Here is a 230686-nt window from a genome sequence, read left to right on the forward strand (position 1 = left end):
GAGTGAATAAGTTTTCATACTCCTGATCTACAAACGAGTAGGAGAAGGGACTTCTGGATGTAAATGAAGTCCATTTGGCTTGCAAGTCGGACAGCAGGGCCTGTACTTCTTCACCTGTCATGGAATCATTCACGTCAATGACTAGTTTGGTTTGAGGATTCCTGAAGATAGGGGCTTTATGATCAAGTATGGCTACTGGATACAAGGTGCTGGACAGGTTGGTGTTGAAGTTGTCCATTACTCCTATGATCTTGAAGGTAGTGTTTCCATAGTTGATCTGCTCGCCTATGGCACTCTCCGGAGAGTCAAACCCAAAGGCTTGAGTAAAGTATTGATTGACCACCAGGTTGGTAGAGTCATTGAAGCCTTTTTGCAGCCCTCTACCATGAAGTAGTTCTAGTCCGAAGACGTCCATAAAATGTTCGTCTGCTGTGAGGTAGTTTACCGACAGATTAAAGTTGGACACTCCCCTGCGCTCGAAATTGTCAAAGTCGAAGATAAGTGGCGGGGTGTCTGATGTAATCGAAGCATTTTTGATTTTTGAATTGGTCATCAAACTATTTCGGAATGATTCCGTCTGATTCCCAAGCCGATTGACATGTTCGATGACAATCTTGTTATTCCGATCAAATCCCAGATCATAATTGGTCCAATACTGCACCTGATCATGCACGATTAGGGTACAAGCAATGAGCGTTATGCTAATCGTAAACTGGACAGCCACCAGTACGTTCCTTACGCTTCCACCTTTGAGACCCTGTGCCAGCTTTCCTTTGAGCACTCGTGCCGGCTGGAAAGAAGAAAGATAAAATGCCGGGTAGGCACCTCCCAATATACCAATTAGAACGGTGCTTAGGACAATCACTACAATGGCAATAGGGTTGACCAGCAGCCTGGTGTCAAGACTTGTGGACGCCAGTGTATTGAAGAATGGCAATACCATTTCGCTCAAAAAGAAAGCAATCAAAACTGATGAGAGCACATATAAGAATGACTCGGTGATAAACTGGTAAATCAATTGCCAACGACTGGAGCCAATCACCTTTCTGATTCCTACCTCTCTGGCTCTGGAGGCAGATCGTGCTGTGGATAGATTAATGAAATTGATCAGGGAAAGCCCCAATATCAATGCACCTATTACCCAAAGTATGTAGATGTTTTGAATGTCACCTGTTTGATTCAACCTGGAGTAGACATTCGATGATCTTAGGTGGATGTCCAGCAAGGGCTGGATGTAAAGGTCCCATTCTTCACCTGATTCGATAAACTCCTTGTAGCTGATACCTCGGTATTTTTGAAGGAACGCTTCAAGGTATTTACCAGGTACGGCTGCTACTTTCTCTGCTACCAGCTCAGGATCAGCATCTGGTCGAAGTAGACCGAAGGTGACGAAGGTGGTCCACATCCAGGAATCTCGACGATTGGCCACTTCAGGAAGTGAAGACATAGACATCAGTGCATCGAACTGGATATGGGAGTTGTCAGGTACATTCGCAACGATTCCCGTCACCCTATAAGACTTTTTATCGGCGCCTTCACCAATCTCCAGGGTTTGGCCTAGCGCCTCTTCTTCGGCATAGTATTTCTCAGCCATTTCTTCGGTAAGCACTATGGAGTTGGGTTGGCTCAGTGCTGTTGATTGGTCTCCTAAGATCAGTGGAAATGTAAAGAGCTCCAGAAAATTGGCGTCCACAGCCAGGATGGCATTTTCTTCGAAGAAAATCTGCTCTTTGCGATTGGCGGTACTCACTATCTGTGTGCTGATAGGATGTGCACGGGTCAGGTCTTCAAACTCTGGCACTTCCTCCTTTATAGCATGGATGACGGCAGGTCCAGTGGAACCGAAAAGTGCATCGTCATCTCCCCAAATAAAGGTTTGGTTAATCCGATACAGATTTTTGGCATTGGAATGAAACTGATCATAGCTCAGCTCATTGGAAGTATACAATGCTATAATGATGCATACCATCATACCTAATGAAAGTCCGATGAGGTGAATGATAGCAAAAAATCGTTGACGACTGATGCTTCTAATAGCGACTGTAAGCAGGTTTGAAAACATAGGTAATTGATTTGTCTATTTTGGTTGCTAATTCTTTGCCAACTATGCTAAGTAGTTGGTAAAGAGTGATATAGCTATTTACTAGCTAGAAATAAATGACCGAATATGAACACATCCGTTCGATATTATCCATCAACATGGAACGTTTAAGGGTGCCTTACGTGATTCACGTAAAATTGGTATTTACGGGATACCCTCTTATATAGGATTGGTATTGTTTCCACTTTTGCATTGTAGATATACAAAACCGACTAACAATGACAAGCACGACAACAAGTAACACCGCACCGACTACTTCTCACTTTGTAAATTATTTCAATTCTATGAAAGATTTCGCCAGTCAATCTCAGGATTTACTACTAGAAGCTACTGGTAGTACTCCATATATCAAATACAGTAAGGGCCAGCGAAAACTAACTCTGAAAGGTAAAGCTACCGCTTCAAATGCACGGGAGTTGATCGAGCCAGTAGTGTCCATGCTCAAAAAAGATACCATCGCCAGCAGATCGGTCAGTGTAGACATCTGTCTGAGTGATGCCAACATGAATACAATGAAGGTATTGTTTGATTTATTCAAATACCTCAATCTAAAAAAATTAACAGGTGGAGATGTGGAGGTGATATGGAGAGCGGCATCCACCCATCCAGAGATGATTGATACAGGTCTGAATTTCTCAGACTTGTACGATCTGGATGTGCAAATGATTACAATATAGGTTAGAGTTAGTTGTTAGTTAGGTTTACGTAATAGGGGGCACTTTTGAGTGTCCTCTTTTTTTTGCCTGTTCAAAAGTGAATTTTACTGATAGGTAATTGAATTTCACCTAAATCGAGCATGGCATTGATCAGGCTGATTGATTGAAATTGCTGTAGATCTCTGATGGTCACTTTCTTTTTACGAAGAATGTGTTGGTCAATAAGTGACTGTCTTTTCACTCCGGGCAGCAGGCAAGATTCTGGTGTGATCCATTCTAGTCCATCAAACAACGCAATGTTGGCATAATAGCTATCTGTGACCTGATCGTTTTTCACAATGATGATGTCATCGCATTGCTTGCGCTGTTGGAAAATAGAGGTAAGTTCATCGCGATCAGCATATTTATATCCATATGCTATGGCATCATGCGTCACCAGCTGAATAGAATGGATAGGTCGCGGCTGGTACAAGGCATATGCTACATCAAGTGTATTTTCTCCATACACCACACGGACTTTGCATCGGTCATCATATGACAGGGCTGGTAGTATTTCCTCCAAATTCAAGGGTGATTTCTCCGGGAAAAACTGTTGAAAAGTGCGGTTGACACGCTGCTGATGATAGGAGAGCAAGTGATAGGTACCTCCCTGAAAACGAATGGATTCTATGAATTTCTTGTCAGTTCTCATTATTTTGAGTGAATATAACCAAACCACCGCCAGATGAGAAAGTTTCTCCTGGACACTGTGCTGTGCTCATTATTCATATTTGGAATCATGGGTCTTTTTTCCAGTGTCACCTACTTCAAAATTTTTGATTTGTTTGATCCGATTGGGGACATGTTCGCTGATTTTGAAATGAGTGATCTGGTCATGTCCAAACTGCGCGATGCACCTCCTGCCAGTGAGGACATTGTGGTAGTGAATATTGCGCATGCCAATAGAGAAGAAATTGGCTACATGATCCAGATTCTGGAGAAGTACCAGCCTTCGGTGATTGGGGTAGATGTAACTTTTGCTTCACCCAAGCCCTATGCGGAGGATAGCGTTTTTGAACAGACATTAGCTATGTATGACAATGTGGTCATCGGCAGTGAATTGCGATTACCAGTGCTGGAGACAGAGCATGTCAATTATGGGTTTGACACGCTGGTGGTGCCAGAAGAGCGTTTGGCACAGCATGCGGATTTTGGCTTTGTGAATCTATTGACCAACGCCGAGAATCAAGAGGATGTTAAATTTTGTCGAGAATTGGTGTTGCGGGCCAGAATTAGAAATATGGAGGAAGAGCAGTTGGCTTTTGCCGTGAAACTGGCGCAATACAAAGATCCAGAGGCCACACAGGTTTTCCTCAATCGTGGAAATGTGATCGAAACAGTCAATTATAAAGGAAATGTGATAGGTGCACAATCTACATTGGGCACTCGGTACTTCGCTTTGGATATTCATGAAGTGTTCAATGAAGCCTTTACACCAGATCTCCTAAAAGACAAAGTAGTGATCATGTGTTTTTTGGGAGCTTACATCGGTGATTTAAATACTCGGCAGGATTTGTACTTCACTCCGCTGAATAAGAACTATGTAGGTAAAGCGGAACCAGATATGTTTGGAGGAGTGATTCATGCCAACACGGTTTCCATGATTTTGGAGGGAGACTACATTGACAGTATGTCACAAAATACGGGGATTGTATTAGCGATTCTTACCTGTCTGGTGATTGTATTTTGCTTCAAATGGGTCTATGGAGCCTTGCCCAAATGGTATGATGGCATTACCAAAATTGTTCAGCTGGTTTTAGTGATTGGGATTTCCATATTGATGATGGTCTTGTTTAACTGGTACAACTACAAAGCTGAGCTATCCCTGGTGATCATCGTTATAGCTCTGTCCGGTGATTCTATAGAAGTTTACCATGGAGTAGTCAAGAACCTGTTTTCGAAAAGAGAACGTGCACAACTATTCAAGATCAATCGTAAATTCTGGAAGGAATAATGACCTGATTCAGCTCGAAAAAATCATCGGCAAATCTCTTAATGCGGTACGAGTAAATCCCTTAAGATAAGGCAACGGAATACACTCGGTTGATCTTCGTAATTCTTTTCAGACATCACCTGATTTTTGAAGTTGGGTGATACGCTCTTATATAGGGCTGTATTGTATGGCACTTTTGTATTGTCAATAAAAACAAAAGAGCCATGAAAAATTTAATTACACTTATCTTATTTAGTTTAGTTACCACTGCCACCTGGGGACAAGATCTGCTGGTAAACAGCTATGTGGAACAAACCAATGTTGGACCCAAAGTAGGTACTTCCATTGGAGTCGGTACCAATTTCAAATTTGAGTTTGGAGGGTTTTACCAAAAGGCAGTAGATGTCAACGCTCCGGAGACTACACCTTCCTGGACGATCGAACAGGAATTTTACGGTGCGTATTTCAACTACGCCATCGCAGAAAGCAATCACTTTGGTTTACAGTTTAACGTGAGGACTGGAGTGTCCAACGGGCAAAACTTCGTCATCACCCCGAGTTTACTGGGATCAGTGAGCCCTATCAAAACGGTAAAATTAGGTGCCGGCTTGGGAGTGCGCGCTTTTCAGCCAACACTGATGGGTAGCATCTCTATTCGTCTGGGCAATAACAAAGGCACTGGATACATCGCTTCCAAATAATATTCATCAACCAATAACAAAAAACGCCATGATTCTTCAAACATATAACACCAAGCATATAAACCCATGGGCGGGTTACCTGGCAGATGAGGAAATAGAGCCAACTGCAACCACCCCCTATGTAAAGTTCAACCGGTTTGCCAATACCCTCAACATCAAAGGGACTTCAACAAGAGTGGAAATGGACAAATTCTACGCCAGTAACGTGAGTAAATTCATGACCAACCTGAGAGACAAGAAATACGGAATGCTTAACCTCAATTTTAAGACATTCAATACCAGCACTGCCAAGGTACTCTTTGACTTATTCAAGTTCATCCGTGAACAGAAGTCTGCTGGAGCCATTGTCAAGATCAAGTGGGAGATTTTTGCTACCGAGATGGATATGTATGATACGGCTAAAGACTATGCAGAACTGTTCGACCTGGACATAGTGATAAAATAACATTAAGCGGTGGTTTTTAATGGCGATTACGGCTGGCCCCTTGGGTCAGTCGTTTTTTATTTTGGCAGATACACCTTATCGATGATCTCCTGGTATTCGCTTTTTGCCTTGCTGAAAGAGGTGATCCCGCCACCACTCTTGTAAACCAGTTGTCCATTCTGATTTTCAATGAATCGGATCATCACTCCAGAGTCCAGATTTTTGCCATCGAATACACCACATATCCCAGTATAAAATCCCCTTTCATAGTTTTCTGCTTCCTGAATGATGCGCACGGTTTCTTTCTTAGGTGCACCGGAGATGCTGCCCGCCGGCAATAGTTGGAAAAGCATGGTGCCAAGGCTTGCCTGGTAATCTTCTGGTAAGTCTCCGCGAATCTCCGAACTCACCTGAAGCAGTGTTTTCTCGTGCGTATGAACTTCTGAAACAAATCGAAACTTAGGCACAGACACCTTTTTGGCGATTTGACTCAGGTCATTTCGTATCAGGTCTACGATGGTCACGTGCTCAGCTATTTCCTTCGGGTCATTCATGAGGACGTTTTCTGCATTAGACAAGGAGGCATCTATGGTGCCTTTCATGGGGTAGGAAAAGATCTGACCGTTCTTGATTTTGACAAAAGTTTCTGGTGAAAACACGACAAACTGGTCAGCAAAGCACACTTTGTATTGGGCGGAACTTCTCTCATAGATTTCTTTCAGAGACAAGTTGGTCTTAATCGGTGTTTCGAAGGTCAGGTTGACCAGGTAGGAATTGCCATAATTGATTTGATCTACCACGTACTGGAAAGGAGGTAAAAACGCTTCATAGCTGATGGGAGATTTTGTAAAAGTGAAGTCTGAAGTGATTTCAGTGGATTTTTGTTCAAAATCAAATGCAACCTCGCTCAGGTCAAGTTCTCCTAACTGGCGAACGAAGGCTTTGGTACCTAGGAAATCTGTGAAAAAGAAAAAGGGGAGGCCTTCAGAGCCCAATTGGTTCATTTGATCAATGGCCTCTGCTCGCTCAAGCATCATTTTTCTTGCCGGTCATTCGGTTCCACATGCGCTTTTCAAACTGCCAGAAGAAGTTGAATTGGCCGAAAATGAATCCGTAGAAAAGCAAAATGACATTGTAGATGGGGAGGATCAGGATGTAGTAGATGATGGTAAACCAGATATTCTGGTCTCCATCAGCGGTGAAGAAGTTAACAACTGGCCGTTTCAGAAAAAGAACCGTAAACCCAGTACAGGCAAATACCACCAGTACGATGATCACTTGCCAGCCGTTTTTAAGGTTCCATCTGTTTTGCAGTTTATCGATCCAGCTCATTGATTATGGATTTGAATTCCTGCCATGGTGGAAGGCAAGTGAAGGTGACTTCCTCTTTTCTGACAGGGTGCACAAAACTAATCTGAAAGGCGTGCAAATGAATGCTTTTGTCTGGATTTGGTTCTGGATATCCATACTTTAAATCTCCTTTGATGCTGCATGTCATGGAGGCTAGCTGTACTCTTATCTGGTGTGACCTCCCAGTTTTTGGCATTACCTTGATGAGTGAATGACCCTTATCGTTGGCTAGCAGTTCATAATCCAACTCAGCCTGCTTGGCATTGCCTTTTGGTTTAGAATATGCTTTGACCAGATTTTTGGAACCATCCTTGTCCAGCCAGTGAATGAGCTTGCCCATGGGATTGGTAGGCTTGCCTGAAGTGACCGCCAGATACGTTTTCTTGATTTTATCATCCCGAAAGAGTTTGTTCATGCGCTCCAGAGCCTTACTCGTTCGGGCGAAAACAGTGATGCCACTGACCGGTCGGTCCAGACGATGAGTAGGGTGTAGGAATACGTCGCCTGGCTTGTCATACTTTTCTTTGATGTAGGCTCGCCCCCAGTCGGTAAGGGTTTCATCACCAGTCTTATCTCCTTGCACCAGCCAACCGGCAGGTTTGTTTAATACTAATAAGTGATTGTCTTCGTATAGTACCTGGAGATCTTTCACACGCGCCACTTTGAAAAAAGCAAAAGTACTTACTATACTCTTTAGAGATTTTATTGTTTACCAGAACATTTTCAATCTAGCCTCAGCCTATACGCTGATGAACTATGGTGCCTATAGTTTCCCCTACATTTTTTGGATCAAGGTGCTGGGGTATGGTGTTTTAGGTTTGTGGTATTACCAAAGTCGACAGCATCGACTTTACTTTTATCACAACCTCGGTTGGTCAATGAGAAAGCTTATTGTCGCTGCACTGGTGATTGACCTATTCACTTTATCACTTCTCCTAATACTCACCAATGTCCTTACTTGAAATCGATAGTGTGAATTTTAGCTATGGCGAGCAAGTCATACTCAGCAATATCTATCTCCGTGTTGAACAAGGTGAAGTTGTTGGATTCTTAGGAAGAAATGGATGTGGGAAGTCTACTCTGCTCAAGGTGATTTTTGGCACTTTACGAGGAGATAGTCAGTCCGTCAGGATTGGTGGGAGTTACCTGCCCAGAGCGTATCAATCGGGGAAAGTAAAATTCCTACCACAGGAAGGGCTGTTCCCTGGGTTTCTCCAAGCAAAAGAAGCTGCACAGTTGTACCAGGCTGATCTGGATCAACTACTGGCTGATGAACAGGTGTCAGAATATTTTCAATTCCGATTTGATCAGATGTCGAGTGGTCTAGCGAAATATATAGAGACGTTGATTATCCTTTACAGCCCGGCAGAGTTCATCTTGTTAGATGAGCCATTTTCTTTTGTAGCACCTGTTTTGGTGGAAAAACTCATCCCGATTATTCGAACGGTGGCGCACTCAAAAGGAGTCCTGATGACAGATCATCAATACCAGTCCATTTTGAACGGATCGGACAGACTCTATTTGCTGCGAAATCAGTGTCTTTATCCTATCTCTGGTGAGGAGACGCTCAAAGACATGGGTTATATCAATTGATCACAGCCACCCAAACTGGCAGATTCATCGGGGTTGCCAAATGCAAGTTTCCATGATTAATGTTCTGGATAAACTGCACACTTGGATTCCAGAAAGCGAGCTCATCCACCAGGTCTGTTTGACAGAACAAATAGGCTCCACCAATGACCAGGTTCACATTTTTAGAGTCTAGTTCCTTAAAAGGGGAAACAGGATCTTTATGATGTGCTGTGAGCTTTATATCGTCAGTTTGATATGCTTGATGTTCCAGCCAGGTTTTGTTGCTTCTAATGTTGGATGTTGTATAAACCTTATCGGCAAATTTTCTCCCGGCTGCATGATCATTTTCTCCGGTAATTATTAAGAGGTGTGTTGCATCGGTGATGTGATGATAAGTGTCATAACCACCTAGTTTTAGGTATTTAAATCCTGGTTGACAAAGAATCATCCCCGACACAGAAAAGCCATTTCGTTCGTGATCGTTGGTGATGTTAGCAGCAATCACGCCCCCAATCGAATGACCAACCATGATTAACGATTTCACATCAACATGGAGCGATTTCTTCAGGAGTTTTTTAGCATCTGCAATCACATGTTCTGTTCTCCTCTGAAATGCTTTGGTTCTAGGCAGGAAAGTCCCAATCTGAAATTTGGGGAAGAGTACTGTATTACCTTTTTTGGTGATTGATTGAATCCAGCCACCATAGCAGCCGGGATTAGAAGCACCATAGCCATGTAGAAAAACCACTAGATGATCATTGACTGGTTGGCTGTCATCATAAATGAGCCAGTATTCATGGACACCTTTTCCATGTGTGGTCATGACTAGTTCGGCACGTGAAGTAACTAGGCTGAGAGTGAACAAAAGAAAGAGGTAGCCATGAAGTTTCATGCTACCTCTTACGTCATTTCCTTATGTCTGGTTATTTAGAACTCACTAATGAAGTGGAAGTTGATGTCCGGGAAGTTGTCCTGAACCATTTGCAACCAGGCACTGGACTCAGCCATAAATACCAGTTTACCTTCTTTGTCTTTAGCAATGTGACGGTACTTGTCTTTCACAAATGCGTCTAGTTTAGCCGGATCCTCTGCGCTAATCCAGCAAGCTTTGTGAATGTTCACCGCATCGAATCGAGCCTTGGCATTGTACTCATTGAGCAGTCGGTGCTGAAGTACCTCAAACTGCAGGGCACCTACCGTACCCACCACTTTTCTGGCCCCCATTTCGAAAGTAAATAACTGAGCTACACCTTCGTCCATGAGCTGATTCAGTCCTTTTTCCAGCTGCTTGGATTTCATCGCATCCAAATTAATAACCTCACGGAAGAGCTCCGGTGAAAACGATGGAATGCCTTTGTAGAGTCCCTTTTCTCCCTCGGTCAGGGTATCTCCGATTTTCAGGTTTCCAGTATCATAGAGTCCAACAATATCTCCCGGAAATGCTTCGTCCACCGTTTCTTTTTGCTGAGCCATGAAAGCGGTCGCATTCGAGAATCGGAAAGGTTTATCTTGTCTCACATGATAATAGTTGCTCCCTCTTTTGAATGTACCTGAGCAGATTCTAGCAAATGCGATTCGGTTGCGGTGCTTGGGGTCCATGTTCGCATGGATCTTGAAAATGAAGCCTGAAAACTTCTTTTCATTAGGCTCAATGATTCGTTCTTCTGTCTCTCTTGCTTTTGGCGGAGGAGCGATCTGTATGAAGCAATCCAGTAGTTCGCGCACACCGAAGTTGTTGACCGCACTGCCAAAAAATACTGGAGCTACTTCCCCATTGAGGTAGGCATTCACATCTAATGGGTCGTAAACACCATTCACCAGCTCGATTTCTTCCCGAAGGGTGCTCACCATGGAGGCCGGCAGTTTTTCATCCAGCTTTGGGTCATCCACACCTTTGATCTCCACCACGTCTGTGACTTTTTTGGTCTTGTTCGGTTCGTAGAGATTGAGGTTGTTTTCATAGATATTGTAAACGCCGCGCAGCGATTTACCCATGCCAATCGGCCAGCTCATCGGGCGAACTTTGATGCCGAGTTTTTCTTCGATCTCGTCTAGCAGGTCAAACGCATCTCGGCCTTCACGGTCCAGCTTGTTGATAAAGCACAGGACAGGCGTATTTCGCATGCGGCAGACTTCCATGAGTTTTTCGGTCTGGCGCTCCACACCTTTCACACAGTCGATCACCATGATGACGGAGTCCACTGCAGTTAGTGTGCGATAGGTATCTTCGGCAAAATCTTCGTGACCAGGTGTGTCCAGAATGTTGATCTTAAGGTCTTTGTAGTCAAAACCCATCACAGAAGTGGCAACCGAGATGCCTCTCTGTTTCTCTATGTCCATCCAGTCAGAGCGGGTGCCCATGTCGATCTTGTTGGACTTAACTGCTCCTGCTGTCTGTATGGCTCCACCAAATAGGAGGAGTTTTTCAGTCAAAGTGGTCTTACCGGCATCAGGGTGAGCAATGATGCCAAAGGTGCGTCGCTTTTGTATTTCCTGTTCTAGAGTCATTCCCTGCTATACTATTCAGCGCGCAAAGTTAATCGAATATCCTACAATCTGGAATGTGTCGTGGGGCTTACCCATTGAGAATCTTACTCTTCACCTCCGGCTGGTAGTTTCGCCCAATTGGGAGATACTTGCCGCCGATCTCTACCTGATTGCCATCGATGGCTTTGATTTTTTCCAAAGACACCGTGTAGCTGCGGTGAATTCGCATAAAAGTTTCGGGTAGCAGCTCGGTAAATGACTGGAGGTTGTGATGGACGATCAGGTCCTCATTGATGGTGTGGACCATGACATAGTCTTTTAGCGATTCTACATAGAGGATATCCTTTAGGAAGACTTTGACCATTTTCTTATCCACTTTCAGGAAGAGGTGATCTTGCTTCGGGTCACTGGCTGTGGTGGCTTGTGGAGTAGGTGTTGGTTTGATTTTGAGTCGGCTCATGACTTTTTGAACCATTCTGAAAAACCGGGGAAATTCGATCGGTTTCACCAAATAGTCTACTACATCATAGTCATAGCTTTCCACGGCATATTCTCGATAGGCGGTGGTGATCACTACTAGTGGTGGATCTTTGAGCGTTTGTAGCAGCTCCATGCCAGTGAGTTTGGGCATGTTGATGTCTAGAAAGAGCAAATCCACCTCTTTTTCCTGTAGCACCTTCAGTGCCTCCATGGCATTCTCGCATTTACCTATGCATTCCAACTCGTCTACCTCGTCCACATACTTTTCAATGACCTTGATGGCCAGTGGTTCGTCATCTATGATCAAACACTTTATTTGCATCGGTTACTCGTTCAATGGTAAGACCAAATGTACCAGGTACTTTTGATTGTCTTCAGAGATGTTTAGCTGGTACTGATTTTTATAAAGAAGCTTTAGTCGACGGATGGTGTTTTCCAAACCAATTCCCTCACCGTTTAATCGCTCATTTTCTTTCGAATCCTGGTAGTCTTTTAGCCAGTTTTCCACTTCAAAGATCACCTGATTTTCCTGTACATGCAGTCGTATATCAATATCAATTGTCCCCTCAGGAGAAATCCCACCATGTTTGATGCTATTTTCCACAAAAGGAGAGAGGATCAGCGGTGGTATTTTGCCATCCAGTTCACCACTGATCTCAAAGTCCACATTGAGCTTAGATCCAAATCGGATTTTTTCCAATTCGATGAAGTTCTTCATGTGGGTGACCGTTTCCATCAGGCTTACCACATCGGCTTTAGCCCGATAAATCACAAAGCTCATTAAGTTGGACAACTTCAAAATCGTATTCGGTGCTAGTTCTGATTTTTCGAGCGTCAGTGCATAGAGACTGTTGAGTGTATTGAAGAAGAAGTGGGGTTGGATCTGGCTTTTGAGATAGGCTAGTTCTGTTTCCAGGCTATTTTTCTCCAGTTCTCGCTGGGCATCTCTTTCCCGTACCCGATCGATGGTCAGCTTGATGGCGGCCGTCACCCCAACGATATAAAGTTCTCCTACAAAGACGGAAATGATGTAGCTCAAGCCAAACAGGTTGGTTTCTTCAAATGCGGATTCTGGCCAGATATTGGTAGTAACCAGCAGGTAATTCAGCACAATCCGCACCAAAGACATGAATAGCACTGAAAATATCAATGCAAAAACATAAAGAGCAAATCGCTTCTTCGACAGTATTCTAGGTACCAGCCAGTACAGGTTGAAGTAGCAAAGGAAGATATGGATAGGGAACTCCACCAGGTTGGATTTGATAGAGTAAGCATAGTCTCCGAAGTAATGACCCCAGCGGATACTATTGAATGAAAAGTAACCCACCCAAAAAATGATGTGACCGATGACTTCCCTATGTTGCTTGATTCTGTTCAATCGATTTTATTCCTGTTGATACTCCTGATCGTGTAATCAGAATATAAGGGTAGCTCTTTTTTAACTATTTTGCCCCGAATCCCGCTTATTTTATCTAAACAGCTGATTTTTAGTGCTTAACAGCATGTTTGCGGTTCATAGTAATTCGCATGTCATTCAGCGATAGAACTCTGTCATACTGCGAATAAATTTTTTGGAATTCTTAACACTAAGTTAATTAGTTGTCGAGGCTGCTAGAAACAGTCGCCTAACCACAATAAAACTTAAAGTTATTCTTATGAGGAAATTACTACCATTTTTTATGATGATGCTGATGAGCATGGCAGCTCTGGCGCAGAGCACTGTGTCAGGTACTGTCAAAGATGCTCAGACAGGCGAGCCCATTCCAGGGGCCACCGTGCTGGTAAAAGGAACGAGCAATGGAACAACCACAGACCTTGATGGAAATTATAAGGTAGAGGCTGGCGCAGATGCCGTACTGGTTTTTTCATTTATAGGCTATGCCAATGTGGAAGAGAACGTTGGTAGCCGTACGGTTGTCAACGTAGGCATGAAGACCGACCTTACTGAGTTGAGTGAGGTAGTGGTAACAGCCCTGGGCATAGAGAAAGAATCTAAAACACTCGGGTATTCTGTTTCACGGGTAAGTGGTGAGAAGTTTACAAAAGCGCGAGAGATCAGCGTGGCAAATAACCTGGTAGGTAGAGTGGCTGGTGTCAACAGCTCAGCTCCAGCTACTGGTCCGGGTGGATCATCTAGGGTCACCATTCGTGGTAACTCCTCACTTTCAGGAAGTAACCAGCCACTATATGTTGTCAATGGCATACAGATTCAAAACTCCAACCTGGGTAATGCTGGTAAATGGGACGGAGCTGACTATGGTGACGCTATCACGGCCATCAATCCAGATGATATCGAAGATATCACCGTACTGAAAGGTGGTGCCGCAGCGGCTCTTTATGGTCAGCGTGGACGAAATGGCGTGATCCTAATCACTACCAAGTCTGGTAAGTACAATCAAGGATTGGGCATTGACTTCAATAGTAATGTTGCCATAGATCGAATCAACGACTTTAGAGACTTTCAAAATCAATATGGACAAGGTACACTCGGTGCAGCTCCCGTAGATCAGCAGTCGGCGCTTAATACTGGTCTATCTTCATGGGGTGCTAAACTAAATGGGGCTCAGGTAACCTTATTTGATGGACAGCAGCACCCATACTCAGCCGTGAGTGGGGATAACCTTGACAAGTTCTACGAAACGGGCGTCACGTTTACCAATTCCCTTGCTATCTCAGGAGGTGGAGAAACAGGTAATGTGCGTTTGTCGATGGGTGATCTAAGAAACAACTCCATTTATCCCAATGCAGACTATACCAGAAATACATTCAATCTGGATGCATCATATAAGCTTTCGCAAAAGTGGACAGCTAGTGCCAATGTGAACTACACCAAGGATAAAGCGAACAGAACCAAAGTAAATGATGCTCCAGGTAATGGGAATTATGGGATCATGTTTTTGCCTCCCAATGTGGATGCCGACTATCTGGATCCGGGATATGATGACATGAAGAATGAAATCCTATTCGGGCCTAATGCCTTCACAACTAACCCTTATTTTGCTGCGAATCGATTCATCACAGAGACTGCTAAAGACCGGGTGATGAGTGTAGCAAGCATTAAATATGCACCTACCGATTGGATGTATATCCGTGCGAGAGTGGCCAATGATTTTTATGCCTTCAACGCTACGCAGATCACTCCCACTGGAACTGCATACCGTCCTACAGGGAGTCTGGATGTGCAGAGAACACTCAATCACAACGAGACCAATTCGGATCTATTGATTGGTATCAATAAGGACTTAAGTTCAGACTTTTCACTGGGAGTGACACTTGGTGGAAATATTTTGAAAATGAAGCAGAAGCAGGTGGATGTGAATGCCAACGGCTTTGCCTTTCCATTCTTGTACAATCCGGGAACTGCTGCGACCAACAGTGCTAGCGTAAGTGAACCTCAGAAGGAAATTCACTCGCTCTACGGCTCTGTGGAGCTGGGATATAAAGACATGCTCTACCTCAACGTGACTGATCGTAATGACTGGTCTAGCACCCTGCCTTCAGCCAACAATTCCTACAATTATCCCTCTGTAAATCTTTCTTACATCTTCTCAGAATCTCTGAACATAGCATGGATGGATCTGGGTAAGATCAGAGCAGGTTATGCTCGAGTAGGTGGTGATGCAGATGTATTCTCTACCAGCTTATATTATGGTACCCTTGGTGCGGCCATTAATGGTCAGGCATTGGGTAATGTAGATAACAACGTGCCAAATCCGAATATTGAGCCGCTACAGGTGACCGAGATGGAGTTTGGTGCAGAGTTTGAGCTGTTCGGTGGCAGAGTATTCACTGATTTTGCCGTGTATAATAAGCAAACACTTAATGACATTGTGCCTGTGGGTATCTCCAGAGCGTCTGGTTATCAGAATGCCGTGGTGAACGTTGGTAAGATCGAAAACAAAGGATTTGAGTTCTTACTTGGAGGTGTGCCAGTAGCCGCTGGAGATTTTCGATGGACCTCTACTTTCAACTATACCATCAACAACAACAAAGTGGTGGAGCTAGCCGAAGGACAAGAAATACTTCCTGCTGGTGAATCCAGAACGGGACGAGCATTTGTGCAGCATATCGTAGGGAAGCCATTTGCTCAGGTAGTTGCTTATGATTACATGAGAGATGATGCCGGTAACTTGGTACTGACACCAACAGGACTGCCACAAGCTGCTGCTGAGCCTACTGCTCAGGGTACTGGAGTTCACCCGATCACAGGTGGTTGGAGCAATGACATTACGTATAAGAATGTATCCTTGTCTTTCTTGATTGACTTCAAATATGGCGCGGTGATCTACTCTGGTACGAACAGCACGGCTTATGCTAACGGTCTTCACAAGGAAACGCTTAAAGGTCGTGAGGAAGGTATTCAAATGTCTGGAGTGGATGTAGATGGCAATCCGATCAACACTACAGTAACGGCGCAAAACTATTACGGGGCTGTTTCCAATATTTCTGTGGAGCAGGTTTATGATGCGGACTTTATCAAATTCAGGTCATTGAGTTTGACGTATCAGTTCCCACAAATCGGAAAAGTAAGAGAACTAAGCCTTTCGCTGGTAGGCAGAAACTTGTTTTACATCAGCAAGGCCACACCAAACATCGATCCGGAGTCCAACTACAACAACAGCAATGGATTTCAGGGGCTTGAGTATTTGGGTCTGCCAACTACCAGAACATTCGGTCTCAACCTAAGTGCCAAGTTTTAATCACCTAAAAATTTAAGACATGAAGAATTTATCATACATCATTCTTACGGCTGCACTACTGGTTTTTTCCGGCTGCACGTCAGATTTTGAAGAAATTAACACCGATAAAAACCGGGTAACTGAAGGAAGCTATGTTCCTGTTTATTCCTTAACCCGGGCACAACTTGAATACTCTGGAAACAGCGATTTTAGCTATGACACCTGGAGAGTAAATATCATCTATGCGGCCATGATGACCCAGCAGCTGGCCAATGCTACCTGGTACGCCGGAGACAAATACGTACAGGATGATGCCTGGGCTGCGGCATCATTTGATGTGGCTTATAATGACCAGGTAAAATACATCGTGGATCTGATGAAGTTGACAGAAAATGATCCTCTGAATGCCAACCTGTACCAGATTGCACGGATTAATCGTGTGATGATTTTTCACAGACTGACAGATCTGTATGGAGATATTCCATACTCGGAGGCCGGCCTTGCATTTCATGAAGGCAACTACACGCCAGTTTATGACTCCCAGCAGGATATCTACATGGACATGCTCAACGAGCTCAATGAGGCAGCTCAGGCGTTAGATCCGGCTGGAGATGTGCCGGGTTCTGGAGATTTGATTTATGGAGCTGCGGCTGATCCAATCATGCAGTGGAAGAAGTTTGCCTACTCGATGATGCTTCGCCTGGCAATGCGTATGTCTGAAGTGGATGACGCTTCAGCTAAGACCTGGGTAGAGCGAGCTGTGGCTGGTGGCGTGTTTGGAAGCAATGCGGATAATGCCTTTATCAATCACGATGCGAACGGTGGCAGAACGACGGTCAATAGAAACAGCAATATCCTGGGTGGTGAGTGGAATGCCACCAACACTGGAGAGGTGTTTCTGAGCAAAACCTTCGTGGACTTTTTGCAGGATAACAATGACCCAAGGCTCGGCGTGTTCTCCAGAGTCCTTTCATCAGGAGATACTGATCCGGCAAATCAGATTGGACTGCCAAACGGACTGGATCAGAATGGTGGGGAGTTTGACGTCACTACTGATCCGAATTTTCCTGGTGACATCACCAATTATTCTACCATCAGAGAGGATGTATTTTTGAGTCTTTCTGGCCCTACTTTTGTGCTGAATTATGCGCAAGTAGAACTGTTATTGGCCGAGGCTGCAGCCAAAGGGTATAATGTAGGGGGTACTGCCGCTTCACATTACAATGCTGGCGTCACAGCTGCTATGGAGTTTCTGGCACAATACAATGCTGCCGGCGCAATACCCACTGCGGATATTACAGCTTATCTTACGGCTCACCCATATGATCCGGCCAATGGTGAAGCAATGATCGGAGAGCAGTACTGGGTGGCTTCATTCCTGGACTGGTATGAGGTGTGGTCCAACTGGCGAAGAACTGGATATCCAGCTTTGACACCTGTCAACTACCCGAGCGGTGCTACCGGTGGAGTGATCCCCCGTAGAATGTTGTATCCTTCTCACGAAGCATCCAATAACCCAACGAATTTTGCCGAGGCAATCGACCGTCAGGGACCAAATACCTTCCTGACCAAGGTCTGGTGGGATGCCAAATAAAGAAACATTGTGTTTATAAGTTGAGCGAATAAAAAGCCTCCATTTTGGGGGCTTTCGCTTTTTATGGGCTAAGCAACATTTATCCGTCGCTAAACAGCAATCCTGCGGTTTGGAGGGGCATAAATGTCGTTTAGCGATGAATCAGGTCCATACTGCTAATAAATTTTCTGAAGTGTCTGGTGAACGCTTATTTAGACATTGAACAGTAATAACAAATCACCACATGGACATCAAAGGCAACACAGGCGAGGTTACATTGACAGGCACTAGTCAACCCAGCAAAACCAACCATGGGGCCATAGCACTGATGGTTTCGCTGTTCTTCATTTTCGGCATCATCACTGTGTTTAACGATGTGCTAATTCCACACCTCAAGTCCGTTTTTGACCTCAGTTACATTCAAGCCATACTCATCCAGTTTACATTTTTTAGTGCCTATTTTCTGATGGCCATGCCTGCGGCTAAAGTGATTGAGCGGAAGGGATACAAGCAGGCTATCGTCATTGGTTTGCTCACGGTAATGGTCGGATGCCTGATGTTTTATCCTGCTGCGTCGATGGTTTTTTATCCCTTGTTTCTGCTAGCACTATTTGTCATGGCATCAGGAATTACCTTACTTCAGGTTTCAGCCAATCCTTACCTGTCTGCTTTGGGACCTTCGGAAACTGCTTCAGCAAGACTGAATCTGGCGGGTGGATTTAATTCGTTGGCTACTGTCATTGGCCCATTGATTGGGGCTCATTTCATTCTCAGCAGTAGTGAGGCACAGCGCGGTGCTGAGGCAGTCCAGGTGCCTTACCTGACACTTGCTTTTTTTGTTCTCCTGGTTGCGGGCATTATCTATTTCTATCAGCTACCAGTCCTGTCCATCGAGTCCACTGCATCGAAAAAGAAAGGAGCATGGAAATTCAGGAATTTACGATTAGGAGTACTGGCGATCTTTCTCTATGTAGGAGCTGAAGTAACCGTTGGGAGTTTCCTTATCAATTATTTGGCATTGGAGGACATTGCCGGATTGAGTGAGCAGTCTGCCGCCAGGTACGTATCCATGTATTGGGGTGGAGCCATGATCGGGAGGTTTATTGGAGTCGCCTTTTTAAATAGGGTGAAAGTTACCAACGCGCTTACAGTCGTTTCCACAGTTGCATTTTTTCTGGTGACTATCTCCATCCTCTCGTCTGGTTCACTGGCAGTTTGGACCATTGTGGCTGTTGGGTTGTTTAACTCAGTCATGTGGCCATGTATTTTCCCACTAGGCATCAAAGGTCTGGGTGAATATACCAGTGAGGGGTCTGGACTGATGATCATGGGTGTGGTAGGAGGAGCCGTTATTCCTCTTTTGCAAGGGGTTCTTGCCGATTACTGGTCTTTGCAGTATTCCTTTTGCATTGCGCTGGTTTGCTACGCATACATTGCGTATTTTGGATATATCAATGGTAAAATGACTCAAAAATGAAAGCAGCCATTGGTATAGATATCGGCGGCACCAATATTCAAGTGGGATTAACACTTGAGCTGGGGGAGGTGTTGCATCAAACTAGCCTCCGAGTAGTTCATTATCAGCAGAATCAGATATTTCTTAACGTGTTGACAGATGTGGTTCAGGAGTTCACAGCTTTGAGCAACGATTTGGAGATAATTGGAATAGGAATAGGGTCACCCGGAGCCAATATCTTAAGTGGGACGATACAAAATGCCTCGAACTTGCCCTGGGACAACCTTCCGATCGTTGGTCATCTGAAAACCGAAACTGCACTTCCCGTTTACCTGACGAATGATGCCAACCTGTTTGCTATTGCCGAAAAAGTTTTTGGTCAGGCCAAAGAAATGCAAGACTTCATATCCCTTACTCTGGGAACAGGTGTAGGTGCAGGCATTTATACCTCCGGCGAGTTATTAACTGGAAGAGATGGCTTGGCAGGAGAGGTTGGTCATTTAGTCTATAATCGAGGAGGCAGACCCTGTAAGTGTGGTCGAAATGGTTGTCTGGAGCGCTATGTGTCTGCTTCAGGTGTGGTGGAAACTACAAGACAATTGATCCGTGAAGCCAGACTGGAGAGTGAGTTGATAGGAATCCCAGAATCGTATATCACAGCGGAAGCTGTAGCAGAAGCTGCTAAGAATGACGACCTTTTGGCAATACGCGTCTTTGAAGTAACCGGACAGATTTTGGGTGAATCACTCGCCGACCTGACGGCTACTTTTAATCCCGAGACCATTTTTATTTCAGGTGGATTGGCCAATGCCAATGAGGTGTTGTTTGCTCCATTGAGATCCAGTTTTGAAAAGAGTTTACTGGCCATTTACCCTACAGAAATACCTGTATTAAAATCATCAATTCCAGATCGGAATGCGGGAGTGCTCGGGGCATCTGCATTGGTTTGGGAACAATCAAAAATAGCTACTGAATCGACTTTAACAGCATATGACTGACAATATGAAGATTGCACAATTTGACCGAAAGAAGTGGGAACTTTCTGCCTTTACGCAGAAAGAAAAAATCCATACGGCGATATTCAATCAGCCAGAACAAGCTTCCGAACTGATCGCATTAGAGATCGCTGATTTGATCAGGGAAAAAACTGGCAGGGGTGAAAAGACGGTGCTTGGATTGGCCACAGGCTCATCTCCGAAAGGGGTTTACAAAGAGCTTATTAGGTTGCACAAAGAGGAGGGCCTGTCATTCAAGAGTGTGTTTACATTCAATCTGGATGAATACTTTCCTATGAATCCTGATGAACTTCAGAGCTATGTGAAGTTCATGAATGAAAACCTGTTTGACCACATAGATATTCCCAAAGAGCAGGTACATATACCAGATGGTACTTTGGAGCAAGAAGAAGTAGCTGCTTATTGCCAGGATTACGAGGAGAAGATTGATGCTTTGGGCGGTTTGGACCTGCAGCTTCTAGGAATAGGACGAACAGGTCATGTTGGATTCAATGAACCAGGATCTACGGTACACTCTAAGACCCGTCTCGTGAATCTGGATAATATCACCCGAATAGATGCAGCTTCTGACTTTTTTGGTGAAGAGCATGTGCCTCGAAAAGCCATTACCATGGGTGTTGGGACTATTATGAGTGCCAAACGCATCATTATCATGGCCTGGGGGGAAGGCAAGGCCCCAATTGTTCGAAAGGCAATCGAAGGCCCGATGGTAGAGCAAGTGCCAGCGACATTTCTCCAGACTCATTCTAACACCGTTTTTGTTTTGGATGAAGCTGCTGGAGCTGAGTTGACACGTCAGAAGACCCCATGGCTTCTGGGTACAGTGGATTGGACTCCTGAGTTGACCAAAAGAGCCGTGATCTGGTTAGCACAAAAATTGGAAAAACCAGTACTGAAACTCACGGATAGAGAGTATTCAGATCATGGAATGAGCGACCTCATTCTGCAAGAAGGACCAGCTTACAGTATCAATATCAAAATATTTAACCTACTCCAACACACCATTACCGGTTGGCCTGGAGGCAAACCAAATGTAGATGACACGAATAGACCAGAGCGTGCCAATCCGGCTAAGAAGCGAGTGTTGATCTTTAGTCCACATCCCGATGATGACGTGATCTCTATGGGTGGTACCTTCTTGCGCCTGGTAGATCAGGGACATGAAGTGCACGTAGCCTATCAGACTTCTGGGAATATCGCGGTATTTGATGACGACGTGATTCAGTATGCAGACTTCTTTGGGGATCTAAACAAAGAATTCCATCCAGAGCATCAGGAACAATCGATCTATGATCGGGTGGTGGAGCAAATCAAGAATAAAAAAGCGGGAGATCAGGACTCCTATGAGGTGCAGAAAATCAAAGGACTGATCCGAAGAAGTGAGGCCAAAGCAGGAGCCAGATATGTGGGCGTGCCGATGGAACGGATTCATTTCATGGATATGCCATTCTACGAGACTGGTCAGGTGAAGAAAAATCCTTTGGGTCCAGAAGACATCAAGATTACCGCTGATCTGATCAAAAGAATCAAGCCGCATCAAATCTATGCCGCCGGAGACTTATCCGATCCGCATGGTACGCATCGGGTGTGTCTTTCCGCCATTTTTCAGGCAGTGGAGAGTATCAAGTCAGAGGAATTCATGAATGACTGCTGGGTATGGCTCTATCGGGGTGCTTGGCAGGAGTGGTCTGTGGAGGATATTGAGATGGCTGTTCCCATCAGTCCAGATGAGCTGATGCGTAAGCGAAGAGCCATTTTTAAGCATCAATCACAAAAGGACTCGGCAGTATTTCCGGGCAGTGATAAGCGTGAATTCTGGCAAAGGGCTGAGGACCGAAACCGTGATACAGCTCGAATATATGATCTGCTTGGTTTGGCAGAATATGAAGCCATGGAAGGGTTTAAACGCTACCATTTTTAAAGAGGCCTCTTCATATCATAATTGATTGTTCATAGGGAGGGCTCTAGTGCCCTCCCTCAACTTACCGTTTGCTGATGAAAGTTTTGAAAAATAGATACCGCCAATTTTTGTACAGTTGCTTCTTGAGTATTGCTACCATTACTCTGGCACAAGCTGAGCTGCCTTTGATGCCATATCCAAGAAGCATCGAAGTGACTGATGGCAAATACTATCTGGATCAATCCTTTCAGATCAACTTAGGAGAAGTTATGACCAACCGGTTAAATGAGGAATCCTCGTTGTTCATCAAACAGCTGGTAGAACAAACTGGTCTGTTTTTGAACTACCGTCAGGTAAATTCTGCAGTAGATGTGGCAGACCTGACCATCAAAGTGGACCGATTCGGAATAGTCAAAATGGGCGAGGATGAAAGTTATCAGCTTACTGTCAATGAATCAGGAATAGCTTTGAACGCAACCACTGACATAGGAGCGTCCAGAGGATTGATGACTCTATTGCAATTGATTGATGGAGATGAAAACGGCTATTATGTTCCCCATGTAGCCATCAAAGATGCTCCACGCTTCCAATGGCGTGGTTTGATGCTGGATGTGGCCAGACACTATTTGCCACTTGAGACTCTTTACCGAAATATTGATGCCATGGCAGCTGTAAAGTTGAATGTGCTTCACCTACATCTGTCGGATGATCAGGGATTTCGGTTTGAATCGAAACTGTTTCCAGATCTTAACATCAAGGGCACTGACGGCAATTACTATACCCAGGGAGAATTAAAAGATCTCATTGCTTATGCAGACCAGCGAGGAATCATGATCATCCCGGAGATTGATGTACCAGGCCATGCCACAGCAATTTTGACTGCTTTTCCGGAGTTTGGCAGCAAGGATACCACCTATGTGCTGGAGCGATTCGCTGGTATTTTTGATCCGACCCTGGATCCAACCAATGAGGAGGTTTATGCATTTCTGGATAAGCTGTTTGGAGAAATTATAGAAGTATTTCCAGCTCCTTATTTCCACATTGGTGGTGATGAGAATTTGGGAAAGCACTGGGATCAGAATGCAGACATTCAGGCATTTATGAGATCAAAGGGACTTGAGACGAATCATGAGTTACAATCCTATTTCAACCTCAGGCTACAAAGGATATTGAATAAGTATGATCGAAGAATGATGGGTTGGGAAGAGATCCAAACCAACGAACTTGAGGAATCAGCTGTGATCCATAGCTGGCGCGGAGCGTGGGAAGGTGCTGAACCCCGGGCTTCACTGTATCACGCAGCCTCGGAGGGATATGAAACCATCCTGTCCAATGGCTATTACCTCGACCTGATTTTTACTGCAGAGGATAGTTATCGAGTGGATCCGGCACCTTCCTCGGCTGATATCAGCGATGAGGAGCGTAGCAAAATCCTGGGTGGAGAAGTCTGTATGTGGAGTGAGTTGGTGGTTCCACAAACCATCGATAGCAGGTTGTGGCCCAGAGCGGCAGCTATAGCCGAGCGATTCTGGTCCCCAGAGGCCATCAAGGATGTGGATGACATGTATGCACGAATGGAGGTGATTAGTCTGTGGCTAGAGAATTTTGGGCTCAAACATATCAGCAGTCCAAATAGAATACTTCGCAAACTAGCAGCAGGCCATGATACCGCGCCTTTGGAGCGACTGCTCGCATTAGTAGAGCCCATGAAAGGATACACCAGAAACCCTGGTGGTACCATGTACAACACTTTCTCACCCTATACTAAATGGGCAGATGCTGCAACGGCAGATGCCTTGGGTGCGCGGAGATTAAATAATCAGATCGAATGCTACCTCAATGGTAAAATGGGCTGTGGACAGATCAAAGACGATCTTGAAGAGTTGGCAGATAATCATGGTCAGGTACAGCTGATTATTCAGGATTCACCAAGTCTTCGGGAAATAGAGCAGCTTTCAGCCAATACCTCCAAAGTGGCCGTATTGGCCATCGAAGCAATGAATTTCATGGAAACCAATGCCAAACCCAATCCGAAATGGTTTGCAGAAGCAAAGGAACTATTAACAGCAGCTTCCCAGCAAGGAGGGCGAACGGAGCTCCAGATAGTGACCTCAATAACCAATCTTGTAGCTGCCCTGGAAGGTGAGGTGAAGTGATTTGAGTTAACTTTGGGTGATGAACAAATCAACCCGAGCCGTTTTTTATTTGCTTCTGGGAGCAGCAATCTACTTCATCATTGATGCAGACGACAATCCCCATCTGCTGGATGAGTTTCACACGTATGCACCCTTTGTAATATTGATTGTTTTCGTGCTGTTATTGGTGGTGCGGAGCATTCGAAAAAGAAGAGATGATCAGGAAGACTGAAAAGAGAAAAGCCCGATCTTCGTTTAGACCGGGCTAATCCTTTGGTTGATGAGCGCCGAAGTATCGGAGCTCAATTGCTCACTTTGAAACTATCTATCATTATGTCATCTGTGGATGAATATGACATAGCTAAGTACCACTATTTCTATGATGATCGTAATGACGACTGTCAGTTCTGTGTATGATAAATGTCAGATAAAAAATTAGGGGCCGGTAAAAACCAACCCCTAAGGCCTACAGGTGAATGATGTTGACGATCTGGCCTAGATATCACACACTTTGTTCTTCCTTCAGCTCTTGCTTTAGCTCTTTGGATCTTTCCAGGTTAGGAAGCTTAGCTTCTATGGTCTGATGATGACCACAGTAGGAACAACTGTAGTGTTTTTTCAAGACACCTTCGTTTTGGGCGGTAGGTGCTTGTACTACCTCCTCGTCTTTTTCTACGAGTGTTCTGAAATTACACTCCTCACAGATCAGCGTGTGAAAGTGTGTATCGTATTTCTCAATGATCTTCTCTCCGGTGAGTTCGTCTATCCAAACATCATAATCTGCACTGAACTCATTTTCCTCTTCGATCATTTCAGCCGTTAGGTGGATATCTTCTTCGTTTTCATTGAGTAATTTCATCTCTCTACCTGAGACAGAGTGTCTTGGTTTAAAGCGTATTTTGTTTAGGCGTTTTTCCAGGGTAAACGGGTAGTAGTAGTCCAGATATACTTTGATAGCATACCCCACAGCCATACCTATGATAGCAGATATGAAGACTACAAAGAAGTACTCATACGTTTCAATGCTGGTTCCGAGTGCTTTACCTATAAGCCCAAGAGCGATAAAGCCAACGGCAAACCCCAACATTCTGGCAGCCTTCTCGTAGAATTTGATTTCTTTTTCAGAAGCAAACTTGTATTGCTCGGTGCGTCGCTTCAGCGTCTGTAATTGGTAATGGTAACCAATCAAAATCAACGCTGAATATCCTAAAAAGAACCAACCCAACATGATGGATAAGTTCAGCCAATTTTCAATGACATTTTCCATAATTGTTGATTTTAGTGTACGTATTCTAAATACTAACAGAAGTAAGCAAGAAATAATTTGTTTTGGAATGATGGAATGCGCTTCAAAAATTGATTAATGTCAACTCCTGACAATATTGGGCTTATTGGGATACTAAACCGGACATTCTGTAAAAGGATGAAAAGGATTTCTGACAATCTGTCACAATTCCCCTGACATAACACTCACTCAGGCGTATTGGCACAACCATTGATTAATAGAGATTCGAAGGCAAGAAATTTCAAAGAATCTAAAATAAATAAACACACAATGGGAAAAATAATAGGTATAGACTTAGGTACTACCAACTCCTGCGTGGCGGTAATGGAAGGGAACGAACCTGTAGTTATTCAAAACAGTGAAGGACGCAGGACAACCCCATCTATCGTAGCGTTTTTGGACAATGGTAACGGAGAGCGAAAAGTAGGTGATCCAGCAAAACGTCAAGCGATCACAAACCCTCAAAACACGATCAGCTCAGTGAAGAGATTCATGGGTAAGAAGTTTGGTGAGGTAGCAGAAGAAAGAAAAAATGTCTCTTACGCGCTAGAGTCTGGCTCTAATGATGTGGTAAGAGTAAAAATAGGAGATAGAAATTATACTCCACAGGAGCTTTCAGCAATGATCCTTCAGAAAATGAAGTCAACAGCTGAAGATTTCCTTGGACAAGAAGTAACCGAAGCGGTAATCACCGTTCCAGCATATTTCAACGATGCGGAGCGTCAGGCTACCAAAGAAGCCGGACAGATTGCTGGTCTTGAGGTAAAAAGAATCATCAACGAGCCTACTGCTGCGGCTTTGGCTTACGGTCTGGACAAGAAAAATGCAGACATGAAAATCGCTGTGTATGACCTTGGTGGTGGTACATTCGATATTTCAATCCTTGAGCTAGGTGATGGCGTATTCGAAGTAAAATCTACTAACGGTGACGTGCACCTGGGTGGTGATGACTTTGACTCTGTGATCATCAACTGGCTGGCAGATGAGTTTAAAAACGACGAAGGTCTGGATCTGAGAAAAGATCCAATGGCGCTTCAGCGTTTGAAAGAAGCTGCTGAAAAAGCGAAAATTGAGCTTTCATCATCATCTTCTACAGAAATCAACTTGCCATACATCATGCCAGTGGATGGAGTGCCAAAGCACTTGGTAAGATCACTTTCCAGAAGCAAATTCGAGCAGCTGAGCGAAGATTTGGTGAGAAGATCTATGGAGCCATGTAAGAAAGCGCTTCAGGATGCTGGCCTTTCTGCTTCTGAAATCGATGAAGTAATTCTAGTTGGAGGTTCTACTCGTATTCCAAAGATTCAGGAAGAAGTAGAGAAATTCTTCGGTAAGAAGCCTTCTAAAGGTGTAAACCCGGATGAAGTGGTAGCAATCGGTGCTGCGATACAGGGTGGTGTGTTGACTGGAGAGGTAAAAGATGTGTTGCTTCTTGATGTGACCCCACTTTCACTTGGTATCGAGACCATGGGTGGTGTGATGACTAAATTGATTGAGTCAAATACGACCATTCCTACCAAGAAGTCTGAGACCTTCTCAACTGCTGCTGATAATCAGCCGTCTGTAGAGATCCACGTACTTCAAGGTGAGCGTCCGATGGCGAAAGACAACAGGTCGATCGGTAGATTCCACCTGGATGGAATTCCACCTGCACCAAGAGGAGTTCCTCAGATCGAAGTAACATTTGACCTGGATGCGAATGGTATCATCCACGTGTCTGCTAAAGATAAAGGCACAAACAAAGAGCAGAAAATCAGAATCGAGGCTTCTTCAGGATTGACTGATGCAGAAATCGAGAAAATGAAGCAAGAAGCTCAAGCCAACGCTGAGTCTGATAAGCAGGCGAAAGAAAAAGTGGAGAAAATCAACCAGGCAGATTCATTGATCTTCCAAACAGAGAAGCAGCTGAAAGAATTTGGTGATAAGCTTTCTGATGGCAACAAATCAGCTATCGAAGGTGCATTAGCCAAGTTGAAAGAAGCACACGGCTCTCAGGACTTAGCAGCTATCGATGCGGCTATGGAAGGCATGAACAAAGCATGGGAAGCTGCTTCTCAGGAAATCTACGCAGCGCAGCAAGCGGCTGGTGGAGCTGAGCAAGCGCAGAGCACCGATGCTGATGGTGGAGCGAATGCTTCTGGTGATGCTGACTCAGATGTTTCAGACGTAGAGTTTGAAGAGGTAGACGAAGAGAAGAAATAAGTCCCTATCGGGACAGGAAAACAGTCTGTTTTTAGCTGTTTTCTATTTCCGGCCTTTTTTAGGAGTAATCCGGGCCCCTGTTAATGATCTGTGCTAATTGAAAACGTTAGTGCGTTTTAGCAGCGTTCTTGTAGTCACCCTACAGAGATAGATTAAGACCCTGACCGTAGCGTCAGGGTTTTTTGTTTTTTATCCAATTGAGTAAACAATCGTATATTTACCTATTATGAAAGTGCTACTGGATATCAAAGACGACAAATTTGATTTTGTAATGGAGCTTCTAGGAAATCTGAAATATGTGAAAACGGAAACGATTACTCCTGAGAAAGCAGAACTCATTTCTGAAATTAAAGAAGCAGTTTCTAATCTGAACGAAGCTAAGAAAGGTAAGCTTAAACTTAAGTCTGCCCAAGAGTTACTAGATGAGCTTTAAGGTTTTAACGATCCCCCCGTTTGATAAACAAATCAAAAAGCTAGCGAAGAAGTACCCATCAATCAAAGAGGACTTTGCCTCTAAGGGCTTTGCAAGAAAGGCCTCATCAAGGGACTCTTCTCGGTAAAAACTGCTACAAAATAAGAATGGCCATTTAATCAAAAGGAAAGGGCAAATCTGGAGGATGTCGAGTAATCACTCATTTGGTGATTGATTATCAGGCTATTTACCTACTTAGTATTTATGATAAGCTGTAAGCTTCCCTAAAAATAGGACTGTTTGAAAGGCGACAAAAATTGTACATTTAAACAGTCAAGATGAAAAAGCGAAGAATATCAGAGGCGCAGATAGTCAAAGCGCTCAAGGAACATGAATCAGGCAGAGATCAAGAGAGCATCTGCCGTGAATATGGCATCCATAAGTCTACCCTCTATAACTGGAAAAAGAAATACGGAGGTATGGAAGCCAATGAGTTAAAGAAACTCAAGGAGTTGGAAGAGGAAAACAGACGCTTGAAACAGATGTTTGCCGACTTAAGTTTGGACCATCAAATACTGAAAGACGTACTGTCGGGAAAGATCTAAAGCCCTGCATTAAAAGGGAGAAGGCTGACATCATCAGAGAACGTTTTACTGTTGGTGTTGGCAGGGCTTGTAGGATACTGAGCCTATCCAAATCAATGTATTATTATCAGAGCAGAAAGGATGATCATGAGGTGATTGATGTCCTTAATCGATTAGCTGACAAACACCCTACAGAAGGGTTTTGGCAGCTGTTCGACAGGCTTAGGAAACAAGGTCACCCCTGGAATCACAAACGTGTATATCGAGTCTATAAATCGATCGGAATGAACTTGAAGCGAAAGCGTAAAAGAAGGCTTCCAGCGAGAGTTAAGCAACCATTGGAAGTTCCTGCATCACCTAACCATACATGGTCAGCAGATTTCGTTTCCGATAGCTTGATTACTGGACGGAAGTTTAGAGCTTTTAATCTCATTGATGATTTTAACCGTGAAATACTGGCCATTGAAATCGATACTTCTTTACCTGCTGAAAGGATCATTAGAGTCCTTGAAAAGACTATTTTCTGGAGAGGTAAACCACAACGAATCCGAACAGATAATGGCCCTGAGTTCATTTCCAACACACTGAAGAATTGGTGTCAGGAAAAGCATATTGAATTAGCTTATATCCAGCCTGGAAAACCGATGCAGAACAGCTATATAGAAAGGTTTAATGGAACTTACAGAAGAGATATACTGGATGCTTATTTATTTGATTCACTTGAATCGGTAAGGAAGAAGACCAGTGAATTTGCTGAAGACTATAACCTAGTCAGAGGGCATGATTCCCTGAGCAAACTATCTCCCGTTCAGTATCTGAAATACCAAACTAAGAATGAAAACTACCAGAATGAATTTTGTAAATATTTAGAGAATTAGTCTATTTGATCCCAGTCCTAATAATGGGGAGGTTACAAAGCCTTGATAAGGTTTCTTTGACCGATTCTGAGTTGAAGGACTTACTCAGTTGGATTGAATGGTAGGTTAAGAATTAGTCTAATTGTAAAGAAGGGTTTTTTTATGCCATATTCCAGCTTGTCTGCAGAAAGAACAGACCAGATTTCGTTGGTTTATATATGTTGTATGAGCTTGATTGCGATTCTTTTAGCTCAATAAAACCTCCTTTAATTAGTTCGGCTATTTCGTCATTGTAATCATCAACATTTATAGAAGATCCATTCAAACTTCGACTTAAAACATAATCGATATCTTCATTTCCAAAATTCTTATATATCAAATCAAGTTTCGATTCTAATTGCTTGGACAATTCTTCCAATTCTTTTTTTGTTGATTGAGTAGACGTGCTTTCTTGCGAATTTGAACCTAAACCAGAATTGCCAATGATTGAAGTAGAAATTAATTCTTGCACTTTGCTTTCAAGAGATTCTACTTCACTTCTAGCTTTCAGCTTTTCATCTCTTTCCTGTTCTAACCTTTTTTCTAATTCAGTTACTTTTTTGAGTTCCTCCTGATACATTTCACTAGATACTATTCTTTTTGGGGCGCTGAGTTCATTCACTCTTGGGGTAACCCTGTTTTCAAAGATGTTGGTAATGTATCGAGTAGCATTGATGAGAATATATGTGATAAAAAGTAGGCCAACTGACCAGAGGACATTCAGTCCAAGCTCGCCTAAGATTTGCCAGAAGTCATTGTATCTTAGATGGTCACTGATGTACTCTACCTTAGATTCGATAGTTCTATTCTCCTCGAATGCAAACACAGCATAGATTGCTTCCCAGTTTCGAGCAAACCAGACAAGAGCGAATGTGCCAAGAAAAGGGTTTTTGGATTTGTGAGCGATGTTGTTCCAGATTGATGAAAGTGGATTGTCCATTGTTATTCAAAATAGCGGTGTGTGAAAGTTAGTGAATTTTTCTTTGAGCCTTCTGTCATCCTGATGCATATCAGGATCTAGAAGGCGAGCAGGATAAATGTCGAAGAAGATGCTGAAATAAACCTGCCTGTCGGCATACAGGTTCAGCATGACACCATGGAAGGCGAGTAGGGTAAGTGTTACGAAGATCCCGAAACTAGTTCGGGATGACGTCACAGATTGGTGATGGTTTTCGCATCTTTCTGTCATGCCGAACTTGTTTCGGTATCTGAAAGATGCTTTACGAAATGTCAAAAGAGAGGCCACCCTGAGCCTTGGTCCGCCTGGAAGATCTAGGTCTTTATAAATGGTCAGGAAATTGACTTTCAGATCCTGAAATTCTTCAGGATGACGAAAGTCAAAAAGAACTCTGTTTAGTATTCATCATTAATCTCATCGAATAGATCCTTCAGCTCAGGATTCATTTCCTTGATCAAATTCCATTTCCATTCACGGTGCCAATTTTTAAGTTGCTTTTCTCTATCTATCGCATCGGGGATTCGTTGAAAGTATTCCCAATAAATCAGATCATAGCACTTGTATTTGGAAGTGAAGTGAGTTTCATTGGCTCGGTGCTCGAGTACTCTGGCGGCAAGGTTATTCGTCATTCCTATGTATAGAACTGTTCTGTTCTTATTTGACATGATGTAGACATAACCTGGCTTCATAGCGGTATGTGAAAGTTAGCGAATTTTTCTTTGAGCCTTCTGTCATCCTGAGCTTGTTCCGCTCGGCGAGTCAGGACTAGATGGCGAGTAGCGTAAAGAAGGTATAAGATCCGACCTTCCACAAAAGACTCGATTAATCGAAAAACCATTTCCAACCTTGGTCTGGAAGGGAGGAATCGCTAGTTTGTCTATCCCAATTTTTTTCAGCTTCAATGGAACGACTGTATACAGATGATAAGGCTCTGGAGGAAATCCAGAACAAGATTGTTAATCAAATTCTGGTACTTATATGTCTACTGGGGTCTTTGGTTGTTTTGCTATCATTTGCTCGAACAGAACAGGGAGCCTTTAGATTGAATTCATACGTTCACGCCACAGTACTCCTGATATTTACCCTGGTTACCGTAATCAGAAAGAAACTGAGTGCCAGGTCCAAGATTCTGGTTATCCTCACCACTCTTGGGGTAGATATCTTCTTTAGCATCTACAGTGGTGGCTACTTGGCATCAGCCAAAATTCTACTGGCAGTCATTCCGGTATTCATATCCTTCATCTTCCCATTTAGAAAAGCCGTCTACTCGCTCTTCATACTTCTCGTCATCTATGCCATCATGGGCTACTTTTTTATCTCTGGCGTGTTTTTATCAGAGTTTGATGCCGAACGCTACTCGGTGGATAGCTTTGCCTGGGCATTTGATTGTGCCGTGATTCTCTTCTCATCTTATGGGCTCTTATATATCGGTAAGGAATACAACAATACGCTTTTGGAAAACACCCTGTTGATCAAGTCACAAAGCACAGAAATTCTAGATCGAGAGAAGAAATATGAAACACTTTTTCATAGCTCAAATGACGCCATACTCTTATTTCAGGACCAGGTGTTTGTGGATTGCAATGTGAAGTCTCTGGAGCTTTTTGGATGTGATCGGGAAGACCTGATTGGGAAAAACCCGGTGGAATTCAGTCCTCAACACCAGCCAGATGGACAGGAGTCTGCAGTCAAAGCGAAACGCTTACTACAAGCCACATACCAGGGGAGTCCGCAGCAGTTTGAATGGGTTCATTCCAGATTGGATGGCCAACCATTTGATGCTTTGATCTCGTTGAGTCAGGTGGTGCTTGATAATACCACTTATGTACAAGCCGTGATCAGGGACATCACCAGACAAAAACAAATAGAGCGCGAGCTGCTGGCTCATCAGGAGCATTTGGAAAAACTGGTAGAAGAGAGGACTACATCACTTGAGCGGACCAATAAGCAATTATTATCAGCCAATAGTGAACTTCAGTCGACACTGGATGAGTTGCAAAAGACTCAAGCGCAACTAATAGAAAGTGAAAAGCTAGCGTCTATTGGAGTACTGACAGCTGGTGTGGGTCATGAGATCAACAACCCTCTTAACTTCATATATGGAGGGCTTTATAAATTGAAAGACACCTTTGAGTATTCACATGAATATGACGCGGCAGAACGTGAAGAACTCCGTAAAGAGTCGATTCGGGTTATCGATACTGGGGTGAGCCGGATTCGAGATATTGTCAAAAGCCTTAACCATTTTAACCGAACAAATGATCAGGCCCTGGAACCATGCAATGTGCACGTGGTTCTGGATAACTGCATTAACATTCTCAATCATGAATTGAAGGATCTGGAGGTAAAAAAGTCTTATGTAGATGATGGATTGTTTGTGTTGGGAAATGAAGGGAAACTACATCAGGTATTCTTAAACCTCATTCATAATGCTAGCCAGTCTATCCAGGGAGCAGGAAGTGTGGAGATCATCACGGGTATTAGGTCATCTGATGATGTTGGGTATGTGACCATCAAGGATACTGGGGCAGGAATTCCATCAAGTGAAATCTCTAAAGTGTTTGATCCATTTTACACCACCAAGCCACCCGGAGAGGGAGTGGGTCTGGGGCTGTTTATTGTGTACCAGATCATCAAAGAACTAAACGGTAAAATTAAGATCGAATCCAAAGAAGGGAGCGGTACACTTATTACGGTGAGTTTTCAGAGTGTTTAACTCACCTCATGCTTTCCAGCCAATCAAATAACCGCTCTGTCCAGGAGCCGGTATACCCTTTTTCGTAGCCCAGTCCAAAACCATGTCCTCCATTTGGGTAAATGTGCATTTCGGCTGCAACACCATTTTTGATGAGGCCTTTGTAGAAAGTCAGGCTGTTATCTACCAGTACCGACTTATCATCCGATGCATGAATCAAAAAAGTAGGTGGAGTATTTGCTGTAACCTGCTTTTCATTGGAGTAGTAGTCAATCAGATCTTGCGAGGGATTTTCACCAAGCAAGTTATTTCTCGACCCCATGTGGGTAATTCCTTCCTGCATGGAAATCACAGGATAAATCAATACCATGAAATTTGGACGGCTGTCTTCATCAAAATGAGTGCCTAGTGTTGAGGCCAAATGGCCACCTGCTGAGAAGCCCATGACTCCCACTTTGTCTGGGTCAAGATTCCATTTGGAGGCATTCATTCGCACCACCTTCATCGCTTGTTGAGCATCCATTAAAGGCGATTTATGAGGTTCCAGATTGCTATCATTGTCGGGTAGACGGTACTTTAGCACGATCCCAGCAATGCCTTGTGCATTGAGTAGTTTGGCTATGTCAGTACCTTCCCAGTCATAAGCCAGGTATTTATATCCACCTCCGGGACAAATCACAACGGACTGACCAGTGGTATTTCTTTTAGAGGGTAAATACACTTCTATGGTGGGATTCTGCACATGAGAGATTCTCACAATATTGCTGGAATCAGCAAATTCCACTTCAGCGGATGGTTTTGCATTGGGGATGTCATTTTGCCAAAGAGGAAGTACATAATTCTGAGAGAAGACCGTGGATGAGCATGTGATCAAAAAGCCGAGAATGTAATAGCGCATATATTTTATTGATTAACTCTATAAAGTTAATGGACTTCTGTTTTTGACTTTATATTTAGCGACTTATGATCTACCGCAGAAGGGAACCATCCAGAAAACTCGCCAGTCTCATTGAATGCTTCTGGGTAGTTGATAGTGAAGGCGACGCTAGTGTTTTTCCACAAAAGATCATTCCAGATGGATTTCCTGAGTTGATTTTTCATTATGGTGATCCTTATAAAATCAACATTGCAGGAAATTGGGAGATGCAGTCAAGGAATCTGTTGGCTGGACAATTGACCAAGTATTTTTACCTGGAAAATACGGGTGTTTCAGGGATGATAGGAGTGAAAATGAAGCCTTGTGCTCTTTATAACCTATTCGGTCTGAATATGTCCGAGTTAGTAGACAAGGTATTGTCTGTGGAGGAAGCTCTTCCACAACTAGAAGTCCCGGAGGCTAGCTTGGATGGGTTCGACTCATTTTGTCATAAAATGGAGGAAATCGTCCTGGATGTCAATACCATGCAATCCAAGGCTGAAAGGGCTGCTGAGCTCATTGTGGATAAACACGGCCTACTAGACCTGTCGACAATTACCGACCACTTGGATATTGGGGCAAGGCAATTGGAGAGGCTTTTTAAAACTCAAATTGGTCTGAGCCCAAAATTTTATTCAAGAGTAGTTAGGCTGAGCTATATATTCCAGCAAGTGCAGGAGGGTGATTACAGTTGGGCTCGTTTGGCATATCTGGCAGGGTTTACAGATCAGAGCCATTTCATTAAGAATTTCAAGGAGTTTACAGGTGAAGATCCTTCGAAGTATCGTTTTGATCATCCAGACATGGCAAATTTCTTTCTCAAAAAGTGATGTCGTTTTTTTACAAGATCAAGAGATGAGCCTACATTTTCTTTGATTCAAAAAAAGATGAAATCATTAATGACTATTATGGGTTTGGTGTTGCTTCAGGTGTGCACCGCCCAATCAAACTATTCCATCAGCCAACTCTCCTGGATGGAAGGTAAATGGGAACGAACGGATATAAAGCCAGGTAAGCAAGGCTTTGAAATTTGGAGCATGACGAGTTCTGGTTTGAGTGGCTCGGGGATTACCATGACCGGCAGTGATACTTCTTTCGTTGAGAAACTGAAAGTGGCATTCATAGATGGAGAACTTCATTATGTAGCAGAGGTGCCTCAAAATCCGAAACCTACTCTTTTCAAGGTGACCGAATTGCGGAGTGGATACTTGAAATGTGAAAACCCAAATCACGATTTTCCTAAGGAGATTACTTACGAAAGGAATAACGATCAGCTCAAGGCAGTCATAGCCGGAAATGGACAATCCATGTCCTTTTTATTTAGGAAAATGCAATAAGAGTGTAATAGTTAGGTGAGTTTAGCTACTAACTTTCTAAATTGAAATCATGGATATACTCTTCGGCGTTATTTTGGAGGTGCTCTTTTTGGGCTGGTTCAAACGTGCACACAATCCATTTCACAAAGTATTTGTGGTGCTGGCATGCTTGTTATTTGCCGTTGTTCTGGCGGTTATTGCCTATGCCATGGTCGCAAGTTTTACATAAAAAAGGGGCTTAAAGCCCCCTTTATCATTTTTTATTACCATCCGTTTTCGGTGGGTCAATTTTTTTTGGAGGCTTAGGTTTCGACTCTTTTTCTTCATTCTTGGCTTTTACCTCTTCGGCCATTTCCTGTATCTCTTCTGTTGATTTGCCTTTTAAGTAATCAGGCAGCTCCATCCCGGCCATGCCAAACATCTCCTGTAGTGGAGGTACTGATTTATATAGCCCGGATATAAAATTAGCTGTAGACGACTTGTCGCCGGCACCGTTTCCACTGTCCCATACAGTCACCTTATCAATCTTGATATTCTTGATAGCTTCTGTTTGAAGTTTAACTAGCTCGTTGAGTTTATCAGCGACAATCAATAGCACCGCATCTCTAGAGTTGTTACCAGCGGCGTTCACGATTTGCTTGAACCCTTCCGCCTGTTTGGTCAGTACTTCATAGATACCTTTTGCCTCCGCCTCTTTCATAAAGAGAATTGCATCGGCCTCACCACGTGCTTTTCTTCTGATTCGCTCAGCCTCTGCTTCTGCGGCTATCTCCACTTTTTCCTTATCGATTTGAGCGGGGATCACAATATCAGCCGTTTGACTTGCTTTGTCTCTTCTTGCTCTGGCGTTTTCAGCTTCCTGCTCTGCTGCGTAGGCTTCTTCCAGTGCTTTCGCGGATTGCACTTTTTCAGCTGCAATGGCTATTTTCTGAGCTTCTGCTTCTTTTTCACGTCTTGCTGCATCTGACTGAGCAATTTTGATCTTCGCTGTGTTTTCACCTTCTACGGCAAGTGCATCTGCAGATGCTACTTGTACCCGTTGGTCCTGATGGGCGTTTGCTTCACCTACTGATCCATCTCTGTCTTTTTCTGCCACGCTTTTTCTCGCATCGTTGATTGCTTTGGCGGCAGCTTCCTTACCAAGTGCTTCGATGTAACCTGACTCGTCTTTGATGTCGGTTACGTTCACGTTGATAAGCTTCAGACCGATTTTTTTCAATTCAGCCTCTACGTTTGAAGCCACGTTGGCCAGGAATTTATCCCGGTTGCTGTTGATCTCTTCAATGTCCATGGTAGCCACTACCAAACGAAGCTGACCGAAGATGATGTCTTTAGCCAGATCGTGAATGTTTTCTTGAGACAAGCCAAGTAAACGCTCAGCCGCATTGGTCATGATGCCTTCTTCGGTGGAAATACCCACTGTAAATCGTGAAGGCACATCCACACGGATATTTTGTCTGGAGAGTGCGTTAGTGAGCATTACCTCTATAGAGATTGGGGTCAGATCCAGAAATTCATAATCCTGAATGATTGGCCAAATGAATGCCGCTCCACCATGAATACATTTGGCTGAGCGGCCTAGATCGTCAGATCCTTTGCCTACCTTACCATAAACCACCAGGATGCGGTCCGATGGGCAACGCTTGTACCTGTTGAACAAGCCTATCAGCAGTACAAATACGAATATGACTACTGCGACAATGATGAATAAAAAAGTGCTTGACATTTACTTTGATTTAGTGACTATTAGTGTACCATTAGGCGTAATTTCTATGACCGTAACCACCGCTCCAGTCGGTAGGTCTTTCTTGTCGTCGGTGATCGCATCCAGTTCCCGCAGAGAACCTTGCACTTTGATGCTGATCTTCCCAATATTATCTCTGGAGGCCCTTATGGGTAAATAGACTTCACCAATACCTCCGATCGCATTTTTCACAGACATATTGCCTGAGTCAGATAGTTTGCTGAAGTAGTAGAAGATAGCAGCCATTAGTACCATCATGCCCACGCCTGCAGAAAAAGACCAGATCATAGATTGGCTAACAGACATGCCAGAATCCAGGCAAGCGATACCCGTCCAGGAGAAGAGTGTGAAAAACCCAACGAAGTTTTTAATGGTGAAAAACTGGAAACCAGCGCCATCGTCGGTTTCTACATCAAAATCTGCAGAGCCGTCGTGATCTAATTCACCTCCGATAAATGTCATCACTGTCTGGATCAGAAAGATCAGGGTAAATGGAATAGCCAATCCCCAGTAAACCTGTTTGATTGTAGAAAGTGAATCCCACCAGTCGGAAAAGTTAAAATCCATAATTAGCGGTTTAGTTGTGACCTAAATTATGCATTTTTTGTAATTATTGGTTCAATCCGTTCTGGAAAGAAATTTTTATTTATCTGTCAAAACACATCTGTTGTAAAACTCATTTATTTAAAATAATCTTTCGTCAATTTTCAAAATACCTGGTGTTTCTCCTACCTTCGTAGCTTATTTTTTGGAAGGTATGCGACAGAAATTACTGAGAGACGGAGCAAGTGAGCTATCATACGAGATCAGAGGAATAGTGAAAAAAGCGGAGCAGCTAGAGCAGCTTGGCTATGAGATTCTTTGGGAGAATATTGGGGACCCCATTCAAAAGAATCACAAGCTGCCCGAATGGATGAAAGACATTATAGCCGGGCTGCTGTATGAAGACAATACTTATGGCTATAGTCACTCAAAAGGCGTTTTATCTACCCGGCAGTTTCTGGCAGATCTCAATAATCAGCGCGGTGGAGCGCAGATTGGTGCTCAGGACATTACCTTTTTTAACGGTCTCGGGGATGCTATACAGAAGATCTATCAGTACTTGCTGCCTACTTCTCGCGTCATTGGACCATCACCTGCATACTCTACGCATTCCTCAGCGGAGGCAGCTCATGCTAATCACCATCCGATCACGTATAAACTGGATCCGGACAATTCCTGGTATCCGGACATGGATGATCTGTATTACAAGGTAAAATACAATCCGAGTATTGTGGGTATTTTGATCATCAATCCGGATAATCCTACGGGGATGGTCTACCCCAAAGAGATCCTGCAGCGAATGGTAGATATTGCCAAGGAGTTTAACCTCTTCCTGATCTGCGATGAAATCTACATGAACATCATCTACAATGGTGCTACCACCTGTACACTGGCAGAAGTAGTTGGTGATGTGCCGGCTATTTCTTTGAAAGGGATTTCGAAAGAGTTTCCCTGGCCGGGAGCGCGATGTGGCTGGGCGGAGTATTACAATCGAACCAATGATACGGAGTTTGCCCGTCTCTGTGAAACCATCGATAATGCCAAGATGATTGAGGTAAGCTCCACCAAACTTCCACAATTGTCGATTCCCAGAATCATGCAGGATGATCGTTATCCAGCCTTTATCGAGCAGGTAAAGGATAAGATAGGAAGCCGGAGCACTTACCTCAATGAGGTGTTCAGTGATGTACCCTATGTGAAGTTCAACCAAACAAACGGAGCTTTTTACAACACCATGATTTTCGAGCCAGGAGTGCTCAAGCCTAATCAAAAGCTAAAGATCGAGGACCCTAAAGTCCAGGAGCTGCTGGATAGCTGGCTGGGGAGTAGTAGCATGACCATGGACAAGCGATTTGTGTATTACTTGCTGGCGGCCAAGCAGGTGTGTATCGTTCCTATTTCATCTTTCGCCTCTGATTTACTTGGGTTCAGATTGACCTTGTTGGAGGAAAATGAGGAGTTGATTGCTAAGACTTTCGAACGAATTAAAGAGGGAGTGATTGAGTATTGTGAGTCGGTTTAATCAAAAATCACCGTCTTGTTATTGTGAACCAGGGCCTTACGCTGTAGGTGAATCCAAATGGCTCTGGATAATACAATCTTCTCCAGGTCTTTGCCTTTACGAATCAAATCCTCTACCGTGTCTTTATGGGTAATTTTGGTTACATCCTGCTCCAGGATAGGGCCTGCATCCAAATCAGCGGTCACATAGTGACTGGTCGCGCCAATGATTTTAACCCCTCGTTCATAGGCTCTATGGTAGGGCTTTGCTCCTGCAAATGCAGGCAGGAAACTGTGATGGATATTGATGATCTTGTTTGGGAAAGACTGGATAAACTCATCACTCAGTATCTGCATGTAACGAGCTAGAATCAGGAAATCAATGTCCAATTCGGTCAGCAAGGTCATCTGAGCCGCTTCGATCTCGGACTTATTTTCTTTATTGATTTCAAAATAGTAAAAGGGAATATCATATCGTTTGGCTACTTCCTCATGCATGCGATGATTTGAAATGATCGCTGGTATTTCTACTTGCCATTCACCCGAATAGTGCCGGGATAGGATGTCATAGAGACAATGAGATGCTTTGGATACAAACACGGCCATTCGTGGTTTTTTATCTGTAAAGTGTAGCTGCCATTGCATCTCATACTCATTGGCGATCTGTTTGGCAAACGAATCCCTTATTTGCTCCTTAGGAATGTCAAACCCATCCAGCTCCCATTGCACACGCATAAAGAAAATCCCTTCGGACTTTTCCACGTGTTCATCCAAATCTATGATGTTGCCATTGTGTTCAAACAGGAAATGCGTAATGGTGCTGATCAGTCCTTTGCGGTCTGTACAGTGTATCAATAAGATGGCATGATTTTTTAAACCCATAGTCTTCAAATTAATAAAAATGGGGTTGACTATTCTTGGGATGGTAAATCTATGATTCCTTTCAGGAAAAATCTGGTAGTTTCCAGTGGTATTTCACAGCCAACACCCGAAAAATAACAATGAAGCTTGCCGTCACGATTACATTGACCACTTGATCAATACCGAGAAAATCCATCATCACGTAAACCATGCCTCCGGCAATGCAGGTTAAAGCATAAATCTCTTGTCGAAAGATTAAGGGAATTTCATTGCAGACAATATCTCGAATTACTCCACCAAATACGGCAGATACCATACCCATCATGATGGCAATGACCGGATGTACTCCAAGCGTTAGCGCCTTTTGCAATCCCAAAACGGTAAAAACGGCAATCCCGACCGTATCAAACATGAAAAAGGTGCGGCGTAGCTTGAGGACAGCTCGACTAAAAAACATGGAGATAACCACTCCCGAACCGATCATGATCAGGTAAATCAGGTCATTCATCCAGCCAACGGGGGTACTGCCAAGTAAAACATCACGCACTGTACCACCACCAATAGCCGTAATGAACCCCACTGCAGCAATGCCGAAGATGTCCAGCTTCTTGTCACGGCCGGCAAGCGCTCCACTAATGGCAAAGACCATAGTGCCGACAATATCGATGAAGTAGAGGATGTTCACGCCACGAAGGTAGCAGTTCAGTCTTTCTTTTTGATAAATTCCAAATTCCTTTTCAGTCCGGAGTATTTGGTGCGCTTAACCGCTGACTTTTTAAAGACTTTTCGAAAGACTTCTTCAGTCATTTCTTCCCAGTCGCTTTTGGTAAACTCTTGCCATCCCTGAGGTTGGAAGAGTGGTTCCTGATGCGGTTTGGAGAAGCGGTTCCAGGGGCACACATCCTGGCAGATGTCACAGCCAAATGCCCAGCCTTCCATCTTATTCTTAAACTCAGCAGGGATTTCTTCTTTTAATTCTATGGTGAGGTAGGAGATACACTTGCTTCCATCTACCACATAGGGTTCTGGAATGGCATCAGTGGGGCATGCATCCTGACAAGCTGTGCAGGTGCCACAATAGTCTTTCATTGGTCCGTCAGCTTCCAGCTCCAGATCGATGATCAGTTCAGCCAGGAAGAAAAAGCTGCCCATCTGTCGGTTGAGGAGCAGGGAGTTTTTCCCAACCCAGCCAAGGCCTGATTTTGCTGCCCAGGCGCGTTCATGAACAGGTGCCGAATCTACAAATACCCGACCCTCTACAGCGCCAATGGATTCTTCCAGACGATGCATGAACTCTTTGAGTTTGTCTTTGATGACGAAGTGGTAATCCTGGCCATAGGCATACTTCGCAATTTTGGGTTTTTCTTCCGATTGACGGGTTTTTTGTGGGTAGTAATTATATATCAGTGACACCACTGATTTAGCTCCCGGCACCAGCTTCCTGGGGTCCAGTCGCTTGTCAAAATGGTTTTCCAGGTAGCTCATTTTCCCTTGATAGCCTCTTTTGAGCCACTCTTCCAGTTTGGGGGCTTCTTCTGCCAGAAATTCGGCTTTGGAGATTCCACAAAAGGAGAAGCCCAATTCAGAGGCTATTTTCTTAACCAGTTGTGTTGACTTAATCGTATTCAAAGGATTTTAATAACTCCCGTGTTTTGTAGTCGATTGATTCTTCTCGAAGCATTTGAATTCACTTTTGGGAATTTCAAAGTAGATAGAAAGGAAGTTAACAGTTTTTTTATCCAGAGTCTTACTTTTAATGGAAGCATCAATAATCTCTTCACTGGAATAAAGCCGATTCAGCAATTTCCAGTCCTCCAGCGTACCCATGCTAACCACACGCTGAATAACATGAGATCTATGTCGTCTAAAGTCTAGTGCATTTGGGTCTGTATCCCAAAATAGCCAATTTGAAAATTCTTGATTACCCACAGCGTAAAGTTATTTTTTATCTGAGTGTCCCAGACTCTTTTGCGGGGCTATTTTGTCTCGCACTAGTTGCTTGAGTTCTGTTATCTCTGGATGCCTTCCAGCATCTTTCCTTGAAAAAACGAGATGGCCATTCACATACACATTGAAGTTTCCGCCTGTGCCTTGCCTGAGTGTGACTTCATCCAGTTCTTCTGAAAAAGTAGTGAGCAGCTCCTGAGCCATCCAGGTTGCACGAAGCATCCATCTACAGAGTTTGCAATATTCTATGGTGACATTTGACATGGACTAAAGTTACCAATGTATAGGCAACCCAATGGGTGCCTCTTTGATAATTCTTATCTTTTCGGAAATTTTCTATCTATGCGATTCACGGAAGATATTACGTCTATTCTTATTGGTGCTTTTATCCTACTCCTTGGCTCCATCGTATTTCTCATTTTGCCTTTGATGGATATCTATTCATTTGAGGCGATGGAGGTAATGAATGCGCTGGCTGTAAAACTGGATAAGTGGGCTGTGAATCCGTGGGAGGCACTTCGGGTGAGGTGGCTGAGCTTGATTCTTCTCGCTATTTTTTTGATGTCAATATTGGCAGTAGGTGTGAAGCTATTGGGTGAGCACAGCACTTCGTTTATCAAAGGATTCATGATTGTATTCCTGATTGGTATACTAGCCAACCTGCTGGGTAGTCAGGCTGATTTCAAAAGTGTAGGTCTAGGTTATGCACTTTGGGCGATCATTCTAGGTATGGTGATCAGTAATGTGTTTGGTATTCCAGATTGGCTAAAAGCCGGCCTGAAACATGAGTTGTTCATTAAATCTGGTTTGGTGCTGCTTGGAGCTGAAGTGCTGTTTGGAAAGATCCTGGCCATTGGTGTTCCTGGATTGTTTGTGGCCTGGGTGGTTACTCCCATTGTGTTGGTCACCACCTTTTGGTTTGGCCAACGCATATTGAAAATCGGTTCGAAAAGCCTCAATATCACCATCAGTGCAGACATGTCCGTGTGTGGGGTCTCGGCGGCAATCGCTACTGCTGCTGCATCAAAAGCTAAAAAGGAAGAATTGACCACTGCAATAGGTCTGTCCATGGTATTTACCTCTATTATGATGGTTGCTCTGCCTGCGTTAATCAAGGCTCTGGAAATGCCGGAAGTTCTCGGTGGAGCGTGGATAGGAGGTACAGTGGATGCCACCGGAGCGGTGGTCGCCGCGGGAGCATTCCTGGGGGAGAAGGCCCTCAATGTGGCGGCTACTATCAAAATGATTCAGAACATACTGATTGGGGTAATTGCCTTTGCTGTGGCAGTCTACTGGTCGGCTAAAGTAGAAAAAACTGAAGGGCAACAAGTCTCCTCAAAGGAGATTTGGACCCGATTTCCGAAGTTTATCCTGGGATTTGTTGGAGCGTCCATCTTGTTCTCATTGATTCAACAAGCTTTGCCGCCGGATGATGCTGTTTCCATGATTGAAAAAGGCGTATTCTCTTTTTCTAAATCAATGCGTGGATGGTTGTTTTGCCTCGCTTTCGTGAGTATCGGTCTCTCCACCAATTTCAAAGAATTGAGAGAACAATTTTCAGGTGGTAAGCCACTGATTTTGTACCTGTGTGGACAGCTGCTTAATCTAGGCTTGACTCTCTTGATGGCATGGCTGATGTTTTACAAAGTATTCCCGGAGATCACTGAGGCACTATGAGAAGGGTTGCCAAAATTCTAGTCTTCCTCCTGGCCTTGATAGCGCTCCAACAGCTCATTAGCACGATCAGTCACATTCTGCTCAAGGAGCAACGACAAATCATTGAAACGAGAGATTTGGATCCAGCGATATTTTTCTACACTGATAGCGAAGAAGCCTTACGAGCTGAAAAACAGGTAAGGCAATCAATTAGTGAACAATGAGTTTTTGGGTACTTACGATTTGATTGGTTTCTATTGAAATGATGTAAGTGCCGCTGGAGAGTGAATGTATTTCTACTTCACTACCATTAAACGTTATCAGCACCTTACCAGAGAGGCTTAGGATTTGTCCCTTCACATCTTCTCCAGCAGCATCGACTATTGAAATAATTTCTGTAGCCGGATTTGGATAGATTTCAACTAGATTTCTTTGAGTGCTGAGCACTTCCTCTTCACCTTCTGTCCAGAACTGTGTCTGATAGGTATGGTCCAGAGCTCCTGATAAGTAAACCAGTGGAGCGTTCCAGTTAATGGTGATTTCATTGGTGGAATAGCTGCACCAGTCATCGACGTAGCATTGCGCCGCATTGGTGGTAGGGTAGGCGCTTTGGCCACAGTCATCGGTATTTTGTGGATTGGGGCCACCAGCTAGAAATCCAGGAACCGGATCCACGATGTTATCGGCTTCAGATTGGCGGTGGTGGATGTTCATGGGTGTATGATCACCAAATCCCGTCACAAAGCTATAGCCAGTTGCATTTCTGCCAAGCAAATAATCTAAAGCACTTAGGGCGGCATTGAAGTAGTCCATTTCTTTCGTAAGTTCATAAGCTTGCATGAGTAGCATGCCGTGATTGCCTGGAATCGCATTGCTGCCCCAGTAAAAGTTATTGTTTGGTATGGCGTATGGCGAGCTATTTTTCTGGTAGCTCACTAGCGAATTAGTGATACCAAAGAGCTTTTCTTTCACCATTGTTGTATCTACCTGATTTGCAACAGCTTTTCTGTGTGTAATAAGAGACAAGATTCCTAACATCTCCACATTTGGCCAGCCTGGCCACCCAAAATTTCGAGAAAAGTTCAATTCATCAAAGTAGGAGCTTTCACCAGTAGAGATGGCCAATTCACTCGCAGCCCAGAAAAACTCATCACTGAAGTCACCGTCACCATAACCACCGGTATTAACCGCAGGATAGCCATCCTGAGCAGATGGATTGTTATAAGCGATATTTGGATTGTTCTTGGCCCACATCCATGCATTTTTCGCCTGTTCCAGCCACTCAGCTGATTGTTCAGGAAGTATCTCTGCATACACTCTGGAAGCCATGGCCATTACAGCGGCGAAATCCAATGTGGCTGCTGTTCCTTTGGCTACTACATAGCGTGCCGCCGTTGCTTTGTCTGGCATGACTGCTCCCTGGAAGTTAGCATGTGTGGTTTTATTGTAAACTCCTCCATCTTCATCTTGCATGGTAGCCATCCATTCAAGGTTCCAAAGGACTTCATCCAGTATGTCTGGTACATTATCCCCACTCTCTGGAATGTTCAATTCCAACTCATCATAATAGTCTGGATAGTTTTCATAGGCAGAAAGGAGTGTAAATACACTGATCCCAGAGTTAACTATGTACTTGTTGTAGTCCCCAGCGTCGTACCATCCTTTAGGTGTGGAAATGATGGTGCCAGCAGGGCGGTTTTCACTCGCTGCGGATGGGTGAACATACACATTATTGTCTGGATGTCCGGCAGGTCTGGCATGCTCGCCAGCATATGTTTCTTCCAGGGCTGTAGAGGCCCTGTTGTAGTAATACGCCTTGATGGAGCCTTTGCTCAGCGGTTGAATTACATCATCAGAGATACGAAAAGAATAGGACAGTTCGCCACTGGGTAGTTTGAGCTGGTAGGTGCCTCGTGTATCCAGTGCTGAAAAGTCAGCAATTCGTACATTCTCTTTTGATTGTGTCCAGTAATTACTCTCGGATAGAGCGCCTTCAAAGACCACTTGCCCAGCTCGTATGATCTGGAATGTGGCTACATCGGTAGCTATAATGGCAGCCAGTTTTTGTGAGTTCGGGAAGTAGCCAAGTTGGTTGAGGCGAATATTGTCTTGTGCATAAGCACTCAGGTGGAACAGCCAAGCTGTGAGGTAAAGTAATTTCTTCATCATTTTTCAGGGTACTATACCCTTAAATGTATGGACGTTTTACCCAATCAGAATGGTTTGGGTACATATCGGACCCAAAGTATGTACAAAGTTGTCTGTTGTGGTTGTTTATAGTTTGACAATTCTTTTAGTTACTACTTTGTTTAGGCCATGAAAAGCAATGAAAAATGTCCCACTTTTCGAAGACAGAGTTTGATTGATAAGGCTTTCTGCTTCCTGACCAATTCGGTTGGGCTCATGTCGGATAACTTCTCCTTGAATGGAATACATAGTAAAACCAGTATAGCCTGTTCCAAGCACACTCACAGCACCGCTGGTTGGATTAGGATGAAGGGAGATGTTTAATTCGTCTAAAAATGCCTTTGGGAGCACAACTGGGCCAAATGTTTCACGCTGACCATCAAAATCAACCTGGGTAATTTGATAATAGGAATCTTTAGTGAACCAATCGTCTGTGAATTGGTAATTTGATAGTTTGGTTGTTGTGCCTTTGCCGTTTACTTGACCTATTTCTACAAACTCCTGCTGCCCATGTTCCATCTTTGAAATGATGAAATAATCATTGTCCAGCTCTTGGGCAGTTGTCCAGTTTAGTTGTGCAGTTCCATTGATTTCAAATACTTGAAAATCAATCAATACTACAGGAAGTGCACTGCAGCCACTACCGCAGCATCCATCCTCACAGTCAGTTGGGTCGGAGACCCCATCTATCGTGACACTACCTCCCTGGTCATCGAAGGTACCGGATTGTAAAGTGCCAGAGTTAGAAACAGTTGTAGTACCTCCATCATTATTGGTATAGGTTCCGGAGACGGACATGTTGCCATCCACGTTAGTGGTGCCTTGTGCGGCGGTTCCAGGGATGCCTAGAATATTCTCAGTACCGTTTGTGTAATTTCCATTTACATTGAAGTTTCCATTTGACCCCACATAAACGGTACTTACTCCTCCTACTGAATTGGCCGTGACATTGCCATTAACGATTAGTGTGCCCAACACCCGCACCTGGTCGTAGATGGTGAAGTTTCCATTAATTGTGAGAGAGGCCCCCTCTGCTATGATTAAGACATAACTATCTAAGTTAAAGCCTTGATTTACCTGTGCGGCCGTCACACTACAGTTGGTTCCAGTGACTGTGTAATTGCTGCCGTTAATTTGGGTGGTAGTGGGACACTGCGCACTGGCTGTGAAGGCGTACAAGAAGCCACCCACTAAAATAAATCTCAATAGTTTCATGGCGAAAAAAGTTTAAGTGCTCGCCGCTGGATAGATGCCTAATGAAAATATAGAAAACCGGCATGTATAAAAAGTATTTGCTTATATAAAACGGTTTATATGTGAAAAATAGGCGGAATACGTAAGTGAAAAACTGATAATTTGAACTAAAACAAACGACCCATCTGCTCAGGAGGGATCTTACCCAGGTGCTGGTAGGCACGTTCTGTAGCTTGTCGCCCACGGGTGGTTCGTTTGATATAGCCTTCCATAATTAGGAAAGGTTCATAGACTTCCTCTATCGTTTCGGCCTCTTCTCCACAGGCGGTGGCTATAGTGGATAAGCCGACTGGTCCTCCTTTGAATTTATCAATGATTGTGGCCAGTATGCGGTTGTCCATTTCATCTAGTCCATGATCGTCTACATCCAAAGCACGCAAAGCTATCTGAGCAATATCCAAAGTGATTGCCCCATCTCCTTTGATCTGGGCAAAGTCTCGGGTTCGTCTCAGTAAGTTGTTACAAATACGCGGAGTTCCTCTGCTGCGACGAGCTATTTCATAAGCCGCTTCTTCATCTATTGGAGTACCCAGAATATCTGCTGATCTTCCTACAATAGTTGTTAGAAGTTTCGCATCATAATACTCCAGTCTGGAATTGATACCAAACCGAGCCCTTAGTGGAGATGTCAATAAACCAGAACGGGTAGTTGCTCCAATCAGAGTGAAAGGTTCCAGACCAATTTGTACAGATCGGGCATTCGGACCACTATCCAGCATGATATCAATTCGGTAGTCCTCCATGGCAGAGTAGAGGTACTCTTCCACTACTGGGTTTAACCGATGAATTTCATCAATAAACAAAACGTCATGAGGCTCCAGGTTGGTCAGAAGGCCAGCCAGCTCACTGGCTTTATCCAGCACTGGTCCGGATGTAACTTTTATTCCAGTGCCCAGTTCATTGGCAATAATGTGCGAAAGAGTAGTCTTGCCTAAGCCGGGAGGTCCATGGAGAAGGACATGATCTAGCGGTTCAGATCGAAGCTTTGCTGCTTCTACGAAGATACGTAGGTTTTCTACCACCTTGTCTTGACCGCTAAAGTCTTCAAAAGAGAGCGGTCGGAGCGCTTTTTCAAACTCCTTTTCAGATGAGTCCATCTCATCACCATCACCTCTTAAGTAGTCTTCTCGCATAGATTCTATCTGATCTCGGACAAAGATAACAGTAATGACCTTTAGTAAAATGCTATGGGTTAATTTTGCCTAAAATATCCAGTAATGAGCAGGAAGTTAATATTTCGTGGTATTGTGTTGGTAGTGGTACTTGGGGCGGCTTACCGGATGTTCATGAGTCAGCCGGAGTACAGTTTGAATCATGTCACGGGACAAACTATGGGCACCATTCAGTACAATGTTAAATACCTGGGTGAGGATGTTCCAAATTACAAAAGAGCAATTGACTCGATACTTATTGCATTTAACCAATCCCTTTCTACTTATATTCCAAATTCAGAGATTTCCAGACTCAATACGACGGGTTCATTGGTCAATCCATCAGAGACGTTTATGGACGTCCTCAATCAAAGCAAATTCATTTATGAAGCCACAGATGGGGCGTTTGATCCTACAGTAGGTCCACTGGTCTCTGCATGGGGTTTTGGAGCAGATAGGAAGCCTACTATACCGGATAGTCTTGCCGTGGACTCCTTGAGGCAGATTGTAGGATTCAATAAAATGGTGATAGAAAGCAATGTGAGCATGGACTCCTCCATGTATCTAGATTTCAGTGCTATTGCCAAAGGCTATGCAGTGGATTTAGTTGCTGAGTTTTTGGAAGGTAAGGGATTTGAGAACTACATGGTGGAGATTGGTGGAGAAGTACGAGCCAAAGGTCAGAATGATCAAAACGAAATCTGGAAAATCGGGATAGAAGATCCACTGGTGGCTATTGACGAGCAACGTCTTTTGGCGATCGTTCAGCTGAAAGATCGCGCTATGGCTACATCAGGTAATTATCGCAATTATTATCAAGTAGGTGAACGAACCATCGCACATACCATCGATCCTAGAACAGGGTACAACACCACGCATAATTTACTAAGTGCTTCAGTATTTGCTTATGACTGCATGACTGCAGACGCCTATGCCACTGCATTCATGGTTTTAGGTGTAGAAGGTGCGAAGGAGGTTGCTGCCAACTCCAACCTGGATATATTCCTAACCTACACTGACCAAAAGGGTGACCTTAGAAGTTTTGTTTCCGAAGGTGTCCAACCTTATCTCGAAATGAATAAATTGTCAGCTGATTGAATTTTTTGGGAGCGAAAAGCATTCTTCTTTAATATCTTGATCTACCTAATCATCATTATCACCTGAGCATGCTTGTTGTTATTCTGGTTTTATTTGCCTCGGCTCTCCTGGGAGGCTTGGTGGAGCGGTTCATTCCCCAGTCCTCTTCAGGAGTCAAACATTCTTTGATTTTTGCTGGGTCTTTCCTGTTTTCAATCACCATCATTCATATTCTGCCTGAGGTATTTAGTTTGGCGGAGGATCCGATGAAACTGGGATTGTATATCCTGCTCGGGTTCTTTTTTCAGCAGCTGCTGGAATACTTCACTTCAGGTATCGAACATGGGCATGCGCATGTTCATGAGCACGTTAATGGTGCATCCCGGTTCGGATTGGTGATTGCATTGATGATTCACTCTTTTTTGGAAGGGGCACTTCTGACTCATGATTCTCCTTTTCATGAAAAACATGAGTCCTATTCGTTACTCATCGGCATTGTTTTGCACAAGCTACCTGCGGCTTTTGCGCTGGTGGCCACCCTGAAAAGCGGTCAGAAGTTATCTGCTCAGGTATGGATTATTCTCTTATTGTTTGCCGTTGCTTCTCCGATAGGACTCTTGCTAAGTCAGCATGTGTTGGCGCTTTCGTCAGATCATTTGCTTGCTCTATTTGCTTTCGTTTCTGGTGGTTTTCTGCATATTTCTACCACCATATTTGTAGAGTCAAGTCCTAATCATCATTTCGGAATCAAAAAGTTTGTTGTGAGTCTAACAGGGGCTATAGTTGCAATACTTACAGAATATATTTTATAACAGACAAAATTCTGTTTACCGAAAGAATATTTCAAATGTTGCAAAGTAAGGGTTCTTTTGGATTGTAAAGTTGAATGAACTCAAAAGTTCATATATCTTGGTGGTGATTTTTTCAATAACCATCAAATATGATCCATGAGTAAATCCAGCATGACAGCCTATTGGCATAAAAACCTCAAATATCTTCTAATCCTACTCTGCATTTGGTTTCTAGTCTCCTATGGCGCAGGTATCTTTCTGGTAGATGAACTAAATGCTATCAGACTTGGAGGATTCAAGCTTGGTTTTTGGTTTGCACAGCAAGGTTCCATATACGTTTTTGTAATCCTGATTTTTGTATATGTACGTCTGATGAACAAGTTGGACAGAGAGTTTGACGTAGACGAGAAATAAGATGGATGTACAAAACTGGACGTTTCTCATAGTAGGAATCACCTTCTTAATTTATATCGGTATAGCCATTTGGTCGAGGGCATCTTCTACCAAAGACTTTTATGTAGCAGGTGGAGGCGTGTCTCCACTAGCCAATGGCATGGCGACAGCAGCCGACTGGATGTCAGCTGCCTCCTTCATTTCAATGGCTGGACTTATTTCCTTCATGGGCTATGATGGTGCAGTCTACCTCATGGGCTGGACTGGTGGATATGTGTTATTGGCCTTATTGCTCGCTCCTTACTTAAGGAAGTTTGGCAAGTTCACCGTGCCTGATTTTATTGGTGATCGGTATTATTCCAATATCGCCAGAACTGTCGCCGTGATCTGCGCGATCATCGTTTCTTTTACTTATGTCGCAGGTCAAATGCGAGGAGTTGGAGTAGTCTTCAGCCGGTTCCTGGAAGTACCGGTGGAGCGTGGAGTTTACATCGGCATGGGGCTGGTATTTTTCTATGCCGTGCTCGGAGGAATGAAAGGGATTACCTACACTCAGGTAGCGCAATATTGTGTACTCATATTTGCTTTCATGGTTCCGGCATTTTTTATTTCTATCCAAATGACCGGAAACGTCATTCCACAGTTTGGATTTGGCGGTCAACTAGCTGATGGGACTTACCTGTTGGATAAACTGGATGGCTTGCATCGGGAGTTGGGGTTTGCAGAATATACTTCAGGCACTAAATCCACGATTGATGTTTTTGCAATTACGCTGGCTCTGATGGTGGGAACGGCGGGACTGCCACACGTCATTGTGAGGTTCTTTACGGTTCCTAAAGTAAAGGATGCCAGAATTTCTGCCGGGTGGGCACTTATTTTTATTGCCATTTTGTACACCACGGCGCCAGCTATTTCGGCTTTTGCGCGTACCAATTTGATCGAGACCGTTTCTAATGCAGAGTATCAAAACATGCCCGAATGGTTCAGTAATTGGGAAACTACCGGGTTAATCCAGTTTGAGGATAAAAATGGAGACGGTAAAATTCAGTATGTAGCTGGTGAGGCGAATGAGCTTACCATCGATAGAGATATTATGGTTCTGGCCAATCCAGAAATTGCCAATCTTCCAAACTGGGTGATTGCTCTGGTTGCAGCAGGGGGGCTTGCTGCGGCATTGTCCACAGCAGCAGGACTATTGCTGGTTATTTCCGCCAGTATATCTCATGATTTGATTAAAAAGCAGATAAAACCAAACCTTTCGGATCGTGAAGAGCTTATATGGGCACGGATCGGTGCGTTGATTGCGGTGATTGTGGCTGGATACTTTGGGATCAACCCTCCTGGTTTTGTGGCTGCCGTAGTAGCGTTGGCGTTTGGTCTGGCTGCAGCCTCCTTTTTCCCAGCAATCATTCTGGGCATATTTGACAAGCGTATGAACAAAGAAGGAGCTGTTGCGGGGATGGTCGTAGGCATGCTGTTGATGCTCTTTTACATGATCAAGTTCAAACTAGGAGGATTTGGTGGCGGTACTGCGGATGATTGGTGGTTTGGAATATCTCCTGAAGGTTTTGGCACCATCGCCATGTCAGTCAATTTCATAACGTCGTTGGTTATCTCCCGCGTTTATCCAAAACCACCGGCTGACGTGGAGGAAATGGTGGAGTCCATTCGTTATCCAAGGGGAGCTGGAGCTGCCACAGAACATTGATAAATAGAAAAAAACAATAGATACAGCTTGATATGAGTCATAAAATACAAACCCTGAGCGGGTACATTCACGAATACCAAAAGAGTGTATTACAGCCAGAAGTATTCTGGGGACAGATTGCCGATTCATTCCATTGGAAGAAGCGATTTGACAAGGTGCTGGAATGGGATTTTGAGGGTCCAGATGTAAAATGGTTTGTCAACGGCAAAATGAATATTACCGAGAATATTCTGGACCGCCATTTGTTCATTATGGGAGATCGACCTGCGATTATTTGGGAACCAAATGAGCCGGGTGATGACACCATTACGCTGACTTATAGAGAGCTCTACGAAAAGGTATGCGAATTCTCCAACGCCATGAAAGCACAGGGAATTAAAAAGGGTGATCGAGTAATCATTTATATGCCAATGGTGCCTGAAGCAGCAGTGGCGATGTTGGCTTGTGCCAGAATTGGAGCAGTTCACTCAGTGGTTTTTGCAGGGTTTTCTTCCAGCTCACTCGCTGATCGAATCAATGACTGTGAAGCGAAGATGGTTCTCACCTCTGATGGAAACTACCGTGGAGCTAAATCCATTGATGTGAAGGGTGTAGTGGACGAAGCACTCGAAAGCTGCACCTCGGTAGAAAGAGTAATCGTGGTACAACGTACCAAAACCGATGTGACCATGAAGGATGGTCGGGACATCTGGTGGCATGATGCAATCAAAGGTCAGTCCAAAGAATGCCCGGCAGAAGTCATGGACTCAGAAGACATGCTATTCATTTTGTACACTTCGGGTTCCACTGGAAAGCCAAAAGGAGTGGTGCATACTTGTGGTGGGTACATGGTTTATACTTACTATTCCTTCATCAATGTATTCCAGTACCATCCGGGAGATATCTACTGGTGTACAGCAGATGTTGGTTGGATTACTGGACACTCATACATCGTTTATGGTCCATTGTTGGCTGGTGCTACTTCTGTGATGTTTGAAGGAGTGCCTACTTACCCACATGCTGGACGGTTTTGGGAGATTTGTGATAAGTATGAGGTCAATCAATTCTACACCGCACCAACGGCTATCAGAGCCTTGCAGGCTCACGGTCTGGAGCCGATAGAACCATTCAAACTGGATTCTCTAAAAGTAATTGGGTCTGTAGGAGAGCCGATCAACGAGGAAGCGTGGCACTGGTATCATGATCATATAGGTAAAGGGAATTGTCCACTGGTAGATACCTGGTGGCAGACCGAAACGGGAGGAATTATGATTTCTTCGCTCGCCGGCGTAGTGCCGAATAAACCGGCTCATGCCGGTATGCCATTGCCTGGAGTACAACCAGTCATTGTGGATCCTGATGGCAATGAACTCAAAGGAAACAATGTGCAAGGTAACCTGTGCATAAAATTTCCATGGCCATCAATGTTGAGGACTACTTATGGCGATCATGAGCGTTGTAAGCAGACCTATTTCTCCACTTACAAGAACATGTACTTTACTGGAGATGGTGCCAAAAGGGATCACGATGGGTATCTGAGAATTTTAGGTAGAGTAGATGACGTGATCAATGTTTCTGGCCACCGCATGGGAACCGCTGAGGTGGAGAATGCCATCAACGAACATCCAAAAGTAGTGGAGTCTGCTGTTGTGGGCTATCCGCATGAAGTGAAAGGTCAGGGAATCTATGCCTATGTGATTTGTGATATGGAAGGCAGAACGGAAGAGAACCTGAAAAATGAAATTCGTCAGACCGTAAGTAAGATTATCGGTCCAATTGCAAAGCCAGATAAAGTACAGATAGTGCCTGGTTTACCCAAGACCAGATCTGGTAAAATCATGCGACGTATATTGAGAAAAGTGGCTTCAGGAGAAGCAGATCAGCTTGGTGATACGTCTACATTGCTCAACCCTGAAGTGGTCGAAGAGATTATTAAAGGAGCGGAAGTGTAATAAATAGTAAAAAACCCTGACGATCCGCTACACGCGGATGTCAGGGTTTATCGAATATAGAAACTCAGAACATGGCTTTCTCAAGCCAATACCTTGATCTCTTACTTAAAACTGGGCAGTTTCCGTGCTTCCAGCCATAGCCACCGTTGAGGCTTTGCCTTGCTGTACGGTATTTTGAACCGCATCGAAGTACCCCGTGCCCACAAACGCCTGATGCTTGATCGCCTTGAAGCCATGATCAACCAGCGCAAACTCTCTTTCCTGCAACTCCGAGTATCCAGCCATTCCTCGTTCCTTGTAAGCTTTGGATAGTTCAAACATGGAAGTATTCAATGCATGGAAGCCAGCTAGCGTAATGAACTGGAATTTGTATCCCATATCAGCCAGGTTTTCCCTAAAGGTCAGCATCTCCGATTTGGTGAGGTGTGCTGCCCAGTTGAAAGATGGCGAGCAATTGTAGGCCAGCATCTGATCTGGAAACTCATTTTTAATCCCCTGAGCAAACTCTCTGGCCAATCCCAGGTCTGGATTCGATGTTTCCATCCACAGCAAGTCCGCATGAGGAGCATAAGCCAGCCCTCTGGCAATACCAGCTTCTATTCCATTGCTCACTTCAAAGAATCCTTCATTTGTACGTTTTCCATTGATAAAGCGATGGTCTCTTGGGTCTATGTCAGAAGTAATCAAAGTGGCTGCATCAGCATCCGTTCGAGCGATAAGTAACGTGGGAGTGTCCATGACGTCTGCAGCCAGCCTTGCCGCAACTAGTTTATTAATAGCTTCCTGGGTTGGTACTAACACTTTTCCACCCAAGTGGCCGCATTTTTTTGCAGAACTGAGCTGATCTTCGAAGTGTACACCAGCCGCACCTGCTTCAATCATGGCTTTCATCAGCTCGAAAGCGTTTAGGTTGCCACCAAAACCTGCTTCCGCATCGGCTACAATCGGCGCCAGCCAATCTATGCTGGTATCTCCATTCAATGATTCCACCTGGTCTCTCCGGAGCAGGGCATTGTTGATTTTTTTCACCACACTCGGAACCGAATCGGCTGGATATAGTGACTGGTCTGGATACATGGCCCCAGCGAGGTTGGCATCTGCTGCGACTTGCCAGCCACTTAGGTAAATGGCTTCTAGCCCTGCAGCGACCTCCTGAATGGCCTGGTTGCCAGTAAGCGCCCCTAATCCCGCGACAAAAGACTTGTTGTTCAGTTTATCCCAGAGTTTCTGTGCGGTCAGTTTGGCAATCGTGTGCTCTATAGTGACCGATCCCTGTAGGTTAACAACTTCTTCGGCTGTATACGGTCTAGTGACGTCTTTCCACCGAGGATTTTCTTTCCAGTCTTTCTCAATTTTTGCGATTCGTTCAGTTTTCATGTGTGTGTTTAGTTTAAGTAATCATAAGCATTAAGGGTTAGGAAGTCCTCGAGTTGATCACTCTTGACTAGTCGGTCAAATAGTTGCACAGCTTCTTTGAAACGCCCGTTTTCAAAGTTTTCTGAACCTACTAGTTCCTGGATCTTCTCGAGTTCTTCCAGTTTCAGATGTTCGTATAGTTCTATATTGATATTCGTTCCGTTGACGGTGTAGCAGTTGTGGTGGATCCACTGCCAGAGCTGTGAGCGTGATATCTCCGCAGTGGCCGCATCCTCCATCAGGTTGTAGATGGCCGCTGCTCCATTTCCTCGTAACCAACTTTCAGTGTAGAGGAGGCCTACATTGATATTCGTACGTATACCATCAATGGTAATGGTGCCTGTAGGTGTTTGAGTGAGATCTTTTGCTGTGATGTACACATCATTTCGTTTGTTGTTGATTTGGTTGGCCCACGGCATGTGTGCATCAAAAACCTCCATAGCCACTGTTACCAAAGCCGGGTGTGCTACCCAGGTGCCGTCATGACCATTTTGCACCTCACGCAATTTGTCCTGACGCACCTTGTCCAGGGCAGCTTTATTCGCTTCTTCGTTGTTTTTTATGGGAATTTGTGCCGCCATTCCACCCATGGCATGTGCTCCTCTGCGGTGACATGTCTGTATCACCAGATCAGAGTAGCTCTTCATGAAGTGAGAGGTCATCGTCACCTGATCTCTATTGGGGACTGTTTTGTGCTTATTAGCTCTAAATTTCTTGATGTAAGAAAAAATGTAATCCCAGCGGCCGCAATTGAGTCCACAGGAATGATTCCGCAATTCGTACAGTATCTCGTGCAGCTCAAATGCTGCAGGTAAGGTCTCAATCAGCACCGTTGCTTTGATCGTTCCCTGAGGAATGCCCAGGTAGTTTTGAGCAAAAACAAATACTTCATTCCAGAGCCTGGCTTCCAGATGACTTTCTAGTTTTGGTAAGTAGAAATAAGGACCTGACCCTTGTTGCAGCAGTTCATGCGCGTTGTGAAAAAAGTAAAGTCCAAAATCGACGAGTGCACCGCTAGTAGGTTCGTCATGAATCAGAATGTGTTTCTCCTCCAGATGCCATCCTCTAGGTCTAACGAATAGAGTGGCCACTTCCTCATTCAACTTATATTGCTTTCCGTTTATTGGATTTTCAAAATCAATAGTGCGTTTAATGGCATCTCTCAGGTTGATTTGTCCTTCGATGGTATTTGACCAATTCGGCGTATTACTGTCCTCAAAATCAGCCATAAATACTTTAGCACCTGAATTGAGTGCATTGATGATCATCTTGCGCTCCACAGGTCCGGTGATTTCCACTCTTCGGTCCTGAATATCAGAAGGGATAGGGGCTATTTGCCAGTCACCAGTTCTAATGTCTTCGGTTTCAGGTAGGAAATCCGGCATCACCCCAGCATCATAAGCTGCCTGTTTGACCTCACGGTCTTGCAGGAGTCTTTTCCTTCTTTGATTGAAACGTTCGTGTAATGCCAAAAGAAAGTCTAGCGCATCTGGAGTTAAGATCTCACTATAAGAATCTTTACTCTTTCCATGAAGTCTAAGACCAAGTGGTGTTTGAATGTCAATGGTATTTGCTTCTGCTGTGATCATGATGTTTAGTGGTTAGTATTCCAAAACTTGATCAAATATAGCGAAATATATTAAATAGCGAAATTTCGCTAATATTTATATTTCGCTTTTTTAACCTAATTTTGAGGATGCCCAAAGAAATCTTCGAGCTAAAGCTCATTTTTGGCCTCAAATTGAAGGAAATACGGAACGAAAAAGGGGTCTCTTACCAGGAATTGCGGGAAAAGACCGGTTTGTCACTCTCTTACCTGAGTGAGATCGAAAACGGAAAAAAATATCCCAAAGGAGATAAAATCATGGCTATTGCCAAAGCGCTGGATGTCTCTTATGATGAGTTGGTTTCCTTGCAAGTTCCCAAAAAGCTGGAGCCGGTTGTTCATCTGATCCAATCTGATTTTTTCAAGGCTTTTCCACTGGAGCAGTTTGGGCTGAACCCTCAGAAACTGGTGGAGATCATTTCTTATGATCCGGAAAAGATCAATGCATTTATCAACACTGTCTTGCAGATTGCGCGAAATTTCGAGCTGAAGCAAGAGAGCTTTTACCATACGGCCTTGCGCTCCTATCAGGAGTTGCACAACAACTATTTTGAAGAGCTAGAGGAGGCAGTGGATGAGCTACACCTGGAGTTTCCCGAGTTAAAAGAAATTCCTTTTAGTGAGAAGGTACTTACAGAGATTTTGTTAAAAATTGGCGTTCGCACTACAGACGAGAAGCTTCATCAAATAGGTTCTTTGGCTAACCTACGGTCATTGTACGATCCTAAAGAAAGGTTGCTTCATATTAACCAGGGTCTGAATTCCGGACAGATTAACTTTCTCCTTGGTCGGGAAATTGCGTTCCAATGGACGCGAGAGAAAAAACGGCCTCTGTCCACACCACCTCAAGGGCCACATGATTTTGAGCAGATATTGAGTAACTATCGTGCCTCTTACTTTTCTGCTGCTTTGATGATGCCCAGAGATGAGGTAGTGGCAGATATCAAGCATTTCGGCCAGTTAGAGAAGTGGGACCCACAGGCTTTTATGGCTTTTATGGATAAGTATGATGTCACTCCTGAGATGATCATGCAGCGACTAACCAATATTCTGCCGTCCATTTTTGGTTATGAAAACCTGTTCTTCCTTCGGTTTGTAGGAAAGGGTAGTAATTTCTTCACGCTTACCAAAGAGCTACATCTCACCAAACTCCACAATCCACATGGAAACGAACTCAATGAGCACTACTGCAGGCGATGGATTTCACTGACGATCATCCAAGATCTGGTGGAGCAACGAAAAAAGAATCCAGAGCTGAAATACCTGGCTGGAATTCAACGATCGAGGTACTACGATTCTCCCAATGAATACCTGTGCTTGTCCATCGCTTTTCCGAATGTCAGTAATCCAGAAGAGTCTGTTAGTGTGACCATTGGATTCCTTGTGGATGAGTCTTTGACGAAACGAATCAAATTTCTAAGTGACCCTGCGATACCCACACGGCTTGTTAACACAACTTGTGAAAGATGTCCGATCAAGGATTGTAAAGAACGAGCAGAAGAGGCGTATGTATACCAGGCGAGAGAGGAGAGTGACCTAGTCCAAAAGGATATAATGAAACTATTGGGAGAAGAGGAAAAATAAAAAAGCCTCAAACTATTCAGTTTGAGGCTTTCCGATTATTATCAAAATTTGCGATTAAATTAACTTCCGCACATCTCGCATCCTTCAGGATCGTCTAGCGAGCATTGCATCGCTGCTGCATTTTGAGCTTTGGCATCATCCTGAGATGCCTGTGCTTGTTTTGTTTCTGGTTGAGCTTGTTGCTCTTTTTCCAGTGTAAACTTGATCGCGTCAGTCGCTGCTTTCGTTCTCAAGTAGTACATACCCGTTTTCAATCCTTTCTTCCATGCATAGAAGTGCATTGAGGTCATCTTACCGAAGTTGGCATCCATTAAGTGAATGTTCAAGCTCTGACTCTGACAGATATAAGCTCCACGGTCAGCAGACATATCAATGATGGATTTTTGAGAAATTTCCCAAACGGTCTTATATCGCTCTTTGATATCTTCTGGGATCTCTGGAATCTCCTGTACAGACCCATTTGCTGCCATGATTCGGTTCTTCATTCTGTCATCCCAAAGTCCGAGCTTGATTAGGTCAGTCATCAGGTGCTTGTTCACTACGATAAACTCACCAGAAAGTGTTCTTCGGGTATAGATGTTGGAAGTGTACGGCTCAAAGCACTCGTTATTTCCAAGGATCTGTGATGTAGAAGCCGTAGGCATTGGAGCGAGCAAGAGAGAGTTTCTCACTCCGTTCTTTCTTACTTTCTGCTTCAATTCATACCAATCCCATCTGTTGCTGTCAGGAGTCACTCCCCACATGTCAAACTGGAAGATACCTTTTGATACCGGAGATCCTTTGAATGTTTCATATGGACCATCTTTGATGGCCAGCTCCATGGATGTTTCCATAGCACCGTAGTAGATGGTTTCAAAGATTTCAGCATTGAGCTTACGTGACTCTGGTGAATCGAAAGGCATTTTCATCAGCATAAATACGTCCGCGAGTCCCTGAACACCAATACCGATTGGTCGGTGCTTCATATTGGAGTTGCGTGCTTCCTTCACCGGGTAGTAGTTGATATCGATAACCTTGTTGAGGTTTCGAGTAGCTACTTTGGTGATTTCGTATAGTTTTTGATGATCAAAAGTTCCGTCTTCTTTCACGAATTTAGGAAGTGCTATGGAAGCCAGGTTACATACAGCCACCTCATCTTTGGAAGTGTACTCCATGATCTCAGTACACAGGTTGCTTGATCTGATGGTACCGAGGTTCTTTTGGTTTGATTTCTTATTCGCGTGATCCTTATATAGGATGTAAGGAGTTCCTGTTTCAATTTGGGACTCCAGGATCTCGAACCAAAGCTCCTGAGCTTTTACGGTTCTTCTAGCGCGTCCTTCTTGTTCGTACTTATTGTAGAGTTTCTCAAACTCATCACCGTATGAATCGTAAAGGTTCGGAGCTTCATCCGGGCTGAATAGTGACCAGTCACCATTTTCTTCTACCCGCTTCATGAACAAATCAGGAATCCACAGTGCGTAGAACAAGTCTCTTGCTCTCAACTCTTCTTTTCCGTGGTTTTTCTTCAACTGAAGGAACTCAAAAATGTCTGCATGCCATGGCTCCAGATAGATCGCAAAACTTCCTTTACGCTTTCCACCACCTTGGTCTACGTATCTAGCAGTCATATCAAAGTTTCTCAACATAGGGACGATACCATTAGAAGTACCGTTGGTTCCTTTGATATAAGCTCCTGTTGCTCGTACGTTGTGGATGCTAAGGCCGATACCTCCAGCTGATTGGGAGATTTTGGCGCATTGCTTCAATGTATCATAGATACCGTCAATGCTGTCGTCTTGCATGCTAAGAAGGAAACAAGAAGAAAGCTGTGGTTTCGGTGTACCTGCATTGAAAAGGGTAGGAGTGGCATGAGTAAACCACTTCTCAGACATCAGGTTGTAAGTTTCTATCGCCGCGTCGATATCATCCATATGAATACCAACTGAAACTCTCATCAACATGTGCTGCGGACGCTCTACTATCTTACCATCCAATTTCATTAAGTAAGAGCGCTCTAATGTTTTATAACCAAAGAAGTCGTAATTGTAATCTCTGGTATAGTCTACTGCTTCATCCAGACGCTTGGCATTGGCTCTGATGATTCCATAAACTTCTTTTGAAAGTAGTGCAGCATTCTCATCAGTCTTCGGGTTTACGTAAGTATAGAGTCTTTTCATTGTAGTGGAAAAAGACTCCTCAGTTACCTTGTGAAGATTGGAGATAGAAATTCTGGCAGCCAGTTTAGCAAAATCCGGATGACGTGTGGTCATGGTGGCTGCGATTTCAGCAGCAAGGTTGTCCAGCTCTACAGTGGTCACACCATCATAAAGACCGTCGATCACCTTCTTGGCAATTTCTACAGGCTTTACAAAGTCAGAATTAAGTCCGTCGCAGAGTTTCTCGATGCGCGCTGTGATTTTGTCGAATTTTACGGATTCCCTTCGTCCGTCTCTTTTAATTACAAGCATTTTTTATAAAAGGCGATTATATGGATGGAAAATATTGGATTAAGTTCTATTAGAAGTCTTCGTCCAGACTGAATTTAGGTTTGTCGCTTTCACCTTTGCTACTATCCATAACTCCTGCTTTCTGGTATTCTCCCACTCGCTTCTCAAAGAAGTTGGTTTTACCTTGAAGTGAGATCATGTCCATAAAGTCAAATGGATTAGTAGAATTGTAAACCTTGGCGCAGCCTAGCTCTGCTAAAAGTCTGTCAGCGACAAACTCAATGTACTGACACATCAGGTCAGCGTTCATTCCGATCAGTTTTACCGGAAGAGCATCCGTCACAAACTCTTTTTCAATCGTCACCGCGTCCTGAATGATTTCAGAGACCGTCTGCCTGTCGAGTTTGTTAATTATGTGGTTGTTATATAGAAGACAAGCGAAATCACAGTGAAGTCCCTCGTCTCGTGAGATCAATTCATTAGAGAAAGTAAGTCCTGGCATCAAACCTCTCTTCTTCAGCCAGAAGATGGAACAGAAGCTCCCTGAGAAGAAAATACCTTCTACAGCTGCAAAAGCGATTAGTCGCTCCTGGAAGTTGCCTTCATCGATCCAGCGTAGCGCCCAGTCAGCTTTCTTTTTCACACAGTCCATGGTTTCGATGGCGTGGAAAAGTCCGTCTTTCTCTTTATTATCTTTTACGTAAGTGTCTATCAGTAATGAGTAAGTCTCGGAGTGGATGTTTTCGATGGCAATTTGGAAACCGTAGAAAAACTTTGCTTCGGTGTATTGCACCTCGGAAACCATGTTTTCTGCCAGGTTTTCATTTACGATTCCATCACTAGCCGCAAAGAATGCCAGTACGTGCTTGATAAAGTGTCTTTCACCATCGTTAAGTGCTGCCCAGTCTTTGAGATCCTGACTGAGATCAATCTCCTCTGCCGTCCAGAAACTAGCCTCCGCCTTCTTATAGAACTGCCAAATATCATTGTGTTCTATCGGAAATAGTACAAAGCGATCCGGGTTGTCTTTTAATAATGGTTCTTCTTGGCTCATAAGTTTCTTAATTTATTCAAACTTTATCCACTAGACAAATTGAATACTCACAATGTTATCCACATTCAAATTCAGTTATCCACATTTAGAAAACACTAAAGCCACGTTTGACCAAAAACGCGGTTTTTACATGTTTTGCTAAGGTTTGGGATACAGCCCGAAGCGAAAAGTGGTTTATTTTTCTCTAAGCTGCGTTTACAAATGTGTAAAAAGTCGGCCGGAAAATCAAGCGCAAAAACTAGGTAAAATGCTGAGCTAAAAAAAGTTGAAAAAAAGAGATAACCTGCTGTAAGGAAGGAGATTAGATTACATTTGTCTAATGAACACTTCATTAAAAAACAGCGTAGATAAGGTTTTTAGTGAGTGAAAAAAAGATGAAAAAAATGTGAATTTTTTTTTATCCGGGATTTATGCTAAGGGTTTGTTTGAAAATTAAATGACAACCCATATCTTTGCATTCCTTTTTGAAAAAGCAAACAGAAATCATGTACGCAATAGTAGACATAGCCGGGAAACAATTCAAAGTTGAGAAAGACAACTTTGTGTACGCACCATTATTAGAAGGAGAAGCAGGATCTGCTGTCAGTTTTGATCAGGTGCTGTTGGTAGATAATGACGGTAAGGTAAAAGTAGGAGCTCCTACAGTGAAAGGTGCATCAGTATCCGGAAAGATATTAGAGCATGTAAAAGGTGACAAAGTAATCGTCTTCAAGAAGAAAAGAAGAAAAGGTTATAAGAAGAAGAACGGTCACCGTCAGAATTTCTCAAAAGTATTAATCGAAGACATTAAAGGATAATCTCATGGCACATAAGAAAGGTGTAGGTAGTTCTAAGAACGGAAGAGAATCAGAAAGTAAACGTTTGGGTGTAAAGATCTACGGTGGTCAAAAAGCGATCGCTGGTAACATCATCGTGCGTCAAAGAGGTACGAAGCACCACCCTGGTGATAACGTGGGTATGGGTAAAGACCATACATTGTTTGCTTTGATCGATGGAACTGTAAGATTCAGAAAAGGAAGACAGGATCGTTCATATGTATATGTAGATCCTATCGCTGAATAAGCAATAAGATATAATCAATAATGAAAAAGCCTGATCTACTGATCAGGCTTTTTCTATTTATTAGCTTACAAGCTCTGGCTCTTTGTTTTTCCTGGGTCTTCCCGGCAGTACAGTGTCTGGCTTAAAGCCATTCTTGTATCGCTTTTTTCGGGTCTTCCATACTTTGAAGTTGTTTTTGTTACCCACCTCAAATTGCCATTTCATGTGCTCTGAGGCACTCACCCACTTCAAGTTGTCTGCCTTGTTGTTTCTCGGGTTGTTGTCTTCATGAATGATCATGTTGAACTCTTCCGGATCGTTGTTGTCCACAAAGGCTTTCGCTACTTCCTTATGTGGATAAACTGTTCGTCTTCTTTTCTCATCATCGATGAGATCCAGAAAATAGCACTTGCAGGTTTTGTTCCAACGTTGCTTCATCATTTTGCCTTTGATGGTCATGTTGGTCTTGCTGCCTTTGTGCCAGGTTTTTCTTGTTTTACTTCTGATCTTTCCTCTGGAGGAAATCTCATAATTGCTGAAGCCATCTATTGGCTTCCATACTTCTTCTGTTTGCTGTGACATGTTCGCTTGTTTTCAGTTTAACTAAAACAAGCTGATTCTTAATGAGGAGTTAATCTAGCGGTATTGAGATTAAAGTTAAAATAATTATTCAAAGCGGCCTTATGTCTTTCGGTGAATTCGGTTGAATGGCGTGATTAACGGGATTAATGAGAGGATTTGTGGGACGAGATTCATGAAATGGCCGATCAATTTTTCTTCTCATACCTTTTTGGCGCATAAAGGAAGCCAAATGCCTCGGCTCCTTCTTTGGTATGGGTCTCATGGTGTACATAGTGTGCATTCATGATTCGCTTCATGTATTTACTTTTGGCATGAAAGGGGATCTTCACTCGCCTGTGTACGATGATGTCATGAAAGATAAAATAGAAGATACCGTAGCTCATGATGCCAAACCCAATAAACTTGATCCAGCTGACCGCCTCTACCTCGTAGCCTAGTATGATGAGTGAGATGGAAGGGATGCTAAAGACCAGAGCAAACAAATCGTTCCGCTCGAGTGTATGTTTGTGCTTCACATGATGGGACCTATGCCAGCTCCACAGAAAACCATGCATGATGTATTTGTGTGTAAACCATGCCACGCCTTCCATAAATAAGAAGGTGCCAATAATCATGGCTGTGTTGATTAAATAGTCCATATGCTAAGTACTAAAAAGAATGTAGCTCATCTCTTACTTCCTCCATGAGCCACATAGGTGTAGAGGTGGCGCCACAGATACCAATGGAGTCCTTTGGTGTAAACCATTGGATATCCAATTCGCTTTTATTGGATACAAAGTAAGTGTTTGGGTTATTCTCTTTGCAAATATTGTAGAGAACTTTTCCATTGGAGGATTTGGTTCCAGATACGAAGACTATTTTGTCAAACTTCCGAGCAAAATCGCGGAGTTCTTTGTCTCTATTGCTCACCTGCCGGCAGATAGTATCGTTGGCATTAACCTCTATCCCTGCAGCGGTCAGTTGATCTTTGATGTTGTAGAAATTGTCGGTGCTTTTGGTGGTTTGACTGTATAGGGTGATTCGTTTAGGTAAGCTAGCTACGTCCAATTCTTCCAATTCCTGAAAGACCACTGCATCATCATTGGTTTGTCCGAGTAACCCGACCACTTCTGCATGGCCATGTTTGCCATAGATATAGATTTGATCCCCTTTGTCATAGGAGTTTTTAATACGGTTTTGCAGTTTTAGCACCACTGGACAGCTGGCATCCACGAGTGTCAGATTGTTTTCGATAGCCAGTTGGTAGGTGCTGGGCGGTTCTCCGTGCGCTCTGATGAGTACATTGGCGTCTCTGATGTTTAACAGATCATCATGACTAATGATCTCCAACCCTTTAGCTTGTAGGCGTTTAACCTCCTCGTCATTGTGGACGATATCACCCAGACAATAGAGGTGGCCATGTTCCTCCAGAATATCTTCAGCCATCTCAATGGCATATACCACACCAAAGCAGAAGCCGGAATTTTGATCGATTGTGACATTGAGATTCATCATGAGCTTAACAACTGGTTTAGATATATTCGTACAAAATCATGTTCAAGGATTTTGTTTGAATGATTTTTTTAATTTTTCGAACAGAAAGACATTCATCAATAACAAGAGAAGAGCATACATTGTGTCTTCAATGGGTATAGTCAGAATCCTGATAGATAGGTTCTCGTCATTATTGTACCATACAATAGGGGCATCCAGTCCATAACCGGTTAGGACTCCATTGACCAATATGAAGGGAATCAGATGCAATAGGTAGGCTACCCAAAAGTGACCAAACCACCAGGGGTTAATCAAGCTCACAAAGAGTAAGAAGCTACCGGCAAATAGAAAATTCCAAAAGGTGTAAGCCTGGTCACTGTTCACCAGGGCTATGCCGATCAGTCCTAGACCTAGTGCCATGGAGGTCCACTTTATAGCTGAAGAAGTATGAATGTGAGGTAGAAAATAATGAACGCATTCATAAATAAAGACGCTAGCAAATGGTACAGTAATGAAAAACAGGATTTCTTCCAGAGGTAGCTCGAAAATATAAATCCCTACAAGATAATCTGGATTGAACCCCCAGACACCGGCTCTTGTAAACAACACATCCCATACGATGAAGAAGAATCCTGTAATACCAATCGCCTGGAATAGTGGGCTCCACTTTTTGGCATATTGAATCCTAGGCTCGAACGACCGAACCAATGGGAAGGAAATGGTGAAAATGTGCAGTATGAGGTATAGCGATTTCATCCTAGCGCATTGAGCCGGTTCAGTACCAGTGTTTTGAAAAGCAGGAGCATTTTCTTTTGATCAGGGACTCTTATTCTTTCTGAGAGTATTTTAGTAGGAGGTAGGTTTTTAATCTTTTTGAAAAGCTGGAGATAGTACACGTAAGCGAGGTAAACTCCCGCTTTAGCTCCCTTGGGTAGATTTTTGATTCCTTCCAGTGCAGCTTCAAAGTCGGCTGCTATATCTTCCTCAATAATTCTTTTATCCTCTTCGGTGAATGCTTCAAAATTTACACCTGGGAAATAGACTCTGCCACGATCTTTGAAATCACTCTTCAGATCTCTAAGGAAATTGACTTTTTGGAAAGCAGCTCCCAGTCGCTTCGCAGAGGGCTCCAGATGCTGATAGGACTCATCTTTTCCTTCACAGAAGACTCTTAAACACATGAGACCCACGACTTCTGCTGAGCCGTAAATGTATGTTTCATAGCCCTCTTGTGTATAAGCTGAGTTATCCAGGTCCATGCGCATGCTGTGGAGAAATGCATCAATCAGATCAAGAGGAATCTTGTATTCATTAACGATTAGTTGAAAACTGTGTAGTACAGGATTCAGACTTATTTTTTCTTCAATGGCTTTATAGGTGTCAGCTTCAAATCGGTTGAGAAGATCTTCTTTGTCGTATCCATGAAAAGTGTCCACTATTTCATCGGCATACCGCACGAAACCATAAATCGCATAAATAGGTAAATGGTATTTTTTATCCAGGGTTTTTATACCCAGGGTAAATGAGGTGCTGTAATGCTGAGTGATCAGCTTGCTACACTTAAGGGTGGTTTCACTGAATAGGTCCATTGCTAAATTTACTTAAAATCCTTTTTGATTTCTTTAGCCACCACTTCTCCAGATATGATGGATGGTGGTACTCCTGGGCCGGGGACGGTAAGCTGGCCAGTGAAATAAAGATTTTTCAGATGTTTGTTTTTTAATGAAGGTTTTAAGATAGCGGTTTGCATCAATGTATTTGCTAATCCATAGGCATTTCCTTTGAAGGAATGGTAGTCTGAAATGAAGTCCTTATGAGCAAAACTTTCTTTACAGATGACATGATCTCTAATCGATGTGCCAGTGAAGTCTTCCAAACGGTCCATCACCAGTCCATAATAATACGCTCTGGTTTCTTCAGTGTCCTCAAGGTTTGGAGCCACTGGTATTAGCACAACCAGATTTTCACATCCTGCTGGAGCTACTGTGGGGTCCGTCTTAGAAGTGGCTGAGGTATAAAGCAGTGGTTTGGTAGGCCATTTGGGATCATTGTAAATTTCATGTGCATGGCGTTTGAAGTCTTCATCAAAAAAGAGTACATGGTGCAGCATGTTGGGGAGTTCTTTGTCCACACCTATGTAGAACAGCAGGGAGGAGGGGGCCATTACGCGACTGTCCCAATATTGCTCTGTGTAGTTTCGGTATTCTTTGGGTAAGATCTGTGATTCTATATGATGGTAATCTGCACCACCCACCACTATATCTACGTCATATTCTGATTTGGAGGTGATTAGTTTGCTGATTGATTTTCCTTGATAGCTGAAGGAAGTGACGGCTTCATCGAGGTGTATTTCTACTCCAAGTTCTCCGGCCAGTTTGGTCATAGCCTCTACTACCTTGTGCATGCCTCCCTGCGGGTACCAGGTGCCTAGTGAAATATCAGCATAGTTCATCAGGCTGTATAGCGCTGGAGTGTTCTCTGGAGTGCTTCCTAGAAATAATACCGGGAATTCTAGAAGTTGGATGAGTTTCTCGTTTTTGAAAAACTTTCGTATGTGCTTACTCATGGAGGTGAATACATCCATTTTGAGTAGTCCATTGAGTAGTCTGGGGTCTATAAACTCTGTGAGTGATCTGCTTGGCTTGTACACCAGATCATTGATGCCTACTTCGTATTTGTATTCAGCCTGCTTCAAAAACTTCCTAAGTCCCTGAGCGGCTCCTGGCTCTATCGATTCGAAAAGCGCTTCCATTTCTGACATGGAAGCAGGCAGATCTATGTGTTCATCTTTGAACCTCACCCTATAGCTAGGGTCAAGTCGGGTGAGTGAGTAATAATCTGAGGGTTTTTTACCAAAACGAGCAAAAAACTGTTCGAATACATCCGGCATCCAGTACCAACTAGGCCCCATATCAAAAGTAAAGCCAGACATTTGGAGTTGTCTGGCTCTACCTCCGGGCCTCTCATTCTTTTCAAAAACATTAACCTTGTTGCCGGCTTTGGCTAAATGGCAAGCGGCTGAGAGTCCTGCGAAACCGCTACCAATAACTGCAATACGTTTTGTCATTAGTTTTTCTTGCCGTAAACTTTCAATTTAGACTTCAGTTCTTTTCTGGCAATATGGATTCTGTTTTTTACAGTACCAATGGGGATCTCCAATTTATCGGCAATTTCGTGATATTTAAACCCTCTAAAGTGCATCATGAATGGCACTTTATAAGAGTCCTGAAGTCGGTCAATCGCATTGTTGATATCTCTCATCGCAAAATCCGTATATGCGTTGTTCTGGATGATGCTATCGGTAGAATTTATGTAATGTAGGTTTTCTGTAGTATCGATGAATGTATTACGTCGCATCATTCGCTGATAATTGGTGATGAACGTGTTTTTCATAATGGTATACATCCATGCTTTCAGGTTAGTACCCTCGGCGAATTTATCTCTGTTCGTAAATGCTTTTAGAATTGTTTCTTGAAGCAAGTCATTCGCGTCTTCCATATCCTTGGTCAGCTTTAGTGCGAATGGTTTTAGAGAACTTGTAAGTTGATCTACTTTATAACTGAATTCAAGTGCTGTCATGGTTGTGGAATTTATTTTTGTTTAATTCAAATGTATAAAAAGTTAAACAGAAATCCAAAGGTTTGTTTAAAGTTTCTAATACAAGTGTAAACAAATATACGTGTATAGACATATAAGGGTTCATTAAAAACGCATTAAAATGTGATTAAACACAGTATTCTATAATCCAGCGAAATATTTTGATAATATTTTGTTTAAGAAGACTTCACAAAACGTGCTTTTGTGAAATGAGTTAAAAAAGAGCTGTGAAGTATAGTTGTGAATTGATACTCTAGCCTTGACTCAAATAAGGACAAGTAGTGATCTGCCTAATGGTTCTGCAGAAAGATTTACTAGGGGTTGGGAGGTAGCTTTTCATAGGGCCGCTTAACACTTGCCACTGTCAGTCGAAATGATCAGGCTATGGTAAGCGTGTTTTCTTCCACAAATTGGATGAGCTGCTCTAGTCTGGTGAAGATGGTGACGTTTTCAGGGCATTCAACATCTTGTCCAATAACCTGAAATCCTGTTAATAAGATTTGAGTGCCTGAGAAACTAGACGCTAGTCGGTCTACATAAGCTTGAATTTCGCTAGGTCCGGGAACGGTGGTCAGCACAGATAGTATGTAGTCAGGTTCGTGTATGTCGTGAACAGCGGACAGATCCATGAAAGGAAGTGATTGTCCCAGGTAGACTGTTTTATTGTTTCGTGACTTGATGATATAGTCTGCAAATAACAAACTGAGCTCATGCAGTTCTCCTTCTGGTAAGAAGAGGATGTATTTTCTGGCCTTGTCACTACCGACCGAGTATTGTCCATCGATAGCCGCTATTAGCTTCTGACGCACCAGATTAGAAATGAAATGCTCTTGTGCCGGATTGATGGCCCCAGTTTGCCAAAGGATTCCGATTTTGGATAAGAAAGGATAAATGATGTTCATCATTGTCTTTTCAAATCCCAGCTTCAGAATATTAGTGGAAATAATTTTTTCAAAACGTTCCTCGTCTAAGTCCACCATGGCAATGGTGAGGGAATGAATTTGTTCTGGATAGCGAAGGTTGCGCTCGGTCAACTTCAGCACTTCTCGCTGCATGTCTCCAGCACTCATCTCAGCAATTTTGGAGATTTTAACTCCGTTTTCCTTGAGTAATGCTACGTTCAGGATGAGCTTCAAATCGTGATCATCATAGTAGCGTATGTTCGTATCTGTTCGCTTGGGTTTGATCAACTCATAACGTTGTTCCCATATCCTGATGGTATGTGCTTTTATACCTGACAGATGTTCTAAATCTCTTATCGAAAACGTACTCATCCGTTAATATCTCTTAATCTTTCCCTACAAAGAACATTGGGTTTGTGTAGTTAACTTGTCAATTTCCAAAAGTGTTTAAATTTTGAAGAAAATCTGAAGAAAACTAAAATAGAAAGTTTGAGAACCAACCGTAACGCCGGATTGTTTATTTAAATTCTCCTTAAATAATTGATGGAAAACAAGCTGGATGCCAAACGAAACGACTAACCAACCGGCATAATTACTCAATGGAATGTCTCCCTGATGCCAGGTCCAGTAGTCAAATCTAACCGCTATGGGTTCAATGAGTAAATCAATTAAGACCATGCCCAATGCTGCGAGGATGCTTTTAGCAACTATCGGCAGACCAAGTCTCGCGGTGAGCATGCCAAAGCAATAGGAGAGGATAAACCAGTTGACACCTATTAATACGGGCACATTCAGGAGTTGCACACCAAGTGTACTGCCATAGGTATAGTCACCAAAAGGAAACCCTGTGGTCACCCCAATTACTTCCACAGTGAAACCTGCGATGCTTGACAGAACAAAAAAAAGTATCAACTGCTTTTTTGTCCCATTATGGCAGTATGCCAGCAGTCCTGCATTAATCAGTAGGTTCACTGGAGTGAGGCCAATTGTCAACTCTCTCGTTTGAGGGATAGCACAACCAATGGCTCCTACCAGATGTAAAATCATAATAATGAAGGAGACTATATGGTCTTTTGTATAGATCATTGCGTGAGAAACCACTTACTTTGAGATTGGTTTTATAAAGCAGACGAAAAAGAGATGATTTTATATAATGTCACTGTAAATGTAGAGGAAACTGTAGTGGGCGATTGGCTAACGTGGATGAAAGAAGAGCATATTCCAGAAGTGTTGGCAACCGGCTGTTTCGTGGAGCATAAAATACTGAAGTTGCTGCAAGAGGATCCCGAAGCTCAGGGCTCTACCTATGCCATTCAGTATTTTGCCGAGACCATGCATCAGATTAATCATTACCTGAATAACCACGCGCCATTGCTGAGGCAAAAGCACGTAGACCGCTACCTCAACAAATGCGTATCCTTTAGAACTTTGCTGGAGGTGGTTTAGAAGTCGAGGTGGCAGTTAAGCCACTCTTCTTCCATTTTGGCCTGGTATTTCTTATAGAAGTTAATAGCCGGTTCATTCCAGTCCAGTACTTGCCACATCATGCCGGTAGCCCCTTCTTCTTTACCTGCTTCTATGGTTTTGTCAAAGAGCATCTTGCCTATACCCAAGCCCCTCTTGGATTCAGTGACAATGAGGTCTTCCAGGTAAATGCGACGACCTTTCCAGGTGGAGTAGCGCCAGTAATAGATTGACAATCCGTGGATGACGCCATCTTCCTCAGCTACGATGAAGTCAAAAATGGGCCGATCTCCAAAGCCGTCTTTCTCCATCATTTCCACCGTGTTGGATACTTCTTCTGGAGCTTTCTCATACAATGCTAGTTCTTCTATGAGTTCGAATGCTCGGGGGAGGTCTGCTTTGGTGCCTTTTCTTATTTGGATCATGTCGCTAAGATAGCAAACTATCAAAAATGCAGGGTTTGTTGGTATTTGATTAATCCAATTATGGGTTGGATTCAAAAAAGTAGTAAATGGGATAAATTTGTAGTTTATTGTTAATTTGTAGTTATATTTCACTTATCGCCAAACCGACCGCCATTTGAAATATCCAATCATCAACCGAATTGCTTTTTCATTGCTTCTGGCATTGAGTGTCTTTTCAGCTAAATCGCAAAAGCTGGAAAACGGCTTGTTAGATTTTCGCAACTTGCCAGAGGATTTTACTTACATGAGTTTAGATGGTGAGTGGTACTTTCATTGGAAATCATTAGTCAACGAATCCTCTCTCACTCCAGGTGGAGAATTGGTGCCTTTTCCAAGGCTTTGGAAAAATGAGCCATTGACTGACTATTCCTCTACCGGCTATGCTACTTATCAGATTGAGGTGCTGATGGACCCAGATCAGAAACTAGCCATTTACACACCAGCTGTCTACAATGCCTATCGCTTTTACATCAATGGAGAGCTGATTTCCAGCAATGGAGAGGTTGGCACAAGCAAAGAAACTACAGAGCCCAAGTGGATACAGCTCACCAATCCAATTGATCAGGAAATTTTGCGGGATACCAATGTCTTTACACTGCAGGTTGCCAACTTCAGACACTCGAGAGGTGGTCCAGTAGATAGTATTCTCCTGGGAGATAGAGATGAGCTAACCAGCCATAGAAATTATGTATTTACTCTTGATGCCATTCTCACAGGCGCTCTGATCATGGGAGGGATGTTTTTCCTTGGATTGTACTTGTATGGAAGACGCCAGCGGAATATTCTCTACTTCGCATTGTTTTGCATGACATTTAGTTACTACGTCTTTGGCAGTGGCAATTACATCATGCACTGGTTATTTCCTGATATCCCCTGGTTACTGTCCATCAAGCTGGAATATGTATCCGTGTATCTGCTGACTATTCTGTTACTCAAATATGCCTACGCTACCTATCCGAAGGATAGTCCAAAATACTTTGAAAAAGTGGTAGTATATGTCAGTTTAGCTTTTCTGGTTTGTGCAGTAGTCTTACCTCCTTCCATCTTTACATTTCTACAAAATTTCTTCTTGATTTTCGTCTTTGGAGTGATTGGACTCGGGTTCTACATTTACCTCAACGCTTTAAAAAACAAACGTCCGGGCTCCAAGTTTGCAATGATCTCTGCAAGTGTCATTCTGCTGGTGTTGTTACTGCAGGTACTACACCGCATGACTTTTCTGGATTTGCCAATATTCCTGGTACCACTGGGCTATATGATCTTTTTCTTTTTGCAGTCGATCACCACATCCCAGCAAGTGGCACTGGCCTGGAAACAGGCCAAAGAGGATGCAGAAGCCAGTATGCGTGCCAAGTCGGACTTTCTGTCTACTATGTCACACGAGATCCGCACACCGATGAATGCTGTGATTGGTTTAACGCATCACTTGCTCTACAGTCATCCGAGAAACGATCAGAAGAAAACCCTGGATACTTTGAAGTTTTCGTCAGAGAACCTGTTACGCCTGATCAACGATATCCTTGATTTTAACAAATTGGAGTCCGGAAAGCTGATTATAGAAGAGGCTGTTTTTAATATCAAAGAACTGGGCCAGAACCTGGTGGATGGTTTCAAGACTACTGCTGAGGAGGTTAAGACAAAAGTGGTTTTTGACTATGATGAAGATCTGCCAGCCATGTATGTAGGAGATGCGGGACGATTGACTCAGGTACTTTCTAATCTGATCAATAATGCCATCAAGTTTACCAAGGATGGTACAGTCACTTTGCGTATCAAGCAGCGTGAGCGCGAGCCAGAGAGCATTTTGGTGGCTTTTGATGTGGAGGATACTGGCATTGGGATTTCTAAGGCCCATCAGCAGAAAATATTTGAAAAATTTAATCAGGCCAACACCTCCATCAACAGGACCTACGGCGGAACCGGACTTGGATTAGCCATTAGCAAAAAGATCCTGGAGCTTCAGGGGGTTCAGATCCAGCTTGAGAGTGAGCTCGGCAAGGGGTCGAAGTTCTTTTTCGAGCAGCGATTCAAAATTGCTAAAGGTGTCAGGAAATCAGTTGCTAAGCCAAGCTTTCTGGTGGATCCACTATTGGACAAACGCGTCTTATTGGTGGAGGACAATGATGTGAATGTAATGGTGGCGCAGAAATTTCTAGAAAAGTGGCATTGTGATATTGAGTATGCAAAAAATGGAGAAGAAGCTTTGGAGATGTATGAGGAAGGAAAGTATGATATTATCCTGATGGACTTGCAGATGCCTGTAATGGATGGTTATACTGCAACCAAGGAGCTCCGATCTCGAGGGGCCAAGCTACCTATTTTGGCATTGACTGCTGCTGCACTCTCTGACATTGAATTAAACATCAAGTCTGCCGGGCTGGATGATTTAGTGGTGAAGCCTTTTCACCCAGATCATCTATACGCCAAACTGGTGAAACATCTGGTGGAGATACCTAATGAGCTTAAGGCTCAAATGGCTCAGGAGCAAGCCCGTCAAGAAGAGGAGTCCAACCAGGAGTAATAAAAAAAGAGGCCGCTCAATTTGTTTGAACAGCCTCTTTCATAGCCTCAAACTCTGATTACATATCTTTCTTCGCCAAATCAGGAATCACTCCCATGTTGTACCAGGCGAATGCATATTTATCTGCTTCTTGCTCGATACTTTTAGAAATAGGAGTTCCGGCTCCATGTCCTGCATCTGTTTCAATGCGAATGAGCACAGGCGTGTCTCCAGTGTGGGCCTCTTGCAATCCAGCAGCAAATTTGAATGAGTGTGCAGGTACTACTCGATCATCATGGTCTGCAGTGGTCACCATGGTGGCTGGGTAATTAGCGGCATCCAGATTGTGCACCGGAGAGTAGTTTAGCAAGTATTGAAACATCTCTTCAGATTCTTCTGAGGTGCCATAATCGGAAGCCCATCCGGCACCAGCAGTAAACTTGTGATAGCGAAGCATATCCATCACTCCCACAGCTGGGAATGCCACTCTGGCCAGGTCAGGACGCTGGGTCATGGTGGCACCTACCAGGAGTCCTCCATTAGATCCACCGGCTATTGCCAGGAAGTCACTAGAGGTATAGCCCTGATCTATCAGGTACTCACCCGCGGCTATGAAATCATCAAAAACATTCTGCTTCTGCATTTTTGTGCCAGCTTTATGCCATTCTTCACCATATTCTCCACCTCCGCGTATGTTTGGCTGTGCATAGATTCCGCCATTCTCCAGCCACAGGATTCTACTAGTACTGAAAGTTGGTCTCAGGCTGACATTGAAGCCACCATAGGCGTATAGGTAAGTGGGGTTCTTGCCTGTCTTTTCCAACCCTTTTTTATGTACTATGAACATTGGCACTTCTGTTCCGTCTTTGCTTTTGTAGAAGATCTGCTCGGTCACATAATCTTCAGGGTTGAAATCAATGTCTGGCTGTTCGTAGAGTTCGGATTTGCCAGATGAAATATCGTATTTGAAAATGGTGCTTGGGTAAGTGAATGATGTGAATGTGTAATATAGTTCAGGCTCATCCATTTTACCACCAAACCCATAAGCTGAACCTATGTCTGGTAGCTCTACGTTTCTCACGAGCTCACCCTCCATGTCGTATTGTTTGATCACTGTTTTGGCATCTTCCAGATAGCTGGCAAAAATGTATCCGCCACCTGTATTGGCTGAGAGTACGTTTTCTGTTTCGGGGATTAGATCCACCCAGGTAGAGGTATTTGGGTTGTCAATAGTGGTGGTAACGATACGGTTATTTGGCGCGTCAGTATTTGTTTGGAGAATCAGTCGATTGCCATCTGTGGTTAGTAGCGACTCCTCAGTGTCCATGTTTTCATCCACTGAGATAATTTTTGAAGATGGATCACTCAAGTCTTTGATGAAGAGCACATTGCCACTGGTGCTTGATGCAGCACCTATAGTCAGGTAACGGTCGTCTTCAGACACTCCTCCAAATATGTATCTGTAAGGTTGAGCCTCTCCACCAAAAATCAGCTGGTCTTCAGACTGATCTGTCCCCAGTTGGTGATAGTAGAGTTTGTGGTATTGAGTTTTGGCTGATAGTTCACTGCCATCTTTGGGTTGATCATAAGAGCTGTAATAAAAGCCCTCATTTCCTTTCCAGCTCATCCCGCTGAATTTGATATTGTGCAGGGTGTCACCTACTAGCTCCAGGGTTTCGGTGTCCATAACCAGGGCCTTTCTCCAGTCAGAGCCCCCGATCGAGATCAGGTAGCCAAACAACTTGCCATCGTCTGTAAAGCTGGTAGAGGCAAGAGAGATGGTGCCATCTTCAGTGAATTTATTTGGGTCTAAAAATACTTCTGGTTCCGAATCTGAGTCTTTGCGGCGGTAGAGCACACTTTGGTTTTGAAGGCCATCGTTTTTGTAGAAATATTCCCATTCCCCATGTCTGGTAGGAGCCGAAACACGCGCATAGTCGTAGAGTTTTTCTAGTCGTTCTTTCAGCTTACCTCTGAAAGGGATGTCCTTTAGATAGGCGAAAGTGACGTCATTTTGACTTTCCACCCATCCAGCGGTTTCTTCAGACATATCGTCCTCTAACCAACGGTAAGGGTCAGGCACTTCGGTGCCAAAGTAGGTGTCTACCGTGTCCACTTTTGCTGTGGTGGGGTAGGTGAGGTTTTCAGCTGATTCTGATTCTTGTTGCTGCGGAGTACAAGCACAGAAAGCTCCTAAAAAGAACAATGGAATTAATTTCTTCATGGTAAGGTTTCAGTTTATTTCCCATGAAGATAAAAAGAAGGGATTCCATTTCTGAAATCCCTTTTAAACTTTATATAAGTGGTCTTATTTATGGATCACATCCATACCCATGTACGGTTGCAATACCTCAGGTACTTTGATACCGTCAGTTGTTTGGTTGTTTTCCAAAATTGCTGCCAGAATGCGTGGAATTGCAAGCGCAGAACCATTGAGTGTGTGGGCCAACTGTTTCTTGTTCTCAGCATTTTTATAACGCAGCTTGAGCCTGTTGGCTTGATAGGTTTCGAAGTTGGAAACCGAGCTCACTTCCAGCCACTTGTCCTGAGCGGCAGAGTACACCTCAAAGTCAAAAGTCAAAGCGGAGGTAAAACCCAGGTCACCACCACAAAGTCTGAGAATGCGATAAGGAAGTCCCAGATTGTTGACCAACTGCTCTACATGGGCTACCATCTGATCCAGCACCTGATACGAATCCTCAGGTTTGGCTATCTGAACGATCTCTACTTTGTCAAACTGATGTAGCCTGTTGAGTCCACGTACATGCGCTCCCCATGACCCAGCTTCTCTTCGGAAGCAAGGTGTATAACCAACATGTTTAATAGGTAATTCGGTTTCGCTGACAATCACATCTCGATAAATGTTGGTGATAGGTACTTCAGCCGTTGGGATGAGGAAAAGGTTGGAATCGGTGATTCCATACATTTGACCTTCCTTGTCAGGAAGTTGACCTGTTCCATATCCAGAATCTTCGTTGATCAGAATAGGCGGTTGCACTTCAATGTATCCCGCTTTTTGAGCTTCATCCAGGAAGTAGTTGACTAGGGAACGCACCATGCGTGCTCCGGCACCTTTATAAAAAGGAAAGCCTGCACCAGTCACTTTATTGCCTAGTTCGAAATCAATAATATCATATTCGGCGATCAGGTCCCAGTGAGGTTTGGCTCCTTCGGGAAGCTTCGGTTTCTTGCTTTCATCCAGCTTCACTATCTCATTGTCTTCCTCGTTTTTACCTGCTTTTACAGTTGGGTGAGGAATGTTGGGGATATTGTAGAGTTTACTCAGTAATCCTTCCTGAATGCTGTTGAGCTGTTCAGATAGGGCTTTATCGCGCTCCTTAAGTTGAGCGGTTTCGGCTTTGGCCGCTTCTGCTTCCTCTTTTTTTCCTTCTTTAAAAAGCTGTCCGATTTGTTTGGCTAGCTGATTGGATTTTGCCTTGGTATCGTCCAGTTCTTGTTGTGTTTTTTTTCTTTCTGCATCCAGATCTGTTACTTCTTTGAGGAGTTCTTTACCGTTTGGAATTCCACGTTTACTCAGACCGTCAATATATGCATCCAGGTTCTCCTGTATGTTGATTACTTGTAGCATTTCACTCTAAATTTCTGGCTTTACCAATGAGCATGCAAAGTAACTGGCATTCCGCCAATAAAGGAAGTGAACCGTCAAAATATTGGTTTTTCCCCATTGGTAGAAATTAGGCGCTGATATTTGGGAAATAGTACTCGTTATCCTATACTTGTGGAGCAATTCAAGTGGACCTCCACTTAATTTTTATCCATTTCGATATATTTTATCTAAACTCTCCGCACGTTTTCTGACCAGCGGAATCAGTTATTAAACCCACTTATTAATTTATGTACACTTTAGATGATTTGAGTGTAAGGCTCCTTTCCGAATTGAGAGAGATAGCTGAAGAACTTGGTATCAAGAACGCCAAGAAAACTGCTAAAAAGGATCTGATCTACGAAATTCTGGACAAGCAGGCAACATTACCTGATGGTGAATTGAAGAAATTGAAGAAAGACAAGGCTGATAAATCAGAAGAGCCTAAAAAATCTGACGATAAGCCTAAGAAGAAGCCAGCTGGTAAAAAACGTGAAAACGTAAAAGAAACTGGCGGCAAGAAAGAAGAAAAGAGTGCCGACGATCTATTGAAGTCACTGGACATAGAGATAGAGCAAACGGCGGATTCAGGCTCCAAAGAATCCAAACCAGCAAAATCTGAGGACAACAATCCTCGCAGAAGAAGAGAAAACGATCCGCGCTCCAAAGACAATAATGGTGGCGAACACAAGGATCAACAAAAAGACCAAAGAGAAAATAAGGACCAGCGCAGAGACAATCGAAATGAGCAAAAAAGCAAAAAGGCTCAGTTCAATGAAGATGTGAAGGAATTTGATGGTATGATTGAGAACGAAGGTGTTCTTGAAATCATGCAGGATGGTTATGGGTTCTTAAGATCTAGTGACTATCACTATTTGGCTAGCCCGGATGATATTTATGTGTCACCTTCCCAGATTAAATTGTTTGGCCTTAAGACTGGAGATACGGTAAAAGGTCAAATCAGACCTCCTAAAGATGGAGAGAAGTATTTTGCACTACTCAGAGTAGAAAGCGTCAACGGAAAGACCACTGAGGAAATCAGAGATCGTGTAGCGTTCGAATACCTAACACCGCTTTTTCCAGATCAAAAACTGAACCTGAGCTCTAAGCCGGATAACTATTCCACGCGTATTGTAGACCTATTTGCACCAATTGGTAAAGGTCAGCGTGGAATGATCGTAGCTCAGCCAAAAACTGGTAAAACAGTACTCTTGAAGAATATCGCCAATGCGATTGCAGAGAATCATCCTGAGGTTTACCTGATGATCCTCCTGATCGATGAAAGACCTGAGGAGGTTACTGATATGGCTAGGTCTGTAAAGGCAGAGGTAGTAGCTTCTACGTTTGATGAGCAGGCAGACAGACACGTGAAGGTTTCTAACATTGTGTTGGAAAAAGCTAAGCGCATGGTGGAATGCGGACATGATGTAGTGATCCTTTTGGATTCCATTACTCGTCTTGCACGTGCTCACAATACGGTAGCTCCTTCTTCTGGAAAAATCTTGTCTGGTGGTGTGGATGCTAACGCACTTCACAAGCCGAAGCGTTTTTTCGGGGCGGCTAGAAACGTGGAGAATGGTGGATCACTGACGATTATCGCCACGGCATTGATCGAGACTGGTTCTAAAATGGACGAAGTGATCTTTGAAGAATTCAAAGGTACTGGTAACATGGAGCTTCAGCTAGATAGAAAACTATCCAACAAGCGAGTTTACCCAGCGATCGATGTGCCGGCTTCAGGTACGCGTCGTGAGGATCTGTTGATGGACAAAGAAGAACTTCAGCGTGTATGGATCCTTCGCAAGTTCATGTCTGACATGAACAGTAACGAAGCGATGGAATTCCTTCTGAGCAAAATGAAGGGAACTAGAAATAACGATGAGTTCTTGATCTCGATGAACGGTTAAGAACATTCGATAGATAAATAAAAAGCCTTCCTGAGTACTCAGGAAGGCTTTTTTATTGGTTACGACTGATAGTGTGGTATACTTACCGCTGGATCATAATTCTTTCCACTGTACGGGACTCTTCACTCTCAATCATGAGGAAATAGACACCTTTATTCAGAGCCTTTGGAAGCGACAACTCTTTGGCAAATGAGTTTTCGTACCTGCCATTGTAGAGCACCGACACCCTTTTTCCAGAAACATCCAATAACTCCACTCTCAGGGATTTGGAATTTTTCAACTTACAGGTAAGCCAAAAACTCCCGGCTTCCACTGGATTTGGGTATACCGTAGTGATTATGGAAGTCAAACCTGTAGGATCAAGTTCTGCCTCATTGCTTTCTCCAGGGTTGCCATTGTTTCCCAGTCCATACCAGCTTTCAGCATCGGCATTGTCAAGAGCCGGGTTTTTCAAGGCTAGCGTACTTCCTTTACCATCTGGCTGGGTGGGCCATGGAGATTCTGATAGGTAACAGACCTCATCGGTTAAGATACCGTCTGCATTGAATAAGCGCACGCAATCTCCATCACTGGACAAGCCAAAATCCATGTTGCCAAGGATGTTTTCAGTAGTGTGTATGCTGCTGAAGGCTTCAGTGTCTCTACAAATAACCAGAAAGTCACCCGCTTCCAGAGCTGTTCCATCCACGAAAATGAATTGGTGGCCATCGTCATCATCTTTAAGTACCCAACCACTAAGGTCGATTGTCTGCTCACCTTTGTTGTAGAGTTCTACCCAGTCTTCGGTTTCTGAGTCTTTGTCAGAGTTGTAATTGATTTCGTTGATGGTGATTGAGGTCAACTCACTGTTTTCTTCTTCAAATACGGCAGTAATTGAGAGGACATCGTCGGGATTTACCCGAACGGTAATCTCTGCACTGGTGAGATCACCTTCCCACCGTAGAAAACGATATCCGGGTTTAGGTTGGGCTGTTAAGGTAACCGGATTGCCATCAAAATAAGCGCCACTCCATGGGTAGGATGTAAGGTTGATGGAGTTGATGGTGATGTCTCCGAAAGCCTCATCGTTCACTTCCAGGGTGATGTCGTTGATGCCATCCAGATCAAAGGAACCATTGATGTGGTTGCGTACGTGTCCTGGTCGTTGGTTGGCAAATGTTTTCATGCGAGACACATTGTTGGACCAGTCGGAGTAGCTTCCGCCCCATCTGCTTAGATGGTCAGAGATTTCATTGGCAATAGTGCTTTCATAAGCGGATATTTTTTCAACTACTGCTTCTGGAAGAAATGTGGTGTTGAGCTGATCGGCAAAAGTGTTGATAAAGCGTTCTTTAAACGTTGCGTTTTCCATAAGTCGTCGGAGCAACAAGGTAGACCAGGGCGGGTTTGGCCAGTCTGGTCCATTGGCATCCAGGGCAAAATTCACAGTATTCCAGGAGACCTTTCCTTCGTTCCACGGGTCAAAACCGAAATCCGTATCGTAGGCAATCCATCGCCATTTGCTATTGGGTTGGTTTGATTTCCAGTATTTGATATTGTTTCCAGGCCAATCTCGATTGTCAATAAAGATGTTGCCAATCTGGTAGTGAATGAAGTTTTCAATATCTATTCGGTCAGCTACATACTCATAGTTGTCAGTGTTCTGCAGGCTGTTAGATTGAATAAAGGCAGTTAGGTCCAGAAACTCTTGTTCATCTCCCTCCACAGGAATAGCGTTTGCTTCTAATATGGTTATGCTGTCTGGATCCAGGTCAAAATGATTGCCCAGAAAGTCTTCATTCACTTTTTCTCTTATATTTTGGATGCCCCAGTATTCCCCATTGAGGTATATGACTGCCGGACGATAAGCTTGCTTGTCTACAGATTCATGAAAAAGGGAGGTTAAAAGAGCATCACGAAACATGGTGTTGTTCCAGTCGTTGCCTGAGTTTCTTAAAACGATGTTAGCAAATTCATCCAGCTCCAGATCTGGGAAGATCTTGTCTTTGATTTCATTCTTCCCGTATGATTTTCGCGCAAAAATGGAAAGACTTTTCTGTGCGTTGCCTCTTGACCATCCACCGAATATTTTTACTCCGGCATCTTGCGCAAATGCCAGGTCACCATCTGGATCGTACATTTCTATATGGATAGGCCGCTCCCAATCCTCCCAGAAATTTGCTCCGAAATGTGGGAAATCCGAACTGGCATTTGGTCCCATGACGTATATCCCCTCGTTGTAGTCCCAGAAATTGTCCGGATGGGTTGTGAGTGAAATAACTGCCACTTCATGATCTGTATGGATGATATAGGATGCAGTATTCACTGCGCCAGGAAGCGAGGTTTCTTGTATGGTCTGTGCCCTCAATACGGTGGTGGAACTAATGGTAATCGGGCTGCTATAAAGCTGACCTGAGAGCTCAGGAAGTGATCCGTCAGTAGAGTAATAGATAGGTGCATCGGATTCACTACTCAGAGTTACTTGAAGCGATTCATTATACAATCCGCCCTCCTCAGAAAAAAGGACCTTTGCACCGAAACCGGCATATCCAGCTGTGCTGTTGGATTCACCTGGGGTGGGTTCGTTATAGTACACCCAGTTTTCACTGCCATCAGTCTCGCGTCCATACGAAATGTCTACTGGAAGGTCATCAGTATGTACCGAATTGATAACTTCACCAGAAGGAGAAATCAGAAAAATGTAATCACCATCCGCATTGATCTTAAAATTGGAATGTAGGTAGCTGCCACTGGCAGGAAGATGCGATGATAGACTTCCGTCGACTGGCGTGGTGCTCCCAAAAGATAAGAATGGAATAGCCGTAAGATCAGAGGAGGTGGCGTTGGCATTGTGAACCTGCACTGCCAAAACGTTAGTACCTGTTTCTAAAAGGTCTTTATCAAAGCTGAAAGAAGCTGGCCGACCTCCCTGATAGAGCTGAGCTTCATGATCGTAATCATCTGCGAACTGATCATAGGGAGGTGGGCCCTCTGATGTCAGATTTTCCCGAGCTATTTCTGTTCCATTGAGGTATGCGACAAATCCATCATCATAGTCTATGTGAAATAGTGCTTCGGCAATAGCCTCTGGACTATCCAGATTGAACTCTTTGCGAATGAACACACTTCCTGCATTTGTCAGTGTGGTGTTGTCATCATTATCTCCATACCCAAATCCGCTGGGACCGACTTCCCAGGAGGTGGCATCAAAGTCAGCGTTCATCCAATTTGGTGAGGTGGATGCATCAGGTATGAGGTACGACCAATCATCTCCCCAGTCGATCACCGTTTCCCAATAAAGTGGTGGTGTATCCCGATCCTTATCAGAGGCAAATACCAATAAATGCTGACCTGGTGCCAAGGCCATTGCTGGAAACGTCCATGGGGTTTCCAGTGTGCCAGAGTCAGCCAAAACATAACCCTCCAGGTCAATTGGGTCTGCTCCGTTATTATATAGCTCAACCCAATCCGGGGTATCTCCATCCTCATCAAATAGGGTATTGTTGTTCGAGGACATTATTTCATTGATGACTAGGTCCTGAGCAGATCCAGTCCAGTGCATTAGTAGCGCTAGCAAGATCAGAGTATAGTTGAGTTTAATAGCTGGTATCATCATTTAGAATTTGTTTGGTGGATCGGTTCCAGGTTATTGGATAAGAAATTTATCAGCGGCCTTTGAGCGAGTAGCCCTTCTAGTTCCAGATAGTCCAGAAAGGCACTCAGGAGTCTTTCATGTGTGTCCAGGCTTTTCCATGTTAAGTCCAACTTATAGCGCCGGTATTTGAATATGGTGTTAGAATTAGCTGATGTGCTTATGTTTTGGGCTAAATCTTCGGCTCGATTGATCTTGGAATCAATTAACCGATGGAGCTCATAAAGTGCTTTTATTTGGTTTTTTTGAGACTCTATTTCCTGTGCCATTATTTCAGTTAATCGTGAGTTGTCATTTCTTTTTTCAATCAGTTTAAAGCGATTTCTAGCCAGATCAGCTTTGTCTCGGTTGACGATGGGCAAGGAAATGCCCACTTGAAATCCCAAATGATCATTGAGCGTATTTCCTTGATCCAAATCCATGTCAGCCTGAATAAACCCTATGTTGCTGAATGCTTCCCTCTTGCTGATGGTCAACATTTGTTCCTCCAAGGCAAGCTTTTCCTCGGATGAGCGGATGTAAGGGTTGGTATAGTTGGAGGTATCCCGGCCATCAAGAAAGGCCATGATTTGCTCCGGCTGGATCATCAGCCATGCAGACCAGTCAACGGTTGATTGAGTTGTATTTTGAATGATCTGATTGGTTTCAATCAGCTCCAATTTGCTTTCAGCTAAATCGATTTCAAGGTCACTTATTTCACTTTCGGCCTCCAGCAAGGCCTCGGCATTTAGCCCATTTGTTCCTTCCAGTATTTGGGCGTTTTGCACCTCCCTGATGGTTAGCAGTTGGCTCAGTAGTTGTGTTCGTGAGTCGACAAAGTAGCTCTCTATGAGTTGTTCATATCTGTCTTTGAGTACTCTGGCCAAAGCCAACTGGTAATTGATTTGGGTGGTTTGCTGGAGTTGTTTGCTGTACTCTTTGTTTGCTTTCACTTCCCAGGGATTAGATGGAGAGAGTCTCAGTCGATACTCAGAGAGCTGTTCACTAAAGTGATCGGATCTACCTCTTACTTCTACTTCCCGAATCCATGATGTCTTGATTTGATCTTGCTCAAGGAACGACAACTCTTCTGCATACCGAGTAAGACGTGAGTCATTCTGTGCTGACATTAGGTGCTCGTTTACGAATGAGTTTTGCGCCGAGGCATAAAGGCTGTACAGTGACCATGCAAGTATAAAGAGGCGTTTCATCATCATTTTAAGGTTGTAATATGACAAAGACCTTTTCTCCATTCAAAAACTTACTTTCCTCTGGAATCTCTATGAATATTTCACGACCCCATGATGGCATCTGATCAAATGTGCGTAATCGCTCTGGATATTGGATAATACGGCTACCCACTTCGATCACGGTTCCCTTGATCCTATATTGGCGATTAGTAGATTCTATATACACCACTGAGCCGCTTTCTAGCTCTATTTCATTGTGTTCATTGGTGAATGCCCTAATGATGGTTGGATTGTTTTCATAGACCGATAGCAAGTTGGTGTATGCTGGCACCAGCTGGTCGGTTTCCACATGGATGCTCCCAATGGTACCGTTGACTCGGGCGTATTGAGTGAGTTCCATTTCCTCTGTTTCCAGTAGCTGAATTTCTTTTTCTAATAAGTCTATTTCAGCAGAAGCGTTGGCTTCCTCCAGCGCATAGTTGGAATTGATTTCTTTGCGTTTCAACTGATATTCACGGTTCAGGAGCTTCTTTTCACCTTCTAGCAGCTGTAGCTTGCTCAGAAGCATTGAGTCAGGCGTCACCTGTTTTTGCCAGTCGAGCTTTTTGAAATCTTCCTGAATCCTTTGCTGCTGATCCAGAGAGGCTTTGATTTCCTGAATCTTGTTTTCGAGTTGCTTGATTTTCAGATCATATTCAAGGTCATTCAGGTATAGCTTGTTCTCCTTCTGGAGTTCTCGTTTGTTCAGATTGGCTTTGAGAAGAGTCAGTTTGTTTTGTTTGTTTTCTTTCTCTATTAGCAAATCAGGGCGTTCTACCCTGATCAGTGGGTCACCTTTTAGGATTTGTTCTCCAGGGACCACATACAGCTCTTTTATGCGGACATTCTTTTCAAAACTGACGGCATAGCTTCTTGGCTCCACTTCAGCCAGAATAGCTGCAGAGTCTTCAGAGCTGAATGCCACAAAAGCCAAGCCGGCGGCCAGGATTAGCCAAACGATAAAAAATATGTACTTCTTCACAGCTTAAATTTTATCGAGGTTATCATCACGTTCCAGGCGGATGTTTGAAAGACCATTGGTAGTCTCCAGTAGTTGAAAAAAGGTTTCTTTGGAGATGTCTTTTTTCAGGAGAACAAAATACCGGCGCCTACTGCCGGTTTTTGTACTGTTCATGCCAGAAAGACGGTAATCCTCACAGTTAGCGATGAACAGCGCATCAATGTCCGGGTTGATTTCATTGGAAATAGTCAATGAGACAGCAAACTCCCGAGTGAGGACTCCACTGCCAAAAGGTGAGATACTCAAAAGCAGAGCAATCAAACAAAAAACGATCGTTCCTGCCAGGGCTATGGAATAGCCATAGACTCCAGCCGCTATTCCAATGGATAAGGTTCCAAAAATGAAAATAATGTTGCGAGGATTTTCAATGGTTACTCTAAACCGGATGATCGCGATTGCTCCAATGATTCCAAATCCAGCAGCTACATTATTCCCAACAGCCATAATGACCATGCATGATACGATCGAACTGAGCACCATGGCTTGAAAAAAGTTTCTGGAAAATGCCTGACCTTTGTTGGTTACATAATAGGTATAGGCCATCACACTGCTCAGCGTGAAGGCCAGCAATATGGAAAAAAGTGCCACTTTGAACGAAGGGTATTCGTAAAGTGTCTCTTTTGTCAATGATTCAAACATTTCTGAGTATTCGGGTATACGCGTTAATCTTACGGTAATGTTAATGAAACGATTTCGTAATATGATATAATTAACGGTTTACCGCTCGATTCGCCAAACTTTATCTGGTGAAAGAGGCGAATAAGTCAAATGATACCTCAAATGGAATGATTTAATCAAGAGCTGCCAAACATTGTCTCAGACTGGTTCGCCAGTGCGGAATTGACTCCCCAAAAGTCTCAGTGTATTTGCTTTTGTCCATCACACTGTAATGCGGACGGGCAGCAGGTGTTGGGTATTTTTCAGTTGGGATGGGATGGACAGTTGTGTTGATGTCTTTGTATTCAAATATGGCGCAGGTGAAATCATACCAGGAAGCCACCCCTTCATTGCTGTAATGGTAAAGACCATACGCTTTACTGCCTGAGTTGATGATCGCTAATATGGATTGGGCCAGATCTCTTGCATAGGTTGGGCTGCCAATTTGATCAGCAATAACATTTAGTTCGTCCCTGGACTCGGAAAGCCTGATCATCGTTTTCACGAAATTGTTTCCAAAAGTAGAGTATAGCCAGGAGGTTCTGAATATGAAGTACGTGTCCATTGCCTTCATTACTTCTTTTTCCCCGTTGAGTTTGGACTCTCCATAGTAGTTGACAGGGGCCGTTGCCTGATCTTCTTTTAGCGGCCGGGAGGACGTCCCATCAAATACAAAATCGGTAGAGATATGAATCAACACTACGTGGTGTTTTTGGCAGGCCTCGGCCAGCACTTTGCTGCCCAGCACATTGATGCGGTCACAGTTCTCCCTTTCTTCCTCAGCCTTATCTACTGCAGTGTAAGCAGCACAATTAATGCAAAAATCATAATTGCCTTCGGAAAAGGCCGCTTCTACCTGCTCGGTGCTGGTAATGTCCAAACCGGGATAATCGGTAAAATCAAAAGTCAATTCTGCTTGCTCTTTAGATAAGTGTTGCAGTTCAGATCCAAGCTGTCCGTTGCTGCCTGTGACTAATATTTTCATGGGTTATTCTTTTCCTTCTGCGTAATCTCTTAAGTATTCGTATCGATCAGTCAGGTCTCCATCTCCGGTGATAGTGGCACGTTTGATCACTTCTTTGTCATCGTTGCCTAATAACTCTGGCAATACGTTATTTAGTAGCTCATTGCCAAAGCTCTCAGAGGCATCTCGTGGGAGCTCACATGGTAAGTTGTCCACGGCCATCACCGTGATATTGCCTTCATCGGTGAATGCAGCCTCCACCTGGTCGTCGCTCGGGTTGTAATCATACACCGGATCTTCAATAGTGCTTGGCTGCTTTGTGCTTGGGATAGAACCCTCGATATCGCAGGTAATGTCAGCAATGACATTGATCTTGAAAGCACTCTTGGTGATGTCCTCTCTTTTGAAAAGTACCGGTGAGTTTGGGTCCCAATATGCCGCAGCTATCAGCAGGTCGGTGGAATGTGCAAATTTCAAAAAGTCGGATTCATAATTCTCAGGGGATTTGTAAAATTCATGTCGACTGAATTCCCCACCTTCTTTTCTGATGTGATAGTCTCTCGTATTCAGTTGGGTAAATACAGGGTAATCATAGTCTTCAGTCAGGTAGGCAGCCGGGGTCACTTTACGGATGCCCATGCCATGCATTACTTCCATCGCACCTTTGGCCACTCTACCGCCACCTGTTATGGCTATTTTGATGGCAGGTAGCTTCACTTTGGCATACTCGGTTTTCAGATCTTCCAGGTCAAAGCATTCATTGGCTCTACGGATGTTGAACAGATTGTATCGCTGACCGTACGTCCAAACTCCGTTGTATGCTCCTACAATACCTGCCCAGCGTCCAAATGCAATAATTCGTTTGCCTGACTGATCAGTAAGCGTTTCATAGTCCACCATTCTAATTTTCTGATCCAGCAGTGATCGGAGTAGTTTTTGGTTATATGGCTGCTTTTTAATGGTGTGGGAAAAGAAAAAGTAGGTTTTTCCAGAAAGTAAGTTTGGGATAGGTACCTCCTTCACTCCAAGTAACACATCGCAATCATCCACATTTTTTACCAGGGTTAGTCCTTCATTTTGGTAATCTTCGTCAGTGAAACATCTGATATCTGAGGACTGAACAACCACCTCTACATCCGGGAAGCGTTCTTTTACTTGCTTGGCCTGAAATGGGGTGAGGGGGACTCTTCGGTCTATAGGTACTTTTCCTTCCTTAATAATACCGATTTTGACTGCTGCCATAGTTGTTTATATTATCTTGATGGCCGCAAATTTAAACTTTTTGATGAGCCTAAATACATATCTGTTTATTGCTTCGCTTTGGATTATTTATTTGTTGGTGCACAGTTCGCTGGCTTCTGGTAAGGTCAAGCGCTGGGCATCAGACAAACTGCAGGTAGGCCCGACCTGGTACCGTTTGATATACGCTATACTAAGTATTGTTGGTATTGGATTTGTGTTGATGCAAATGGCAGTCGCTGAGAAGCAGGTATTGTTCACATCGCCAGGATGGCTAAAATATGGAGCGATGATTCTAGCTTCCTGGGGTGTGATATTGGTGGTGGTTTCGTTTAGACATCTCTCTGGACTCTCCTTTCTGGGTTTGAAGAGAGAGGAGTCAACGCACCTTGTACGATCAGGTGTTCATGGTCATGTGCGTCATCCGATCTACAGTGGTACCATTCTGATTCTGATTGGAATGTTCTTTTATCATCCTACTGACATTATTTTGGTAAGCGACCTAATCATTTTTCTATACTTACCATTTGGTATTAAATGGGAAGAAGATAAGCTAATGGATCAGTTTGGTGCAGCGTATGAGCAGTACAGAGAAGAAGTGCCTGCGCTGATTCCGAGACCTAAAAAATAATTGGCGAGAACATGAGGCTTTTTGGCAAGATCGTGACGGGTGAGTGTTGTACATTTGAGTAAATAAAATCGCCCGATATGCCCACAAAATCTACCAAAATACATCCGTTGGAAAATTACATACAAAACTGGCAAGCCTTTAATGCAGTGGACAGGAGACAGTTTCATATCCAAATGCTACAGACCCTGGGAGCTTCCTTTCTGTACATGGCTGTCATATCGTTTCTCACGGCATAAAAAAAGGCGACTGTTATGTCGCCTTATAATATAAATCAAACAGAAATTTAAGTTTTTGCCTTTGCTTTAGCTCCATCTACAATGCCTTTGGCTTCATCTATTAGCGCCTTAGACTTGGAGGCATATTTTTCTACTACATCATTGTAAGACCCTTTGTACTCATCTAGTTTTTTGTCCAGTGATTTGCGGGTTTTCTTGATGTCTTTCTCAATTTTCTTGAGCTTTTGCTTGCTTCCTTTTGGGTCTGCATAGTAGGCAATTGCCAGTCCAGATGCTACTCCTGTGATGAAAGTTAAAAGTGTTTTGCTAGCGCTCATATCGTTAATAATTTAGATTCTAAATAATAATCGGTATACATTAATCAACGACAGCACCAACCGATTGTTTGATTTTCACCAGATTAATCCGCTATCTCTAAGCGGATTTTTTCAATCCACCGATACTTTTTCTAGCGCCATACCTGAAGCCTGAAAGGACCAGTGAGAGGTCATTTAAAACGGCAGCTCCGGTGGGAAGACTTCCTGCTCCTTTGCCAGTATAGACTTGTTTGCCAGACAGATTGCCATCGATTACAATCGCGTTGTTTTCATGCTCAATCCCGAACAGTTCGTCATCCTGAGAAATGAGTTCCGGTTGGACTTTCACTGAGAGTTTACCATTTTTCCTTTTTGCTGTGGCTATGGATTTGATCTTCAATCCCTGAGCTTTTGCCAGATCATAGAAGTGATCTTCCATGTTGGTGATGCTTTCTACCCTCAGCTGATCCAGGTTACCAATCGTTTCACCAAATGCATGGTAGGAGAGAATAATTATTTTGTATAGGGCATCTCTACCCGAAATATCCTGCTCTGGATCTGATTCTGCAAATCCCTTTTCTTGAGCCAAAATTAGCGCCTCATCCAGCGAAAGCCCATTCTTCTGCATTTGGGTGAGGATGTAGTTGGTGGAGCCATTCAGAATAGCACGAATTTCGTGGATTTCCTGCTGTTTGAAGAATTGTTCCAGGTTTTGCAGTATGGGGATAGATCCACCCACTGACGCCTCATAGATAAACGGAGCACTATAGGTCTGATGCCAGTGCGACACTTCACTGATGTTTTCAGCGATCATTTTTTTATTAGCAGAAATGGTTGCTTTGCCATTGGTAAGTGCCTGTTTCACCACTTCGTATGAAATTTCCGTATCGTCTGTTAACTCTACGATAATATCAATGTCTGGATCGTTGAGTAAAACAGTGGGGTCTGAGGTGAAAAAGCTTTGATCCAGGTCGCGAGGTTTTGCTGCGTCTTTGATGCAGATCTTCTTGATAGACGCATCGAGTTGGCTGGATTGCAGCGCCTGGTAAAAACCTCTGGCTACCTCGCCAAAACCGAAAAGTCCGATAGATTTACTCATGATTGATAAATGTTTTTAGTAGTTGGGTAATGGTATTGGCCTCTGTTAAAAATCCGTCATGTCCGTATTTGGAAGAGATGACTATTACTTGAGAATTGGGGATGTTTTTTGCGATGAACTCCTGCTCGTGAGGGGGAAATAGCATGTCACTATCAATACCGATGACCAGAGTATTTGATTTGATTCGCTTTAATGCAGCTTCTGCCGATCCAAAGTGTCGCCCTACATGGTGGCTATCCATTGCTTTGGACAGGTAATAGTAGCTCTGCACCGAGAATCGTTTTCTTAGTTTTTCGCCTTGATAGCGCTGATAAGAAGATGCTGCAAAGTCATCCCACCGATGATCTACATCCTTTTGAGTGGACTGGTAGGTATCATAGTGTCTGTAAGAAAGCATCGCTATTGCTCTAGCAGCTTCTAACCCTTTAGCAGAATCGATGTTTTCCAGAGCCATTCGCTGGGCTTCATTAAAAGCTATTCCCCAGGGAGAGTGAAAAGCATTGGTAGCCAGGGGCACGATGTTTTCAAATAGTTCAGGCTCCTGTACAGCCCATTCCAGTAGTTGCTGACCGCCCATAGAACCACCAATACCCAGATAGATTTTGTCCAATCCTAAATGTGCCTTGAGGATTTTGTGAGCCTTCACCATGTCGTTGATAGTCACCAATGGAAAGTTCATGTTTTTGGGTCCGGTAGACCCATAGCATGAGCCCAGCATGTTGGCACAAATGATAAAATGTTTCTGCGGATCAATCACCTGGCCAGCTCCTACCATTTCAGGCCACCACTCGTGTGGATTTCCATTAGCAGTAAGAGCGTGAAATACCCACACCACATTGCTTTTGTCAGCACTGAGTGTGCCCCAGGTAGAATAGGCGATCGTCACGTTCCGGAGTGTGTCACCACACTCCAGAACGATCGGATCTTTGGCTTTGAGGATTAATTCCTTTGGCGCTATGGCTGTTATCGTATTACTCATTTATTAAGCTCTGAGCGTATATTTTTTCAAATGCTTGTTGAAAATCAGCTTTTATGTCATCGATGTGCTCAATACCCAGGGATACCCGAAGTAGGTTAGGTAACACACCGGCATTTAGCTGTTCTTCGTTGGTCAACTGCTGATGCGTGGTAGCCGACGGCTGGATGATGAGCGTTTTGGCATCACCTACATTGGCCAGATGACTGACAAGTTTTAGGTTGTCTACCAGGCTGATGGCCTGTTCTTTTTCTCCTTTGATGGTAAAGCTCAAAACTCCACCAAACCCATTTTTTAGATATTTTTTAGCTAATTCGTGATAGCTGCTGCTTTCCAGTCCTGGATAATTTACGGACTCTACCAATGGATGGCTTTCCAGCCATTCGGCAAGTTCCAGTGCATTATCTACTGTGCGCTGTACACGAAGCGAAAGTGTTTCTAATCCTTGCAATAGTAAGAAACTATTGAACGGGCTTAAAGCTGGTCCAAAGTCACGAAGGCCTTCTACACGAGCTCTGATAGCAAAGGCAATATTTGGTAAGCCTAGTGGGTTTCCTTCACCAAACACATCCCAGAAGACCAGTCCATGGTATCCTTCCGACGGTTCAGTGAACTGAGGAAACTTGCCGTTGGTCCAATTGAACTTCCCACTATCGATGATCACTCCACCTACACTGGTTCCATGACCGCCAATCCACTTGGTTGCCGAAGCTGTCACTATAGCAGCACCATGTTCGATCGGTCGGAACAAATATCCGCCAGCCCCAAAGGTGTTGTCAACAACCAATGGAATTTCATGCTTGTCTGCAACCGCGGCAATCGCCTCAAAATCAGGGACATTGAAACCAGGATTCCCAAGTGTCTCTAAATAAATGGCTTTGGTCTTATCATCGATGAGCTTTTCGAAATCTTCAGCCTGATCGCTTTCTGTGAAACGTGCTTCTATTCCAAGTCTTTTGAAAGCTACCTTAAACTGATTGTAAGTGCCGCCATAGAGAAAGGATGAGGATATGAAGTTATCACCAGCCTGAAGGATGTTGTTGAGGGCAAGGAACTGGGCAGCCTGTCCTGATCCGGTTGCCACAGCCGCCACTCCACCTTCCAAGGCCGCTATGCGCTTTTCAAAAACATCCGTGGTTGGATTCATGATCCTTGTGTAGATGTTTCCAAACTCCTTGAGTGCAAAGAGATTGGCTCCATGTTCGGAGTTTTTGAAGCCGTAAGACGTGGTTTGATAGATAGGTACTGCGCGTGATCCAGTAGTAGGATCTACTTCTTGACCTGCATGTAATTGTAGTGTTTCGAATTTATAATCAGACATTGCTTTTGCTATTTAAGTGTAATAAGAAAGAATTGTATGTGTGCTTTTCTGACACTGAGACAGTCAAAATGACCAGGCCGGCAAGTTGAATAAGATGCTTATTTCAAACTCGCGTATTAGTGCATGCAGCACATACAGCAACGTCGTCTGCTGATATGATCAGAAATAATTGTGTGACTAGCTTCAATGCCTTGCAGAGAAGCGTTTGCTTTCGCGAACGAGATGCTGTTGAATTTCATAACTATCAATTTATCGTTCAGGGATTAGCACCTTCCCGTTTAGGGTGGGGGTTGCTAGCGCTTCTCAGAGCCTGTCTCTCAGCGCTTCTTTATAAATCGATCATTTGCCGATTTGAGGAGCAAACGTAATACGGAAAGTTTAGTTTGCAAAATCAATTTATCAAAAGCGGAAAAATCAACCTGTTAATTGATTAATTTGAACGAATATTCACCGCTGCATGAAAATCATATTTTTCAAGGGAAAATTCGAAAAGACCGTATTTATAGCATTGATGATTTCAGCTCTGGCGGCTTCTGGACAAATATCCGAACCCTCCAGGAAGGGGTATTCCAAAAGTGGTTTTTTGGAAATGATAATGGATAGTCTACAAGTCTCGGAGCGGGAAAGCGATACCGTCAATGTCATTCGTTTTGCGGCAGTGCTTACCACAAATTTGCATGGAACTAAAGCACGAGAGCAGGCGCAATTTTATGTGGATTTGGCTTATCGCTATGCTCAAGCATATTCAGGTAGGAATTTTGTTCCGGATATTTGCAATAGATATGGCATGCTCTATTTTGCCTTTGCCAAGCATTATAAGGATCGTGATTGGGATCTGGCATTAAGTAACCTAGATTCTTCAATGTACTGGCATGGGAGAGCAATTGTGGAGGGAAATCCAGTAACAAGAGGTTGGGGACATAGGGGGATTTTAAGTGGTTATCTACGAAAACGGGAGTTTGGACTTGGAGATTTCCAAGATCAAATTGAGAATCATTATCAACAAATAATGTCCTTGTTGGAACAGTTTGATGATCCACAACTGTTTGACCATGCTTCTGGATTATATACTAAGTTTTTACTAGATACTGATCGTTTAGCTGAGGCTAGAATACTGCTCGATGAGATAGCGAAAAATGCTGAACTGACAGAGTTGAGAAACGAGTTTTCTTACTACAAAAATCTTCATCATTTTATTGCCAAATCACATGGTCTGGATACTCTGATTGCACTTTCTGAACTTGGGATGAGTTTCTATGAAGCAAGGATTATTGCGGCTCATGAGGAGTCTTTTCATGAAATGGACCAAAAGTACAAAGTGAGCAAGACAAGTGAACAACTGGAAGTGACCAATGATTTGCTAAACGAATCAAACTTCAGAGTGTTGTTGCTAGCATTGATCCTTATTGTCTTTACAGGTGTTTTGATCATTCTATTGATACTCTACCGCAGGAATAAACGATTGTCTATTAGAAATTCACTTCTTCTAAGGGAACAAAATCATCGAGTAAAGAATAATCTCCAAATGATTTCGAGTCTACTGAGTTTACAATCCCAAAAGTTGCTGTCTACTGATGCGAAAGAGGCTCTTTCTGATAGTCAATCGCGGGTAAACTCTGTAGCCCTACTTCACAGGATGCTGTATGAGGGTGAGAATATTGGTAAGGTCAATCTAAAGGAATACCTTCAAAGTTTGATCGATGAGATTACTTATGCGGTCAATCGAGAGATTACTTACCAGATAAGAATTGACGATGTGGTCAATCTGCCAGTAGAAAAGGCTACCAGCCTTGGATTGATAGTTAATGAGCTCTTAACCAACAGCGTCAAGCATATTCCTGATGCCACGGCAATGGAAGTACACCTTAGCCTAAGCATGAAGAGAAACGTATTGATTCTGGAGTATGGAGATAACGGACCAGGTGTAAGTGCTGATGTTTGGGAGCGCTCAGCTTCGTTTGGAAATCAGCTTGTCCGCATTCAATCGAATCAGCTGCGGGGTACTTATAGCATAGAGAGTGATGCTGGCTTTCGCTATCGATTGAGTCTCCCAGCCTAGCAAGAAGGTACTGACTATTGACAAGAAATAATCGAGCTTTTGCAAGACCGATTGATTAAGTACTGATTGTGACGTAGTTTACAATACAAACTGCCACACCCATGCCTTATAGAATCTTAACCATCGAGGATGATTTACTGATAGCAGAGGATCTACGATTTAAGCTTGAGCAACTTGGATATGTAGTGGTAGGGAATGCTCGATCTGGCGAGGAAGCGATCAAGAAAACGAAAGACTTCACCCCAGAGATCATCATTGCAGATATACTCATAGAGGGAGATTTGGATGGTGTGGAAACAGTCACCAGAATTTACCAATTTCATCGGTGTCCGGTCATTTATCTTACGGCCAACTCTGAATCTGTGACGGTAAAAAAAGCCATGCAAACTCACCCAGCTGCTTTTTTAATCAAACCATTCAAGATCAGTGAGTTCACTATCAATATTGATTTGGCAATAGCTAATTTCAAGTCGAAAAATCAGCCTTACGAACCGTCCTCGGATGCGATATTCGTGCCTGATAATTTTTTATATCACAAAGTTTATAAGAAAGATATCATCTATGTGGAGGCTGATGGTGCTTACGTGAAAGTGATCACCGAGACCAAAAATTACCAATTGACCACTAATTTAAAGACCTTTATTGCTCAGTTTGACCATCCTAATTTTTACAGAGTCTCCAGGAAACATTTGATCAATACGAGCAAAGTGGACCGAATCAATGGAAATATGCTTTATTTGAAGGGTAAGGAAACCGAATTTCCAATCACCATTTCTAAACCACAAAGAGCCGAGATTCTCAGTAAGTTCGAGATTATAAGGACAAAGGGGTAAATTGATCCTACACAAGAGGAAGGTTTCGTTGTACAAGACCTTATCCATTCTTCGTATATTTTTTTTCTAGTCGAGCGATCCAGAAGATAATTTTCGCTAAAAAATGAAAATTTATTCAGGTAAACTACATGTGGTAGGTGCAGGAACAGTACGGCATAGCAAAATGGGTACGGCCACCACCACAAGGTCAGTCATCGAAATTGGGAATCACACCCTCCGCAACGTCAGGACAAGTAATTTCATTGAATCCTACTTGGACACGGGTAAAGAAATGGACCTTCTTATTGCCAGATTTTTATGGATGAAAGCCGTCTATGGAGTTAGGTCAGAAGGCCGATCGCATATGATCGGAGGCAGTCAATTGTATGGAGAGGCAGTTGTAGGGCTGTTTTTGGCGATTGTACTGGCTGCTATACTTTCATCCGAAGTGCCCACTGGAGGCTTTTTTCTAGGAGTGGTTCTGGTAGTTTGGGTAATCATACGCCGGATAAGAGCAATTAGACAATATCATCGATTTGAAAACAACTCTTGATACAATAGCACCGCCTGTATGAAAGTAGGTGCTCAGGCACCTACTTTAGTCTTTTCTCCAACAAAAACTTGCCGTTATACTCTTTCTCATCAAGAGATGAATAAACCGGAGTGGTTAGGTCACTTCGAGGGATATCAACCCTCGCCGGCAGTACACCGATTGCCGCCAGGGCACCTGACAGCAGTGGCTCATTGATATCACCCAATGGTCTCAAAACCAGGAATCTATCCTCGATCACCAGGTTTGGGTTAAATCCATTTGGATAATCCTCGCCATTGTTATTGACCAGTTTCACCACGATCGGCTGTATGGCCCAGTCGTTAGCATCATTGTCTTCATCATTGATGGTAATGGAACCTACGTCTTTGCCGACAGTCGTATCTCCCACTACATAGACATCCATGAACGGTTTCAGTGAGTTAATCGTGACTTCAGAGGCCGAGGCGCTTCTGTCAGAAGTCAGTACATAGACAGTACCGGACGTCAGCTGGGAACCAATATTCTCCGCCTTGTTTGAGAACTTGACATTCAGAAAATCTTCGCCCAGATCATCATCTTCCAGTATCAGATCTTCCACTTGTGGGTTATATGTCTTTTTAAATACCAGATCAGTACTGGAAACATTTTGTACCATTAGACTGGCCAGGTTTTTCATTGAAGTTTCACTGCCTCCGGAGTTGAAGCGAAGGTCCAGCACAAAATCCTGCACACCAGCCGCTTTGAATTCTCCGAATATGGCATCCATCTGAGCATCATAGCTGCCATCCTGACCAGGAGAGTAAAATGTATACACCAGGTACCCAATCTTCTTACCCTCAATTTCATACACTGTGTCCAGCAAAAATGGATTTTCCCTGAATACAATAGGAGTGAGGTTAAAGGTTCCCTGATCTTCAAACTCCTCCGTGTCAAAGTTGAACCGGCGATATGAGGCCTCATAGGAGCTGTTAATGTCCCCTAACACACTTTGGTAGTTAGAGGTGGTTAGTTGCTGTCCATTGATTTGATAGATGATATCTCCACGTTTCAGACCCAGATCATCCGCTGGAGATTGATCCTTAATGTAGCTCAGCTGCATGATGACATTCGAGCTGCCTTCTTCTTCCAGGTAGAGTTTGAATTCGAATCCAGATTCTAGAGTGACCCCATTGAGTAGGTTGACCAGCTCTTCATAGTCGTCATAGATGAATGAAAATCGGTCCTTATTTGACAAGAGGCTTTCGAAGAAATTTTCTGGATTCACATTGGTTTCCGGCTTACCTGGGAGTTCATCCGTCCAGAAGTAATAGAAATCCATGTTGGCGTAGATCCAGTTATTGATTTTATCGAATTCTGTCTGCGGCTCTTCATTCTCTTTCTTACAGGCTAGTAAGATGATCAAAGAAACAATCGATAAAAGGAAAAGGGGCTTTCTGAAATTTCTCATAACTGGACTTGTTAAAGGTCTTCGAATTTATGTCAATGCTCTTAAAACAAAAAACCGGCTAAAAGATTTAGCCGGTTTTGAATTTATTTTTATCGTGACTGTCTTAAGCCAACACTTTTTTGATCGTTTCTCCGATATCTGCTGGTGATTTTACCACGTGTACACCATTTTCAGCCATAATTTTCATCTTGGCTTCTGCGGTATCTTCAGCTCCACCTATGATGGCACCCGCGTGACCCATTCTTCGGCCTGGAGGTGCTGTCTGGCCAGCGATAAATCCGACTACTGGTTTCTTGTTTCCATTTTCTTTGATCCATCTGGCAGCTTCTGCTTCATAGTTACCGCCGATCTCACCAATCATCACGATTGCTTCCGTTTCTGGATCATCCATTAGCATTTGTACAGCCTCTTTGGTGGAAGTACCGATGATTGGATCCCCACCAATACCGATAGCGGTAGTGATACCGAGTCCAGCTTTTACTACCTGATCTGCAGCTTCGTATGTGAGTGTTCCTGATTTAGAAACGATACCTACGTTTCCTTTCTTAAATACGAAACCTGGCATGATCCCTACTTTAGCTTCACCTGGTGTGATTACTCCTGGGCAGTTAGGGCCTACTAGTGTCGCACCGCGTTTCTTAGCATATGGCTTGGCCACCATCATGTCTTTCACAGGAATACCTTCTGTGATCGTGACGATAACCTTTATTCCCGCATCGGCAGCCTCCATAATGGCATCCGCAGCGAAAGCAGGTGGCACAAATATGATGGTGACATCTGCACCGGTAGCGTCCACAGCTTCTTTCACTGTGTTGAATACCGGTTTGTCCAGGTGAGTTTGTCCTCCTTTGCCCGGAGTTACTCCACCTACTACATTGCTACCATATTCGATCATTTGTGATGCATGGAAGGTTCCTTCAGAACCTGTGAAGCCCTGCACGATGATCTTAGAATCTTTATTGACTAGAACACTCATTTTGGATTGTTTTCTATTTGTGCTGCAAAAATATTTGAAATGGGAAGATTGACAAATGGATTCCCATATTTAAAGTATATATATACATTTGTGTACGCCAGTTGATTAAAACCGTCAGCGTTTCTACCGACTGTACAAAAAGTAAGAATGGCTCAAGCTGAAGCTTTAGTGATCACCACAGGAGATCACACGGAAATAAGTGCGACTCTATACACTGGAGAGAAGAAAAGCAACCACCTGATCATAGTTGGGCCTGCCACGGGTGCCCCACAGGCATATTATCGGCGTTTTGCTGAATACGCAGCGGATTATCCGGACTTTGATGCGATTACGTTTGACTACCGTGGTATTGGTCAGTCACTGGATGGCTCAGTTATTGACTCAAAAGCTACCATGAGTGAGTGGGGGAAGTACGACACAGAAGCTGTGATCGAATGGGCCGACAAGCGATATGACAAAGTATTTTTGATCGGGCACAGTGTAGCCGGGCAGATTTTTCCCAAAGCCGCTAGTAAAAACCGCATCACCGCTGCTTATCTGGTCGGATCACAATCGGCTTATTTTGGTTGTTGGAGAGGACTTTGGTTGCTCTATGTGCTTTTTTTCTGGTTTATTTTGATTCCGGTTACCACATTTATTTATGACTATCTACCTGGCTGGGCGATGGGTGGTAATATCCCTATTCCGAAAAAGGTAGCTCTGGAATGGAGGAAATGGGGAATTCACAGAGAAGGTGTCATACTAGGAAATTCAGAAGCACGTCATCAGTTTGAAACAGTAAAAATCCCTATTCATTTTGTCAACATTGAAGATGATAAGCTATTGGGACCTTCTCGTGCTACTCAGCAGCTCATGCATCAGTATAAGAATGCGGTGACAACTTTTCAATTCATTTCTCCCAAAAACCTCAAGTTGAAGCGGATTGGGCATTTCGGGTTCTTCAAAAAGAAATTCCAAAAGCAGTTATGGCCTATGCCAATGTTTTTCTTTACCCAGTTCGTCAGGAAGCTAGACGAGCGCAAATAGGCATGTTAAGTGTGTAGAGGAAGAATGTAGTCTTCAATGAACTCTCTGACAGCACCATCGCCTCCTTTTTGAGATAAGGTAACAGTTGCTATTTCTTTTATGGCTTTTACAGAATCTGAAGGACAAGCACTAAACCCTACCTTTTGCATGATCTCCAGGTCATTGACGTCATCCCCTATAAAAGCGATCTGCTCATAGCTTAGGTTCAACTCCTCCAGCCACCTATCGAGCACTTCCAGTTTTGGTTGTTCACCTACATAATAGTATTTCATCTTCAGGGCATTGGCTCGTGAAGTCACCATTTCGCTGACCATGCTGTGGCTAATGATGCCTACCTCCACGCCTGCTTTCATCGCCAGACGAATGCCCATGCCATCTTTGGCATTGAATTTTTTGAACTGCTTGCCGTCTTCCATCACATAAACGCCTCCATCTGTAAGTGTGCCGTCCACGTCCAGGATGAGCATTTTGATTTTATCTGCTTTTTCTTTTGTCATCAAACGATTGTTCTACCTACTGCCCTGGCTACAGGCTCCAGGCTGTGATACATAGTTTCAAATTCATCAAAATTGAGCTGTTGGGCGGCATCTGATAGTGCCTGCTCAGGGGCGGGGTGCGTTTCTATTAACAATCCGTCTATGCCCATAGCCACCGCTGCACGTGTAAGGTCTGGTACACCATATCGGTAGCCCATGGCGTGGCTTGGGTCTACAACAACAGGTAAGTTAGTAAACTCTTTGAGATAGGCTACACCGGTTAAGTCCAGCGTAAACCGAGTTTTGTTTTCAAATGTCCGAATACCGCGCTCGCACAAGATCACCTGAGTGTTGCCTTGTGATAGAATGAACTCCGCCGCCTGTACGAATTCCTGCAGTGTGGTGCCAAACCCGCGCTTGAGTAATACAGGTTTGGAGGATTTGCCACAAGTTTTTAGAATAGATGTGTCATACATCGCTTTGGTACCAATCTGTACAATATCCGTGTGCTCCAGTACTACATCCACATGAGTGCTGTCTTTTACTTCGGTGATGATGTTTAAACCGTGTTTTTCCCGAATTTTCACTAGCATCTCCAGCCCAGCTTCTCCCAGTCCCTGGAAGGTATATGGGCTAGTGCGTGGTTTGAAACAACCTGCTCTAAGCGTTCTGATGCCTAGATTTTTCAAAAAAGCTGCTGTTTGATCTATCTGCTCCCATGATTCTACACTGCAAGGACCGGCCATGAGGTGAGTATTCTCACCATTGCCGATGGTAAGATCATTGAGCTGGATGGTTCGCCGGTTGAGATACGTTTTGTGAGCCAGCTGGATATCGGACTCCATGACAAAAAACTGATCAATGATGTCTGCGAATTCAGTAGGAGGAGATTTGATTTTAGAGGATGTGATCAGTCGGGTGTCGCCAGCCAAATGGACAAGAAGCCCGTTCAGTCGGTTGGTGAGCTGATCGATTCTGGCTGGATCCGTTCCTTTTTTGAAATGAATGATCATGGTTCTTATTGAGTAGCGCCAAAGATAGTTTTTCTAATAAAAAATGTAACCTCTGATTGTTTGACCGGTACTACTATTACCTAAAGATCAATTACTCATAATGTGAAGTCTGGCCTTTGGGAGACAAGTTCTCCCGAAGGCTTTTTTTATAGCTAAAGTTGGATATTTTAGCTAAATGATTGATTTGCGAAGCGATACGGTGACCAGACCCACACAGGGTATGCTTCAGGCTATGATAGCTGCCGAAGTAGGAGATGATGTGTTTGGAAGCGACCCTACGGTCAATGAGCTACAAGAGCGAGTAGCTGCTATGTTTGGGATGGAAGCAGCACTTTTTTGTCCCTCTGGCACCATGACCAATCAGATAGCACTTCGAGTGGCATCCAAACCACAAGACGAGGTTATCTGCGACAAGCGCTCTCACATTTACCTTTATGAAGGTGGTGGTATGGCTTACAACTCCATGTTGTCACCCAAATTGCTAGATGGTGATCGTGGACGTCTCACAGCAGAGATGGTGGCTAGCAATATCAATAATCCAGACGACATTCACTTACCCAGGACCCGAATCGTTGGGCTAGAAAACACCATGAATAAAGGGGGTGGATGTATCTACGACCTTGCGGAAATTCAGCGTATTCGTCAGGTTTGTGATGCACACGGTCTATGGTTGCATCTGGATGGAGCTCGTCTGTTCAATGCTTTGGTGGAAACTGGAGAAGACCCAAAAGAATACGGAAAACAGTTCGATAGCATTTCGATCTGCTTTTCCAAAGGCTTAGGAGCACCTGTTGGGTCGGTTTTGTTGGGATCAAGGGAGACCATTAGAGAGGCTAAGCGTGTTCGTAAGGTTCTTGGAGGAGGCATGCGGCAGGTTGGCTATTTGGCAGCTGCCTGTGACTATGCGCTGGATCATCACATAGACCGACTGAAAGAGGACCATGAGCGAGCGCGTGTGCTTGGTGATGAAATGTCCAAAAAGTCTTTTGTGAAAGAAGTCCTTCCTGTAGAAACCAATATCGTCATTGCTGAATTGGAGGGAATAACACCAGCTTCGCTACTGGCAGAATTATCGGAAGCTGGATTGGAGGCTGTGCCTTTTGGTCCAACGGCCATTCGATATGTGACCCATCTTGATTTTAACGATGATCAGCTGAGTAAGGCTGTTACCATAATTAAGAACCTATGAAAAGAACCTACCTAACCTGCTTTATTTTATTCCTACTTGTCGGGTGCTCCAAAAAGCTAAACACCTCTCGAGTAGATGAATCTTTTGATGAGTTCTATGACCAGTTTCACCAAGACGTGGACTTTCAGTTGTCCCGTGTGCAGTTTCCGCTGGAGGGAGAGTACGTTGACTTAGACGGAGAAAAGCCCTGGCGTAAGGAGGAATGGGAACCACATGTTCAGAAAGTTACGGATATCTCTGATCCAGAGTATGATACGGAAATTATTCGAAAAGAAACTGTAGTGATCGATAAGGTTTGGTTGAGGGATTCCGGATTCTCTATTGAACGTCGGTTTGAGAAACTAGATGGTAAGTGGTACCTGGTCTACTATCAGACGATTAACCTTTAAAGGGACGAACAATTAACCCAACTCCTGTAAATACCATAATGGCAGCTAACAGGTGGATCACAGTAAGCGTCTCGTTATAAAACAAACTGGCGATCACTACGGCGAATACTGGCTGTACGTAGATATAGGCTCCGACCGTTGATGGGTTTACTCTCTTCATTGCCCAGATGTTGATGATGTACACCAAGAATGTAACGCCAAGGATGACATAGGCCATGCCCAGATAGGTTTTGGATGGCAGAGTGCTCCACTTGATTTCCCAAAACTCGCCCCACCCAACTGGCAATATGATAAAAAAGCCAATGAGAAAAATCCATTTGGCAATGGTTATTGGATCGTATTTGCTAAGGAGAGGTTTTACCAAGACTAAATAGGCGCCATAGCTCATGGCATTCAGTATCACGAGTACATCCCCTCTCCAGTCACCTTCATATCCCTTGTCCATACCCTGGTAGATGATTATAAATGCACCGATAAAACCTGCAATCAAACCAGTGATTTTGAGCCCTGTTATACGTTCTTTGATAATGAGAGCAGAGGTGATAAATACCATGATAGGCGTGAGCGTCATGATGATTGATCCATTGATGGCGGATGTGAGACTAACCCCTTTGAAGAAAAAGAGCATGTTGATCCCAACGCCAAACAAAGCACAAAGCACGATTCTTTTGCCATCTTCCTGCCAGTTGATTTTCTGTTGGATACCCAAGCCGATCATCCAAAACAAAGCCGCAGCAAGGGCCACTCGCACTACAATGAACCCAAACGGCGCGATGTACTCCGGTGTGACTGTTTTTACTACACTGTAGTTGGCACCGTAGAGCAGCCCCACCAGCAGCAGTGCCAAGTGTCGTTTAATCTCACTTAATCTCACTTTTCTGGTCTTTATTGGAGGCATATACCCACAGTGATTTGAGCATCAGCAGCTTCATCACCAGATAGTTGACCACCGAAAGAACGAACATGATGATCCAGAAGACATTTTCATTGATGAAGATAATGACACTCTGGTGTGATCCAAGAGCGTGCGCTACTTGAAACAAAAAATAGGTAGTGAAAATGGCAGCCAGACCATTTTTTTCTTTGCGTAGTACTTTTTTCCAGTTGAAAGCCATGTAGGACTTACTGTAGAGGGTGAAATTGGGGATGAAGGCAGGAGTTTCATTTTTCCATTCATCATATAAGAGGCCAAACTTTTTGGATAGGAATTCTTCTTCTACCGAAATGATATAAGTGTAAAACATCATAAAGAATAGGAGAAACGCAATGCAAAACAGGCTGCTGTAGCTGAGCATGGCTATGGGAAGCCAAATAACGAAGTTGGCCAGATACAATGGATGCCTGACAATGCTGTATAGGCCAGTCATGTTGAGGTTGGTAGCCATTTGCTGGCCAGTGTTGCGGCCGGAGGTACCTCTGGGCGAATACCCTACGGCATGTATCCTGAAACAAAAACCCACCAATGAGATGCCCAGGCAAGCATAGTCATAAGTGCTATCATAGAGGTTGCCCGCCGCGTAATGATTGTACCTGACGACTAATCCAATCACCAAAAGGAGCACTGGAATCTCTCCGCGGTATCGGAATAAAAAATTTCCAATGTTTGATTGGTTTTGTTTAGAAATCATCAGCCACTTTTAGGAGTTGTTCGAAATTAGATAAGTAATCGATTAACCCTTTGAAGTGTTAAAATATTTCTCAGAAAAAACTTTTTGCAAACGTTTGCAATACTTAATATTGCACTAATACAATGATCTAAACCCGTTGGTATGACATTCACAGAAATAGACCGAACAACCATGCAGTCTTTGTGTACTCTAGCCAAGTTGGTGAGTAATCCGGAGGCCAAGAGGGAGGAGATTGTAGTCATCGGCCAGCACCTAGGTGTGCCTAAAGATGACACACTCGAAGTGTTAGAAGAGTGGGAAGAGTACGACATTCTCCATTTAAAGAATGAAGAGGATAAAAGGAGATTTGTGAAGTACTGTTTTTCCTTCATGACACAAGAGTATAACCCCAAATCGTCTGAAGTAGAGCTGTATGGAGAAGTACTGAGCTCTCTGGGACTAGAGACCAGATCAGATAATTAACAATGTTACCCTAAACAACATCTAAAGTGAAAATGGTCCCGGGATTACCCGGGATTATTTTTTTAACGATACTTGGGCGAATCGTACTCTGCCATCCAGTCTCGGATGAGGACAGTGGGTGTGGTATTATCCCAGATGAGTTCATTCGTATTGATGAGTTTGATTCCAAGTGTTTCGTCAGAGTAGTTGATTTCCGGACCATCTTTTCGCATGAGTTGGTGCTGTTTCAAACCGGCATTGGATATGGATGTAACTTCCAATTGATCTCCGAGGCTGATGACATGTTTTGCTATTAACTCATTCGTTTTGGAACTGACAGTTAGCTCTATCACATTATCAAACAGGTTATTGACTACCCATCGGGTGCCAGACTCTTCTATAAACTGGCCATGGAGCATTCGCTTCAATGAGTTCATATTGGACCTATGATCCTGGTTGTAGACTCGAGTGGAAAGCCTGATTACTTCCTCTAATTTCTGAGCGATGGTTTCCGAATAATTCTGAGCGCTATCCTCCAAAAAGCTGGGAATAGACAGGTAAATGAATGACTGATTGGTTGATAGCCGGCCGTTTTTTACGCGTTTGATCGATTTTTCAAAGGCTCCTATTCGGATGGTTTTACCTTTTACCAGTCTTCCCGTATTGCTTTCGGTTTCTGATACTTGAATGGTGTAGGGGTTTAACTCTTCCAACCGGAAGTTTAGCTGGAGGTAGGTTTTATCTGAAACGGCCTCCAGGTGCGGTGAAGCAATGTTTTTAATGGTTACTGTTTCTGAGGACTCGTTGAAGGTAAACCGATTGATCCACCATTCATCGTCACTTTCGTTGTAATAATTGTAAGTGAGTTTGTCTTCCAGCCATTCAATGGTGGATTCCAGACGGAGGCTATCTTCGTACTTGTTTTGAGCGAGCAGAGTATGACCTACACATAAGATTATCAGGAAAGTGGATAGGTTTTTCATAGCTGTCAGGATTCCTTAACCCAAATTATGCGATTCGCATAACTTGCCTTTTGGTTGACGACCCTCAACTGGGGATGCCCGGATGGTCCGTCGCTGCGGTTATCCTGACAAAGATTCCTGAGTAAGGAATTTTTCGTCATTATTCAATGGGATATTTGATTTGAAAAAATATTCTATTGAATAATCTTGGATAAAATTAACCAATAACTTTAAGTCAAATCATGTTTCAGGATAATTCACCACTTGCGGAAAGAATGCGGCCTTCTACTCTCGACCAGTTGATCGGTCAAGAGCATCTGGTTGGTGCTAAAGGTATCTTACGGAGATCAATTGAGGCGGGTCGGGTCCCATCTATGATCCTGTGGGGACCTCCAGGCACTGGAAAAACAACCCTCGCCAATATCATAGCCAATCAGGTGAAAATGGCCTTTCATACTTTAAGTGCCATTAGTTCAGGTGTGAAGGATGTGAGAGATGTCATCAACAACATTCGGTCTGGTAGCAAAGCCATTCTATTTATCGATGAGATCCATCGCTTCAACAAAAGTCAGCAGGATGCACTTCTTGGGGCGGTAGAAAAGGGGACGATTACCTTGATCGGAGCCACCACTGAAAATCCGAGTTTTGAGGTTAACGCGGCATTACTCTCCAGGTGTCAGGTGTACACGCTCAACCACCTGGACAAAGAGCACCTCAAACGGATTATTGAGCAGGCAATGTCCCAGGATGTGGAGATGAAGAAGGTAAGTGTGACTATCAAAGAAACAGAGGCCCTATTCAACCTGTCTGGTGGCGATGCACGTAAGCTGCTGAACCTCTTTGAGCTGGTGGTAAAAACTTTCGAGAAGAATGGTAAATCAGAGTTGACTGATGAGCGGGTTATCGATGTGGCCCAGCGCAAAACCGTACTCTACGACAAGAAAGGGGAGATGCACTACGACATCATTTCTGCATTTATCAAGTCTATCCGAGGCAGTGATCCCAACGCAGCAGTGTATTACCTGGCTCGAATGATTGAAGGAGGCGAGGATGTGAAATTTATTGCACGCAGACTATTGATTTTAGCTTCAGAGGATATCGGTAATGCCAACCCCACAGCTTTGGTCATGGCCAACACAACATTTCAGGCTGTGAATGTCATTGGCTACCCCGAGTCTCGAATCATTTTGTCACAATGTGTGACCTACCTGGCTTGTTCACCAAAAAGCAATGCCAGCTACATGGCCATCAACAAAGCACAAGCTGAAGTTAGCAAAAGTGGTGATCTGCCTGTACCGATGGCTATTCGAAATGCGCCAACTAAACTCATGAAAGATCAGGGATACGGGCAGGGGTATAAATACGCACATGATTTCCCCGGTAATTTTGCAGAAATGGAGTTTCTCCCTGATGCCTTGAGCAATACTCCTTTTTATGATCCTGGCAAAAACCCACGGGAAGAGGAGATGCGCAAATTCTTGCGGAATCGCTGGAAGGATAAATACGGATACTAGACGGTCAGGATCATCATGGTTTGATCATCCAGTGGTTCTGTTGCCCCTTTGAAATAGTCAAACTGCCTATTAAAATCTTCGATGGTAGCACCGGTGGGTAATTCTCTAACCAGCTGCATGAGTCCTTTGGTGCCGAGTTTGCGTTGATTGGCATTGTCAAACTGGTCAGTGATTCCATCGGAGTAGATAAAAATCTGGTCACCTTTTTGGGCCTCTATGTTGGCCAGTTCCACCTGTCCTTTGACCAGAGATCTTTTACTAGACCGATAGTTGGTGCAGCTTTCGGCATTTTTATAAATTATATTGATTCCAGATCCTGCAAAGGAAAGTGAGTTGTTTCTTTTGTCCAGATAGATAAAACCTAGCTCTGCATCGAAGACATTCAATGCTTCGTTTTCCATCAGATCATACATTTGGGTATGAAATTCAGTAATTGACTCAGCCAGATTAGTCGGCGGAAGTTTGAAAAAATGCTTCAATAGAGTCATTACAGACATGCCTATAAGAGCACCCTGCATCCCATGACCAGTGCAGTCTCCTACTACCACGAAGTTTTTATACTGATAGTCTCGGGTCCAGTAAAAGTCACCTCCAGGTGCTTCAAATGGATTAAAAAAGATCTCTGCTTTGGTGTAGGCCTTTTGAAAATGCTGAATTGGTTGGCCCAAAGATTCATGAATCCTGGTGCTGTCATCCACAGATGTGTCTGCCGTAATGATCGTTTTTTCAGGCTGAGGCTGTAGCTCCGATTTCTCCGGCTTTACATACTCTCCATCCAGTCCGGATTTCACCTTCGCTATCAGTCGAGCATAGTCTCTTACGGGACCTTCTATGAACCTTATTTTGTTGTTTTCCTCTGTAAAATAAATGAACGTCTCATCGTCAAATTCTATAGTCAGAGCTTCAAGTTTTTCACTGATCATCTTTTCACAATACTTGTGCACTAACGGATCGCTGCTGCGAGTAGAATTATTGACTTTCAGGTGCACTTCCTGATTGTCGGGCTCATAATGACCTAGTAAACTGACCGATTGCATAGTGGGTATGTTTTAGGTAGAAGTGATGGCATTGGTACGGATAGACTGAGAGATCTTACCCGCAACGCTTTTCATGATGCCTATGTTGTAAACCGTATCGCTGGCTGTGATTTTGAGAAACAAATGCGGGGTGATCTTTTGATAGATGAATAGAGATGGTTGTTTTTGGATAAATATGGCGGATGTTCCTTCTAAAAGTGGCAAATCAGCCAGCAGAGCGTCCCTTTGAATATCGTCTCCCTCCAATAGATCAATATGTCCGTCGGGGACATATTGATCTTTATAAGCATTGATCTGTTCAGCAAATCTTTCCTTAAGCATAAATACCTAGTTTAAGGCAGATTGGATCTCACCACTAATGGCTTTTATCACCTTTCTGACGATCCCTACGTTGGTAGATTTGTCAGACGCCATGTAGATGATGTACTTTTCATCGGTGGTCGGCTGGATCAAATGGATCTGCGAAGAAAGTTCGATGATCATCAATTCAATGTGCTCTTTCTGCATGCCCATGGCATTTTTTGCTTTGATCTTAGCTTTGATCACCTCGGCGTTGTAGGCGCTGGCGGCATCCAGGTCAAATTTGTCGTCCACAATAAGTGAACCGTGGGATAATCCTGATTCTATTTCTACGGCTGAAATTGCCTTGAGACCAGAGATTTCTTTTTTCGCATGTTCAAATGCTTTTTCTACTTTGTTTGACATAATGATGATAGTTAGTCGTGATAAAAATGTAACAGCTCATCTAATGGTATGTCCGTTAGATGTGTCATTTGTCAAACCGGCTAGTCGATGGTAAAATGAAAGTACGTACTTTATAAGGAAATGTGTTCGTCGATTTCGATGAAAAAACCATATTTGTTGCCGAAAAATCAACATTTACCAGACTTGCCTAGAGATGTAAAACAATCTCTTAGGTAACTTGCCTAAGTTAAATTCACACAACATGAACAACACCAAAATTATTGGCCCTTTTACACAAATCGTACCCCTAAGTGGTTTGTCTTTGAAAGGAAGTATTGCGGATGAGGATCTGACTCTTTTTGATAATCACTGGATAACAGTGACTAATGGAAAGGTAGAGTCATTCGATGCTAAGCCAAATCTATCCAGTGCTGATGAAGTGGTGGAGATTGCTGAGAAGCATGTATTGGTACCAGGATTAGTCGACTGCCATACCCACATGATTTGGGGAGGCAATCGGGCGCAGGATTACTCCATGCGGATGGCCGGAAAGTCCTATCAGGAAATCCTCGCCAATGGTGGTGGAATTTTTGATTCGGTGCGAAAAACGCAGGAAGCTGCCTCGGGTGAATTGATGAGTAGCTTTTTGAAGAGAGCCAATCGACACATAGCGGATGGCGTGACCACTGCAGAGGTGAAGTCTGGGTACGGGTTGGAACCTGAACATGAGTTGAAAATATTGGAAACCCTCTCTCAGGCTCAATCACATACTCCTATTGATATTATTGCTACTTGTCTTGCTGCTCATGTTTGTCCAAAAGACAAGGAGCGGCAGGAGTTTCTGGATTTGATTATCAGGGATTTGTTGCCAACACTAAAGTCTCAGAGCTTGGCCAAACGGGTAGATATTTTCGTAGAGGACAATGCTTTTCCTGTGGATATAGCCTTACCATATCTTCAGGAGGCGCGTCGTATGGGGTTTGACATTACGGTGCATGCAGATCAGTTTACCACAGGCGGTAGTGAGTTAGCGGTTCAGGTAGGAGCATTAAGCGCTGATCATCTGGAAGCTTCAGGAGAAAAAGAAATTAAGTTGCTGGCCGCATCTGACACGGTAGCTGTGGCACTTCCTGGCGCGTCGCTCGGATTGGGCATGCAATTCACTCCAGCTCGCAAGCTGCTGGATGCCGGGGCGTCCTTGGCTATTTCCACTGACTGGAATCCGGGTTCGGCACCTATGGGTGATCTGTTGGTGCAGGCATCTTTGCTGGGCATCTATGAGAAACTATCCAGTGCGGAGTTGCTGGCAGGTATCACATTCCGTGCCGCCCAAGCCTTGGGATTAAGTGATCGTGGTATACTGGAGCCGGGAAAATTGGCGGATATGATCGCATTTCCACTTCAAGATTTTCGTGAGATCTTTTACAATCAAGGCAAAGTGAAACCAGACATGGTTTGGAAGAAAGGAGTGCTAGTATGAGCTATGTGACGACAACTCGTGAAAAGTGGTTTGGGAGAATTGATCCAGCCGGTTCGGAAGATACATTTTACTGGCATCAAGTGGTCCAGTTTCAGTCTGTGGATACTTTGCCAGACAGTCATCAACCTAATCAGATTGTTTTTTTAGGCTATCAGTCTGACGAAGGCGTGAAGCGAAACTCTGGAAGAGTTGGTGCAGCCAAAGGGCCAGAAGCGCTGCGAGCAGCATTGAGTAAGATGGCCTTGCATTTTGAACCCAACCACTACCAGTTGATAGATGTGGGAGATGTAGTGACGGATGGGTCTGACCTGGAGCAATCACAACTAGAACTGGCAGAAAAGGTGGAGAAACTGCTAAGAAAAGGATATCTACCCATAGTCCTGGGTGGTGGTCATGAGATTTCCTACGGTCATGGCACAGGTATTCGTCAATGGATTGGGTCTGAAAAAAAACTTGGGATTATTAACCTGGATGCGCATTTTGACTTGCGTCCCTACCCGGCAGGACCACACTCTGGCTCTCCATTTCGCCAATTAATGGATGATTGTTATAGCGAAGGGACTACTTTCCATTATTTACCCATTGGGATCAACCCTGCGGGAAATCAAAAAGTGTTGTTTGAGGTACATCGTGCAGCAGGTCAGCAATATGTTTCACAGAAGGATCTGGAGTATGGTATTGACAATTGCCTCAGTGAGATCAACCAGTTTTCAGAGGAGGTGGATCATCTATACCTGACGTTGGATCTGGATGTGCTGCCAGCATCTGCAGCTCCTGGTGTAAGTGCTCCAGCAGCCTTTGGTGTGGATCCGGTGATCATTCGTCGACTAGTTGATCATATCTTTTCTACTGGCAAAGTGGTCAGTTTTGATGTGGCGGAGCTCAACCCGCTCTATGATGATGGACGCACAGCCAAATTAGCCGCTTCAATTATTTATGATATCGTAATGAAGTATTCACTAGACCAATAAACGGATCATTTGGTCGAACAAGCTGGGTTTTAGGATTTGATTTGGTTAATTTCCTCTGACCAAATCATCTAGCATGCCATTTTTGAGAATTTTTTTATCGGTCTCTGTGGCTTTTTCATGCCTTCTGTTATCCGCGCAGGTGCCTTCTTCATGGCATGCACTGACTCCTTCTTCGCGGTTGGACTCGCTCATTTCCAGAGCGGACGAGCTTTTATATGAAGATCAATCCAGCTGTATTGTGTTCTGTGATTTGGCTATAGCCCTTGCTACTGAATTGGACTTTCGGGAACAGATGGCCTACAGTATTCAAACAAAAAGCCTTGCCAACCGCCTGATGGGCAACTATGATTCAGCACTCATACAGCAAAATACGGCACTGACTATGTGGCAATCAATGGATGACTCCAGCAACATTGCCGGGGCTTTCAATAACCTGGGAATAATCTATGATGAGCGTGGCATCAATGATCAGGCGATTACCTACTACCTGGATGGGCTTCAAATGTACGAACAGATCGGTTCACTGGAAGGGATGGCCAAGGCTTACAATAATCTGGGTATTGTCAATAAGAAGGAGGGGAACTATCAGAAAGTACTCGAGTACTATGAAAAGTCACTCGCCATCTATCAGCAGCTCAACCACCAGATTGGGATCACTATCACCTATGGTAACCTGGGATCTGTCCATCTGGAGCTCAAGGACTTTGAAAGTGCAATTGACTACAGCAAACGGGCCATCGGCGCTTATCTGGAAAATGGCCTGGATCAATACGTGGCTTATTCCCAAGAGAATATCGGCATAGCTTATCGTGGACTTGGGGAGCATGCTAAGGCTGAAAAATATCATCTCGATGCATTAGACAACTACATCAAATATGGCAATGAAAAGGAAGCCGCATTTACACGTGGTAGCCTGGCCTCTATTTATTGTGACACAGATAAATTGAGCCTTGCTGAGTCCTTTGCCAGACGGAGTCTGGACGATTCCCGACGCATGGGCCTTCTGGATGAGCAACTGAGAGCTACGAAAGTTTTATTCAATGTGGCCCGAAAAACCGGAGCTCACACGCAGGTTTTAGAGTATCACGATATGATTTTGGAGCTGAAAGATTCGCTGAGTAATTCGCAAAAAGTGAAGACTATAGAAGGGTTACAGATGCGGTATGAGACCCAAAAGAAAGAACAGGAAATCAAAACGCTGCAGGCAGAGGCAGCTTATAAGGAGCTGGAAGTGTCTCAAACGCGCTACCTGATGATGGTAGTTGGGCTGATGGCGGTGGTCATCGTGGGTGCAGTGATGCTGAGTAATAGTCGGAAAAGGTACAAGATGAAAGCTCAACTGGCAGAGGAAAAGGAGCAACTGCAGAAAGAGCGATTTAAGACGGTGATAGATGCTGAGGAAGGCGAGCGCAAACGAATTGCCAGAGAACTTCACGATGGCCTTGGTCAGCTGCTTTCTACCACCAGAATTACCGTTTCATCTCTAAAGAGCGATGCGAACAAGCAAAAACTAGACAACTCCCTAAAACTAATCGACAATGCGGTAAAAGAAGTGAGATCCATTTCGCACAACATGATGCCAAATGCGCTGGTGTCTTTTGGGCTGGATGCCGCACTTGATGATATGTTTCGTCAGGTGGGTGAGTCGGAGCATCTACAGGTGCACAAATCCCGACAGACAGATTTGGTATTGAACGAATCCAAATCAATAGCTGTCTATCGTGTCTGCCAGGAAGTGATCAACAACACCCTCAAATACGCCAAAGCCAGGAATATCTACGTGATCATCGATCGTGCTTCGGGAGTTTATGAGTTCACGTTGCGAGATGATGGAGTGGGGTTTGACAGCCAGTCTTTAGCAAAATCTGATGGAATAGGTTGGAACAATATTCGGTCGAGAATAGATGTCATTGGCGGTGAAATGAACATTTTGTCTAATTTAGGACAAGGAACTACCGTAACATTTACAGTGCCCTATGACTGATAAGATCCGAATTTTGCTAGTGGACGATCACGAATTGTTTCTGGAAGGAATCGTCTCTCTTCTGGAAGATGATCCCCAGATCGAAATCGCAGGCAAAGCACTGAACGGTTTGGCTGCTTTGGAGTTAATTGAGAATTGTCAGCCTGACCTTGTGCTAACAGATCTAAACATGCCTGAGATGAGCGGAATAGACCTGGTCAAAGAGATCAAGGGTAGTTACGAAGACCTGAAAGTAATCGTATTGACAATGCATAATGATCGACCCACGGTAAGCCAAATCCTGATGGCTGAGGCAGAAGGGTATGTCCTCAAAAATACAGACAAAGAAGAGCTGTTAAAAGCAATCACTCGTGTGTGGGACGGTAGCACTTACTACTGCAATGAAGTAATGAATATTATCCTGGAGCGCTACCAGGACCAGAAGAAGCAAGAAGACAGTCCGGTGCATCTCACGGATAGGGAAAAGGAGATATTGCAACTAATAGCTCTGGAGAAATCCAGTGAAGAAATCGCTGAACAACTGTTCATTTCACGCCGAACAGTAGAGACCCACCGCAAAAATATCCTGAAAAAGACTGAAGTCAAGTCGGTAGTGGGGCTACTGAAATTTGGTTATCGAACTGGACTTATTGTCCTCTGATTTTCCCCTTGCTTAGAGCTGATACTACCCATTTATCGGCATTTAAAATACCTATTGCTACGTATTTGAAGTGATTTTGGAAATTTTGAATTTGGCCTAAAAAATTCAAAGAAATGAAAAAGCACTTCTATTCCCTTTCCATTGCAGCGGGGTTGGTTTTAATAATCTGTTCACCGATTTTCGGTCAGTCAGACCAGTTAGAAAAGGCTATCAAAGCTGGCGATGTAGCCGAGCTCAAAGCACTACTCGCAAGTGGAGCCGATCCCAATGCAAAAAATGCCAATGGAGATCCCATAGTGGGTACTGCCTCTATTTGGCCAGAGTTACTGAGACCATTTATAGAAGCTGGTGCCAATATCAATGAGCCAGGCAAGTCCAAGTACCCTCCGTTGCTTTCAGCAGTAACCATGTCCAGTGCTGAGAGTGTGCGTATGCTGATAGAGGCTGGCGCTGATGTCAATTACACACAGCCTTCTACTGGTATGTCTATTCTGCATTTTGCCACCTGGAGGAGCAACTGTGCCGAATGTGTGGATTTATTGATCAAAGCAGGTGCGGATGTGAACTCAAAAGATAAAAATGGGGAGACCCCTGCCACAGTGATGATCACTGCCAACACTCCACAAGAACGAGTCGAAACAGTACACTTTACTGTCAACATGATGAAAAGCATAGGTTATGACAACCTACCGGACCGGTTCACCAATCCAAAAGTGACTGACTGGGATTCACCTTCAGCGATCATGGGTCTGCTTATCAATGCCGATTTGGACCCAAACATTAAGAATAAGCAGGGGGTGAATGCCTTAATGAATGCGGCATATTACAACAAAGTGGATCTGGTGGAGAAACTTGTGCAGAGTGGTGCCAAACTCAAAGACAAGGACAAGTCTGGTAAAACAGTGCTCAACTACGCCATAGACGGAGGTGCTGGTGACGTACTTGTTTACATGATTGACAATAAACTCATCAAAGTGGACGAAACCTTCGAGTGGCATGACTCCAAGCTAATGATCGACATGAAGGGTATGACCGCACTCTCAGTGGCTTGTGTCAATGGCAATGCGGATAGCATCAAAAAATTACTTGAGCTCGGGGCTGATTGCAATAGTACTTCATCCGGTACTTTCTTTAGTGGGGGATGTCTCGGGGTGGTTAAGAATAAGACACCATTTGTATATGCCATCGAGTCAGGCAAGCTGGATAATGTGAAGATGATTGTGGAGAATTGTGAAAAAGCAAAACTCTGGAATGTGGATTGGCCAAAATTTGAGATTAAGCCGACCACTGTGGCAAAATTCACTGGCTGCTATGCCAAAGGAACACCTGTCAGGCCCTGGAATTATGCCGAAGAGTTGGGATACGCTGATATAGCCGAATATCTGAGGGAGGCTTTTGACAAATTTACCCTAGGCAAAAGCTATTAGGAGTAACACTTAACTCAATGGACCGAATGAAAAAAGGGTGACGAATCACCCTTTTTTGTCTAGACGTAACCTTTGACCGCCTTAGTATGTCATTAGTTACCTAGCGTATGATTAGTCTTTTCATGATGGTTTGAGAATCGGTTTTTATGACGGTGAAATAGATCCCAGAGGCTAGCTCTTCTATGGCTATTTCAGTAGACAACTCTTCTTCAAAGACCTTTTGTTTCAATAGGGATATGCCCGAAATATTCAGGATATCCACCTCGATTATTGGCTCAGAGGATTTAATAATTACTTTTTCATGAGCCGGGTTTGGAAAAACTTCCGCCGTTACCTCATTCATCTCAGTTCCAAGTATTTCTATGACCACTTCCTCACATGCCGAGATCACCACGCAGCCTCCCACTGAGGCGCTGCTTACTTCCACGGCATAATTTCCAGTTTCGGTTGGCGTAAAAGATTGCAGATTCTGACCCGGGATATCTTCTCCACTGTCACAGTCTATCCACTGGTAATTGTTGCCATCAGGTCCTGCTGTTAGTGTCCCATTGGTGTTGGTGATTACTGGTTCGAGCACACAGGCGTTGGTTATTTCCAGGGTAACACAGCTGGCGATAGAGTCGCATTCATTAATGGCTATCAAGCATGCCTGGAAAGAACCGTTTGATGTATAGCTGTGGGTTGGGGTTTCCTCATTTTCTACTTCCGTACCATCTCCAAAATCCCAGTACCACCGATCCACATTGTCAGGCATGAAGGCAATGTTGAAAGTAATATTTGGATCATTTGCTATGGTAGGTATTCCCTGGTTCATGTTAAGTATGGCGTTGTTTTTAAGCAGGACTGTGTCAGAGGACGAACAACCGCTGGCATTGTATCCAGTAGCGATGACTTTAAACCCATCCCGCAGTTCGTCAAATTCGAACTCCAGGGAACTGTCTTCAGAGGAAGCATCAAAGTACTGGATTTCATAGCTATCTATTCCTTCTGTAGACTCCAGAGCGAATGTTAGCACTTCCCCATCACAAGCCCAGACTGTATCTGCACCCAGTGACACCTCTGGTAAATCCAGAATGGTGAGGGTAGTGGTGATTACGCTATCGCAACCCATCGATGAGGTGAGCCTGCTCTCTTGAGTAGTAGCTGTAGTCCCTTCAGTTCCATCTGGAAAAGTGTATGTTTCCCCCATACAGATTGCCGTATCTACCGTCATGCTATATCCATCTCCAATGGTTACATTTTGCATTTGGGTTACTATGTTTCCTCCATTGTCTTCATAGGACCAGATGATGTCGTAGTTGCCTGCCTCAGTAATAGGTAGGGTCAGGCTTGATGTGCCAGTGATGCTGCCTGCACAGTTATCAGTAGCTGTTGGAGCTGTGATAGTAGCCACAGAGGTACATTCAAATGTGAGATCTGGAAGGGTTGCCTCGTCAGGTACCGGATCTGTTTGATCTTCCACAGTGACCGTTTGACCCTGAGTAGTAGTCATTCCATTGTCATCGGTAAAAGTCCAAATCACAGTTGTGCTACCCTGCGTGGTGATCGGGAAACTCGTATCTGTTGTTCCAGTGATTGAGCCCGAACAATTGTCAGTGGCAGTAGGCGGGGTTGGCATATCTACAGAGCATTCTCCGGTAAGCACAGTAAGGGTTTCTGAATCCAAAACAGGTACCGTGAAGTCGGAAATCGAAACAGCCTGCTCTACGGTGGAGGTATTGCCATTGCCGTCATCGAACACCCATACGATGGTGGTGTCTCCCTGACTTGTAATTGGGAAAGTCATCTCGGTTGTGGCTGTGATGGTGCCGGTGCATTCATCTGTGGCTGTAGGCGCGTCGGGCATGGATACAGCACACTGATCGCTTAGTTGCGGCAGGGTGGACTGATCAGAGACTGGTGCCGTGGTGTCATCAATCACCACATTTTGGGTCTGAGAGGATGTGTTTCCAGCTGCATCTTCATAGGTCCATGTGATGGTAGTAGTGCCCTGTGTGGTGATGGGGAAAGCGGTTGTGGTGGTGGCGGTGATTTGCCCATCGCAATTATCAGTAGCAGTTGGTGCCGTGACAGATGTTACCTCACACTGAGCAGTGACATCTGACAGGGTAGTATTGTCAGGTTCAGGGTCGGTAGTATCTTCGATGGAGGTTTCCTGATACTGAAGGGTGTAATTACCCCTGGAGTCCTCATATTTCCAGATGATGGTATCACCACCTGCCTCTGTGAGTGGGAAGGTACTTTCTGTAGTAGCAGTTACGGTTTGGTCTTCGCTATCTGTAGCTGTTGGGGCTGTAGGCTCGGCAATACTGCACTGACCGGTAAGCTCTTCCAGATTAGAATCGTCTGGAGTAGGAGGTGGGTAGTTGTGATCTGCTGCAATTGCTTGCCATTGCAGGTATGGATAGGTGACACCTTCATCAATGGTCCAGATGGTGGTGTTGTCCCACGCAAACGGAGTGAGCATATCTGGACGTGAGGTAGATATTCCAAATCCAGTGCTGGATGGCATGATGAGTGCATCATAATAGCTACTCTGCACGGTGGTATTGTTGGCATTGAATACAAGACCTGCGGCATTGCCTCCAAGGACCTGACTAGCAGCATAGCAGTACCTGATGGTGGCATTCTGACTTTTGGCAACGAGTCCGGCACCTACATTGTCAGATTGCACATGAATGGCGGTATAGCAGTTTTCAATCACACCTCCTATTTGGTCTCCAACAAAACCTCCTACATAGAGGGCTCCTTCTACACTTCCAGTGGCATAGCAAGTGGATATGTTGCCGTTACTTCTACCGATGAACCCACCTACTTCGGATGTTCCAGCCACTACAGTGCCATCAAAGTAGCTATTTTGAATAGTGGCAAGACTCACACCAATGAACCCACCACAGAGATCATTTTCACAGGTGACAGTAGCAGTCACAGAAGTACTGTCTATCATGGTTTGCCCGGTACTTTGGTAGTAGCCAAGTAAGCCACCAGCTATGCGTTTGCCGCTGATGTCCCCTGATACTGAGCACGTGTCAATAGAGCTGTAGTCAGCCCTTCCTCCCATCAATCCGACATAATCATTTCCATTAATCTCTCCGTTGATGTGGACATTGGAGAAGTTGCCACTGGATGTTATTCCAAAGAGCGCTCCAGTGAGTGTGTTGCCAGTAACATTGACTTCATCAAGTGTAAGATTTTCTATGTTTGGACTTGTTAGTGATCCAAATAACCCTACTCTATTGCTGTCAGGTCTGTTGATATAAAGACCGCTGATGGTATAATTTTGTCCATCCAAACTTCCTTCAAAGTCCATCGGTTCCCAACCGGCCCCATCGTTCCAAAAGTAGCCTGTCTCGTCACCAGTTAGAGTAGAGAGATCAATGTCATTTAGTAGGATGAATGCCGAGTCAGGCAGGTTACGCATATTGTCCAACTGATAGGCGTTGGCGATTTGGAAAGGATCTCCCACAGAGCCATCACCTCCTTCGAAGAGGATGTTGGTGTAGCCTTCCCATTTCAAAAATGGATAACCGCTATTGTCTGTTGCGTTGATTCCCCATACCGTGTCAAAGTCCCAATCGGTATATACTCCTGCGGAGAATTCAAAAGTCATTTCGGCGGTTGTTTTGCCGGTTCCCTCTACTGAAGTGGCTTGTCCAGTTGTTTCAGTATTCCAATAGGAGTTGGTCATGGTTCCTGTGACGCTCCCTACCAAACCGCCAGCATCCCCTTGCCCGGCTGTGACTGTGCCTATTGCAAAGCAGTTGGTGATATTCGATGTATTGGTGTTGAGACCGACCAGACCACCAGCATAGTAATTGGTGGCAGAAGTGGTACCTGTGCTGTAGCAGTTTTCGAGGGTGTTGGAATTTCCAGCGGTGATTCCACCTGCTATATCCTCTGCAGAAACGTCTCCAGTGGCAAAACTCCTGATGATGTGATTGCTGTTATACCCGGATATTCCTCCTGCATAGTCTGAGCTTGTGGAGACATTTCCAGTGGCCTTGCAGTTGGTGATGTAGCCTGTGTTATCTCCAACTAGACCGCCTACATATAGGCCAGAGCCTGATACTGTTGCAGATGAGGAGGAATTATACACTTTACCCACAGCATTAGCTCCAAATAGACCACCCACATAGGTAGTGCCATTCACAGATCCAGAGGAGGAGCAATTGATAACTACTCCAGTGTTGGAGCCTACCAGAGATCCTGTTCTAACTTTACCATTAATATCTACAGATGCCAAATGAACTGCTACAATCACCGTGTCTGTATAAGAACCGTCACCTGTTAATCCAAAAAGACCAACAATGTCTTCATCGGTTCGGTCGATATAAAGGCCGTTAATCGTATGAGAATCTCCATTGAACAAGCCGGTAAAACGATCTGGAGATTTTGAAATGGGATCCCAGCCAGCACCGTCATTCCAAAAATCTCCACTTGGATCTCCAGTGGCCGTAGATAGGTCCAGGTCATTCATTAAAAGATAGTGTGCAGTAAGGTCATTTCTAACCTCATTTAGTTCTGTAGCATTAGTGACTTGATAAGGGTCAATGGCTGTTCCGGAACCTGATCCAGAAAACTGAGCTTGACTAACCAAAGTATAGAGAACTAATGTTGCGGTGAATATTGGTTTCATAGAGGCATGTTTTTAATTCCACGTTGAAAATACCCCGCATTACTGGATTAGTATACTTCTTATTTGTGGATGACTTATTGGATTTGTCAACGACAAAAATCAGTCACCAAAGCATCAAAAAAGGGTCGATTGAGTAATCGACCCTTCTGCTCCCTTTGCAAGTAAAATGACCCGCCTTTTCCGGCATTTATACTTGAACGGGATATCGTGTGTAAATCAAACGGGCGTCCTTCAGGATACATAAAAGCGTTATGTTGAAAATATGAAATATTTTAGACTTTTCAAGCGTCTTTTTTGTCAATAACCAAACCACTTTGTCAATGACATGCGTTTTGAGGTGTTATTCAAGACGGATTAAGTTTCATGATTTATCTTACAAGAACAGGCCAAAAGCACAGATTATAATTCTTTTGGCTACTTCAAAATGATCTTGAAAAGAATTTTTACATGCATGTTGTTCGTCATTGTTTCAACCCTGGCAAAGTCTCAGGTGTTGAAAGAAGGTGAGATCAATTTGACCGATCAACTACATATCAATAGTGCTCTGCTTTCCAATGTGTTGGATACTATCTCCTTTTTTAATTCACACAGACTTCAAATTGAATTGATGAACCCTGATAGCGTTGGGGGATACATTTACTTTCAGAATTTACTGATGCAAGCGGATTCCTGGCAGCTAAAGACCCAGCACCGGACCATATCCTCAGATTCTTTGCTTTCCGTCTGGTATGTTCCACCATTCAAAGGAAGTGCCTTACTTAGTTTTGAAGTAAGAGAAATAGACCGGATGGAAGCTCAAGGGTTGCAGGTGTGGTTTGCATCGACATCTCACTACAACGATCAGGTTCTTTTAAGGTATTCCACACAGTCTTTTTTTATAGGTGTCTTTCTCTTTCTAGCTGTTTTTAACCTCATGCAAGGGGTGGTCACCAAATGGTCATTGTATTTTCGGTACTCAGCGTACATTCTTTCAGTAGCTATTTACATGTTGTTTTACTTCGGGATTGTACAGGAATACTTCCCCTGGACCAGATCCATTTCCATCAATGTATTGTCCTACCTCTATAGCTTGATTTTCGTACTGTATTTTGTGTTCATCAAAGATCTGGGAGATTACAAGCGCACGGCCCCAAGAGCTCACCATTTGCTACGAATTGGGATCATCTATCAGGCTGCCCAGATTGTGTTTGAATTAGCAGCTCACCTCTTCCAATGGGAAGTGATTCATTCGGCTGCATATGAAATGATTTTTCTGGTACTCGAAGTAGGGCTGATGTTGGCTATTATCTGGTACATCGTTCGGGCAAGAAACTTTCGAGGCAGACTGGTGATTGCCGGGTCATCAGTCCTGATTCTATCAGCCATTCTGGCTCAGCTAGATATTGGTGTTGATCGTGCTTATATACTGGAGTGTGGGGTGTTTTTGGAGATGCTCACTTTTTCCGTTGGTATTGGCTATATCAGTAAGCGGTATTTTGATGAGCGAGATGAGGCACGAAATCTCTACATCAAGCAGCTGGAAGAAAATCGATTGCTATCGGAGCGGCTAGAGAAAGAGCTCGGTAGCATGGTTTCAGAGCGAACCCGGGCACTCTATTTGGAAAAGGAAGCACACAGGCTCAAGAGTGAGGAAAATAAAGTGCTGCTGCAGGAAGTGCATCATCGGGTAAAAAACAACCTACAGATGATCATTAGCCTGTTGAGTATGCAGGAACGGCGCCTGACCAACGAGGATGCACTGGAGGTATTAGGGACTACTAAAAATAAGATTAAATCCATTTCACTCATCCATAAATACCTCTATGATAGCGACACATTTACGGAGATCAAATTGAATAAGTACGTGAGTGAATTGACACAGACTATCATCGATAGTTTTGGAGAAGATAAGTCTATAGTGACCGAACTGGATCTACATGCAGAATCGGTCAACCTGGACGATGCCTTGTTCATCGGTATCATCATCAATGAACTCATCACCAATTCGATTAAGCACGCGATACAAGGAGACAGTAGGCTCCTGGTGATGATTCAACTGGAAATGGAATCTGACAAGGCAATTATTACGATAGCAGACAATGGGCCTGGAATTTCATCTGACTTCACCGATGGGTTGGGATACGGGGTGATTCGGGCACTCACTGGTCTGGACGATCGAAATCTTGTTCATTTTACGGATAAAAAGGGCTATTTCAATGTGAAGGTACACTTGCCATTGTCGATCTAGGGAGATAATTTTTATATTGCCTTAATCAACTAGCAAAAAAGTAACGTGACCATCAAAACCCTGGTAATTGAGGACAATGCGATCACTGCCATTGACATTCAGGAGATACTGAAGAAAAATGATCATCAGGTGGTGGGTTGGGCCAGAAATAGTGAGGAGGCGTATCGACTTTTTATGGATCACAAGCCAGATCTGCTACTCGTGGACATTAAACTTAGAGGGTCAAACGATGGGGTGGAACTAGTCCAACAGATCAATCAGCAGGGAGATGACACACCGAAGGTTATATTCATCACTGCGAGTTCCGATAGACACACCAGGCAGCGAGCTATGGACAGTGGCTCGGTATCATTTCTCACTAAGCCTTTTGACGAGCAGGACCTACTTGACGCCATTCGGAAGGTGTTTTCCTAATATTAGCGCCCTATAGCCACAGGTTGCTGCTTCCATAGCCAAATCAGTCATACGTTTGAAATACCAAACGTTGACAAAGCAGTTACGTCATTTACGAGTATCTTTTAGGAACTAAACAGAGAGATCACTAAAATGCAGCCGTTGATGGCCTGGACATATAGGCCTCCGCATAAAACCGCCTGGTCATGAATATGCTCATAATTATTCTTCTGTCATTGTTTCGAGTTACTGATGTTGAAGTTGCAGTGGGTGCGGATAATGAACAACCTAAGGTTAACCTATACAAGTCTTTGGATGAGGTGGAAGGTCTGGAAATGGGTGGGTCTTATTGGGTGAAGGTCCAGGTAAGAGCTCCTAAGGCGGGGTCCTATGTGCTCATAGGAGGGAACTCCTACATGCGAGTGATGAAATTCTACGATGAAACCGGCCAATTGCTGGACCAGGGAAATCATGTGTTTCTGACTCTAGATACATCCCCACATACCTATTACATCTATTATCCCTTTGCTGATGAGAAAGATAGGGACTTGTTTACTATAGAGCTGACTTCCCAAAAAGAATTTCTGCTTGCCCAAAACTCAGAAAACATGTTTCAGTTTGGGTTTCAGGCTATTTTGTTGTTTTTGACATTTATCTCACTAGTATTTGGTGTGAGCACACGAGATAGAGTGTATTACTACTACGCTTTGTACTTATTCTCTATCAGTTGGTTCTTTGGATATCAGGCAGGGTTGCTCGGTAGGCTTTTCCCTGTTTTCAATCAGATCGCACCGATGTGGTTCTGGCTTTTTGCCTTTACCATCACCCTTTTCTACGCCCTGTTTACTATTGCTTTTCTGGATATGAAAAGCAGAGATTTGAAAGCTCTCAGAATCATGCAGGTGGGTATTGGTTACATGTGTTTTCTTTTTTTGCTCTCCACTACTTGTTACGTTTTCAGGTTAGATGTGCAGCATACCTACTGGTATAAGATCCCGACTATTTCTATGGAGTTTTTGCTGATCGGGATGGCACTTATTAGAATTTGGAAGTTTCAGGGACCTGTAAAGAAATACTATCTCATCGGAGTTTTTATTCTGGTCAGTGTGTCCCTCATAGGTCAGTTAAGCTCCACCATACAACTAGTGGGAGAGGTGAATGATTACATTCAGGCAGGTCTCTTGTTGGAGACATTCTTGCTTTCCCTGGGTCTTGGTGTCAGGGTAGATCAAATTCAAAAAGCACGAAATGAAAGCCAGAAAGCCTATATCGATCAGCTTAAGCTCAATGAAAACCTACAACTGACCTATACCAAAAAGCTGGAGGACAAGGTGAAGGAACGAACCAACTCTTTGGACAAGCGAAATAAGGAAAACGAGCTACTGCTCAAGGAAATTCACCATCGGGTAAAGAACAACTTGCAGATGATCACCAGTCTGATCAACATGCAGCAGCGTCGTGTTAAAAACAAGGCCGTGGAGTCCCACTTGATTAGCACGGTCAATAAGATCAAGTCGATTGCTTTGATCCATGAGCACCTCTACGTGAATGACACCTTTTCTCAAGTAAACATGAAGGACTACCTCTCGCAGTTGGTAGATTCCCTCCTGACTACTTATGGACTCAAGGGCAAGGTAAAAGCGACGCTAAACTTCGTGGAATTTGAGATGGATCTGGAGCACGCCATACCCGTGGGGCTGATCATCAACGAACTGGTCATTAATAGTATCAAATATGCGCTTATTGAATCAGATCATGCAGTGCTGGATGTGGATGCTAAGAAGGATGGAAATCAATTGCTCTTAGCCGTGAGGGACAATGGTCAGGGCTTTTCCGTTGATCAAATCGCTGAAGGTCTGGGGTTTACCATTATTAGGGCTATTCTTCAGAACAACTCCGGCCAGTTGTCATTTGACCGGAATAATGATTACTTTCAAGTAAAGATATCCATCAGACTAACAGAATAGACACCACCAACTGATGACCTTGTGGGAATCCATCACACATTATGAGCCTAATTTCCAGATTTTTGGTCCGGAACACCTCAGGAATATTTTGATTATGGGGATGGTAATAACTGCTTTGATACTGCTGGCACGAAGATCTTCTGACAGAGCAAAAGGCGGTATTCTAATAGGGGTTTGTTCGTTGATGACTGCATCAGTGCTGTTTTGGTTTGTGCTGGAAGTGGCCTATGATCGGTTTTTTATTGATTCGGACCTGCCACTGGTTTTCTGCAATTTTTTTGCGGTTTTCATCTTGATTTTTGCTTTTACACGTAATCATGTTATTTACAATATATTGTACTATGTGGTGATCGTAGGAGCTACGCAAGCCATCATCAGCCCGGGTCTGAAGTTCAACTTCCCTCACTATGAAGCTATCAAGTTTTGGACGGTGCATGGTGGACTCCTCTTCGTAGTGCTGTACATGATCTTCGTTTATCGCATGCTTCCTACCATTCGAGGTGTTTTTCAGGCTTTCATATTCATACAATTGTATGTACTGCTGGTCATGGGAATCAACTGGGTTTTAGGATCCAATTACTTGTTTCTGAACCAAAAACCAGAGGTAATTACCTTACTGAGTTGGTTAGGTGATTGGCCGTATTACATCATCTTCATGGATTTGCTCGTGATTCCTTTCTTTTTTGTCTCCTACTTGCCCGTGTTAGGATTGAAGCGCCTGAAGGCAATTGACTAGATTTTTTAGTAGGTGAGAGTTATATTTGATTGCTAACCACTATCAGAATGACCAGCATAAAAGTCCTCATTATAGAAGATGATCCGATTATCTGCCAGGATTTGTCTGAGATGTTGGCTAATCAAGGAATGGACGTAGTTGGTGTGGCGCCTTCTTTTGAGATGGGGCTGGAGTTGTTTCATTCCAGGCATCCTGATGTGATGCTGGTAGACATCAAGCTACGGGGAGAAAAGACTGGAGTCGATCTGGTAAATCACATCAAATCTGAGATTGGCATAAATCTTCCTGTGGTTTATCTCACAGCCAATTCCGACCCAACCACCAAGTCAAAAGCGTTTAAAAGTGAACCGTCTTCCTTTCTCACTAAGCCCTATCATGAGCAGGATCTGGTCAATGCACTTGAATTATCCTTTGAGCGACGATCGAGCACGGAACAATCGATATTTGTGAAGCATCAGGACAAGTACATTAAAATCAATCAATTCGATATTGTGTACTTGAAGGCAGATGGCAGTTACTGCAGGATTGTAACCAGGGAAAACTCTTTTTTAGTATCGGTAAATCTCAATAAATCTGCTGCCAAGCTACAGGAAAGTGTTTTTTTACGAATACACCGTTCCTTTATTGTCAATCGCAGTTCGATAGAAGCTGTCGATAAGAACCACATATTTCTGAAAGGAATCTCCCTTCCCATTGGTCGGAAATACAAAGATGATGTGTTCAAAGCCATGGAAATGCTCCCATAAGTATCTACTTGATCCGTTCACCATCCATAGCAAGAGCAAACTGGAGAACCACCGGTTTGCCGGCAATTTCTTCTAACAAGGGTTTGAGGATAAGGTTGGCGTTGGCCCGAGTTTGGTCTATAATCCCCATTTTTAGTGCAGATTCACGAATGTTTTGCTCAGCTACTTTGTAGAGTTCATTCATGAATGACTTGCGATCCTCGCGTGACAAGCCACTTACCTCCAAATCATAGAGCCTTGAATTTTCCAGATCTAGTTTGAAATAGCATAGCTCCGGTAGTGGCAACTTTACATAAACAGTGTCTTTTACTTCCCTGATATCTTCCGGCTTTACTCTTCCCAGGTCAATACATCCCGCTGCACTACCCTGGCTAATTAGTACCGCCTTTGAGTCTGGTGAAAATGGAGCAGTTGACATTTTGAAGAGCTTTAGGTCTATTTTGGCCATTTCTTTTTTGACCTCAGTGACTTCCTGAAAATTGTACTGGACCAGCTCCAACCTGCCCATAGATTCCATTCGTGTGAGAATCGTGTTTTGATATATTTCTTTTTTGCCTTCTACTATGCCAAAATCAAGTTTTTCGGCGATGAGCATCCAGGATAAAATCGCTACCAGTAGCAACCACGGGAGTATTTTCAGAATGATTTTGACAAGTCCAATCATATGGGGAAGATATCAAATCCAAAGACCAAATCCACAGGAGCAATACTTTGTTCAGAATCATTACTTTTGTCGGATTGTAAAAACCCACTTGAAATCTATTTTATGTTAGAAGTAAACGAGTTCCTCAAATTAATTGACAGCTTCATTGGAAGTGCTGTGTGGTTTCCTTACGCACTTCTTGGTACTGGCTTGTTTTTCACCATTTACTTGAAGTTTCCCCAGATCCGATTCTTCCGACATGCTGTACGCATCGTCAGTGGAAAATATGATAGAAGTGATCTGCCTGGTGATACTTCTCACTTTCAGGCTTTGGCTACTGCGCTTTCAGGGACTGTTGGTACTGGTAATATAGCCGGTGTTGCTTTTGCTGTTCACCTGGGTGGACCAGCGGCACTTTTCTGGATGCTCGTGACTGCAGCTGTGGGTATGTGTACCAAATTTGTGGAGGTTTCGCTCTCACATAAGTATCGTACGAAATTAGAGGATGGTACCATGGCTGGTGGGCCAATGTATTATATGAAAAATGCCGAGTTCAAGATTGGAGGCAGAAAGGTTAACCTCAAATGGCTTGCTGCCACTTTTGCATTTGCTACCGTTTTGTCGTCGTTTGGTACAGGAAGTCTTCCGCAAATCAATAGTATTTCCAGCACGTTGCTTTCTACTTTTGGTATTGATCAAATTCTCACTGGAGCTGTTCTGGCTGTATTGTTGGGTCTGGTAATCATCGGAGGTATCAAACGTATTGCTGCAGTGACTTCTAAACTGGTGCCTGGAATGGCTATTGTATACTTCATCGGAGCCTTTGCCGTGATCTTTGCCAATGTAGAGAATATCTGGCCGTCATTGCTGGCGATTTTCGGAGATATCTTCACTGGCTCTGCAGCTACTGGCGGGTTTATCGGGGCCAATCTTGCTTTTGCATTCAACAAAGGCGTAGGTCGTGGTTTGTTTTCCAATGAAGCGGGTCAGGGTTCTGCGCCTATTGCCCACGCATCTGCTAAGGCTAATGAACCATTATCAGAAGGTATGGTGGCAATTTTGGAGCCGTTTATCGATACCATTATCATCTGTACAGTGACCGGTTTGGTGCTTCTTTCATCAGGAGCCTGGGCCGAAAAGCACGTCAATCAGTTTGACTATACAGAGATAGAAATATTGGGAGAATCGCTAAAAGAGTCTAACCCGGACAATGCTGAAGCGATTTATAAACACCTCAATGAAGTGGAGAAATTACCAGAGTTCACAGGACAACTGCAGGTGATCAATGGTGAGATTCAGAACACAGATATCACTATACTGCACTCCAGAAGCTTTGCTGACAATGTGCTGGTCTACAAAAACGAAGGGTTGCTAGATGAAGAACTATTTAGTGGCACAGTGGCTATTGAGAATGGGTCCATCATAGATGAGCGGCCTCTCAAGTTTATCGGAGAGTCACTAGTGCATAGTGCTCCTCTTACTGCCATCGCCTTCAATAGAGGATTTTTCGGAGAATACGGACAATACATTGTGTCGATCGGCTTGTTGTTATTCGCTTTCAGTACGGCTATCAGCTGGTCATACTATGGAGACCGGGCCATGACGTTCCTTTTCGGAACCAAGTCGGTTATCTATTACCGGATTGTCTATGTGGTGGCCTTCTTCTTTGCGTCATTCCAGGATACGACGATCATCTGGACACTATCGGGTATTACGATTGCCTTGATGACATTACCCAACCTGGTAGGTATTCTCTGGCTGAGAAAAGACATGAAAAAGACGATCAGCGAGTATGGGGACTTCTTCGAAGAGAATTTCCCTGGACAGAAACATCCGAAGTTTAAGTAAAGTATTCAGAGCCCGGAATTTCCGGGCTCTTTTATTTTTAAGCCATTTGCAGTCGAAATCTTACCGATAGCAAAAACCTCCTTTAATCCTTCAACATCCTTTCCTATTTTTCAAGACTAAACCCAAACTATTCATGAAGAAGAATATATTATTAGTAGCTGCACTCCTGATTTTCTATTCAGGACAGGCTCAGAAAATTGTCAAAACGATCAATGCTGAAGTGAGCCAGCAGGAGCTCAAAAGTCACTTGTATTTCATTGCCTCTGATGAACTAAGAGGTCGAAATACCGGGACCGTCGAAAATGAAATCGCTGCGCAATACATTGCCTCTAGATTTAGATCGTATGGCGTGCAGATGGCTCCAGGTGCTGATTCCTATTTTCAGCAAGTCTCTTTGATGAACGCGATCAGTCCACAGAAAGCAACCTTCACGGTTGGAGAGAAGGAATTTGCGCTAGGTGAAGACCTGGTCTTCTATACGGCGAAAAATGGAGCTTTCAGTGGTGAAGTAATCTATGTTGGTTATGGTCTGGAGGAGGATCTGGAAGGCTTGGATCTGGAAGGAAAAATCGTGGTTGCCAAAACGGGTAATGGTAACCCTAATGAGCGACTAACTCCTTATACCATCCAAAAGCAACGAGCAGTAGAGCAAGCTGGAGGTGTGGCATTAGTTGAGCTATTTAAACCGGGAAGATATCCATGGAGGTTGATCCAGTACTATTTCTCAGGGGAGAAGTATAGCCTGTACGAGGGTAACGAAGAGGAGGAAGAGGAAGCTGGATTCCCATCTGCCTGGTTACTGGATGAGGATGGTGATCTACTGAGTTATTTTGAATCTTTAGAAGAAGGAGCCACCGCAGAGATGACTATCGGAGGACAAGCAAACAAGGTGATCAAGGTTCCCAATGTGGTTGGGTATATAGAAGGTACAGACCCAAAACTAAAAGAGGAAGTAATCATGATCTCTGCTCATCTGGATCACGTGGGGGTGAGTAAAGTAGAAGGTGATTCCATTTGGAATGGAGCTAGAGATAATGGAATCGGCATTGCTAACATGCTAACGGCTGCTGAGTTTTTAGCAAAGCATCCACCAAAGAGATCTATTGCGTTTCTAGCTTGCAACGCGGAAGAAAAAGGTTTGTTAGGAAGCCGTTGGTATGCGGACCATCCGGTCATTCCTTTGGAAAAGACCGTGTATGATCTGAACACGGATACTGGTGGTTACAATGACGTGTCAAAAGTCACGGTGGTTGGTTTTAACAGAACATCAGTAACTGACCTTTTCAGTCAGGCAGCTACAGCTTTTAATCTGGAAGCGATTGATGATCCACTGCCAGAAGAAAACTACTACGATCGTTCTGATAACGTGAGTTTTGCTGCAAAAGGAGTTCCTTCCGTTTCTTTTGATCCGGGTTATACTGAAATGAACGAGGAGATCACGAAATACTACCATCAGCCAGCTGATGAGCCCCAGACATTGGATTATGATTATCTAACCAAATACTCCAAGGCTTACATCTATGCCGTGACCCTGATCGGAAACCACGGAGAGGACATCTTCTGGACCGAAGGTGACAAGTACGAGCCGGCTGGAAAAGAGCTTTATGGAAGAGATTAATTCTTCCAAGTCACTATAGTGAAAAGCCCTGAAAATTACTTCAGGGCTTTTTTTATTCATATCGAATTGATTCTACCGGATTGCTGGTGGCCGATTTATAAGTCTTAAGTCCTACAGTGATGGAGGTAATCAGTGCTGTGATAATCCCGCCAAGAGGGAAAAGGAGCCAGTAATCACTAAATTCTATGTGATAGGCGAAGTTGTTTAACCAATTCTGGATAAAGTAGATCGAAAAAGGTATGGCAATTAGCGCTGCTATACTAACCAGGATAATGAACTCTTTAGAAACAATGGCAATGATCTGGGCAACCTTCGCACCCAGTACCTTTCGGATGCCAAGTTCTTTTTGTCGCTGCTGAGTGGCATGACTCACCAACCCGAAGATGCCCATGGAAGCCAATAGAATTGAGACCCCAGCAAAAAGTAGAAAGATGTTGGCTTGCTTTTTCTCATTTTCATATTGACGGGCCAATGAGGCGTCATGAAAATAGTGGTTCATGGGATAATTGGGAGCATAGTCATCGTACACCTCATTGATAGCAGTAATAGACTCTTGAAGATTCTGAGAATGCAGCTTAATCGCAATTCTCCGATGATAAGGTGCCATCAAGATGACCAAAGGCTCGATTTCATCTCTCAGTGAAAGAAAATGAAAATCTTTGAATACACCCACGATAGTTCGGGTCAGGTCCCATCCCATCAGTTCAGCTTTTTGACCAATTACCTCATCTGCAGTCATACCCATATCAGCCAGCAACTTCTCACTGATCATCATGGACGTTTCTCGCTCTGTGGATAGGGAGTCATCAAACCCACGACCAGCAACGACTGGAATGCCAAATGTTTCGAGATAATACGGATCGCTGAATACGGTTCTTGCCTTGATTGTTTCAGATTGACCATTTAGCCGGATGGCGCTACCATCGTGGAAACCACCAGGTTCTCCACTAGTGGCTGTGACACTCTTTACAGAGGGAAGTGATTTGATCCGATCAATGAATAATTCATCATTTTCGCGAATTTCCTGGTTGTATGACTCTACGATGAGTATGGCTTCCTGATCAAAGCCTAGGTCTTTGTTGTTGATGTAATTAAGCTGAACCATTATGAAGATGGTCGATAATATCAGAAATGTAGAAATCACAAATTGGATGACCACCAACCCTTTGCGAAGGATGAGATTCCCTCCAACTGGCAGTCGTTTTCCTTTCATTACGGACAGAGGGTTGAAAGATGAAAGCAACAAGGCAGGATAAACTCCAGCAGTAAGGGTAATGCCAATAATGAGTATCAGGATAAAATAATAAACTGTTGGGTTAAACCAGTCGAATAGTACATTCAGATCAAAAAATGAATTGAACACCGGCCTCAATGCTATGCTTAAACCTATAGAAGCGGCTATAGCCAGTAAGATGATTAATACGGATTCTCCTAAAAACTGAAAAATCAACCTACTTTTACTAACACCCAATACCTTTCGCACACCCACTTCTTTTGCTCGTTGATGGCTTTGCGCAATCGTCAGGTTGAGATAGTTAAAACATGCAATGAATAATATTGCGAATGCCACTAGTGTTAGTATCCGTATGTTGGTGCGGTTACCATGTGCTACCTCGTCATATCGAGTATCTGAATTGAAATAAATAGCTGTAAATGGCTCCAGCGCTAAGTCAATTCTATTGCCATTGCGTTTGAAATCTTCCGCAAAATACTTGTCCATAAATTGTGGTAAGAATTCGTTCAATTCTGCTGCTTTCCATGGTTCAGAAATTTTCACATAGGTAAATAGCCCATTGCTCCACCACCGGTTCAACCAGCTATCTGAGCCATAGGCCTTCAAGCTAAAAACCATGTTGAACTGAAGGTGTGATTTACGCGGGAAATCATCCAATATCCCTGTCACCTCAAACTTGTCTGATTGATCAATTTCAATGATTTGTCCTATGGGATTTTCATCACCAAAGTACTTTTTAGCAATTTCTTTTGAGACCACCACCGCATTCACCTGGTCCAGAACTGATTTAGGATCTCCGACAGAAAGTGGAAATGAAAAGAACTCGAAAAAGTTTTGGTCAACAAAGGCCATTTCGGTTTCCATGAAGCTTTTATCTTCATAGGTGACTAGCCCTTCGTTGAAGTGGACACGAACCGTGTGATCTACTAGCGTGGGGAAATCACTTTTTAAAGCAGGGCCAAATGGACCCGAGGTGACGCCAATATTGTAGGAATTACCATTGATTTCGGACTGTCTAATGACCCGATAGATGTGATCCTTATCCTGATGAAATTGATCGTAATTGATTTCGTTTTGAATATAGAAGTATAGGAAAATGACTGATGTCAGTCCAAGTATAAACCCGGTAAGGTTGATAATGCTGTTACTCTTATACTTCAGGAGGTTTCTGAATGTCAGCTGAGGATTAAATATGAACATGGATCTTGTGTTTTGAGTCGCTGATTTGAGAAAAGATGGACGCAGGTAATTGATGACTTCCTTCCAATATCTCAGTCGTTTAAATGGACGGTTGTGTTGCTCAAGTTCAAAACGGTATTCCTCCAGGTTACCAATGATTTCTTCCTGGAGCTCTTCTTTGCACAGTGTTGAAATGAGCCAATTGGTTTTTCTCAGATTAGCCATGGCTATATTTTAGAGCATAGTCAGGGATGGATCGATACATGTTTTCACGCAGTTCCTTCACTTCACGTAATACAGCTTTTCCGGCCGCAGTGAGCTCATAAAGTCGTTTTCTTCTGCCACCTCGCTGACTGGTGGCATCTCCTAATTCAGACCGAAGAAATCCCTTCTTTTCAAGCCTGGATAGCGTAGTATGTAGAGCGCCCATAACAACCGACCGGTTGGCCTGGTTCTTTAGTTCTTCCTGGATTTTGAGGATGTAGGCATCTTCTTGTAGGATGACAATGGTTAACAGTACCAGTTCTTCGAATTCACCGAGATTGGATCCTTTCATGATTAGTTTCTATTTTGCATATGCTTTACGCAAGCTAGAACCAATTTGTTTCTATTTTGTATAAAAATCTGATTTTCTTAAATCCCGAAGTGCTTGCGAACGACGCCTTTCCAGATTTTATAGCCTTTTGCATTCATGTGAAGTTCGTCTTCCAGGTAAAGTTCTGGTCTTGCCACTCCTTTTTCATTGAGCATGGAGTCAAAAATATTGATCAGAGATGCTCGCTCCACATTCATTAGCTCCTTTCTGATGAGGCTGTTCGTCAGTTTGATTTCCGGTAGGAGGTAGGTTCTGATTGGGCTGGGCTTGATGGTGATAAAATCCATCGGGATCTTTGGATACGCAGTACGAATCAGGTTGGCCAGCATCCTAAATTTCTTCACTACCTTCTCTGGGGGAATACCGTTGGCCAGATCATTGTCACCCACATAGATGACGATGTGTTTGGGTTTGATTTTAGTAAACAACCGGTCAAAGTAGTAAATGCACCAGGAGAATGAGGAGCCCCCAAAACCAAGGTTCAGCACATTCAGTGGCAACATATCGTCATGCAGTGTGTCCCAAAGCCGGATGGAGGAACTGCCGTAAAATACGATCAGGTCTTCCTTATTTGGATAATCGATTATTTTCTTTTCAAGGTCTGCTATCTCACTTTCGAATTCCATGTTGATTAATTCCATCCTCCATTGGGGTTTTTACTCGCCTTGATGGCATCAGCTACGTAATCCCGGTATTTGGATTGGTAGTCTTTAAGAAAAGCCTTCATTTCAGCTTTGTCTTCCGCATTGCGAATATAATCAGATGCCTTGAACGGTGGCAGTATGATACAGGCAAAACGGTTGTTTCGGACTCGTCTGTCAAAGTTGGCCACTGCTATTGGTACTATCCAGGGCTCCTTTTTCATGGACATGGCCAGCTTAAATGCCCCGGGCTTAAACGGTCCAGGGGTTTCCTCGGTAGAGTAGGAGTTGCCTTCGGGGCTGATGATTAAGTTGCCACCACGAGTCAAATGTGCACCTGCTTCATTGAAAAACATCTGACGCACTTGCTTCTTTTGTTTAGAATTTTTCTTTCCTGATTCCTCAGTAAACACATCAATATGCCCCAATCGCTGGTAGTATTCCTGATGGGCGTATTCCTTGCTCAACCCTATTCGCACTATTCTCAACCCCGGGTCTCCATATTTGCGCATGAGGATCATGGCACTGATGAAGTGTGAGTCCAGTGTAATCTGAAATTGATTGGGCAAGGTGTTGTAAGGATGGTTTCGGAGGTGATTGTAGATAAAGATATTGCCAGGTTCGACGGGTAAATTTTCCTCACCTTTGATCAGATATCCTTGTGATTCGAAAAGCTTCTGATATTCGAGCGCGTTGATTTTGCGGATTTCTTCTGGGGGAAGATCTCCAGGCGCTTTGACCACACTGTTGTAGACATTTACAAGTCCATTATAGAAAGTGTGTTCTTTTCGAATCTCTTCTAGCAGCTCCCACGCCGTGTTGGCTATGTTTTTTTCCAGCGCAGATCCTTTGGATTTTAAATGTTCCAACGTGTTGAGTGCATCACCGACTGTAAGTTTGTCTTCCAACAAATGCGGGATTTTATGGAGCGGTGACCACAGCTCTAGTTTGGCGCTATTCTGGTCGATCAGGTTGCTAATAGCAGTGATCTCATGGTTAAACTGTGAAGCAATGATCCGTGCCCTGATCGCTTGCAGCTGATGGCTGATAAGCCATAGTAGTCTCCTGAAAAATACTGGAGCGAATTTCGGATTTAGTTTCAAAATACGGCTCAGGCTTTCTTTAGATACATAATAAACGACTGATTCTCTTACCGCATGAGCATTGATCATATTGGGCAAACCAATCACACCTCCCCAGCCTACTACAAACCCTGGCGTATTGATTTGTCGGAAACTGATACTCTCCTCTTTGTCATCAAAATAGCTAAAGCGCACCTTACCTGTACCGAGTATGTAAAGTCCGTCAGGATCTCCGCCTTGTTCGTAAATAGTGTCATTGGCACCGTATATTCTGCGCTCGAGGGCCTGACTGATAAACTCCAGAGGTGCTTCTTCGAAGACTTCAAAAAAGGAGGATTTACGTAAGAACTTGACGAGGTTCTCATCTGGTGACTGCTGTGTGAGGGTGTACTCCTCGGGTTTTAATGATTCGGTAATCGGCAGTGATGGACCCACTTCACTTAGTTTGGTGATGGCACCTTTTATAAGATTTCTGGCATTGGCACAGACCTCCTTCAAGAACACCGTTCCTGCTTCCGGATCTGAATTGAACAATTCGCGAAGTTGGTCGTGCGACCATTTGATAAATGTGGCAGTGTTGCTCGCTACCTTCACGGTAGTGGCATAGCGACCAGGAGGATTAAAACCACTCCAGCCGATAGGTGCTCCCTTCTCATTGGTTTGGCCCACTTCTATTTCTCCCCTAGAGTCATCTAAGGACAAAGAAAAGGTAACCGTTCCTGATTTTAGCAGGTAGAATTCGTTGGCCCTGGCAAACTGCTGAGTGAGCACCTGGTCCTTTTTTAGACGAATCTCTTTTCCCTGGGTCAGGATTTCAGGGTCAATTAATGAATTGATATTAAAAGACTTCAATAATTGTATATTTAATAATTAATTGAACTATTATTAAAATAATGATCAATGAAATTATAAATATGTTGGGAAAAATAAAATTATCTAGTGAGGTTATTGATTCTTTTGTTTGTCAAATGTTTCAATGAAGTGTCATGAGATGTCAAGATATACAAGAGGAAATAGGAGATGAGCTAAATTCAAAAATGACCAACAAATCCAAATAGCTCATGAAATCAATTCTCTTAACAAGCCTGTTTACCTGTGTGCTGATGTTTTCCGCAATGGCTCGTACTTACGAATTAAAGAATTCATCCATACGAAGCATTCCATTGATCATTCCATCGGTGATGAATCCCAATCTCAATCCATTCAGTAAGAGTACTGCTGAGTTTGAATCTGGTCAGCGAATCTACTTTCTGTATAAAGGAAAAGAGTACTTGCTTCTAGAAATCAGCGATGAGACTCCAATCACCCTGGAAGTCAATAAGCTGGTGAAAAATAGAAAACGTGAAATCAGATCGGGTCTCGGTAATTAACCGGGCTGCATTGCGCAAATTTCACATCTTTGGATAGCGCAAACTTGTAGCTCTGAATGAACTGGCCCAGTAGTGTGGCAAACTGGGACTGTTGCTCTGCAGTGATTTCTCCTTCTTTGAATTTATACAGGAAAAAATCGATGGATCCATCCTCGGCAAAATAGATCCGGTTGAAGCATCTTGTCTGCCCTCCCCATTTAAAATCGTTTTGGTTGAGGTAGGTGCTCAATTCATGTAGCATGGCATAGTAAGCCTGTATGTATTCTTGTTGCTGTCCGGCAAAAACCGCTTTGGATGCATCGGAGTGAATTCCGCTTTTGTACAAACTATCGAGTGATGGAATATCAATGCCCAGGCTGTCTGCATCTGAGATTGAGAAGGCTTGCTGAGCCTGCACACCAAATGTCAGGGAAGAAATGGTGATGATAAGAACCAGATATTTCATCATTTTCATTTTTTTTGAGTTTTGCGGATGGCGAAAATAGAGTAAATGCAAAGCAACAAAAAATAGCCAGTGATATTATTCGAGTGGATTGTGATGAGCGGGAATTAATCGAGCTAAAGTCGTTACTGGCTTTTTATGGGATAGAGGTGCCTGTTTTGTACATTTGATCTACATAAGGTATACCACTATGTTACTACGATTCTTATTTGCAGGAGCTTTATCAACGCTCTTAATGATCCCTTCATTCGGTCAGTTCGGCAATCTGGGCAAGAAACTCAAGGAAAAAGCCACGGATGTGGTTAAGGATAAATTGATCGAGAAGACTGATGAAAAGCAGGACGAGTACGACACCACATCATTTAATTATGCCATCGCTTTTCTGGATAAGACGGAATCTTTTCAAAACCGCCAGGAAGGTGAGCGACTGGTCAAGGCTGCCGGGTTTGTCCTGAAAGATGATCAGGAGAAATCCGATAAAGAAAAGGCGCGTGATCTCTATGAACTCGGCCGGTTGAGCTATTCTAAGAGAGGGTACTATCTGGGAGAAGTTTATCTCAATGCAGCAAAACTCGCTTACGAAGCATTGAATGAGGATTCTGATCCTGTTTACCTGAAGACGCTCGGATCATTGGGGTTGCTCTACAGTGACATGGGACGTTTTGATCGGGCGGAGGAATTGACGGCCGCCGCAATGGAAGGATGGCAGGAACACTACGGTGAATCATCGGCTGGATACGCCGCAGAGTATAGCAACCTGGCCGTATTGGCCTTCAATCAGGGACAGCTTACTGCAGCCGAGCAAAAACTGACTCGTGCATTGCAACTAATTCTAGAGGTGGAAGGTAAATCCTCCATTCCATATGCCATCGCGTTGAACAACCTCGGCATTCTTTTTCAGTACATGGGCCGCTTTGACGATGCACTTAACCATGTCAACCAATGTTTGGGTATTGCCGAAGAAGAACTCCGTGAAAAATCTGGCACTTACGTTCAGTTTCTGACCAACAAGGCACTGATTCAGCAGGAAAGCGGCGACTATGCCGGAGCAGAAAAGACGTACAATGAAGCGTTGGATAATCAGACCAGCCGTCTGAAACTCAACCGCAAATCAGATCCGGATTATGCGCACATGCTCAACAACCTGGCTTCTCTATACATGGTTTCTGGAAGAACGTCTGAAGCTAAAGAACTACTGGAACAAAGTCTGCAGATCTATCAGTCAAAATTTGGTGATGAGCATTTACTTACAGCCACCGCACAGTCTGACCTGGGAAAAGTGTATCTCTATGAGGGCAATTTAGAAGGTGCTTCGAATCTCCTGGAAGCGGCCTACACTACCAAAGTGAGCAAGCTAGGTGCAGAGCATCCAAAAGCGGTGGAGGCGAAGGAGAGTTTGGCGGTATTGGCCTGGCAAACAGGTCGCTATGAGTTGGCTGAGCAGTATTTCTCAGAAGTTCTTGAATCCAGTCTGGGGTTTATCAATGAGTTCTTCCCTTCCCTGAGTGAGGTAGAGAAAACAAGGTACTGGTCTCAGCTGAAGCCGCGGTTTTTTACCTTTTACAATTTCGCTATAGATCAGGCAGCGGATCATCCGGAGCTAGTAGAGCAGATGCTCAATTATCGAATCAAAACCAAAGGCCTGTTGCTAAATGCCAGCACAAAAATCCGAAGCACCATCCTGAGCAGCGGTGATCAGGACCTGATCGATTTGTACGAACAATGGCAGGATCAAAAACGAATGCTTTCTACCTATTACAGTTTCACTAAAGAAGAGATCAGCGAACAAAAAGTAAATATTGATTCATTGGAAAATGCCGCCAACCTGTCCGAACGTCAGCTCAGTCAGCAATCCTCGGAGTTCAGTAGCACCTTTGTGTCGGATGATGTCAATGCAAAAAGCATTTACGCCGCATTGGAGCAGGATGAAGCTCTTGTGGAGATCATTCAGTACCCAGTCTTTGAGGGAGCTTTGACAAGTGATCATGCGTATGTAGCCATTTATGTCAATCAGCAGGGAGCACAATTGATCGATTTGCCTAATAGCAAGGAATTTGATGCTCGCAGTTTCAAGCTGTATAGCAACCTGATCAAACAGAAACTTGCTGACGATTACTCTTACGCCACTTTTTGGGAGCCAGTAGCAGCATACACGACTGGTATCTCGCGAATTTACTTATCACCTGATGGCGCTTATAACCAAATCAATGTCAACACGCTCCAATCTCCTCAAGGCCAATTTGTGTTGGATCAGCATGATCTCACTTACATCGGGAATCCAAAAGATCTGGTGTCGTCATCAGCTTCCAGGGAACATAAACAAGCGTTTTTACTCGGGTTTCCATCCTATGGCTCCTCGGATATCGTGCCGCTACCAGGCACTAAGAAGGAAGTGGATCTGATCAATACCACTTTAAAGTCAGGTGGATATCAAACCAATGTGTACACTCAGACGCAGGCTTCAGAGAAGGCCATCAAGACTGTTCGTAATCCAGGCATCATCCATATTGCTACACATGGGTTCTTTCTGGAAAACAGAGAGGCCAACAACAAGGTGTTCGGTGTGCAGGTGGACTATGCAAATGACAATCCACTGTTGCGGTCTGGACTGATGCTGGCAGGAGCTTCAGCTGATGAAAGCGAACAGTCGTTTGAAGGTGCGGATAATGGGATTTTGACTGCTTATGAGGCAATTACCTTACCGATTAATGAAACGAGCCTGGTAGTCCTGTCGGCCTGTGAAACTGGAAAGGGAGAGATTCAATCGGGTGAAGGGGTCTATGGTCTGCAACGTGCCTTTATGGTAGCCGGAGCAGATGCCATGATCATGAGCTTGTGGAAGGTAGACGATGAGGCTACGCAGCAGCTTATGAGCAGTTTTTATGCCAACATGATGGTCAAAAAACAACAGCTAGATGTTGCTTTTCGCAATGCCCAACTAGCAGTTAAAAAATCCTACGAGCATCCGAATTATTGGGGAGCTTTTGTGCTGGTGGAGTAGTCTAATACAAAAACCGATATCCCAACCTATCAATCAGCTTTTGTGACGACACGTCCTTGTAGTCCTGCGGTTCATCTGAAAACTCGGGTGGTTCCACGCCAAGGCTTTTGGCGGCCTCCAGGTAAAATTCCTTTCTGGAGGGTTTGTTGGGTGAGCAGGCATTGAATACCTCGCCCCAGATTTGCTCCTTGATGATTTGCTCAATAATGCCAATGCAGTCATCACGGTGGATCATATTCACCGGATTGGTTCCGCCACCCAGGTTTTTCTTGCCGGCCAAAAAATACGCAGGGTTTCGATCAGGTCCATACAGCCCGCCAAACCGCAGGACAGTTGTTTCGAACGAGTCATCTTCCTTAAAAAGATTTTCCATTTTCAGTAAAGGCACACCACCGCGACTCAGACTTTCTGCAGAGGCATCTTCTTCGGTGACTTTAGAGTTGGTGTTGGGGTATACCGCCGTGGAGCTGACGAACAGTACATGACTCACTTTTTTGGATTTCACTTCTGATCGAATGGAGAGAAGTTGCTTTTCATGAAAATGATCATCCGAATCTCTGTTTCGGGGAGGAATGTTGATCACTAACGTTTCACAACTAAAAAACGAAGGATCACCACTGAACTCTGGCGACAGATCAATGAAATAGGGTTTGATACCCAGACGCTCAATTTTTTTCAGTTTGTGACTAGTCGTAGTGCTCCCGTTGACATCATACCCCTTCTTTGTTAGCTCATCACCTAGCGGAAGTCCTAACCACCCACATCCCAGTATGGATATTTTGGACATGTATCAAAGTTATCAATTCATTTGACTTTGATTAAATGCTGTGCCTAAATAAAACTATGTCCACAGTACTTTTTATCTTTAATCTCTGACCTAACTTATATAGATAATGAAATATGCCGTAGTATTTACTTTTCTCATCCTATGTACCATCAATTCCGTTCAGGCACAGGATGAGGATATTGTGAAGATCATTGACGACCTTACCATCAAGTGGGATGAAGAGGCGAAAACGTTAGAGACTTATGACGGTTTGCGCCGCTATTGCCGAGACAGAGCCTATAGGGATAACACAATAGCCTTGCTCAATTCCATCCATCATTACGACAGTTCGCTATACAGCATAGTGAAGGAAAAATATGCCGCTAATCAAGACCCGGAAGCTAAAGCGACGATCGATGACATAGAGAAGCTCGAACTGGACTATGCCACCAAAAGGTTTCTAAACTTCCTGCGTAGTGAATGTATGTCTTTCAATGACAATGAAAACAACAAGAACATTGCCGGGTATGATGAGATGATCCAAGAGATCGAGTTGGAAATGGTGGATTACGTGGAGGCCATCACCAAGCAAATAGATCTGGTGGACGAACACGTACATCACCTCAAAGGGCTGTAGCTATTCGTAGTATGCACCGAAGAGGATCATCATTTCATCTGTACTTCTCAAGCCAAATTTCAGATCTCTGGACTCCCAGTTATCGTAGGTGGCTTCCAGGCGCAGACCTTCGCCAGCTTCCAGAAGAAGTGGTGGGTCAAGCTGCAGGATGGGTGGATGTTCCCAGTCGTTGGAGTAGTAGATGAGTTCTTCATTTCGGGCTCCTCCCACTATGTACACTTTAAATTCGGTATTGTGCTCGTGCGCATGTGACCAGAGCTGAAAGATGTTTCTCGGTTGGCTGAAGGTATATGTTTTCTCTATCGTAGTGACTTTGTTGGCAGGGAGTACAAAATCCTGATTGTTAAGGTTCAGAATTTGTGCCTGATGCTCTACCTCTTCTTCTGGTATGGTATGAATGTTGGCATAAACCTCACCTGTGATGGTTTCCTCTGTTCTGTTGGCATAATGACTGTTCAGGTCAAAGCCGGAATTGGCCGGTACTTTTAGTGCCACACCTTTCGGATAATTGTACCTGAGTGTGGGAACTTGCGTGCCAGCGATGAACTCATGATACTGCATGAAAAATAAGGTATTGAAATTATATCCACCACTGGAAGTATACACGTCTCTAATAACTCCCGTTTGCGGCAGATCCGAGCTATAATCTTCAGGAAAGCTGTACAGTATAAAATGATGACTGCCAGCCTTCATGGCAATTTCGTAGCTAGAAATGTACAGTGGACTTTCATTATTTAATGGCTCGTAAATAAATAGTTCCCGGTCAGAATTGGCTGGAACGTCAAATGGCTCCACATGAAACTGAACGCCAGACGTTGGAATGGCTAACGGCTCAAAAGGTGGTGTTTGAAACTTACTGGTGTCATTAAGAAGTGTTCTATCCACCAGGTCACCATCTTTTGGCGCTCCGGCCAGTATCCATTGGCGGATGTACTCTAGCTGACCGTTGGTCAAAGGATCACCACCCAGCGGCATCAAACTGCCATATCCTGGATGGTCTGAATAGAAGTGCTCCTGATCCAGCACGTTAATTTTTTCCCACAAAAAACTACTGTAGATACTTTCCAGCCCTTTATCACCTACTAATAATAATCCATCCTCTTGTGCACTTTCATTTTTAGGGCTTCTGTTGACCAGCTGCTGGTAGGAAACATCCGCAGTAAGCACTAAATCTGACTGTCTGGCAAAGGAAGATCCAGCCACATGACAGCTGATGCAAGACTGATCCCAGATAGCACCCTGAATTACTTCATAGGTCGTTTCATATTGCTCCAATGGGTCAGCCGGTGTTTCAGCTTCTTTTTTGCATGACACAAAACACGTGGCAATCGTAAGGGAAATAGCTAATTTCTTCATTTGGGGCTTTTTGAGAGCTATAAGTTAAGTATTTCTTCACTGGAATTTGGAGCTAGCTACTCATAATGCGTCTTTAGCAGGTCAATTATCCTGGACACTGCAGGGCATACCATTGTATTTTTAAAGGTCAGATTAGTGATCTGATACATACGTTTGCGGTCCGTGTGTGGGTACTCGCGACATGCCTTTGGACGACTCTCATACACAATGCACTTATTATCCGCACCTAAAAAAGGACAAGGCGAAGAGGTGAGTACATAGTCATTGTCTTCGTCTAGCCGCAGATAGGTGTCTATGAATTCAGACACCTTCATCTTAAAGGTCTTAGCCAGCCGCTCAATATCTGACATCTGAAAAATAGGGGAGGTGGTTTTGCAGCAGTTGGCGCATTCCAAACAATCGACCTCTGCAAAAACTTCCTCATGCAAGGCATGAAACTGATCATCCAGGTCTTTTGGTCTTTTTTTCTTTAGTTTTTGAAGGAAGCTTTTGTTGGATTTGGATTGATCTTGGGCTTTTTTGAGATCCTCATCGTAAATCATTCAGCAAAAGTAGTGGAGAAGTTGTAACCTTTTTTCGACAATTACGAAATATATATTAATTTCGATTTTGTCGAATAAATAAAACGGAAATGAAAGGAACCAATATCGGGGAGCTCGAAGAACTAGTGTTACTGGTAGTCGCCAACTTGTATGACAGTGCCTATGGTATTGCCATCAAGCAGGAGATTGAAGAGAAGTGCAGCAGGACCATTACCATCAGCACGGTACACAATGTTCTGCAAAGACTGCAGGAAAAGGACTTTTTGGAGTCCAGGTATAGTGACCCTACACCAGAGCGTGGCGGTAAGCGCAAGTTGCTTTTTCGAGTAACTCCTTCTGGTCAGGCAGCTCTGGAAAATTCCAGATCTATGCGCGAGTCACTATGGCAAACAATTCCCAAAGTAGCTTTTGATAGAAAATGAGTCAGTTCCCACCAAAATACGTCGAGCGACTGTTGCGGCTTTTCTTCCGTCAGGAACTGTGGGAATCCATTGAAGGCGATCTGCAGGAGCTCTATACTTATGAAGTAGAGCAAATTGGGCACGCCAAAGCCCGATGGCGCTATCTCCTGAATGCACTGGCTTTTTTCAGATTTCACAGACTAAGACAATACTCAAAAACTCAAAATCAAATGGACTTACTCAAAAACTATTTAAAAGTCTCCTTCAGAGACATTAGGAGGCATCGTGTTTTCTCAGCCATTAACCTGTTTGGTCTGGTGACAGGATTTACCGTTTTACTTCTAGTCATCCAGTTCGTGCTGTTCGAAACGGGATTTGATCAATTCAATAGCCAATATGATCGAACTTTCCGGATCATCAACGATCGGTATCAGAATGGACAACTGGTACAGCATGGCTCGATCACCTATCCAACGATTGGGCCTACGCTCAAAAAGGAATATCCAGAAGTGGAACATTACACGCGACTAATGCCAGGTTCACGCAACTATCTGCATTACGCAGACGATCAGTTTTTGATCAACGAGTACTTTTGGGTGGACGAATACTTTTTGGATGTATTGGATTATAGGCTACTGGTTGGTAATCGGGAAGAAGCCCTAAAGGAATCCGCTTCTGTAGTGCTGACCAGGTCTTATGCTGAGAGACTCCTGGCTCAAGGGCAAAGCCTCAGTGATCTCTTAGGGCAGGAGGTGCTCATTAATGATTGGGATTTTCATTGCAAAGTGACTGGTGTAGTAGAGGATTTACCAGCCCAATCTCACATCCAAAGCGATCTGTTCATTTCGTATAAAACGTTTATCCGGTTGGCGGGTGAAGGTGCTGACAATAGTTGGCAGTGGTCCGATTTTTACCATTACATTGTATTGAAGCCCGGGGTAGATGCTAAGCGTTTTGAGCAAAAACTGGAGCAATTTAGCGATCGGTTTTTTCAAGGTGGAGAAGTGTCTGGTGCTGAGGAGGAGTTTCATTTGCAGCCATTGGGAGCTATTCATCTGGACGATTCGCTGGAGTATGAATATGCCAGAGTGGTAGATGGACAATTCGTGTGGCTTATTCTGGCTATAGCAGGTGTGATCATGCTGATCGCCTGGATCAATTACATCAACCTGACTACCAGTAGGGCATTGGAGCGAGCTAAGGAAGTAGGTGTTCGAAAAGCTATGGGTGCTTATCACAACCAGATTTTTGGACAGTTTTTGACTGAATCCATTTTGCTGAACGTGGTGGCTTTGATTAGTGCCATTGTGCTCGTAGTATTGCTTCAGCCGGTTTATCGGGATGTTACTGACCTGCCACTTACCTTATCATTGTTATTAACTTCCAGCATCTTTTCGATCCCGTTTCCGGTGATTTTCCTACTTGGGTTTAGTCTGGTGGTGTTAGTTATTGGTATTTATCCTGCCCGGCTTATTTCCAGGTTTAGACCCGAAGAGGTGATCAAAGGTAAGTTTGCACTTGTTGGAGATTTGGTTCACATGCGGAAGCTGCTGGTGGTCGCACAGTTTACAGCAGCTTTGATTCTCATAGCTACCTCTACTGCTATTTATCGTCAGATTTCATTCATGCAGTCTCAGGATCTGGGCATGAATATGTCCGATAATCTCGTGATCTATGGACCGGATCTTACGGATTTTGATAGCGTTTATATCGCTAAGTTTGAGAGCTTCCGTGGCGAGTTGATGAGCAAACCAGCTGTGCAATCCGTCACCTCTACTGGTCGGTTGTTTGGGGACAAAATGCCGCGTTCGTTTATGATGAGGTCCTCTGCTGATCCTGATCAGCAAGATATCACCAGCAACTGGTTGCCGGTAGATTATGGGTTTTTGGATCAATTTGGCATTGAAGTGCTTGCAGGTAGATCTTTCGATCGGTCTGATTACCATACCAATGGAAGGCAGGTAAATACTGCCCTTATCAATGAGGCTGCGATCGATCAGTTTAAATTCAAAGATGCTGCTTCTGCTGTAGGTGGACAGATTACACTGGCGGATAGAGGTAGATCCTACCGGATTGTAGGAGTAGTGAGTAATTTTCATCAGCGTACGCTGCGAGAAGATATTGAGCCGATTCTTTTCTTCCCGTTTTATGACAATAGTCATTTTATCTCGATTAAGTATCTGCCGGGTATGGAAGAACAAGCGATTGATGCAGCTCAGGAAGTTTTTGCCAAATTCTATCCGGGTAATTATTTTGATTACTTGTTCTTGAAAGATCATTTCGATGATTTGTATCGAGCTGATGAGCGAATAGGGTCTATTTCGGCTGGGCTTACCATTATTGCCATTAACCTGGCAGTTCTTGGACTGTATGGATTGGTACTGATTACCCTCATCAAAAAGACCAAGGAGATTGGTATCAGGAAAGTGCTTGGAGCCAGTCTATCGGAACTACTCGGACATTTTGGAGCCCAGTTCATCTTGCTAGTAGGAGGTGCAGCCGTGTTGGGCATTCCTATCAGTTACCTATTTGTTGAGCGGTTTTTGCAGGATTATTCTTACAATACTGGAGTTGAATGGTGGGTGATTCTAACTGCAGCACTCTCCATGGTGGTTTTGTGTGGATTCACAGTCTTATTACAAACGAGGAGAATATCTCACAACAATCCCGTGGAATCCCTTCGCTATGAATGATCACCATTTGATCATAGGAAATGGGTTTAATGGATGATTGAGGGCGTGATGAAAACTTTTGCGAAGGATCAACTTAGTAAATGCTTTTCTTGGGTATTGACGCTCAAGGTCCTGGATGATACTAATGGGGATGTTGAAACGAATCTTTCCAGCGGTCAGATCAATGAGATCGGCTTTTCTGAAAGCTTCCGCTTCAATGTTCCCTTTGATCTTTCGAAGCTTGTGGTGGTGTGAGATGATGAACTTAATTTCTTCTGACAAGAGCTGATAGTCAGAGCCACTCAGGTAGGTATTAGCCAAGTGTGCTGATCCGGGTAGGTAATTCATGGTCTGATTGACCCAGATGTCCAGGTCATGAAAAGCCGCTGAGATGGCCAGTTTTTTGCTTTCCCGCATGAGTAACAGCGTAGTGGCGTAGTGATAGACCCGTTGGGCATGGTTATGATAGGCATCATAATCCGCCCCCAAAGATTCCCGGTATTTATGTAAGATTTGGGTGATTAGTTTCAAGTAGGTGTGTTGGATTTGAGCAAATATATCTGGCCGAGGTGGTAGATGTCATGCTGAATCACTCCTGCCAGTAAATGCTTGAAGTCATATTCTTCTCCCGGGACCATTTGCTGAAGCAGCTCATCACTCTCAGCTGAGATAAGTTCAAGCAGCAGTTTTTGGGTTTGTTTAAACTCGCTGTACAGTCGGGTCTTGTCCTCTGGGGTAAATTCTCTATGAGTCCAATCCTCTTCACTGCCCACTTGGAGCTTGGTGGGATTATTCTGTAATTTGTGTATGGCAAAGCGTCTCCATGAGATCATATGAGCGATAATTTGTCCAATGCTATGACCGTCGGGAATGCGATTGGAAAGCATTTCTGGTTTGATGGCTTGTAGGTAAGCCGATATGGAATTACCAAACCAGGGATTACCCTCATAGACCTCTGCAAGTTGGTGGCTTATTTCGGCGAGATTCATGTAGGAATTTACCTATTTGCTCCCAGTAATTCAATAACCCAATTAGAAGCAAAGATACAAAAACCTAAACAACCGATTGCGTAGATAAACCAAATACCCTATATTCGGGTTCTCTTAACTCGAATGAGCGGGTACATTTTTTTTGCATGGATTGAATTTTTGAGGATTAGATGGGAAAATCAGGTTTAAAGGACAAAGTAGTAGTAATCACTGGTGGTGCAGGAGTCATCGGAGGAGAGTTAGCTATGCATTTTGCCAAACTGGGAAGTATCATCGTTGTCCTTAATAGAGATCAGCAAAAAATTGATAAGAAGGTGTGTGAGCTCAGAGAGCACTCTCCGAAAAGTATTGGACGTGTGTGCGACGTGTTAAATATCGATGAATTAAAGGCAACCAATCAAGCCATTAAAGAAGAATTTGGCCGGATAGATATCTTGATCAACGCAGCAGGAGGAAATATTCCAGGTGCTACTCAGCTTCCGGATCAGGAGGTTTTCGATTTGGACATTTCTGCGGTGGATGGAGCCGTGCAGCTCAATCTTCATGGAACCTTATATCCAACACTCGTTTTTGGAAAAACGATCGCTGAAAATGGCTCTGGTAGCATCATTAATATTTCGTCTATGGCGACTTATTCCTCTATAACAAGGGTTATGGGATACTCCATGGCTAAATCCGGTGTTAATTCTCTTACCCAGTGGCTGGCTTGTGAGATGGCTAAAAAATATGGTGATCAATTGCGTGTTAATGCCATAGCTCCGGGATTCTTTATAGGGGAGCAGAACAAGTCACTCTTGTTGAATCCTGACGGTTCTCTGACCGATAGAAGCGAAAAAGTCATTAACAAAACCCCAATGGCTCGTTTTGGTAGGATAGAAGAGCTCACAGGGGCAGTAGAATTTTTATGTTCAGATGCTGCCAGTTTCATCACAGGAGTGGTATTGCCTATTGATGGAGGTTTCAGTGCCTTCAGTGGCGTCTAAAGCTTTTCCTCAATTTTCAACGAAGTGTTTACCTCCAATTGATCGGGAGAAACGGTTTCTAAAAATGCCTTTATCCCCGCAAAAAGGCCTATATCTATCGATTGCGTAAAAGAATTGCAATAAAACGACAATTTTATTGATGTTTCTTTTGATGTGAGATGTTTAAGCAAACGATTTCATTACGTTTATAGCAATTAATTGAGATTTTTCTAAATAATTTTAATTAGTTACACAATCGATTGCGTTTTTTTTGATTTAGTACTACTTTCATTCCCTGATTTGCTATTGTGCAAAACGTACATTCTTCTATTCATCAATGAGACAATCATTCTTTGAAAAGGAGAACATGTAAAACCTAACAAAATGATGTATGTATTATGTGTACTAAAAAACTCAAAGTCACGGCTTATCGGATGGGGCGGTTGTCGTGGATTATTTTATTGCTGCTAAGCTTTTCGTCATTTGCTCAAATGACGGTTAGTGGTACAGTCACCGGTGAAGACGGTGGTGAAGGGTTGCCAGGGGTAACCGTATTATTACAAGGTACATCTACTGGTACAGTCACTGATATCAACGGGACGTACCGACTTTCGGTGCCTGAAGATGGAGCTACACTGGTATTTAGCTTCGTTGGTTATTTGTCTCAGGAAGTGCCAGTGAATGGACGTCAAAAAATAGACGTAACCATGAAAACCGACGTGCAATCACTAGAAGAAGTAGTGGTGGTTGGTTATGGTACTATGGAACGAGCCAATGTTACTGGAGCTATCAGTACAGTGGATGTTCAGGAAGTGACTAAGGCATCAGTGCCCAATGTGGTGGAAGCCATGAGAGGACAAGTTGCAGGTTTGCAGGTTGTTCGTACTGGAGGTCAGCCAGGTTCCGGAGTTACTTTCAAAATTCGAGGTAACAATTCATTAGGGGCATCTGCCAGCGGCGGAAATAATGTGGATGCGGTAAACCAACCAATTATAGTAATTGATGGTGTACCTCTTGTCGGAGGAAATCTTGCCGAGCTCAATCCGGCAGATATTGAGAGTATTAATGTGCTGAAGGATGCGGCTTCTGCTTCCATATATGGATCCAGTGGTGCCAATGGCGTGATCCTAATCACTACCAAAAGTGGAAAGAAAGGGAAAACACAGATTAAAGTGAACGCCTCAACTGGTATTGTTGACATTGCTCAGCGACCTAACATCATGAATGGAGATGAATTTCTTCAATTCAAATTTGATGTGTTCAAGGGAAATGACCCGGATGCTACCAACCCAACAGTAACGAGCGTGTTGGATCTGGTGGAGGAGCAAAATTACATCGCCGGTAATGAAGTTAACTGGCTGGATGAAGTGCTCAGAACTGGAATTCAAAATAATGTTGGCATAGAGGTTTCAGGAGGGTCGGAAAATGGCAACTTCTATTTGAGTGGAAACTACTATGATGAAAAAGGTCCTATCGAGGCATCTGATTACCGTCGTTTTTCAACCAGATTTAATTCCAGTTGGAATATCACTGACCGAATTACTGTGGGGGCCAATGTGCAGTTATCAAAGAGTTTCTCTGACCAGCGTACAAGAATCGTAGGGTTTGAGAACAACGCAGTTCCTTCACTTTCGGCTTTAGTTGGTACCAGTCCATTTGGAAATCTCTACGATGAGGAAGGTAACTACAGCAAATTCGCAACTGAGGATTTGTTTGCAGTAAACCCATTGCACAAGTTCAACGAAAGTGAATTTGATGTGAATGTCACACGTGCTTATATCAATCCAAACATCCGAGTTAAAATCATCGATGGATTGACCTATACCTTAAACACATTTGCACAGACCAGACAAGAATTCTTTGGTAGATATCAGTCAGACAATTTCACAGATGATGCACTTAACCTGGCTCAGGTTCGTGAATCAGAAGAGGTCAACTATTTGTTGGACAATATCCTAAACTATACCAAAGACTTTGGTAGGCATGGAGTGAACGCCACCTTGATCTATGGTGGACAGATCAACGAATGGACCCAGTTTGAAATGAATGCCCGAAACATCGCTGCTGACCAACTTGGATATTACGGAATTCACTCCGCACCAGCTGCTCAGCAGACTATCGGTACCAATACTAGTGACTGGGCCAAATACTATCTGGCCACCAGACTGGGTTACACATATGCTGGTCGATACAGTGCTACTTTCACTTTGCGAAGAGATGCTTCGTCTCGCTTTTTGGGAGATAACAGATATGGTTTGTTCCCTTCTGCTTCATTCGCATGGAATGCACAGGAAGAGAGCTGGTGGTTTGGTGGCAACACCTTCAACCTGCTAAAACTGCGGTTGAGCTATGGACAGATGGGTAATGACAACATCAATCCGTTCTCTTATCAGGCTGGAACCTACCCGACATCTATTCCCGGGACAGAAGATACAGGGTTTAGACCAGGTACCACCGCGGGAAATAAAGATCTCAAGTGGGAAACCAGTAAACAGTTCAACGTTGGGGTTGATTTTGGTCTTTGGACCAGCAGACTCAGTGGAAGTATCGAGGTGTATCAGACTCGTACCGAGGACGTACTACTATACCAGCAAATACCTGCTCCACTCAATAATGGCTACAGTCAATACCCATCTAACATAGGTGAAACAGAAAACAAAGGTATTGAGCTATCTCTGAAAGGTGTGGTTGTAGAAGATCGTGATTTCTCTTGGACGCCAAGTGTAAACTGGTCCATGAACCGAAGTACGATCATCCGACTTAATGAAACCGGACCAAACGGAGAGCCATTGGATGATGTGTCGAATGGATGGTTTATCGGACAGGATTTTAGAGAAATCTTTGATTTTAAATATTTGGGTGTTTGGCAGACGGATGAAGTGGCTGATGCGACAATCACCACATTTGGATCTGCTCCACAGGCAGGCGATGCTAAGATTGCCGATATAAATGGCGATGGCAATATCGATTATGACGATAGAACATTTATAGGTAACCCAACTCCAAATTGGTATGGGGGTGTAAATAACGTATTCTCCTATAAAGGATTCTCTCTGTCAGTTTTGGTGGAATTTGTTCAGGGTGTGACCAGATACAATAGCTTGTATGGAGGCTACAATAATGCCAGAGGTAATACCATAGCTATTGACTACTGGACACCAACTAATCCTAGCAATGCATACCCAAGAGTAGGTGATGGTAGTCCAATGTCAGGACCATTTGCTTCAGCCATTTTCACTGAGGATGCAAGTTTTGTGTCGTTGAGAAACGTTTCACTTTCTTACAGCCTGCCAGATAAGTGGCTAGACAATGTCTTCTTACAAAGCGTGCAGCTTTCTCTTAGAGGCAATAACCTTTATTACTGGACAGACTACACCAACGCATATTCTCCAGAGATCACCAACACAGATCAATACCCTGTGACGAAAAACTGGACAGCAGGACTAAATGTCACATTCTAAAAAAATGAGAATCATGAAAAAATATACTTATTTATTCATACTAGCTGTCATGACCATCGCCACATCATTTTGGGGTTGTGACGATTTGCTTGACAATGTGGAGTTACGGCATTCGCTTTCTGCGGAAGAAGCCGCCAGAACAGCTAAAGGTAGCGATGCAATTCTTTCGGGAGCCTTGCTGGCTGTACGATCTACCTACCAGAGCCCTGGAATTTCTGTATGGAAAGCCTGTGGGACGGACATTGTAAGAGATGGAACCAACCTCTCAGATGAGCCGGCATCAGGTATGCCAGGGATGAATTCATACAATGGATCATTTGCTGCAAATAGTGAGCAAGTTCTCCAGGTTTGGGATACCTACTACAGTGGGATCACTTTTGCCAACACAGCCATCAACGGATTGACATCTGGTGGTAATGTGGATGATCTTGATGATGACATCAAGGATAAGCTAGGGCAAGCTTACACCATGAGAGCTTTCCTTTACCTGGAATTAGTCAGACGATTTGGTAATATTCCGATTATCGAGGCAGCAGACTTGGAACAAGGACCTGTATTTGAAACGGTTCAGCGTCAGGAGTCTGAGGTATACGCGTTGATTATCTCGGATCTGGAAACTGCTATCCCTCTTATGAAAACACGAAATGATGGAGGAGATCGAGGAGTTCTTGTTCCATCTAAAGGACTGGCTAATTTATTGCTGGCAGAGGCAAGCCTGGATATGGGCGAGTATCAAAAAGCAGCAGATGCAGCAGATGCTCTGATCAACGATGGTTCCTATTCACTCCAGCCACTCGACGGAATTTTCGGATTGGACGGTGGCAAATCAGGAGAAGAAAACAACGCAGAGATTGTATTCTCTATTGGCTTTACAGACGAGATACCCGATGAGGTACAGTGGACATCACAGCAATGGATGCCTCTCTATGATAGAGTAAATGGCGTATCCAGAACAATGGAAAATGGTGGTAGACCATGGTCCAGGCTTTCTCCATCTGATTATTACTTCACACTTTTCGAGGAGGCTGACGGACGTCTGAATGCATGGCACAAGCGCTACTGGATCTATGATGACGCTGATGCTGCACCGGATGGACGGAATGTGGGAGATACAGTGAAAACCGAAGATTTAGTCAATCAGTTTGGTGATGACCCAATCCGATTGCGGTACACCGATCCTACCACCTGGAAGTATGCTGAAGATGACACCTATGGGCGAAGTACCGCCCAAGCAGAGGGATGGAGAAACATCATACTATTCAGATACTCTCATGCCTATGTCGCGGCAGCTGAGGCTCAGTTTGGCCTTGGAAATACTGGAGCTGCCATGACTTATTTGAACGTGTTGAGAGAGCGTGCCTATGGCAACACTACTGGCAATTTCTCTAGTATCACTTTTGAGGATATAGTAGAGGAGCACGCCAGAGAGTTGGGTCATGAAGGACATAGATGGGCATTCTTAAAAAGAAACGATCTGCTCGTTGAGCGTGTAAGAGCAAACAACCCAGCTGCTGCTCCTAATATTGCTGAGAAGCACGTGCGTTGGCCAATTCCTCTTGAGTTCATTGACCAGACGGGAAGTACTCAAAACACTGGTTATTAATACATAAACAATAGAAATGATGAGAAAATTAAAATATATTTTTAGCTGTCTCGCTATTGTTTCTTCTCTGATTGTGATAACAAGTTGTGAAGAGGATGCTTTAGCCGAGGTAAATATCAATGAAATCAGCGCGGAAGCCGTATTTCAGGGGTCACCAGTATCCATTACTGGTGAGAATTTCAGCGAGGTTCAATTTGTCTTCGTAGGTAATATCCAGGTGGATTTTACACTGGAAGAGAATACCATCTCTTTTACGGTGCCTGATGAGGCTCCAGTGGGCATGACGACCATTACACTGGCCATGACGGAAAATAGACGAGCTACTTACATGTTTGAAGTAGTACTTAAGCCTTCACCAGTTATTACTTCTTTTGATGCCTATGTGCCTGTGGGCAGCGATTTGGTGATCAAAGGATCTAGTCTGGACAATGAAACTTCGGTCACGGTAGATGGTATCACTGCTACAATTGTATCTGTGAGTGATTCTGAACTTACAGTAACAGTTCCGTCAGGAGTAAATGAAGCGGCTGCTATCGAATTTGAGATCACGACTACTTATGGTACCGCATCTCCTTCTACTGCGTTTTATGCCAGAGAAAGTGAAGTAGCCAACTCTGACTTGGAGGCTTCTGGTGATGGAGTGCCATTTGCAGATTGGGAGTTGTTAAACGCAGGTGATGGAGCTATCACAGCTATCACAGATGGTTATGGTGGGTCTCGTTCCATGCGAGTAGTTCCGGCAGGAGGTAATCCATGGGATCGACAAGTAGCTAGTACTGGTGTTCCATTAAATTTCAATGAACAGTATACCATTGTGATGTGGGCTAAAGGTGAAGCCGCAGGCGCTCAAATGCGGGTATCTGTATCTCAATATGATGGTAATGGTGCAGACTATTTCTATGGTGAGACCAAAGAGCTCTCGACCAACTGGGAACAATACACCTGGACGTTTACAGTGTCAAATGACCTTCCTACCCACCGCGTGGTTTTAGATATGGGAATGGGCACAGTGCCTATTCAGCTAGATCAAATCGGTCTGGTTCCTGGTACTATTGGTGCAGCTGGTCCGGCAGAGCTCATGCCAAATGGAGACTTTGAGACTGATCTTACTGGATGGACCGCTCTTAATGGTGCTGCAGATATTTCAACTGCAGAAGCTTACTGCGGAAGCCAGTCCATGACCGCCACAGGTGCAGGAGGTAATCCGTGGGATACTCAGATCGCCACTGATCCACTTCCTTTGGAAGAGGGAACGGATTATGAGATTGGATTCTGGGCAAAAGCAGCTGGACCAGACGGTGTTTTCAGAATCTCCATGTCTCAGTATGATGGCAATGGGTCTGATTTTTTCTACGGCCCGGATATAGACGTTACTGAAAACTGGACATACTACGCGTTCGTCGTGAATGCCGCAGCTGTGCCTTCAGGTGAGTATCGCTTGCTATTTGATATGGGTGCTACTACTCAAACTTTCTTCGTGGACGGTGTGAGCATCAAAGAATACGTAGCTCCCGCAAGTCTTTATGCCAATGGTGGCTTTGAAGATGGGCTCACCGGTTGGGAATCACTCAATGGTACGCATGAAGTATCTACGGCAGAGTCGTACAGTGGTAGTCAATCGCTGACGGCCACTGGTGCCGGTGGTAACCCATGGGATACCCAAATAGCGTCAGATCCTGTGGTGCTGACGGTGGATCAAGATTATAAAATCAGTTTCTGGGCAAAGGCTGCTGGACCAGATGGCGTTTTCAGAATCTCCATGTCTCAATATGATGGCAATGGGGCTGATTTCTTCTACTCCAGAGACCTGGATATTCCAGAAGACTGGACATACTTCTCTTTTGTGACTACTGCTCAAGCTACCGCTTCAGGTGATCACAGACTCCTATTTGATATGGGAGCTACCACTCAGACTTTCTTTGTGGATGATGTGAGTGTGGTGGAGTATGATGGATGTGAGTAATACTTCTTCATTTTAGTCAAATAGATGAGCCGACCGATTTTTCGGTCGGCTCTTTCAATTTAATCGAACATGCAAATCAGACATTTACAACTAATCCTTGTCGTAGCTGCGATGATTCCTATGAACCTGAGCTGTGCTCAGAAAAAGGATACTCCAAAGCCAGCAGACACCCTAAATCAACTCTCCGATTGTGTACTGGGGCAAATGACTTCATTTGAGGGCTTAATGGAGATAGAAGATCTGCCCAATCCTTTTCTGATGAGGAATGGATCTCAGGTAACCAATCTGACACAGTGGGCTTGTCGGAGGAAGGAAGTCATAAAACAAATCCAGTTTTATGAAACAGGGATCAAACCAGATGCTCCTGATACTCTGTCAGCCAGCATATCTGATAGTACAATGGTCATTCGTATGGCCGATGATGGTAAATCTTTGGAAATGACAGCCAGCGTTATTTTACCTCAGGGGGAAGGTCCATTTCCAGCTGTGATAGGAATAGGGTTTGGCGGAGGAACGGGCAGCTTACCTGCCGAGCTATTTACAGATAGAGGAATTGCGACCATTCAATATAACCTCAATGAACTGGCTCCCTGGGGGTTTGACGTGGAGCGTGGATCTGGAGGGTTTTATGAATTATATTCGGATCCTTCGGTTGGGTTTTTTACAGCCTGGTCGTGGGGAGTCAGTAGGTTGATAGATGGTTTGGAGTTGCTTCCTGAATTGACTATCGATCTGGATCGATTGGCCATCACGGGGTGTTCTTTTGCAGGTAAGATTGTCTTGTTTTCAGCAGCATTCGATGAGCGTATCGCACTAACCATAGCTCAGGAACCTGGAGGTGGTGGAGCTGCACCTTGGCGGGTAACCGAAACCCTGGATGGTGAGCGAGAGATACTAAAAAGAGCTCAGGGAGCTCCATGGTATGCTTCTGATTTTAGTAAATTCAATGAGGATGTGAACAAACTCCCATATGACCATCATCAGATGGTCAGCCTGGTTGCTCCCAGAGCGCTATTGGTGCTTGGCAATCCTGATTATGAGTGGTTAGCAGAGGAGTCTACCCATGTTGGGTGTGAGGCGGCCAAAACGGTCTGGAAAGCCATGGGGGTTCCTGAGCGCTTAGGATATTCCATAGTTGCCGGACATCCGCATTGTCAGCTGCCGGCGGATCAGCAACCTGAAGTGATTGCCTTTATTGAGCGATATCTTTTGGATAAAACATCGTCAGGTGAAGAGATTGCCATTAGTCCATACAGTCCAGACCTGGATCGGTGGATTAAATGGAAAACACCGGATCTTTTAGAGTAACTAGTTCATTTCCAAAACAATACTGGATGACATCAATCCTGGAGAGTTTGCGGTGACTTTTACCTTGCCGGTCGCTCCTTTTTTTGATTGTACAATTACTAATGCTTTGCCACTAAAGGCGTTACGAGTTTTGGATGGAAAAGGAGTTAAGTCTGTCGGGTCACCATTATCGGTGGCTACAATGGAGCCCGGACCTTCCAAATCGAATATTATTTCATTGGTTGCATTGGGCACTTTAACGCCATTAGCATCCATAAGCTCCACAGTGATGAATGACAAGTCTTTGCCATCAGATGAAATGATCTTGCGATCAGCATACAGGACCATTTGCGAGGCAGTCCCAGAAGTGCTCACTAAATCCTCAGCCCACTTTTCCCCATCCCTGTAAGTGATGACCTTTAATTCACCTGGTTCATAAATCACATCATCCCATCTGAGTCTATATTCATATTCACCTTTTTTCTTACGACTCAGTGACTTGCCATTGACAAAAAGCTCTGCTTCATCACCTGAAGTGAACACATGGACCGGCGTGATTTCACCAACACGATCAGGCCAGTTCCAATGAGGCAGAATATGAGCCATGGGCAAATCTGGTCTCCATCTTGATTGATATAGGTAGTAGCGGTCTTTTTTGAACCCAGCAAGATCAATCAATCCAAAATAGGAGCTTCTGGATAAATAATAAGGTGTTGGTTCTCCCAGGTAATCCCAACCACTCCAAACGAATCCACCAGCTACGTAGGGATGTTGATCTAGTGATCGAAAGACCTTGTCAGCGGACGAGCCGAAGTTGGCCGTATATAATTCATAAGCACTGACGTAGCCTTTGGCAGGGTCTCCACCATTAGAATCATTGATTGGTGAGCTTATTCCTTCAACAACTGGAAACAGATAGGTGCCTCTGCTGCTTAGTGCTGCTGCATTTTCACTACTGATAATGACCTTATCAGGGTAGGCTTCATGAAACGCAGGATAGAGCGGTGCGGTGTTAATTCCCTCCAGATGAGCATATGCAGGTGCATTACGAATTCCTTCACCTTGATAATTAAGGTTGATGACTTCCACTTCGGCGGTAATTGGCATGTCTGGTTTGGCATAATTGAAGGAGGCGGTTGTTGGTCTAGTTGGATCTTCATCATTAGCGATAGCCCGTAACTCTGCAGCAACCTTGGCACCTGCCTCGTCGGTATATTGTTCTCCTACTTCATTGCCAGTGCTATACATGATTACTGAGGGGTGGTTTCTGTCTCTCCTGATTAGTGCCCGCAAATCCTGTTCATGCCAGTCGGGATAAATGAGGTGAAAGTCCAATGGTGTTTTCTTACGTTCCCAGCAATCGTACAGTTCGTCAACTACCAAAAACCCCATGCTATCCGTCAAGTCCAATAATTCAGGAGCAGGAGGATTATGAGCTATTCTGATCGCATTGCATCCAAGTTCTTTCAGCATTTCAAGTTGGCGTTCTGCCGCTCTTTTGTTAAATGCAGCACCCAGAGCACCAAGGTCATGATGCTGGTTCACACCCTTGATTGGGATGTGCTCACCATTGACAATAATGCCTTTTTCTGGGTCATATTCGATGGATCGAATGCCAAATGGGGTGTTGTAAGTGTCAATGAGTTGACCATTGCGATAAAGCTCAGACTTGATGATATACCTATTGGGCGACTGGGTAGGTGGCGGTCCCCAAAGTGAGGGATTAGCCAGAGAGGTTTTAGAAGTGATTGTGGATTTTGACCCGGCGTCTATTTGGAGTTGTTCAGGAGGAAAAGTTTTAGCCAGTACCTCGGACTCTCCTTGCACTGAATAGATCGATGAAAGGATTTCCAGATCAGAGGTTGCATCGCTCATGTTTTCAATAGTAGTCTGAAGCTGAACCTCCGCTGAGCTTTCAGAGACATTTTTGGTGGTCACAAAAGTACCCCAATGAGCAATATGTGACTGACTTGTTTTAATCAGCCAAACATTGCGATAAATTCCACCACCAGGATACCATCTAGATGAATTTGGAGGATTGTCAAGGCGGATCGCTAGTTGATTTTCTTCACCGAACTTTATGTAATCCGTAAGATCGATCCGGAAGGAGGTGTATCCATAAGGCCAGCCACCTGCGAGCTCTCCGTTGATCCATACCATAGCGTAGGACATAGCTCCGTCAATATCGAGAAAAACTGATTGAGTAGCTTCTGACTTTTCCAGAAATATACTTTTCCGATACCAGGCTACTCCAGGGCTTGGAAGCCGGCCCATTCCTCCACCAACAGGCGTACCCCAGCCTTTGTAAAACGGTCCTTTGATAGCCCAGTCATGGGGTAGATCTACAGATTCCCATTCCGAGTCATCAAAATTACCTTGAACAAATTCAAATTCCTGACCCGGAGATCCTTGCGGTCGCGTGTAATGCCTGTTCGAATCACTGATGAACGCATTTCCTGTAGGTAGGATCCATGGTTTGAGTACTTCGTGTTCAGATTGTGTCTCTACTCTCTCAGTTGGTTTAGCATCTGCTGGCTTGTCATCCCTGGTATCCGTCACTTCCGGCCTTACGTCATAGATCAAGGGGTCAGGGGTTGAGTCTGAGGCATATTTCATGAACCTCCAGCCTTCATTCAGAGATATTCGTTCACGATGTTCATCTGATGGTTGATTACAACTGATGATAACAATGAATGCAAGGAATGATAAAGATCTATATGAGTTCATGTCAGGTATATTTTGTCACTAAAAAGGCTTGGTTAGGACCCAATGTTGTAAACTTAATAAATTAATGCAATCGGTTGTGTAAAATTGTTTAATTTGGAGTATGATAGTAATGAGAAAAACCAGGCAAGAAATAGTATGAATAGAGATAGCGTATGTATATCCATAAGTAGCGTTGTGAGAGTGATTTATTTGATAGTTGTATATAGTTCGATACTTGCTTGTTCTAGTGAGCCAGAATTCCAGGATCCGGCTGACATTGTGGCCGTTCGTGAGCTCACCGTTAATACCACAGAAGTTTATCAAACTATCTCCGGATTCGGCGGAGCCAATCAAATGTGGGGGACGCAGTTTCCCGATAATGAAGATATGCGCAAGGCATTTTCTCTGGACGAAGATGGCCTGGGCTTTAGCCTGTTCAGAGTCCGAATAGCTAGTAATCCTGAAGAATGGCCGCTCATTGTGGATGTGGCTAAACAAGCCCAGAGCTATGGGGCAAAAATTCTGGCGTCTCCCTGGTCTCCACCAGCAGCTCTAAAAAGCAATGAAAGCGACATAGGCGGTATCCTGCCAGCAGAAAACTACCAGGAGTTCGTGGATCACATCAATGCATTTTTGGCTGAGATGGAATCAAATGGAGTAAATATATACGCCGTATCTGTGCAAAACGAACCGGATATTGAGGTGGGTTACGAATCCTGCGATTGGTACCCAACTACTATGCGTGATTTTATCAAAAACTATGGTGATCAGATCAATGCAAAGCTGGCCGCCCCGGAGTCTTTTAATTTTAATCAGTCTTTTTCAGACATGATACTTGTGGACGAAGCTGCCTCAGAGCATGTAGACATAGTAGCTGGACATATATATGGAGGAGGACAGGCACCATATCCTCTAGCAGAAGAACTTGGTAAAGAGATCTGGATGACCGAATACCTCATGAACCTTAACACGGGCAGTTCAGGAGCTACACCCTGGGCTGATCGCTCGGCTGAGGATAAATGGAATGAAACCTTCGAGATGTTGCTCACCATGCATACGGCTATGGATAACAACTGGAATGCCTACATCTGGTGGTATCTTAAGCGATATTATTCATTTATAGGTGATGGAACAGAAGGGACTGAAGAGGGTGAAATTCTAAAGCGAGGGATCGCTTATTCGCATTTTTCTAAATTCATTCGTCCCGGCTATCAAAGAGTTGCTACCAGCATGCAGACTGACTTTGGCTTAAAGATTACTGCATATCATGGAGACAATCGTACGGTACTCGTTATCATCAATGAAGGGGAGGCACGCGTACCTAATATAAATCCAGTGATAAATGGTGTAGTTCCAGAGAACATTACTACTTATGTGACTACTTTTTCGCGCAACCGGGAACAGTCATCAGTAGAGAAAAACGGAGAAAACCTACTTTTTGAAGCATCGCCCAGGAGCATCACTACTGTCGTCATAGACCATTAGATAACCATGATAATTAGAGACCCAAAGACCTGTTTTTTAATCTTACTTCTTACCCCATTTTTTGCTGTTGCAGAACTCAGCTTGCCAGCAGTTTTTAGTGATGGCATGATTATTCAGAGAAATCAGTCTGTTAAGTTTTGGGGTTGGGCTGATCCAGGTGAGACCATCCTGGTTTCCTTTCTGGGAGAAGAAGTTAAAGCCATCGTCAACAAAGAGGGAGGATGGAGAGTAACATTGTCTCCCAGGGAGGCCGGTGGTCCGTATGAAGTCAGGATCGCTTCGAAAGAGGAAACCCTAACTATCCAAAATGTACTCATAGGAGATGTCTGGTTGTGCTCTGGACAATCCAACATGGTTCATTATTTCGAACGATATCAACAGATTTATGCCGAGGAGATCGCCAACTCTGATAATGAGATGATTCGTCAATACCTGGTGCCTACTACCACCAGTCTCACCGGACCTCAAAAGGATCTGGCAGGAGGTTCTTGGCAATCAGCAGATCCCGAAAACCTGATGCGATTTTCTGTAGTGGCCTATTTTTTTGCTAAGCACCTTTACGACCAATACAAGGTTCCTATTGGAATTGTTAACAGCAGTGTAGGTGGCACTCCAATAGAAGCCTGGACGAGTGAGGCGGGTCTTGCTGAATTTGATCAGCTATTAGAAAAAATCAAAAGGAACAAAGACACAGCAGCAATTCATGCCCAAAACAGAAAAGCAACCGAAGCGAGAAATGCCTGGTACAGGCGCCCGTTAAGTGACAAGGGATTATTAAGTGATCCAAAATGGTATGAGCCAGAATTCGAACCTGACTTCACCTGGAAGCGGATAGCGGTACCCGGGTACTGGGAGGACCAGGGAGTGAGAAGTTTGGATGGTGTGGTTTGGTATCGAAAGGAAATCGACCTTTCTGAGCAGGCAGCGCAAAAACAAGGGTTTCTGGAGCTTGGCAGAATAATCGATGCAGATGAAGTATATATCAATGGACAAAAAGTAGGTGGTATCTCTTATCAGTATCCGCCTAGACGATACGAAGTACCAGGCGGCTTACTCCAAAGTGGTTTAAATACCTTGGTGGTTCGAATTACGAATCAGGGAGGTAAAGGCGGGTTCGTTCCTGACAAACCGTACTACCTGGAGGTGGCAGGTGAGCGGATTCCGCTAGAAGGATACTGGACCTATAAAGTCGGAGAGGTTTTTAAAAAAACGAATTTTCCATCTTCAGTTTCTTTGCAAAACCAACCAACAGCTCTTTACAATGCCATGGTGGCTCCTTTGAAAAGTTTTGCCATCAAAGGAGTGTGCTGGTATCAGGGGGAGAGCAATGCCTGGGAACCTGAAGAGTACAATGATTTATTAACGGCCTTTGTAAAAGACTGGCGGGTGCAGTGGCAGAGACCTCAGCTACCTTTCGTTGTGATTCAGCTGCCCAATTTTTTGGATGTAAACTACTCGCCGGAAGAGAGTGGCTGGGCTGTAATGCGAGAAGCTCAAGCTGAAGTGACAGAACTGGCTCATGCAGACTATGTAGTAACCATAGACCTGGGCGAATGGAATGATATTCACCCTCAGCAGAAGCAACCAGTAGGTGAACGTGCTGCCCTGACGGCCAGACACCTGGTTTATGGTGAAAAGAATCTCGTGTATTCTGGTCCAAGGTGTGCGGGTTACCAGAAAAACGGAAAACGAATAGCCCTAAGTTTTGAGCAGGTAGGTCATGGGTTGGTTGCAAAAGGTGGGGGAGAGTTAGCTCATTTTGCTCTCGCTGGAAGTGATGGAGCATTCGTTTGGGCCAAAGCTGAAATACAAGGCAATCAGGTGGTGGTTTGGAACGACTCCATCGAGGAGCCAATGTATCTTAGGTATGCCTGGGCCGATAATCCGGACTTTGCCAATTTATACAACCAAGAGGGACTTCCAGCGGCACCATTTCGAATAGAATTGGATAAATAGTCAAGCGATTTGAAATGATAGGTTTGTGATTATCAATTGATAAGGTAGTTTTAAACTCTGAATCAAACTATTGAGTAAAAGGGAAGTGCAGGGACCTCAATGGAATGTTCAGATTAGGAATGAGATTCCAAAATAATGAGTAAGAAAAGAGAAGTCACCATCTACGATATAGCCAAGGAGCTGAAGGTATCGCCTTCTACTGTCTCAAGAGCTCTAAAGGACCATCACAGCATTGGTAAAAAAACCAAAAAGGCCGTACTCAAACTAGCTGAAGAGCGTGGTTATCAACCAAATGTGATCGCTGCAAGCTTAAGAAGTAACCGAACCAATACCATTGGAATCATCACTCCTTGGATCAATCGGCCATTCATATCTTCCTTGATCAGTGGAGTGGAAATGACAGCTAACAAGATGAGCTACAATGTGATCATATCTCAGTCACACGATAGCTATGAGAATGAAGTAGCTAATGCAAAGGCTCTTTATGGAAGTAGGATCGAAGGACTGATCGTGTCATTGGCTATGGAAAGTACCCAATATGATCATTTCGAGAAGTTCCTGAAGAAGAGTATTCCCGTAGTATTTGTGGATCGTGTGCCAGAAGATGTCAATACTACTAAAGTGGTCATCAATAACTTTGAAGCTGGATTTAAAGCAACTGAGCACCTCATAGAGCAAGGTTGTAAACGAATAGCTCATGTGGGCGGTGTACGCCACAGAAATGTGTACAAAGAGCGTTTGGATGGCTACATTGCAGCACTGCACCGGCATGGGTTAGAAGTTGATGATGAACTCATCGTAGAGAGTGATCGGCTGAGTTCTGAGGAAGGCTTTCGAATAGCAGAATACCTCCTCACCAACCTACCCAATAGACCTGATGGAGTGTTTTCTGCCAATGATACGGCGGCAGTCAGTCTCATCAAGTATGCCAAGTCAGCCGGGGTGAAGATACCCGAAGACCTGGCGGTGATTGGTTTTAACAATGACCCCATTTCAACGATTATAGACCCTGCCTTATCTACAGTAGTTCACCCGGCTATCGAGATGGGCAAACTAGCAGCAGCGCAGGTGCTGAGCAACGAAGAGCAGACTGATCTGGTAAAGTCACAGACCATCATGCTCGATACTGAGCTGATCATTCGAGAGTCCTCCAGACGCATCAAGTCCTAATAGCCTACTACTATTCCCTGTTATATTCTGACCTGTTGGAATCCCATAATTATTGTATATTGCTTTACACAATCGATTGCGTAAAATGAATAATTTTCAAGCTCTTTTTTTAGCTGTTGCCCTCTTGAGTTACTCTTGTGCACAATTAAGAAATGATACTGCGGACAGCTCGGCACCTAAGTACTTCACCAACCCGATCTTTGCAGGATTTTATCCAGATCCTAGTATTTGTAAATCAGATGATGGTTACTATCTGATCAACTCCTCTTTTGGGTACTTTCCAGGGTTACCCATCTTCCACAGCAAGGATTTGGTCAACTGGAATCAGATAGGGCATGTGATGGATCGTCCAGAGCAATTCAACACACAAGGTCAGCGAATAACCCGAGGGCTTTTTGCTCCAGCAATTGCTTTTCATCAAGGGACCTATTATGTCACCTGCACCAATGTGGATGATGGGGGCAATTTCATTGTCAAGACAACTGATCCGGTAGGACCCTGGTCACACCCTATTTGGTTACCACAGGTAAACGGCATAGATCCATCCCTATTCTTTGAAGACGATCGTGCTTTCATTGTATACAATAGTGAGCCACCCAATAATGACCCGCTTTATGGCGGTCACAGAACCATCAGGATGTATGAACTGGACTCAGAGTCCCTCCAGTCCATAGGAGATGAGCTGTTGTTAGTAAATGGTGGGGTAGATATTTCTAAAGAACCTGTTTGGATTGAAGGACCACACATCTATCATATCAATGATTATTACTACCTAATGTGTGCTGAAGGCGGTACAGCTGACAATCACTCCGAGGTGATCTTTAGAAGTAAGTCAATCACGGGGCCATACAAGCCATGGGATCAAAACCCCATCTTGACTCAAAGAAATCTGGATCCTAATAGGCCAAACCCGATCACCACAACAGGCCATGCGGACATGGTGCAGACCGATGATGGAGATTGGTGGGCAGTATTTTTGGGTTGTAGGCCTTATCCAGGCAATTTCTATAATATTGGTCGCGAAACCTTTCTTGCACCAGTTACCTGGACAGAGGACTTATGGCCAGTGATCAATCCTGATTTTGAAGAGGTTCAATATTCCTACCCGACACCTACAGATGCTCCTGTGTCAAGGTCCAACTTTCAGTATAGTGGTAATTTCAGCTATCGGGAGGAGTTCGAGGGATCAGTATTGCCGATGAATTTTGTCTTTTTAAGAACCCCAACGGAAAAATGGTACCACATCAGAAATGGTCAGTTGACCATGGATTTAAGGCCGGAAACGGTAGCAGGATTTGGGAATCCAAGTTACATAGCACATCGTCAGCAGCATCATCAAGGATCAGTCGAGACGAAGCTGAATTTCAAACCAACCAATGAAAATGAGAAAGCAGGAATCGTTTTCTTTCAAAGTGAAAAGAATCATTATGTATATGTGAAATCACTATCAGAAGGAGAGTCCGTTTTGGAATTGTATAGATCTGGAGTAGAACCGGAATTGCTAGCTCGACAAACCATAGCAGAGGGCCCCGTGGAGTTGAGAGTAGACTTTGATCAGTCGGATTATACTTTCCTTTATTTTCAAGACGGATGGCAGACTCTGGCAGATCATATTGATGGTACTTTCCTCAGCACTCAGAAGGCTGGTGGTTTTGTAGGCACTACTATAGGTCTGTATGCTACTTCTAGTGGTCAGAAATCAACGAACAATGCCTCATTTGGATACTTTTCCTACAGTGGCAATGATGAGGTCTTTAATAAATTGGAAGCTAAATGATGAAACAAACTATGAAACAGATGAAATGGCCAGTAGCACTTTTTGTGGCCATAGCCAGTGTAAGTGGATGTCAAACATCTACTGAGCAAAAGACAGCCACCACGGAGGATATTTCAAAGAAGCAAATTGACAGTGTGGTGGTGCAGACCAAACCTTTGGTTACTGAAATATATACCGCAGACCCTTCCGCACATGTGTTTGAGGGAAGAATCTACGTCTACCCATCGCATGACTATGAGGCGGGTGTTCCGGAAGATGACCTGGGTAGCCACTTTGATATGAGGGATTATCGGGTGTTTTCAATGGATTCCATTGGAGGACCTGTTACCTTATATGACGTAGCTCTGGACAAAGATGATGTGCCCTGGGTAGGTCGACAGATGTGGGCTCCAGATGCTGCTTATAAAGCAGGTACTTATTACTTGTACTTTCCAGCAAAAGACAAGGAAGATGTATTTCATATAGGGGTGGCTACTTCTGAGAATCCAGAAGGGCCATTCACTGCTCAGCCTGAACCGATACCTCAAAGCTTCAGTATGGATCCGGCTGTTTTTGAGGATGCAGATGGTACTTTCTATATGTACTTCGGTGGTATCTGGGGAGGCCAGTTGCAGCGATGGGCTAGTGGTGAGTACAATCCTGAAGATATCTATCCGGCAGATAGTTTACCGGCCCTAACTCCTAAAATCGCCAAAATGTCAGAGGACATGCTTAGCTTCGATGAATCCCCTAAAGATGTCTTGATTCTGGATGAAAATGGTGATCCACTGCTTACCGGAGATCATGACCGGAGATTTTTTGAAGCGGCCTGGATGCATACGTACAATGGTAAGTATTACTTGTCTTACAGTACAGGGGATACTCACAACATCGCCTACGCCATCGGTGACAATCCCTACGGACCTTTTACGTATCAGGGAGTCATACTGAATCCAGTATTAGGATGGACCAACCACCACTCAATTGTTGAGGTGGATGGCAAATGGTATTTATTTTATCATGACAGTTCGTTATCCGGAGGCAAAACGCATCTGCGAAGCGTAAAAGTGGCCGAGCTGACTTACACTGAAAGTGGTCAAATCAACAACATTACAGCAAAACCTTAAAGGATCACATTTCCAAGTTAGATGGAGCCCGGGACAATAGTTCTGGGCTTTATTATAGCTCAGGCTTGTAGAAATTGCCAGTAGTGCAGAATAGATAGACCACTCTGGTGTTTAGGTTGAACCAATAGGTATCATTCAATTCTGCCAGTTCGGTTCCAAAGTTATTCACCCTGGATTGGCTATGTGTCATTGCAGCTACGGTGAATCCACCCATGAATGCACTGTTAATCCCGTATTGGCCAATTGGAGTGCCATCAAGTTCGTAACCATCTACCAGGTTTTCTGGTCCAATACTCTGAAGCCAGTCAGTTACCTTTCCACACCAGGCTTTAGCACGTGGATCTCCATTCCACAGGTAATCTAAAGCCAGACGCCACGGTACTCTGCAGGCATCATAGCCGAAGTGACCATTTCGCCCCTCTGGTCCTGGAGTACCCGCCGCGGTTTGCCAGTCCGGCACTAATCCAGTCTCTGGATGAGCACTGTTCTCTAATAGCTTGTAGGTGTCTTCTGCTAAGACATTCCAGATGTCGTTTGACGTGACATCAGCAAATATCCTGAAGAATGCAGGTGTGTGATACATGAGATCAGTCATTTGGCAGCCTCCCCAGGCAATGGTAGAAAACCCGGGATATAGTACGTGAATCGGTTGGCCATCCACCGTACATTCAGCAATAAGATCACTTGAGATTATCCCCAGAATGGTCCTGGCTTCTTCCAGGTACGCATCTCCCCAGTACTGACTCGCCACTATCAGACCAAAGGCTACATCCAGATCGCCATCTGTAGCACTACCCGGATCATCTATACCGTCACAGGTAACAGACCAGGCCATCATCTGATTGGCTACCGCTGTGCGCTTGCTTTTGTAAAAGCTGAACAAACCATCAAATGTGGATTTATCCTGTGCATAAGCCGATAGCAACATCCCAAATCCGATAGCCTCCACCTTGGTTTCCGATGCAGGGTCAGCAATCACTCGCAATCCATCATTGCAGGTAACCACTTCGGAAGATTTCCATCTTTCGTATTCGCTCATGGCCAGATCATTTGTAATGCTTGTTGGGAAATACCCATACTGCGTAGGTGTTTTGATTTGCAAGTCTGCTGTGATCAGTTCTTCATCAACCAGCGTAACCTGCTCCTCGCCCAGTGAGTTGAATTCCAATGGTTTTGACTCCTCATAAGCCACGATTGTCAGCGATTCGCCTGTGGATGAATTGGGGAAGTCCGAGGCTGAGTGAAAGACAACTCGTCCGTTTTCATCAGTCCTGTCTTCTGCTAAGGCTCGAGCTGGAGTTAGGTCCGTAGCATCATCGAATAAAAAGACCCTGACTTCCGAGATGTTTTCTGAGTTGTTTTGAACACTGATTTCCAGAGTGATGGCTTGTTGATCTGGTGCTGTCTCATTTTGTTTTTTGCATGACATGCAGGTGGCCAGGCATATGATAAAAAGAATTAACTCTTTCATGAGTGGGTAATCTATACGCTGTAAAATTGAAAGAATCAATATATTACTTGTCCAGCTAGGGCAAACAACCGGTTGCATCATTTCTTCCAGCAATAACCATATGATGCCGTACTCAGACACAAAAAAACCATCCAAACGATTCGTTTGGATGGTTTAGAACATTTATGTGAAGATGTTTTACTTCGCCTCTTCGTATCTTCTATTTACCTCGGTCCAGTTGATCACACCAAAGAATGCATTGATGTAATCAGGACGTTTGTTTTGGTACTTTAGATAATAGGCATGTTCCCATACATCCAATCCAAGGATAGGGGTACCTCCACAGCCAACACCTGGCATCAGTGGATTGTCCTGATTAGCACTAGAGCATACTTCTAGTTTACCGTCTTTGACACACAACCAAGCCCATCCAGATCCAAATCTTGTTGCCGCGGCGTTGCTAAATTCATCCTTAAATTTTTCAAAGTCACCAAAAGATTCGGTGATAGCATCCATGATAGCTCCTGATGGATTACCTCCACCATCAGGTCCCATGATGGTCCAGAATAGTGAGTGATTCCAATGGCCACCGCCATTGTTTCTTACGGCGCCATTGTCACTGTGATTTTTCAGCAAATCTTCCAGTGACTTACCTTCCATATCAGAGCCTTCTACTGCAGCATTCAGTTTGGCCACATAGCCTGCATGGTGTTTACCATGGTGGATTTCCATGGTTTGTTTATCAATGTGTGGCTCAAGTGCATCATGAGCATATGGTAAATCTGGTAATTCAAATGCCATTTCTTAGCTTATTTAGGTTTAAAAAATTCGTTCTTAATTTCAAATATAAAACATGCCCCATTAGGAATTGTTTCCTCTCAGTTTACTAAAAAATGATTTTAGCAAAGTGGCAGCCTCATCGGCCATTAAGCCACCTTTTATTTCCGTCTGCGGATGCATGATTTTTGGGTTTGCTTGAAAATAGCCTCTCTTCGGATCGCTGGCTCCATAGACCATCTTGGCTATCTGTGACCAGTACAGAGCCCCACCGCACATCACACATGGCTCCAGGGTCACATATAGGGTACACTGATCCAGATACCTGGATCCCAGGAAGTTTTGTGCAGATGTAATCGCCAGCATCTCTGCGTGTGCGGTGACATCATTTAGTCGCTCCACTTGATTAAAAGCTCGGGCGATGATTCTGTTTTGACAAACGACCACTGCGCCAACGGGTATTTCACCATCCTCATAAGCCTTTTCAGCTTCCTTTAAAGCTTGTTTCATGAAGTGCTCGTCGCTATGAATGCTCAAATCACTCATTTGATTCGCACACTTTGCATGATTTCTCTAGCGGTATTCTGCCACTGGTTCTGGACCCTTCTCGGACATGTGAAGTTGAATAGGAGGATTTTGTTTTTGTGAAGAGTGTATTGGATATAGGTGTACTTGGCAATAGAGACTCCCGTTCCAAACGTGTCATTTTGATCAGAAACCACCGATGTGAATTCAAAAACGATATATTGACGGCCAGCTACTTCCTGTATCCCTTCCTGGATGAACTCAATCTCATCAAACAGATTAACTACGCTGGCTTTGTATAAAGACATGATCACCTCCAAATCACCCCCCTGCCAGGTGTTGGTGGTTTCATTTACTACTATATCCACTTTGCTGTTGTAATCAGTGTACATGGCCAATGGGGTTCGGGCGGAAACATTTTTTTGAATGATTTCCGCTGGTGTAGCTTCATGAAATGCCTCTGGTATTTCCATCGAGATTTCTTTGCCAATTTTGATACGATTGAGATTGGTCTGGGCGAATCCCACAGTGTAAAACACTACGAAGCAAATACTGAAGAGTCTGACTGCCTTAAAATTCATCTGATTTGGGTGTTTTGTGTGTCAAAACTAAGGCTTGCGTTCAGAAATATTGCCTCGCGCAGTAGAATAAGTTGGCCCTTTGTCAACATCTGAGCGAAATCTTCTTCAAATTCGTGTCGAATTGGCAGATTGGGATTAACATATCTGAGTTAAATTTGCCGCTGTTTTATCAGATTAGAAGAAAAATCGAACTTGCAATGTTAAGAACACATACGTGCGGAGAGCTTAGAAGCGAACACATAGGGAATCAGGTAACCTTGTCTGGATGGGTACAGAAGGTACGAGATAAAGGTGGTATGATCTGGATTGACATTCGTGATCGCTATGGTATCACTCAGCTGATTTTTGAAGAAGGGGTGTCTAGTCCAGAGGCGATAGGCACGGCACGAGAAGTGGGACGCGAGTTTGTGATTTCGGCCACCGGTGAAGTAGTAGAGCGGGTTGCTAAGAATGATAAGATCCCAACTGGGGGTGTAGAGATTAAAGTGGCTGAGCTTAAAATATTCAACAAATCAAAAACACCACCTTTTATCATCGATAATGACACTGATGGAGGAGAAGATTTGAGAGCGAAATTCCGTTACCTTGATTTGCGTAGGCAAGTTGTTCGTAAAAATCTGGAGATGCGCCACCAGTTGTTGCAGAAAACACGCGCTTACTTATCTGATCATCTCTTCATGGAGGTGGAAACACCCTATCTGATCAAGAGTACTCCTGAAGGTGCCAGAGATTTTGTGGTGCCATCTCGCATGAACCCCAACCAGTTTTATGCCTTGCCACAGTCACCGCAGACTTTCAAGCAGCTGCTGATGGTTTCTGGTTTTGATCGATACTTCCAGATTGTTAAGTGTTTTCGTGATGAGGATTTGCGCGCGGACAGACAGCCCGAGTTTACCCAGATAGACTGTGAGATGAGTTTTGTAACCCGTGAGGACATTCTGAATACATTCGAAGGGTTAATTAGGTACTTGTTCAAAGAAGTAAAAGGTGTAGAGCTGGGAGAACTGCCTCATATCCCTTACTCAGAAGCCATGTCCAAGTACGGTTCTGACAAACCAGACTTAAGGTTTGGGATGGAATTCGTAGAGCTCAATGATTTGGCGCAAGGCACAGGTTTTGTGGTTTTTGATAGTGTGGAATTAGTAGTTGGTATCAATGCTGAAGGCTGTGCAGACTATACCCGTAAGCAGCTGGATGAGCTCACCGATTTTGTGAAAAAGCCCCAAATAGGTGCCAAAGGGTTGGTGTATGTCAAATACAATGAAGATGGCACGTTCAAAAGCTCCGTTGATAAATTCTTTGATCAGGAAGCGTTGAAAGGTTGGGCAGAGAAATTCGGTGCAAAACCTGGTGATTTGATGTTGATCCTCGCTGGTGAAACCAATAAGGTACGTAAGCAACTAAATGAGCTGAGGCTTGAAATGGGATCAAGACTAGGCCTCAGGGATAAAAACACATATGCGGCAGCTTGGGTGGTGGATTTTCCACTGCTGGAATGGGATGAAGAGACTGAAAGATACCACGCCATGCATCACCCATTTACTTCTCCAAATCCGGAGGATCTGGATAAGCTCGCTACTGATCCTGGTAGCGTCAGAGCCAACGCTTATGATATGGTGGTCAATGGAGTGGAGCTCGGCGGTGGATCTATTCGTATTCACGACAGGGGGATACAATCATCCATGTTTGATGCACTTGGATTTACCAAAGAGGAGGCACTGGAGCAGTTTGGTTTCTTACTCAATGCATTTGAGTATGGAGCACCTCCACATGGTGGTATCGCCTTCGGTTTTGATAGACTTTGTGCCTTGTTTGGTGGCCAGGATAGCATTAGAGATTTTATTGCCTTTCCAAAGAATACATCAGGTAGAGATGTGATGATTGACTCACCATCGCTAATTGATGGAGCACAGCTAGAGGAGCTTCACCTGAAGTTGACTCCTGCTTCAAAAAATGAGCAATAATTGCTAACTTGAAGCAACCATTCTGGATTTGATATGACTAAGAAATTTCTTCTTTATTCATCACCAATCGTCATCATGTTTATGGCGATTGCTTTATTTGAACCTTGGATTTATCGTAACATCCTCACGTCTGATCAAATCGACGAATCCTTGAAAGGGGAGCATTTCGACATCATTGCCCATAAGGGAGCATCGGGAGTTGCTCCAGAAAACACCATGGCAGCTTTCAAGCTAGCACTGGATATGGGAGTGGACATGATTGAATTGGACGTTCGGAATACACATGATGAAGAAATAGTGGTCATTCATGATGCCACTCTGGACCGGACTACAGATGGAACAGGCCTGGTACATGACTACACACTGGAAGAGATCCGTGAGTTAGATGCAGGTTCGTGGTTTGGTAATGCCAAATATGCCGGTGAAAAGGTCCCTACCCTCAAGGAGGTGTTAGATCTGATAGATGGTAGATGTAAGGTGCTTATTGAAATCAAGCACATGGACCATCCACACTACCATGACTTTGCGGAGAAGCTGATAGATGTGATTCGTGAGGAAAAGAATGGCTATGAGTGGATCATTCTGCAATCTGAGGAAGTGGAATATCTCGAAGCAGCGCATGAGTACGATGATCATGTGCAAACGAAAAAGCTGATGATTGGGGAGGATTCCACACCACTTTTGGCATTTTACATCGAGACCAAAATGCATTTGGGTCGTGCCAAGGAAGATGATCGAATGAAAGCACTGAACCCCGAATACCATACTTTATCTACACGGAGGGTATTCAGAATGCATGCAAGAGGTTTTCAGGTCTATACCTATTCACCTAATGAGCGATCAGAAATGATCAAGATGCTGCACATGGGAGTGGATGGGATTATCACAGATTTTCCTGATCGGTTAGTTCAGATCCGAAAGGAAATAGAAGCACTTTAGAGGTTTTGAAGGGACAGATTGTCAACTTCAGTGGCAATGTACCCGAAGGAGTCCCATGCAGGATTGCGCAGTATGCGCTCAAATAAGTCTTTGGCCAGGTCCACCTGATTGCTGTAGGAGTAATAGTTGGCCACTCCATACCCGAGTGTTGGGTCAATTGAGTTGTTTTCTGACTGGGCATAATCCAGAATAGTTACCACGTTGTACACTTCCTTATGCATGAGCAGTAGCTGGTGGTATGGAGTATACTCAATGATTTCCATCCGCTTGTTAATTGGTTTTAGCAGATCATTTGCTGCAGTTTCATTACCAATTTTTTTGTAGGTCATGTAAAACCAGTTAGATGTGGCCACTACCAGGTCATCGTTATCAGCGTATTCCATGCACTGCTTGAAAGAGGAGATTGCTTTGTCATAGTTGCCTTTCAGATAATAAGCGATACCCAGGTGATACCAGATATTGAATTTATCATTGGATAGAGGCTTATTTAGCCTATTGGGTAGGCCATCGGGTTCTATAGAGTTTCGCACTGGGCGAGCATAAAAGGCCGCCTTTTGCAGATCCTCTATGGCTTTGTCAAACTGGCGGATGGTGATATATCTGTGCCCGCGGTGGCGCAGGAGCTTGTAAGAGTTAGGGTACAAATCCAGACCTACAGAGTACATCCTGATCGCATCATTGTACCGGCCCAAATAGGCTAGTCTACGACCGTACCAGATAATGTTATCAAGGCTATCAGGTTGGGTTTCGTAGTTGATACGGGCCTCTTCCAGCTGTTCTTCTCTTTTTTCTTTGATTCGGTCGCTCAGTTGCTTTTCTGGAAGAATCGCTCCTGACAGTGAAAGCACCTGATTTGGATTTGTGGTCGGATTGCTAATTACCGGTTGGTCCACAGGTTGCTGCTGTCCCTGGCTGGATTGCGTCTCCAGACAACTCGTTGCTACTAGCGCAAACAACAAACCTATGGCGATCGGGTATTTCATTGCAATGTTGAGTTACCTTTAAAATTATCCAAATTGGGAATCAATCCCAATTTGGATAACCAGGTTGCTGGATATCTCCATCTTTTTCTTTGGCTTCTTTCACCATTTCCCGCACATCTTTTAGGAGCTCTTTCGCGTTGTAGATGATGCCATCCTTTATGGTGTACTGAACACCTCCGGCGCGGATAACCTCATTGTCCTCAGTGAGACGAATAGCTCCAGTGCCATAGAGAACCTTCAGGTCGGCAACAGGATTGGCTTCCACCAGCACCATATCGGCCAGTTTGCCTACCTCTATCGTTCCAATTTGATCATCCATGCCTAGTGCCTCGGCGCCCATCAGGGTAGCAGATCGAATGACCTCCAATGGGTGAAATCCGGCTTCTCGAAGTAGTTCTAGTTCTCGGATGTAAGCAAAGCCATACAGTTGATAGATATAGCCACTATCTGAGCCAGTAGTCACTCGACCACCTCTGTTTTTGTATTCATTGACAAATTGCATCCAGAGTCGGTAGTTGTTTTTCCAGGACACTTCCTGCTCAGTGCCCCAGGCATGCCAGTAGGAGCCGTGTGATACTTTGCTAGGTGCATAAAAATCCCACTGAACAGGCAAGGTGTAATCATCGTGCCATTCGGCACGTCTTGCACGCATGAGGTCTCGATTGGCCTCATAAATGTTAAATGTAGGGTCAAGTGTAAAGTCTCTGGATAGTAAAGTCTCCATCACTTCATTCCATTTTTCAGATCCGGGATCGGCTGCCTGTTCCCACAGCTTACCTGCCTCTTCGAACCGTTTTGCTCGTTTTGATAGTTATAGTCTACAGGGTAATGCTGCACTATTTGGTCGTGAAACATCGCCTCAGGTAGTCCATACCAGTGCTCCATAGAGGTAAGTCCCCACTCAGACGAGTTCAGCACATTGAGCCAGGTGACGTTCATCTGTGCATGGTGACAGGCAGATCCCAGGCCTAATTTTTTGTTTTCTTCGAGAGCGGCTTTCATGATATCTGGACGTGCTCCGAAAAACTTGATACCGTCTGATCCAGCATCTGCATTTTCCCGAACCCATTTTACAGCATCCGCTGGCGTATCAATGCCATCTGATCCCATTCCAAATCCGGTGTAGGACACTATTCTTGGAGCAGTGATTTCATTTTTGGCAGACCTTTTCTTGTGATCCAGTGTCCAGTCCCTTCCTCTAAAGCTGCCTGGTTCACGGATGGTGGTGATCCCATGGCCCATCCATAGCTTAAATACATATTCCGTTGGAATACTTCGGATCGAGCCAATATGGCCGTGCATGTCAATGAAACCTGGCAGCACATACATTCCTGCAGCGTCAATCTCTTTCGCACCTTCCTTCGCTTTGGGTCTACTGTTTTCTGGAATTTGCACACCCGGAGACCCTACTACCTGCACTTGTTTGATGCGGTTGTTTTCTACTACTATATCTACCGGCCCAATTGGAGGGGCACCATTACCATTTACAAGTGTGGCACCCCGGATGATCAATTGATCGAAAGGTCCTTCCCCTTCAGACCGGTCTGGTGCCGGGGTTTGAGCTGGCAAAGTGGTGGATAGAATCCAAACAAATAGTAGTGTGTAACAGTACCTCATATTGATTGCATAATTTTGCAAGCCAAGTTAAAAGATTTTTCAACACCTAAAACGATAATTCCAAATATGGCTTTGACTCCATCCAGCATGCTTGAATTAGCTACTGTAGCACCTGATTTCGAACTTCCAGATGTGGTGACTGGTAAAAAAATGAGTTTTACCGACGTAAGAGGAGCTAAGGGAACGGTAGTCATGTTTATTTGTGCGCATTGTCCCTATGTGATACACGTGCAGGAAGAATTGGTTCGGGTAGCCGGAGATTTTCAAGATCTGGGTGTGGATTTTGTGGCTATCTGTAGCAATGACGCAGACAACTACCCAGCGGATCATCCTGATAAGCTGAAGCAACAAGCGGAAACGATTGGTTTTTCTTTTCCCTATTTATATGACGAAGATCAATCAGTAGCTAAAGCTTACCGGGCGGAGTGCACACCAGATTTTTTCCTTTTCGACGAAAACAATCAGCTAGTTTACAGAGGTAGGCTAGATGCGGCTACACCAGGAAATGATCAACCCGTAGATGGAAGAGATTTGCGGGGTGCCCTGAATGCGCTTATAGACGGAAAGCCTATATCAGAGGAGCAATTCCCGAGTATGGGGTGCAATATCAAATGGAAGTGAAACAACGGGTTTCAGATGAGGTAGCTTTTTATTAATTTGCGCCTCCCTAAACAAACTTTATCCCAACCTTAATTTTAGTGCATGAGCAAAGCAAAAGGAAGTTTCGATAAGTTGACCACCCATCGCTTGCGTGAGATGAAAGCTAGTGGAGAGAAGATTGCTATGCTCACCGCTTATGACTACTCCATGGCGCGGATTCTAGATGCGGCTGGTATTGATGTGATTTTGGTGGGTGATTCCGCCTCCAATGTGATGGCTGGTAATGAAACCACACTACCAATCACTCTGGATCACATGATCTGGCATGCTACTAGCGTGGTGAAGGCCGTGCAGCGAGCACTTGTAGTGGTCGATGTGCCATTTGGGAGCTATCAGGGAAACAGTAGTGAAGCCCTTCGATCCAGTATTCGCATCATGAAGGAGTCGGGCGGACACGCGGTAAAGATGGAAGGTGGTGTGGAAATCAAAGAAAGCATCTCACGCGTTTTATCTGCCGGTATTCCAGTAATGGGCCATTTGGGTTTGACACCCCAATCTATTTACAAGTTTGGGACTTACACCGTACGCGCTAAAGATGATGCAGAAGCAGAGAAGCTGAAGTCTGATGCCCGTTTACTTGAGGATTTGGGTTGTTTTGGAATTGTACTTGAAAAAATACCTGCGCAGTTGGCCAGAGAAGTGGCCGAGTCAGTATCGATACCTGTTATCGGTATTGGGGCCGGGCCAGATGTGGATGGTCAGGTGTTGGTGGTGCATGACATGCTGGGAATTACTCAGGATTTTAAACCTCGGTTTTTACGTCAATACGCTGATTTGAACAAGGTGATAAGTGACGCCACGACCAATTACATTAGGGATATTCGCTCTGGTGAATTTCCGAATGACAAAGAAAGTTATTGAATAGAAATATAGAAACAGACACTTAGTGACAAACGGTCATTAAACATTTAGAAAAGAACATGGCAAAAGAAGCATCTACAATCATTTACACCAAAACGGATGAAGCACCTGCATTAGCGACTCATTCGTTATTGCCAATCATCCAGGCCTTTACGGCACCAGCTGGTATTCAACTAGAGACTAGAGATATCTCATTGGCTGGAAGAATTATTTCGAGCTTTCCAGAAAGGCTAACTAAGGAACAGCAGATTAGCGATGACCTTGCTTATCTAGGTGATTTGGCTAAAACGCCAGCTGCTAACATCATTAAGCTGCCCAACATCAGTGCTTCTATTCCACAGTTGGTGGCGGCTATTAAAGAACTGCAGTCTCAGGGATATAATCTGCCGGACTATCCGGTGGAGCCGAAGAATGATGAAGAGAAGGACATTAAGGCCAAATACGATAAAGTAAAAGGAAGTGCGGTAAACCCTGTGCTCAGAGAAGGTAACTCCGACCGTAGAGCACCAAGAGCAGTGAAAGAGTATGCTAAGAAGAACCCGCACTCTATGGGAGCATGGTCTGCTGATTCTAAGTCCAATGTGGCCAGTATGAACGAGGGGGACTTTTACGGTAGTGAAAAATCAGTGACTGTTGGAAAGGCAGGTATTGCCAAAATTGAATTGGTAGCCGCTGATGGGTCTGTTTCTGTCTTGAAGGAGAAAGTAGCCCTTCAAGCCGGTGAAGTGATTGATGCTGCTGTGATGAGTGGCTCCAAATTAAGTGCCTTTTTGGAGGAGGAGATTACCAGGGCTAAAGAAGAAGATGTTCTATTCTCAGTGCATCTCAAGGCCACTATGATGAAAGTATCTGACCCGATCATCTTTGGACATGCGGTGAGTGCGTTTTACAAACCTGTGTTCCAAAAGCATGCCGCCACATTCGAGGAGTTGGGCGTGGACCCAAACAATGGTATGGGCGACCTGATCGCTAAAGTGGAAACTTTGTCTGGAGACAAAAAAACCGAGATACTAGCTGATATCAAGGCATGCTATGATGCCCAGCCACCTTTGGCCATGGTCAATTCTGACAAAGGTATTACCAACTTACACGTGCCAAGTGATATCATCATTGATGCCTCGATGCCTGCTGCTATTCGTACATCAGGAAAAATGTGGGGACCAGGTGGTCAGCCAAAAGATACCAAGTTTGTCATTCCGGATAGATCGTATTCTGGAGTATATGATGCGGTGATTGAAGATTGCAAGGCCAATGGAGCCTATGATCCAACCACCATGGGTAGCGTATCCAACGTGGGCTTGATGGCGCAAAAAGCAGAAGAGTACGGATCACATGATAAAACCTTTGAAATAGGTGCTGCCGGTACAGTGAAGGTTGTTGACGAAGCAGGTAATGTGCTGATCGAGCAATCTGTAGCTCCGGGAGATATCTTCCGCATGTGTCAGGTAAAAGATGCACCTATTCAGGATTGGGTGAAGCTGGCGGTTTCAAGAGCTAAAGCGACTGGTACTCCAGCAGTGTTCTGGCTTGACAAGAATAGAGCTCACGATGCTCAGTTGATCGAGAAAGTAAATAAGTATCTTAAAGATCATGACACTTCAGATATCGAGATACATATTCTGTCGCCGGTTGAGGCGACCAAATTCTCTGTGGAAAGAATCAGAAAAGGGCAGGACACGATATCTGTAACAGGTAATGTGTTGAGAGATTATTTGACGGATCTCTTCCCAATCCTCGAAGTAGGGACCAGTGCAAAAATGCTTTCCATAGTGCCACTGATGAATGGAGGTGGGCTTTTCGAAACAGGCGCTGGGGGATCAGCACCAAAGCACGTTCAACAGTTTGTAGAAGAAGGTCACCTGAGATGGGATTCTTTGGGAGAATTCCTGGCACTTGCTGCTTCTTTGGAGCACTTGAGTAAAGTGGATAATAACCCAAGAGCCCAGGTACTTGCCGATGCATTGGATGCAGCTACTGGTAAATTCCTGGATGAGAACAAGTCACCATCGAGAAAGGTGAATGAGATTGATAATCGTGGTAGTCACTTCTACCTGGCGATGTACTGGGCTGAGGCACTAGCTGCTCAAAGTGAGGATGCAGCATTGAAAGATATCTTTGCTGGTGTGGCGCAAGAGCTAGTAGCACAGGAGACTAAAATCAATGAAGAGCTAATTGCTGCTCAAGGTTCTTCTGTAGAGATTGGAGGTTATTACAAGCCAAGCGATGAGTTGACATCCAATGCCATGCGACCTAGTGCTACACTCAATCAAATTTTGAGCAGTATCGCTTAGTTTTATCGAACCAAAAAGAATCCAAAAAGCTGATTTGCGAAGTGCAGATTGGCTTTTTTGTTTTAAAATGATTCGTAAACCTAAAACCTAAAACCTAAAACCTAATTATATATCACAAATCTGAATAGCCTCTTTTAGTGAGGTAAACTGATCCTCATTCTTAGGAATAAACTCCTGCGCTACGAATCCCTTAAACCCGGTATCATAAATTGCTTGCATGATGGCAGGATAATAAAGCTCCTGATTGGTGCCAATTTCATTTCTACCTGGTACACCTGCTGTATGATAGTGCGCGATGTAAGGGTGGTATTTTTTGATGGTAGCGATGATGTCGCCTTCCTGCACCTGCATGTGATAGATATCGTATAAAATTTTGAAATTGGGACTTCCTATCTTTTCACACAATCTAGCTGCCCATTCGGTGCTGTCGGCTTGATAGTCGGGATGATCCACCTTGGAATTAAAGATTTCTATACAGATGGTGAGGTTACGTTTTTCAGCCTCCTTCACTATCGGATCTAGCCCCACAGCACAATTCTCAAGCCCAGTTTCATCATCTATTCCCTTGCGATTCCCAGAGAAGCAGATAATGTTTTGAAAGCCAGCGTCCTGTACTTTTGGCATCAGGTCGAAGTATTCCTTCTTATGCTGCTCATGATTTTTTGGATTGTTGAAACTGTCGGTATGATGCAGAGGTACGCTATTACACATGGCGCAGGTAAGTCCGTATTTCCGAACGGTGGCATAATCCTTAGGATCAATTAGCTCAACGGATTGAATTCCTAACTCTACTGCCCATTCGCAAAGCTCCTCTACCGACTTGTTGTTAAAAGGCCAACGGGTTACTGAGTGATTGATCTTTCCTTTGAGAGCCATTGGTTGATGCTCACTTTTGGCCATCGCAGGTAAGCCAGTAATCGCCATGGCAGATAACCCAGCAATATTCTTTAGTGCCTTTTTTCTTGACATTTTCATAGCTCCTAAGATAGTGATTTAAAATTTTTGACAAACTCCAAAAAAAGCAAACGTTTGTATTAAAAATCTTTCAAAAAGTAGTGTCTTTATGACGCATTATTATTTAGATTAGAATTTCAAGAAACTTACATAGTCCGGATGAATATTAATAACAAAGCGAAAGCTCAGAATACCTACGATGCGATAGTGGTTGGAACTGGCATCAGTGGAGGCTGGGCGGCTAAAGAGCTAACCGAAAAAGGTTTGAAGACGTTGGTTCTGGATAGAGGGAGGAACGTGGAGCATATCAAAGATTACCCCACCATGAACCTTAATCCCTGGGAGCTTCCACATGATGATCAGGTACCTGCTGAAGAGCGGAAGCACTATGAAAAGCAGTTAAGGACAGGTTACACCATTAGAGAATCTACTAAGCACTGGTGGATTAAGGATGATGAGCATCCTTATACCGAGACCAAGCGGTTTGATTGGATCAGGGGATACCATGTAGGTGGTCGATCGATCATGTGGGGACGACAGTCGTATCGTTTGAGTGATTTGGATTTTGAGGCCAACCTCAAAGATGGTGTGGCTGTAGACTGGCCTATCCGATACAAAGACCTGTCTCCCTGGTATGACAAAGTGGAGTCTTACATCGGTGTCAGTGGTCAGAAGGAAGGTCTTCCGCAGCTACCGGATGGTAATTTTTTACCCCCGATGGAGCTAAACTGCTTGGAAGAACATGTCAGAGATTCTATTTCCAAGAACTTTGAAGGCCGTCTTTTAACCATAGGCCGATCGGCCAATATTACGCAAAATCATAACGGTCGAGCTCATTGTCATTACAGAAATTTATGTATGCGTGGATGTCCGTTTGGTGGGTATTTTAGTAGTCAGAGTAGTACCCTTCCTGCGGCAATGGCTACAGGAAATATGACGCTTAGACCCTATTCCATCGTTACTGAAGTACTCTATGATCCTGAAACAAAAAAGGCAACTGGTGTTCGGGTGCAGGATGCTGAAACTGGAGAAGTGCAGGAGTATTTTGCCAAGATTGTTTTCTTAAATGCATCGGCCATTGCATCTACATGGATTTTACTTAACTCTAAAAGTGAGTACCATCCAGATGGCATGGGTAATCAGTCCGGTGAGCTAGGTCGCAATCTGATGGATCACCATTTCAAAGCCGGTGCTGAAGGAGAATATGAGGGTTTTGAGGATAAATATTACCATGGCAGAAGACCCAATGGCATTTATGTACCGAGGTTTAGAAATATCACTGAGAAACATCCTGATTTTATCAGAGGGTATGGTTATCAGGGTGGAGCGAGCCGTCAGGAGTGGCGATCTGCCATAGCTGAACTTGGAATCGGGGAAGAGCTAAAAGAAGATATCCAGACACCGGGAACCTGGCGCATGGGGCTTATGGGCTTTGGAGAGATGCTCCCATATCATGAAAACAAGATGGAGCTAAATCCGGATAAACTGGATAAGCATGGCTTGCCAACAATCACCTTCGATTGCGAATTCAAGGAAAACGAGAAGGAAATGCGGAAGGACATGCAATCAGCAGCCGCAGAAATGCTGGAAAGGGCTGGTTTGAAAAATGTACGTACCTATGATGACATAGGTGGCCCGGGACTAGGTATTCATGAGATGGGTACTGCCAGAATGGGTCGTGATCCTAAGACCTCTGTCTTGAATAAGTGGAATCAACTGCACGAAGTGAAAAACGTCTTTGTGACAGATGGAGCTGCTATGACTTCCTCTGCTTGTCAGAATCCATCACTTACTTACATGGCATTAACGGCACGAGCTGCGGACTTTGCTGTGAATGAACTTAAAAAAGGAAACCTCTGATCATGGAAAATATAAAAAGAAGAGAAGCAATCAGAAGAACTGCCTGGATCATGGGTGGAGCACTTAGTGCACCCACACTAGCTGGTTTGATGAATGGATGTGCCCCGAAACCCGAGCTGACATGGCAGCCCACCTTTTTCAATGAGGACCAGGCGCGATTGGTGATGCAGGTGGCAGAAACAATCCTGCCCGAGACGGATACACCAGGGGCAAAATCTTTGGGGGTTCCAGGTTTTATTGAGGAAATGGTGAGTGTCGTTTATGATGAGGAGAGACGTTCCAAATTCGTGGAGGGATTGACACGTTTCAATGAGGATTGTAAAAAGAATATGGGTGACGAGTTCATCGCATTAGATGCAGTAAAACAGAAAGAATTCTGTCAAAAGAAAGACGCAGAAGCGAAAGCGGCACCATGGGGTGACAAGCCTGTATTGTGGTCACTTAAAGAGTTAACCATAGTGGGGTATTACACAACAGAATATGGTGCCACAGAAGCACTGCAGTATATAGCTATTCCTACCGAGCAGCATGGGTGCTTGCCACTTTCTGAAACAGGAAACGGCAAAACCTGGGCTACCTCATAGGTTTTTTCGAGGATTGATTGAGAGCCATCCATACCTTGTGTTTGGATGGCTTCTTTATTGGTAGTTTTTTTGGATCGTAGTTTGCAGCTTCTTAGCAATAGGTTTAAGTCTATCCATGAGGTCTGATTCGGATTTGCTGGATATTAGTTCTACTTTGTAACCGTCAGATGTTTTTAGGAAGGCCTGATATTGTCTCTCACTAAAAGTAGCTGTTTGACCCGCATACGATGTGGCTCGCTGTGAGAGGGAATTGGCATTGATGTATATTTTTTCAATAGTCTCATAGGGCCGTTTGCTCATTTTTTTCAGCCCCATGATCCAGTAGCCTTCATGGATCTCGTGTTCTTCAGGTCTGATTTGTACGATGTAATAGCTAGACCAGGCAAGAGGTAGGAAAAATGAAATCACAATGCAGCTTATGACTGCTACCAGTTCATCGAAATGTTGCATAGACAGGGCCATACCGCCAAAGACTGAAATGGTCATAAAAAACCGGAAAGTAAGGGGTAAAACACGGCCCTGATTGATAGTCACTTTATTCATGAGTGAGACATGTTAGATTTATCAAATTAGTCTAAACTCTCACAATATATCTGAGTTAGACATAGTATGATCAAGGAACTTCCTTTATTTCCATTGAACCTGGTTGCATTTCCCGGAGAAGCACTCAATCTTCATATTTTTGAGCCCAGGTACAAGCAACTGATCAACGATTGCCTGGAGAGTCATACGAATTTCGGAATCCCCTCTTACGTACTAACGAAAATAGAGTATGGAACGGAGGTCAAAATCACAGAAGTCTCCAAAACCTACGATGACGGCCGGATGGATATCAAAACCGAAGGAGTAGCCGTCTTTAGAGTCAAAGATTTCCAAAATCCCTGGAATGATAAGTTATATGCCGGAGGACCAATTCAGGAAATACTGATTAAAGACGATCTGGATGCTAAACTGCATCTACAAATTGTGTCGCTTTGTCGCCAGCTTTTTGAATGGCTACACATGGATGAAACCATCAGTATTACCGATAAGACCAGTATGTATGAGGTGATTCATAAGCTTGGGCTAAAGCCGGAAGAAGAATACTTGCTATTGAAGATGACCTCACAACGTCAGAGACAATCTTATTTGATCGAACACCTTGAGAATTTGCTTCCAGCTCTTGAACGCGCTGAGAAAGCCAAGGAAAAAATTCGCATGAACGGACACTTCAAGCATTTTGATCCTTTGAAATTCTAAGCATTGTGTAATTTTCAGGTATGATTGAGATCAGCGGATTCGGTGTGGTGCTTTTATTCATCCTGGGAGGTGTCGCCTTTGTGATGGTTACCTTGCTGGTGGGGAAGCTCCTACGGCCTGTTCGCCCGAATGAAGAAAAACAAACGACCTATGAGTCTGGTGAGGACCCGGTAAAGTCCGCATGGGGTATTTTTAACGTCCGTTTTTATGTTATCGCACTGATTTTTCTACTTTTTGAAACAGAGCTTGTATTTCTATTTCCGTGGGCTACGGTTTTTGCGGATGAGCAATTGATGGAAGAAACTGACGGACTTTGGGGCAAGTTTGCACTAATCGAGACATTCATTTTCATTGGTATTTTGGCCTTGGGACTCGCCTATGTATGGGCCAATGGTATGTTGGATTGGGCCAAACCAAAACCTGATGCCAGTACCTATCAATCCAAAATCCCGGACTCAGCTTATGACCATCTCAATCGCACTAAAGATATAATCAAATAAAATGGGAATACTCGATCATCAATTTGGACAGGGTGGCATTATCGTCACTAAAGCGGATGACTTACTGAACTGGGCCCGACTATCAAGTCTGTGGCCGATGGGATTCGGTATAGCCTGTTGTGCCATAGAGATGATGGGAGCCTATACCTCTGGCTATGACATGGATCGGTTCGGCGTGTTGCCAAGAGCATCTCCTCGACAATCTGATGTAATGATTGTGGCCGGGACGGTCACCTTCAAAATGGCCGATCGAGTTAGAAGGCTTTATGAACAGATGGCAGAGCCACGCTACGTTATTTCCATGGGAAGTTGCAGCAACTGTGGCGGACCCTATTGGGAACATGGCTATCATGTGGTGAAAGGAGTGGATAAAATTATTCCCGTGGATGTCTATGTGCCAGGTTGTCCACCAAGGCCAGAAGCACTGATAGGAGGCTTCATGAAGCTCCAGGAGAAAATCCGTGGAGAATCCATGATGAAACCTGCAGCGTTGAAAAAATTAATGGAAAAGAGGAAAAAGCAACAAACAGCTTAGTTTCGTTATCTTTATTTAGTGATTAAGAGTTCACTAAATAAATCATACTAATACTTTTTAGATGAGTACCAATCATTTTAATTATTTCCGGGTAAAGAATTTCAAGAGGTTCAAAGATCTTGAGGTGAAAGACATTGGTCAGTTCAATTTGGTCCTAGGGGATAACAATGTTGGCAAGACGAGTTTGTTGGAGGCATTGATGTGGGAGCCTGTTGAGGAAAATATTGAAAATCACTTTGAAACGGTTGTCACATCGAGATTTCTAAAATACTTAATCAAGTCTTACTCTTTCAAGAATTACGGCGAGCCACTTACTTTCCTCGAGTACTTTTCAAACTTAGACGAACGTGAAAATAATTCTATTGAGATTGGTTCGAGCAAATCTGATGAGTCTACTGAAACTTATGTTATTAAATCGAATAATACAGTAACTGTTAGGTATTTGGGGGAATTGGAGTTTGGCGTTCTTTCAAAGAAGTCGAAAGATTTTCATTTTTTGGATGAAAAATCAAAAAAGGATGATCAAATTCTTGCGAAGAAGGTAGATGTTAGTGAGGTGTTGAATCACACAATAGTTCCTCTGCTTCCTTTTCATAGAAGTTACGATGAGGAAATTACTGAGTTTTATCTTGATCAAATCCAGGGTAATCGATCTTTGAAGAATAAATACGTCTCAAACCTAAGGCGATTGTTTGATGAGATTGACGATCTGGAACCATCTATCAAGGGAAAACACAAGACTCTTTTAATAAATCGATCCACTTCGAACTTCTCAGTACCTCTAGGATATTTTGGTGAGGGTACAATAAAAATGGCAAAAATACTGAGCTATTTGATCAAGTTTCGAGATAAGAAACTGATGATTGATGAAATTGACACTGGGCTTTATTATGCTAGAATGAGAGATTATTGGAAAGTCATTCTTCAGTCGGCGGATGAGAACAATGTTCAATTGTTTGCGACAACTCACAATAGAGAGTGCATGGAGGCTTTCCGTAGTGCATTAGATGAATTGGGAGAGGAGTTCACTTCTAGGTCTCGTTCTATTACACTGAAACAATCGCCTAAAACAGGTGATGTTATTGCCTTTACCAATTCCTTTGAAGTACTAGATGATGCCCTCGAGGTTGGAAATGATTTGCGATAATGGAGAAATTGTTCATTGTCATTGAGGGCATAGCTGATCAGGTGTTTCTTACTGATTTAATTTCTACAAGGTTTGAAGGTGAGTTTGAGATCATCTACTCTAAAAAAAAGAAGTCTAGTGACAAGGAGAATCTGATTCTTACCCTAAATAAAGCCAGTGAAAAGTTCAAAGAAATAACTTTTTTAAAAGCAAACACGAATGGAAGGAGCATTCAAAAACAGAAAATAGATGAATTAAGAACACTAACTTCAAATTTCGAGCATAAGACCATTTTTATTCTTGATGCAGATGCTCCAGACTTTGAGCAAACTAATCAAAGCTTGATTGCTAATTTCAAACAAGAAGGATTAGAAATTTCTGAAGAAACTATTTTTCTGTTGCCCAATAATGAGAGGGATGGATGCCTGGAAGATTTGTTACTTCAATTAGTTGGAGATAAAGCAGGAGCCATTTTTGACTGTTTTGAATCCTACAAGGACTGTATCCATCAAATTGACGAGCAATATACCAAACCGGACTTGAAAACGAAGGTTTATGCTTATTCAGAGATAACTACTGCTTCGGGTAATGAACGAAAACGTGACTACACTAATCACGATATTTGGAATTTAAATCACGAGGCTTTGAATCCACTTGTTGAATTTCTCACTAAACACTTGTCATGACCTTTCAAGAAATCAAAAACCTCCTGGAGGCTAAGTTTCAAAATGCCATCCAGGGCGAGGACCTACAGGCTACACCTAAAGCGCTGATCATCAATGTCCATCAGCTGGTAGAAGTTTGTTCTTTTTTGCATGAGCAAAAGGGCTTGTATTTTGATTCGCTTTCTTGTTTGACTGGAATTGATAATGGGCCGGATCTTGGCAGCATGGAGGTAGCCTATAATCTTTACAGTATCCCTTACAACCATCACCTCATGCTCAAAGTGCAGGTGGATCGTGCGAACCCTCAGGTTCCTTCAGTCGCGTCTATTTGGAGAACAGCCGACTGGCACGAGCGTGAAGCGTATGATTTGTTAGGAATAACTTTTGATGGACATCCCGATTTGCGGAGAATTCTACTTCCAAATGACTGGGAAGGACACCCATTGAGGAAAGATTATCAGGAACAAGAGAAATACCATGGCATCACGGTGATTTATGATCGAGATGAACCGGTGGATGACAATGAATTGAAAATGGATAATGGAGAATAGAGCTAATCCGCTTCTAGATAAGTCGTATTCTTTTTCACTTAAAATTGTGAATACGTGTTATACTCTTCAGGACAATTTTAGAGAGTTTGTTCTATCCCGACAGTTGCTGAGAAGTGGCACAGCTGTGGGAGCTCTTTCAGAAGAGGCGCAGCAGGCTGAATCCAAAGCTGATTTTATTCATAAATTATCCATTGCAAACAAAGAAGCACATGAGTCTCACTATTGGTTACGTTTGATAAGGGATTGTGGTAGGTTCGAGATAGAAGTAGAAGATTTAATCATTAATTGTGAAGAACTGAAAAGATTGCTAATTGCCATCATAAAATCTTCTAAAAAATAATTTTCAATTGTAAACTGTCAATTATCAACTTTTGAACATACAATACCAATACCATCCAGATCATCTCAAAAACTCAGAGCCTACGGTGTTCAATGAGTCCACTCTTAAAAAGGAAGAGATGCTCATTAACCTGGGTCCACAGCACCCATCTACGCATGGAGTGCTGCGTTTGGAAGTCATCACCGATGGTGAGATTGTGCGTGATGTTATTCCTCACATGGGTTACCTGCATCGCTGTTTTGAAAAACATGCAGAGTCCGTTCCTTTCAATCAGGTCATACCGTATGTGGACCGCATGGACTATGTAGCTGCGATGAACTCTGAGCATGCTTATGCCATGGGTGTAGAGCGAATGCTTGGTATCACTGACCAAATCCCCAGGAGAGTTGAGTACATCCGCGTATTGGTAGCTGAGCTAAATCGACTGGCTTCACACTTCGTAGCGATAGGCACCTATGGGTTGGATATTGGAGCCTTCACTCCTTTTTTATGGATGATGCGTGATCGGGAGCATATTTTGAGGTTATTGGAATGGGCCTCTGGTGCCAGGATGCTCTACAACTATATCTGGGTGGGTGGATTGTTTTATGATTTACCAGTGGGCTTTGAAGAGCGCGCACGGAGTTTCTCTAAGTACCTCAAGCCTAAATTGGTAGATCTTAAAAAGCTCCTATTGTCCAATAAAATCTTCATTGATCGTACGGCCAATGTTGGCGTATTGCCTCGTGATTTGGCAATCAACTACGGAGTGACGGGACCAATGCTTCGTGGTTCAGGATTGAAATATGACCTGCGGCGTGTGGATGGTTATAGTGTTTATCCTGAGTTGGACTTTGAAATACCTGTTGGTGAAGGAGCAAAGGGAAGTGTTGGAGACTGCTGGGATCGTACCTGGGTACGGTTTAGAGAGTGTGAAGAATCGATTAAGATAATCGACCAGTGTTTGGAGCGACTCACTTCAGATTTGAAGCGAACCAAAGAGTTTGATCCAAGGGCAGTGGTTCCTAAAAAAATCAGACCCAAAGCGCAAGATTTGTATGTAAGAGCTGAAAACCCCAAAGGAGAATTGGGCTTTTTCTTTAGAACAGATGGCCGGTCCGACCAACCTTTGCGTTGCAAAGCGCGGGCGTGCAGCTTTGTCAACCTATCTGTGCTTCCAGAAATATCCAAAGGGCACATGCTTTCGGATTTGGTGGCTATCATGGGGTCTATCGATGTGGTGATGGGTGAAGTGGATCGGTAAGAAGAGCTTTACTTGCGCATTCGCTTGAAGTAAAACGGGAATAGTAGTAGATTTAATTCCTATGATTCCAGTTCTCAACGCCGACCAAATCAAATCTGTCGATAAGTACACGATAGAAACTGGCGCGACCAGCTCTGCAGCATTGATGGAGCGCGCTTCCGAAGCCTTTGTTGAATGTTTTCTCTCCATAGCTCCAAAATCTACTAAAATCATGGTTTTCTGTGGTGTGGGTAACAATGGTGGCGATGGAATGGCTATCTGTCGACTGCTTCATGAGAGAGGTTATAACATTCAGGGATATTATATTGGTGATTTGCAGAAAGCCTCGGAGGACTTCATAGTTAACATGGACCGTTCCTCTGGACTTTTTCCAGTTAAGCAGATCAATAAAGAAGAAAAGATACCATTCATTCCCAATGATACGGTGGTCATCGACGCACTGTTTGGGAGTGGCCTGAATAGGCCACTGGAAGGATTGTTTGCCAAACTGGTAGAAACCATCAATGATTCATGGGCACAGATCTTCTCTGTAGATATTCCTTCAGGGATCTATTCTAACAATACCACTGAGGGAGTTACAATTACTGCCGATCATACCATCTCTTTTGAGATTCCCAAACTCTCCCTTTTCCAGCCGAGTTTGGCTAATCAAATTGGTCGTTGGCATTTGGTTGGCATTGGGTTAAATAAGGAATTCATTTCGTTACAGAAGACTAACTATTTCTATACCGAACCGAAGGATATTCGCTTACCAAAACGAGCAAAAAATGCTCACAAAGGTGATGCTGGTAGAATGCTGTTGATTTCGGGTAGTAAAGGGAAGATGGGAGCAACCATTCTTAGTGCCAAAGCGGCGATGAGAACAGGCTGTGGATTATTATTTGTTCATGCCCCTTGCTGCGGACTGGATGTGCTGCAAACTGCAGTGCCAGAGGCCATGGTGATCGTAGATGAGCATACAGAGGTGATCACCGAAGTGGTGCCGTCGGATAATATCCGTGTGGTGGCTATCGGACCTGGCATTGGTACTGGTAGTCTAACCGTCAAAGCGTTTAAGGAATTACTCCAAAAAGTTACCCGACCAATGGTGATCGACGCAGATGCCATTAATATCCTGTCAGAGAACACGGAGTTGATCGAAACATTGCCGCCGGAGAGCGTTCTTACCCCGCATCCTGGTGAGTTTGAACGGCTGGTCGGTAGTTGGAAGGATGATTTCGAAAAGCTCGAACTGCTCCGTAAATTCTGTATCAAGCACAAAGTCAATATGGTGCTGAAAGGTGCGCATTCGGTGGTGTGTGATTATCACGGTATTGCCTACTTTAACCCAACCGGAAACCCAGGTATGGCTACTGCTGGGAGTGGAGATGTGCTCACAGGTATAGTCTCTGCACTAATGGCACAAGGGATGATGCCTTTTGAAGCTTTGAAAACCGGAGTCTATTTACATGGAGCTGCTGGTGATCTGGCCGAAAAGGAAAAAGGGCAATACTCGCTGATAGCCAGCGACATAGTTGATTTTCTCCCCAAAGCTTTTCTAGCTAAGATCAGCTGATTCTTGCCAATAAATGTTAAAAAACCGGACTTAACGAAGATTTCACATAAAAATTTTAAGCATAGTCCTGAACTTTGGTATTTTTTTTGCGTACTTTGTAAGAAGATATGTACAATAAACTCGCCATACTGACGTTCGCTCTTTTCTTGTCTGTGACAGCCCTGTCACAAGATCAGGAGGATAATGTGGTGAGTGCTGAAACGACATTCAGTAATGCATCACTAGATTTGAATAACCGAATCGAGTTGTACCCAAACCCTGCAGTAGATTATATAGTCGTTGAAATCAACAACTCTACTTTGGAGAACGCAGAGTTTGAGTTGCACAGCATCATCGGTAATGAAATCAAAATTAAGGCCGAAGATCTAGGTAACGGTCGATACAGAATCCCGGTGAAGAACTTTGCTACTGGTTATTATTTCATCGTGGTGAAGGACGAGACCACCAGGTTCAAGAAGGCCTATCGATTCCTGAAAAATTAATGTTCTCGTCACTAGAGTATGTAGCCATTCCATTGAATGGCTTTTTTGTTGTCTTTAATTCTGACTTTTCTACCATCTTTCACAGTGCTCAATAAATGTCATGAGCCGTTGTGAAGAGCAGTGAAAGTGATTTTCATCGTTTGATCACCAGTCTCAACAGCTAACTATTCCAAGTCTCTATAGACTTGAAATCGTATCCAATGAGGTTGTTAGCGTATTGACCTAGGGTTCTATTACTTCATTTGGTTAATCGAGTAGTGTCCTCGCTAACAAAAAAAAGCACCCCGAGGAGTGCTTTGATTCATTGATAGAGTCTTACCAGTTTATCTGGAAGCCTCCTGGAATGCCTGATAGTATTTGTTGAAAATCTCTTCGTACTTGGCTGCTTCCTCTCGGTAACCACTTGCGCGGTATGCTCGAGTAATGCTATTGAGCGAGATTAACATCTGCTGCATTTCTTGCAAGTTGTAGTTCTGATTTTGAATCATGTATTCAAGCATTTCTGAAGTATTTTTTACGGTGATTTCAGAAATGTTATCTGCCATGCTTTTGAGCTGGGATGGCGCATCTACTTCACTCGTAGTAGAATCCTGACCCATGGTCTGCTGAGCAAGTTCTAAAAGAATACCTACCTGCTGCATATTGAAGTAGTCGTAAGGGATCGCTTCATTTGGCATCACCTTCAAACTTTTGGTAATCACGTCTTCTGCCTTTTTGTATTCTCCAGCATCCATCAAGCTGATGGCAAGTGAATTGAACGCAGAACGATGATTCAGAACAAAATTGCGATAATCCTCAGAGTAGTACACATCCGGATTGTCCAGCTCTCGCCACTGGTACTTATTCATCACATTGTCATACATTCTATCCAGGTCCACTTGATAATCTTGCGGATTTGGATTCAATATTGGGAGTATTCGGTAAGCAATCCCTTCCTGCACGGCATATTTTCTAATGTCGAAATTGACTGAGGCTAGCGAGGTGGTGTTCATGTAAATAGGACGTTCCCAGTTGGCATTGGCCAATAGGTCAATTACAGCCAGGTCACTTTTCTCCAGTCCACGACCTTTGATAGACCATTCCATACGATCCACCAGTCTATTCTTAAGGTTATCAGGCACAATGTCCAAAGACCTCACCTTGTTCACATCAACATTGATGAACATAGAGCGGGCAGGCACAGAATTGTAATAAGATCCTGTGCTCAAAGGGATTTGCAAAGCCTTGCGCTCTTCCTTGATCAAATCAAGGAATCTGTTGGCATTGATAGCTCCTTTAATACTTGGGTTTTCCACGACCGGTAAATAATCATTGAGACCACCTTGCTGGTAGTTTTTAAGTGAAAGGCTGAATGGTAGAGGCTCAGATTCATAGGCATCTCGCATCATCTGGCTTATGTACCAGTCTGTGTTGAAGTAGCTCAATACTACCACGCGGACATCCGTACGGAAACCTTCGACCTCCTGTACATACCAAAGCGGGAAGGTGTCATTATCACCACCAGTGAAGATGATGGCATTCGGAGCACAGGTATCCAGGTAGTTTTTTGCTGCATCTACTGAGAAGTATCTATCTGATCGATCATGATCATCCCAGTTTTCAGCAGCCATGATTGTAGGGATACAAAGTCCGAGAATAGTGGCTATGATGGCTAGTACTTGTTTGTTTTTCAACACCGCGCCGAGCAATTCGTAGATCGCCAACACACCAAAGCCAATCCAAATAGCGAATGCATAGTACGATCCTGAGTAAATGTAGTCTCGTTCTCTTGGCTCAATCGGTGGTGAGTTTAGGTAAAGGACCAGTGCCACACCTGTCAGGAAGAAGAGTAACAGAGTCACAGAGAAGTATCTCACATCTTTCTTATACTGGATGAACAATCCGAGTAGCCCAAGTAGCAATGGAAGGGAGAAGTAGATATTACGCCCTTTGTTTTCCTCCAGTAGTGTTGGTAATCCTGATTCAAAGGCATCTCTAATACCTACCCAGGATGCATCTTGCTGATCAGACGCACGTCCAGAGAAGTTCCATAAGAAGTACCTCATGTACATGGTTCCTACCTGGTGGCGGATCATGAAATAGATGTTGTCACTGAAGCTAGGTTTTTCGCCGGGTTGGAGGCCGGTGATTTCCCTATAGCGCCTTTTGTGTGGTTCCGATCCAGAGTACATCCTTGGCAGAATGGTCGTTTGTGCAGGATCGTAAACGTACTCTAGTTTGTAATCTTTGATTTCGTACTCTTCTTCACCTCTCATATAGATTGGGTCACCTTGTTTTTGTGACTCTACTGATGCGGTGAAGTACTGACCATGAAAAAGTGGTCTTGATCCATACTGCTCACGTTTGAGGTAGGATACGAACGATAGGATATCTTCAGGATTGTTTTCGTCAATTGGAGGATTGTAGCTACTTCTGATCAATACGATGGTGTATGAAGAATAACCAATCATGATGAACGTGAAACAAAGTAATATCGTGTTAAGGGTTAGCTTTTGTTTTTTGATGGAATAGAAAATACCATATACCAAAGCGCTCAAGAAAGCCACTCCAAAGAAGATCACTCCAGATCCGAATGGTAGTCCCAATCCATTGACAAAGAAGATTTCAAGGCTACCTGCTAGCGATGGCAAACCCGGGATGATTCCGATCATGATCAGAAGAATGGCGGCACCAGCAGCGGCCATGGTCAGCACGATTCCCCTCTTCGTGATTTTTTCATTGTATTTGAAATAGATGATCAAGCCTAGTGCCGGTAGGGTTACCAGGTTGAGCAAGTGTACCCCAATGGATAGTCCAATCATGTATGCAATGAGGATGATCCACTTGTTGCGGTCACCTTCATCTTCAATGTTTTCCCATTTGAGGATGGCCCAAAACACGAATGCCGTGAAGAATGCTGACATACCATAGACTTCTGCCTCCACTGCACTGAACCAATAAGAGTCAGAGAAAGTACAAGATAAAGCACCAACTAAACCAGCCCCCATTAGCAGGATGGTTTGCGCCAAGGTTTCTTCACCTTTTTTAATGCCAAGTACGCGTTTGGCCAGGTGAGTAATGGACCAGAATAGGAACAAGATGGAAAATGCAGTACTGATCACACTGACCATGGTTACCCAGTAGGCAACGCTTTCTACATCACCTGCGGCAAACATGGAAAATATTCGTCCTGTCAATAAGAAAAAAGGTGCTCCCGGAGGATGCGGTACTTCTAATTTATAGGAACACGCGATGAATTCGCCGCAATCCCAAAAACTAGCTGTTGGTTCGATGGTCATTACATATACTACCAGAGCAATGAAAAATACGATCCAGCCAGTGATTACATTAATTTTTTGATATCCCATCTTGAAAGTTTTGAGTCAACTTGGCGAAATTAGTAATAATGTGGTATAATCCTCAGAATTAGAATCCTAATCTACGCTTTGTTATTGCTCATGATCCTTTCATCGTTTGCTATGGAGTGAAAAGGAGGGCTATACCTAACGTTTACTGATTTTATTCATTGAGATGATCCGCTGAAGATCGCTTTTAAACTTACCTTTTTTGAATGTTCTTTTGGCGGCATGTTTAGTGCCTCTACTTTGTACTCGTTTTCGCCACATTTTCCAGCTGCTTAGTTTCATTTCCTGACGCATTAGTTTGATCACGTCTTTTTCAGGAATGCCAAACTGATCGTAAATGGCATCAAAAGTAGTTCGATCTTCCCACGCCATTTCGATGATTCTGTCAACAGATCGCTCGGATAGGGAATATTTGTCTTGTATTTTCATTGACCTGCCAACAATCTGTCTGCACACAATGTTGGGCCAATCGTGCAGGAAGAACAGATCAATATTGTTTGGTTCAAAAGGGACCTTAGGCTTAGTGATCATGAACCGCTTCATACCGTCATGGGCGGTGAAAGGCCCGTACTGCTACTCTATATTTATGAACCTTCTCTGATAGCTGCTCCAGAAATGGATGAGCGTCATTGGCAATTTGTACAGGAAAGCCTGGATGAAATGCAGGCAAAGGTTTTGGGTAGAGTACACATACTTCTTGGAGAGTGTAGGGAAGTGTTTGAGGAGCTGCTGGTGCGATATGAAGTGTCAGCAGTTTATTCCTATCAGGAAACAGGGTTGAAAGTCACCTATGATCGCGATTTGGAACTGAAAGATTTGTTTAAAGCTGAAGGTGTGCGGTGGATGGAATATCAAACCAATGGTGTGCGGCGAGGAAGGAGAAACCGGGATGACTGGAGCAAAGAGTGGTACCTCGCCATGGGAAAACCTCTGGCTGATGTTGAGTTAGACCTACACTTATTGATTGATGATGAAGCGTTAAAACATCAATTTGATGCATCTGAGTTTATAAGGGAGCTTCAAAAAAACGGTATGCAGCATGGCGGAGAAAAAATGGCTCAGCGCTACTTGCAGACTTTTCTTGATTCCCGAGCCACCAATTACAATCAGCACATATCCAAGCCGACCGAAAGTAGAAAGAGCTGCAGCAGATTGAGTCCGTACCTGGCTTGGGGCAATCTCAGCATGAAGCAAGTGTATCAGGCGGTGCAGCAAGCAAAGAAAGACGGAAACAAACGTAACCTAAATGCATTTGGATCAAGACTGAGGTGGCATTGCCATTTCATCCAGAAGTTTGAAATGGAGTGGCGCTATGAATCGGAAAACATCAACTCAGGCTATGATCAGATTCGCACTGAGCTAGATCTGGCCAAATTTGAAGCCTGGAAGAATGGCCAGACTGGCTATCCATTAGTGGATGCGTGCATGCGGTGTGTGAAGGAAACGGGTTATTTGAATTTTCGCATGCGATCTATGTTGGTTTCCTTTTTGACACACCACCTATGGCAGCCCTGGCAGCCTGGAGCTACGTTTCTCGCTCGGCAATTCTTAGATTTTGAACCAGGTATTCATTACCCACAGTTTCAGATGCAGGCAGGAGTGACAGGGATTAACACGATCCGCATTTACAATCCGGTAAAGCAGTCGCACGATCATGATCCTGAGGCTGTTTTTATCAAGAAGTGGGTTCCTGAATTGGCATCTTTACCAACCAGTTTTGCGCTGGAGCCATGGACCATGACTCCAATAGATCAAAGCTTTTACGGCTTTGAATTGGGAAGAAACTATCCATTGCCTATCGTGGATATCAAGGAAACCTACCGACATGCGAGCAAAGAGCTGTACAGGATGAAGGCAGATAAGAGCGTGAAAAAGGATGCCAAAAGGATATTGGCCAAACACACTGTCAAAAACAGATGGCCATGAAAACAGTGAGGAAATCAGATCTTCCACAAAAGATTTGTCCGGTCTGCAAACGGCCATTTACCTGGCGAAAAAAGTGGGCGAAGGATTGGGGGGCGCTGAAGTATTGCTCAGAAAGATGTCGCCGAAATAAGAAGGGTTTACTTGTAGACTAAGGTGTAATAGCCCAGCCAGATCAAGAAAAATAGGATGTAAGATGTAGATACGATGACGGCTGAAATGGATAACTTTTTATTGCTGAGCCAGTAGACTCCACATATTAAAAGTCCCCAATAGATCAGTTCAAAAATATTAAGTGCTTTTAGTGGATAGTGAAATTTCTGTTGGACGCTTCCATAATCGAAAAAGTTCATGAGGCTCCCCGGGTAGTAGGCCACATAATCGTGGTAGTTTGGATCTGTTTCTACCACTGTGAACCATACGGTTTTCAGCAACTCTGGAGCAATAAACACGAGCTCCATGATCATGACCATTTTCCAAAGTTCCGCATAGGTTACCCGGTAGCCAAATAGAAAACATCCTACCCAGAGGATAAAAGCAGTTAGGGTAAATTTCCAGGCCAGAAATATCGGAACCGAGAAATACTGTAGACCAAAAAAGAGATTCATGAGCCACATTTCCCCGCGCTCTTGTAGCACTTCGAAGGCAGCAATGCCATCAATGATGAAGGTTCCTTTAATGAAAAAAGCGGCGAAATAAAGCAGACATACAACTATGAAGAAGGCTTTTCCGTCAATGTTATACCAGTCATTTAGAAATTTCTCTCGTCCGTTCTTGATCCAGTTCATTGGGGCTAATTTGGGGATTTTTAATGATTATTGAATGGATGGATTTAATCTTGTGGAAATGATTTCAATTAAAACACGTTTGTTTGGAACAATAGTTGCCTTAAGAGCTTATTGCTAAGTCAAAGCACATGAAAAAGTATTCACTAGTTGCCATAATGTTAATGCTGCTAATCGGGGCCAGAGGTCAGTCTGATGTTCCGAAAATCCCTATAGATAGCAATTACAGTTTGCTTTCCAATCCATTTATCCAAATGGAAGCGACTCAGGCTATCAATGACATGTACAACTTCAAGTTTGAGCGGTCCATGTCACATTTCAAGTATTTGAAAAAGGAGTATGGCTGGCATCCGCTTCCCTATTTCCTGATGGGTCTCAACTATTGGTGGCGGATCTTGCCCAATTTCAACAATGAACAGTATGATGAGACTTTCTATGCTTACATGGATACCTCCATGGTTTTGGCTGAGCGTTTGTATAAAGATTACAACAGGGTAGAAGGCGCGTTCTTCTTAGCGGCAACCTATGCTTTCAAAGGTAGGCTTCATAGTGAGCGCCGTGATTGGGGCCGAGCAGCTGCCGCCGGAAAGAATGCCATGAACTATTTGGAGGAGTGCAGAGGAAATGGTGACTTAAGTCCGGAGTTGCTCTTTGGTGATGCTTTGTTCAACTACTACGCAGAGTGGGTGCCGGAGAATTACCCTTTGTTGAAGCCCATAATGGCGATCTTTCCTGATGGGGACAAAGAGAAGGGGATCGAGCAGCTGAAGATTGTAGCCCGAAATGCGTTTTATACGCGGACCGAGGCTCAGTATTATTTGATGCGTATTTCGTACTTCGAGGAACATGACATTCTGGGATCGATTCAGCTGGCAGAATATCTCCATCAAGTTTTTCCATACAATGCTTACTTCCATCGCTTCTATACTCGGTTGCTGTATCAATCTGGTAAGTACAATGATGCGGTCAAGGAATCAGAGAGTATTATCAATCGAATAGACAGTGCGTTTGCAGGCTATGAATACAACTCGGGTAGGTATGCTTCTTTTTTTATCGGGCACATTAGCGAAATGCGAGGAGATTTGAGCAAAGCCAAGAAGTATTTTGGGTTGGCAATGGAGTATGGAGAGGCAGCTGAGGCGACTGATATGGGCTATTATATTTATTCGGTGCTTCATTTGGGACGGATTGCCCTTCGGGAAGAAGAGGAGGAATTGGCGAAGGATTACTTCAAACAAGTCAAGAAATTGACCAAAAGAAGCCACGGTGCCAACAAAGAAGCTCGGGAGCGATTGAAGGATTTGTAATTAGTGTTGGCTCAATAATCCAAAGAAAACTTCTTTTTGACTTTGGACAGAGAAATGATTAATGATTAGCATTCGGCCATTTTGTCCTAGCGAATTTCTAAGATCAGGCGACTCAATCAACTTCATTAAAGTTGTTTTCCATTCATTTGGAGTGGTTGCGATGAAGCCGGTCTCACCATGCTTAACAATCTCTCCATTTACACCCACAGGGCTGGCAATAGCTGGGATCCCAAGCGCTAAATACTGAATCAGTTTGAATCCACACTTTCCACGAGACCATTCGGAATCTGTTAGCGGCATGACACCTATGTCCAGTTGGCTTAAATCGTCAATTTCTAATTCTTTCTTCCACTGGATGAATTGATAATTCTTAAGAGGTAGTTTCGGGTCTCTATTCGCGATAACTATGAACTTAAAGTCAACTTTTTGTTCGATTTCCTGCAGTACGGGTAAGATTTCTTCCAGATAGCTGAGGGTACTATGCGACCCAGTCCAGCCTATTGTGGGTATTGGGCTAACGGTTTTTACTGGACTATTGTTGATTTGGTGAATTTCAGTATTGACAATTGTCGGAAGAATCACTACTCGCTCACAACATCTTTTGGCATAATCTGCCAGGAATTCATTTCCAGTGGACACCTTCCAACTCCATTTGCAGATAGATGAGACTTTTGATCGCCATTTGAGTGTTTTCCAAAGCCAGCTTTCACCGGATTGGTCAGAGAGCCAAATCGCATCATCGAAATCATAGATGATTTTTTTGCCGAGGACCTGGCTGATCAAGTATTCTACTATTGGAGGACCGAGAGGCGTTGCTTCACGGTGAATAAATACATAATCATATGGCCTGAGTCTGAAAAGAAGTAGAAATCTTCTACAGAAACCCGAGATAATTCCCATTATTTTCTGTGGACCATTTCCTGATTGATAAAGAATATTCCAGGTATTGGTCGAAAGGAAGGGTTGAAAATCCCATTGGAACCCATTTTCTTCCATAAATTTGAGAAAATGCTCAAATCGGAAGCGCTGTGATGGCGCTTCATCTAGTGGATAGGGAGCTAGGAATAGAATTTTCTTCAATGGGAGTCCAGGACTTATTTATCACGCCAATTTATATCATTCTCTTTTCTTTGGTGGCTTATTTCATAAGACCTTATGTGACTACTCGTGAAACTAGAAGATATTTCATGCCGGCTCTCTGGGCTCGGTTTGGTGGCGCTATCATGCTGGGAGTGATTTACCAGTTCTACTATGGAGGTGGCGATACCTTTAATTATTTCACCCATGGGAGCCGATGGATATGGGAGGCATTTACTGATAGTCCGGTGATGGGTTTCAAATTGCTACTAGAGCCAGGCGGAGAAAGAGTGGGTGATACATTTGAGTGGAGTCAGCACATTTGGTATTACCGCGATCCGCACTCCTTTACCATTGTAAGAATAGCTGGATTTTTTGACTTGTTTACCATGCACACTTATTCTGCTACTGCCTTGTTTTTTGCCAGTTTCAGCTTTAGTGGATTGTGGGCGTTTTATTCTGTGGTTGAGAAAAAGTATGGTAACGCCAAATACTTGGCTTATGCGATTCTTTTCGTTCCTACGGTGGTATTCTGGGGATCTGGCATCTTAAAAGATACGATTACCCTTGGTGCCTTGGCATGGCTCACCTGGGCCGTGTTTAATGTACTGGAGTTTAAAAAGTACTCCCCGAAATACCTATTGGTAATCCTCATAACCATCTACATTATCTATTCGATCAAGATCTATATCATAGCTTGTTACATTCCAATGGCATTTGCCTGGGCATATTTGATTCATATGCAAAAGGTTCGGAATATTTTGGTCAAAATGGCTGTGGCTCCAATTCTCCTTTTTGTGTTCGCAATCATGGGCTATTATACCTTGAACGAACTTACAGAAGACAGCTCAAAGTACTCCATTGATGCAATAGCTGAGCAGGCGGCTATCACAGCGTATGATATTAGATATGGATGGGGCGCTAGAACTGGCGGAGATGGAGGGTATGACTTGGGGGAGCTAGATGGTACATGGCAGAGTATGATTCGACTAATGCCAGCGGCTATTAACGTAAGTCTATTTCGTCCTTATTTATGGGAAGTGAGAAATCCACTCATGCTATTAGCTGCTCTGGAGTCTTCTTTATTATTTATATTGACCTTATTTGGAGTCTTCAAGAAAAGAATAAATTTTCTGTTAAATGACCCTTTTCTAGTATTTTGTCTAGTTTTCGCACTGATGTTCGCTTTTGCAGTTGGAGTAAGTACGTTTAATTTTGGTACTTTAATGAGGTATAAAATTCCGCTAATTTCATTTTATGCAGTGGTTTTGGTGTTAGGAATTTTTGGCCATAAAGACAGGTTTAGTTCATAAAATCGAATAGATGTTCAAACAGAAAATTAAAAAGAGAATAAGGAATTTTATTACTTCTCTCGACCTGCCACATTTCAAGGTTATTCGCTGGCAATTAGATGATTTGGCTGCACAGAACATTTTGTCAAGTCATTTTAATTTTTCTAGCTACTTCCCTCTGACAAATTGGTCATTACGGCCTAGTACCATTCTTCATGTGTTAAATGATATTAGTATTAATTCACGTAAATGTATAGTTGATATTGGATGTGGAGTTTCGACTATTTACATGGCCAAACATTTGGACTTGATCAAGTCGAGAGCCAAAATTTACGCAATAGATGAAAGTGAAAGTTGGTTGAGAATTCTCGATGACTATTTAAAAAGAGAGGGACTAAGCCAGTATGTCGAGTTAGTCCATGCTCCACTTATACCATCTGGATTAGCCATCAGTTCAAACAATTTATGGTATGATACGGATATTTTGAAATCTGCGATTAATGCTAATAAGATCGATTTGATTTTGGTTGATGGACCGAGTGGAGACTCCTCTCCTTTTGCAAGATTTGGAGCTGTACCACATTTCAAGAATTTTTTGTCAAATAGATATTCAGTATTCATTGATGACACTTCTAGAAAGGATGAGAAAGAAATAGTCAAGCGGTGGAGTGACGAGCTAAATTTGCACCCCCTTGTTTACAATAGGTATGTTCAATTCACCACTGATAACGAGTTTTACTCTGAGCCATTTTTTCAGATGTACGATAAGTTGATTAAATTTTAAAAGATGTTATCATGCGGTCTGCGAGCCCATCTGTTTCTATTATTGTTCCCACATATAACCGTGAAAGACTTATCGTTGAGACATTACAATCAGTTTTAGATCAGACTTATCAGGACTGGGAGTGTATAGTAATAGATGATGGATCTGAAGACAAAACGGTTAGCCTAATCGAAGAATTTATCAAGCAAGATTTTCGTTTTAAATCATATGAGAGGGATACTGAACCAAAAGGCGCTCCGACTTGCAGAAATATTGGAATTGAGAAATCTCAAGGAAGGTATATTGTATTTTTAGATAGCGATGATCTTCTAGGTGCGGAATGTCTTAAAAACCGGGTTCAGTATTTTTTGGATAATCCTGAGAACGATTTGTTGGTCTTTAACACTATTGGTTTCAAGACTAAGCCTGGGGACTATAATTTGCTCTGGAATAAATTGTGCAGCGATAAACTAACGAGTGATCTATATAGGTTTCTCATAGGAGATACTCCATGGGCAACTCCATCTACGATCTGGAAGAGATCTACCCTTGTAAGAATAGGCGGATGGAATCAGAAAGCGAAAAATTGGCAAGATTGGGATATTCATATCAGAGCATTGCTCCATGGAGTTCAATATAAAAAAATCGATTCCGGACCAGATTGTTACTTTAGATGCGATCATTCAGAAATTTCCATTGGTAAATCTGAAAAAAAGCAAGCTCAACTTTTGTCGAGAGCAAAGACGCTCTCTACTATTTGTGATTTACTATTAACAAGTCCTCAATGCAACGCGAAGTTATTGGAGGCTTGTGCTTTACAGTATTTCAGAATTTCAGTACTAATGATTGGGGCCAATGTGAATTATATAGACTTCTGGTCTGAAGTTAGACATAAAAAGTTGATAAATACTTTCTGGTTTTATTTTTGGGATCTGTATTTGAGGTTTCGTTATTTCTCTGAAACTAATGCTAGAAACCCTATCAAAAGATTGATGGACCAAACCATATATAGGTTAGGAAAGCTACATTTTTGGGATAGATCTATAACATTCAAACGAATTTTTTTGGAAACTAAATGAGTCATCCACTAGTCAGTGTTATTATTCCAGCATTTAATTGTGAGCGATATATAGTACAGTCTGTACAAAGTATTCTTGTTCAGACCTACACCAATCTCGAAGTGTTGATTTGCGATGATTGCTCAAGTGATAATACGCTGAATACCTTAAATTCTCTCTCCGACACCAGATTGCGCATCTTTCATAATAAACAGAATCAGGGAGTGGTTCGAACTCGCAATTTCCTTATCAAGAAAGCAGGTGGTTCTTTCATAGCCCTACAAGATGCGGACGATTGGTCTCTTCCCGAACGGATCCAAAAGCAAGTCGAGTTACTTCTAGCGAATGAGCAATTAATGGCTTGTGGTACAGGATTCATAAAGGTGGATGAAAGAGGAAATGAGCTATTTCGGAAAGTCTTTAATGTCAACTATGACAAGATCAGGAATTCAATACTTAAAGACTATTCTTTCTTATGTGGAAGTGTGATGTTTCGTACCGAATATTTTTCAAAACACCGATATCATGAGTTTTTTGCTAATAGTGGGAACGAGGATTTGTATCTAATGGGTATTTTGATTCTAGATCATCGCTTTACCAACTTAGAGGAGCCTCTGTATTGTTACAGACTTAATATTATGTCCCTCACGAAGCTAGGGGAGAATAAAAATACAAGAAGGGTTTACATTAATCAGATAACACAAAGGCTTTTGGAAGATTATGATCGGACTAAAACAAATTGGTTAGAAGAGGGCAATATTAAGGCACTAAAGGAATTTGAAGACAGAATAAAAGCTGACTATCCAAACTTACACAGGGAGCTTAATGAACGGAATATTGGTCAATTGCTTTATTGGAAACAATTTGGGAGGGCGTTCAAGTTTGCATGGCTAAACTTATTGGATAATCCGGATTATGATGGCTTTCGTTTACTGGCTTACGTATTCAAACGAGCAATTCTGAAAAGATGACTGTAAGTATTATCATTCCCACCTTCAATCGATCGGCTCAATTATCGGAGCTTATACAAGCTTTGAGAAAACAGAGTTTCAATGAGTTTGAGGTCATTTTTGCGAATGATGGATCTACAGATAACACCACGGAGGTTCTGCATCAATATCAACTTGAAGTTCAGGATTTAAAGATTAAAGTGGTTAATTCTGAGAACATAGGTAGAGCACGAATTCGAAATCTGGCTGTAACTCATGCTGATTCAGATCTGCTTATATTTTATGATGATGATGTGAGGCCTAATGTTCATTCAGTCAAGCAGCATGTTTTGAGCCATTCCAAATATGATGAATTATTGATTGTGAGTGGGAGTTGTAATTATGACTCTACCAGATTTACCCATTTGTTTAGTGAATTTAGACAAGAAATGGAGGGATTGTGGACCGATGGGGCTAGCAACCTTATGGAATCTAAAACTTTGCGTATCAATGGAGGAAATTTTTCTATTAAGAGGAAGCTCTTTCAGGAAATTGGCGGATTCGATGAGAGGTTGAGAGATAAAGAGGACTTTAAGTTATCTTATGATGCTAAACAGTATCATGGTGCTCGAGTGCTAAATAATCCTGAATCATGGGTTTTTCATGATGATTTTAAGAATCTCACTGAATTCATAGAAAGAGGAATTGAATCTAGAAAAGAGGAGCAAAAACTCAAGCAATTAGATTCATCAATCGAGAAGTTTGACCCTGACCGATTCAATATTACCTTGCCTAAGGAGTTTAAATTTCAAATTGCAGGAATCATCTTTAGAAATAAAATTGTTTTGCATTTTATCGAATGGTTTTTGGGATTGAAATTACTACCTAACAGAATAGCCTTTAAGTTATATGATATCTGTATTACGGTGAATATTCAATATTTCAAATAGGGATCATTAACATGAAAAGAGTTCTTATCCTATCATATCACGCCTTACCCTTGGATGTGATTTCCTCGTACAGGGCAAATGCGTATCTCAATCACCTTCACAAATATGGATATCGACCAACTTTGATCACCCATGACTGGGATAATCCGGATAGTAATGAAATAAAAGAAGAAGATTTTGATTTTGGGACAGTCATAAGAATTCCTATTGGTTACCACATGACGCCTTCTTGGAAGATGGGAATTGAGAAAACCCCCTTTCTTAACAAGATTGGAATCTTTTTGAGGTGGCTGCAAGGTCATCTCGACAATTCTCCAGAAATGATTGGTAATTATAGGTCTTATAAGATGTTTTGTAATCAACACCTAAACGAAGTGTCCTACCATTTGATACTAGGAATTTTTTCTCCTCATCACCACCTTAGATTATGTTATGAACTTCATATGAAAACAGGTGTTCCTTATATGCTGGACTTTAGAGATCTTTGGGACAATCGTATAATTCATTTGAATTATACCCCAAATTTTACCCAGAAAATTCAGGATCATATCACACGCTATTTTTGGAAGAGGTGGCTCAGTAAGGCAATTAGTTTTAGTGTAACCAGCAAGCAATGGGCGGATAAAATAAATGAGTTTAGTACGGTTACCGGTTATGTAATTTTAAATGGTTTTGACGGAGAGAAAGGCCAAAACCAAAACAAATCTCAAGGTCAGACTTCTGAGAATTCATCCGAATTTATTGTGGTATATGCAGGCTCACTTTATCAAAATCAGAAATTAGATATATTCTTGGAGGGTTGCCGTCAATTCGTGCACGAATTTTCCCCATCCGCATTCAAAGTTAAGTTTATAGGTGCCGATCGCGAGGGCTCAGACCAGCATGATTACAGTGGTTATTTGAATCGGCCGAAAGAAAAAATAAGAAGTTTTCTGACTTCAATTCATTGTGATGTAACCAAACGAGTTCCTAAAAGTGAAATGTTGAAGCTAATGGAGCAAGCTCAAATAGCTCTTTTTCCATCATTACCAGATTCTCCAGGAACTTATCTAGGAAAGATATATGATTATCTCTGGAGCGAAAGAAATATTTTAGTGGTTCCTGAGGATCATTTGGTTGGTGATATTGTTCGTGAAACACAAACAGGTGTTGTTTGCAATACTGCTGTTGAAGTGGCAAATTATTTGAAAGAAAGCTATGACAACTGGATGTCTGACGGATACTTGAAATATGAGGGAAATGAGGAACTCATCTATAAATATTCACGACAAGAACAAGTGAAAAAGTTAGCTTCAATTATGGATAATTATCTTGTGCCTGAATGAAGTTGACTGGTAAAAACATCCTTATTATCTCGCCAGAGCCTTGGCATCATATTTTTGTCTCCAAACATCACTACGCCCAGTTCTTAGCTCTTTCAGGTAATCGCGTAGTTTTTGCAAACCCCCCAGGTAACTCATGGCGATTGGAATTACTTGAAAAAGAAGGATTGACAATATTGGATTACCCAAGGTTCATTCTGGGTCTTAGGAAGTTACCTGCCTTCATCTCCAGGTGCCTTATCCTCCGAAGGTTTAAACAAATTGAGAAAGTTTGCCAAATTCGCTTTGATATTGTCTGGTCATTTGATAACTCTGTTTTTTTTGATTTCACATTATTGCCAGCTTTTTGTTTGCACCATATTGTAGATTATAATATGAATTTTGAGATCGCAAAATCAGCGAGCACAGCGGATATTTGTTTATTTGTCTCAGAACCTATTGGAAGGCGATTGATGAAATATAACTCAAACTCATATTTCATCAATCATGGGTTTAATAGTCTTGACCAGAATTTGAGGAGTAAGTCAAGATTTTTAACAAAAAACTCTGGAGTTAATATTGGTTATGCCGGTAATCTTGATATCAAATATATCGACTGGGACACTATTCAAAAAGCTGTGGAACAATTGCCTAATTGCCAATTTTACTTCGCTGGATCTTCAAAGAAAAACAAAGAGGTTTTTAGTAACTCTAATGTTCATTTGGTGGGAGTTTTAGATCAAGTAAACCTTCAGCAATTCTATAAAGAAATGGATGTTTTAATCATTTGTTACGACTCTAATCAATACAAGGATCAGTTGGCTAACCCACATAAAATGATGGAATACCTAGGTTCTGGTAAGCCTATAGTCAGCTCTTTTAGTGAGACTTATGCCGAGAATCTAGATATTCAAATGTCGTCAAGCAAAGAGGAGTGGTTACCATTGCTTAAAAGTACAATAGAGAACCTTGACCACTGGAACTCGAAAAAATTACAGAGGAGAAGGCAAAAAGTAGCTCTTGATAATACCTATCCAACCCAGATTCAACGTATTGAGAAATTAATCCATCATGATGAATGATTTAGTATCGATTATCATGCCCGTTTATAATGCTGAAAGGTACTTAAGCACTTCAATAAAGTCCGTAATTACTCAGACATACACTAATTGGGAGCTGGTGATTGTTAATGATGGAAGTACAGATAACTCAAGAGAAATAATCGAAAGCTTCTCAGACAATCGGATTGTTTACATGGAGCAAGAGAATAGAGGGGTTAGTTCTGCACGTAATCTGGCGTTGACAAAAATTAAAGGTCAGTATTTCTGTTTTTTAGATGCTGATGACTTATTCACATCAGTAAGTTTAGAGTCTCGAATAAAGGTATTTAATGAGAGTCCTGATATTGACTTTGTTGATGGAGCCGTGCAGTATGTGAACGAAGAATTGAACTTCCTCGGAAGAAAATATATTCCAGATTTTAAAGGATATCCGTTTGAGAGACTATTAAGAATGAATTCTGAATGTATGTTTGGTAATACCTGGATGATAAAAAAAGACGCTGAAATTAATTACAGTTTTCAGGAGGACATGACACACGCAGAAGATTTGTTTTTCTACCTGACTATTTCAAAATCAAAGAAATATAGCTTCACCAAAGAGGTAATACTAAATTATCGGCAGCACGAGAAATCGGCGATGAAGGATTTGAAGGGATTGGAGGAAGGATATAAAAGACTCTTGCAAAAAGTGTCTGAGTTTTTTCCAGAAGAGTATACGATGTACATCAAGTATCGAATCATTCGCGTCATGTTTTTGTCATGGTTAATTGATGGTAAGCGACCAATCAAAGCTATTCTTTCGGTGTTTAAGTTTATGAATCAATGAAGCCATTAAACACACTTGTTTTTGTCTATAATAGCTTTGGAGATCCCCTTTTTCAAAACCTGTTATTGTCCTATATCAAAACCTTGACTAAAAAAGTTGATGGACAATTTCATATCATCTCCTTTGAACAACCCAATTACCGGTTTTCCGAACAGGAACAATTAGAAATCCATCAAGAATTAAATAAGCTAGATATTTTTTGGCATCCTTTGGCTTTTCATACAGGGGTGCGTTTCCTTTTGATACGTAAAATATGGGATGGTATTCAGGCATTGTGGAAAGTGTTGGTGATCCGTTTAAGGTTTAGAACCAAGATTTTATTATCATTTGCCAATGTAGCATCAGCGATGGCTATTCTATTTAAAGAAATTTTCAGAATGACCATGATCGTATATTCCTATGAACCACACAGTGAGTTCATGGTGGAACTTGGTTATTGGTCAAAGAAAAGTCTGAAATACAGACTGTTGAACTCATTAGAATATTATGTAGGTCAAAGAGCAGAGTACATACTTACGGGTACAAAACACATGGTAGCTCGGCTGAAAAGAGAAAATTCAAATGCGAGTGTTTTTCGAGCACCTACCAGTGTTGATAGCGATTTATTCTATTATAACGATAAAGAGCGACTGGCTATTCGCAAAAGCTTATCGATCGAAGATCGGCAGGTCTTTATTTATGTTGGGAAATTTGGAGGGCTATATTACGAGGAAGAAATCCCCCAATTCTTTTACTATCTCAAAGAAAGATTACCAGATTCTTATTTCCTGATAGTTTCACCTGATGATCCAGCTAAACTAAAAAGTCTTTTGCTCCGGTATCTTAGGAGTGAATCTTTTCATATAGATAGAGCCACCAGACCTGAGGAAGTACGAGCATTTGTTTCATCTGCGGACATAGGCATCAGTGGGGTGCCACCATCCCCCTCTCAGAAGTATCGTTCACCAACTAAAGTTGCCGAGTACTTGTTATGTGGCTTACCATACATTACTACGAGAGGAGTGTCCGAAGATGATGACTATGCATTGAAACACGGGGTTGGAGTAGTGCTGGATAGTTTTGGTAAGGTGTTGCCTGCTGATGCCATGGGTCAGATTCAGCAGTTGATCGATGAAGAACCCACAACACGAAGGGAGCGCTGTAGAAAGGTTGGAATGGAGTATCGGTCGAAGGAACATGTGGACAACGTTTTACATGAAATATACAAGAGCATAATGCAGGTCTGTTAATTTATTCACTCTGTTCATTAGTTATAGGCCATGAAATGTCAAATATCCCTTCATTCAATCGGTTTATCGATTATTTAAGTAAACGGTAATAATCTATTTTACCTTCGAAGCATAAATGAATAGAATTGACGATTGTAGAGCGGTGCATAAAGCAATATAAATGAAGGAACGATTTGGCATAGTCATGCAGGAACTTCCTGGATCAACAGAAACATTTATCAAAGCTCACATAGACGAGTTGCAGCCGAGATTTGTATATACCGGAGCTCCAATCCCACAATTTGTCAATAAGCGTAGATTGCAGCCATTTTTTAAGCGAGCTATTAGAAAAGTGGCGGCGTTAGTTAAAAATGAAACCTATTGGCACGACGAAATTGCCTTTGAAAAGCACTTGAAAAAGCATTCAATTGAAGTTCTACTGGCAGAATATGGAGTAGTTGGTGCATATATTTATAAAATCTGCCAGCGGTTAGGTGTTAAGTTGATTGTCCACTTTCATGGATATGATGCGTCCATGAAGTCTGTGACTAAACGACTAGGTAATGAGTATCGAGCGATGTTTGAGGTAGCTCACAAGGTCATGGCAGTATCGACGGAAATGAAAAGTGATTTGGATGCTCTAGGTTGTGATCCTGAGAAAATAAGCATTAACCCATACGGACCAAACGAGGAGTTTTATAAAGTAACTCCAAACTATCAGTCACAGAACATTGTAAGTTTGGGTCGTTTCACCGAAAAAAAAGCTCCCCAAGTGATCGTTGAGGCTTTTGCGAGAATTCTAAAAACGTTTCCAGATGCTCGGTTGAGAATGATTGGCGAAGGTGAGTTAAAGAAAAAATGTGAAGAGCAAGTAATTGACTTAGGCCTAGAAAATCAGGTTGAGTTTCTAGGACTTCTATCAATGGAGCATATTTGCCATGTATTTCAGGATTCAAGCATTTTCGTTCAGCACTCCGTTCAGGCGCAAAGCGGAGATAAGGAAGGATCTCCAGTAGCTATTATGGAGGCAGCCGCAGCAGGTCTTCCTATTGTTTCTACGAGACATGCAGGCATTGTAGAAACAGTAATTGAAGAAGAAACAGGATATTTGTGCGATGAGCATGATGTGCAAACGTTTAGTGACAATCTGAAAGAAATGCTAGAACAGAAGAGTAAAAGAGAACAAATGGGAAAGGCAGGTAGGGTTCACATAAAAGCTAATTTTTCCAGGCAGAAGCATATTGCCTGTCTTAAGCAGTTAGTTAGTAAGGCAATTTAATATGGATGATATTACAATTATAGAGCCTAAGAAAGGGTGGCAACTAGTGGACTGGAAAGAGCTTCTCCATTATCGTGATCTGCTCTATTTCTTAACGGTTAGGTCTATCAAGGCTAAATATGCTCAGTCGGTTTTAGGAGTTGGTTGGGCCATATTGCAACCACTCATTCAAACAGTCATATTCACTGTCATATTTGGAAATCTTGCTAAACTAAGCTCTGATGGTACGCCTTACATCCTGTTTAGTTACGTAGCGATGGTTCCATGGAACTACTTCTCGAATATTCTTTCAGGGAGTGCCGGAAGTTTGGTAACTAATAAAAACTTGTTATCAAAGGTGTATTTCCCAAGAATCGTATTGCCGTTATCGACTGTTTTCTCAGCCCTAATTGATTTTGGGATAGCTTTCTTGGTTATGATTGGATTCTTTGTGTATTACCAGTTTGTGCCTAGTTGGGAGATCGTATTCTTTCCTATTCTCATGTTGATACTTATCATGACTTCCTTAGGAACTGGAATGATTCTGTCGGCCCTAGCCGTTCAGTATCGAGATGTGCAGTATGCCATGACCTTTTTGGTTCGGTTATTAATGTATGGTGCACCTGTAGTCTATTCGGTTTCCATTATTCCTGACAAATACCTTTATTGGTACGCCCTCAATCCGATGGTTGGAGTGATTGAAGGGATGCGATCCGCTTTTTTGGGTACTAAACCCATGCCTTGGGATTTGGTTGGAATCGGAGCACTGGTTGCGATAGTTGTATTTTTGTTTGGGGTACTCTATTTCAAACGAATGGAAAAGTATTTTGCAGATATAGCTTAAGTATATGTCAGGTACAGTAATCAAAGTAGAGGGGTTATCTAAGCGCTACCGAATTGGACTTGAGGAGAAGGCCGATACGTTCGCTGAGCAGCTAAAAAACTCTTTATTATATCCAATAAGAAACATTAAAAAAATCACTCAGATGACTCGCTTTTCAGAAGACGATGAATCAGTTTTTTGGGCATTGCGAGACATTAACTTCGAAGTTAAAAGAGGAGAAGTTCTGGGAATAATTGGTCATAATGGAGCTGGAAAAAGTACTCTATTGAAGATCCTGAGTAGGATAACGGAACCAACCTCTGGAAGGATCGAAATCCAGGGTCGTGTGTCTGCATTATTGGAGGTAGGCACAGGATTTCACCCAGAACTCACTGGTAGGGATAATGTCTACATGAATGGAACCATATTGGGCATGCGTAAGAAGGAAATCGATGCAAAGTTTGATGAGATTGTGGCTTTTTCCGGAGTAGAGAAGCATATAGATACACCCGTGAAGTTTTACTCATCTGGCATGAGGGTGCGTTTGGCTTTTAGTGTAGCAGCTCATTTAGAGCCAGAGATTTTGATCATCGATGAAGTATTGGCTGTAGGTGATGCTGAGTTCCAAAAGAAGTGCCTCGGTAAAATGGAAGATGTGGCCGGACAGGGGCGAACGGTCCTTTTTGTAAGCCATAATATGGCAGCAGTCGAGAGTTTATGTACTAGAGGAATTGTACTTGAAAATGGAGTAATTGGAGGATTAGGAGAAGTTAGAAATGTGATTGACAGCTACATCAATATAGGAAAATCTACTACAGAGAATTTCACGACAATTGGATCTGCTAGATTTCTATTAAAGAGATTTTTCTTTACTAGTCTCACTTCATCTCTAATAGACAACGTTGTTAAGGTAGGGGATGATATAGAGTTGAATATGGAGTTAGAAATCTTGCCTGAGATTGAAATTTCTTCTTTGAAAATTGCGATATCAATAAGGAGAGAAGATCTGGATCAAGTTGTGGTCTTAAATCCTAAATTTTCAGGGTTTCAACCATTGGATCATCAGTTAAGACTAAAATGCAAGATAGATAGGTTCCCTTTAGCAATTGGCAGGTATCCAATAGATGTCAACTTCCACCTTAATGGAGATCAATTCTTATTGAATTCAGTTGTTGTATTGGACGTCCATGAGGGAGATTTCTATAAGAATGGAACCAAGGTGAAGGTAAAATCCATAATTAACGTGACTCAATGTTGGTCATATGCTTGATTTTGTAGGTATTGGAGTTTCCAAAAGTGCTACAAGTTGGTTGGCAAAGAACTTGATGGAGCACCCTGGAGTGTTTATCCCAAATTCTAAAGAATTACACTTTTTTAATGGGCGTAAAGTCCCATACGATGATTCCTTGAAGTATTTAAAGAATCTTTATAAGGATAAAATTAGTTTGTTTTTATGTGGAGAATTTACACCAAGATATTTTGCATCAAGAGAAGCTTTGTTAAGGATAAGAGAATCTTGCCCTGATACCAAAATTATTCTTAGCCTTAGGAATCCGATTGAAAGAGCACTCTCACAACACAAATACTTTGTTTATAACAAGAAAAAGGAGAATTGTCTCAACCCTATGAAGGCGTTCAAAGGCTTTTACAAAGCCGACTACATAGATAAAAGTCTTTATTCGGAAAATCTACGATATTTATTGTCACTATTTAATTCTGCTAACATCAAAGTGGTATTCTATGATGATATAGTGACAGAGCCGCAACTAGTTTTTGATGCCGTTTGTGATTTTTTGAAAATTGAGAGAATGGAAGTATTGAATGAAAAGATAAATAGAACCAACTCAGATTATAAGGGTGGTATTTCATTACTTATTAATTTTTATAATAAGGTTCTTCTTAACATTGATTACGCAGCTAATTTCAAGCAAACCAAAGAATACAAATTCTTACAATTAATTGGTAATTACAGATTATTGAGAGCTGGTTTCTTGAAATTAAAACCTTTAGTACAGGTGTTAGGACGTATTGAATCAAAGGTTATTAACTATTCTATGCAAAGCTTAAAAAGTGATGAAAAGATAAGTCTATTATCTAAGTATTTTGTGAGAGATGTTGAGAGACTTGAGTCTATATTGGGTAAGGACTTAAGTCATTGGAAAACGATTAGTGATAATTATATAAATGATGAACAGTAGGGTAAATACATTTCATTTAGGGCCACAAAAATCAGGTACAACTTGGTTGTTTAGGGCTATGAAAGAACACTATCAAGTAGCCACCTCTGAATCTGACTCAATTCATTTCTTTAATATGTTCTATCATAAAGGTGAAGAGTGGTTTCATGACAAGTTTTCAACGTTTAATAGACCTGTGATTTTTGATCCAAGCCCAAGTTATATTCGAGGAGATATAACAGCAAAAAGAATATATGAATATAATGCTGATGCTAAACTAATGATTACCGTTCGTAATCCCTTAGAAAGAGCTTTTTCACATTACTGGCATGAAAAGAAGAAAGAGCGCTTCAATTTTGGTTTTCAGGAGGTTTTTTTGAACTATGACCTTTACGTGAACTGGTTGGAGCCAGGTTTTTACGCTCAGCAAATAACAAGGTTTCTTGATTATTTTCCTTCAGAGAGTTTTAAGATTCTTTTTTTTGATGATTTGGAGTTGGATCCGAAGAGATTCATTAGAGATGTTTATAACTATTGTAACATAGATTCAACCTTCATTCCCTCTGTAATCAATAGTCGCGTTAATGCAGCAGGAGTTAAAAAATCTACTGAAAAAAAAATTAGAGAGGAGAGCGTTAGTAAGATTCCTTTTTTTGGGCGTAGATTTTTAAGGTTGAAAAGACTTTACCGTCCTGATTATATCGAAAGGTTTGAGGACCAAAGTAAGGAAATAAAGTTAAAGCTGCTTGATGTATTTATTAGTGAGATTGAAGAGTTAGAGAAAATTGCAGGCAGGGATTTAACCAAATGGAAAATGTATTAAAGATGGTTCTTTATTTACATGATGTTGGCGTTGAGGATAATACATTAGTTGGAGCCAATTACTTCAATAGAGATCCACTAGGGCAAATTGATGAAATTATCTGTCAACTAAAGAAACGAGGGATTGATGTCGTTTTATCTGCTGATGATGGTTATAAGTCGATTTTTTTGATTTTGCCTATTCTGGAAAAGTATAAGGTTAGATTAATCTGTTTTATAACTGCCGGGTTTATAAATGGTGAGATATATCCATATGAGGTAGAATTGAGTACATTATTGCAACAACGTGATAAAATCAAGTTGAACTCTAAGATTTACTCAGTTTATGATCGGATTAGTAAGGAAAGATTTTTTCTGGACATCCACAAGGGCTTAAAATTGTTAAACTATGATAAAAGATTACAATTCATTTCGAAGTTAGTTTTGGAAAATGATTTCTCTGTAGAACAATTGCGATCCAATTTATTTTTAACAAGCGATGAGTTGTTGGATTTATCTCGTCATTCTTTAGTTGAAATTGGAGATCATTCTTTTTCACACCTATGTTTGACTAGTCAAAAAGGTCATATTGTATTAAACGAATTATATAAGTCGAAAAGGTATCTCACAGAAATTGTCGGTAAGAGAATTACAAAGCTCAGTTATCCATATGGTGCTAACAATCCATATGTCAGAACAATAGCAAGGTTTTGTGGATATGAATCAGCATTTGGCACCCATACATCAGGTACTTATTCTGGCTTCAATCTACCAAGATACAGTTTGCAGGAAGCAAGAGAATTTCTAAAAAGTTAATTTCGCCTATGAGAATTCTTATAGGAATACTCCATTGTATTGAAAATGAATTTGAAGATTGTTTAACAGCGTTAAAAGCTCAAACTTATCAAGATTGGGACTATTTTGTTTTGAGAAATATGCCAAATAAAGAGGCTCATGATAGTTTATATGCAGAATTTATGAATAAAGCTTGTGACTTTGACCTTTTTTTAAAGGTTGATGCTGATATGGTAATAACAAGAAACACTTTTCTTCAAGAACTTATTGATCAAATGAATGTCAATGAATTGTTCAATCATTTTCGAATTGGTGTTTTTGACCACTTTACAAAACGCATTATTCATGCAATGCACGTTTACAGGTCAGATGTAAAATGGTATAAAAATGAGGAGCTATATTTCGTTGATATGGTTAACAATCAAGTTAGAACCAAAACTTTTATTAAAGCCTCTGACCCCTTGGTTCCGGCTGCAAATCACTGTCCCAACCCTTCGTCTTTTCAATCTTTTCATTTTGGGTTACACAAAGTTTCAAAAATCATTCAAACTGGTGCTTCTGTCAAGAATGAAGTAATGGCTAGGGTACATTTGGAAACAGTGAAGAGAGTGTTCGAGTTGCATGAAAATAATATGTGTTTACTTGGAATAGTATGGGCTTTTAGCAATAAAGTTTCTAGTAAGGAGGTTGATTACAACTCAAATTCTGTCTTAGAAGCGCATCAGTATTATCATAATAAACCCACCCATGAACTTGAGATAATTATTGGAGATTGGATTAAAAGTAATCCATTTGATATAAGATCTGATGTCTGGGATGAGTTTGCGGTGAGATTTTACACATTAGGACAACCATTTTGGATAGCTCAAATAAAGAGCTGGCTTTGGAAAATTAAAAGACTGAAACTTTTTACTTACAATTGAAAATTCTATTCTCTTTCTATGATAGGCCTGGTTACACTGGTGGTCCTGCGATAAATGCACGTAGATTGCTACCTGAGCTTAGTAAAATGGGAGTTGAAGTTCATGCCCTGATCAAGTATTTTGATGATAGTGATGTGGCTAACCACTTGATAGCTATGGGTATTTACGTTCATAAATACACAGGGAATATTTATTCAGAAAAAGAGGTAGTTGAAATTATGAAAGTTGTGGAGAAGGTTCAGCCAGATATTTATGTGTGCAATATAAATACACCTGGGTGTTTTACCTCTCCATGGTTAATTGAATCAGGAATTCCTACAATAAACACTCATAGGAGTGATGATGATTTGAATTGGGGTCGAGCAGTTTTCTTTTCTGATCGAAACAATCACTATCACACATCGGCATGTGTATGTGTAAATAAATGGCTGGAAACTGAAATGAAAAACAGACTCAGGGGAAACTCAATAAAAACAAGAGTAATCCCTTCTGGTGTATATCCTTCTCGGTTTAAAGCCAATTTTGATATGAAAGCAAGAGGTGTTGTTTATACTGGTAGATTTCAGGATAAGCAAAAAAATGTTCTTGAGCTACTAGAGTGTATGATCGAATTGATCAAATTAGGCATTGTTGATTACGCAACGTTAATTGGGTCAGGGGTTTTGCTTTATGATTTAAAACTAAGGGTCGTTGAAGAAGGATTAGACAATGTGATTAAGATTATGCCAAGAATGGATGGTGATGATTATAAAAAGGAAATGTCAAGACATCACTATTTCTTATTTAACTCCAACTACGAAGGGACACCGGGTGCCGTTATGGACGCAATGTCATGTGGTTTGATACCTATTGTTAGGAGATACAATGGTGTAACAGAATTAGTTGAGGATAGTTGCGGTTTTGTTTTTAATGAAATCCACGTTGTACCAGAATTAATCGGTGGTTTGATTATTGATAACAAAAATGAGATTGAGCTTTCCAACAATGCTATTAATAAGATATCGCAAGGTTTTTCGATTGAAATATCAGCAAATCGTTGGCTTAGTTTATTTGATGAATTACTGATGACAGTTCAAAAAAAGAAGCAATTCAAAATACCAACTAAGATTGTATTACCAAAGTTAGTCCCGCAACTTTTAGAACATCATGTGAAACCAAGTCTCCTTAAGAGGTTAGTGACCTTATACTATAAAAAAATTTGGAAATATTGATTAGCTTTTAAAGTGAATCGTTTGTTCGTTTGACATTTACCATTGTATGTCGATAAAAAAATCACAGTCTCTTCAGATGTGAATACTTTTGTGTCTTAAACTGTTGTTGCAATGATAGTTAGAGCACTTACTTGTTTTCTTTTTTTTCTCAGTGTTCATTTATTAGCTGCCCAATGTCCTACATCTTTATTTACTATAGAGAAGGATGACTACTGTGAGGGTGAGTTGATTTCTGTGTCTAACGGGTCAGTTAACGGGGCTGTCAAATATGATTGGGATTTTTGTGGGGGGGATTTCGTGTCTGCCATTAATTATACTTCGCAGGAGTTAGTTACTATTTCAGGGGCTTCTAAACCTAGAGGGATCGGCATGGTTCAAGATTCAGGTTTATGGTACAGTTTTATTACGAGTAGAGATAATAATAAACTTTATCGAGTTGAGCATGGTGAATCACTTGACAATAATGATGTAACAGTGTATGATGTAGGAACAGATCCGTTATATGATTTCATATCAAACATAACTTTTCAGCGGTTTCCATCAGGAGATCTTTATGGTGTAGTAGTTAACCGCGACCGAGAGGACCTACTGATATTAGAGTTTCCAGATGGGATACAGGGTCAGCCTACAGTGAGATCGTTACCAATACCTGGTGTATCATTATTTCGTACCCGGATGCTACAATTTGTAGAGGATGGAGAAGATCAATACCTGATGCTGCCCAATGAGGGTTATGATGAATTGATTTTGATTGATTTTGGGCCTAGTTCAATTCCATCAGAAATATTGGCTGAGGATGTTTATGTATATGATTTTACAGGCATAGCAAGTTGGCCTCATTCAGTATCTGCCATTCGCGAGTGTGATGAGTGGTATGTTTTGATGAGTTCCCGCAATACTTCAGAGGTTTTAAAACTTAATTTTGGGCAGTCTCTTCTAGATGGTTACGATTCTTATGATGTATTATCCGATGTAGGTTCACCGGGATCAGTGCGTTTGCTGGATGATAAGGGTCGGTATTATGGACTGATAGTTGATGTGTCGGGCAGTTTGAGTTTGTATAATTTCGGATCATCACTTTCTGGAGGTTTTGATAGCAACAAACTTGAGGATATTGGGACTCTTGGAGTCTTATCAAACACCTTTAATATGGTATTTGCAAAGGATGTGAGTTTGTGGCGAGGTTTCAGCATAAACGAATCGAGCAATGTGCTATACAAGGTAAATTTAGATGGAGTTGAATGTGGTAGTAGTTTAATTACATCGGAAGAGTATTTGCCAGAGGAGATAAGTTACCAGACTTCAGGGACTAAATACATAAGCCTTACGGTGACAGATGTTAATGGCAGGACGGATCATTATTCGGATTCCATCGTAGTATCATCCTCCACCGCCCCCGACATAGACTTCAGCATAGATGCTAACCGGTGTGTGACTAACTCGAACACCTTCACTTCCATCAACTCGAGTGGAGACATCACCAGTTACAGTTGGGACTTTAATGGAGATGATGTAGAAGACTCTACAGACCCTATTCCTGAGGTAAGCTTTGATACGCTAGGCGGAGCGGGTACCTATACGGTTCGGTTGGAGGTAACCAGCAGTGGTGGTTGTAGCAACTTTGTAGAGAAGGAGATTACTATTTACGAAGAACCTCCGGTTCCGAGTTTTGATTATACAGTAACATCAGAGTGTACCAATAGTGAATTCTCTTTTACCAATTCTACCGATGAGACGGGCTATGAGGGTGTGTTGTCCTACCAGTGGGTGATTGATGGTGATACAGTTGATCAGCGGGATACGACCTATGTATTTACTACTTCAGGAGAGAAGATAATCAGTCTTCAAAGTATATTGACGGGTTGTTTATCAGCTGTTTATAGAGACACTATTGCGGTATTAGAAGGGCCTTCTGTTAGCTATAATTACACCAACAATTGCTATGGTGAAGCGATCAATTTTACCAGTGAGGTGTTTGGAGATAACTTGACGAATTATTCCTGGGATTTTGGCGATGGAGGTAGTTCTTCTGCAGTGGATACCACATATCAATATGCCTCGTCAGGAACTTATCAAGTCAGTCTGACAGTAAGTAATTCTGCGGGGTGTATCACTTCTTACCAACAAGAGTTAACCGTTAATGATCAACCACTTTTATCTATGAGTGTGGGTGAGGCTATTGAGAATCTTCCAGTGACTTTCAATGGCGAAGATTTGACACTTTCTGGAGATTCGGTTGTTTCTTGGCTTTGGACGATAGGAATCACAGATTACGAAGGTCAACAGATAACAACTGTCTTTGATAATCCTCAAGAAGACTTACCAGTGACTTTATCGATTACGACCATACAGGGATGTAGCCAAGAGTTGGATACTACATTTTCAATCTCAGCTGCCCAATGTCCTACATCTTTATTTACTATAGAGAAGGATGACTACTGTGAGGGTGAGTTGATTTCTGTGTCTAACGGGTCAGTTAACGGGGCTGTCAAATATGATTGGGATTTTTGTGGGGGGGATTTCGTGTCTGCCATTAATTATACTTCGCAGGAGTTAGTTACTATTTCAGGGGCTTCTAAACCTAGAGGGATCGGCATGGTTCAAGATTCAGGTTTATGGTACAGTTTTATTACGAGTAGAGATAATAATAAACTTTATCGAGTTGAGCATGGTGAATCACTTGACAATAATGATGTAACAGTGTATGATGTAGGAACAGATCCGTTATATGATTTCATATCAAACATAACTTTTCAGCGGTTTCCATCAGGAGATCTTTATGGTGTAGTAGTTAACCGCGACCGAGAGGACCTACTGATATTAGAGTTTCCAGATGGGATACAGGGTCAGCCTACAGTGAGATCGTTACCAATACCTGGTGTATCATTATTTCGTACCCGGATGCTACAATTTGTAGAGGATGGAGAAGATCAATACCTGATGCTGCCCAATGAGGGTTATGATGAATTGATTTTGATTGATTTTGGGCCTAGTTCAATTCCATCAGAAATATTGGCTGAGGATGTTTATGTATATGATTTTACAGGCATAGCAAGTTGGCCTCATTCAGTATCTGCCATTCGCGAGTGTGATGAGTGGTATGTTTTGATGAGTTCCCGCAATACTTCAGAGGTTTTAAAACTTAATTTTGGGCAGTCTCTTCTAGATGGTTACGATTCTTATGATGTATTATCCGATGTAGGTTCACCGGGATCAGTGCGTTTGCTGGATGATAAGGGTCGGTATTATGGACTGATAGTTGATGTGTCGGGCAGTTTGAGTTTGTATAATTTCGGATCATCACTTTCTGGAGGTTTTGATAGCAACAAACTTGAGGATATTGGGACTCTTGGAGTCTTATCAAACACCTTTAATATGGTATTTGCAAAGGATGTGAGTTTGTGGCGAGGTTTCAGCATAAACGAATCGAGCAATGTGCTATACAAGGTAAATTTAGATGGAGTTGAATGTGGTAGTAGTTTAATTACATCGGAAGAGTATTTGCCAGAGGAGATAAGTTACCAGACTTCAGGGACTAAATACATAAGCCTTACGGTGACAGATGTTAATGGCAGGACGGATCATTATTCGGATTCCATCGTAGTATCATCCTCCACCGCCCCCGACATAGACTTCAGCATAGATGCTAACCGGTGTGTGACTAACTCGAACACCTTCACTTCCATCAACTCGAGTGGAGACATCACCAGTTACAGTTGGGACTTTAATGGAGATGATGTAGAAGACTCTACAGACCCTATTCCTGAGGTAAGCTTTGATACGCTAGGCGGAGCGGGTACCTATACGGTTCGGTTGGAGGTAACCAGCAGTGGTGGTTGTAGCAACTTTGTAGAGAAGGAGATTACTATTTACGAAGAACCTCCGGTTCCGAGTTTTGATTATACAGTAACATCAGAGTGTACCAATAGTGAATTCTCTTTTACCAATTCTACCGATGAGACGGGCTATGAGGGTGTGTTGTCCTACCAGTGGGTGATTGATGGTGATACAGTTGATCAGCGGGATACGACCTATGTATTTACTACTTCAGGAGAGAAGATAATCAGTCTTCAAAGTATATTGACGGGTTGTTTATCAGCTGTTTATAGAGACACTATTGCGGTATTAGAAGGGCCTTCTGTTAGCTATAATTACACCAACAATTGCTATGGTGAAGCGATCAATTTTACCAGTGAGGTGTTTGGAGATAACTTGACGAATTATTCCTGGGATTTTGGCGATGGAGGTAGTTCTTCTGCAGTGGATACCACATATCAATATGCCTCGTCAGGAACTTATCAAGTCAGTCTGACAGTAAGTAATTCTGCGGGGTGTATCACTTCTTACCAACAAGAGTTAACCGTTAATGATCAACCACTTTTATCTATGAGTGTGGGTGAGGCTATTGAGAATCTTCCAGTGACTTTCAATGGCGAAGATTTGACACTTTCTGGAGATTCGGTTGTTTCTTGGCTTTGGACGATAGGAATCACAGATTACGAAGGTCAACAGATAACAACTGTCTTTGATAATCCTCAAGAAGACTTACCAGTGACTTTATCGATTACGACCATACAGGGATGTAGCCAAGAGTTGGATACTACATTTTCAATCTCAGCTGCCCAATGTCCTACATCTTTATTTACTATAGAGAAGGATGACTACTGTGAGGGTGAGTTGATTTCTGTGTCTAACGGGTCAGTTAACGGGGCTGTCAAATATGATTGGGATTTTTGTGGGGGGGATTTCGTGTCTGCCATTAATTATACTTCGCAGGAGTTAGTTACTATTTCAGGGGCTTCTAAACCTAGAGGGATCGGCATGGTTCAAGATTCAGGTTTATGGTACAGTTTTATTACGAGTAGAGATAATAATAAACTTTATCGAGTTGAGCATGGTGAATCACTTGACAATAATGATGTAACAGTGTATGATGTAGGAACAGATCCGTTATATGATTTCATATCAAACATAACTTTTCAGCGGTTTCCATCAGGAGATCTTTATGGTGTAGTAGTTAACCGCGACCGAGAGGACCTACTGATATTAGAGTTTCCAGATGGGATACAGGGTCAGCCTACAGTGAGATCGTTACCAATACCTGGTGTATCATTATTTCGTACCCGGATGCTACAATTTGTAGAGGATGGAGAAGATCAATACCTGATGCTGCCCAATGAGGGTTATGATGAATTGATTTTGATTGATTTTGGGCCTAGTTCAATTCCATCAGAAATATTGGCTGAGGATGTTTATGTATATGATTTTACAGGCATAGCAAGTTGGCCTCATTCAGTATCTGCCATTCGCGAGTGTGATGAGTGGTATGTTTTGATGAGTTCCCGCAATACTTCAGAGGTTTTAAAACTTAATTTTGGGCAGTCTCTTCTAGATGGTTACGATTCTTATGATGTATTATCCGATGTAGGTTCACCGGGATCAGTGCGTTTGCTGGATGATAAGGGTCGGTATTATGGACTGATAGTTGATGTGTCGGGCAGTTTGAGTTTGTATAATTTCGGATCATCACTTTCTGGAGGTTTTGATAGCAACAAACTTGAGGATATTGGGACTCTTGGAGTCTTATCAAACACCTTTAATATGGTATTTGCAAAGGATGTGAGTTTGTGGCGAGGTTTCAGCATAAACGAATCGAGCAATGTGCTATACAAGGTAAATTTAGATGGAGTTGAATGTGGTAGTAGTTTAATTACATCGGAAGAGTATTTGCCAGAGGAGATAAGTTACCAGACTTCAGGGACTAAATACATAAGCCTTACGGTGACAGATGTTAATGGCAGGACGGATCATTATTCGGATTCCATCGTAGTATCATCCTCCACCGCCCCCGACATAGACTTCAGCATAGATGCTAACCGGTGTGTGACTAACTCGAACACCTTCACTTCCATCAACTCGAGTGGAGACATCACCAGTTACAGCTGGGACTTTAATGGAGATGATGTAGAAGACTCTACAGGCCCTAACCCAGAGGTGCTTTTCGATACGCTGGGGGGAGCTGGGACCTACACGGTTCGGTTGGAGGTAACCAGCAGTGGTGGTTGTAGCAACTTTGTGGAAAGAGAGGTGACTATTTATGAGGAACCTCCGGTACCGAGTTTTGAGGTTAATGCTTCTACTTATTGCATTGGAAGTGAGATCACTTTTGAAAACACAACCGATGATGCTGCCTACACTGGGGGTATCCAGTATCACTGGCAGATAACTGGGCTTGCAGACACGGTTACCACCTCAGACCTGACAGCTACTTTTAATATCTCGGGACAAAAGATCATTTCCGTTTATGCCAGTATCCCTGGCTGTGAGTCGGAGATCTACCAGGATACCATTGTGATCACTAGTCTGCCGGAGATGGCTTTCGATCCTTCTACCACTTGCGATGGTGAGGTGATGACTTTCTCCAATCAATCTGAAGGAAATACCTTCCGATGGGACTTTGGTGATGGGTATATCAGTACTCAGAGTAGTCCGGATCACTTATATGTTGCCGCAGGTACTTATACTGTAACGTTGGAATCCACTGATGGCAATGGCTGTACCAACTCAAAGACTGACGTAGTAGAAGTAGCAGCCATTCCGCAACCAGAATTTGAGTATGATATTGTATGCCAGGGCTCGGAAACCATCTTGCAAGATGTTTCCATTGTCAATGACGCAGATATTGAGCAGTGGGAGTGGTTTGTTGATGGACAAATGGTATCTAATCAACGAAACCCAGGTTTGGTATTTGACTCAGATGGAGATCAAAATGTAACCCTGGTAGTGTATTCTTCCTCTGGATGCTCAGCCACCTATACTGAATCCATTGATGTACTTGCCAAGCCTGAGGTGGTCATTGCCTCCGATTTAGCCTGTCTTGGTGATACTTCAACGTTTTATGACGAATCCACGAACAAAAATGCGCTCATTAACCGCATGTGGCGCATCAATGGGATATTGCTCAATCAATCGGGTCCTGAACTGAACTATCTGTTCAAAGACCCGGGAACTTACGAAGTAACGCTTTCTGTGGACAATGCCAACCTCTGCACCGCTTCTCGAACGCAGTTGGTGGAAGTACTCGCAGCCCCTCAGCTTGGCTTCAGTCAAAACAACAGCTGTGAAAATGAACTGGTCACGGTGAGTGATACGTCTATGATGTTCAATGACCCGATTGTCTCCAGAAAATGGTATGTGAATGACAAATTGATTGGTACCGGACCAGAAGCCCTTCTGCCATCACTAGAAAATGGGTCTTACAGCGTGACTCTACAGGTACAAACGGAGTATGGATGCAGTATTGAGCAGGAGCAGGAGGTAGTACTGACGTCCAAGCCGGACTTGTCCTTCTCCCTTAGCAACGATTACGGGATTCCGCCATTTTCATTGTCTACAGAGAATTACTCTACTTTAGGTACTGAGTACTATTGGTATGTAAATGGTGACTTGGTTTCCAATGCATTTGAGCCTTTGCTTGCCTTCAGCGAGGTAGGCAATCAAGAAGTGAAGCTATTAGCAGTATCTGCGGACGGATGTCTGGATAGCACAACTACAGTGGTCAGATCCATCACTCCTGTGGTGGATGTGGGGATATCTTCATTGCAGCTAATCGAAAATGCCACAGGCCAGAGTATTCTTTTGGACATTTTTAATCGGAGTAACTTACCAGTAGATTCTTTGGAGGCAAAGATTATTTTGGAAAATGATTTTGAGCTGTCCGAAACCATCGTCAAACGAATCAATGATGGTGAAGATACAAGAGTCCGACTCAACGTGAATTTGCCTGTTTCATCCAAATTAAGCTATTTATGTGTGAGCCTAACTACTCCATATGCAGTAGAGGACCAGGACCAGCTTAACAATGAGCAGTGTATCAACATAGAGAATGAAACAGTATTTGAACCAGCCTTTCCAAACCCAGCTTCAGACAGATCCTCAATCCGTGCGGTAATTCCTTCCGCGGGAGATATTACAGTCACGATTCTGGATTTATCAGGTCAGGCAAAGCAGGTAAAAGTATTGGAAAATCATCCGGCAGGACTGACCACCTTCACATTTGATGTTTCCCGGTTTGATGCTGGAACTTATTTTGTCTTGATTAACTACCAGGGCGGAATCCATAAAGCACGAATCATCAAGCAATAATTCCTGCTCATTCAGCAAATGGTTTGTTAATAGTGCGAGAATTATCAATAAGAATCCAAATATTTACAATTATTATTACATTTGCAGCAAATAAAATTTGGAATGAAGTTAAATTCACTACACTTGAAATTAGACGAGATAGACAGGAGGATTTTAGAGATTCTGCAATCCAATGCCAAAATAACTAATGCCCAATTATCCAAAGACATTGGCCTATCTCCAGCCCCAACTTTAGAGCGAGTGAAGAAGCTTGAAAACTCCGGAATTATCAAGAGTTATCATGCGAAGTTGGACACGGAGAAGATTGGTTTGGGCGTTCATACCTTTGTGCAGGTGACTCTAAAGGGACATAATAAAAAGAACATAGATCTTTTCTTAGCAGAAATCAACCAGATACCTGAGGTAATTGAGTGCCATCACATTACCGGATCGGGGGATTTTATTCTGAAAGTGATTTCTAAAGACATTACATCTTACCAGCGCCTAATGCTGGAGAAGGTAAGTGAAATTGAAGTCGTGGATAGCCTTCAATCCATGGTGATCCTTTCTACCTTTAAGGATAGCAAAGTGATGCCTGTTCCTCAATCATGATTAAAGAGCAAAATTTGATACTAACTGGTCTTCAGGTCCAGCAGATCATTCGTAGAATAGCCTTCGAAATATATGAGAACAATTTTGACGAAAAGCAAATCGTCATTGTAGGCATATATGATAAAGGCTATTCCATTGCGAAAATGCTGGTGAAGCAATTGGCTGACATTGCCCCTGAAGTTAAGACTAGTTTGGTCAGACTCAATATCAACAAGGACCAACCGGCTGGAGCTGAAGTTACCCTGGATGTGGATAGTGTACAGCTCAAAGGCAAATCCATCATCATTGTGGATGATGTACTAAACTCCGGAAAGACCATGGCCTATAGCTTCAAGGCTATTTTGGACGTGGAAGTAAAGAAACTTCAGGCTGCAGTTTTGGTTAATAGAAGTCACAAGCGTTTTCCGGTACTGGCTAATTATATGGGCTATGAGCTTTCTACAACTATTGATGAGCATGTAGAAGTGATTCTGGAAGATAACAAAGGCGTATTTCTGTACTAGTTGCTTTTGAGCTTGGTGCCTGTTATATAATCCTTGTACAGATCTGGTTTTCGTATGAGCATTTCCAGACTGAGAGCCACCAGCTCTCCCATGCTGGAACAAGACAGAAATTCTCTTTCTTCATAGAAGTCCGCGAGCTCTTCTCCGAGTTGTTTTACATTCTCTTTTGAGGAGAGTTGGTCCAGACTCATAGTGTTGAGTAGGTCTTCTATTCGCATGCGTTCCATTTTCATCCGGTTGGCAATCAATGAGCGCTCCTCACGTTGATACTGGTGTACAGACTCAGGTGTCATACAGCGTAGACCAATTTCGATGATGGGGTTGTTTTGTTTGAAGTACTGAGGTAGATAGATCGCGCGTCGACCTTCATAGGATTGTTGGTCAAAATCGATGGCTCTAATTCGATAATCCACTTCTTCAAAGTCCGGAGTAATGTCAATCACAAAGTTGCTGGAATGCATGTCTCCGAGAAGTCTCACGAAGCATCGTTCATTAAACTTCACAAACTCCTTGGCAAGCCTAATTTCATTGAGATTTGGATCATCCAGGTGGGTTTTGATAAACTGATCCCCCGGGATGCCAACGATGTGTTCCTCGATTAAAGTGTCTCTAAAAACCAGGTATTGCAGCTTATTGGGAGAGAGCAAGTGCTCCAACTCCAACCCATAGATTCGCGAAGCATCCGCATGTTTGATGTAGAAGTAGTCAAAGTTATCATTGATGCGGTTGACCACCCGCACTCTAAACGGCTGAGTGTTGCCATAGACACAGAGGTCCACCCGATCGATGAACAGGTGATCCATTACCGATAGGTCTCCGTCAGCCTTCATTAAAGCATAAATCTTCTTGAGCGCCAGGTAGATGTTGCTCATTTCATCCTGAGGAAAGAAAACCGTTTCCCAAAGGGTGTCCTTTCCATTCCGATCATACAGCGGTATGGAATTGTCATACCGCAGTAAGCTGGGATAGTCAATGGGTAGGGTAGACTCCCGGTCATACTTCTGTAGGTAACTTCTCAGCTGATCGCTTATTTTGATCGCTATTTTCTTTTTACTAATGATGGCCATGTCAGCACAATTCTCGAAGAAAAATCTCTTTGGATTGGTCAGCCCAATGTCTGAAATGTTCACCTACTTCCTGGTGTTGTGGTAGGTAGGTGTTTAGCAGACCTATGTCAAACCGATCACTAAAGATGCCAGCGCCTGCTTTTTTGGCATCAATGGCATTGCAGGCCTGTTCATAATGCCCTTCTACAGGCACCATCAAAACCGGTTTGCCAAGATACATTGCCTCGCATACCGACTCAAATCCTGCAGTAGTCACATACCCCTTGCATGATGCCATTTTATCGATAAACTTCTCATCATTCAGCTGGTGATAGGTGAGCGTATCACCTACCCGGTGCACTTCGGGCATGTCATTTTTATCCCAAAAGCAATGTAAGGGCTGTTCTGGGTGAGCCGCATGAAAGGCATCTACTTCTGCTGCATATCCAGGGTTGACCATGTAGACCAGGAAGTGATCCTCTTTGGATGAGCTTTTGGAAGTAACTTCTTCTCTCAAAAGTGGCGGCACCACGATCAATTTCTTTCGTGGTACGTCAGTAAACTCCTGAAAACTCAACCCAAGAATTCGGTCCGCCCCGAGACTGGCAATCTTATTGCCCATGAGTAAGGATAGCTTATCTAGCGGTCGTTTAGGTGGAAAGTCAAACTCCGGATGTGCGATTAAAAATTGGTGTGCAATGCAAACAAATTTAGCTTTCGGACGCTTTGCAAAGTTGTAAAGGCCACCCAGGAAGTCATAGAAATTAATGATCACATCTGGCTGGTGCTCCTGAACGATCTCATCTATGCGTTGGATGGATTGCATGTATACTTTGCTTTTGAGCAGGGAGTACACCACCGTCCTGAAGGGCTTGACTGATTTTTGATTTTTATCAGTTACAAAATTTGGGCTGTCCAAATGCTCAACAGGAGAGCCAATTTTATCTAAGAAAAACTGCGGGATATTTCTGCGCTTGCTCTTCCCGACGATCACACGGGAGATTTCATGGTGCTGTGACCTCAATATTTTGGCAAGTGATAATGCCTGGGTCATGTGTCCACGACCTTCGCCTTGTATGATAAATACGTACTTCAACGGACCGAAAGTTTGGTTTGGACAATTTACTTCAAAGCAGATTACTTCTTGAATAATTTTGAAACACTTTCGCGGTAAGCATACCCAATGGGAACCATCGTGTTCTGGATTTTTAATCGGTTTCCCTCCAGGTAGGCTACCTGATCCATGTTGACAATAAATGATTTATGGACACGCATAAACGGATGTGGAAGTTGGGTTTCCAAGGACTTTAATGTGTCCGAAGAGAGGTATGTCTTATCAGTGGTGTAAACCTTCACATAGTCACCGATAGACTCAATATGGAGAAGTTGATCCAGAGGCACCCTGTAGGACTTTTTGTCTTCTTTGATGATGATCACATCATCCGACTTGGCTGTATCCAAGAGGCTTTTGGCCTTCATTGTGGCCTTGACGAACCGTTCATAAGAGAAAGGCTTCAACAGGTAATCGACAGCCTCCAATTCAAAACCTTCCACGGCATGATCTGGATAAGCGGTGGTAAAAATTACCTTGGGTTTATGTATTAGGCTTTTGTAAAAATTGAGGCCTGTCAATCCAGGTAACTGGATATCCAAAAATAGCAGGTCAGGGGACTTTTCATTGATTAGATCAAAGGCCTGTTCCGCATCTTCGGCATAGCCGACCAGTTCCAAACCTTCGGTTTCCGTGACGTAGCGCTCTAGTAGTTGCTTGGCCAGTGGCTCATCTTCGATTATGACGCACCTGATCATGAGAGTAGTAGTTTAAGATTAGCTCTAAATTGATTGCCTTCCTTGCTAATGCTCAAATCACCCTTTTTCCCATAGTAGAGTTCAATGAGCTTGCGTATGCTGGCAAGACCTAGTCCAGACCTTGATTCATCAGAATTGATGGGGCTAAAACTATTTAGGCATTCCAAGTGAATACTTTCAGCCGAGTAAGTCAGATGTACCTTGATAAAGGATCCTTCTTTAGTCAGATTTCCGTGTTTAAATGCATTCTCTAGGATGGGAAGAAGAATCATCGGAATAATCACTGGATTTCCGGTGCCTTTATGGTTAAACATCACTTCTCTGTCTGGTTTAAATCGTATGAGCTGCAAGTCAATATAGTCCTGAAGGATTTGTATTTCTTTCTCCAACGCGACTGTCTCTGCCGACACCTCATAGAGGCTATAGCGCAGTAAATCAGATAGTTTTAGAATGGCTTCAGGCGCCCGTTTGTCATTTTGCACGCTCAAGGAATAGATTCCATTAAGTCCATTGAATAAAAAATGAGGATTTAGCTGGTTCTTCAATGAGTTGAGTTCCAGGTTGATTTTATCCTTTTCCAAAGAGTTGACTTTGAACCAGGATTTTGAGAAGTGCAAGAGCGTGGCTAATAAGGTGTAAACGGTCAGGATCACAATCAAAATGAAATTATCTGTGAATGACACAATGTAATAAGAGGTCATCACCTTTGGGACGACCCATTCAAACACAGCATAATGCAATCCCCAACCAAATAGCAGGTTGATTCCAGCAGCAAATAGGAACAGTAAATACCGTTCGCTTTCAAAGAGGATAGGTATGATGAACCTCAGTAAGACATACACCATCGGCACAACACAAAGGTGAAACCAGAAGGAGTATATCAGATCAGTAACTGCCAGCTCGTTGGAAATGGAAAAGTAGGAGGTGATGAAGCTCAGCGACAGCACCCAAAAGATCAGGTGCTGAAGCCATCGGATAGAGGCGATGCGGAGCAGAAGGCGTTTCATGGACCTACTCGTTTGTAGTTATCTGGAGTATCGAATACGGACTCATCCCGGGAGTAAGACATCAAAAACTTCTGTATTTCCTCGGGTTGTGCAGTAATCACGATGGAGCCCTGAACCTTTTCATGTCTCAACCGGATTCTGTTACTCTCGAACAGGTCAGTGAGCTTATCCAGGTCAAATTGAGTGAGAGTGAGTT

At 43.2% G+C, this 230686-nt stretch carries 200 protein-coding genes, 1 pseudogene and 1 riboswitch (2 of these 202 cut by a window edge); of the genes and pseudogenes, 111 read left to right on the forward strand and 90 right to left on the reverse strand.

The features are described from left to right. Positions 1-2062, reverse strand: partial view of an ABC transporter permease gene (locus ACO067_RS14675; protein WP_421875248.1) — the 5' portion only. It extends 395 nt beyond the left edge of the window; 2062 of the gene's 2457 nt are visible here — the first part of the coding sequence; its start codon is at positions 2060-2062; its stop codon lies off the left edge, out of view. A gap of 323 nt (positions 2063-2385) precedes the next feature. Between ACO067_RS14675 and ACO067_RS14680 the strand changes: the two genes are divergently transcribed. Beyond that, positions 2386-2778: a SiaC family regulatory phosphoprotein gene (locus ACO067_RS14680; protein WP_421875250.1), complete on the forward strand. Its 393-nt coding sequence runs from the start codon at positions 2386-2388 to the stop codon at positions 2776-2778. A gap of 70 nt (positions 2779-2848) precedes the next feature. Here ACO067_RS14680 and ACO067_RS14685 read toward each other — a convergent pair whose 3' ends face one another. Further along, positions 2849-3448, reverse strand: coding sequence for an aminotransferase class IV (locus ACO067_RS14685; protein WP_421875252.1), 600 nt, complete (start codon positions 3446-3448; stop codon positions 2849-2851). A 33-nt stretch (positions 3449-3481) separates the two neighbouring features. On the opposite strand from ACO067_RS14685, the gene ACO067_RS14690 reads away from it, so the two are divergent. The 3 genes from ACO067_RS14690 to ACO067_RS14700 all read left to right on the forward strand — a co-directional run bounded on the left by ACO067_RS14690 (position 3482) and on the right by ACO067_RS14700 (position 5875). Next, entirely contained in the window at positions 3482-4750 is a 1269-nt protein-coding gene (locus tag ACO067_RS14690) for a CHASE2 domain-containing protein (RefSeq protein ID WP_421875254.1), read from the forward strand. A 203-nt stretch (positions 4751-4953) separates the two neighbouring features. Then, positions 4954-5430 carry a hypothetical protein gene (locus ACO067_RS14695; protein ID WP_421875256.1) on the forward strand — a complete coding sequence of 159 codons (477 nt, stop codon included), beginning with the start codon at positions 4954-4956 and terminating at the stop codon, positions 5428-5430. A 28-nt stretch (positions 5431-5458) separates the two neighbouring features. Further along, a complete protein-coding gene (locus ACO067_RS14700) occupies positions 5459-5875 on the forward strand; it encodes a SiaC family regulatory phosphoprotein (protein ID WP_421875258.1) in 417 nt (138 codons plus the stop codon). A 56-nt stretch (positions 5876-5931) separates the two neighbouring features. On the opposite strand, the gene ACO067_RS14705 is transcribed toward ACO067_RS14700, so the two are convergent. From ACO067_RS14705 to ACO067_RS14715, 3 genes are read right to left on the reverse strand one after another with little or no spacing between them, the layout of a single operon-like run. Next, positions 5932-6891, reverse strand: coding sequence for an aminodeoxychorismate synthase component I (locus tag ACO067_RS14705; protein ID WP_421875260.1), 960 nt, complete (start codon positions 6889-6891; stop codon positions 5932-5934). After that, positions 6881-7186: a DUF6787 family protein gene (locus ACO067_RS14710; protein ID WP_421875262.1), complete on the reverse strand. Its 306-nt coding sequence runs from the start codon at positions 7184-7186 to the stop codon at positions 6881-6883. The genes ACO067_RS14705 and ACO067_RS14710 overlap by 11 nt, the downstream gene beginning before the upstream one ends. Next, positions 7170-7856 (reverse strand): RluA family pseudouridine synthase, encoded by a 687-nt coding sequence (locus tag ACO067_RS14715; protein WP_421875265.1) that lies wholly within the window; start codon positions 7854-7856, stop codon positions 7170-7172. Before ACO067_RS14715 ends, ACO067_RS14710 begins: the two co-directional genes overlap by 17 nt. A gap of 10 nt (positions 7857-7866) precedes the next feature. On the opposite strand from ACO067_RS14715, the gene ACO067_RS14720 reads away from it, so the two are divergent. Together ACO067_RS14720 and ACO067_RS14725 are read left to right on the forward strand one after the other, a co-directional pair. Further along, positions 7867-8166: a hypothetical protein gene (locus ACO067_RS14720; protein ID WP_421875267.1), complete on the forward strand. Its 300-nt coding sequence runs from the start codon at positions 7867-7869 to the stop codon at positions 8164-8166. Further along, positions 8153-8797, forward strand: a complete 645-nt coding sequence (locus ACO067_RS14725; protein ID WP_421875269.1) for an ATP-binding cassette domain-containing protein — start codon at positions 8153-8155, stop codon at positions 8795-8797. The genes ACO067_RS14720 and ACO067_RS14725 overlap by 14 nt, the downstream gene beginning before the upstream one ends. Here the strand turns inward: ACO067_RS14725 and ACO067_RS14730 are convergent. The 4 genes from ACO067_RS14730 to ACO067_RS14745 form a co-directional block, all read right to left on the reverse strand. After that, positions 8790-9599, reverse strand: coding sequence for an alpha/beta hydrolase (locus tag ACO067_RS14730; protein WP_421875271.1), 810 nt, complete (start codon positions 9597-9599; stop codon positions 8790-8792). The two genes, ACO067_RS14725 and ACO067_RS14730, sit on opposite strands and share 8 nt — an antisense overlap. 104 nt (positions 9600-9703) lie before the next feature. Then, positions 9704-11284: a peptide chain release factor 3 gene (locus ACO067_RS14735; protein WP_421875274.1), complete on the reverse strand. Its 1581-nt coding sequence runs from the start codon at positions 11282-11284 to the stop codon at positions 9704-9706. Between the two features lie 67 nt (positions 11285-11351). Then, a complete protein-coding gene (locus ACO067_RS14740) occupies positions 11352-12065 on the reverse strand; it encodes a LytR/AlgR family response regulator transcription factor (RefSeq protein ID WP_421875276.1) in 714 nt (237 codons plus the stop codon). 3 nt (positions 12066-12068) lie between these two features. Next, positions 12069-13121 (reverse strand): sensor histidine kinase, encoded by a 1053-nt coding sequence (locus tag ACO067_RS14745; RefSeq protein ID WP_421875278.1) that lies wholly within the window; start codon positions 13119-13121, stop codon positions 12069-12071. 277 nt (positions 13122-13398) lie between these two features. Between ACO067_RS14745 and ACO067_RS14750 the strand changes: the two genes are divergently transcribed. The 7 genes from ACO067_RS14750 (at position 13399) to ACO067_RS14780 (ending at position 24734) form a co-directional block, all read left to right on the forward strand. After that, complete coding sequence (locus tag ACO067_RS14750) at positions 13399-16443, forward strand: SusC/RagA family TonB-linked outer membrane protein (RefSeq protein WP_421875280.1); 3045 nt, start codon at positions 13399-13401, stop codon at positions 16441-16443. Positions 16444-16462: 19 nt separating this feature from the next. After that, positions 16463-18016 carry a SusD/RagB family nutrient-binding outer membrane lipoprotein gene (locus ACO067_RS14755; RefSeq protein ID WP_421875282.1) on the forward strand — a complete coding sequence of 518 codons (1554 nt, stop codon included), beginning with the start codon at positions 16463-16465 and terminating at the stop codon, positions 18014-18016. 223 nt (positions 18017-18239) lie between these two features. Then, entirely contained in the window at positions 18240-19472 is a 1233-nt protein-coding gene (locus tag ACO067_RS14760) for a sugar MFS transporter (protein ID WP_421875284.1), read from the forward strand. Further along, on the forward strand, positions 19469-20449 hold the full coding sequence (locus ACO067_RS14765) for an ROK family protein (RefSeq protein WP_421875286.1): 981 nt from the start codon (positions 19469-19471) through the stop codon (positions 20447-20449). Before ACO067_RS14760 ends, ACO067_RS14765 begins: the two co-directional genes overlap by 4 nt. Positions 20450-20453: 4 nt before the next feature. After that, positions 20454-22388 (forward strand): glucosamine-6-phosphate deaminase, encoded by a 1935-nt coding sequence (nagB, locus tag ACO067_RS14770; RefSeq protein ID WP_421875289.1) that lies wholly within the window; start codon positions 20454-20456, stop codon positions 22386-22388. 74 nt (positions 22389-22462) lie between these two features. Continuing rightward, entirely contained in the window at positions 22463-24523 is a 2061-nt protein-coding gene (locus tag ACO067_RS14775) for a beta-N-acetylhexosaminidase (RefSeq protein WP_421875291.1), read from the forward strand. Positions 24524-24542: 19 nt separating this feature from the next. After that, on the forward strand, positions 24543-24734 hold the full coding sequence (locus ACO067_RS14780; RefSeq protein WP_421875294.1) for a hypothetical protein: 192 nt from the start codon (positions 24543-24545) through the stop codon (positions 24732-24734). A gap of 270 nt (positions 24735-25004) precedes the next feature. Here ACO067_RS14780 and ACO067_RS14785 read toward each other — a convergent pair whose 3' ends face one another. After that, on the reverse strand, positions 25005-25769 hold the full coding sequence (locus ACO067_RS14785) for a hypothetical protein (RefSeq protein WP_421875296.1): 765 nt from the start codon (positions 25767-25769) through the stop codon (positions 25005-25007). Between the two features lie 288 nt (positions 25770-26057). Here ACO067_RS14785 and dnaK point away from each other — a divergent pair, with 288 nt between their 5' ends. The 3 genes from dnaK to ACO067_RS14800 all read left to right on the forward strand — a co-directional run bounded on the left by dnaK (position 26058) and on the right by ACO067_RS14800 (position 29863). After that, the gene (gene dnaK / locus ACO067_RS14790) at positions 26058-27989 is read left to right on the forward strand and encodes a molecular chaperone DnaK (protein WP_421875298.1); all 1932 of its coding nucleotides are present in this window, start codon (positions 26058-26060) and stop codon (positions 27987-27989) included. A gap of 226 nt (positions 27990-28215) precedes the next feature. Next, the gene (locus tag ACO067_RS14795) at positions 28216-28422 is read left to right on the forward strand and encodes a hypothetical protein (protein WP_421875300.1); all 207 of its coding nucleotides are present in this window, start codon (positions 28216-28218) and stop codon (positions 28420-28422) included. 317 nt (positions 28423-28739) lie between these two features. Further along, a protein-coding gene (locus tag ACO067_RS14800) for an IS3 family transposase (RefSeq protein WP_421869815.1) occupies positions 28740-29863 on the forward strand; the annotation gives its coding sequence in 2 pieces (ribosomal slippage) (positions 28740-28995 and positions 28995-29863; 1125 coding nt in all). Between the two features lie 139 nt (positions 29864-30002). On the opposite strand, the gene ACO067_RS14805 is transcribed toward ACO067_RS14800, so the two are convergent. The 3 genes from ACO067_RS14805 to ACO067_RS14815 all read right to left on the reverse strand — a co-directional run bounded on the left by ACO067_RS14805 (position 30003) and on the right by ACO067_RS14815 (position 31528). Further along, positions 30003-30821: a hypothetical protein gene (locus ACO067_RS14805; RefSeq protein ID WP_421875302.1), complete on the reverse strand. Its 819-nt coding sequence runs from the start codon at positions 30819-30821 to the stop codon at positions 30003-30005. A gap of 6 nt (positions 30822-30827) precedes the next feature. Then, complete coding sequence (locus ACO067_RS14810; RefSeq protein ID WP_421875304.1) at positions 30828-31070, reverse strand: hypothetical protein; 243 nt, start codon at positions 31068-31070, stop codon at positions 30828-30830. A 164-nt stretch (positions 31071-31234) separates the two neighbouring features. Then, entirely contained in the window at positions 31235-31528 is a 294-nt protein-coding gene (locus ACO067_RS14815) for a GIY-YIG nuclease family protein (protein ID WP_421875306.1), read from the reverse strand. A gap of 212 nt (positions 31529-31740) precedes the next feature. Between ACO067_RS14815 and ACO067_RS14820 the strand changes: the two genes are divergently transcribed. Next, entirely contained in the window at positions 31741-33555 is a 1815-nt protein-coding gene (locus tag ACO067_RS14820) for a PAS domain-containing sensor histidine kinase (protein ID WP_421875308.1), read from the forward strand. A gap of 1 nt (position 33556) precedes the next feature. Here the strand turns inward: ACO067_RS14820 and ACO067_RS14825 are convergent, their stop codons facing one another. After that, positions 33557-34432, reverse strand: coding sequence for an alpha/beta hydrolase (locus ACO067_RS14825; protein ID WP_421875310.1), 876 nt, complete (start codon positions 34430-34432; stop codon positions 33557-33559). A 65-nt stretch (positions 34433-34497) separates the two neighbouring features. On the opposite strand from ACO067_RS14825, the gene ACO067_RS14830 reads away from it, so the two are divergent. Genes ACO067_RS14830 through ACO067_RS14840 form a run of 3 tightly spaced genes read left to right on the forward strand, consistent with a single transcriptional unit; the run spans position 34498 to position 35995 of the window. After that, positions 34498-35280 carry a DUF6597 domain-containing transcriptional factor gene (locus tag ACO067_RS14830; RefSeq protein WP_421875312.1) on the forward strand — a complete coding sequence of 261 codons (783 nt, stop codon included), beginning with the start codon at positions 34498-34500 and terminating at the stop codon, positions 35278-35280. 57 nt (positions 35281-35337) lie between these two features. Continuing rightward, positions 35338-35787 (forward strand): DUF6265 family protein, encoded by a 450-nt coding sequence (locus tag ACO067_RS14835; RefSeq protein WP_421875314.1) that lies wholly within the window; start codon positions 35338-35340, stop codon positions 35785-35787. Between the two features lie 49 nt (positions 35788-35836). Then, positions 35837-35995, forward strand: coding sequence for a hypothetical protein (locus tag ACO067_RS14840; RefSeq protein WP_421875316.1), 159 nt, complete (start codon positions 35837-35839; stop codon positions 35993-35995). Between the two features lie 24 nt (positions 35996-36019). Here the strand turns inward: ACO067_RS14840 and ACO067_RS14845 are convergent, their stop codons facing one another. Beyond that, the gene (locus tag ACO067_RS14845; RefSeq protein ID WP_421875318.1) at positions 36020-37492 is read right to left on the reverse strand and encodes a flotillin family protein; all 1473 of its coding nucleotides are present in this window, start codon (positions 37490-37492) and stop codon (positions 36020-36022) included. Then, positions 37493-38077 (reverse strand): hypothetical protein, encoded by a 585-nt coding sequence (locus tag ACO067_RS14850; RefSeq protein ID WP_421875320.1) that lies wholly within the window; start codon positions 38075-38077, stop codon positions 37493-37495. A gap of 190 nt (positions 38078-38267) precedes the next feature. Between ACO067_RS14850 and ACO067_RS14855 the strand changes: the two genes are divergently transcribed. Continuing rightward, a complete protein-coding gene (locus ACO067_RS14855) occupies positions 38268-39575 on the forward strand; it encodes a pyridoxal phosphate-dependent aminotransferase (RefSeq protein WP_421875322.1) in 1308 nt (435 codons plus the stop codon). Here ACO067_RS14855 and purU read toward each other — a convergent pair. The 5 genes from purU to ACO067_RS14880 all read right to left on the reverse strand — a co-directional run bounded on the left by purU (position 39572) and on the right by ACO067_RS14880 (position 42625). Next, complete coding sequence (purU, locus tag ACO067_RS14860; RefSeq protein ID WP_421875324.1) at positions 39572-40435, reverse strand: formyltetrahydrofolate deformylase; 864 nt, start codon at positions 40433-40435, stop codon at positions 39572-39574. The genes ACO067_RS14855 and purU overlap by 4 nt on opposite strands. A 61-nt stretch (positions 40436-40496) precedes the next feature. Next, positions 40497-41099, reverse strand: coding sequence for a trimeric intracellular cation channel family protein (locus ACO067_RS14865; protein WP_421875326.1), 603 nt, complete (start codon positions 41097-41099; stop codon positions 40497-40499). A gap of 17 nt (positions 41100-41116) precedes the next feature. After that, entirely contained in the window at positions 41117-42043 is a 927-nt protein-coding gene (gene queG / locus ACO067_RS14870) for a tRNA epoxyqueuosine(34) reductase QueG (protein ID WP_421875328.1), read from the reverse strand. Positions 42044-42049: 6 nt separating this feature from the next. After that, positions 42050-42343 carry a DUF6922 domain-containing protein gene (locus ACO067_RS14875; protein WP_421875330.1) on the reverse strand — a complete coding sequence of 98 codons (294 nt, stop codon included), beginning with the start codon at positions 42341-42343 and terminating at the stop codon, positions 42050-42052. Between the two features lie 9 nt (positions 42344-42352). Next, on the reverse strand, positions 42353-42625 hold the full coding sequence (locus ACO067_RS14880) for a SelT/SelW/SelH family protein (protein ID WP_421875332.1): 273 nt from the start codon (positions 42623-42625) through the stop codon (positions 42353-42355). A gap of 78 nt (positions 42626-42703) precedes the next feature. On the opposite strand from ACO067_RS14880, the gene ACO067_RS14885 reads away from it, so the two are divergent. Both ACO067_RS14885 and ACO067_RS14890 read left to right on the forward strand, forming a co-directional pair. Then, a complete protein-coding gene (locus ACO067_RS14885) occupies positions 42704-44038 on the forward strand; it encodes a YeiH family protein (RefSeq protein ID WP_421875334.1) in 1335 nt (444 codons plus the stop codon). Next, on the forward strand, positions 44035-44241 hold the full coding sequence (locus ACO067_RS14890) for a hypothetical protein (protein WP_421875337.1): 207 nt from the start codon (positions 44035-44037) through the stop codon (positions 44239-44241). The genes ACO067_RS14885 and ACO067_RS14890 overlap by 4 nt, the downstream gene beginning before the upstream one ends. Here ACO067_RS14890 and ACO067_RS14895 read toward each other — a convergent pair. The 3 genes from ACO067_RS14895 to ruvB form a co-directional block, all read right to left on the reverse strand. Further along, complete coding sequence (locus tag ACO067_RS14895; protein ID WP_421875339.1) at positions 44228-46186, reverse strand: glycoside hydrolase family 9 protein; 1959 nt, start codon at positions 46184-46186, stop codon at positions 44228-44230. The genes ACO067_RS14890 and ACO067_RS14895 overlap by 14 nt on opposite strands. Before the next feature lie 105 nt (positions 46187-46291). Next, positions 46292-47419 carry a hypothetical protein gene (locus tag ACO067_RS14900; RefSeq protein ID WP_421875341.1) on the reverse strand — a complete coding sequence of 376 codons (1128 nt, stop codon included), beginning with the start codon at positions 47417-47419 and terminating at the stop codon, positions 46292-46294. Positions 47420-47565: 146 nt separating this feature from the next. Beyond that, complete coding sequence (gene ruvB / locus ACO067_RS14905; protein WP_421875343.1) at positions 47566-48591, reverse strand: Holliday junction branch migration DNA helicase RuvB; 1026 nt, start codon at positions 48589-48591, stop codon at positions 47566-47568. 84 nt (positions 48592-48675) lie between these two features. On the opposite strand from ruvB, the gene ACO067_RS14910 reads away from it, so the two are divergent. From ACO067_RS14910 to acs, 5 genes are all read left to right on the forward strand, one after another. Then, the gene (locus tag ACO067_RS14910; RefSeq protein WP_421875345.1) at positions 48676-49707 is read left to right on the forward strand and encodes an FAD:protein FMN transferase; all 1032 of its coding nucleotides are present in this window, start codon (positions 48676-48678) and stop codon (positions 49705-49707) included. 68 nt (positions 49708-49775) lie between these two features. Next, positions 49776-50498 carry a ZIP family metal transporter gene (locus tag ACO067_RS14915; protein ID WP_421875348.1) on the forward strand — a complete coding sequence of 241 codons (723 nt, stop codon included), beginning with the start codon at positions 49776-49778 and terminating at the stop codon, positions 50496-50498. A gap of 135 nt (positions 50499-50633) precedes the next feature. Further along, positions 50634-50891, forward strand: a complete 258-nt coding sequence (locus ACO067_RS14920; RefSeq protein ID WP_421875350.1) for a DUF4212 domain-containing protein — start codon at positions 50634-50636, stop codon at positions 50889-50891. A 1-nt stretch (position 50892) separates the two neighbouring features. Beyond that, the gene (locus ACO067_RS14925; protein ID WP_421875352.1) at positions 50893-52578 is read left to right on the forward strand and encodes a sodium:solute symporter family protein; all 1686 of its coding nucleotides are present in this window, start codon (positions 50893-50895) and stop codon (positions 52576-52578) included. Positions 52579-52610: 32 nt separating this feature from the next. Continuing rightward, on the forward strand, positions 52611-54509 hold the full coding sequence (gene acs / locus ACO067_RS14930) for an acetate--CoA ligase (RefSeq protein WP_421875354.1): 1899 nt from the start codon (positions 52611-52613) through the stop codon (positions 54507-54509). A gap of 105 nt (positions 54510-54614) precedes the next feature. On the opposite strand, the gene aceA is transcribed toward acs, so the two are convergent. Continuing rightward, the gene (gene aceA, locus ACO067_RS14935) at positions 54615-55886 is read right to left on the reverse strand and encodes an isocitrate lyase (protein ID WP_421875356.1); all 1272 of its coding nucleotides are present in this window, start codon (positions 55884-55886) and stop codon (positions 54615-54617) included. Positions 55887-55894: 8 nt separating this feature from the next. After that, entirely contained in the window at positions 55895-57514 is a 1620-nt protein-coding gene (aceB, locus tag ACO067_RS14940; protein ID WP_421875358.1) for a malate synthase A, read from the reverse strand. Positions 57515-57621: 107 nt separating this feature from the next. Between aceB and ACO067_RS14945 the strand changes: the two genes are divergently transcribed. Further along, the gene (locus tag ACO067_RS14945) at positions 57622-59115 is read left to right on the forward strand and encodes a helix-turn-helix domain-containing protein (protein WP_421875360.1); all 1494 of its coding nucleotides are present in this window, start codon (positions 57622-57624) and stop codon (positions 59113-59115) included. Between the two features lie 59 nt (positions 59116-59174). On the opposite strand, the gene ACO067_RS14950 is transcribed toward ACO067_RS14945, so the two are convergent. After that, complete coding sequence (locus tag ACO067_RS14950) at positions 59175-61565, reverse strand: ribonucleoside-diphosphate reductase subunit alpha (protein ID WP_421875362.1); 2391 nt, start codon at positions 61563-61565, stop codon at positions 59175-59177. A gap of 49 nt (positions 61566-61614) precedes the next feature. Next, complete coding sequence (locus ACO067_RS14955) at positions 61615-62598, reverse strand: ribonucleoside-diphosphate reductase small subunit (protein ID WP_421875364.1); 984 nt, start codon at positions 62596-62598, stop codon at positions 61615-61617. A gap of 485 nt (positions 62599-63083) precedes the next feature. Between ACO067_RS14955 and rplU the strand changes: the two genes are divergently transcribed. Continuing rightward, positions 63084-63395, forward strand: a complete 312-nt coding sequence (gene rplU / locus ACO067_RS14960; protein WP_421875366.1) for a 50S ribosomal protein L21 — start codon at positions 63084-63086, stop codon at positions 63393-63395. A gap of 4 nt (positions 63396-63399) precedes the next feature. Beyond that, positions 63400-63660, forward strand: a complete 261-nt coding sequence (rpmA, locus tag ACO067_RS14965; protein WP_421875368.1) for a 50S ribosomal protein L27 — start codon at positions 63400-63402, stop codon at positions 63658-63660. A gap of 60 nt (positions 63661-63720) precedes the next feature. Here the strand turns inward: rpmA and ACO067_RS14970 are convergent, their stop codons facing one another. The 9 genes from ACO067_RS14970 to ACO067_RS15010 all read right to left on the reverse strand — a co-directional run bounded on the left by ACO067_RS14970 (position 63721) and on the right by ACO067_RS15010 (position 71240). Then, positions 63721-64221 carry an NUMOD4 domain-containing protein gene (locus ACO067_RS14970; RefSeq protein ID WP_421875370.1) on the reverse strand — a complete coding sequence of 167 codons (501 nt, stop codon included), beginning with the start codon at positions 64219-64221 and terminating at the stop codon, positions 63721-63723. A 185-nt stretch (positions 64222-64406) separates the two neighbouring features. Beyond that, positions 64407-64859, reverse strand: a complete 453-nt coding sequence (locus tag ACO067_RS14975) for a beta-carotene hydroxylase (RefSeq protein ID WP_421875372.1) — start codon at positions 64857-64859, stop codon at positions 64407-64409. Positions 64860-64869: 10 nt separating this feature from the next. Then, a complete protein-coding gene (locus tag ACO067_RS14980) occupies positions 64870-65715 on the reverse strand; it encodes a 4-hydroxy-3-methylbut-2-enyl diphosphate reductase (protein WP_421875374.1) in 846 nt (281 codons plus the stop codon). Positions 65716-65757: 42 nt separating this feature from the next. Beyond that, positions 65758-66450, reverse strand: coding sequence for a lycopene cyclase domain-containing protein (locus tag ACO067_RS14985; RefSeq protein ID WP_421875376.1), 693 nt, complete (start codon positions 66448-66450; stop codon positions 65758-65760). After that, a complete protein-coding gene (locus tag ACO067_RS14990) occupies positions 66447-67283 on the reverse strand; it encodes a phytoene/squalene synthase family protein (protein ID WP_421875378.1) in 837 nt (278 codons plus the stop codon). The genes ACO067_RS14985 and ACO067_RS14990 overlap by 4 nt, the downstream gene beginning before the upstream one ends. An 8-nt stretch (positions 67284-67291) precedes the next feature. Next, complete coding sequence (locus ACO067_RS14995) at positions 67292-68761, reverse strand: phytoene desaturase family protein (protein ID WP_421875382.1); 1470 nt, start codon at positions 68759-68761, stop codon at positions 67292-67294. Continuing rightward, entirely contained in the window at positions 68761-69273 is a 513-nt protein-coding gene (locus tag ACO067_RS15000) for an RNA polymerase sigma factor (RefSeq protein WP_421875384.1), read from the reverse strand. Before ACO067_RS15000 ends, ACO067_RS14995 begins: the two co-directional genes overlap by 1 nt. Before the next feature lie 395 nt (positions 69274-69668). Then, a complete protein-coding gene (locus tag ACO067_RS15005; protein ID WP_421875387.1) occupies positions 69669-70565 on the reverse strand; it encodes a MerR family transcriptional regulator in 897 nt (298 codons plus the stop codon). A gap of 75 nt (positions 70566-70640) precedes the next feature. Continuing rightward, on the reverse strand, positions 70641-71240 hold the full coding sequence (locus tag ACO067_RS15010; protein ID WP_421875389.1) for a carotenoid biosynthesis protein: 600 nt from the start codon (positions 71238-71240) through the stop codon (positions 70641-70643). A 93-nt stretch (positions 71241-71333) separates the two neighbouring features. Between ACO067_RS15010 and ACO067_RS15015 the strand changes: the two genes are divergently transcribed. Beyond that, positions 71334-71639: a DUF4286 family protein gene (locus ACO067_RS15015; RefSeq protein ID WP_421875391.1), complete on the forward strand. Its 306-nt coding sequence runs from the start codon at positions 71334-71336 to the stop codon at positions 71637-71639. Here the strand turns inward: ACO067_RS15015 and ACO067_RS15020 are convergent. Next, a complete protein-coding gene (locus tag ACO067_RS15020) occupies positions 71636-72082 on the reverse strand; it encodes a GNAT family N-acetyltransferase (RefSeq protein WP_421875393.1) in 447 nt (148 codons plus the stop codon). The genes ACO067_RS15015 and ACO067_RS15020 overlap by 4 nt on opposite strands. Positions 72083-72236: 154 nt before the next feature. On the opposite strand from ACO067_RS15020, the gene ACO067_RS15025 reads away from it, so the two are divergent. After that, positions 72237-74642, forward strand: a complete 2406-nt coding sequence (locus ACO067_RS15025; protein ID WP_421875395.1) for an ATP-binding protein — start codon at positions 72237-72239, stop codon at positions 74640-74642. Positions 74643-74700: 58 nt separating this feature from the next. Here ACO067_RS15025 and ACO067_RS15030 read toward each other — a convergent pair whose 3' ends face one another. Then, positions 74701-76845 (reverse strand): prolyl oligopeptidase family serine peptidase, encoded by a 2145-nt coding sequence (locus ACO067_RS15030; protein ID WP_421875397.1) that lies wholly within the window; start codon positions 76843-76845, stop codon positions 74701-74703. An 84-nt stretch (positions 76846-76929) separates the two neighbouring features. Next, positions 76930-78210, reverse strand: coding sequence for a serine--tRNA ligase (serS, locus tag ACO067_RS15035; RefSeq protein ID WP_421875399.1), 1281 nt, complete (start codon positions 78208-78210; stop codon positions 76930-76932). Between the two features lie 266 nt (positions 78211-78476). Between serS and rho the strand changes: the two genes are divergently transcribed. Further along, the gene (gene rho, locus ACO067_RS15040; protein ID WP_421875401.1) at positions 78477-80132 is read left to right on the forward strand and encodes a transcription termination factor Rho; all 1656 of its coding nucleotides are present in this window, start codon (positions 78477-78479) and stop codon (positions 80130-80132) included. 82 nt (positions 80133-80214) lie between these two features. On the opposite strand, the gene ACO067_RS15045 is transcribed toward rho, so the two are convergent. From ACO067_RS15045 to ACO067_RS15070, 6 genes are all read right to left on the reverse strand, one after another. Next, positions 80215-83727, reverse strand: coding sequence for a CotH kinase family protein (locus ACO067_RS15045; RefSeq protein ID WP_421875403.1), 3513 nt, complete (start codon positions 83725-83727; stop codon positions 80215-80217). Continuing rightward, positions 83724-84872, reverse strand: coding sequence for a hypothetical protein (locus ACO067_RS15050; RefSeq protein WP_421875405.1), 1149 nt, complete (start codon positions 84870-84872; stop codon positions 83724-83726). Before ACO067_RS15050 ends, ACO067_RS15045 begins: the two co-directional genes overlap by 4 nt. Positions 84873-84960: 88 nt before the next feature. Next, complete coding sequence (locus ACO067_RS15055) at positions 84961-85953, reverse strand: HlyD family secretion protein (RefSeq protein WP_421875407.1); 993 nt, start codon at positions 85951-85953, stop codon at positions 84961-84963. A 3-nt stretch (positions 85954-85956) separates the two neighbouring features. Further along, positions 85957-86631, reverse strand: coding sequence for a DUF4956 domain-containing protein (locus ACO067_RS15060; protein WP_421875409.1), 675 nt, complete (start codon positions 86629-86631; stop codon positions 85957-85959). A 151-nt stretch (positions 86632-86782) separates the two neighbouring features. After that, positions 86783-87634: a dTDP-4-dehydrorhamnose reductase gene (rfbD, locus tag ACO067_RS15065; protein ID WP_421875411.1), complete on the reverse strand. Its 852-nt coding sequence runs from the start codon at positions 87632-87634 to the stop codon at positions 86783-86785. A gap of 3 nt (positions 87635-87637) precedes the next feature. Beyond that, a complete protein-coding gene (locus tag ACO067_RS15070) occupies positions 87638-88855 on the reverse strand; it encodes an NAD(P)-dependent oxidoreductase (protein WP_421875413.1) in 1218 nt (405 codons plus the stop codon). Positions 88856-88898: 43 nt separating this feature from the next. On the opposite strand from ACO067_RS15070, the gene ACO067_RS15075 reads away from it, so the two are divergent. Both ACO067_RS15075 and ACO067_RS15080 read left to right on the forward strand, forming a co-directional pair. Further along, the gene (locus ACO067_RS15075) at positions 88899-89483 is read left to right on the forward strand and encodes a methyltransferase family protein (RefSeq protein ID WP_421875415.1); all 585 of its coding nucleotides are present in this window, start codon (positions 88899-88901) and stop codon (positions 89481-89483) included. Positions 89484-89560: 77 nt separating this feature from the next. Next, positions 89561-89719, forward strand: coding sequence for a hypothetical protein (locus ACO067_RS15080; protein ID WP_421875418.1), 159 nt, complete (start codon positions 89561-89563; stop codon positions 89717-89719). A 47-nt stretch (positions 89720-89766) separates the two neighbouring features. On the opposite strand, the gene ACO067_RS15085 is transcribed toward ACO067_RS15080, so the two are convergent. From ACO067_RS15085 to ACO067_RS15100, 4 genes are all read right to left on the reverse strand, one after another. Then, positions 89767-90036 (reverse strand): hypothetical protein, encoded by a 270-nt coding sequence (locus tag ACO067_RS15085; protein ID WP_421875420.1) that lies wholly within the window; start codon positions 90034-90036, stop codon positions 89767-89769. A 97-nt stretch (positions 90037-90133) separates the two neighbouring features. After that, positions 90134-91114 carry a homoserine dehydrogenase gene (locus tag ACO067_RS15090; protein WP_421875422.1) on the reverse strand — a complete coding sequence of 327 codons (981 nt, stop codon included), beginning with the start codon at positions 91112-91114 and terminating at the stop codon, positions 90134-90136. Next, complete coding sequence (locus ACO067_RS15095) at positions 91107-92093, reverse strand: homoserine O-acetyltransferase family protein (protein ID WP_421875424.1); 987 nt, start codon at positions 92091-92093, stop codon at positions 91107-91109. Before ACO067_RS15095 ends, ACO067_RS15090 begins: the two co-directional genes overlap by 8 nt. After that, complete coding sequence (locus tag ACO067_RS15100; RefSeq protein ID WP_421875427.1) at positions 92086-93411, reverse strand: O-acetylhomoserine aminocarboxypropyltransferase/cysteine synthase family protein; 1326 nt, start codon at positions 93409-93411, stop codon at positions 92086-92088. Before ACO067_RS15100 ends, ACO067_RS15095 begins: the two co-directional genes overlap by 8 nt. A gap of 232 nt (positions 93412-93643) precedes the next feature. Next, positions 93644-93748: riboswitch (SAM riboswitch) on the reverse strand. A gap of 120 nt (positions 93749-93868) precedes the next feature. Here ACO067_RS15100 and ACO067_RS15105 point away from each other — a divergent pair. From ACO067_RS15105 to ACO067_RS15115, 3 genes are all read left to right on the forward strand, one after another. After that, positions 93869-95470, forward strand: a complete 1602-nt coding sequence (locus ACO067_RS15105) for a sensor histidine kinase (protein ID WP_421875429.1) — start codon at positions 93869-93871, stop codon at positions 95468-95470. Between the two features lie 101 nt (positions 95471-95571). Next, positions 95572-96303: a response regulator gene (locus ACO067_RS15110; RefSeq protein ID WP_421875431.1), complete on the forward strand. Its 732-nt coding sequence runs from the start codon at positions 95572-95574 to the stop codon at positions 96301-96303. A 103-nt stretch (positions 96304-96406) separates the two neighbouring features. Next, entirely contained in the window at positions 96407-96835 is a 429-nt protein-coding gene (locus tag ACO067_RS15115) for a hypothetical protein (protein WP_421875433.1), read from the forward strand. Positions 96836-96875: 40 nt separating this feature from the next. Here ACO067_RS15115 and ACO067_RS15120 read toward each other — a convergent pair whose 3' ends face one another. After that, positions 96876-98261, reverse strand: coding sequence for a S41 family peptidase (locus ACO067_RS15120; protein ID WP_421875435.1), 1386 nt, complete (start codon positions 98259-98261; stop codon positions 96876-96878). Between the two features lie 103 nt (positions 98262-98364). Continuing rightward, positions 98365-99237, reverse strand: a complete 873-nt coding sequence (sucD, locus tag ACO067_RS15125; protein ID WP_421875437.1) for a succinate--CoA ligase subunit alpha — start codon at positions 99235-99237, stop codon at positions 98365-98367. A 147-nt stretch (positions 99238-99384) separates the two neighbouring features. Between sucD and ACO067_RS15130 the strand changes: the two genes are divergently transcribed. Beyond that, positions 99385-100263, forward strand: coding sequence for a hypothetical protein (locus tag ACO067_RS15130; RefSeq protein ID WP_421875439.1), 879 nt, complete (start codon positions 99385-99387; stop codon positions 100261-100263). Positions 100264-100268: 5 nt separating this feature from the next. Here the strand turns inward: ACO067_RS15130 and ACO067_RS15135 are convergent, their stop codons facing one another. Beyond that, positions 100269-100760 (reverse strand): KdsC family phosphatase, encoded by a 492-nt coding sequence (locus tag ACO067_RS15135; RefSeq protein WP_421875442.1) that lies wholly within the window; start codon positions 100758-100760, stop codon positions 100269-100271. Continuing rightward, positions 100760-101752 (reverse strand): 3-deoxy-7-phosphoheptulonate synthase, encoded by a 993-nt coding sequence (gene aroF / locus ACO067_RS15140; protein ID WP_421875444.1) that lies wholly within the window; start codon positions 101750-101752, stop codon positions 100760-100762. Before aroF ends, ACO067_RS15135 begins: the two co-directional genes overlap by 1 nt. Positions 101753-101927: 175 nt before the next feature. Here aroF and ACO067_RS15145 point away from each other — a divergent pair, with 175 nt between their 5' ends. Then, positions 101928-102941: a threonine aldolase family protein gene (locus ACO067_RS15145; protein WP_421875446.1), complete on the forward strand. Its 1014-nt coding sequence runs from the start codon at positions 101928-101930 to the stop codon at positions 102939-102941. Next, entirely contained in the window at positions 102938-103330 is a 393-nt protein-coding gene (locus tag ACO067_RS15150) for a DUF4348 domain-containing protein (protein ID WP_421875448.1), read from the forward strand. Before ACO067_RS15145 ends, ACO067_RS15150 begins: the two co-directional genes overlap by 4 nt. Here the strand turns inward: ACO067_RS15150 and ACO067_RS15155 are convergent. Then, positions 103320-104228, reverse strand: coding sequence for a DMT family transporter (locus tag ACO067_RS15155; protein ID WP_421875450.1), 909 nt, complete (start codon positions 104226-104228; stop codon positions 103320-103322). The two genes, ACO067_RS15150 and ACO067_RS15155, sit on opposite strands and share 11 nt — an antisense overlap. Continuing rightward, positions 104191-104958: a methyltransferase family protein gene (locus ACO067_RS15160; RefSeq protein ID WP_421875452.1), complete on the reverse strand. Its 768-nt coding sequence runs from the start codon at positions 104956-104958 to the stop codon at positions 104191-104193. The genes ACO067_RS15155 and ACO067_RS15160 overlap by 38 nt, the downstream gene beginning before the upstream one ends. Before the next feature lie 141 nt (positions 104959-105099). Here ACO067_RS15160 and ACO067_RS15165 point away from each other — a divergent pair, with 141 nt between their 5' ends. Further along, positions 105100-105420: a hypothetical protein gene (locus tag ACO067_RS15165; protein WP_421875455.1), complete on the forward strand. Its 321-nt coding sequence runs from the start codon at positions 105100-105102 to the stop codon at positions 105418-105420. Positions 105421-105482: 62 nt separating this feature from the next. Here the strand turns inward: ACO067_RS15165 and ACO067_RS15170 are convergent, their stop codons facing one another. Continuing rightward, complete coding sequence (locus ACO067_RS15170; RefSeq protein ID WP_421875457.1) at positions 105483-106382, reverse strand: hypothetical protein; 900 nt, start codon at positions 106380-106382, stop codon at positions 105483-105485. A 221-nt stretch (positions 106383-106603) separates the two neighbouring features. On the opposite strand from ACO067_RS15170, the gene ACO067_RS15175 reads away from it, so the two are divergent. After that, positions 106604-107875: a replication-associated recombination protein A gene (locus ACO067_RS15175; RefSeq protein ID WP_421875459.1), complete on the forward strand. Its 1272-nt coding sequence runs from the start codon at positions 106604-106606 to the stop codon at positions 107873-107875. Here ACO067_RS15175 and ACO067_RS15180 read toward each other — a convergent pair. The 3 genes from ACO067_RS15180 to ACO067_RS15190 are packed head-to-tail and all read right to left on the reverse strand — an operon-like array spanning position 107872 to position 109617. Beyond that, the gene (locus ACO067_RS15180; protein WP_421875461.1) at positions 107872-108912 is read right to left on the reverse strand and encodes a PP2C family protein-serine/threonine phosphatase; all 1041 of its coding nucleotides are present in this window, start codon (positions 108910-108912) and stop codon (positions 107872-107874) included. The two genes, ACO067_RS15175 and ACO067_RS15180, sit on opposite strands and share 4 nt — an antisense overlap. A 12-nt stretch (positions 108913-108924) precedes the next feature. Further along, positions 108925-109233: a hypothetical protein gene (locus ACO067_RS15185; RefSeq protein WP_421875463.1), complete on the reverse strand. Its 309-nt coding sequence runs from the start codon at positions 109231-109233 to the stop codon at positions 108925-108927. A 6-nt stretch (positions 109234-109239) separates the two neighbouring features. After that, the gene (locus ACO067_RS15190; protein WP_421875465.1) at positions 109240-109617 is read right to left on the reverse strand and encodes a hypothetical protein; all 378 of its coding nucleotides are present in this window, start codon (positions 109615-109617) and stop codon (positions 109240-109242) included. A 241-nt stretch (positions 109618-109858) separates the two neighbouring features. Here ACO067_RS15190 and hutI point away from each other — a divergent pair, with 241 nt between their 5' ends. The 5 genes from hutI (at position 109859) to ACO067_RS15215 (ending at position 116098) form a co-directional block, all read left to right on the forward strand. Then, positions 109859-111076, forward strand: coding sequence for an imidazolonepropionase (gene hutI / locus ACO067_RS15195; protein WP_421875467.1), 1218 nt, complete (start codon positions 109859-109861; stop codon positions 111074-111076). Then, the gene (gene hutG, locus ACO067_RS15200) at positions 111052-112047 is read left to right on the forward strand and encodes a formimidoylglutamase (RefSeq protein ID WP_421875469.1); all 996 of its coding nucleotides are present in this window, start codon (positions 111052-111054) and stop codon (positions 112045-112047) included. Before hutI ends, hutG begins: the two co-directional genes overlap by 25 nt. Positions 112048-112120: 73 nt before the next feature. After that, positions 112121-114031 (forward strand): tetratricopeptide repeat-containing sensor histidine kinase, encoded by a 1911-nt coding sequence (locus ACO067_RS15205; protein ID WP_421875471.1) that lies wholly within the window; start codon positions 112121-112123, stop codon positions 114029-114031. Then, a complete protein-coding gene (locus tag ACO067_RS15210; RefSeq protein ID WP_421875473.1) occupies positions 114024-114671 on the forward strand; it encodes a response regulator in 648 nt (215 codons plus the stop codon). Before ACO067_RS15205 ends, ACO067_RS15210 begins: the two co-directional genes overlap by 8 nt. Before the next feature lie 113 nt (positions 114672-114784). Then, the gene (locus ACO067_RS15215) at positions 114785-116098 is read left to right on the forward strand and encodes an ankyrin repeat domain-containing protein (protein ID WP_421875475.1); all 1314 of its coding nucleotides are present in this window, start codon (positions 114785-114787) and stop codon (positions 116096-116098) included. A gap of 100 nt (positions 116099-116198) precedes the next feature. Here ACO067_RS15215 and ACO067_RS15220 read toward each other — a convergent pair whose 3' ends face one another. Then, complete coding sequence (locus tag ACO067_RS15220) at positions 116199-120734, reverse strand: GLUG motif-containing protein (protein ID WP_421875477.1); 4536 nt, start codon at positions 120732-120734, stop codon at positions 116199-116201. Positions 120735-121164: 430 nt separating this feature from the next. On the opposite strand from ACO067_RS15220, the gene ACO067_RS15225 reads away from it, so the two are divergent. The 5 genes from ACO067_RS15225 (at position 121165) to ACO067_RS15245 (ending at position 126803) form a co-directional block, all read left to right on the forward strand. Further along, the gene (locus tag ACO067_RS15225) at positions 121165-122961 is read left to right on the forward strand and encodes a sensor histidine kinase (protein ID WP_421875479.1); all 1797 of its coding nucleotides are present in this window, start codon (positions 121165-121167) and stop codon (positions 122959-122961) included. A 45-nt stretch (positions 122962-123006) separates the two neighbouring features. Continuing rightward, positions 123007-123375, forward strand: a complete 369-nt coding sequence (locus tag ACO067_RS15230) for a response regulator (RefSeq protein WP_421875481.1) — start codon at positions 123007-123009, stop codon at positions 123373-123375. A 185-nt stretch (positions 123376-123560) separates the two neighbouring features. After that, complete coding sequence (locus tag ACO067_RS15235) at positions 123561-125321, forward strand: histidine kinase dimerization/phosphoacceptor domain -containing protein (protein ID WP_421875483.1); 1761 nt, start codon at positions 123561-123563, stop codon at positions 125319-125321. Between the two features lie 13 nt (positions 125322-125334). Next, positions 125335-126057, forward strand: coding sequence for a TIGR02206 family membrane protein (locus ACO067_RS15240; RefSeq protein ID WP_421875485.1), 723 nt, complete (start codon positions 125335-125337; stop codon positions 126055-126057). A gap of 47 nt (positions 126058-126104) precedes the next feature. Continuing rightward, complete coding sequence (locus ACO067_RS15245; RefSeq protein ID WP_421875487.1) at positions 126105-126803, forward strand: LytR/AlgR family response regulator transcription factor; 699 nt, start codon at positions 126105-126107, stop codon at positions 126801-126803. A gap of 4 nt (positions 126804-126807) precedes the next feature. On the opposite strand, the gene ACO067_RS15250 is transcribed toward ACO067_RS15245, so the two are convergent. Beyond that, entirely contained in the window at positions 126808-127467 is a 660-nt protein-coding gene (locus tag ACO067_RS15250) for a DUF4230 domain-containing protein (protein WP_421875489.1), read from the reverse strand. A 102-nt stretch (positions 127468-127569) separates the two neighbouring features. Here ACO067_RS15250 and ACO067_RS15255 point away from each other — a divergent pair, with 102 nt between their 5' ends. Together ACO067_RS15255 and ACO067_RS15260 are read left to right on the forward strand one after the other, a co-directional pair. Next, the gene (locus ACO067_RS15255) at positions 127570-129294 is read left to right on the forward strand and encodes an alanine/glycine:cation symporter family protein (protein ID WP_421875491.1); all 1725 of its coding nucleotides are present in this window, start codon (positions 127570-127572) and stop codon (positions 129292-129294) included. A 133-nt stretch (positions 129295-129427) separates the two neighbouring features. Further along, the gene (locus ACO067_RS15260) at positions 129428-130912 is read left to right on the forward strand and encodes a M28 family peptidase (protein ID WP_421875493.1); all 1485 of its coding nucleotides are present in this window, start codon (positions 129428-129430) and stop codon (positions 130910-130912) included. Positions 130913-130964: 52 nt separating this feature from the next. On the opposite strand, the gene ACO067_RS15265 is transcribed toward ACO067_RS15260, so the two are convergent. From ACO067_RS15265 to ACO067_RS15280, 4 genes are all read right to left on the reverse strand, one after another. Next, positions 130965-133550, reverse strand: coding sequence for an ABC transporter permease (locus ACO067_RS15265; protein ID WP_421875495.1), 2586 nt, complete (start codon positions 133548-133550; stop codon positions 130965-130967). After that, positions 133543-133881 (reverse strand): PadR family transcriptional regulator, encoded by a 339-nt coding sequence (locus tag ACO067_RS15270; protein WP_421875497.1) that lies wholly within the window; start codon positions 133879-133881, stop codon positions 133543-133545. Before ACO067_RS15270 ends, ACO067_RS15265 begins: the two co-directional genes overlap by 8 nt. 77 nt (positions 133882-133958) lie before the next feature. Further along, on the reverse strand, positions 133959-134561 hold the full coding sequence (locus ACO067_RS15275; RefSeq protein WP_421875499.1) for a GDSL-type esterase/lipase family protein: 603 nt from the start codon (positions 134559-134561) through the stop codon (positions 133959-133961). Then, a complete protein-coding gene (locus ACO067_RS15280) occupies positions 134552-136495 on the reverse strand; it encodes a cyclic nucleotide-binding domain-containing protein (RefSeq protein ID WP_421875501.1) in 1944 nt (647 codons plus the stop codon). Before ACO067_RS15280 ends, ACO067_RS15275 begins: the two co-directional genes overlap by 10 nt. A 209-nt stretch (positions 136496-136704) precedes the next feature. Here ACO067_RS15280 and ACO067_RS15285 point away from each other — a divergent pair, with 209 nt between their 5' ends. Next, positions 136705-137013 carry a hypothetical protein gene (locus tag ACO067_RS15285; RefSeq protein WP_421875503.1) on the forward strand — a complete coding sequence of 103 codons (309 nt, stop codon included), beginning with the start codon at positions 136705-136707 and terminating at the stop codon, positions 137011-137013. On the opposite strand, the gene ACO067_RS15290 is transcribed toward ACO067_RS15285, so the two are convergent. Continuing rightward, positions 136991-137461 carry a hypothetical protein gene (locus ACO067_RS15290; RefSeq protein ID WP_421875506.1) on the reverse strand — a complete coding sequence of 157 codons (471 nt, stop codon included), beginning with the start codon at positions 137459-137461 and terminating at the stop codon, positions 136991-136993. The two genes, ACO067_RS15285 and ACO067_RS15290, sit on opposite strands and share 23 nt — an antisense overlap. Before the next feature lie 184 nt (positions 137462-137645). On the opposite strand from ACO067_RS15290, the gene ACO067_RS15295 reads away from it, so the two are divergent. Next, positions 137646-140456, forward strand: a complete 2811-nt coding sequence (locus ACO067_RS15295) for a CHAT domain-containing protein (RefSeq protein ID WP_421875508.1) — start codon at positions 137646-137648, stop codon at positions 140454-140456. A 1-nt stretch (position 140457) separates the two neighbouring features. Here the strand turns inward: ACO067_RS15295 and ACO067_RS15300 are convergent, their stop codons facing one another. Next, positions 140458-141243 (reverse strand): SDR family NAD(P)-dependent oxidoreductase, encoded by a 786-nt coding sequence (locus ACO067_RS15300; RefSeq protein ID WP_421875510.1) that lies wholly within the window; start codon positions 141241-141243, stop codon positions 140458-140460. 106 nt (positions 141244-141349) lie between these two features. Between ACO067_RS15300 and ACO067_RS15305 the strand changes: the two genes are divergently transcribed. Then, positions 141350-141859, forward strand: a complete 510-nt coding sequence (locus ACO067_RS15305) for a hypothetical protein (protein WP_421875512.1) — start codon at positions 141350-141352, stop codon at positions 141857-141859. Here ACO067_RS15305 and ACO067_RS15310 read toward each other — a convergent pair whose 3' ends face one another. Beyond that, positions 141860-143215, reverse strand: coding sequence for a hypothetical protein (locus ACO067_RS15310; RefSeq protein ID WP_421875514.1), 1356 nt, complete (start codon positions 143213-143215; stop codon positions 141860-141862). A gap of 56 nt (positions 143216-143271) precedes the next feature. Further along, entirely contained in the window at positions 143272-143757 is a 486-nt protein-coding gene (locus tag ACO067_RS15315) for a YkgJ family cysteine cluster protein (protein WP_421875516.1), read from the reverse strand. Between the two features lie 89 nt (positions 143758-143846). Between ACO067_RS15315 and ACO067_RS15320 the strand changes: the two genes are divergently transcribed. Together ACO067_RS15320 and ACO067_RS15325 are read left to right on the forward strand one after the other, a co-directional pair. Next, positions 143847-144179 (forward strand): PadR family transcriptional regulator, encoded by a 333-nt coding sequence (locus ACO067_RS15320; protein WP_421875518.1) that lies wholly within the window; start codon positions 143847-143849, stop codon positions 144177-144179. Next, the gene (locus tag ACO067_RS15325) at positions 144176-146851 is read left to right on the forward strand and encodes an ABC transporter permease (RefSeq protein WP_421875520.1); all 2676 of its coding nucleotides are present in this window, start codon (positions 144176-144178) and stop codon (positions 146849-146851) included. Before ACO067_RS15320 ends, ACO067_RS15325 begins: the two co-directional genes overlap by 4 nt. On the opposite strand, the gene ACO067_RS15330 is transcribed toward ACO067_RS15325, so the two are convergent. Both ACO067_RS15330 and ACO067_RS15335 read right to left on the reverse strand, forming a co-directional pair. Beyond that, positions 146852-147361 carry a hypothetical protein gene (locus ACO067_RS15330; RefSeq protein WP_421875523.1) on the reverse strand — a complete coding sequence of 170 codons (510 nt, stop codon included), beginning with the start codon at positions 147359-147361 and terminating at the stop codon, positions 146852-146854. Beyond that, positions 147358-147819, reverse strand: coding sequence for a DinB family protein (locus ACO067_RS15335; protein ID WP_421875525.1), 462 nt, complete (start codon positions 147817-147819; stop codon positions 147358-147360). Before ACO067_RS15335 ends, ACO067_RS15330 begins: the two co-directional genes overlap by 4 nt. A 170-nt stretch (positions 147820-147989) precedes the next feature. On the opposite strand from ACO067_RS15335, the gene ACO067_RS15340 reads away from it, so the two are divergent. The 5 genes from ACO067_RS15340 (at position 147990) to ACO067_RS15360 (ending at position 157116) form a co-directional block, all read left to right on the forward strand. Next, complete coding sequence (locus tag ACO067_RS15340; RefSeq protein ID WP_421875527.1) at positions 147990-148802, forward strand: SDR family oxidoreductase; 813 nt, start codon at positions 147990-147992, stop codon at positions 148800-148802. 377 nt (positions 148803-149179) lie between these two features. Then, entirely contained in the window at positions 149180-152242 is a 3063-nt protein-coding gene (locus tag ACO067_RS15345; protein ID WP_421875529.1) for a SusC/RagA family TonB-linked outer membrane protein, read from the forward strand. 13 nt (positions 152243-152255) lie between these two features. After that, the gene (locus ACO067_RS15350) at positions 152256-153845 is read left to right on the forward strand and encodes a RagB/SusD family nutrient uptake outer membrane protein (protein ID WP_421875531.1); all 1590 of its coding nucleotides are present in this window, start codon (positions 152256-152258) and stop codon (positions 153843-153845) included. Positions 153846-153861: 16 nt separating this feature from the next. Beyond that, a complete protein-coding gene (locus ACO067_RS15355) occupies positions 153862-155808 on the forward strand; it encodes a carbohydrate binding domain-containing protein (protein ID WP_421875534.1) in 1947 nt (648 codons plus the stop codon). Between the two features lie 69 nt (positions 155809-155877). Further along, complete coding sequence (locus ACO067_RS15360) at positions 155878-157116, forward strand: alpha/beta hydrolase family protein (protein WP_421875536.1); 1239 nt, start codon at positions 155878-155880, stop codon at positions 157114-157116. Here ACO067_RS15360 and galB read toward each other — a convergent pair whose 3' ends face one another. Continuing rightward, a complete protein-coding gene (galB, locus tag ACO067_RS15365) occupies positions 157117-159822 on the reverse strand; it encodes a beta-galactosidase GalB (protein ID WP_421875538.1) in 2706 nt (901 codons plus the stop codon). 135 nt (positions 159823-159957) lie between these two features. On the opposite strand from galB, the gene ACO067_RS15370 reads away from it, so the two are divergent. From ACO067_RS15370 to ACO067_RS15390, 5 genes are all read left to right on the forward strand, one after another. Beyond that, on the forward strand, positions 159958-161286 hold the full coding sequence (locus ACO067_RS15370; protein ID WP_421875540.1) for a hypothetical protein: 1329 nt from the start codon (positions 159958-159960) through the stop codon (positions 161284-161286). A gap of 6 nt (positions 161287-161292) precedes the next feature. Beyond that, a complete protein-coding gene (locus tag ACO067_RS15375) occupies positions 161293-163242 on the forward strand; it encodes a sialate O-acetylesterase (protein WP_421875542.1) in 1950 nt (649 codons plus the stop codon). Between the two features lie 135 nt (positions 163243-163377). Next, positions 163378-164412, forward strand: a complete 1035-nt coding sequence (locus ACO067_RS15380; protein WP_421875544.1) for a LacI family DNA-binding transcriptional regulator — start codon at positions 163378-163380, stop codon at positions 164410-164412. A gap of 85 nt (positions 164413-164497) precedes the next feature. After that, the gene (locus ACO067_RS15385) at positions 164498-166189 is read left to right on the forward strand and encodes a glycoside hydrolase family 43 protein (protein WP_421875546.1); all 1692 of its coding nucleotides are present in this window, start codon (positions 164498-164500) and stop codon (positions 166187-166189) included. Further along, a complete protein-coding gene (locus ACO067_RS15390) occupies positions 166189-167295 on the forward strand; it encodes a glycoside hydrolase family 43 protein (RefSeq protein ID WP_421878314.1) in 1107 nt (368 codons plus the stop codon). Before ACO067_RS15385 ends, ACO067_RS15390 begins: the two co-directional genes overlap by 1 nt. Before the next feature lie 52 nt (positions 167296-167347). Here ACO067_RS15390 and ACO067_RS15395 read toward each other — a convergent pair whose 3' ends face one another. From ACO067_RS15395 to ACO067_RS15410, 4 genes are all read right to left on the reverse strand, one after another. Continuing rightward, a complete protein-coding gene (locus tag ACO067_RS15395) occupies positions 167348-168766 on the reverse strand; it encodes a glycosyl hydrolase family 8 (protein ID WP_421875548.1) in 1419 nt (472 codons plus the stop codon). 177 nt (positions 168767-168943) lie between these two features. Beyond that, positions 168944-169546 (reverse strand): superoxide dismutase, encoded by a 603-nt coding sequence (locus tag ACO067_RS15400; RefSeq protein ID WP_421875550.1) that lies wholly within the window; start codon positions 169544-169546, stop codon positions 168944-168946. A 60-nt stretch (positions 169547-169606) separates the two neighbouring features. Then, entirely contained in the window at positions 169607-170068 is a 462-nt protein-coding gene (locus ACO067_RS15405; RefSeq protein ID WP_421875552.1) for a nucleoside deaminase, read from the reverse strand. Further along, positions 170065-170628 carry a hypothetical protein gene (locus tag ACO067_RS15410; RefSeq protein ID WP_421875554.1) on the reverse strand — a complete coding sequence of 188 codons (564 nt, stop codon included), beginning with the start codon at positions 170626-170628 and terminating at the stop codon, positions 170065-170067. The genes ACO067_RS15405 and ACO067_RS15410 overlap by 4 nt, the downstream gene beginning before the upstream one ends. A 197-nt stretch (positions 170629-170825) precedes the next feature. On the opposite strand from ACO067_RS15410, the gene aspS reads away from it, so the two are divergent. Both aspS and ACO067_RS15420 read left to right on the forward strand, forming a co-directional pair. Continuing rightward, on the forward strand, positions 170826-172592 hold the full coding sequence (gene aspS, locus ACO067_RS15415) for an aspartate--tRNA ligase (protein ID WP_421875556.1): 1767 nt from the start codon (positions 170826-170828) through the stop codon (positions 172590-172592). 33 nt (positions 172593-172625) lie between these two features. Continuing rightward, complete coding sequence (locus ACO067_RS15420; RefSeq protein ID WP_421875558.1) at positions 172626-173531, forward strand: glycerophosphodiester phosphodiesterase; 906 nt, start codon at positions 172626-172628, stop codon at positions 173529-173531. Here ACO067_RS15420 and ACO067_RS15425 read toward each other — a convergent pair. Both ACO067_RS15425 and ACO067_RS15430 read right to left on the reverse strand, forming a co-directional pair. Then, positions 173528-174514 carry a tetratricopeptide repeat protein gene (locus ACO067_RS15425; RefSeq protein ID WP_421875560.1) on the reverse strand — a complete coding sequence of 329 codons (987 nt, stop codon included), beginning with the start codon at positions 174512-174514 and terminating at the stop codon, positions 173528-173530. The genes ACO067_RS15420 and ACO067_RS15425 overlap by 4 nt on opposite strands. A gap of 40 nt (positions 174515-174554) precedes the next feature. Beyond that, positions 174555-176131 (reverse strand): annotated as a pseudogene (locus ACO067_RS15430) (amidohydrolase family protein). An 87-nt stretch (positions 176132-176218) separates the two neighbouring features. Between ACO067_RS15430 and ACO067_RS15435 the strand changes: the two are divergent. The 3 genes from ACO067_RS15435 to ACO067_RS15445 all read left to right on the forward strand — a co-directional run bounded on the left by ACO067_RS15435 (position 176219) and on the right by ACO067_RS15445 (position 179943). Beyond that, complete coding sequence (locus tag ACO067_RS15435) at positions 176219-176752, forward strand: thioredoxin family protein (protein ID WP_421875562.1); 534 nt, start codon at positions 176219-176221, stop codon at positions 176750-176752. A gap of 81 nt (positions 176753-176833) precedes the next feature. Beyond that, complete coding sequence (gene panB / locus ACO067_RS15440; RefSeq protein ID WP_421875564.1) at positions 176834-177652, forward strand: 3-methyl-2-oxobutanoate hydroxymethyltransferase; 819 nt, start codon at positions 176834-176836, stop codon at positions 177650-177652. A 59-nt stretch (positions 177653-177711) separates the two neighbouring features. After that, positions 177712-179943, forward strand: coding sequence for an NADP-dependent isocitrate dehydrogenase (locus tag ACO067_RS15445; protein WP_421875566.1), 2232 nt, complete (start codon positions 177712-177714; stop codon positions 179941-179943). Between the two features lie 105 nt (positions 179944-180048). Here ACO067_RS15445 and ACO067_RS15450 read toward each other — a convergent pair whose 3' ends face one another. Then, positions 180049-180918 carry a hydroxypyruvate isomerase family protein gene (locus ACO067_RS15450; protein ID WP_421875568.1) on the reverse strand — a complete coding sequence of 290 codons (870 nt, stop codon included), beginning with the start codon at positions 180916-180918 and terminating at the stop codon, positions 180049-180051. Positions 180919-181056: 138 nt separating this feature from the next. Here ACO067_RS15450 and ACO067_RS15455 point away from each other — a divergent pair, with 138 nt between their 5' ends. After that, positions 181057-182757 (forward strand): GMC oxidoreductase, encoded by a 1701-nt coding sequence (locus ACO067_RS15455; protein ID WP_421875570.1) that lies wholly within the window; start codon positions 181057-181059, stop codon positions 182755-182757. 2 nt (positions 182758-182759) lie between these two features. Continuing rightward, on the forward strand, positions 182760-183341 hold the full coding sequence (locus tag ACO067_RS15460; protein ID WP_421875572.1) for a gluconate 2-dehydrogenase subunit 3 family protein: 582 nt from the start codon (positions 182760-182762) through the stop codon (positions 183339-183341). Positions 183342-183395: 54 nt separating this feature from the next. On the opposite strand, the gene ACO067_RS15465 is transcribed toward ACO067_RS15460, so the two are convergent. After that, positions 183396-183884, reverse strand: a complete 489-nt coding sequence (locus ACO067_RS15465; RefSeq protein WP_421875574.1) for a hypothetical protein — start codon at positions 183882-183884, stop codon at positions 183396-183398. A 66-nt stretch (positions 183885-183950) separates the two neighbouring features. On the opposite strand from ACO067_RS15465, the gene ACO067_RS15470 reads away from it, so the two are divergent. From ACO067_RS15470 to ACO067_RS15515, 10 genes are all read left to right on the forward strand, one after another. Further along, the gene (locus ACO067_RS15470; protein ID WP_421875577.1) at positions 183951-184580 is read left to right on the forward strand and encodes an LON peptidase substrate-binding domain-containing protein; all 630 of its coding nucleotides are present in this window, start codon (positions 183951-183953) and stop codon (positions 184578-184580) included. A 20-nt stretch (positions 184581-184600) separates the two neighbouring features. Then, positions 184601-185080: an NADH-quinone oxidoreductase subunit A gene (locus tag ACO067_RS15475; protein ID WP_421875579.1), complete on the forward strand. Its 480-nt coding sequence runs from the start codon at positions 184601-184603 to the stop codon at positions 185078-185080. Between the two features lies 1 nt (position 185081). Beyond that, on the forward strand, positions 185082-185615 hold the full coding sequence (gene nuoB / locus ACO067_RS15480) for an NADH-quinone oxidoreductase subunit NuoB (protein ID WP_421875581.1): 534 nt from the start codon (positions 185082-185084) through the stop codon (positions 185613-185615). A 61-nt stretch (positions 185616-185676) separates the two neighbouring features. Next, positions 185677-186762: an AAA family ATPase gene (locus ACO067_RS15485; RefSeq protein WP_421875583.1), complete on the forward strand. Its 1086-nt coding sequence runs from the start codon at positions 185677-185679 to the stop codon at positions 186760-186762. Next, positions 186762-187427 (forward strand): DUF3226 domain-containing protein, encoded by a 666-nt coding sequence (locus tag ACO067_RS15490; RefSeq protein ID WP_421875585.1) that lies wholly within the window; start codon positions 186762-186764, stop codon positions 187425-187427. The genes ACO067_RS15485 and ACO067_RS15490 overlap by 1 nt, the downstream gene beginning before the upstream one ends. Beyond that, positions 187424-187957 (forward strand): NADH-quinone oxidoreductase subunit C, encoded by a 534-nt coding sequence (locus ACO067_RS15495; RefSeq protein ID WP_421875587.1) that lies wholly within the window; start codon positions 187424-187426, stop codon positions 187955-187957. Before ACO067_RS15490 ends, ACO067_RS15495 begins: the two co-directional genes overlap by 4 nt. Continuing rightward, positions 187947-188297: a four helix bundle protein gene (locus tag ACO067_RS15500; protein WP_421875589.1), complete on the forward strand. Its 351-nt coding sequence runs from the start codon at positions 187947-187949 to the stop codon at positions 188295-188297. The genes ACO067_RS15495 and ACO067_RS15500 overlap by 11 nt, the downstream gene beginning before the upstream one ends. Positions 188298-188328: 31 nt before the next feature. Next, a complete protein-coding gene (locus ACO067_RS15505; protein WP_421875591.1) occupies positions 188329-189540 on the forward strand; it encodes an NADH-quinone oxidoreductase subunit D in 1212 nt (403 codons plus the stop codon). A gap of 61 nt (positions 189541-189601) precedes the next feature. Further along, positions 189602-191095 carry an NAD(P)H-hydrate dehydratase gene (locus ACO067_RS15510; protein WP_421875593.1) on the forward strand — a complete coding sequence of 498 codons (1494 nt, stop codon included), beginning with the start codon at positions 189602-189604 and terminating at the stop codon, positions 191093-191095. 107 nt (positions 191096-191202) lie between these two features. Further along, complete coding sequence (locus ACO067_RS15515; RefSeq protein WP_421875595.1) at positions 191203-191577, forward strand: T9SS type A sorting domain-containing protein; 375 nt, start codon at positions 191203-191205, stop codon at positions 191575-191577. Between the two features lie 323 nt (positions 191578-191900). Here the strand turns inward: ACO067_RS15515 and ACO067_RS15520 are convergent, their stop codons facing one another. Next, on the reverse strand, positions 191901-194924 hold the full coding sequence (locus ACO067_RS15520; protein ID WP_421875597.1) for a DUF2723 domain-containing protein: 3024 nt from the start codon (positions 194922-194924) through the stop codon (positions 191901-191903). A gap of 135 nt (positions 194925-195059) precedes the next feature. Then, a complete protein-coding gene (locus ACO067_RS15525) occupies positions 195060-195350 on the reverse strand; it encodes a TIGR03643 family protein (protein WP_421875599.1) in 291 nt (96 codons plus the stop codon). Between the two features lie 42 nt (positions 195351-195392). On the opposite strand from ACO067_RS15525, the gene ACO067_RS15530 reads away from it, so the two are divergent. Both ACO067_RS15530 and ACO067_RS15535 read left to right on the forward strand, forming a co-directional pair. Continuing rightward, the gene (locus ACO067_RS15530; protein ID WP_421875601.1) at positions 195393-196847 is read left to right on the forward strand and encodes a deoxyribodipyrimidine photo-lyase/cryptochrome family protein; all 1455 of its coding nucleotides are present in this window, start codon (positions 195393-195395) and stop codon (positions 196845-196847) included. Beyond that, positions 196844-196999 carry a DUF2256 domain-containing protein gene (locus ACO067_RS15535; RefSeq protein WP_421875603.1) on the forward strand — a complete coding sequence of 52 codons (156 nt, stop codon included), beginning with the start codon at positions 196844-196846 and terminating at the stop codon, positions 196997-196999. The genes ACO067_RS15530 and ACO067_RS15535 overlap by 4 nt, the downstream gene beginning before the upstream one ends. Here ACO067_RS15535 and ACO067_RS15540 read toward each other — a convergent pair. Beyond that, the gene (locus ACO067_RS15540; protein ID WP_421875605.1) at positions 196985-197632 is read right to left on the reverse strand and encodes a sulfate ABC transporter permease; all 648 of its coding nucleotides are present in this window, start codon (positions 197630-197632) and stop codon (positions 196985-196987) included. The genes ACO067_RS15535 and ACO067_RS15540 overlap by 15 nt on opposite strands. Before the next feature lie 128 nt (positions 197633-197760). On the opposite strand from ACO067_RS15540, the gene ACO067_RS15545 reads away from it, so the two are divergent. Next, positions 197761-198936 carry a tol-pal system protein YbgF gene (locus ACO067_RS15545; RefSeq protein ID WP_421875607.1) on the forward strand — a complete coding sequence of 392 codons (1176 nt, stop codon included), beginning with the start codon at positions 197761-197763 and terminating at the stop codon, positions 198934-198936. Here ACO067_RS15545 and ACO067_RS15550 read toward each other — a convergent pair whose 3' ends face one another. Then, a complete protein-coding gene (locus ACO067_RS15550; protein ID WP_421875609.1) occupies positions 198937-200016 on the reverse strand; it encodes a glycosyltransferase in 1080 nt (359 codons plus the stop codon). Between ACO067_RS15550 and ACO067_RS15555 the strand changes: the two genes are divergently transcribed. The 20 genes from ACO067_RS15555 (at position 200016) to ACO067_RS15650 (ending at position 226628) form a co-directional block, all read left to right on the forward strand. Continuing rightward, positions 200016-201326, forward strand: a complete 1311-nt coding sequence (locus ACO067_RS15555; protein WP_421875611.1) for a hypothetical protein — start codon at positions 200016-200018, stop codon at positions 201324-201326. The two genes, ACO067_RS15550 and ACO067_RS15555, sit on opposite strands and share 1 nt — an antisense overlap. 10 nt (positions 201327-201336) lie before the next feature. Then, entirely contained in the window at positions 201337-202089 is a 753-nt protein-coding gene (locus ACO067_RS15560) for a class I SAM-dependent methyltransferase (protein WP_421875613.1), read from the forward strand. Positions 202090-202100: 11 nt separating this feature from the next. Continuing rightward, complete coding sequence (locus ACO067_RS15565; protein WP_421875615.1) at positions 202101-203147, forward strand: glycosyltransferase family 2 protein; 1047 nt, start codon at positions 202101-202103, stop codon at positions 203145-203147. Continuing rightward, positions 203144-204097: a glycosyltransferase family 2 protein gene (locus tag ACO067_RS15570; protein WP_421875617.1), complete on the forward strand. Its 954-nt coding sequence runs from the start codon at positions 203144-203146 to the stop codon at positions 204095-204097. Before ACO067_RS15565 ends, ACO067_RS15570 begins: the two co-directional genes overlap by 4 nt. Further along, entirely contained in the window at positions 204094-205005 is a 912-nt protein-coding gene (locus ACO067_RS15575; protein ID WP_421875619.1) for a glycosyltransferase family 2 protein, read from the forward strand. The genes ACO067_RS15570 and ACO067_RS15575 overlap by 4 nt, the downstream gene beginning before the upstream one ends. Positions 205006-205016: 11 nt before the next feature. Further along, complete coding sequence (locus ACO067_RS15580; RefSeq protein ID WP_421875621.1) at positions 205017-206330, forward strand: hypothetical protein; 1314 nt, start codon at positions 205017-205019, stop codon at positions 206328-206330. Continuing rightward, positions 206327-207388 (forward strand): hypothetical protein, encoded by a 1062-nt coding sequence (locus tag ACO067_RS15585; RefSeq protein ID WP_421875623.1) that lies wholly within the window; start codon positions 206327-206329, stop codon positions 207386-207388. Before ACO067_RS15580 ends, ACO067_RS15585 begins: the two co-directional genes overlap by 4 nt. Beyond that, entirely contained in the window at positions 207378-208193 is an 816-nt protein-coding gene (locus ACO067_RS15590) for a glycosyltransferase family 2 protein (protein WP_421875625.1), read from the forward strand. The genes ACO067_RS15585 and ACO067_RS15590 overlap by 11 nt, the downstream gene beginning before the upstream one ends. Continuing rightward, a complete protein-coding gene (locus tag ACO067_RS15595; protein ID WP_421875627.1) occupies positions 208190-209422 on the forward strand; it encodes a hypothetical protein in 1233 nt (410 codons plus the stop codon). The genes ACO067_RS15590 and ACO067_RS15595 overlap by 4 nt, the downstream gene beginning before the upstream one ends. Positions 209423-209606: 184 nt before the next feature. After that, positions 209607-210680, forward strand: coding sequence for a glycosyltransferase (locus tag ACO067_RS15600; RefSeq protein ID WP_421875629.1), 1074 nt, complete (start codon positions 209607-209609; stop codon positions 210678-210680). Between the two features lies 1 nt (position 210681). Continuing rightward, the gene (locus ACO067_RS15605) at positions 210682-211503 is read left to right on the forward strand and encodes an ABC transporter permease (protein WP_421875631.1); all 822 of its coding nucleotides are present in this window, start codon (positions 210682-210684) and stop codon (positions 211501-211503) included. Between the two features lie 4 nt (positions 211504-211507). After that, a complete protein-coding gene (locus tag ACO067_RS15610) occupies positions 211508-212752 on the forward strand; it encodes an ABC transporter ATP-binding protein (RefSeq protein WP_421875633.1) in 1245 nt (414 codons plus the stop codon). After that, complete coding sequence (locus ACO067_RS15615) at positions 212745-213680, forward strand: sulfotransferase family protein (RefSeq protein WP_421875635.1); 936 nt, start codon at positions 212745-212747, stop codon at positions 213678-213680. The genes ACO067_RS15610 and ACO067_RS15615 overlap by 8 nt, the downstream gene beginning before the upstream one ends. Next, positions 213670-214482 carry a sulfotransferase domain-containing protein gene (locus ACO067_RS15620; protein WP_421878316.1) on the forward strand — a complete coding sequence of 271 codons (813 nt, stop codon included), beginning with the start codon at positions 213670-213672 and terminating at the stop codon, positions 214480-214482. Before ACO067_RS15615 ends, ACO067_RS15620 begins: the two co-directional genes overlap by 11 nt. After that, positions 214467-215276 (forward strand): polysaccharide deacetylase family protein, encoded by an 810-nt coding sequence (locus ACO067_RS15625; protein WP_421875637.1) that lies wholly within the window; start codon positions 214467-214469, stop codon positions 215274-215276. The genes ACO067_RS15620 and ACO067_RS15625 overlap by 16 nt, the downstream gene beginning before the upstream one ends. A gap of 8 nt (positions 215277-215284) precedes the next feature. After that, entirely contained in the window at positions 215285-216178 is an 894-nt protein-coding gene (locus ACO067_RS15630; protein ID WP_421875639.1) for a hypothetical protein, read from the forward strand. Further along, positions 216175-217389 carry a glycosyltransferase family 4 protein gene (locus ACO067_RS15635; RefSeq protein WP_421875641.1) on the forward strand — a complete coding sequence of 405 codons (1215 nt, stop codon included), beginning with the start codon at positions 216175-216177 and terminating at the stop codon, positions 217387-217389. The genes ACO067_RS15630 and ACO067_RS15635 overlap by 4 nt, the downstream gene beginning before the upstream one ends. 111 nt (positions 217390-217500) lie before the next feature. Next, on the forward strand, positions 217501-225534 hold the full coding sequence (locus ACO067_RS15640) for a PKD domain-containing protein (RefSeq protein ID WP_421875643.1): 8034 nt from the start codon (positions 217501-217503) through the stop codon (positions 225532-225534). Between the two features lie 102 nt (positions 225535-225636). Then, positions 225637-226125: an Lrp/AsnC family transcriptional regulator gene (locus ACO067_RS15645; protein WP_421875645.1), complete on the forward strand. Its 489-nt coding sequence runs from the start codon at positions 225637-225639 to the stop codon at positions 226123-226125. Then, positions 226122-226628, forward strand: a complete 507-nt coding sequence (locus ACO067_RS15650) for a phosphoribosyltransferase family protein (protein WP_421875647.1) — start codon at positions 226122-226124, stop codon at positions 226626-226628. Before ACO067_RS15645 ends, ACO067_RS15650 begins: the two co-directional genes overlap by 4 nt. On the opposite strand, the gene ACO067_RS15655 is transcribed toward ACO067_RS15650, so the two are convergent. The 5 genes in view from ACO067_RS15655 to ACO067_RS15675 are tightly spaced (at most 41 nt apart) and all read right to left on the reverse strand, a layout consistent with a single transcriptional unit that may run on beyond the window. Next, positions 226625-227695, reverse strand: a complete 1071-nt coding sequence (locus ACO067_RS15655; protein ID WP_421878318.1) for a hypothetical protein — start codon at positions 227693-227695, stop codon at positions 226625-226627. The genes ACO067_RS15650 and ACO067_RS15655 overlap by 4 nt on opposite strands. Before the next feature lies 1 nt (position 227696). Further along, a complete protein-coding gene (locus ACO067_RS15660) occupies positions 227697-228770 on the reverse strand; it encodes a glycosyltransferase family protein (protein WP_421875649.1) in 1074 nt (357 codons plus the stop codon). A gap of 41 nt (positions 228771-228811) precedes the next feature. Next, complete coding sequence (locus ACO067_RS15665; RefSeq protein WP_421875651.1) at positions 228812-229483, reverse strand: LytR/AlgR family response regulator transcription factor; 672 nt, start codon at positions 229481-229483, stop codon at positions 228812-228814. After that, entirely contained in the window at positions 229480-230490 is a 1011-nt protein-coding gene (locus ACO067_RS15670; RefSeq protein WP_421875653.1) for a sensor histidine kinase, read from the reverse strand. The genes ACO067_RS15665 and ACO067_RS15670 overlap by 4 nt, the downstream gene beginning before the upstream one ends. Continuing rightward, positions 230487-230686: the 3' portion of a hypothetical protein gene (locus ACO067_RS15675; RefSeq protein WP_421875655.1), read on the reverse strand. The gene runs 496 nt beyond the window's last position; 200 of the gene's 696 nt are visible here — the last part of the coding sequence; its start codon lies off the right edge, out of view — the gene reads right to left on this strand; the stop codon is at positions 230487-230489. The genes ACO067_RS15670 and ACO067_RS15675 overlap by 4 nt, the downstream gene beginning before the upstream one ends.

It is taken from the genome of Marinoscillum sp. (assembly GCF_965229915.1).
Classification (GTDB): Bacteria; Bacteroidota; Bacteroidia; order Cytophagales; family Cyclobacteriaceae; genus Marinoscillum.

Bases quoted from the DNA above. Each gene is read 5' to 3' on its own strand.
- ACO067_RS14680 (WP_421875250.1), top strand. From the start codon at position 2,386: ATGAAAGATTTCGCCAGTCAATCTCAGGATTTACTACTAGAAGCTACT.
- ACO067_RS14685 (WP_421875252.1), bottom strand. From the start codon at position 3,448: ATGAGAACTGACAAGAAATTCATAGAATCCATTCGTTTTCAGGGAGGT.
- ACO067_RS14690 (WP_421875254.1), top strand. From the start codon at position 3,482: ATGAGAAAGTTTCTCCTGGACACTGTGCTGTGCTCATTATTCATATTT.
- ACO067_RS14695 (WP_421875256.1), top strand. From the start codon at position 4,954: ATGAAAAATTTAATTACACTTATCTTATTTAGTTTAGTTACCACTGCC.
- ACO067_RS14700 (WP_421875258.1), top strand. From the start codon at position 5,459: ATGATTCTTCAAACATATAACACCAAGCATATAAACCCATGGGCGGGT.
- ACO067_RS14705 (WP_421875260.1), bottom strand. From the start codon at position 6,891: ATGATGCTTGAGCGAGCAGAGGCCATTGATCAAATGAACCAATTGGGC.
- ACO067_RS14710 (WP_421875262.1), bottom strand. From the start codon at position 7,186: ATGAGCTGGATCGATAAACTGCAAAACAGATGGAACCTTAAAAACGGC.
- ACO067_RS14725 (WP_421875269.1), top strand. From the start codon at position 8,153: ATGTCCTTACTTGAAATCGATAGTGTGAATTTTAGCTATGGCGAGCAA.
- ACO067_RS14730 (WP_421875271.1), bottom strand. From the start codon at position 9,599: ATGACCACACATGGAAAAGGTGTCCATGAATACTGGCTCATTTATGAT.
- ACO067_RS14735 (WP_421875274.1), bottom strand. From the start codon at position 11,284: ATGACTCTAGAACAGGAAATACAAAAGCGACGCACCTTTGGCATCATT.
- ACO067_RS14740 (WP_421875276.1), bottom strand. From the start codon at position 12,065: ATGCAAATAAAGTGTTTGATCATAGATGACGAACCACTGGCCATCAAG.
- ACO067_RS14750 (WP_421875280.1), top strand. From the start codon at position 13,399: ATGAGGAAATTACTACCATTTTTTATGATGATGCTGATGAGCATGGCA.
- ACO067_RS14755 (WP_421875282.1), top strand. From the start codon at position 16,463: ATGAAGAATTTATCATACATCATTCTTACGGCTGCACTACTGGTTTTT.
- ACO067_RS14760 (WP_421875284.1), top strand. From the start codon at position 18,240: ATGGACATCAAAGGCAACACAGGCGAGGTTACATTGACAGGCACTAGT.
- ACO067_RS14765 (WP_421875286.1), top strand. From the start codon at position 19,469: ATGAAAGCAGCCATTGGTATAGATATCGGCGGCACCAATATTCAAGTG.
- nagB (WP_421875289.1), top strand. From the start codon at position 20,454: ATGAAGATTGCACAATTTGACCGAAAGAAGTGGGAACTTTCTGCCTTT.
- ACO067_RS14775 (WP_421875291.1), top strand. From the start codon at position 22,463: ATGAAAGTTTTGAAAAATAGATACCGCCAATTTTTGTACAGTTGCTTC.
- ACO067_RS14780 (WP_421875294.1), top strand. From the start codon at position 24,543: ATGAACAAATCAACCCGAGCCGTTTTTTATTTGCTTCTGGGAGCAGCA.
- ACO067_RS14785 (WP_421875296.1), bottom strand. From the start codon at position 25,769: ATGGAAAATGTCATTGAAAATTGGCTGAACTTATCCATCATGTTGGGT.
- dnaK (WP_421875298.1), top strand. From the start codon at position 26,058: ATGGGAAAAATAATAGGTATAGACTTAGGTACTACCAACTCCTGCGTG.
- ACO067_RS14795 (WP_421875300.1), top strand. From the start codon at position 28,216: ATGAAAGTGCTACTGGATATCAAAGACGACAAATTTGATTTTGTAATG.
- ACO067_RS14805 (WP_421875302.1), bottom strand. From the start codon at position 30,821: ATGGACAATCCACTTTCATCAATCTGGAACAACATCGCTCACAAATCC.
- ACO067_RS14810 (WP_421875304.1), bottom strand. From the start codon at position 31,070: ATGACAGAAAGATGCGAAAACCATCACCAATCTGTGACGTCATCCCGA.
- ACO067_RS14815 (WP_421875306.1), bottom strand. From the start codon at position 31,528: ATGAAGCCAGGTTATGTCTACATCATGTCAAATAAGAACAGAACAGTT.
- ACO067_RS14820 (WP_421875308.1), top strand. From the start codon at position 31,741: ATGGAACGACTGTATACAGATGATAAGGCTCTGGAGGAAATCCAGAAC.
- ACO067_RS14825 (WP_421875310.1), bottom strand. From the start codon at position 34,432: ATGCGCTATTACATTCTCGGCTTTTTGATCACATGCTCATCCACGGTC.
- ACO067_RS14830 (WP_421875312.1), top strand. From the start codon at position 34,498: ATGATCTACCGCAGAAGGGAACCATCCAGAAAACTCGCCAGTCTCATT.
- ACO067_RS14835 (WP_421875314.1), top strand. From the start codon at position 35,338: ATGAAATCATTAATGACTATTATGGGTTTGGTGTTGCTTCAGGTGTGC.
- ACO067_RS14840 (WP_421875316.1), top strand. From the start codon at position 35,837: ATGGATATACTCTTCGGCGTTATTTTGGAGGTGCTCTTTTTGGGCTGG.
- ACO067_RS14845 (WP_421875318.1), bottom strand. From the start codon at position 37,492: ATGTCAAGCACTTTTTTATTCATCATTGTCGCAGTAGTCATATTCGTA.
- ACO067_RS14850 (WP_421875320.1), bottom strand. From the start codon at position 38,077: ATGGATTTTAACTTTTCCGACTGGTGGGATTCACTTTCTACAATCAAA.
- ACO067_RS14855 (WP_421875322.1), top strand. From the start codon at position 38,268: ATGCGACAGAAATTACTGAGAGACGGAGCAAGTGAGCTATCATACGAG.
- purU (WP_421875324.1), bottom strand. From the start codon at position 40,435: ATGGGTTTAAAAAATCATGCCATCTTATTGATACACTGTACAGACCGC.
- ACO067_RS14880 (WP_421875332.1), bottom strand. From the start codon at position 42,625: ATGTCAAATGTCACCATAGAATATTGCAAACTCTGTAGATGGATGCTT.
- ACO067_RS14885 (WP_421875334.1), top strand. From the start codon at position 42,704: ATGCGATTCACGGAAGATATTACGTCTATTCTTATTGGTGCTTTTATC.
- ACO067_RS14890 (WP_421875337.1), top strand. From the start codon at position 44,035: ATGAGAAGGGTTGCCAAAATTCTAGTCTTCCTCCTGGCCTTGATAGCG.
- ACO067_RS14895 (WP_421875339.1), bottom strand. From the start codon at position 46,186: ATGATGAAGAAATTACTTTACCTCACAGCTTGGCTGTTCCACCTGAGT.
- ACO067_RS14900 (WP_421875341.1), bottom strand. From the start codon at position 47,419: ATGAAACTATTGAGATTTATTTTAGTGGGTGGCTTCTTGTACGCCTTC.
- ruvB (WP_421875343.1), bottom strand. From the start codon at position 48,591: ATGCGAGAAGACTACTTAAGAGGTGATGGTGATGAGATGGACTCATCT.
- ACO067_RS14910 (WP_421875345.1), top strand. From the start codon at position 48,676: ATGAGCAGGAAGTTAATATTTCGTGGTATTGTGTTGGTAGTGGTACTT.
- ACO067_RS14915 (WP_421875348.1), top strand. From the start codon at position 49,776: ATGCTTGTTGTTATTCTGGTTTTATTTGCCTCGGCTCTCCTGGGAGGC.
- ACO067_RS14920 (WP_421875350.1), top strand. From the start codon at position 50,634: ATGAGTAAATCCAGCATGACAGCCTATTGGCATAAAAACCTCAAATAT.
- ACO067_RS14925 (WP_421875352.1), top strand. From the start codon at position 50,893: ATGGATGTACAAAACTGGACGTTTCTCATAGTAGGAATCACCTTCTTA.
- acs (WP_421875354.1), top strand. From the start codon at position 52,611: ATGAGTCATAAAATACAAACCCTGAGCGGGTACATTCACGAATACCAA.
- aceA (WP_421875356.1), bottom strand. From the start codon at position 55,886: ATGAAAACTGAACGAATCGCAAAAATTGAGAAAGACTGGAAAGAAAAT.
- aceB (WP_421875358.1), bottom strand. From the start codon at position 57,514: ATGATCACAGCAGAAGCAAATACCATTGACATTCAAACACCACTTGGT.
- ACO067_RS14945 (WP_421875360.1), top strand. From the start codon at position 57,622: ATGCCCAAAGAAATCTTCGAGCTAAAGCTCATTTTTGGCCTCAAATTG.
- ACO067_RS14950 (WP_421875362.1), bottom strand. From the start codon at position 61,565: ATGCTTGTAATTAAAAGAGACGGACGAAGGGAATCCGTAAAATTCGAC.
- ACO067_RS14955 (WP_421875364.1), bottom strand. From the start codon at position 62,598: ATGAGCCAAGAAGAACCATTATTAAAAGACAACCCGGATCGCTTTGTA.
- rplU (WP_421875366.1), top strand. From the start codon at position 63,084: ATGTACGCAATAGTAGACATAGCCGGGAAACAATTCAAAGTTGAGAAA.
- rpmA (WP_421875368.1), top strand. From the start codon at position 63,400: ATGGCACATAAGAAAGGTGTAGGTAGTTCTAAGAACGGAAGAGAATCA.
- ACO067_RS14970 (WP_421875370.1), bottom strand. From the start codon at position 64,221: ATGTCACAGCAAACAGAAGAAGTATGGAAGCCAATAGATGGCTTCAGC.
- ACO067_RS14975 (WP_421875372.1), bottom strand. From the start codon at position 64,859: ATGGACTATTTAATCAACACAGCCATGATTATTGGCACCTTCTTATTT.
- ACO067_RS14980 (WP_421875374.1), bottom strand. From the start codon at position 65,715: ATGATGAATCTCAATGTCACAATCGATCAAAATTCCGGCTTCTGCTTT.
- ACO067_RS14985 (WP_421875376.1), bottom strand. From the start codon at position 66,450: ATGAAATCGCTATACCTCATACTGCACATTTTCACCATTTCCTTCCCA.
- ACO067_RS14990 (WP_421875378.1), bottom strand. From the start codon at position 67,283: ATGGACCTATTCAGTGAAACCACCCTTAAGTGTAGCAAGCTGATCACT.
- ACO067_RS14995 (WP_421875382.1), bottom strand. From the start codon at position 68,761: ATGACAAAACGTATTGCAGTTATTGGTAGCGGTTTCGCAGGACTCTCA.
- ACO067_RS15000 (WP_421875384.1), bottom strand. From the start codon at position 69,273: ATGACAGCACTTGAATTCAGTTATAAAGTAGATCAACTTACAAGTTCT.
- ACO067_RS15005 (WP_421875387.1), bottom strand. From the start codon at position 70,565: ATGAGTACGTTTTCGATAAGAGATTTAGAACATCTGTCAGGTATAAAA.
- ACO067_RS15010 (WP_421875389.1), bottom strand. From the start codon at position 71,240: ATGATTTTACATCTGGTAGGAGCCATTGGTTGTGCTATCCCTCAAACG.
- ACO067_RS15015 (WP_421875391.1), top strand. From the start codon at position 71,334: ATGATTTTATATAATGTCACTGTAAATGTAGAGGAAACTGTAGTGGGC.
- ACO067_RS15020 (WP_421875393.1), bottom strand. From the start codon at position 72,082: ATGATCCAAATAAGAAAAGGCACCAAAGCAGACCTCCCCCGAGCATTC.
- ACO067_RS15030 (WP_421875397.1), bottom strand. From the start codon at position 76,845: ATGAAGAAATTAATTCCATTGTTCTTTTTAGGAGCTTTCTGTGCTTGT.
- serS (WP_421875399.1), bottom strand. From the start codon at position 78,210: ATGCTACAAGTAATCAACATACAGGAGAACCTGGATGCATATATTGAC.
- rho (WP_421875401.1), top strand. From the start codon at position 78,477: ATGTACACTTTAGATGATTTGAGTGTAAGGCTCCTTTCCGAATTGAGA.
- ACO067_RS15045 (WP_421875403.1), bottom strand. From the start codon at position 83,727: ATGATGATACCAGCTATTAAACTCAACTATACTCTGATCTTGCTAGCG.
- ACO067_RS15050 (WP_421875405.1), bottom strand. From the start codon at position 84,872: ATGTCAGCACAGAATGACTCACGTCTTACTCGGTATGCAGAAGAGTTG.
- ACO067_RS15060 (WP_421875409.1), bottom strand. From the start codon at position 86,631: ATGTTTGAATCATTGACAAAAGAGACACTTTACGAATACCCTTCGTTC.
- rfbD (WP_421875411.1), bottom strand. From the start codon at position 87,634: ATGAAAATATTAGTCACAGGCAGCAACGGACAGCTTGGATCTGAACTG.
- ACO067_RS15070 (WP_421875413.1), bottom strand. From the start codon at position 88,855: ATGGCAGCAGTCAAAATCGGTATTATTAAGGAAGGAAAAGTACCTATA.
- ACO067_RS15075 (WP_421875415.1), top strand. From the start codon at position 88,899: ATGAGCCTAAATACATATCTGTTTATTGCTTCGCTTTGGATTATTTAT.
- ACO067_RS15080 (WP_421875418.1), top strand. From the start codon at position 89,561: ATGCCCACAAAATCTACCAAAATACATCCGTTGGAAAATTACATACAA.
- ACO067_RS15085 (WP_421875420.1), bottom strand. From the start codon at position 90,036: ATGAGCGCTAGCAAAACACTTTTAACTTTCATCACAGGAGTAGCATCT.
- ACO067_RS15090 (WP_421875422.1), bottom strand. From the start codon at position 91,114: ATGAGTAAATCTATCGGACTTTTCGGTTTTGGCGAGGTAGCCAGAGGT.
- ACO067_RS15095 (WP_421875424.1), bottom strand. From the start codon at position 92,093: ATGAGTAATACGATAACAGCCATAGCGCCAAAGGAATTAATCCTCAAA.
- ACO067_RS15100 (WP_421875427.1), bottom strand. From the start codon at position 93,411: ATGTCTGATTATAAATTCGAAACACTACAATTACATGCAGGTCAAGAA.
- ACO067_RS15105 (WP_421875429.1), top strand. From the start codon at position 93,869: ATGAAAATCATATTTTTCAAGGGAAAATTCGAAAAGACCGTATTTATA.
- ACO067_RS15110 (WP_421875431.1), top strand. From the start codon at position 95,572: ATGCCTTATAGAATCTTAACCATCGAGGATGATTTACTGATAGCAGAG.
- ACO067_RS15115 (WP_421875433.1), top strand. From the start codon at position 96,407: ATGAAAATTTATTCAGGTAAACTACATGTGGTAGGTGCAGGAACAGTA.
- ACO067_RS15120 (WP_421875435.1), bottom strand. From the start codon at position 98,261: ATGAGAAATTTCAGAAAGCCCCTTTTCCTTTTATCGATTGTTTCTTTG.
- sucD (WP_421875437.1), bottom strand. From the start codon at position 99,237: ATGAGTGTTCTAGTCAATAAAGATTCTAAGATCATCGTGCAGGGCTTC.
- ACO067_RS15130 (WP_421875439.1), top strand. From the start codon at position 99,385: ATGGCTCAAGCTGAAGCTTTAGTGATCACCACAGGAGATCACACGGAA.
- ACO067_RS15135 (WP_421875442.1), bottom strand. From the start codon at position 100,760: ATGACAAAAGAAAAAGCAGATAAAATCAAAATGCTCATCCTGGACGTG.
- aroF (WP_421875444.1), bottom strand. From the start codon at position 101,752: ATGATCATTCATTTCAAAAAAGGAACGGATCCAGCCAGAATCGATCAG.
- ACO067_RS15145 (WP_421875446.1), top strand. From the start codon at position 101,928: ATGATTGATTTGCGAAGCGATACGGTGACCAGACCCACACAGGGTATG.
- ACO067_RS15150 (WP_421875448.1), top strand. From the start codon at position 102,938: ATGAAAAGAACCTACCTAACCTGCTTTATTTTATTCCTACTTGTCGGG.
- ACO067_RS15155 (WP_421875450.1), bottom strand. From the start codon at position 104,228: ATGCCTCCAATAAAGACCAGAAAAGTGAGATTAAGTGAGATTAAACGA.
- ACO067_RS15160 (WP_421875452.1), bottom strand. From the start codon at position 104,958: ATGATTTCTAAACAAAACCAATCAAACATTGGAAATTTTTTATTCCGA.
- ACO067_RS15165 (WP_421875455.1), top strand. From the start codon at position 105,100: ATGACATTCACAGAAATAGACCGAACAACCATGCAGTCTTTGTGTACT.
- ACO067_RS15170 (WP_421875457.1), bottom strand. From the start codon at position 106,382: ATGAAAAACCTATCCACTTTCCTGATAATCTTATGTGTAGGTCATACT.
- ACO067_RS15175 (WP_421875459.1), top strand. From the start codon at position 106,604: ATGTTTCAGGATAATTCACCACTTGCGGAAAGAATGCGGCCTTCTACT.
- ACO067_RS15180 (WP_421875461.1), bottom strand. From the start codon at position 108,912: ATGCAATCGGTCAGTTTACTAGGTCATTATGAGCCCGACAATCAGGAA.
- ACO067_RS15185 (WP_421875463.1), bottom strand. From the start codon at position 109,233: ATGCTTAAGGAAAGATTTGCTGAACAGATCAATGCTTATAAAGATCAA.
- ACO067_RS15190 (WP_421875465.1), bottom strand. From the start codon at position 109,617: ATGTCAAACAAAGTAGAAAAAGCATTTGAACATGCGAAAAAAGAAATC.
- hutI (WP_421875467.1), top strand. From the start codon at position 109,859: ATGAACAACACCAAAATTATTGGCCCTTTTACACAAATCGTACCCCTA.
- ACO067_RS15205 (WP_421875471.1), top strand. From the start codon at position 112,121: ATGCCATTTTTGAGAATTTTTTTATCGGTCTCTGTGGCTTTTTCATGC.
- ACO067_RS15210 (WP_421875473.1), top strand. From the start codon at position 114,024: ATGACTGATAAGATCCGAATTTTGCTAGTGGACGATCACGAATTGTTT.
- ACO067_RS15215 (WP_421875475.1), top strand. From the start codon at position 114,785: ATGAAAAAGCACTTCTATTCCCTTTCCATTGCAGCGGGGTTGGTTTTA.
- ACO067_RS15220 (WP_421875477.1), bottom strand. From the start codon at position 120,734: ATGAAACCAATATTCACCGCAACATTAGTTCTCTATACTTTGGTTAGT.
- ACO067_RS15235 (WP_421875483.1), top strand. From the start codon at position 123,561: ATGAATATGCTCATAATTATTCTTCTGTCATTGTTTCGAGTTACTGAT.
- ACO067_RS15240 (WP_421875485.1), top strand. From the start codon at position 125,335: ATGACCTTGTGGGAATCCATCACACATTATGAGCCTAATTTCCAGATT.
- ACO067_RS15245 (WP_421875487.1), top strand. From the start codon at position 126,105: ATGACCAGCATAAAAGTCCTCATTATAGAAGATGATCCGATTATCTGC.
- ACO067_RS15250 (WP_421875489.1), bottom strand. From the start codon at position 127,467: ATGATTGGACTTGTCAAAATCATTCTGAAAATACTCCCGTGGTTGCTA.
- ACO067_RS15255 (WP_421875491.1), top strand. From the start codon at position 127,570: ATGTTAGAAGTAAACGAGTTCCTCAAATTAATTGACAGCTTCATTGGA.
- ACO067_RS15260 (WP_421875493.1), top strand. From the start codon at position 129,428: ATGAAGAAGAATATATTATTAGTAGCTGCACTCCTGATTTTCTATTCA.
- ACO067_RS15265 (WP_421875495.1), bottom strand. From the start codon at position 133,550: ATGGCTAATCTGAGAAAAACCAATTGGCTCATTTCAACACTGTGCAAA.
- ACO067_RS15270 (WP_421875497.1), bottom strand. From the start codon at position 133,881: ATGAAAGGATCCAATCTCGGTGAATTCGAAGAACTGGTACTGTTAACC.
- ACO067_RS15275 (WP_421875499.1), bottom strand. From the start codon at position 134,561: ATGGAATTAATCAACATGGAATTCGAAAGTGAGATAGCAGACCTTGAA.
- ACO067_RS15285 (WP_421875503.1), top strand. From the start codon at position 136,705: ATGAAATCAATTCTCTTAACAAGCCTGTTTACCTGTGTGCTGATGTTT.
- ACO067_RS15290 (WP_421875506.1), bottom strand. From the start codon at position 137,461: ATGATGAAATATCTGGTTCTTATCATCACCATTTCTTCCCTGACATTT.
- ACO067_RS15295 (WP_421875508.1), top strand. From the start codon at position 137,646: ATGTTACTACGATTCTTATTTGCAGGAGCTTTATCAACGCTCTTAATG.
- ACO067_RS15300 (WP_421875510.1), bottom strand. From the start codon at position 141,243: ATGTCCAAAATATCCATACTGGGATGTGGGTGGTTAGGACTTCCGCTA.
- ACO067_RS15305 (WP_421875512.1), top strand. From the start codon at position 141,350: ATGAAATATGCCGTAGTATTTACTTTTCTCATCCTATGTACCATCAAT.
- ACO067_RS15310 (WP_421875514.1), bottom strand. From the start codon at position 143,215: ATGAAGAAATTAGCTATTTCCCTTACGATTGCCACGTGTTTTGTGTCA.
- ACO067_RS15315 (WP_421875516.1), bottom strand. From the start codon at position 143,757: ATGATTTACGATGAGGATCTCAAAAAAGCCCAAGATCAATCCAAATCC.
- ACO067_RS15320 (WP_421875518.1), top strand. From the start codon at position 143,847: ATGAAAGGAACCAATATCGGGGAGCTCGAAGAACTAGTGTTACTGGTA.
- ACO067_RS15325 (WP_421875520.1), top strand. From the start codon at position 144,176: ATGAGTCAGTTCCCACCAAAATACGTCGAGCGACTGTTGCGGCTTTTC.
- ACO067_RS15335 (WP_421875525.1), bottom strand. From the start codon at position 147,819: ATGAATCTCGCCGAAATAAGCCACCAACTTGCAGAGGTCTATGAGGGT.
- ACO067_RS15340 (WP_421875527.1), top strand. From the start codon at position 147,990: ATGGGAAAATCAGGTTTAAAGGACAAAGTAGTAGTAATCACTGGTGGT.
- ACO067_RS15345 (WP_421875529.1), top strand. From the start codon at position 149,180: ATGTGTACTAAAAAACTCAAAGTCACGGCTTATCGGATGGGGCGGTTG.
- ACO067_RS15350 (WP_421875531.1), top strand. From the start codon at position 152,256: ATGAAAAAATATACTTATTTATTCATACTAGCTGTCATGACCATCGCC.
- ACO067_RS15355 (WP_421875534.1), top strand. From the start codon at position 153,862: ATGATGAGAAAATTAAAATATATTTTTAGCTGTCTCGCTATTGTTTCT.
- ACO067_RS15360 (WP_421875536.1), top strand. From the start codon at position 155,878: ATGCAAATCAGACATTTACAACTAATCCTTGTCGTAGCTGCGATGATT.
- galB (WP_421875538.1), bottom strand. From the start codon at position 159,822: ATGAACTCATATAGATCTTTATCATTCCTTGCATTCATTGTTATCATC.
- ACO067_RS15370 (WP_421875540.1), top strand. From the start codon at position 159,958: ATGAATAGAGATAGCGTATGTATATCCATAAGTAGCGTTGTGAGAGTG.
- ACO067_RS15375 (WP_421875542.1), top strand. From the start codon at position 161,293: ATGATAATTAGAGACCCAAAGACCTGTTTTTTAATCTTACTTCTTACC.
- ACO067_RS15380 (WP_421875544.1), top strand. From the start codon at position 163,378: ATGAGTAAGAAAAGAGAAGTCACCATCTACGATATAGCCAAGGAGCTG.
- ACO067_RS15385 (WP_421875546.1), top strand. From the start codon at position 164,498: ATGAATAATTTTCAAGCTCTTTTTTTAGCTGTTGCCCTCTTGAGTTAC.
- ACO067_RS15390 (WP_421878314.1), top strand. From the start codon at position 166,189: ATGAAACAAACTATGAAACAGATGAAATGGCCAGTAGCACTTTTTGTG.
- ACO067_RS15395 (WP_421875548.1), bottom strand. From the start codon at position 168,766: ATGAAAGAGTTAATTCTTTTTATCATATGCCTGGCCACCTGCATGTCA.
- ACO067_RS15400 (WP_421875550.1), bottom strand. From the start codon at position 169,546: ATGGCATTTGAATTACCAGATTTACCATATGCTCATGATGCACTTGAG.
- ACO067_RS15405 (WP_421875552.1), bottom strand. From the start codon at position 170,068: ATGAGTGATTTGAGCATTCATAGCGACGAGCACTTCATGAAACAAGCT.
- ACO067_RS15410 (WP_421875554.1), bottom strand. From the start codon at position 170,628: ATGAATTTTAAGGCAGTCAGACTCTTCAGTATTTGCTTCGTAGTGTTT.
- aspS (WP_421875556.1), top strand. From the start codon at position 170,826: ATGTTAAGAACACATACGTGCGGAGAGCTTAGAAGCGAACACATAGGG.
- ACO067_RS15420 (WP_421875558.1), top strand. From the start codon at position 172,626: ATGACTAAGAAATTTCTTCTTTATTCATCACCAATCGTCATCATGTTT.
- ACO067_RS15425 (WP_421875560.1), bottom strand. From the start codon at position 174,514: ATGAAATACCCGATCGCCATAGGTTTGTTGTTTGCGCTAGTAGCAACG.
- ACO067_RS15435 (WP_421875562.1), top strand. From the start codon at position 176,219: ATGCTTGAATTAGCTACTGTAGCACCTGATTTCGAACTTCCAGATGTG.
- panB (WP_421875564.1), top strand. From the start codon at position 176,834: ATGAGCAAAGCAAAAGGAAGTTTCGATAAGTTGACCACCCATCGCTTG.
- ACO067_RS15445 (WP_421875566.1), top strand. From the start codon at position 177,712: ATGGCAAAAGAAGCATCTACAATCATTTACACCAAAACGGATGAAGCA.
- ACO067_RS15450 (WP_421875568.1), bottom strand. From the start codon at position 180,918: ATGAAAATGTCAAGAAAAAAGGCACTAAAGAATATTGCTGGGTTATCT.
- ACO067_RS15455 (WP_421875570.1), top strand. From the start codon at position 181,057: ATGAATATTAATAACAAAGCGAAAGCTCAGAATACCTACGATGCGATA.
- ACO067_RS15460 (WP_421875572.1), top strand. From the start codon at position 182,760: ATGGAAAATATAAAAAGAAGAGAAGCAATCAGAAGAACTGCCTGGATC.
- ACO067_RS15465 (WP_421875574.1), bottom strand. From the start codon at position 183,884: ATGAATAAAGTGACTATCAATCAGGGCCGTGTTTTACCCCTTACTTTC.
- ACO067_RS15470 (WP_421875577.1), top strand. From the start codon at position 183,951: ATGATCAAGGAACTTCCTTTATTTCCATTGAACCTGGTTGCATTTCCC.
- ACO067_RS15475 (WP_421875579.1), top strand. From the start codon at position 184,601: ATGATTGAGATCAGCGGATTCGGTGTGGTGCTTTTATTCATCCTGGGA.
- nuoB (WP_421875581.1), top strand. From the start codon at position 185,082: ATGGGAATACTCGATCATCAATTTGGACAGGGTGGCATTATCGTCACT.
- ACO067_RS15485 (WP_421875583.1), top strand. From the start codon at position 185,677: ATGAGTACCAATCATTTTAATTATTTCCGGGTAAAGAATTTCAAGAGG.
- ACO067_RS15490 (WP_421875585.1), top strand. From the start codon at position 186,762: ATGGAGAAATTGTTCATTGTCATTGAGGGCATAGCTGATCAGGTGTTT.
- ACO067_RS15495 (WP_421875587.1), top strand. From the start codon at position 187,424: ATGACCTTTCAAGAAATCAAAAACCTCCTGGAGGCTAAGTTTCAAAAT.
- ACO067_RS15500 (WP_421875589.1), top strand. From the start codon at position 187,947: ATGGAGAATAGAGCTAATCCGCTTCTAGATAAGTCGTATTCTTTTTCA.
- ACO067_RS15510 (WP_421875593.1), top strand. From the start codon at position 189,602: ATGATTCCAGTTCTCAACGCCGACCAAATCAAATCTGTCGATAAGTAC.
- ACO067_RS15515 (WP_421875595.1), top strand. From the start codon at position 191,203: ATGTACAATAAACTCGCCATACTGACGTTCGCTCTTTTCTTGTCTGTG.
- ACO067_RS15520 (WP_421875597.1), bottom strand. From the start codon at position 194,924: ATGGGATATCAAAAAATTAATGTAATCACTGGCTGGATCGTATTTTTC.
- ACO067_RS15525 (WP_421875599.1), bottom strand. From the start codon at position 195,350: ATGAAAATACAAGACAAATATTCCCTATCCGAGCGATCTGTTGACAGA.
- ACO067_RS15535 (WP_421875603.1), top strand. From the start codon at position 196,844: ATGAAAACAGTGAGGAAATCAGATCTTCCACAAAAGATTTGTCCGGTC.
- ACO067_RS15540 (WP_421875605.1), bottom strand. From the start codon at position 197,632: ATGAACTGGATCAAGAACGGACGAGAGAAATTTCTAAATGACTGGTAT.
- ACO067_RS15545 (WP_421875607.1), top strand. From the start codon at position 197,761: ATGAAAAAGTATTCACTAGTTGCCATAATGTTAATGCTGCTAATCGGG.
- ACO067_RS15555 (WP_421875611.1), top strand. From the start codon at position 200,016: ATGGGAGTCCAGGACTTATTTATCACGCCAATTTATATCATTCTCTTT.
- ACO067_RS15560 (WP_421875613.1), top strand. From the start codon at position 201,337: ATGTTCAAACAGAAAATTAAAAAGAGAATAAGGAATTTTATTACTTCT.
- ACO067_RS15565 (WP_421875615.1), top strand. From the start codon at position 202,101: ATGCGGTCTGCGAGCCCATCTGTTTCTATTATTGTTCCCACATATAAC.
- ACO067_RS15570 (WP_421875617.1), top strand. From the start codon at position 203,144: ATGAGTCATCCACTAGTCAGTGTTATTATTCCAGCATTTAATTGTGAG.
- ACO067_RS15575 (WP_421875619.1), top strand. From the start codon at position 204,094: ATGACTGTAAGTATTATCATTCCCACCTTCAATCGATCGGCTCAATTA.
- ACO067_RS15580 (WP_421875621.1), top strand. From the start codon at position 205,017: ATGAAAAGAGTTCTTATCCTATCATATCACGCCTTACCCTTGGATGTG.
- ACO067_RS15585 (WP_421875623.1), top strand. From the start codon at position 206,327: ATGAAGTTGACTGGTAAAAACATCCTTATTATCTCGCCAGAGCCTTGG.
- ACO067_RS15590 (WP_421875625.1), top strand. From the start codon at position 207,378: ATGATGAATGATTTAGTATCGATTATCATGCCCGTTTATAATGCTGAA.
- ACO067_RS15595 (WP_421875627.1), top strand. From the start codon at position 208,190: ATGAAGCCATTAAACACACTTGTTTTTGTCTATAATAGCTTTGGAGAT.
- ACO067_RS15600 (WP_421875629.1), top strand. From the start codon at position 209,607: ATGCAGGAACTTCCTGGATCAACAGAAACATTTATCAAAGCTCACATA.
- ACO067_RS15605 (WP_421875631.1), top strand. From the start codon at position 210,682: ATGGATGATATTACAATTATAGAGCCTAAGAAAGGGTGGCAACTAGTG.
- ACO067_RS15610 (WP_421875633.1), top strand. From the start codon at position 211,508: ATGTCAGGTACAGTAATCAAAGTAGAGGGGTTATCTAAGCGCTACCGA.
- ACO067_RS15615 (WP_421875635.1), top strand. From the start codon at position 212,745: ATGCTTGATTTTGTAGGTATTGGAGTTTCCAAAAGTGCTACAAGTTGG.
- ACO067_RS15620 (WP_421878316.1), top strand. From the start codon at position 213,670: ATGAACAGTAGGGTAAATACATTTCATTTAGGGCCACAAAAATCAGGT.
- ACO067_RS15625 (WP_421875637.1), top strand. From the start codon at position 214,467: ATGGAAAATGTATTAAAGATGGTTCTTTATTTACATGATGTTGGCGTT.
- ACO067_RS15630 (WP_421875639.1), top strand. From the start codon at position 215,285: ATGAGAATTCTTATAGGAATACTCCATTGTATTGAAAATGAATTTGAA.
- ACO067_RS15640 (WP_421875643.1), top strand. From the start codon at position 217,501: ATGATAGTTAGAGCACTTACTTGTTTTCTTTTTTTTCTCAGTGTTCAT.
- ACO067_RS15645 (WP_421875645.1), top strand. From the start codon at position 225,637: ATGAAGTTAAATTCACTACACTTGAAATTAGACGAGATAGACAGGAGG.
- ACO067_RS15650 (WP_421875647.1), top strand. From the start codon at position 226,122: ATGATTAAAGAGCAAAATTTGATACTAACTGGTCTTCAGGTCCAGCAG.
- ACO067_RS15655 (WP_421878318.1), bottom strand. From the start codon at position 227,695: ATGGCCATCATTAGTAAAAAGAAAATAGCGATCAAAATAAGCGATCAG.
- ACO067_RS15665 (WP_421875651.1), bottom strand. From the start codon at position 229,483: ATGATCAGGTGCGTCATAATCGAAGATGAGCCACTGGCCAAGCAACTA.
- ACO067_RS15670 (WP_421875653.1), bottom strand. From the start codon at position 230,490: ATGAAACGCCTTCTGCTCCGCATCGCCTCTATCCGATGGCTTCAGCAC.